Origin of the sequence: Chloracidobacterium sp. N, from assembly GCF_018304765.1 — a bacterium.
Classification (GTDB): domain Bacteria; phylum Acidobacteriota; class Blastocatellia; order Chloracidobacteriales; family Chloracidobacteriaceae; genus Chloracidobacterium; species Chloracidobacterium aggregatum.
Map to the genome: position 1 here is coordinate 1,258,526 of NZ_CP072642.1, position 230,686 is coordinate 1,489,211.

Here is a 230,686-nt window from a genome sequence, read left to right on the forward strand (position 1 = left end):
CATCGGGCGCAAAGCAGATGCCACGGGGAACCCTTCCAACGGGAACATCCTTGACCCTGGTCAGTTTTTCGGCGTCCATGACCGTAATGGACTCGGAGAGCCAGTTGGCGGCATAAACCCACTTGCCATCCGGGCTTTCAGCAACGACCTTCGGTACCCGCCCGGCAGGAATCCGGGTGACAATCTGGTAGGTTTCGGTGTCAATGACCACCACGACGCTCGTCGCCCCGACCCGCTCGCTGCCGTAAAGTGACACCCAGGCATATTTGCCGCCTCGGGTGAAGGTGCATTCGACCGGCTCGCCGCCGACGGGGACTTTGCGCAGGATTTCATAGGTTTGGGCGTCAATGAACGTCACCTGGTAGCCGTAGAGGTTGCACGTCATGACCCGCTTGCCGTCCGGGAGGACACGCAGCGACTTGGGCCCCGCCGGAACGTTCAGCTTTTTGACCAGCTTGAGTCCGGTAATGGTTCCGCCGGTCGGCCGGGTGTCCGTCCGGGTATCAGGCGTGGAAGCCAGGTTAGGTGCCGAGGGCGAGGGGGTGGGAGCGGCAAGAGAAGTGGATTTGGGCGTGGAACAGGCCGCCAGGATGATGAGCAGGACAGCCAGGGACAGCGGGCTGAAGCCAGGGCGCATAGGGAGGATTCCTTCAGGGGCGGTTGAATTATCTGTGTGGAATATCTATTTCGGTGTTGGCCGTGACGGGGTGGAGGGGTGTTTCTGCGAGAGCCTAGCGTAAAGCCGGCTGCGAGGCGAAGGCAAAGGTTATTGAAGATGGAAGCTGTTATGGAACAATCGTCTGATAATGCAAGGCAGGGCGCAGAACTGCCGGGGAAGACAATATGGCGGTGATCTACGGTATCTCGCCGGTTCTGGAAGCCCTGCGCAGCGGCAAGCGGCGGGTGAAGGAAGTGTGGCTGGCGCACGGCACAAAGCCGCACCGGTTGCAGGAACTGCGCGCGCTGGCCGGACAGGCCCGTGTCCCTTTGTCTGAAGTCGAACGCAGTCGGCTCGATGCCATCACCCGCCGGGCCAATCATCAGGGCGTTGTGGCGTTGGTGTCGGCGGTCGGCTATGCCGATCTGGAAGAAGTGCTGTCCGGCATCACGGGCAGTCCCCTGCTGGTGGTGCTCGATCAGGTCGAAGACCCGCACAACCTGGGGGCAGTTATCCGTACGGCGGAGTGCGCCGGCGCGCACGCCGTCATCATCCCGGAACACCATGCTGTCGGGTTGACCGATACGGTTGTCAAAGCCTCCGCCGGCGCGACGGAATACCTGCCGGTTGTGCGGGTCGTCAATCTGGCGACGACTCTCGACAGCCTGCGGCAACGGAACATCTGGATTGTCGGGGTGGAACGGGACGGGGAGCGTCCGTACGTCGGCTGGGACTTTACCCTGCCAACAGCGGTGGTCTTGGGAAGTGAGGGAAAGGGCATCCGGCGGCTGGTGCGCGAGCGGTGTGATCTGGTGGTGACGCTGCCGCTTCTGGGCCACATCACCTCGCTCAATGTGTCGGTGGCTGCCGGCATCATCCTCTACGAGGCCGTCCGGCAGCGCCATCCCGTTTCACCGGCAGGCGGCTAAACCTGGACCGTCCCGCTTACGGCTCCCGTGAATCGCCGCGTCGCAGCCGCCGTTTGCGGCGCAGTTCGTTGACTTCGCCGATGAGTTCGCGGGCTTCCGTCAGGGCTTCGTTCAGTTGTTGGCTAAACAGCGATGCCTTTTTGGCCGCCGCTGTAAGCGCGTCAAGGGTTTGCTGGGTGGCGGCCAGAAGGTGTTTGTGGGCGTCTTCCGGGTCTGAGGTGGACGCTGGCCCGTCAAACAGGGACCGGAGTTCTTCGCGGTGAAACTCCAGTTCACCCCGGAGGCGGTTGTGTTCGGCGCGCAACTGCAACAGGGCGCGGTGGGCGCGGTGCAGTTCAATGCTCAACCGGGCCCCGGCTTGACTGTAGCGGTTGCCTTCCTGCTGGATGAGTTCCCGCAGGTGTGCCAGACGGCGCAGCTCCGTGATGGGTTGATCGCCAGCGAAAGCCGCAAACTCGCCACTGATGTCGAGCGGCGGCGGTGTGGCGTCAATTGCCCTGGCCTCCGCCGTTTCAGAGACCGGTGGGGGGAGCGTCGTTGGGGTTGGGGGGCTGCCCGGTGATGGCGCGGCGGAACCGGCCGGCGGTGCGCTGGCCCCCACCCCAGCCCCGGTTTCGAGAATCGCCCGAAAGGCACAGGCTTTGACCCGTTCGGCCACGGGAACAGGGATGCCGGCGGCTGTGGCGAGTTCGTAGGCCGAAGCCGTGCCAATGTCGCCCAGGCGGGTAATGCCGGCGGCATGCAGCCGCTGAAGGTTGACCGGGTCAATGGTCTTGAAGTACGCCGCAACATCTGAAATGTGAGGCGTGGCTGCCATGGCATCGTTGGCGTCCTGGCTCGGGGACGCCGGTTCCGCCGCCAGATTCTGCCGGATGAGGCGGCGGAGTTCGTTGAAATCACGGGTAAGGTTTTTGGTGTCGCGCTCGGTCAGGGTGCGTTTGCCCATCCGCACATCAAGGAGAGGACGCTCAATGCCCTTCAGCACATCGAGAATGTCGTGGTACTGAATCGTCTCCGAAGCCTTGATGAGCGGGCGCAGCGCCCCGATACAGGCATCCACCGTCCCCTTGACGACCCGGCTCTGGTCCGAGCCGTTGCCGGCGCGGGCGACATAGTCCGCCAGGGTGTAGAGCGACAGTCCGACGGGTTCCAGGAATTCCCACACGATGGAGCCGAACATGCCCTTGAGTTCGGCTTCCGTCCGGCGTTCGGTGGCGAGCTGGTCTTCGATGGAAGGCGGCGCAAAGGCCCCGGTCGGGTGGATGAGTTCGTCAATGGCCGCCGCAATATCGTCGTCACTTTCTTCGGCCCGGTAGGGCTTTTCCCCGGAAGGACTGCCCAAGCTGGGGTTGCGTGTCGTATCCGTGTCGGGCGGGTTGGCATCGCGGTTGGGCATAGACAGTGACGCTACTCAGCGGTGCTCAGGGCTGGGGGGGCGTGGGTGGATAGTTGCTCCGTGGTTCAAGTGTCACCGAAAGCATGGTGATCTTCTGCTTTGGGCGGGACGTTCCTTCAACCGTGGGTGCATTGGAGATAATATCCACAACGTTCATTCCTGCAATCACCCTTCCAAAGATACTGTACTGGTTATCCCATTCGGGATGCGCCCGGCAACAGATGAAAAACTGGGTCGTGGCACTGTTTTTGTCATTGCCGACGCGCGCTGCCGACACCGTGCCGCGGACATGCTTGAGCGCGCTGAATTCCGCCGGAATCTTGGGCAGGTCGGGGCGTCCCATGCCCCAGGTGTCTTCGCGCCCGGTTTTGGAGTTGGGATCGCCGCCTTGAATCAGGCTGCCCGGCTCGACCCGATGGAAGGCGGTTCCATCGTAAAAACCACTACGGATGAGGCCCTGAATCTGGGCTGTATGCTTCGGAGCAATATCGGGAAAGAACTCAAAGACGATACTGCCAAACTCGGTTTTGATGACCGCCACCGACTGGGCCGCCGATGGCCGACAGGCGGTGAGGGGAACAGCGCCCATCAGCAGTATCCCCATCACCGGGAGGAAAAAGGTTATGGATCGGGTTACAGAGACAGGAAAGGAAAATTTACGCAGCTTGAACGGACGATTTGGCATCGGAGGTGGAAGTTGCCGTCCCGGTGTCTGAAGCCGCTTCTGTCTGGCTTCCTTCGCGCCGGGAGGACGTGGAGGTGTTTTCCTGGCGACCCTTGGCACTGTAGTCCGTAATGTACCAGCCGGAACCTTTGAACGTAATCGCCGGAGCGGACACCACACGACTCAGGGCGTCGGCGCCACAGGTGGGACAGGTGACGAGCGGCGCATCGGAGAACTTCTGGATGACTTCCACCCGTGCGCCACAGCTTTCACACGCATATTCATACAGGGGCATGGCTTGGACACTTCCTTGACCTGGAATCTAAAGCTTTTGCCTTCAAAGGTTACGGAGCCATCCCCAGAGCGGAAAGTATGTTTGGAAACATTTGGGCCAGCGTCAGGGTGTTCTTTGAATTTCAACCTGCGCTTCATAGCTCCCGCTGTTGTCGGACAGGTCGCCTTCATTGACACCCAGATACAGCTTGCCGCTGCGTTGCGCCACGAATTCGCGTGTGCTGCCGATAAAAATGTAGTCGTCATTGTCATCGCCGATGACGGCAATGAGGGCCCCGGTGGGCCGTCCCGGCATCAGTTTCTCCGGGTCATCCTCGGCGATGCCGGCCGGAGTGGACTGGCGGCGGCCATCAAGCTGGATCGAGCCACGGGCTGAGATGCGCACCCGGTCGCCACGGCGCACATCGAGTTGGGTATAAGTCCAGTCGTCGCGGGCGATGACCTGTACCGTCCGGGTCAGCGCCGGGCTGCCGGTCCCGCTTCCGGTACTACTGCCGGTTGCCGGAGGACGGGTGGCCGGGGGCGTTGTCGGGCTGGAAGGTCCCGAAGCCGAGCCGGATGAAGGGGGCATCGTGCGGGGTGGGGGCGTACTGCTGGCGGGCGGGCGCGTGTCTGGTGGACTTGTGCTGCCGGTGCTGCTGCCATAGCCAGGCGGCAGTGGGCGTCCGTCAAACTCGACGCTTTCAATATCCTCAAGGGCAATGATGGCTTGGGTTCCGGGCGAAGACCGTTCATACACGATGATGAACCGCCGGTTTTCATAGCGGACAATCTTGCCGACAACCGTCTGTCCGTTTTTGAGGCGGATGGTGTCGGCCTGTGCCGAAGCTACCGGCCAAATGACAAGACCGCCCAAGAGCGCAAGTGCAAGCAGAGGTTGGTGGTTCATAAGGGTTCACCCAACTGGCACGGAGCCGCACCTTTGATGTCCCGGACAGATTCCATCACGCGGGTCCGGTCCTGTCCCGGCGGCTACTTTACTTCCGTTGCCAGAGCGCCCGGAAAATAGCCCCGCCGGGTGAGAACGCGCGCATCCCGGTGCTTGGGAATGCGCACTTCAATTTCCCGGAAGTGTTTGGTGTTTCTGTTTTCGTTTGGTTCATAGACGAGGAAATACTGGTTGCGCAAGTAATCTTTGGCCAGGTCAAAAGCCCGTTTGGTCTGTTTGGTATCGCTGGGGAAAAAGACATCCCCGCCGGTTTCCTTGCACAGGCGCTTGAGGTTGCGGTCGTCCATGTTGAAGTAGGGATTGCCTTCGATGCGAAACACGCCGCCGCCCTTGGTGCTGATGGCATAAATGGTGACTTCCGCCCGTTGGGCAATGGCAATGGCTTCGTCCAGGGTTGTGCTGCTGGCCGTATCGCCGCCATCGGTGACGAGCAGGATGGCGCGCCGCCGTGTGCTGGCCAAAGGCATGTGCTCCAGGCAAACCTTTTTGATGGTGTCGTAAAGTGCTGTCCGACCGTTGGCGGTCGTAACGCTGTTGACGACCCGGGCCAGTTGCTGGAAGTCGTTGGTAAAGCCGGACCGAATCCGTGGCTCATCATCAAAGGTGACAAACGAAGCCTGGTCGCGGCGGTTGTCCAGCAGCTTGCTCAGGAATTCCGTGATGGCTTCGCGCTCAAAGGCCAGGCGGTAACGCACGCTTGTGCTGGTGTCCATGAGAATGGCCACGTTGAGTGGGAGTCCGTCCCGGCGCTGGAAGGCAATAATGGGTTGCCGACGCTTGTTTTCAAACACTTCAAAGTCAGACTGCCCCAGGTTGGGAATGAAGCGCCCCTGCCGGTCAATGACCGTCACCGGCAGGGAGATATTGATCACGTCGAGAGTAAACTCTTCCTCACCGGTGGCGGCCGTGGCCGGCTGGGGAAGGTTCTGGGCCGCGACACCAGGTGGGCGCGGCACGCAGAGCAGCCCCCCCAGAAGTCCAAGGCAGCAGAGTATGAACAGAAAATGGCGCATCAATACCTCATAACAAAACCGCCGCGATGGAGGGATGCAGCGGGGAGTTGCCCGGAGGGCCGGCGGGCTAACCATAACACGCGGCAAAGTCGTCCTGAGAAGCCCAGAGAACAGGAGAACCCACGGGTGAACCTGCGAAAGGGTTTGACAGGAACCGGATGGTGTGTCCTTGGTTGGCAAAACCAACTGGCAGGTTGGCTTGCTGCGGGCGGCGTTCCTGAAGAACCGGGCCGTTGCCTCCGTCCGCCTTCCTGGACTGGCGCTCGCTGTTTCCCGGCTTGAACCGGGATTTTTCAGGCGTGGAGAAATTTCGCCTCAACCGGCTTGTGCAGTGCTCAAAACCAAAGCACAATCACAACGGTCGAGTCACCAGTTTCCTCGATACGCCCGGTCGTTTGACGGTCAATCCCGGCCCAAGTCACAGACATTCGACTTTGGCCTTGCGCCCTTGGCATTTTTCGTACGCTGCTTTTGGATACTTCCATGAAGGGCACGCTTTCACTTATCAACTTCGCCGACATTATCCGTGACTTACATCTGACACGGCGGACGGGCCTGCTGCGCCTGACCCGCGACCGTGAGCTGCGCGCCGTCTTTGTGGAGCAGGGTGATCTGGTGTTTGCCCTCTCCAATCTGCCGCACGAACGGCTTGGCGACTTTCTGCTGGCGCGCGACCTCATCACCCGCGAGCAGTATGAAGCGGCCGTCCAGAAGCCCAATGCCAAACAGCGCTTTGGGCAGGTGCTGGTCGAAATGGGCGTCATGTCCCGTGAGACCGTGGAGACCCATGCGCACCAGCACCTCACCGAAATCATCCTGGCCGCCTTCGAGTGGGAGCGTGGAGAGTTTGTTTTCGAGGAAGGCACGCGCGCCGCCCACGATGTCAAGCTCAATTTGCTGACTCCCAATCTCATCCTGATGGGCGTCCGCCGTATGACCAATGATGAGGCCGTACGGCGCGCGCTTGGGCCAACCACGCAGTTCATCGAGTTGTCGCCCGATGCCATGACCCAGCTTCAGCGCGCAACGCTCGATGGTACGGAAGGCTTTGTCCTGTCGCGGATCACCGGACGGATGACGATTGACGAGCTGGTGCTGATCAGTGGCGTCCCGGAGGCAACCATCCTGCGGGTGGTGTATGGTCTGCTGTGTGCCGGTATCCTCGTGGGAAGTCATCCCCGCCCAACCATGGCCAATCCCCAACCGGCAGCTCCGGCTGCGCCGCCACCAGCAACACCACAGCCAGTGGCGACACCACCCACCCCGCACAGCATCCCGGAGCCGGAAGCCGTCAAGCCTGATGAAGCCCGCTTCGAGCTTCAGATGCTTCGTGAGTTTCTGTCCCTCAAAACCACGACCTACTACGACATGCTCAACGTGGGGCCGACGGCGAGTGATTCCGAAATCAAGCGTTCGTACTACCAGATGGCGAAAAAGTACCATCCCGACCGCTACCGGCCGTTGGGGATGCCGGATGTCCTGGAAAGCGCCGAATGGATTTTTGCCCGCATCAGTGAAGCCTACGAAAAGCTGCGCGACCCGGATGTCCGGCGACGGTATGATGAGTTCATTGGGTTGATTCCAGAAAATACGGTACAGACCGAAGCCAAAGTCGCTTCGGTCACAGCGCCCAGTCCGCCCTCCGCGCCACCGGTCAGTAAACCCGCGGTCGGCACCCAGACAGGGCAGATACCCACGCCGCCAATCCCACCGGTCGGCGCTGGCACAACTGGCTCACTCGCCTCTTCCACACAACCTGTTGGCAGCCGAACCGGGTCTTCCAGCCAGGGGTTGGGACGGCAGACCGGGGCGGCAACCACCGGCTCTGTGTCGGCGCCAGCCGAGACGGCGGCTGAAACGGCCGCGCGAAGCTATGAGATGGCCTGTGCGGCTATTGAGCGCAAGGATTTCATTACAGCCATAACCTACCTGCGCGAAGCCGTGCGCCTGGCACCGGAGGTCATCCGCTATCGCTCGCGCTTGGCTTCGTTGTGCATGCAGAACCCGAAGCTGCGCAAGGAAGCCGAAGATCAGCTTCTGGCCATCCTCAAAATTGATGGAACTTACGTGGACGCGCACTTGGCACTGGGGCACATGTACCATCAGGCCGGCATGGAAAAGTCGGCGCGCAAGCAGTTTGAGGCGGCGTTGGCCATTCAGCCGGACAACGCGGTGGCCAAACAGATGCTATCCCTGCTGAAGCCGGAGACCGAAACCAAGGCGGCAAAGGCTGCACCCGTGCCACCCAAATTGCCCACCAAGCCGCAGACACCAGCGGCGGAGTCCCCGGCCAAGACGGAAAAACCCGAAGAACCCAAGAAAAGTCTGCTACAGCAGGATGTCGGTGAGCTGTTTGGCAAGCTCTTCAAGCGTTGAGCAGGTGGTGGTGCCATGAAAGCCATGCTCCTGGCCGCCGGGTTCGGGACACGGCTGTTTCCGCTCACGCTGGACCGTCCCAAACCGGCCCTCCCCGTACTGGGCTGCCCGCTCGTTGCCTATGGCGTGGACTACCTCACCCGCTTTGGCTGCTGTGATCTCGTGGTGAACCTGCACTACCGGGGGGAAGCCATTGTGGCCGCCCTGGGGGATGGTGCGGCCTTTGGCTGCCGCATTGCCTACAGCCACGAGTCGGATGAGATTCTGGGGACGGGTGGTGCGCTCGACCACGCCAAGCCGCTCCTCAATCCAACGGAAACCTTTGTGGTCATGAACGGCAAGCTCATCACCACGATTGATCTTCAGGCGGCGCTGGCGACGCACCGCCGCCAGCAGGCGCTGGCAACGTTGATTCTCAAGCCAAACCGGCGGTGGGAGCGGTTCAGTGTGGTCGAAGTGGATGACACAGGAGCCATCCGGGGCTTTGCGCCGCCGCCAGATGCCGCTGCACCTGATCCGCCGCCGTTGTTTTTCACGGGCATTCAGATTCTCGAACCGGAGATTTTTGACTACATCCCACGCGCCCGGTTCTCACACACAACAACCGACGTTTATCCCCGCGCCATGGCCGACGGGCAGCGCGTTATTGCCCACGTGGCAGGGCCGGATGAAGACTGGTATGAGTTCAGCACGCTGGAGCGATACCTTGACCTGTCCTGTCACCTGGCAGGCCATCCGCAGGCGGTCATTCGCGGCCAGAATTGCCAGGTGGCGGCTGATGCCCGTCTGGCGCGCACCATTCTCTGGAACCACGTCACCATCGGCGCTAAGGTGGAGTTGCACGAGGTCATCGTCGGAGACGGTGTGACCATCCCGGAAGCAACGACACTGTCGCGGGCCGCTGTCGTGCGGGCCGATCTGCTGGAAGTGTCGGAACGGGCGCGCGCCATTGCCGAGGGCAGAGGAAGGCAGGTTGGGGAAAACTTCATTGTCCATTTTTGATGTTCGTCCAGGTTCTGAGGATCCCAGATTCTGATGGTCAACGTGAGCCGGGTTTTCACCGGCGTCCGTGGCCAGGTTCGATGTGTGCGGTGAATGCGTCATGAGACGCCGTGAGTTTCTTCAGCATCTTGCGCTCAGTTGCGGTGGGGTCTTGTGTCCGGTCGGGACTGGTGTGGCGGGACCTGTACTGCACCGTTTGGAAGGGTGGGTTGACGCGCCGGAAACGCTGGACCGGGACATTCCGCGCGTTCCCCGTGAGTTCCGGGGCGTCTGGGTGGCCACGGTCGAAAACATAGACTTTCCTTCGTCGCGCCGCCTCACCCCGGAGGAGCAGCAGTCCGAGTTGCGCGCCATCTTCGACCTGGCTCAGGCGCTTGGTTTCAATGCCGTGATTTTTCAGGTGCGGCCCATGTGTGATGCGCTCTATGCGAGTCCCTATGAGCCGTGGTCGGAATATCTCTGCGGGGTGATGGGGCGACCGCCAGTGCCGTTTTACGATCCGCTGGCCTACGCCATCGAGCTGGCTCACGCACGCGGACTGGAACTGCATGCCTGGTTCAATCCGTTTCGGGCGCTGCACCGGGCGCGACAGGGGGGCGTGGACCCGCAGCACATTGCCCGGCGGCGTCCCGACCTGGCCAAGCCCTACGGGCGCTATCACTGGCTTGATCCCGGCGAGCCGGAAGCCCGCGCCCATTCCTGCCGGGTCATTCTGGATGTCGTTGAACGTTACGACATTGATGCCGTTCACTTCGACGACTACTTCTACCCGTACAAGGAACGGCTGGTATCCGGCTACCTTATTCCTTTTCCCGATGATGACAGTTGGGCGCGCTACGGCCAGGGCAAGACCTGGCGCGCGCGGGACGACTGGCGGCGGCATAACATCAACCAATTCCTCGGCGAGGTTGCCGCCGGGATTCGTCGCCTCAAGCCCCACGTCAAGTTCGGCATCAGTCCCTTTGGCATCTGGCAGCCCGACCATCCGCCCGGCATTCAGGGACTGAACTCCTACGTGGAGTTGTGTTCTGACTCCCGCCGGTGGTTGACCGACGGACTGGTGGATTATCTCGCGCCCCAGCTTTACTGGCCCATTGAGCGTGAGCGGCAGAGTTATCTCCGGTTGCTTGAATGGTGGCTGGCGCAAAATCGCCAGCGCCGGCACGTGTGGCCTGGCAGCGCCGCGTTCAAGGTGGCTGATGGCACGCCGCGCGCTGTTCCGGCGCAGGAAATTACGGCCCAAGTCCGGCTTTCCCGGCGGCTCAATCGGCAGGGCGGCAACATTCACTTCAGCTTTCGGGTGTTCCGGCACAATCGCGGCGGACTGTCAAATTTGCTCCAGCAGGAAGTGTATTCCGTCCCGGCGCTCGTCCCAGCTTCGCCGTGGCTCAATGCCGCCGTTCTGCCGGCGCCGCACCTGGAAGTTGGAATGGCTCCAAGGCGTGGCCGTCCGGTGGCCGTCTGGCAGACTGGTGACGGCTTATCGGTGGCCCGCTGGTGCATTGCCATCCAGACCGGTGAAACCTGGGAGTTGCAGATTCAACCCGCCACACAGCGCCAAGTGGCCTTGCCGGAGTCTGCGCGCGCTGTTGCCGTCTGGCCGGTGAGCCGCAGTGGAGTCGAAGGTCGCCGGGCAACTCTGTGGCGCGCATAGCCGGGTGGTGGATTGCTACACTGAATTTTTGAAATCCCTGCCCGGAATCATCCAAAAAAATGAAGGCGTCTGGAACCTGTGCGGCTGATGTGTTGCATTCCTGCACGGGGTTCTGGTTCTTTGTCGGTTTTCTGCCCGGTCAGGTGGGAATCTGACCTGACAGACCGGCGCTGTAAACAATCTGTAAATTCCGGTACGTTATTTGCCTTACTATGGTGGTGCCCTTCTGGGCAACTTTGCAAGTGAGGAGTCAACGAAGTCTATGGATAGGCCTCGTTACATGAAGAACATCCGGCAACTTCTGGTCGCCGCGCTTTTCGTCCTGACCGGCTGGCTGGCAACACCCAGCCTGGGGCAGGTGACGAATGGGAACATCCGTGGGATTGTTCAGGATGCAACCGGCGCGGTGGTCGCTGGTGCCAAAGTCACCCTGACGGACAAACAAACCAACAAGGTGACCACGGGACAATCAAATGACAGCGGCGAGTTTTTGTTCGTCAACCTGCCGCCCGGACTCTACGAAGTTAAAATCGAAGCGACAAACTTCACAACTTTGCTCCTGACAGGCGTGCGCGTTGAACTCAACCGTACGACTGACGTCCTCGCCAAGCTGGAAGCTGGCGGCACCACGGATGTCGTTGAAATCACCGCGACGAGCGTGGGGCTGGTGCAGACGAGTTCCAACGATCTGGCACGTTCCTATGAATCCCGCCAGGTTGTCGAGCTTGGGCAAACCACTGTCGCGGGAGGCGTCTATAACCTGGCGCTGACCTCGGCCGGGGTATCCAGCAGCGGCGGTTTGGGGGTTGGCACCGGCGGTTCCGTCGGCGGGCAGCGCCCCCGGAACAACAACTTCACGGTGGACGGCATTGACAACAACGACAAGTCGGTGACGGGTCCGCAGATTTACATTTCCCCCGAAGCCGTTGCCGAATTCACGCTGCTGACCAATCAGTTTGGCGCTGAGTTTGGCCGGTCGAACGGCGGGCAGTTCATCACCGTCACGAAATCCGGCACGAATGCCTTTCACGGGACGGCCTATTTCTTCCTCCAGAACCGCAACCTCAATGCGCTGGGCGTCCGGGAGAAGGAACAGGGCATCACCCGTGACACCCAGCCGCGCTTTGACTACTCCCGCTATGGCGGGAATGTCGGCGGCCCGATTGTCAAGGACCGGCTGTTTTTCTTCACCCAGTATGAAGGCCAGCAAACGGGTTCATCGGCGACGGCCGGTGGCATCATTGCACCGACCCAGGCCGGCTACGCCCTGCTTGGCAGCATTCCCGGTCTCTCGGCGACCAATCTCAACATCCTGCGCACCTATCTGCCCGCCGCACCCGTGCCCGACCCCAGCCTCGCCGGGACACTGGTTGTAGCCGGGCAGAACATTCCCGTCGGATTTGTGGCCATTGAGCGTCCGGCCTTCAGCAACCAGCGCAACTTCGTGTTCAATCTGGACTTTGTTCAGAGCGAACGGATGACGCACCGGACGCGCTTCATCTTTGACCGCATTCGCGCCATTGACACCGGAGCGGGCCTGCCGGCCTTTTTCACGTCCATTCCGGTAGATGGGCGGTTGTTTTCGTACACCAACGTCTTTGCCATCCAGCCCAACCTGACCAACGAGTTTCGTTTCTCGTTCCGGCGGTCACGGAATGATGTTCCCGTGCCGGATATTCCTTATCCGGGGTTGGATAGTTTTCCCAACATCGAACTCAACGATCTGGGCGTCAACATCGGCCCCAACGGCGTTGCTCCGCAGTTCGGGATTGAAAACAACTACCAGCTCATCGAGAACCTGACTTGGACGGTGGGCAACCACACGCTCAAGTTTGGCATTGACACCCGGCGGCTGATTGCGCCGCAGTCGTTCGTCCAGCGGCAGCGGGGCGATTACTTCTACCTGGCAACGGAGTCCTTCCTGCGCGACCTCAGCCCGGAGTTTGGTGAGCGCACGGTTGGGGTTTCGCCCTACTACGGCAACCAGTGGCTGTTTTTTGGGTTTGCGCAGGACAGTTGGCGGATTCGGCCGGAGCTGACCTTCAACTACGGCTTCCGGTATTCCTACCAGCAGGTGCCGTTTACGGCCCGTTTGCAGCGGCTCAACAGCGCCGCTTCCGTGCCGGGCCTGATTTCGTTCAACTCGCCCGCCGAGCAGACGACCAACTTTGCGCCGGTCATCGGACTGGCTTACGCGCCTAACTTTTCGTCGGGACTGATGAACCGCATCTTCGGGAATCCCGGAGCCAGCTCCATCCGCGCCGGATTTTCGATGGGCTACGACATCATCTTCGACAACCTCTACATCTTGTCGCTGCCGCCCCAGTTCAACCAGACCCGTAACGTGGAAGACCCCGGTGTGCCGGGCTTTCTGGCCGGTGGTGGCCTGCCGCCGACACCGGCACCCGTCACAGGAACCCCGGCGCAGTTGCGCGCCATCACCTCGTCGTGGATTCCTGACCAGAAAGTGCCCTACTCCATTACCTGGACGCTGGGCATTCAGCGCCAGTTCCTCAAGGACTGGGCGGCCGAAGTCCGCTATGTCGGAACCCGTGGCGTCCACCTGCTGACGCAGAACCGCATCAACCGGCAACCACGGGTGACACCGCAGAACTCGCTGCCGACGTTCCTGAGCAACCCGACGCCAGCGCAGTTGGCCGGATTGCCGACATTATCCCAAGTGATTGCGGCCCGGTCGAACTTCGTCCCGGCGTTTGCCGCGGCCGGTTTCAATGCTGGCAACCTGGTGGCGTTTCTCTCCAACGGCAACTCGACCTACCATGGCTTGCAGTTGCAGGTGCAGAAGCGGCTGACGCAAAACTACAGCGTGAACCTGGCCTACACCTTCAGCAAGCTCATTGACGACACGACGGCGGAACTGTTCAGCACCGTGTTGTCCTCGCGCCGGGTACAGGATTTCCAGAACCTGCGGGCGGAGCGGTCGCTGTCCCTGCTCGACAGCACGCATCGGTTGGCGATTACGGCTAACTACGATCTGCCGTTTTTCCTCAACAGCCCGAACCCGTGGCTGCGGTCCCTGCTGGGGGGCTTCAGCATCTCTGGTACGTACAGCTATGAGACCGGCAAGCCCTTCACGGCCCGCAGCGGTGTGGATTCCAACCTCAACGGCGACAACGCCGGCGACCGTACCATCCTCAACCCGAACGGGCAGCGGGGCACTGGAAGCGGTGTGCGCGCTGTCAATGCGGCTGGAAACACCGTGCCAGTGGGCAGTGCGACGGCGGTGGCTTACGTGGCGCTCAATCCCAACGCGCAGTACATCGTCGCCGGCCCCGGCGCGCTGGCCACGGCTGGACGCAACACCCTGCGGACGCCGGCCATCAACAACTTTGACATCTTCGTGCGCAAGAACTTTCGGATTACGGAAGGCATCCGGGCGCAGTTCCGGGCTGACTTCTTCAATGCCTTCAACCATCCGCAATTTGTGCCGGGGTCAGTCAATGGCGTCAATCCGGTGAGCACGACGGGCACGGCTGTCAATCGGTTCACGATTGCTTCGGACAGCTTCTTCAACCGTCCGCGGGCGACATTTGGAAGCAACCCGCGTGTCATCCAGCTTGCACTGCGGATTGACTTCTGATCGGCGGCCAAGCGTCTGGCGGTCGAACGGCGACGGTCGTTTGACCGCCACACGTCTGGCGCTGGTCTCCATTTTTCCTGAAGGAATGATGCGTATGAAAAAGCAACTGTGGTTTGTTCTGCTGTTTGGCCTGTTTGTATGTGGCCACACGGCCTTTGCCCAGGATGTTCCCCAGGGCGAATTTTTTGCCGGTTTTACCTACACGCGCCTCAATGACCTCACTCCCCGTGGCCCCAGCCAGGATGCCTTTGGCTTCAATCTGCAGGGGGTGTACAACGTCAATCGCGTGCTGGGCATTGTCGGCGACTTTGGGGCGCACTATGACAACGCGACCAACCTGTACACCTTCATGGCCGGCCCACGGGTGAGCCTGCGGAGCGACCGGGTGACGCCTTTTGCCCATGTGCTGTTGGGCGGCGCGCGGGCCAGCCGGGTGCCGGTGTCCAATACGACGCCCCTGCGTTTTGACGGCGATGGCGGTTTTGCCATGGCGATGGGCGGGGGCCTCGACGTGAAGGTTTCGGATTCGGTTTCCCTGCGCGCCATTCAGGGGGAATACATGTTTACGAAAATCGGTGGCTCCGGCAGCGTTCTGCGCGACACCCAGAGTCACCTGCGCCTGAGCTTTGGCGTCAACTTCACGTTCGGCAAAAAGTAAGCTTCGGCAGAAAGTAAGCGCCATCGTCGGGTGACGCACACTTTTGTTACACCGGGAGCTTTCGGCTCCCGGTTTTTTGTTCCCGGAAAGAAATTCAGTGGCCGCCTGAAGGCAGAACGTGGATCACTAGGCAGCACTGGCGGGACATGTCATGGTTTACACCATTGCCTGCGGCTTGCAGCCGGAAAGTGCCTGCGGCTTGCAGCCGGAAAGGCAGGATTCCCAATCTCACGAGGACAAGACACGATGTTCAAGCGACAGGCGTTGCGACGCTCCCTGGTGGCCGGCACGGCAATGTTGCTCTGGACGGCCCCGCTGCCGCTTTTTGCCCAGAACTTCTCCAAAGATATGAAGGCTTCCGCATCGTCACCCATCGTCTATCCGCCCTCGAAGAAGGTCGAGCAGGTGGATGACTACCACGGCATCAACGTCGCTGACCCCTACCGCTGGCTGGAGGACGCCGACTCACCGGAGACCAAAGCCTGGGTCGAAGCCCAGAACAAAGTCACCTTTGGTTTTCTGGAGTCCATTCCCGAACGGGCGCGGCTCCGGGAGCGCCTGACCCAGCTCTGGAACTACGAAAAGTTCGGGGTGCCGTTCCGCGAGGGCGACCGCTATTTCTTCACGCGCAACGATGGGCTGCAAAACCAGAGTGTGTTGTACGTCGGCAGGACGCCGGACGACCCACAGGCGCGCGTGCTGCTCGACCCGAACACCCTGTCATCCGACGGGACGGTGGCGCTGACCGGCTATGCCGTCAGCGATGACGGCCAACTGCTCGCCTACGGTCTGGCCACAGCCGGCTCCGACTGGAACGAGTGGCGGGTACGGAATGTCGAAACCGGCGAAGACCTGCCCGACCGTCTCCAGTGGGTCAAGTTCTCCGGCGCGTCGTGGACGAAAGACGGCAAGGGCTTTTTTTACAGCCGCTATGACGAGCCGAAGGAAGGGAATCTGCTGCAATCCACGAACTACTACCAGAAACTCTACTACCACCGCGTGGGCACGCCGCAGTCGGCGGATGAACTCGTTTACGAGCGCCGCGACCACAAGGAATGGGGTTTTGGCGGCTATGTCACCGATGACGGGCGGTATCTGGGCATTGTCGTCACCATGGGGACGAGTCCCAGAAACCTGTTTTTCTACAAGGATTTGACCAACCCGGAAGCGAAGGTGGTCGAGTTGATTCCCGACTTCATCGCCGACTTCACGCCTGTCGGCAACGATGGAACGACCTTTTATTTCCGCACCGACTGGGAAGCGCCACGTGGCCGTCTCATCGCCATTGACGCCACCCGCCCCGAACGGACGAACTGGCGGGAGATCATTCCCCAGAGCCGGGACACGCTGGAAGCCGTCCGGTGGGTCGGCGGACGGTTCGTTGCCCTGTATCTTTCGGACGCCAAAACCCAGGTCAGGATGTTTGACCGCGAAGGGAAACCCGGCCCGGACATCGCCCTGCCCGGCATCGGCACGGCCGCCGGTTTTGGCGGCAAGCCGGAAGCCACCGAGACGTTCTATGCCTTTACGAGCTTCACCCAGCCGACAAGCATCTATCGCTACGACTTCACCACCGGAAAAAGCACGCTTCTGCGGCAGCCCAAAGTGGCTTTCGATCCGGGCGCGTATGTCACCCAGCAGGTGTTTTACCGGAGCAAGGACGGCACGCGCATCCCGATGTTCATCGTCCACCGCAAGGGTCTCAGGCGGGACGGAAAGAACCCCACCCTGCTGTATGGCTATGGTGGGTTCAACATTTCGCTCACACCGTCATTCTCACCGGCCCGGATTGCCTGGCTGGAAATGGGTGGCGTGCTGGCGATTCCCAACCTGCGCGGGGGTGGCGAGTATGGCGAGGAATGGCATCAGGCCGGCACCAAGCTCAAGAAACAGAACGTGTTTGATGATTTCATCGCGGCCGCCGAGTGGCTGATTCGGGAGAAGTACACCCAGCCGGCGCGGCTGGCGATTCAGGGCGGCAGCAACGGGGGGCTGCTCGTGGGGGCCTGCATGACGCAGCGCCCGGAACTGTTTGGCGCGGCGCTGCCGGCGGTCGGTGTTCTGGACATGCTGCGCTTCAACAAGTTCACGATTGGCTGGGCGTGGGAGTCCGACTACGGCTCACCCCAGAACCCGGAAGAGTTCAGGGCGCTGTATGCCTACTCTCCGCTCCATAATCTGAAGCCCGGAACGCGCTACCCGGCCACGCTCATCACCACAGCGGATCACGATGACCGCGTTGTGCCGGCGCACAGCTTCAAGTTTGCGGCGGCGCTTCAGGCCGCGCACAAAGGCGACGCGCCGGTACTCATTCGGATTGAAACCAAGGCCGGACATGGCGCCGGCAAGCCCACGTCCAAGCTCATCGAGGAAACGGCCGATGTGTGGGCGTTTCTCGTCAGGACGTTTCAGATGACGGTGAAGTAGGCAGGTCAGCTACCGGGCCGGCCCCGTATGGCGTTGGCTGGTTCTGGCTTCCAGCTTCACACGGGGCCGGCTTCATCTTCGCTGGCGGCCTCGGCGGGAAGTTTTGGCGCTTCCGGCTGGGCGTCCATCGGCAGCGGGCGTCCGTCACCCAGGGCGCGGATGGCTTCAATGACGCGGTTGGAAATTGCACGGTAGAAGTCAATCCGCGCCCGTTCGTCTTCCGGCAGCGGTTGATCAAGCAGGTCGCTCAAGTCGAGCGGCTTGCCAATGATGATACGCACTGTACGAAAGAAGCTGGGGATGAGCTTGCCGACGCCAAGCACTTCATCGGTGCCCATCAGACGTACCGGAATAACCGTGGGGCGCGCGTCGTAGATGAGTTTGCCGACGCCGACGCGGCCGCGGCCGATTTCGCCCGTCCGTGACCGCGTGCCTTCCGGGAACACGATGACGATATTCTGCCGGAGCATCTCCACCCACTGATCAACCTGTTCGAGACCGCCGACACCCTGCCGGTCAACCGGGAAGGTACGCAGGTTTTTGAAGAAGTATTCGCCCAGCACCCGCAGAACGCGGTCCTTGAAGCGCCGGGAGGACGGATCGCCAAAAAAGTTCTTGCGGTCGGCGAGATTGATGGGGATGTATTCCGGGCGAAACAGCATGCGCGGGATGTACAGCCCGACGCCCAGAGCGAAGTTGTCCAGGATGGAGGAATGGTTGGGGCAGTAGAGGACGTTTTCGTGTGATTCCGGGATGTTTTCAAGCCCCTCCACCTTCATCCGGTTGAGCAGGCGAAACAGCAGGAAGCTGCCAATCGTGGCAATGCCCAGCGCGATGCCGACGCCAGCGCTCGCCTTCAGCAGGGAGGTGTGTTTTTCCGGTGAAGGCGGGTTATCGCCGGCCGCTGCCTTTGGTTTCGGGGTTTCGTCCGGTTGCCCATTCAGGCTGCCGGCGGGCACTTGCGGGACGACGCGCATGGGCGAATCAGGGAGGCGGCGTTTGGACATAACTTCAGGTGGTCAGACGGGTTGGGGATGTCGCCCCGGAGTGCATCATGGCAGGGGCAATCACTCCGGGGCGGCGCTGGCGCTACTTTATACGTGCCAATCGGCTGGAAACAACTGGCCGGGCGCCACGCCGGGGCGACTTCCCAACCGCCAGTGTTTCCGCCAAGATAGGCGGCATTTGGCACTTTGTGGTGAAGGATTTTTCCGATGAGTATCTACGAAAAGCACGTGTTCGTGTGTGTGGCGGGCAAAACCTGCCCGACCCAGGGAAGCGAGGCGGTCTGGCAGGCGCTGCGGGATGAAGTCAAAGCCTGCGGCAAGCTGGAGAGCATTCGGGTCAACAAGGCGGGCTGCCTTGCCCAGTGCGGCAACGGCCCGATGGTCGTCGTGTACCCGGAGCAGGTCTGGTATGGGCACGTCGCTGTGGAAGATGCAGCCGCCATTGTCCACGAGCACCTGCTGGGCGGGCAGCCGGTTGAACGGCTGCGCTACGTCAAAGCCAAGCCGGCGGCCTCGTGATGCGCAAGGTCATTGCCACGGCTCCGACGCGCGTTGATCTTGCCGGCGGTACGCTCGACCTTCCACCGCTCTATCTGTTTCATCCGGGGGCGCTCACCGTCAATGCCGCCATTGACCAGCTTGCGACCTGTGAAGTGACGACCCGCGCGGATACGAGCATTGTCCTGGTCTCGCGTGATGTCGGACAGCGTGAAGTGTACCCGTCACGGGAAGCCCTGCGTTTGGACACTCCGCTTCAATTGTTGGCGCGACTGGTGGCTTTTTTTGCACCGTCGGGCGGCATCGAGGTCACGACGGCGTGCGCTGCGCCACATGGTTCGGGACTGGGCGGTTCATCGGCGCTGGTCATCGCCATGGCCGGGGCATTGAATCATCTGACCGGCGCTGGCTACACCCCGGAGCAACTGTTGATGCTGGCCCCGAATATCGAAACGCAGGTGATTCGCGTTCCGGCCGGGGTGCAGGATTACTATCCGGCGGTGTATGGGGGCATCAGCGCCATTCACCTGGGAGTGGGGGGCGTCTGCCATGAGTCGCTGGCGGCCGATTGGCTTCCGTGGCTGGATGCCCACGTCGTGGTCTGCCACACCGGGCAGGCGCACTTTTCCGGCACGAACAACTGGGAAATTTTCAAGCGGCACATCGAGGGCGACCTGGCGACGCAGGCGGCTCTGGCGCGGATCCGGGATTTGGCCCGGGCGATGTATGCTGCCGTGTGCGCCCGTGACCTTGGCGCGGTGGCCGCAGCACTGGAACAGGAATGGCACCACCGGCGGCAACTGGCGGCCGAGGTTTCCACACCGACCATTGAACGGCTCATGGCCGTGGCGCGGGAGTCCGGCGCGCTGGCCGGGAAGGTATGTGGCGCTGGCGGCGGTGGCTGCGTGGTCTTCGTCGTTGCCGAAGGGCGCAAGCCGGATGTGCAGGCCGCTCTGACGGCTGCCGGCGGGCAGGTGCTCGATGCCCATCTCACCACCCAGGGGCTGACCGTGACCGAAGTGTGACGGCTACAGGACGGCTACAGCAGGGGCGGTGTCAGCCGCGCTGCCGCCACCTGCCAGATGGCTGTGTGTACGTCGTTGGGGGAGCGCGTTGCGTCAATGACCCGAATGCGCGTTGGGTACTGTTCGGCCAGCGCCAGAAAGCCGGCTCGCACCCGGTGGTGGAACTCCAGTCCCGCCGCCTCGAAACGGTGGACGGGGGAGCCGCGTTGCCTCAACCGCTGGACGGCCATTTCAACTGGCAGGTCAAGCAGGAAGGTCAAATCCGGTTCCAGCCCCTGCGTGGCGAGCTGGAGACTCTGTTCGATGACCTCGGCGCTTATCTGGCGTCCGTATCCCTGATAGGCCCGGGTGGAATCGGCAAAACGGTCACAGACGACCATCTGGCCGGCGGTCAGCGCCGGACGGATGACGGTCTCGACGTGCTCGGCGCGGTCGGCAGCAAACAGGAGAATTTCAGCGCGGATGGTGGGTGCTGTCTCTCTGGTATCGAGGAGCACCTGGCGAAGGTGACGCCCAAGGCGCGTGCCGCCCGGTTCATAGGTGTGGATGACCGGCACGGCTGCCCGCCGGAGCGCTCCCACCAGCCGTTTCGCCTGGGTCGTTTTTCCACAACCATCAATCCCCTCGAAGCTGATGAACATACCGGGGGTGTACGCTTGACAGGTAGGCATCGGGTTTGGACGCCGTGCAGTTATGGCTCAGGGCGCGTCGCCGCCGTTACCGGCCTCTTTTTCGCCTGACGAACTCTCGGCTGTCGTGCCGGGTGCGGATGCGCCGGAGGATGCCGGATGGCGGCCCGGGCCGCTGCGCATGACGGAAATGGTGGAGATGGCGTGTTTGAAGATGAGCTGTTCCTGCTGTCCGGCTTCCAGAACAACCGAATACTTGTCGAAGCCACGGATGCGGCCCGTCAGTTTGACGCCGCTGACGAGGTAAATCGCTACCAGCGCACGCTCGCGGCGCACCTGATTGAGAAAGGTGTCCTGAAGATTTTGTGAAGACGCCCCCGATGGCGACGCAGGTGATTTGGTATCCATAGTCTTGTGTCCAAAGCCCCCCCCTGCCAGGAAGGCGCGGCAGGTTGACGGTTCAACAGGTTGGGACAAAAAAGAACGTCCAAAAAGATAGATGGTCAAAGTACCATTGCCGCTCCGAAAATTCCAACCGGGCCAGCCCCCTGGCTTGACCTGCCCGGTGGCGAACATCCATGTTCGACCTGCACGCTGGTGCGTAGAAAACCCACAGGAGTCATTGGCATGGCATCATCGCGGACCTTCCCGGACAACCCTGGCCCGGAGCAACGGTTTCAAGCTCTGGTCGAGGTCATGGCGCGGTTGCGCGGCCCACAGGGCTGTCCCTGGGACCGGGAGCAGACGCACCAGACGCTCAAGCCCTATCTTCTGGAAGAAGCCTACGAGGTGCTTCACGCCCTCGACGAAGGGGATGACCGGGAGCTGTGCCGGGAGCTGGGGGATGTTCTGCTCCAGGTGGTCTTCCACGCCCAGATTGCGGCTGAGGAAGGCCGCTTCGACATCTACGCGGTGATTGACGCGCTGCGTGAGAAGCTCATCCGCCGCCACCCGCACGTGTTTGGCAACGTCACGGTGCAGGATGCCCAGGAAGTCACCCGCAACTGGGAAGCCATCAAGGCTCAGGAAAAAGCCCAGGAGAAGTCCGCGGCCAGCCAGGACGGGCGGCCGGCGTCAGTGCTGGATGGGGTTTCGCCCCGGATGCCGGCGCTCATCGAAGCGCGGCAACTGACGGAGCGGGCCGCGTATTACGATTTCGACTGGCCGGATGCCCGGGCGGTACTCGCCAAGCTGGAGGAGGAAACCGGGGAACTCCAGGCGGTGCTGGCGCAGCCGGCACCCAACCCACAGGAAATTGCCGAAGAAGTCGGCGATCTGCTCTTTGTCGTGGTCAATCTGGCGCGCAAGCTCGGCCTCGATCCCGAAGCCACGCTCAAGGCGACGAATCAGAAGTTTCGGCGGCGTTTTGCCGCCGTGGAGCAGGTGCTGGCAGCGCGGGGCAAGACCCTTGCCGAAAGTGACCCGGCCGAGATGAACGCCATCTGGGATGCCATCAAACACGCGCCGGCATCGTCCTCTGAAAGCCATGGCGGATGACCTGCGGGACTGGTTCAGGTTGTGGTTGACGCCGGGCGTCGGGCCCGTCGTGGGCGGTAAGCTGATCCACCACTTTGGCACGCCGGCAGCCGCTCTGGCAGCCCCCTATTCAGAGTTGCGCGCTGTGGGCGTGCCGGAAGAAACGGCCCGGGCCATTGTGGGGCAGGCATCTGAAGCGGCGGTGGAACGGCAGTTGGCGGCTCTGGAGCGTTCCGGCGGTTGCGTACTGACCCTGGCCGATACGGCCTATCCGGCGCTATTGCGTGCTATTCCTGACCCGCCGTTACTGTTGTTCGTTCGGGGAAATCTGGCCGATGCCGTGGCGCAGCCCTGCCTGGCCATTGTCGGTTCGCGATCCTGCTCAACCTACGGACGGAATGCCGCCAACCGTCTGGCGCGCGACCTGGCCAGCCGGGGTGTGACCATCGTCTCCGGCCTGGCGCGGGGCATTGACACGGCCGCCCACGAAGCGGCGCTTGATGCTGGGGGGCGAACCATCGCCGTACTGGGGACGGGATTGGACGACACCTACCCACGGGAAAATGCCAAACTTGCTGACCGGATAGCAGAAACCGGGGCGCTGGTGACGGAATTCCCCTTTGAAAAGCCTCCGGCCCCCCAGAACTTTCCCTACCGGAACCGGGTCATTGCCGGATTGTGCCTGGGTGTTCTGGTCGTGGAAGCGGCTGAGCAGTCCGGCTCACTCATCACGGCGCGGCTGGCTCTCGAACAGGGGCGCGAAGTGTTCGCCGTGCCGGGCAACATCACTTCGGGGAAGTCCATCGGCACGAACCGGCTCATTCAGGATGGCGCCAAACTCGTGATGGACTGGCAGGATGTCGTGGCCGAGTTTTCCTATGATCTGCGGCAACGGCTCCGCACCGGACAGCCTGCGGCAACGCCACAGGAAAGCCACTTGCCCTTTGATTTGGGCGAGGATGAGCAGTGTATTCTGGCGCTGGTGGGCTTTGATCAGCCGGTGTATGTGGATGGGTTGATTGTGCAGAGTGGGCTGGGGCAGCCACGAACCATGGCTGCCCTGCTCAACCTGACACTGCGCGGCCTGCTGCGTGAGTTGCCCGGCAAGTGCTACGTCCGGGCGTGGAATGGATAACCTTTCTGCCCAGGGGCAGAACCCGGTTACTTGCCCGCCGGGGCGGCGCTGGACGGCGGGCCGGCCGGCTCGGCCGGCGGCGAGTTGACGACGGCCTTCATCGCCTCGTCAATGGCTTTCTGGGCATCGGCGACCATCTGCTCCCACCGTTGATCCTTGGGAATATCCTTGTCGAGGCTGGGCATCGAAAGCCGCATCTGGCTGATCTGTCCGTCTGAGCCGTAGTAGAGCCGCAGATCGCCCAGCAGTTTCGTCTGGGAAAAGGCATAGACGACCGAAACATCGTTGACCTTTTGCACCTGAAGGTACATCGCCCCGGAGTTGTTGGCCACAACGACGAGATCAATGCCCGGCACTTTGGTGATTTTGTCGGTCTGAATGTCCGGCCCATAGGACATCACAATGACGAAGTCGGCCTTGGTGCGCAGTTCGGGCAGAACCCGCTTGAGGGCTTCCGCCGGGTCCTCGATGGCAAAGTTGAGCGTTTCAGCGCCGGGATTGGGGTTGGCCATGGTGACGCCGGTAATCCCCAGCCGGACGGGTTTGGGCAGCCGCTTGCTCTCCACGGTCTCAATGACGTAGGCGGGGAGCGGCGTCAGTTCCGGCTTGGTGGGACGGATGTTGGCGGAGACGATGCGGTTCAGGAAGGGAAACGTCTGGCGTTTGGTATCAAACTCAGGCTTGTGCAGCAGCTCGGCCAGCATCTGGACATCGAAGTAGCTCGCGTTGGCGGCGGCAAACCCGGCTTCGCCGTAGGCGCGCAGCATCCACTCGTTGCGCACGCGGTCGTAGGGCTGAATGTAGCCTACCGAGTTGGCAAACATCCGTCCGGCGTCGAGCTGCACAATGGCGGCGTCGGGAGCGAGCTTTTTGAGACCTTCAGCATAGCCCATCCGCCAGGCAATCCCGCCTTGGGGATGCTTGGGGCAGCCGCAATCTTTGAGGTTGCCCTGCACATCAGAGCCGAACAGAACCGAGAGGGCAAAACCGTCATCCTGGCCGAGTCGGGCGGCAAACTCCGGCGACATCGCTGCCGCTCCCGGATTGGCATCACCGGCCGCCGAGCCATTCTGACAACTGAGCGAGGGAAGGAGTCCGGCCAGCAGCGCCAAAGCTGCGGCGAGTATGATTGCAGACTTGGGTTTCATCGGGTCATCTGTCTCCCGCAAAGATGTGAAGTGAAAGCCTGATTATGGACGAAATGGGATGCGCTGCAAGCCGTCCCTTGCTTCCGTTTTGGGGCGCGGCCTATTCTGCCAGACCTGTATTTTATTTCCCCCTCGGCGCTTCCCGCAGCGTAGCTGCCTGCCCACTGCCTCTGCCGACATGTCGAAACGCCCTGCGCCGAGTCCTGCTGCGTTCATCCCGTCGCTCCCACGCGATGCCGACAGTTATGCGGGCAGTTTTCAACTCCATATCAATGTGGCCTCACGACATCTCACCCAAAAGCGGCATGTCATTGTCTATCTGCCACCCGGTCACGGCGCAGACCCGGCAGTACGCTATCCGGTGCTGTATATGCACGATGGGCAAAACCTTTTCGATGGCGATACGGCCTACATCCGGGGCCATGACTGGAAGATGGCCCGGACGGCCGAACGGCTCATGCTCGAAAAGAAAATCGAACCCCTCATCATCGTGGGCATCTGGAACACGGGCGTCCACCGCATGGACGAATACACACCCACCCGCGATCCCGGCGTCAAACAGGGCGGGCTGCTGCCCATGTATGGACGTTTCATCGTTGAGGAACTCAAGCCTTTCGTGGATGCCACCTACTGTACCGATCCCGCCCGTGACCGCACCGGTATTGGCGGTTCATCGCTGGGGGGGCTGGCCGCCCTGCTGCTGGGGTTGCACTACTCGGAGTATTTTGGGCGCATTGCCGCCCTTTCACCCTCGCTGTGGTGGGACCACGGCGTTGCCTTTCGGCTTGTGCGGCACCTGAAGCGCAAGCCGGATGTCCGCATCTGGCTCGATATGGGCACGCGCGAGATGGGGGGCGGCATTGCGCAGGTGCGGCGCATGCGCGATCTGCTCATCGAATACGGCTGGTTGCCCGACAAAGACCTGTTCTACCGTGAGGTGCGGGGGGGAAAGCACACCGAAGGCGACTGGGGAAAGCGCGTCGGCACGGTCCTGCGCCGGCTCTACCCGGTCAAAACAGCCCGCACCCGCAAGCCCCGGCAGACCGCTCCGGCCGGAAGCTGAGGAAAGCGCCCGCCGGCCGATCAGCGTTTGAGCAGGTCCCGAATCTCGGTCAGCAGTTTTTCCTCATTGGTCGGCTCCGGCGGGGACGCCGCCGGAGCCGGCGCTGGTTGCCGCAGGCGGTTGACAGCCTTGATGACGAGAAAGACGGAAGCAGCAATGATGAAAAACTGAAGGATGACCTGAAAAAAGTTGCCATACCGGATCGCAATGACCGGATCGCCGGCTTTGGCCGCTTCCTTGAGGACGATTCCGGCTTCGGAGAGATTGACCCCGCTGGTGAGCAGGCTGATGGGCGGCAGGATGATGTCCTCGACGAAGGACGACACAATTTTGCCAAAGGCACCACCGATGACGACGCCGATGGCCAGATCAATGACGCTGCCGCGTGAGATGAAGGTTTTGAATTCCTGAACGACGCTCATAACCAGATAGAGAAGGGCAGGCTATGCCTGCTGCAAGCTTGGCTATGGTGTTTCCCGGAGAAGTTCATCCGTTCGAGGGGTGGTGATGATGCGCGCCCCCTGCCGGTAGGTGATATAGCGGAAAATCCATTCGGTGAGAACACTGACCTTGTTGTTGAAGCCGACCAGCATGGCCAGGTGGACGATGAGCCAGCCAACCCAGGCCAGGAAGCCGGTCATGCGCAGTTTGCCAGCCTCCAGAACGGCGGCCGCCCGTCCGATGGTTGCCATGCTGCCCTTGTCGAAATAGACGAACGGCGGCGGCTTGGGCCGGCCGCGCAACTCGGCGGCCAGAACCCTGGCGGCATAGCGTCCCATCTGAAGCGCCGCCGGCGCCACGCCCGGTACGACGACGCCCCTGGCGTCGGTCAGCGCCGCGATGTCGCCGATGGCGAAGATTTCGGGATGACCGGGAACCCGCAGGTCGGGTTCAACCTGAATCCGCCCGGTCCGGTCGGTGGGCAACCCCAGTTTGCGCGCCAGAGGATGCCCTTCGACCCCGGCGCACCAGATGATGTTGGCCGCCTCGATGATTTTTCCGTTGTCCAGTTCAATCTGGTGTGGTCCGACGCGGACGACACGCGAGGAGACACGCACATCCACGCCGAGCTGAACAAGCTTCTGGCGGGCATACTCCGAAAGGGCCGGATGATAGGGCGGAAGCAGGCGTGGGGCACCCTGAATGAGGAAGACCCGCGCCTGGGAGGTATCAATGTTTTTGAAATCGCGCCGCAGGACGCGCCGCGTCAGCTCGCCGAGCGCCCCGGCCAGTTCAACGCCGGTCGGGCCGCCCCCCACGACGACAAAGGTGGTCAGGCACTTGACCAGGGACGGATCGGGACAGTTTTCGGCTTCTTCAAACGCCGAGAGCACCCGGTTGCGGATGTTGAGGGCATCCTCGATGCCCTTGAGTCCGCCGGCATAGCGCGCCCAGTCGTTGTTGCCGAAGTAGCCCGTCCGGGCCCCGATGGCCAGCACGAGGTGGTCGTACTCAAGTGTCCGCCGCCGCATGGTGATGGTACGGCTCTGGCGGTCAATCCCGGTAACTTCATCCATCAGCACGGTGATGTCGCGCCGCCGGTCGAAAATCGTGCGGATGGGTTCGGCAATGTCGGCTGGAGAGAGGTCGGCCGTCGCCACCTGATACAGAAGGGGCTGGAAGAGATGATAGTTGTTGCGGTCCACCAGCGTGATGTCCGCCAGCCCTTCCGGGAAAGACTGGCAGAAGGCGACGCCACCAAACCCGGCGCCGACAACGACGATGTGTTTGCGTCGGGAAGCAGATTGGGTCATCCGAACCGGTACGTCTTCTGAATGGATGGTTTCGAGGCCTTTCGTCTCACAGTGGGGGAGCGCCTTGACGGCGGAGTCCTTACTTCGCCACATTCCACCCGGCAATTCAAGCCAGCAATTCAGGCCCAGGCAGGACAGGTACCATGACGGCGTTGATGAAAGTTGCCCGCGTGTATGACTTCGATGACGTTCGGATTGAGCACATGCCACGTCCGGCGGTCGGCCCCCGCGAGCTGTTGGTTCAGGTCAAGGCCAGCGGGATTTGCTCCGGGGATGTGACGCCCTGGTACATCAAGCGCAAGGCGGGCAAGGTTCTGGGCCACGAACCGGCCGGCGTCGTGGCCGAAGTCGGCGCTGAAGTGACCGGTTTTCGCGTCGGCGATCCCGTGTTTGCCCACCACCATGCACCCTGCTTTGCCTGCAAGTTCTGTGAAAAGGGCGAGTACGTCCAGTGCGCGACGTGGAAAGCCTCGCACATCGTGCCGGGTGCCATTGCCGAGTATTTCCTCGTCCCGGAAGTCAACCTGCGCGACACCCTGCGCCTGCCTGAAGGGATGTCCTTCGAGGATGGGGCGCTCGTCGAACCGGCCGCCTGTTCGGTCAAGGCCATCCGCAAGGCCCGGCTTCACCCACGCGATACGGTGCTCATCATCGGGTTAGGGATCATGGGGCAGATGAACGTCCTGCTTGCCCGGCAGGCCGGCGTCGAGCGGATCATCGGGGCTGATCTGGTGGACTGGCGCTGTGCCAAGGCGCTGGAGTTCGGCGCGGATGCCGTCATCAACCCGGCACGCGAAGACCTGGTGGAACGACTGGGGGAACTGACTGCCGGCGCGATGGCGGATGTCGTCATTGTGGGGCCGGGCAGCATACCGGTGATGGAATTGGGTATCCGCTGCGCCGGAAAAGGTGGGACGGTCGTGTTTTTCATGGGGTCATCGCCGGGTGAACGCCTTACCGTCGAGCCGTTCCATCTGTATTTCAACGAGATTGACCTGGTGATGAGCTATTCCTGCGGGCCTGACGACACGCGGGCGGCGCTTCAGTGCATTGCCGAGGGCGTCCTGACGGCCGGAAAGCTGGTCACGCATCGCTACACCCTGGAAGACACGGGGCTTGGCTTCCGAAAAATGGCTGAGGCGCAGGATGTGCTCAAGGCGCAGATCATTTTTCCCTGATGGATGTTTTCTGAAGGGAGGCCTGGCTGCCCCCTGTGCCCCAGGGGAGAGCAAAGCGGCGGTTGGCCGCCGTTGGCCGGCAGAGTAGAGTGGTACCACCAGCCCTTGTTGCCGTCGGCTATGAGTGCTAAGAACAAAAGCGCCGAAACTCCTTGGCCTGGGAAGGCGACGGCGGGCTGGACAGTACGTTTGCGGCAACGCGGTTGGTCGTCCCGATTCATTCCCGGATGTGCCGTTGGTAAACGCGCATGCAACTTCATATCTGGTTCGTTGGAAGCGCCGAACCAATCGAGGTTCGCATGGACACGGAAGTTGAAAATGTGGATGCGCTTGGTATCTTGCTGTCGCAGGCCCGGTGGTTGGCTGTGGATGGAGGACGGCTCATCAATCTGTCCAATGTCCGTATGATTCGCCTTCTGCAAAGCGGTGAAGGTGTGACATCTTCGGTTGCCCGGATGGAGATATGACATGCTGTTTGGCAAGAAACCCAAAAAATCGGCGACGTTGCTTGAGTATGGCACGGTGACTGGCGAGGTGACGGGAACCAACGAGCTGCGCACGGCAGAGGGCAGGCTGTATCGGTTATTTGAGAACCCCATCCATCTCAAGGATACCGAACCGCGCCCGCTGGATGTTTCAGCGCGGCTGGGAACCACCATCAAGGTCGCTGGCAGTGTCGGTTCCGACACGATTTACGAAGCCAAACTCGTTACGTCCTGACACTGAAGCGTGCACGGCGGGCTTTCCGGCCGTGGGCGCGTTCCACAAGGCTGACGTCCCCTGAAAATCTGTCTGAAGCGGGTCTGGCCGTGCGCCGGCTGACGCCTGCCGGGTATCAATGGTGAGTTGTGATGCCGGTGATTGAGTTTGTCATCTACGTCATCGCCTATGTTGCGATTGGCTTTCTGTTCGTGCGCTTCGGGTTGCGCACGTCCGAGGGGCCGCTCACCACCACCCAGGCGTTGAAAATTGCCCTGCCGGTCGGGGTGGCCATGGCTATTGCGACGGTGTATTTCAGCGGCTGAGTCCGTGATTGATTCGGCATGCCCGATGGCATGCCATTGTCGGGAGGAACTTATGGGGCAGTATGTACGTGAGCCATACGAAGGCTATCTGGGGGGAGCCTTCCACAACTACGCAGAGAGTTTCGGAGACCTGATCTCCAGCCTGGTCGAGGCGCTTGGCGCCCTGCTCAAGACGCTGGCGGAAGGTGCCATCGCTCTGATTTCGACGCTGATGCAGCCCCAGCCAGCAGCGGGTCCAAGTGCATAGGTCAGACCGATGAGGTCACGAACTGCACCGCCGCCGCCGGTGGGTGCGCCGTGACACAGGCTGGCGGCCGGTGGCCCGATGACATTTCTGCTTGATGGCCCGGCGGGTCCGCTGGAGGCGCTGTACACGCGCGCCCCCAATCCGCGGGGATGGGCGGCTTTGGTTTGTCATCCGCATCCGGTTTTTGGCGGGACGATGCACAACCGTGTGGTGTATCGCACCGCCAAAGCTTTTTTGGCCGGCGGCGCCCATGTGCTGCGGTTCAACTTCCGGGGGGTGGGTGCCAGTCGTGGCGGCTATGACGGTGGCATCGGTGAGCAGGCCGATGCTGCGGCCGCACTGGCCTATCTGCAAGCACACCATCCGCAGGAAGTGATCGTCGTGGCCGGCTTTTCCTTTGGTTCGTGGGTTGGGTTTCAGGCGGCGCTCCGCTGTCCCCAGGTCAGGGGACTGCTGGGCGTGGGCGTGCCGGCCCTGCGGTTTGACTTTTCATTCCTGCACAGGGTGACACTCCCGAAGTGGATCATTCAGGGAGACGCCGACGAATTCGGCCCGGCAGCGGACGTTGAAGCCCTGCTTGCGCGCTGCCAGGAACCGAAAGGGCGGACCTTCATCCCACGCGCCAATCATTTCTTCGATGAACATCAGACAGAACTTGCCGACGCACTCACCGCCGCCGTAGCCTGGTTACAGCGGCAGTCCCTTCCGGCCTAGCCAAAGACACCCTGCGAGAATGCCCTGCGAGGTTCATGCCATGCCGATGCCAGATGCCCCAGAGGTTCTGACGCCAGCCGCCGACACCACCGGTTCCGTTACGGAGGACGCTGCTCCCGCCGCCGCCCCGGCGCAGGATGCAGCGGGCGCAACCAGGGAAGAGGAAAGCTTCAGGCAGCTCATCCGCGACTTTGTGTTGGGCAACAGCCAGAATCCCGATGACATGCCCGGACTACGGTTTTATGTCGTCTTTGCCGGGATGCTGGCCCTGGCGCTCGGCGGCGTGGCGGTGGTGGCGATCCTGCTGGGGCTGGTCCAGTGGGTGCGCTCATTTTTTCATTGAAACGACACAAACTTTCAGGCTTCTTGAGCCTGGCATAGGCTGACCGAGGGGCCGAGGCGTGCGCGTTGTTGTCTGTTCCCAACCCGGAAGGAACCTGAGAAAGACTTTGCCGGGAAAAACTTTGACACGAAAAACCTAGCGTTTCCCTTGGCGGGAGGGCGGCGCCGGCGCCGGAAGCTTGCCTTTTCTGACCGTCCAGACGTTGTTGACCAGACCGGCTGTGTATTCCACCTGGGTGGGGTTGCCGCTTTTGTCGAGCAGCGTCACCATGAATCTGGCTTCGGTATCGCTGTCGTTCTGGTAGGCCACCGGATATATCCCCCGCACCGGAAGTTCATAGTAGGCGGAAGTGTAGTTGCCGGACCTGGCATCCAGACGGACGACGTAGATGCGGTCGAAATCGGCCACCGGGTCGTTGCTGAAAATCTGCTTGTCGAGAATGAAGTAGTTTTTGAGCGCCGTGCCGCTTTTGTCGAGTGTCACCCCAAAGGGAATTGCGCCCACCATGCGCCTTCCGCTCCCGATGATACCGGCGATGGCGGGTGGTTCGATGAGTTCGACCGAGCCGCCGTAGAGCCAGCCAATCCGGTAGATGGACCCTTCCGGGAAGCGGACGAGATACCAGGAGTCATATTTGACATCCGTTTCGTCCGCGCCGGGCTTTTCTGTCTCGTCCGTGACGGCTGCCCGCCGCTCAACCCGTTGCCGCTTGAGAACGTCAAACTCCGTGCCGCTTTTGAGCACCGTAATCACGTCGGCATCCCGGCGGGGCTGGACGCGCAGGCGGGTTTCACGCTTGAGGCGACCGCCAATCTGTGGCTGGACGTTGGCATATTCCTGATCGAGTGCCAGGCAGGCGTCGAGAAGCTTGCGCGAGACCACATGGCGGGACTCAACCCAGCCGACTTTGGATTCCCCTTCCTTCTGTACCTTGAGCCATTCGACGCCATTGACCTCGGCCTGGTGATAAATCGCCAGCTTGTCGCCTTTCTGGAGTTGCCCGACTTTCGAGTTGACCAGCGCCGTTGAGTTGAACACCTCAGCCCGTTCGGAAATCACCACACCGTCATCGAGCTTGCTTCCACCGGTCGCTATTTTGAAGCAGGCCGGCTGCACGGCAAAAACCAGCAGGGACACCAGAGCCAGGAATGTGTAACCAGGATGCCGGGGCAGGGAGTGAAGAGGCATGTAAAGTTCAGTGAATGCCGAAGAACCAGGTGCAATCGTGCTTTCGGTTCAAATCCCAGGTGAAATGCCGGGAGCAAAACGCTATCCTAGCCGCTTTACTCACGCAACTCCCGGCCGGCCGCGTGCGTCTCCACCGCTGGACTGGGGTTTGAACGATGTTCAGCGCGGAAAACCTGTCGAAGGAGTCATTTGTGAACAAGCAGCTTGCGGTTGGAGTCATCTTTGGCGGCCGGTCGAGTGAGCATGAGGTGTCGCTGCGGTCGGCCGCCACCATCCTGTCGGCGCTCGACCCGGAGAAGTACCACGCCATACCGATTGGGATTACCCGGTCCGGGGTTTGGGTGGCTGGTCCGGCGGCAACCGAAATGCTGTCCCCGGGCGGTGCGTCGCCCGGCCAGGTGGGCGGCCAGGTGGGCGGTGTCGAATCGCCGCCACCGACCAGAATACTGGCTTCGCTGTCCAATGTGCTTGGGGAACTCGATGTGGTGATCCCTGTTCTGCATGGAACCTATGGCGAGGATGGCACGATTCAGGGTTTGTTGGAGATGCTGGGCATCCCGTATGTCGGGTGTGGGGTACTGGCCTCGGCTGCGGGCATGGACAAAATCGTGATGAAGCAGTTGTTCCGCCAGTCCGGGCTGCCCGTCGTCGAATTCCGCTGGTTTACAAGCCAGGACTGGGCTGTGCAGGGCGATGCCTTGCAGTCGGACATCCTTCGGCAGCTCGGTCTGCCGGTGTTCGTCAAACCGGCCAACCTTGGCTCTTCGGTGGGCATTACGCGCGTGGACGACCCGGCCGACTTTGCCACAGCCGTTGCCCTGGCGGTGCAGTATGACCGGCGCATCATCGTCGAAAAGGGCTATGACGTACGTGAAATTGAGGTCAGCGTGCTCGGCAACGAGCAGCCGGAAGCCAGTGTGCCGGGAGAGATTATCAGTGGCGCGGCATTTTATGATTATGCCGACAAATACTCGCCCGACAGTCAATCGCAGTTGGTCATCCCGGCGCCGCTCGCGCCGGAGCAGACCGAGCAGGTGCGTCACCTGGCCGTCCGCGCCTTCCAGGCCATTGACGGCGCCGGACTGGCGCGGGTGGATTTCTTCCTGCTCCGCCAGACGAACACGCTGGTGGTCAACGAAATCAACACGATGCCGGGCTTTACCCGCATCAGCATGTATCCCAAGCTGTGGGAAGCCAGCGGGTGGTCCCTCCCGGCCGTGCTGGATCGGTTGATTGATCTGGCCTTTGCCCGCCATGCCGAAAAGTCCCGGCTGGCGTGTGGACTACCACTGGAAACCAGCGCCGGCCAGCCCTGACCCGATAGTGCGGAGGAAACAGGGAGTAGGGAGTAGGAAGTAGGAAGTAGAAAATGGGAAGCAGGGAGTCAGTTATGAGGTGCTTCAGAGAGTTTTGGCGTCAGGTGCGTTTGGGCTGGGTGGTTGGTGTGCTGTGTGGCGTGGTTGTGCTGGGACAGCCCCTTCCGGCGCTCTATGCCCAGCAGGCGCCGCGCACCCCGAACCGTCCCGGCGCGACACCCCAGGAAAGGGACCCCGGAGAGGATGTCATTCGCATCACCAACGTGACCGTCCCGGTGATTGTGACCGACCAGGACGACCGCTTCATCAGCAAGCTGACTAGGGATGACTTTGAAATCTACGAAAACAAGAAAAAGCAGAAGATCGAGTCCTTCGAGGACAAAACTGACCTGCCCCTGTTCGTCGCCGTGCTGATGGACACCAGCGCCAGCATCAAGCCCAAGCTGAAGTTTCAGAAGGAAGCCACCATTTCCTTTCTTCAGACCATCATCCGGCGGCGCAAGGACCAGGCGCTCTTTGTGACCTTTGATTCAACGGTTCAGTTGCGGCAGGACTTCACCGACGACACCAACCTTCTGGCCAAAGCCATCATGGAGGTCAAAGCCAGCGGCGACACGGCGCTGTATGACGCGGTGTACCGGGTGTGTGAGGAAAAAATGTACAACGTGCCCACACCCCGGAAGATCATCATCGTCATTACGGACGGCGCCGATACCGCCAGCGAGCACACGCTGGAGGAAGCCATCGAAATTGCCCAGCGTTATGAAGTGCTCATCTTCGGCATCAGCACGCGCAACGCCGGCTTTTTCGGCACCGGCGCCGGCATGGTGGCCGGTGAGGATGACGAGGCGCTGCGTAAACTGTGCACGCGAACCGGTGGCGACGTAGCCTTCCCCCAGAAGGTCATTGACCTCGAACGCGCCTTCCAGCGCATTGATCAGGCGGCCCGGCGGTACTATCTGCTGTCATACGAACCACAGGACCCGGACACGCCCGGCTACCGGAAAATCGAAGTGCGGGTGGTGACGCGCAAGAACGTCAAGGTCAAGGCACGCGACGGCTACATGGTACGGCGGCGGGCAGGCAGCAGCGCCGGTTCATCGCTCTGAAACCGGACTGGAACCGTCTCCATCCGGCTGTGGCAGGCGTGGTCGGCAGCCCAGGGCTGCGGACACGCTTTTCATTTGATGACGCCACGCTGCGAGCTGGCAATGAAATCCAGCAGCCGGCGAATGCGCGGATGGTCGCCAAGTTTTTCCGTGATGGCGGCAACGGCCTGCGAGGTGTTGAGCTTTGAGTTGAGCAGCAGGCGGAAAGCCTGCTCGATGGCGCGCAGATCGGCATCTGGAAAACCCGCGCGCCGCAGTCCGATGCTGTTCGGTCCGTAGCACCGGGCATGGTTGCCGACGCTCCGGGCGTAGGGCAGGGCATCCTTGACGACGACGGAGTAGGCTCCGATGAAGGCGTAGGCTCCGACGCGGCAGAACTGGTGAACCCCGACATACGCGCCAAGGGTGGCATGGTCCTGAACTTCGACGTGTCCGGCCAGGGAGGCTCCGTTGGCCATGACGATGTGGTTGCCCACGATGCAGTCGTGCGCCACATGGCACTGCGCCATGAGCAGGTTGTCGTTGCCAATGCGCGTCACGCCGCCGCCAGCGTCGGTGCCCCGGTGCAGCGTGGCGAACTCACGGATGACATTGCGTTCACCGATGATGAGTTCCGTCCGCTCGCCGGCGTATTTCAGGTCCTGTGGGTCCTGACCGACTGAAACAAAAGGGAACAGGCGGGTGCCGCGTCCGATGCGGGTGGGGCCTTCAATGACACAGTGCGCGCCGACGCTGACTTCGTCTTCGAGGACGACATCCGCGCCGATGATGACATAAGGGCCGATGGAAACCTGTTCGCCGAGGCGGGTCTGGGGGTTGATGATGGCCGTGGGATGAATGGGCATAGCCTATGGAACCAACATGTATTCGTTCTGGGCCGGCGTCGCCGCGCCCAAAAACCGCTCGGCTTCGCGCAGAAAGGCTTCCGGGCGCTCAATGGGGGGCATGTGTCCGCAGCGGTCAATGACCACGAAATTGGCCGTTGGCAGTCCGCCTTTGAGCTTTTCGCCCGAATGCAGCGGTAGCAGGGCGTCCTGTCGGCCCCAGATGATGAGCGTTGGGGACGTAATCCGGTTCAGGCGCGGTTCGAGCGCATCGTCGCCGGTCAGCATCGCAGCCAGCGCCCGGTCAATTACCCAGGCCTGGCGACGCGCCTGCGCCTGGAAGTCCCGAACCACAGGCGCGGGGAGCTGCGGCGGCTGGAAAAACAGCACCTTGAGGAAGTTCGTGAAATCTTCGGGAGTGGTTCCCGGGTCGAGCAGGGCGCGGTCCGGGGGCGGCTCGAAGCGAATTCCGGCGCTGTCCACCAGAATGAGCCGCGCCACCCGTTCCGGGTTTTCGCTGGCTGTGTAGGCCGCAATCCAGCCGCCCATGGACAGCCCACACAGATGCGCCTGCCGGACACCCACCCGGTCGAGAAACTTCACCACCGTTGCGGACTGCTCACGAATGGCATAACTGGCGTTGGCGGGTTTGTCCGAGCGTCCGAATCCCGGCAGATCAATGGCATAGACGTGAAAGCGGCGTGACAGCGGCACGATGACCTGTCCCCAGTCGGCGTCCGAACTGCCGCCCAGACCGTGAATGAGCACGAGCGGCTCACCGGCACCGCCTTCCTTGTAGTGCAGGCGAACGCCGTCAATGACGACTTCCCGCGCCGCAATACCCGCCCACCACAATCGCCACTGGTCATACCAGTTGATGACCGTGAGCGGACGCTGATAGGCCAGCGTCCCGGCGCAGCCCAGGGCAACTGTCGCCAGAAGCAGGATGGCCAGAATACGCACGAACCAGCGCGATGACCGCCAGGGGAGGGAAGGCCGGGCGTGTGCAGAACGGGAAGACTGATGCGGCATAGGCCGATGCCGGAGGTTCAGCGTACTTTCTTCTGCTTGCGCCGCAGGAAGTCCATCATGACGTACTCACCCAACGTCATGACGGTCGTAAAGTACGCCTTGCCCTGCGCAATGCTCGTCACGCGCTTGATGAAATTCACCAGGTAGGGGTCATCGGCCAGCATGAAGGTGTTGATGGCAATGTTGCTGCGCCGGCACTGGGCGACCTCCCGGTAGGTTGCCTCCATAATCATCGGGTCAAGCCCCATGGAGTTTTTGTAAATCCGTCCGTCTTCCATGGTCAGCGCCGAGGGTTTGCCGTCGGTAATCATGATGATCTGCCGCATATCCACGCGCTGGGCCAGCAGCAGGCGGCGCGCGAGCCTGAGTCCCTCGGCCGTGTTCGTGTGGTAGGGCCCGACGGTAAGCTGCGACAGCCTGCCAAGCGGCACTTCCTCGGCTGAGTCATGGAAGAGCACCAGCTTGAGGGTGTCGCCGGGATACTGCGTGCGGATGAGATGCGTCAGCGCCAAAGCCACGCGCTTGGCCGGGGTGAAGCGGTCTTCGCCGTACAGGATCATGCTGTGACTGCAATCCAGCATGAGCACCGTGGCGCACGAGCTGGTGTACTCCGACTGGTGAATCATCAGGTCGCTGTATTCCACTTCAAGCGGAACCCCCAACCCATGGCGCTGAATGGCCGACAGCAGCGTGGCGTTGACATCCAGATTGAGCGTGTCGCCGAACTCGTACGGCTTGCTGGATTGAAACGCCTCGATGCCGGTGGAAAGGTGCTGCGTGTCGTGCCGCCCGGCGTAGCTTCGGCCAAGCGAGCCGAGCAGTTGGCTGAGCGCCTTGTAGCCGAGAAAGTCCATACCCTTCTCGGTCAGCGCAAACTTGATGCGCGCACCCTCGTCCTTTTCGATGCGTCCCTGTCCGGGGCGCGGCGTCGGCGTCCCGCGCTCATCCGGGGTGGCGCGCAGGTAGCCCTCTTTGAGCAACCGCTGGATGAGCGCATCCACCAGCTCATCGAGCTTGTTTTCATCCAGCGCGCCGGAGGCATCCTGAAGGGCCTTCATGTCCGTCTCGTCAAGCAGTTCCCCGGAGCGAATGAGCTGCCGGATGGCTTCCCGCAGGGCCTCCAGTGATTGGTCCGGGTCCTGAATGCGGCGCGACCAGCCGCCTTGGGAAAAGCCGCTCTGCAGGAAGAAGTCGGACAGCTTTTCGAGCAGCTTTTCAAGGTTGAACTGGTCCAGGTCGAGACCATCCCATTTTCCGTAGCGCGTAATCATGGCGGCGCATCCTCAAAAGTCTGGTAGGCTTGGCAGGTGACCACGCGGCGGTGGCCACAGGTTGCGGGAGGGCGGCAGACGTGTGCCGAAACGCTAACCGACGCACGCCAAAGACGCAACCACGCCTGCCTTGCTTGACCTGGTGAAACCGGCTTTCTACCATCGTTTCCGTGCGTGGTGTTACACAACTGACGAATGCGGTGCGCCCCGACGCAGGTCTCTCACCCCCCCCGGCTGCCTGCGCCCCGTCCCGCGGGAGAACCACACGATGTCGAATGAACTCCAGAACTACATTCCGCTGCTGATGGTGTTTGGACTGGCGTCTTTCGTGGCGACGATGATTCTGAACACCTCGCGGCTGCTGGGTCCCAAAATCAGAACCCGTGAAAAACTCATGCCCTACGAGTGTGGCAACGACCCGGTGGGCAGCGCGCGGGAACGCTTCTCGGTCAAGTTTTATCTGGTGTGCCTGCTGTTCATCCTGTTCGACATCGAAGCCATTGTGCTGATTCCCTGGGCGGTGGTGTACAAGGCGCTGGCTGATGAACTCGGCAACAAGCTGTTCGTCTATGGCGAAATGATGCTGTTTGTGGCGACGCTGTTCATCGGCTACATCTACGTGTGGAAGAAGGGTGTTTTCGACTGGAGCAAGTAGCCTTCAGTCGTCTGAAGGAGAAGGGCCATGGGACTCGAAACGACGATTGGCGCCGCCCTGCCGGAAATCCTGACGGCGCGCCTCGAAGACCTCATCAACTGGTCGCGCAAGTCATCGCTGTGGCCGGCCACGTTTGGCCTGGCCTGCTGCGCCATCGAGATGATGAATGCCACTTCGGCCCGTAACGACATGGCGCGGTTTGGTTCGGAGGTGTTCCGCGCCAGTCCGCGTCAGGCCGATGTCATGATTGTGGCCGGGCGGGTCTCCCGCAAAATGGCCCCGGTGCTGCGCCGCATCTACGACCAGATGCCGGACCCGAAGTGGGTCATTTCGATGGGGGCCTGCGCCACGGCCGGCGGGATTTTCAACAACTACGCCATCGTGCAGGGCGTGCATCAGGTCGTGCCGGTGGATGTCTATGTGCCGGGGTGTCCGCCGCGCCCGGAAACCCTCATGTACGCCATCATGAAGCTTCAGGAAAAGATCATGGCCGAGCGGTTGACCGACCGCCGCGACCGCAACCTGCTGCCGGAAGAACTCCCCAAAGGAGCTGCGGCATGAGCGAACCAAAGGCTGCGACCGTGGATGCAACGGGCGACGACCTGGCGCTGATCAAGGGTGCAACGGATACGCTGGCCCAGTTGCGTCAGCGTTTTCAGACAGCCATCGAGCAGGTCATCGTCCAGCACGGCGAAGTGACGGTGTATGTCTCCCGCGCCGCCATCGTGGAGGTGGCGCGTTACCTGCGTGACGAGCCAAAGCTGTTGTTCAACCTGCTTTCCGACCTGTGTGGTGTGGACCGGGGGCTTGAAGCCGACCCGCGCTTTGAGGTGGTCTATCACCTGTTTTCCATCCCACACGGCTATCGCCTGCGCCTGAAAGTGCGTGTCCCGGAACAAGACTGTGAAGTGCCCACGCTGGTCGGCATCTATCCGACGGCCGAGTGGCACGAACGGGAAACCTTTGACCTGATGGGCATCCGCTTCACCAACCATCCTGATCTGCGCAAGATTCTGACCCCCGACGATCTGGAAGGCCACCCACTACGAAAGGACTTTCCGCTCCAGGGTTACTGATCCGGTGTGCTGCCGCATTGCCGGGCCCGGCCGGAGCCAGCCTGTGCCATGTCATCCCTTCGCCATTCCAACGTCATTGAACTCGACTACGCCCCGCAGCAGAAGATTCGGGAACTGCTGCGCGAGCAGTCGGCGCTCGACAACGCCATTACGGTGAGCATGGGGCCGCAGCACCCTTCAACCCACGGTGTGCTGCGGCTGGAACTCATCCTGGACGGCGAAACCGTCATCAGCGCCAAACCGGACATCGGCTATCTCCACACCGGCATGGAGAAGCAGATGGAAACGAAGAAGTACCAGCAGAACATCGTCATCACCGACCGGATGGATTACCTCAATCCGATGGGCAACAACCTGGGCTACGTGATGACGGTCGAAAAGCTGCTGGGGCTGACCCACGACATTCCGCCGCGCGCACAAACGCTGCGGGTACTGCTGACCGAACTGCAACGGATCGCTTCCCACTTGGTCTGGCTTGGGACGCACGCGCTCGACCTGGGCGCGATGTCGCTGTTTTTCTACTGCTTCCGCGAGCGCGAAAAGGTTCTCAACATCTACGAAGCCGTCTGCGGCGGGCGCATGACGGTCAGTTACTTCCGCGTCGGCGGCCTGCCCTACGACGTGCCGCCGAATTTCAACCGCCTGGTCCGGGACTTTCTGGATGAGTTCCCGGCGGCGCTGGCGGAGTACCACAAGCTGCTGACGAACAATCCGATTTTCCAGAAGCGAACCCGTGGCGTCGGCGTGCTGTCCGGGGAAGATGCGATTGCGCTGGGGGTGACGGGGCCGACGCTGCGCGGCTCCGGCGTGGCGCATGACGTGCGCCGGGCAGAACCCTACTGTGGCTATGAAACCTACGACTTTGACATTCCGGTGGAGCGGGAGGGCGACGTGTATGCCCGCTACCTCGTGCGCATGCGCGAAATGGAGGAAAGCTGGAAGATTTGTCGCCAGGCCCTCGACCGCCTCAAGCCAGGACCCATCAAGGCGGATTCCCCGAAGATTGTTCTGCCCGACCGCGAGGAAATGAAGCACCAGATGGATGCCCTCATCCATCACTTCCTGCTGGCCGCTTATGGATTCAGTGTGCCCCCCGGCGAAGCCTACCACGCCATCGAAGGCTCCAAGGGCGAGCTGGGCTTCTACATCATCAGCGACGGGACGGAACGCCCCTTCCGCTGCCACGTGCGCGGCCCCTCGTTTGTGAACCTGCAGGCCATTCCAAAGCTTTGCCAGGGTGCGTTACTGGCCGATGTTGTGGCCATCATCGGCAGTCTGGACATCGTGCTGGGCGAAATTGACCGGTAAAACGAGCATGCCAACCTTTGCTGACGTACTGACACCCGAATTTGACCGCCAAGCGGACGCCATCATTGCCCGCTACCCGCAGAAACGCTCGGCCATCCTGCCCCTGCTGCACTTGGTGCAGAATGCCTGCAACTACGTCCCGGAAGACGGCATGCGCTTCATTGCCAAAAAGCTTGGGCTGAACATGAACGACGTGTATGAAACGCTGACGTTCTATTCCATGCTGTTCACCGAGCCGATTGGCACGTACCACATCCAGCTCTGCCGGACGATCAGTTGCTACCTGTGCGGCGCGCCGCAGATTCGGGAACACCTTGAGAAGCGGTTGGGCATCCGGCCGGGACAGAAAACCCCGGACGGGCGCTTCCGGTTGAGTGAAGTCGAATGTATCGGCGCGTGTTCGGCCGCGCCGGCCATGCAGATCAACTTCGACTTTCACGAGCATCTCACCCCTGAAAAGGTGGATGCCATTCTCGATGCCCTGCCATGACGGCTTCCACAACAACGGTCACACTTTCCATTGCCGGACTTGACCCGGCGGGCGGTGCCGGTCTGCTGGCCGATCTGAAAACGATGGCGGCCCATGGCGTGCACGGGGTGGGCGTCCTGACCGCCACAACGGCCCAGAACACCGTCGGCGTCAAAAGCTTTCATCCGCTGCCGCCGGAGGTCGTTCTGGCGCAACTGGATGCCCTGCATGAAGACCTGACCATAGCCGCCGCCAAAACCGGCATGCTGGCCACGGGTGACATCATTGATGCCCTGGCCGACTGGCTGGCCACAAACTGGCGTGCGCCGCTGGTCGTGGACCCGGTACTGGTGGCGAGCAGCGGGCATCTTCTGCTTGAACCCGACGCCATTGCCCGGCTGAAAGCCAAACTGCTGCCGCTGGCCACCGTGGTGACGCCCAACCTGCCGGAAGCGACGGAACTGGTCGGCTTTCCGGTCGAGACGGTCGAAGCCATGGGCGAAGCCGCGCGCGCCCTCCACGCGCTTGGCCCCCGGTGGGTTCTGGTCAAGGGCGGACATCTGCCCGGAGACGCCACGGACGTGCTGTTTGATGGCCGGGAATTCCACACCTTCTCCGGCAGCCGGATTGCAATGGAAACCCACGGTACAGGGTGCACCCTGTCGGCCGCGCTGGCGGCCATGCTGGGCCGGGGGCTGTCCGTGGTCGAAGCCGTGACGCGGGCCAAAGCCTATGTCCGCGAGACCATGACGCGCGCCATGCGCGTTGGCCGGGGAAAGCCGCTGCTGGGCCACCTGCCCCTGAACCATGCCTGACCAAGCCTTTGTCTTTCGACGTTCTGGAGACGTGGCCGTTCTGGTCTGCCTGCCGCTCGAAGCCGCCGGTTTCCGGCATGGCTTCAGCACCCGGCCGGGCGGCGTGAGTCCGCTGCCGGCACAGGCGCTCAACCTGGGCTACTTTGCCGGTGACAGCCCGGAAAACGTCACGGAAAACCGACGCCGGTTTCTGGCGGTGCTCGGTGAAACCAAAGACCGTCTGCACACGCTCCGGCAGGTACACGGTGACACGGTGCAGCTTCTGGACACGGTTTCCGAAGCTACGGCGGAACCGATGGAAGGGGATGCCTGGATCGGACAGGAGCCGGGCCGGTGGGCGGCGGTGTACACGGCCGACTGCCAGGCCGTACTGCTGGGTTGTCCCCGGACAGGGGCCTTTGCCGCCGTCCATGCCGGGTGGCGTGGGACGTTGGCGCGGATTGTCGCAAAGACCGTTGTCCGGCTCAGGGAGACCTACGGCGTACGCCCGGAAGACCTGCACGTTGCACTGGGGCCGGCGGCAAGTGTTGCCCACTATGAAGTGGGCGAAGAAGTTGTCGAAGCCTTCCAGCAGGCCTTTCCTTCGGAAGCGGCGGCATGGTTTCAGCGGCCGTCGCCCGGCGGAAAGCTGCATCTGGACATCCCGCAGGCCAACCGCTGGCAGTTGATGGAAGCCGGTGTCCGTCCTGACCGCATTCATGCTTCCGGCTGGTGCACGATGACGCGCCCGGATTTGTTTTTTTCCTACCGCCGCGAACGCCAGCGGGGGCCGGTGGGACGCCTCATTGCCACGATTGGGCGCGCCGGTTCGCCCGGATAGTCGCTGTGATTTCCGGCAAAAGACGCCATGACGCACGCCCGGCGGCAACTGCTCTACTTTCTCGAGGAAAGTCACGGCGGGGTGGCCGACTATGCCCACGAACAATGCCAGGCGCTGACCGCGCTGGGCGTCGAGGTGACGCTGCTGACGACGCCATGCTACCCGGTACGCTCCGGGGCGCAGTACATCCGCTGCCCGCGCCTGCTGGAGCCGCGCCCGGAACGTCCGATTGCCAACCGCTGGTGGCGCGGCGGGCGCTACGTCTGGATCAAGCTGGAAAACTATCGCCGTCTCGTGCAGACCATCCGCACCAGCGGCATCCGGCGCGTCATTATCGGGTCGTTTGGGGAATATCTGGCTCCCCTGTGGTCGCCTTCGCTGCGGCGGTTGCAGCGGGAAGGGGTTGTTTTCGGGGCTGTTGTTCACGATCCGGTGCGCGATTATGTCATCGGGCCGCGCTGGTGGCACCGGTGGTCGGTCGGGGATGCCTACGCCCATCTGCGGGAGGCGTTCGTCCACGAAGACATTACCCTTGACACCATGCGGCCAAACCCCGGCCTGCGGGTGACGGTCGTGCCGCATGGTATCTATCCGTATCCGCCGCCGACGGCCTCCCGTGAAGCTGTGCGCCGGGAGCTGGCACTGCCGGACGACGCGCCGGTGCTGCTGGCCTTTGGCAACATACGCGATGCCAAAAACCTGCACCTGGTCATCGAAAGTTTGCAGCATTGCCGCCGGGCGTACCTTGTTGTGGCCGGGCGGGTGCAGTCGGCGGGGCAGCGTCCCGTGGCGTTTTACCGCGAACTGGCCGCGCGGCTGGGCGTTGCCAACCGCTGCCGGTGGATGGAGCGGTACGTACCGGATGAAGAAGCTGCCAATCTCTTTGCGGCCGCGGATGTCGTCGTGCTGACCTACAGCCGGGCTTTTCGTTCTGCCAGCGGCGTGCTGGCGCTGGCGGCCAACTATCATGTGCCATGTCTGGCATCGGGCGGCGCGGGGCCACTCAGGACGCTGGTTCAGAAGTATGCGTTGGGGCGGTGGGTCGAACCGGATGATCTTCAGGCGCTTGTGACGGGTCTGGAAGACCTGTTACAACGCCCTCCACAACCGCACTGGTTGCGTTTTCGTGAGGAAAATTCCTGGCAGGTCAACGCGCAGCGCATCATTGGGCGCATGTTTGGCGACGGGGGAGATGGTTAGAGGAGGGCTTTCGCATGCGTTGGTGGCGCACAGCCCGCACGCTGTATTCGCTGTGGTCCTATGCCTGGTCCGGTGTGACCTGGCGGGACAAATGGTTGGCTTTTCTGCTGGCCGGGCTGGTTTCGATGGGCGAGCACCGGGTGCGGGCGCGAAGCTGGTTTTTCAACCGAATCAATGCCTGCGCCCGTGAGGGACAGGTTCACCTGCGGCTGCGGATTGGCCGGCGCATCTGTACCGTCGCCATGCGCCAGGGCGACCGTGAGGATTTCCTGATCGGTGGGGAACTGGTCAAAAGGGCCTATGCGCCGCCGCCCTTCACGCCGCGCCAGATCGTGGATGGCGGAGCCAACATCGGCCTGTTTGCCATCTATGCCAGCGCCCTTTTTCCTGAAGCCAAACTGGTCTGCTACGAGCCGGATGAAAAGAATCTGGCGCAGTTGCGGTACAACCTGGCAATCAACCAGATCGCGGCAGAGGTGCAGCCCGTGGGCCTGTGGTCACGCGAAACCACGCTGTACTACCATCCGGTTGTTTCCTGTGGGGGATACATTGACGAGACACCGCCGGGGATTCCGATTCCATGTGTCGTCCCCCAGATCGGGCCGGATTGCTGGTTGAAGCTCGACATCGAAAGCAGTGAATACGAGGTGCTGCCGCGCCTGCTGGCCGATGGGGCGTATCCGCGCTGGATTTCGATGGAACTCCACGCTTTTGCAGAGCGCGGGCCGGAATTGCTCCGGCTTCTGGAAGCCCATGGCTACCACGTGCGCGGGGATGTGTCGCCGGAGCTGTGGTTGACCACGATTGAAGCGTGGCGGGAGCCGTCCGACGGGCCGTGATGGGCCGTGAACTCAGCCGGTCGTCAGGCTGTCCCGATCCACGAGAACAGAGGTGATGATGGCCTCGGAAACGGCCTGCCCCTCGACAGTGATTTCGCCGCGCAAACGGGCAACCCGGCCCTTGAAGCGGAGCAGCGTCATGGTGATGTGCAGGGTGTCGCCGGGGACGACCGGGCGGCGGAACTTCACTTCGTCAATCCCGGCAAAGAGCAGCAGCTTTTTTTCCGGTTCGGCAATCTGGTTCAGCAGCAGCAGTCCGCCGGTCTGCGCCATGGCTTCGATTTGCAGCACGCCGGGCATGACGGGCATGCCGGGGAAGTGTCCCTGAAAAAACGGCTCGTTGATGGTGACGTTTTTGAGACCGACGATGCGCTGTCCGGGCGTCAGATCGATGATGCGGTCCACCAGTAGAAACGGGTAGCGGTGGGGGAGAAAAGCCTGAATTTGCGTCGTGCTCAGCAGGGTTTCCATAGTCAGTCTTCGCTTTCCGCTGGTTGGGGCGTCAGCGCCGGCAGCAGGGCCGTCAGGCGCGTTTCGACGGCCGTCAGCCGGGCCTCGATGTCCGGCAGGCGGTAGGGCAGGCGGGCGGCGTAAATCCGCTCGCGCTTCCACTCGCGGAGGGTCGTAATGGGCATGCCGGCGTAGGTTTCTCCGGGTGGAACGGACTTGGTGATGCCGGTTTTACCGGCAATTGTTGCGCCCTCTCCGATTTCGACCTGCGGATTGGCGCCAACCTGCCCGGCCATGGTCACGCGCCGTCCGACTTTGACGCCGCCGGAAAGACCGACCAGGGCCGCCAACAAACTGTCCTCTCCAATCGTGCAGTTGTGCGCGATATGCACCAGGTTGTCAATCTTGACGCCGCGCCCGATGCGCGTCTCACCCAGCGTGGCGCGGTCAATGGTTGAGTTCGCCCCGATTTCAACATCGTCTTCAATGACAACCGTGCCAACCTGGGGAATCTTGACGTGCGTGCCGTCGGCGTCGCGCGCGTAACCGTAGCCGTCAGCGCCGATGACAACCCCGGCGTGGAGGATGCAGCGGGCGCCAATCCGTACGCCGTCATAAATGGTCACATTGGGATAGATGGTCGTGTCGTCGCCGATGGTCACGTGGCGTCCGATGACGACACCGGGATGAATCGTGACCCGCGCCCCAAGCCGGGAGCCTTCTCCGATGACAACCCGCGGCCCAATCGTCGGGCTGTCGCCGATGACAACATCCGCCGCCAGGGTGGCGCCGGGGGCAACGCCCATGGCTTGGCGGGGAGGAATGTGCAGCAGGGCAATGGCCCGCGCAAAGGCAACTTTGGGATAAGCCGCTGGCAGAAGGTTATAGCGTGCGCCATCGGCTTCCGTCACGGTCTCGGCCGCGACAATGAACGCCGCGGCCCGGGAGGTTGCCAGTCGGTCGCGGCGGGAACCCAGCGCCAGCGCCAGATGGGTGGGTGGGGCGGTCTCAAACTCGCCAACCCCCAGAATCGGAACCTGTGGATTACCGAGACAGGAAAGCCCAAGAGCTGCGGCCAGTTCACCAAGCGTCATGGCCACAGGCTACCCCACTCACGGTTTCGCGCTGGTGGCGGGCGCGGCTACCGGGTTGGCGCGGTTGTATTCCCGGATGAAGTCTTCGGTGATGTCGGCTGCATTGTCCACGTACGGGATCATGCCCAGGTTGTTGTTGGCCGCCAGCGCGCCGACGTCAATGATCATGATGATGCCCCGCGCTGCCGCGTAACTTTCCATGAACTTGAAGACTTTTTCGCGGAGCGGGTTGAGGACGGTTTGCTGTTCGCGCTCGATGTCGGCGCGCAGGTCTTCGTCCTTGCGCTTGTATTCCTTTTCAAGGGCCAGTCCCTGTTCCTGGGCCTGGCGACGGACTTCGACCGAAAGTTTTTCGTCCTGTACCTTCTGTCCCAGTTCCTGAAGGCGCTTGGCCATGTTTTCGAGTTCCGTTGTGCGGGGTTTGAACTTTTCTTCCAGCTTTTGGGCTTGCCGCCGAAACTCGTCAATTTTGTCACCGAACACCAGGGTGTTGACGATGACGACACGGCCCGTCGGAATGGAGGTCGCCTTGGCGGGAGCCGCCGGTTGGGAACTCCCTGTCGGGAGTGCCTGCGCCGCCGCGGTTGTAAAGCCGGCCGCAACCGTGGCAAGCACCCAGAGCGGAAGAGAAAACTTCATGATGGTATAACGTCCTTATCGAAGTGGCTGTTGGTTGGCATGTCACGGGCAAGGCTGTGCGCCGTGCTGTGCATTGACCGATGCATCTTCCACCGATGCACCTTCCACAAAGGAAGTCTGCCATTATACAAACGCCCGGTCAGAACGCAATTGTCCGCTTGTAACGTCCAGTCGGGTCAGTCTCTTTCATTGACACCGGCAACCGGTGGGATACGATGGCGCGGATGTTCTCCCCGCGAACGCTGTGCGCCCCGGTTTCCCTCTGGAAAACCCAGTCCGGCATAAGATTGGTTGGATGGTACGTTTCGTGCAGGGACAGGAATAAAGACGCAGGAAAGGTGGCTTCCGGCAATGACATGGCGCGTTGTCGTACAGGGACAAACCTACGAGACGAATCCCGAAGAACTCAAGCAGTGGGTTCGTGAAGGCCGGGTGCTTCCTACCGACCAGGTGTTTCAGCCGGGATTGGGGTGGAGTGCCGCCGCCCAAATCCCGGAGTTACAGGGCTGGTTTCCGCCGGGAGCCACGACTTTGCTCGCACCCGGAATGGAAGGCGGGATGTCCGCGTCGCCATACGCGGCCCCGTCCTACCCGCCGCCGGCGGCTGCGCCTTATGCGCCCCAGGCTGACCCTTACACCCCGGCCTACGGGCAGGTTGGCAGCTACGGCTACAGTCCGATGCTGGCCGCGATGCCAGCCAGCCCGGCCGGCCTTGGACAACGCTTTATCGGCAGTTTTGTGGACGGAGTGCTTTCTGTACTGTGCGCATTGCCAGGGATTTTTCTCTACATGAGTGCCATTGCGGCTGGTGCGCGTGAGGGGGCAGAAGTCCCTGCCGGCCAGGCCGCCGGCGGTTACATCCTGATCTACCTTGGGGTCATTGGATATGGTCTGCTCTGCGCCTACATGACGAGCACCAGCGGCGCATCGCCGGGCAAGAAAGTCGCCGGGACGGTCGTCCTGCGCGAAGATGGGCAATATCTCAGTTTTGGGATGGCCATCCTGCGCGAGGTCCTCAAAAACGTCTTCAGCAATATCTGCTTCCTGCTGAACCTGTGGCTGCTCTTCGATCCGGCGCGCCAGCAGCTCTATGACAAGGTCGTGCGGGCCAATGTGTATGCAAGATAGTCAATGGCCACACGCCGGTTTCGGAAGTGAGGGGCGCCACGGCACGCGGCAGAGGTCACTTGCCCGGTTCCGATGCCGTGCGCGAGGCTAGGGAGTTGGTTCGTCTTCCGGGCGGGAAGAACAGGCGGTTTCCGGGTGGGCTGCATCGAACTGCAGGGCGGCAATCTGCCGGGTTCGATACCATGTGCCAGCCGCGTCAGTTTCCGGCGGTTGGGGTTGCCGGTAGAGCTGGTCTTCGGTCGTGGCGGCAATGGCGGCGTCAAGCGCCAGCCGCAAATCCAGGACAGAGGCAAAGCGTTCGGCCGGGGCTTTGGCCAGTGCCTGTTGCACCACAGCCACAACCGCTTCGGACAGATGCGGGCGGTAGAGGTGAAGCGGTGGCGGCGGTGCGGCAATGTGGCGGGCCATGACGTACTGCGACGGGCCGACGAAGGGCGGCCGCCCGGCCAGCATGCGGTAGAGCACCGCTCCCAGGCTGTAAATGTCGCTGGCCGCCGTGAGTTCCTGCTCCCCACACTGCTCCGGGCTCATATACTCCGGCGTCCCAATCGCCACACTTTCACCTGAAATGTCGAAGTCCGCCCCCTGCCACGCGAGAAGAGGCTTGGCAATGCCGAAGTCAAGCAGTGTCGTGTGCTCGCTTCCGTCGGACTGGCGGCTGAGGAAGATGTTACCCGGTTTCAGATCGCGGTGCAGGATACCGGCTGCGTGCATGGCTGCCACGGCTTCGCAGACCGGGTCGAAAATCGCCTGAATCCGCGTCAACAGCATCTGCCCGATGTCATCGAGTTCATCCAGCAGCGTGCGCCCGTCGAGCCACTGCATGACGAAGTAGGCAATGCCGTAGGAGGTTTCACCCTGACTGTAGATTTCGATGATGTTGGGGTGCCGAATCCGGGACAGCAGAGCCATCTCCCGGCGAAAACGCAGCACGGCGTCGTGGTGCTTTCCGAACTCATGCTGGGAAATGGCCTTGATGGCCACCGGACGGTCATTTTGCAGGTCATAGCCCTTGTACACCGTCGCGCCGCTTCCCGTGTGAATGCGCGTCAACACCTGGTATTGGTCATCCAACGTAATGCCCACAAGGGTGCTGCCTGAAATCATGCTGGACGGCCTTTCAAAAGCTGGAGGCTGCCATCTCAGGCGACAGCCGCTTCCAGAATGTCCAGGGCGCCGGCTTCGAGCCGGGCGCGGACGCCAAAGGGCAGCGTCAGGTTGCCCACTTCACTATGCCCACTGCGCCAGCCATAGAGCGCCGGGACGCCCACCGGGCGGATGAGGTCATGGATGACTTCCGCCAGTTGATACCCCTGGTCGGGATGCTGCACGCAGTCACTCATTTCACCAAAGACAAACCCGGCCACCCGGTCAAGTTGTCCGGCCAGCCACAACTGCTGGAGCAGGCGGTCAATCTGGTAGGGCTTGGTGGCCGTGTCTTCCAGAAACAGGATAGCCCCCTCGGTGGCGAGTTGCCACGGCGTACCGACCAGCGCCGCCACGAGGGAAAGGCAGCCCCCCACCAGCCGGCCGGTGGCTGTCCCGCCGATGAGGGTTTCGACGTGAGGGGAAGTGAGTTTTCCAGCCGGTTGGGCGTTCATCACCAGCCGTTGAAAGCTGTCCCAGTCGTAGTGCGTTGGCCCGGCGGAAAAATCCTTGGCCACCATCGGGCCGTGAAATGTCACCAGATCGCAGGCGCGGTGCAGAAACAGATGCAGGGCGGTGAGATCGCTGTAGCCAACAAAGATTTTGGGCTGAGCGCGCAGCCGGGCGGCTTCGATGTGTGGCAGAAGGTGCATCGTGCCGTAGCCGCCACGCGCTGCCACGATGGCTTTGACTTCCGGGTTCGTCCACAGCGTGTGCAGTTCGTCCAGCCGCCGGCGCAGTGTGCCCGCCGTGTAACGTTCCTTTGCGCCAATGTCCGGGCGATGGATGACGCGGAAGCCAAGGCGCTCCAGTTCGCGGACACCGGCCGTCAGCCAGTCCATGCGGACGTTGCTGGCCGGCGCTATGACGCCAATCATGTCGCCGGGCTTCAGGGCTGGGGGCTTGACCATACATCGCTCCCGGTGGTGTCGCGCAGGACTTCAAGCAGCCGCGTCACGGCGCGCAGTTGTTGGGTGAGCGGCAGCCCGCCGGCTTCCAGATCGGGCGTCGGCGGGAGGTGGACAAAGCCAAACCGGCACGGAAGACGCCGTTGGCGCAGAGCGTACAGCCCGGCGTAAAACAGGTGGTTGCAGAGATAGGTTCCGGCGGAATACGAAATTTCAACCGGAAGTTCATCCGCGCGGAGCGCGGCTTCCATCGCACGAACAGGGAGCGCCGTCCACAGCGTCGGCGGCCCGTCGGGCACGACCGGCGTATCCCGCCGCATGTTTCCGGCGTTGTCAGCCACGGTGAAATCATCGAGGTTGACGGCCAGCCGTTCAAGGGCAATGGCGCGGCGTCCGGCGGCCAGCCCCAGTGCCAGTACGGCCGCCGGACGGGTTTCCTCCACAGCCTGCATCAGCCGCGCCACGCTTTCGTTGGCAACCACCGGCAGCACCAGACGCGACAGGTTCACACCGGCGGGAGGCGGTACAGTCAGAGCCACCGTCCGGGACGGATTGCCGGAAAAATGGGCAAACGGCTCGAAGCCTGTGACCAGAATGTGCATCACGACCGACATCCGCTCCCGGGCTACCACATTCTGCCGGCGGCCTGGACCGCCGGTTGGCGTTGCCGCTCCTGGGCATCCACGACGGCAATGGCTGCGAGGTTGACAATGTCCTTGACCTCGGCATTGTTGGGCAGGACATGCGCCGGATAGGCCAGTCCCATCAGGATCGGTCCCACGGCCTCAGCGCCGCCCAGCGTGGACAGCAGCTTGTAGGCAATGTTGGCCGATTGCAGGTCAGGGAAGACCAGCACCGTCGTGCGTTTTTCACCCAGCGCCGAAAAGGGATAGTCCCGCGCCAGTTGTTCCGGCGAGAGGGCGACATCGGCCATGACTTCTCCATCAATGACCAGCGTCGGTTGTTTCTGCCGCGCCAGTTCAACCGCCCGCCGTACCTTTTCGGTGAATGGATGACGCACACTGCCAAAGGTCGAAAACGACAGCATGGCCACCCGCGCTTCGATGCCGAACTGCTCGGCCGTGCGCGCGGCATGAATGGCAATGTCGGCCAGGTCTTCGGCCGTCGGTTCGATGTTGACCGTCGTATCGGCCAGAAAGTACGCCCGGTTTTTGGCCAGCACCAGATGGAGCCCCATGACGCGCCGGACGCCGGTTCCGGTTCCGAGTACGCGGAGCAACGGTTTGAGCCCTTCCGAGTAGGCGCTCGTCACGCCGGTCACCAGGGCATCGGCATCACCCATCCGCACCATCATGGCCCCGAAGTAGTTTGACCGCTTGAGCATTTGACGCGCGCCAATGAGCGTCAGACCCTTGCGTTGACGCAGCCGGTGCAGGGCCTGGGCGTAGTCCTCGAAACGCTCCGAACCCTTCGGCGTGACAACCTCCACGGTATCCAGAGCCAGCCGGAGGGTTTCGGCGCGGGCGCGGATGACCGCCGGATCACCGAGCAGGATAGGCTGGGCCATCCGGTCTTCAGCCAGCGCCGCCGCCGCGCGGATGATGCGGTCATCATCGCCTTCGGGAAAGACCACCCGCCGTGGTGCGCGCCGGGCCTTGGTAAACATGATGCGCAGGGTTTCCCGCGACTTGCCGAGCCGGCTGGCCAGCGTTTCGCGGTACTCATCCAGATCGAGGTGAATCCGCGCCACACCATCCCGCATGGCCGCTTCAGCCACCGCCGACGCGACCCAGATGAGCACCCGGTAGTCAAACGGTTTGGGAATGATGTAGTCGGGGCCGAAGACAAGGTGAGAAAGCCCGTAGGCTTTGGCCACCGTTTCCGGGACATCCTGCTTGGCCAGCGCCGCCAGGGCGCGGGCCGCAGCCAGCATCATGCCGTCGGTAATGGTCCGCGCCCGCACGTCGAGCGCGCCCCGGAAAATGAAGGGAAAACCAAGCACGTTGTTGACCTGATTGGGATAGTCGCTGCGCCCGGTGCCCATGATGCAGTCGGGGCGGGCCGCCTTGGCTTCCTCGTAGCTGATTTCGGGGTCCGGGTTGGCCATCGCCAGCACAATTGGACGTTCCGCCATGGTCTTGAGCATTTCCGGTGTCACCATGCCCTTGGCCGACAGCCCGATGAACACGTCGGCCCCGCGCAGGGCGTCGGCCAGCGTCCGGGCTTCGGTTTCCACGGCAAACTCGGCTTTGTGCTCGTTCATGCCTTCCGTGCGCCCACGGTGGATGACGCCTTTGGTGTCGCACATGAGGATGTTTTCCGGGCGGACGCCGAGTTTTTTGTACATCCGTGCGCACCCCATGGCGCTGGCGCCCGCGCCGGAGAAGACGATTCTGACGCTGTCGAGGGACTTGCCGACGAGTTCCAGCGCGTTGAGGATGGCGGCGCTGGAAATGATGGCCGTGCCGTGCTGGTCATCGTGAAAGACCGGAATATCGAGGATTTCACGCAGCCGTTGCTCGATGTAGAAGCACTCCGGGGCTTTGATGTCTTCGAGGTTGATGCCGCCGAAGGTGGGTTCAAGGATTTTGAGCGTCTGGATGAGTTCTTCGGGGTCTTCCGTCGCCAGTTCCAGGTCGAATACGTCTATGTCGGCAAAGCGTTTGAACAGCACACCTTTGCCTTCCATGACCGGCTTGCCGGCCAGGGGGCCGATGTTGCCCAGGCCAAGTACGGCCGTGCCGTTGGAAACAACGGCGACCAGATTGCCTTTGGCCGTGTAGGTGTACGCTGCGGCCGGGTCACGGGCGATTTCAAGGCACGGTTCCGCCACACCGGGCGAATAGGCCAGCGACAGATCGCGCTGCGTCAGACAGGGTTTGGTTGGGATGACCTCGATTTTGCCGCGCCGTCCCTGGGCATGGTAATCGAGTGCTGCTTGGCGCCGATTCATAAAACTACCTCAATCATACGAGAGACATTCACCTGACTCTAACGCAGGCGCGTCACTTCCGTACATTACCTTGTTGTTTTGCTTCAGCCGGGTTCAGTTCCCGGGCGGAGATTTTCAGGGGGCTGGGTCACGTCGCCAGCCAGCAGGCCACCTGGTGTCCTTCGCCAACATCGCGCAGGGGTGGCTCCCGGTGGCGGCACTCATCCACGGCAACGGGGCAACGCGGATGAAAGCGGCAGCCGGGCGGGGGCGCGAGCGGACTGGGTACATCTCCGGCCAGTGGTGCGCGGACTTTGCGCCGGGACGGGTCAGGAATGGGGATGCTTTCCAGCAGTGCCTGGGTGTAGGGATGACGCGGTTGGGTAAACAGGCGGCGCGTCGGGGCCACTTCGACCAGTTTTCCAAGGTACATCGTGCCCACCCGCGTGCAGAAATGCTCCACAACGGCCAGCCCGTGGGAAATGAACAGGTAGGTCAGCCCAAACTGTTCCCGCAGGTCGGCCAGCAGGTTGATGATCTGGGCCTGAACGGAGACATCCAGGGCGGAAACCGGTTCGTCAGCCACGATGAACTTGGGCCGGAGCGCCAGCGCCCGCGCAATGCTGATACGTTGGCGCTGGCCGCCGGAAAACTCATGTGGATACCGGCTGGCGTAGTCGGGATCGAGTCCGACGACGCGCAGCAGCTCGCCTACCTGCTCCCGGCGGGACTGGGCATTGCCGATGCCGTGAATGACGAGCGGTTCGGCAATGGCTTCGCCAATCCGCATCCGGGGATTGAGCGAGGCGTAGGGGTCCTGAAAGACGATTTGCATGTCACGCCGTACCCGACGCAGCTCGGCCGGGGAAAGCCGCCGGAGGTCGCGGCCGTCAAACACAATGCTTCCACCGGACGGCTCGACGAGCCGCAGGATGGTGCGGCCGATGGTGGTTTTGCCGCAGCCGGACTCGCCGACCAGACCAAACGTTTCACCGGGCAGGAGACTGAAGCTCACCCCGTCCACGGCTTTGACAAGGCCACCGGCGACCGGAAAGTGCTTGACGAGGTGCTCCACCTGGAGCAGGTGGTGATCCATGGAATGCCTGGCAATGCAGTGGAAGGTTATGTCCGCGGGACTTTCACCAAAGTCAGGACATGCGTCAAGAGCCGGTGGCTGCGGGCATAGATGCCCGGACATTCACTTTCGCGCGGGCCGGCGATGTTGAGCCGAACGGGTTGCCATTGCGCAATCCAGGCAAGAATGATGTCTGCGGCTTCGGACAGTTGAAGCATCACCAGGGCGCAGGGCTTGCGCCAGCGCACCGTACAGTCAAGGGTCAACCGTGTGCCGCCCAACAACTCATCTTCGAGCAGGATCAGGGTGGCATCGCTGTCGCGTACGTTCCATTCCGTTCGCTGGGCCGGGTTCGTATCCGGGGTTTCAAGCAGTGGATAGTCCGGCGCAAGCGGTCCGTCTTCGGCCCAGCGCCCGTGGGGGCACCACCCGGCACATTCGAGTCCGACCTGGCGGGCTGCATCCAGTGCGGCCCGATCCACTCCGGTTTGCCCACCCGAAACAATCACCATTGACGTCATCGCTGTGCCAAATCTCTGTACCGGTCCCGGTCAGCTTGTCAGGCGGCGGTAGATGCCGGGCAGCTTCTCCGGGAGGCTGAGGACATCATCAATGACCGTATAGCCTACGTCGCCATAGAGTTCCTTGAGTTCCTGGTCGGCGTCCCGCTCGATGGTGATGCAGAACGGCGTGATGCCGGACTGCCGGGCGCTGCGCAGCGCCTGCTTGCTGTCTTCGCGGGCATAGCGGGCGTCGCCGTAGTCATGGTCGTAGGGCCGGCCGTCCGAAAGCAGGATGAGCAGTTTGGTGCGGGCCTGGTGTCCGGTCAGTTTGCAGACGGCATGCCGGACGGCAGCGCCCAGACGGGTGTTGTTCTGGTAGTTGATGCCGCCGATCCGTTCCTCGATCTGGGCGCTGTAGCGTTCTTCAAATTCCTTGATGACATAGAAGCGGACGTTGCGGCGGCCCTCGCTCGTAAAGCCATAGATGGCATAGCTGTCGCCGACGGCTTCGAGGGCTTCGTTCATGATGACCAGCCCTTCCTTCTCGATGTCAATGATGCGTTGTCCCGGCCGCGTGTAGGGCATTTTGGGGTGGCGCGTCAGCGTGCGTGCCGTCGAACTTGACATGTCGAGCAGAAACGCCACGGCGACATTGCGGTGGCGGCGCAGGTGCTTGATGTAGATGCGTTCGTTCCCGGAGAGGTCCGCCCGCCGGTCGAGCTGGCGGTCAATCACGGCATCCAGATCGAACATTTCCCCGTCCAGTTCACCCGTGACCCGGCGGAGAGCTTCCGGTTTCATGAGCTGGAACTGGTGGCGGATTGAGGAAATGAGTCCCTGGTGGCGGGCGCGCGTCAGTTCGACGAAGGTTCGTGTGCCAGCGGTGGGCCGGCGCTCAATCACCCGGCACCAGTTGACGCGGTAATCCCCCAGTTCGCGGTCCCACTCATCGTAGAGAAACGCCTGCCCGTCAGCTTCCGGCATCCGGTCATCGGTCAGACCCTCCCGTAAAAGCTGGGCGGTGAGGTCGTGCAGGGAGGACGTGTGTTCCTGGCTCCACGTCTCGAAACTTTGACCGGGTTGGGGTGGGGAAGATGACGCCTGCGGGGTGGGCGGAGTGGGAACCTCGGTCGCTCCAGCTTCACCCGGCGCGTCGTCAGGCTGCTGGACGGCCTCGTTGACGGCCACTTCGGTTGCATCGGAGGGCTGTACCTGTTCGATAAGGTCGTAAATGCGCTGGGTGGCCAGCAGGGTATCGGTCAGCGCTGCCGTCGGATGGTCGAGGTAGGTGGTGATGATCTCTTCAAGGGCCGTGACGATATGCGGAAGCTGTTGCCGGGTGACGGCATCCACGCCGCCGCACAGGGCGAGCCGAAACAGGATTTCCGTCCACTGGTGCTCCGGCGGGAGTTGCAGGACATCCGGGCGGGTGTCCCGCAGCCGGGCCGCAATGAAATCCAGGTCACGGCGAATCCCCCGGTAGGCGCGCCGCAGGCGACGGTCAATCCGCGCGTTTTCAAGCACCGTGAACAGGCGCGTGGCGGTTGCCTGGTCGGGAAAGTGCCGCAGCAGCGTGCGATAGGTGACGGCCTCCCGTCCCGTCGGCCGCTGGCCTGTGGGAAAAGCGCTTTGGAAATCCTGCCGCAGCGCGATGAGTTCCGGGGTGTCGGCGGCATGGGTGCCGTACTCAATCTGTCCGGCCCCGTGAGCCGCCAGGACCTTGTAGAGCCGGAAATTCGATTCTTCATCCGCGAAGTCACTGACCCGACCGGGCAACGGAATGGTGCGCCCGTCGCCAATCACGGCCTGCTCGGCGGCGCTCGAAAGCGGGACGATGGTCACGGTGCGTCCGGTGAGACCTTCGACATACAGCCGCAGGATGGCGGAGACGGCATCGAGCGCCACACCGTCCTGTCCACCCTTGAGCGCCTCCCGGCTCGCGCGGGATTGCAAGCCATAGTAAGCCTGGATGGCGCGTCCGTCCGGGTGGCGGGCCAGTCCGGCCAGCGCCCAGTCGCGGAAACGTTCAATGTTGGTCTGGCGCAGCGCCAGCGGGGCTGACTTGAAGCACTCCAGGGCTGCCGTACGGTCCACCCGATCCAGTTCGGCCACGGTTTCACACAGCAACCGGAGTGCGGCGGTAAGGTCAGGGCCCGACCGCGAGGCAGCCAGCGTCTGCATCACCTCCGGCGTCAGCTTCAGGAACTGATAGCTGTTCGTATTTCCCTGGGCGCACATCGTGAGCGCCAGCCGCCGCCAGGGTTCATAGCCCTGGTGGCCCGTCTGCTGGACAACCGCCGTGGCGGCGCGCAGGTAGTACAGCGCCAGGCTGCCCCCGCGTTCCAGAAAGGCCTGTGTGTGTTCAAGCAGCGCGTTCAGATGGCCATGCGTGCGTTGGGTGAGGAAGTCGGGGATGGCCAGAAAAAACTCGGCCGCCGTGCCGCCGGCGCGGTAGGCAAAGGCGGCGGTCATTTCGACGAGGCGGTTGAGCAACGCCTGGTCAGGACTGTCAAAAGTGCGGACGTGCGTCACCACAACCGGCGACTGGCGCAGCAGGTCCTGGCTGTGCCGCACCGAGTGGCGTGCCACTTCGTTCACAATGGAGAGCAGGCGCGGAAGTACCGGCGTGCCGTCAATCCGGGAAACAACCGAGGGAAACATCTGGAACGTTTCCACGGCTGTGCGGGTGGACATCGTTGCCTGGCGCGTCGTCAGGACAATGGCGCTCAGGCGGTGAGCCGAAGGCAGCGCCTCGAAGACCTGGGGACTGGCCCGGAAGAACTGGTAGGCGGCTTCGACGTTGGTGGCCGCGAGGCGTTTTCCGCACTCACCCCACGCCTGAAGCTCAAACGACGTGAGCTGTGTGGCAACTTCGGGCGTGACCCGGAAAAACTCCAGCGCCGTCCGGGGCGACAGGCTGGCCAGTCCCGCCCCGATGCTGGTGAGAAACAGCAGGCGTTCGGTTGGAATCCCGGCCAGGCGCGGAACCATCTGCTCGGCTTCAGCAGCGTCACTCCCTTTGAACAACTGGCGGAGTCTGGCTCTGAGTTGGGATTCGGCCATGACCTTGGTCTCCGGGAATCAATCAATTGGTGGCGGACGGTTGGCTGTCGGGTGGGAATTCACGGCCGGGGGCAGCGGGCAGAGCCGCGACAATCGACTGAAACCGCTTCTCGAACGCCTGCCGGTTGCGATTGGTGTGACCGGCGAGGCTGATGCGTACGTGGCCGTCCGGCAGCGGCTCCAGGTATAGCCACAGTCGCTGGTGCGCGAAGAAAAACACTAGCCAGAGCGCCACGATGAGCATCGCCGAGCCGAGATAGACGGCGGCCACGCCGGGATCATACTGCACCTGGAGGATATGGCCGCTGGAAACCTTCTCGAAGTCGGTCATGACAAGCCGCATGTCACCGACTTCCGTTTTGGCCTTGAGAAACGGGGCATTGCCGATGGTTTCGAGGGCTTCGGCCGGAAACGCATAGAGCTGACGCGGATTGTCGCCAAGAACATCGAGAATGGCGACCGGACGCCGGTATTCGCCGCTGGCGCTCCCCAGGCGTCCGCCCTGGAAGGTGACATCAGGAATGAAATCCGCCAGCCGGACGCGCCCCAGTCCGGGAATATCGGTTGGCTCACGCCCAATGAGATAGGCCGTGCCGGTCGGACTTCCCGCCGGACGAAGTTCGATGTTGACGGTCCGGGCGCTGCCGAAGTTGTCAAAACTGGCCTGGAAAAAACGATAGCCGCGGTAGTCGAAGGGATGGTTGAGGTGAATGTGGGCCGGGACCTCAACCCCGCGTTGCTCATCCCGGATGATGGCGCGGGTGTGCCAGTCGAGCGTATTGGGCGCGCTGAGGTCAGGTTTGCGCGGGTCGAGCAGGTTTTGTTCGATGTCCGTGCACACCAGCGTGAAGGGCATCGCAAATTCCTGAGCCGGCTCATCCGGCGCGCCGAAACTGACGAAGGTGTTGGCCGACTGCCCGGGCACCATCCGCACCGTGCCCTTGTGGCCAAACAGCCCGCCCACCAGCGCACCGCCAAAGATGGTGAGCAGGGCCGCGTGGACGGCATACGCCGTGAGGCGGTTCCACGCATGGGCTTCGGTCAGAATGGTTGTGCTGCCATCCCGTGGGTTGACCGTCTCCACCACCCGGTACACGGCGCTGATGGGCAGCCACCGGTGGGCAAGCGGGCGCAGTTCCTGCGCGGCCCGCGCCTTGAGCGCCTGGACGGCGGTTTCGGCCTCCATCACATAAGCCACATGCTGAAATGGCTGGCGACTGACGAATGCCTGGTTGATTTTCACGACCGGCTTGCGCACGTAGCGCCAGGCCGCCGGAAAGTAGTCAATCGAAGCCAGCACGATGTTGAGGCTGACGGTCAGCAGCAGCAGGTTGAACCAGCGGGTGTGGTAAATGTCGAGCAGACCGAGAAACTCATACAGTTCCCGTTCGGCTGGCAGCAGGCTGGCATAATACTCCGTAAAACCGCTGGTCCCTTTCTGGATGATGACGGTGCCCAGCACTGAAGCGACAATCAACACGGCCAACAGAAAAACCCCAACCTTGACCGAACTCAGAAAGCGAAGCGTGGCATCGAGCATCCGTTCGGCCTGCGACTTGCGTGGCCGGGCGGGTTTGGGGGACGGCGGCGGCGTGGGGCGATCCGCGTGGAGGGCATCAGTGTCCGTGGCCGGACTCGGTGTTTCGACTGAAAGCGCCATGGATGAGGTTACGAGCCTGATGGAAAATTGCCTCGCCAATGGGGAGCGGCGAGGGCGCAGCCTGACGGGTGAAGTATTGGCGCAGCCGGGGACAGGGTCAAGGTAACTGTGCGCCCGCAAACGTAGTGTGTCGGTATCCCGGCCGTCGTTTCGGATGTGGCGCCTGATCTGGCGCGGCTAGGCAGGGAACCCACGGCTTGCTATGATGGGACGCACTTTCGGCAGACTCCACCAAACCATGCTAATGCCATACGACGGTTGTCGGTCCTGGCGCAAGCCAATGGCGTGACCGTCGAGACATCGAGGAGAACGTAGTTCATGAGCAGACACTTTGTGCTGCGTCGTCCGGTGCGTGCTACTGAGCGGGGGGAAGGGCAGGGCCAGCTCATTGCCGTCGTCACGATTGTGGCCATCATCGGCTTCATCATTTTCAAAACCTTGCCTGTGTATTGGCGCGAGCAGAACGTCAGGAATGAACTCACGGACATGGCGCGCAAGTATGCCATTGGCGCCAAAGGCTTTGCGACGGAGAAGGAACTCGAAGGCCAGTGGCTGAAAATCAGCAATGAGTTCAACGTTCCCCAGGAAGCCAAGTTTACGGCCGACCGGCAGGGGGGGAAGGTCATTCTCAAAGTGCAGTACACCGAACCCATCAACTACTTGGTGTACACGTACGATTGGGAAGTCAACGCCGAAGCCTCGGATTCCATCGGGCGGTACTAAGTGGGCTGATGCTACTTGATTACATAGGTGACAGCCTCTGCTTTGGCCGCGAACCGCAGTGTTGCCTGCGGGACTTCGTTGCCGGGCGCACAGAGCCTTGTTACCTCTACGACCTGCGCCATTTCACTGAACGTTACCGATGCTTCCGGTCGGCCTTTGCCGGCCTGCCGCATACCATCCACTATGCCGTCAAGGCCAATGCCCATCCGGTTTTTCTGCGCCGGGTCGTGGAGCTGGGCGGCGGGGCGGATGTCGTTTCCGGCGGTGAACTGCAACGCGCTCTTGATTCCGGTGTGCCGCCGGAGCGGGTCATTTTCTCCGGGGTCGGGAAGTCGCATGCCGAACTGCGGCTGGCGCTGCTCTCCGGCATCAAACAGATCAACGTCGAGTCGGTCGGTGAGATGCGCCGGATCCTTGACTTGGCGGAAGCCCTGGGCCGACCGGCCCGCATTGCCTTTCGCTTCAATCCGTCGGTGGATGCTGAAACCCACCCGTACATTGCAACCGGTTTTCGGAGTCACAAGTTCGGAATAGACGCCGAAGCGGTCATGACGTGTCTGGCACTGGCACGGCAGTCCGCCCGGTGGGTGCAGGTGGTGGGCGTCTCGCTGCACATCGGGTCGCAGATTGTGGACGTGGAAAACTTCGCCGAAGCCCTGCGCAACACCCGCCCGTTGGTGGCGGCGCTGCGCGAGCAGGGCTTTGCGCTCTCCACCTTTGATGTGGGGGGCGGTTTTGGCATCCACTACGACACCGGCGATGAAGCCCGTGAGCTGGAAAACTTTGCGCACTATGCTGAAATCATCCGGCAGGGCGTGCAGGGACTGGCCGAGGAAATTCTCTTTGAACCGGGAAGGTTTCTCGTGGCGCGCTGTGGGGTGCTGCTGGCCCGGGTCGAGTACGTCAAAACGACGCCCTACAAGACCTTTGTCATCGTCAACACCGGGATGCACCACCTGATCCGTCCGGCGCTGTACCAGGCCCGCCACCGGATTCTGCCGGTTGTACGGCGGGCCGGTTCCGGTCGGACGGTGGATGTGGTGGGTCCGCTTTGTGAGTCGTCAGACTTTCTGGCCCAGGGGATCGAACTCCCGGAGGTGCGCGAGGGTGACTGGCTGGCCATTGCCGATGCCGGAGCCTACGCCCGCAGCATGGCCAGCGAATACAACCTGCATCCCTTTCCTGATGAAGAATTCATCGTAGAATGAACCGGTTGGGGAATAGCGGCCGTCTGTTCCCCGAACAAGCTTGACCGAGTGGGGGATTCATCGAGCATGGTTCATTCATCCCGGCGTCATGGTGTGGCCTGGCTCGCTGCCGTCGTCATGCTGCTGACGGCAGCGTGGTCATCTTCTGTGGCCCAGAGTGGGCGCAAACGGGAGACTGCGCCGCGCCAGTACGAGCCGGCCAAACCCCAATCCCCACCGCCTTCCGAGACTCAGGAACCGCCTGCCACGCCCTCCCGTCCACGGGTGGTCGGCCAGCCGGACGCGCCCCGGAACAACGACTCCGAACCGGATGACACCGGCGAGGACACCCTGCGAATCCAAACCCAACTTGTGACTGTCCCCTTTGCCGTGGTGGACAAGCGCAACCGGTACATCAATGACCTGACGGCTCAGGACGTACAGGTGCTGGAAAACGGCAAGCCGCAGGAAATTTTCTCCTTCACCCGCGAGCATGATCTGCCGCTGACCTTTGCCCTGGTTTTTGACATCAGTGGCAGCCAGCAGTACAGCATTGCCGAGCAGCGCATGGCGGCCAAAACCTTTTTGCGCCAGACGATCCGCCCTGAAAAAGACCTCGCCGGAGTGGTGACATTCCGGCGCGACATCGAAGTGCGCCAGAAGCTCACCAGCAACCTGACGGCGCTTGAACGGGCGGTTGACGATGTCCGGTTTGAATCCGGGGGCTATGTGTATGGCGGTACGCCGCCGCTGGACCCGTCCATCACCGGCACGAGCCTGTACGATGCGGTCTATGTTATCTCCAGCGAGATGTTGCCCCGCGAAGCCGGGCGGCGTGTCATCATCCTGCTGACCGACGGGGAGGACACGACGAGCCGCTACAAACTCAACGATGCCATTGACATGGCCCTGCGTTCCGACGTGCAGGTGTATGCCGTGGGGATTCCGGGCGGGGTGCCCAATGGCTTCGGCGGCGTCACCATCACCGGCATTGACCGTCGAACGCTGGAACGCCTGTGTGAGGCCACCGGCGGACGGGCGTTTTTCCCGCGCAGCCCGGCAGACTACGTGACGGCCTTTCAGCAGATCGAGGCGGATTTGCGGCAGCAGTACATTTTGACCTACATCCCGTCGGATACGACCCGCGACGGGAGTTTCCGGGCCATTGCCATCAAAATCCTGCGCTCCGGCGAAGCCAAAGACTGGCGCATCTTTACACGCAAGGGCTACTACGCCAGGTAGCGAAGCCTTTTCTGTCCAGATCAAGCTCCGGCCAGATCACTTCCGGCTGACGGCAGAGCTTCAGTTGCGGATGACGGTACGGATTGAGCCGCTGTCCCGGATGATGAGCGGCGTACGGTAGGGAAGCCGACGAATGACGTTTGGTGCCGTGGGCAGGCGGGGCGGCAGATCAACGACCAGCTCCACCGGCGGCCACGTCTGAACGTTCACCTCGGTGATTTCAACCGTGGTGAAGTCCGGGTGGGTGAACCGGACACGGTACACGCCTTCCGGGATGCCCACGTGTGCGCCACGCCCGTTGCGGTCGGTTTCAAATGTCAGCGCCGTTTCCGAAGGGCGCTGACGCAGCTCCACTTTGACACCGGCCACCGGGCGGGACTCCGGTTTCGGGCGGCCTTCCGCCCGGACGGTCACGTAGAGCCGTCCGCAGCACCGGGACGCACCGGCCGCCACCGGCGAAGGAACCGGCGAAGGACGGCCCGATGCCGGCCCCCAGCTCCAGAGCAGCAACCAGAGCGCGAGAAAGCACGTGCTTCGCTGGAAGGCGTACAGTAGCATTGCCCGCCAAGACTGCCGGGACGCACGTCCCGGCCATTTCCTGCCAGTGTTGTTGATGATGTCCATCCTGCAAGCCATTCTTCTTGGTATCGTCCAAGGGCTGACCGAGTTCTTGCCCATCAGCAGTACCGCCCATCTGATTCTCGTCAGCAAGCTGCTTCAGCTTGACCAGAAGCTGACGCCGGAACAGTTGACCGGTTTTGTTGCTTTCATCCAGTTGGGCACCGTCCTGTCCCTGATTGTCTATTTCTTCCCGGATTTGTGGAGCATTGCCCGTGGTTTTCTGACCGACAACCTGGCCTGGCTGCAAGGGCGGAGGGAGTTGGGTGAACCGGCCCGACTGGGATGGCTGATTGTCATCGGGTCCTTTCCGGTCATCGTGTTCGGGTTCGGATTCAGGAAAATCATCGAGGGGGTGCTGACGAAAAACCTGTACGTCATTGCCGGGGCGCTGGTCGGTCTGGCGGTGTTTCTGGTCGTGGCCGAACTTGTGGGGTCACGTCGCCTCAAGCTGGCTGACCTCACCTGGTGGCATGCCCTGCTCATTGGATGCGGGCAGGCGCTGGCGCTCATTCCGGGTGCTTCGCGTTCCGGCACCACCATCACTGCCGGCCTGCTGCTGGGGCTTGACCGCGCCACTGCCGCCCGCTTTTCCTTTCTGCTGTGCGTCCCGGCCCTGACCGGCGCGGGGCTGTTGCAGTTCGTCCGGGAGGTCAAGGACTTCGATCCGACGATGCTGCTGGCGACGGTCATTGCCACCGTTGTATCCGGCATCACCGGGTATGCCGCCATTGCCTTCCTGCTCTACTTTCTCAAGACCCACAGCATGCTGGTTTTTGTAGCCTATCGGCTCATGTTGGGCGGACTGCTGTTCTTTCTGCTGTCCACCCAGCGGATAGCGCCGGTTTGATCACTCCCGGTTGCCTGGTGAGCCGTAAAGCCGGCGGTAGTGGGCGGCATTGCGCGTGACGCCCTGGACATACAGCCGGGTTTCGGTAATCGGGATGGCATCAATCCAGACATCGAGATCATCGGTGGGCAGCGTCTTGAGCCAGTTGACGACCCGGCCCGGCCCGGCGTTGTAGGCTGCAAAGGCGTATTCGTAGCGCCCGAACTGGCGTCGCATGTCGGCGAGGTAGCTGGTGCCCAGCACGATGTTGAGCTTGGGATTGTAGAGCTGGTCGGCCGTAACGGGGCCGGCGCCTTTTTTGTTGGCCACAAGCCGTCCGGTCGAAGGAAGCAGTTGCATCAGACCGATGGCGTTGGCGCGTGAGCGGGCGTTGGCGTCAAAGACCGACTCCTGGCGGATGAGGCCGGCGACGATGAAGGGGTCGAGTCCATTGGCTTTGGCTTCCTGCTGGATGGTTTCCCACTCGCGCAGCGGAAAGAAGATTTCCCATTCTTCGCGGCTGATTTCGTCGCCCTGGTAGGCGAGATACTCCGGGTGGGCGCGCTGCAACGCCTGCACGGCACGGTTGGGTTGGCCGAGGTCGCGGTACACGCGCGCCATTTCGAGCGCGACTTTGGGTGACGTGGGCGCCGTCTGACGCGCTGCTTCCATTTCTTCGAGGGCCAGGTCCATCAGTCCGATGATCCGAAGCTGGGAGGCGCGTTCCAGCCAGGCTTCGCCTTCGCTCCCAATGGTTTCCGGGAGCGGACGGGCTGGCGGCAAGCCGGCAACGGCCCGCATGACGGGATGCTGCGCCGGAAGTTGCGCGGCCGGGATGGAACGCAGGGCCGCCAGACGACTGGCCGCCTGCTGTCCGTAGTAGCCATAGCGATACCGCCGGACAATGGCTTCATAAAGCGGCTTGGCTTCGGCGTTGCGTCCGGTGCGCTCCAGGTTGCGTGCTGCCCAGTAGGCCGCCATGCCCTTGTAATCCGAGGCCGGAAACAGCGCCACATGGTCAAGCAGAAGCGGAAGTGCTGCTGCATAGGAGCCTTGCTGGTGGAGTGTCCACGCCCGCCGGAAGTGCCACCGCTGGCCGGCTTTCCGCTCAGGATACTGCCGGATGAGGCGCTCGTAGTAACTTTCACCACCCCGCTTTTCGGCCCACTGGGCAAGGTTTTCAAGCGCCTCGCCGGCGCGTGGGGAAGTGGGATACAGCGTCAGCAGCCGCTCCACCGTGGACGGATAGCTGGTGCTGCCGCTCCGCCGCTGGACTTCGGAAAGGTAAAACAACGCTTCGGCATGGCGCGGTTTGTCCTGATTGCTGACGGCCGCAAGCTGGGTCGCCGCCGGAGCGAATTTCTGGGCAAAGTAGAGGCTGATGCCGTACCGCAGGCGGGCTTCATCACTTTGGAGTGCAGTTGGGTCAAGCGTCGCCAGTTGGGTGAAGTCTTCGGCAGCGGCCGTGTATTGCCTGGCTTCATAGAGCCGGTTGGCGCGTCGGCGCAGTCCGTCGGCGTCTGTGACACGCACCGCGGCAGCCGCCGTCGCCGGATCAGGGAACAATGCCTGCCGGGCATTTTGGACTTCGTCCTGGGTCAGGCTGTCCGGCGCTTCGGTGATGATGCGCCGCCAGGTGCGCTGGGCGTCTTCCAGACGGCCGGCCGTGTGGTATGCCAAGGTCAGAATGGCCAGGGCATTGCCATCGCCTTTGTCAAGCAGAGGTTGGAGCACCTGCTCGACACCTGGCACATCCCGCCGAACCGCCGCCGCCCGCCCGGACTGGAGCGTGGCCGCACGGGCCAGAAGGGATTGCGGGTAGCGTCGGCCGACCTGGGCCAGCGTTGCCTGTGCCGCCTGGAACTGGCCGCTGTCGAACTGCGCCCTGCCGAGGTAATACAACCCATAGTCACCCAGACGGCTGAACTCGCCGATCAGCGGTGTGTCGAGCAAACTGGCCGCCGTGGCGTAGTTGCGCCGCTGGTAGTTGTCATAACCCCGGCGGAAGCGGGCCAGAGCGGCCGCCTCGGAGTCCGGGTAACGGCGCTCAAAGCTGGCGAGGAGTCCGTCGGGTGGCTGATTGCCGGCGCGCGCCACCGCCTGACGAAGTTCCGTGAGTGGGGCTGTGCGTTCCTGGGGCGTGGCGGCGTGCAGACAATACCGCAGGGTGAAACTGCCGCCGAGGGCGAGTGCGGCCACCATCACGAATCCGCCGACGCCGATTCTGAGCGGCATTGGCCGCAACCAGGTGTGCCAACGTGACCGGAGCCGTGAGAACAATGCTTTCATGGCAGGGATTCCAGCTTGGAAAAAAATGGACGAGCCGGTTGCTCGTCCATTTTTAGAGACGGGTATGGTGGGTGGCGTGGCTTTATTCCGGCTGCACCAGAACCGGACCGGGACAATCCGCCCCAAGTCGGGAGGCATCGCCTTCCGCCAGTGAAGAAACGAGTTCGTCGTAGAAGTAATCGAACTTTGCCGCCACGATGGGATTGACCCGCTTGTCATACATCTGGCGCGAGCGGTCAATGTCTTCTTTCAGCCGGTCATACAGGTCGCGGTTGATGCGTCCTTCCGTGACCTTGGCCTCGTTGTAGAGCTTGATTTCCGAAACGAGCAGCCGGGCAAAGCGCCGCGCATCGTTGTGGGCCTTGGCTTCTTCGTCGGTCGTGGGTTTTGGGGGGGCAACCGGCGCGGCAACGGAGACCGGAGGCGGTGGCGGGGAAGCCGGGGCAGGTTCGCGTGGTGAAAGTGGAGCGACGGTGAAGACTCCGTTGCCAGGCGGTGGTGTGCCACTTTCAACTGTGGTGGGGTCAAAGATGGGTGGCGGTTGAACTGCGGGCAGTGGTTCGGGAGAGGGCTGTGGCCAGGGGGATGTGGAAGGCGGCGCTGTCTCTCCGAACTGGACGACTGGTGCGGGAGCCGGCTCAGGAATCGTCGGGCCGGGCGCGACGTAGGGCGGGATTGGCTCCGGTTTGAACTCTGGTTCCTGTGGTTCCGGGCTGGTTTCAGCCGTCACGGCAACCATTTCAGGCACCGTTGCCGGCGCCGCACTGTCTGGCTGGGCGTCTCCGGCAAGGTGTCCATCGGGTTGGGGGGAAACCTGGGGCGTGGAGTCGTACTCCGTCCCTATGGAAACTTCCGGCCCGGCTGGCGTTATGGCACCATCCCCGGCCTCTGCCTGGACAGCACTGGTTTCAGCCGGTTCGGCTTGGTAGGTGGTTTCCGGGGTTTCAGTCGGGGGGGCTTCGGCCGCGCTTTCCTGGGGGGCACCGGTCTCATCAGCCGCCTCAGTAGGGGGCGCAGTAGCCGGATACTCCTGTGGTTCGCTGACCGTCGCGGGCGGCGGGACGCTTTCGGTCGTGACCGGTGGCGGGGCCATGGTCTGGGTTGCCCGATCCGCAACCGGAACCGTGGTGGTCGCCAGCCGACTGCGGGCATTGAGCAGTTCGACGGTCAACCCGGCAACATTGGTCAGAATCTGCAGCGGTGGAATGGCAATCCGCTCTGCCGGCTGATCGCCGGAGTCGGCGTAGAGCACGGCGGCCACCTTACCGCGAACCAGCAGCGGAATACCAGCCAGGGCTTCGGGCGCCTGCCCGATACGGTCGAGCAGGATTTGGTTTTCCGGGTAGGCGTAGGGGCTGTCCAGCACCGCCATCTGCTGTTCCAGCGCCGCAAACAGGGTCGTCTGCGCCTCAAGCGGGATGGTCAGCCCACGGAGGGAGACGCCGGCCGTTTCAAACCCACGCTCCGTCCAGGCAACGATATTGCCGGACTTGACGACAAACAGTGCCACCCGTGGCGCATACTCCATGGCGCGTGCGATGAGCAGGTTGAGCACCTCGGCCTGGGTGGACTGGCTCTGAATCTCGATGAGGTAGTAATACAACGCCTGGAGGTCAACCGTCGGTGGTGGCGCCGGCGCCGCCGGTGGTGGTGCGGAGACTTCCTCCACCGGCGGGGGGGCTTCCTCTTCAGAGACCGGAACCGGCGTCGTCAGTGACGTTGGCGGCGGTGGGACCGACAGTGCGGCGAGGTGCGCCACCGCGCGTTCGGCAAAGTCGGCAATGGACGGTTCCTGGCTGACCGCCGCCAGTCGCGCTGCCGACTGCGAGAGCAACTGTGTAAAGGACTGTTCAACCTGGTGGTGCATCCGGGCCAGTTCAGCTTCCATCTTGCCCAGTTCGGCACGGACAATCGCTTCGACTTCGGCGCGCCAACTTGCCTTTAGGTGTTCGTGTGACACGGGTTCCTCTCCACTCGATGAGATACGTGATGCCGGTGGAACTCAGCCTGGCATCCCAGGTTCCAGTTGGTCACTCCCATGCCCAACCTGATGACACCGGTCACCCGGAAGGTGGGAGGGTGGGTGGAATGGCCAGGGGCAGATGAATCGTAAATGTCGTCCCCTGTCCAAGCGTGCTCTGGCAGATGATGTCACCGTCGTGACCTTCGATGATGCGCCGGCAGATGCCGAGTCCCAGTCCGGTGCCTTCACTGCCTTTGGTCGTGAAAAACGGCTCCCAGATGCGTTGCAGGTGTTCGGGAGCGATGCCACAGCCGGTATCCGATACGGTGATTCTGGCACTTCCATCGGCTTCGTCAACCAGTATGGTGAGTTCTCCGGGCTTCCCCTGCATGGCCTGGGCGCCGTTGCGGAGCAGATTGAGCAGCACCTGCATCAGCTTGTCCCGATTGAGTTTGACATAGGGGTTCGCGGTGGTCTGGAGCTTGGTGCGGCAGATTTTCACCAGCGGGTCATAGCGCGCAAAGTTGAGCGCCTCCTCCACAATCGGCACCAGCGGCTGCACCGTTCTTTCGTATTGCTTGCTGTCCGGGCGGGCAAAGTCCCGAATCTCGTTGACCATCGCCACCATGCGCTGCTGGGCGTTGAGGATGAGCTGAATGAGCTGGCGCTGGCGCTGGTCTTCCGTGTCACTCATCAGAATTTCAGCCGCCGTCAGGGCCGAAAGCTGGTTTTTGAGTTCGTGGGCAATGCCGCTGGCAAACTGTCCGAGCGTGGCCAGTTTTTCCTGGTTGATGAGGCGTTCCTGGGTGGCGCGCAGTTCTTCGATGAGGTGGAGATTGCCCAGGACAAACCCCGCCTGCTGGGTCAGAGCCAGGAAGTATTCCAGTTCCTCGTCGCTGAACTGGGTGTTCGCCAGCAGGTTATCCACATAGCACACCCCCCACACGTGCCTGGTCGAGGCAATCGGCGCACACATCACGGAGTGAATGGCCTGCTGGACAATGCTCGACGTTGTTTCAAAGCGGCTGTCAGCCGAGGCATCAAAGCTCCGAATGGCGACGTTCTGCTCAAAGGACTGCATCGCAATGGTGAGGCTCGGCTGAACATCCAACACCCCTGACCGGCTTTGTACGGCGCGCTTTTCAAGCGTACCGGTGGCGGAGTCCCACAGCAGGACAACCCCCCGTTCCGCCGGCAGGGTCTCCATGGCGGCATCGAGCAGGCATTCAAGCAGGCTCTGGATACTGCCGGCCGCCAGCATTTTGCGGCTGAACTCATTGAGTGCCTTGAGCCGGTTGAGGGTGAAATCCGTGATGTTTTCGGCGCTGTCCAGCAGCGCCGTATTCAGAAACCGGGAGCGGGGGCTGGCAATGACGGTGGTCAACCGGTCGGTCGTGCGCTGCTCGTCATCAGTACGGGTTACACCCTCGCTGTCGGGCGAAATCGCCTGGATTTCAAAAAGAAAGGTGACAGGCTGGACATCCCCAAGCTGAAACTGATCGCCTGAGCGAAGGACATGGGTTGTGATCCGTTCGCCGTTGACGATCACGCCACCGGTGCTGTTGTTGTCACGGAGAAGAAATTCTCCGTCCTGATACATGATTTCGGCGTGTCGCCGGGACACATAGGAGTTGTTGATCTGGAGATCGTTGGTTCGCAGGCGGCCGATGCTGAAGACCGGACGGTTGATCCGCACCGTGCGCTGAAGCCCCTGGCTGTCAAGGTAGCTCAGTGTGGCGTAACTGGTGATGGAAACGTCCGACATGGCGACCAAAAAACCGTCTGCTGAGGTGTCTCTGCAACGACAAGTCGTGGTGGGTTTGAGTCTTCTCAAGACTGTACCAAAACTGTAACACAGGTCACGGATGGCTATCCATGCCCTTCACAGTGCGGCCGTCAGTCCGAAAGCGATGGCTGCCCCAGGTCAGGATTCCGTCAGGGGCGGCCGCACCTGGCTCGTCCGGCGCCGCCGGCGCACCGGCGTCACCTCTTCGGCATCAGTCATGGGCGCCAGCCGCCGCCGAATCGAGCGCAGGGCCTTGTGCAGCGAAAACCGGGGCCTGAAGCCGAAGGTTTCCCGAAACCGGCTGCCGTCAATGACGCAGGGAAACATCAGAAAGTCGTACTGCGGCGTCGGGAAGGGCAGCAGCCCAACGGCCCAGCCCAGCTTCATCAATGGCGCGGCCATCTGGTAGATGACCGGAACCGCGATGCCACCGGCTTCCCGGACGGCCACCGAGAGCGGAATCTCTCCCGGCCCCGTGACGTTGTACACCCCACCCTGTTTTTGCTCCAGGACGAGCAGCAGCGCCTGCACCATGTCGCGTTCGTCAATGACCTGAATCATCGGATCGTAGCCCAGAGGCAGTGGCACCACGCCAAACCGCAGGTAGGTCGTGAGAAAGTTCTGGACGTGCGGCCCCACGATATGACACGGACGCAGCAGGGTGGTGGTGGTTTCCCGCGCCTGGTACATCCACGACCGGCAATAGGTGTCGAACTCGACCTTGTCGCCGATGTCGGCATACCGCTGGATCGCCTTGAGCGGATAGTCTTCGGTCAGAAAGGTGGGATTCGTCGGATCGGCGCCATAGACATCGGCGCTGCTGAGCAGAATGACCTGGGGAACAGCCTGCCGTTCACAACAGGCCAGAAGCCGCATCGTGGCAATGACGTTGACCGTGTGCCGGACAGACATCGGCAGGCGGACATCGTTGGCGACGGCCAGGTGGATGACCGCATCAAAACGCTCGTTGCGAAACAGGTTTTCCAGAGCTTTTTTGCGGATGTCGAGCTGGCGATAGGTGATGTCGCGGCGAATGGGCAGTTGGGGCGGCCGCCGTCCGATACCGACAACCTCCCATTCCGGTGGGATGGACGAGGCGAGCTGTGTGGCCAGCCCACCCGCGATACCGGTAATCAACAGCCGCTTGCGGTCACGCGCAGAAGTGGTTTTTTTGCCCATAGCACGGGTTGAGCAACGGCCTAAGCCGTGAGTCACGCCCGGCTCCCGGACCCGAAACCGGGGCCGGGAGCCTTGCCTCAGCGCCTTACTCGGTCATCTTTTTGGCGTTTTCGATGGCGTCCTCGATGGCGCCGCACATGTAAAAAGCCTGCTCCGGCAGGTCATCGTGCTTGCCTTCCAGAATGGCCTTGAAGCTCCGAATGGTGTCCGCCACCTTGACGTACTTGCCCTTGCGCCCGGTGAATTGCTCCGCCACGTGGAAGGGCTGCGAGAGAAACTTCTGGATTTTGCGGGCGCGTGCCACGGTCAGCTTGTCTTCTTCAGACAACTCATCAATGCCCAGAATGGCGATGATGTCCTGAAGTTCCTTGTAGCGTTGCAGCGTCCGCTTGACGCCTTCGGCGACTTCGTAGTGTTCCTGCCCGACAATCTGGGGATCGAGGATGCGGGAGGTCGAATCAAGCGGGTCCACCGCCGGGAAGATGCCCAACTCCGCAATCTGGCGGGAAAGCACTGTCTTGGCGTCGAGGTGGGCAAAGGTCGTGGCCGGGGCCGGGTCGGTCAGGTCATCAGCCGGAACGTAAATCGCCTGCACAGAGGTAATCGAGCCGGTCTTGGTTGAGGTAATCCGTTCCTGCATTTCACCCATTTCGGTGGCCAGCGTCGGCTGGTAGCCGACGGCCGAAGGCATCCGTCCGAGCAGGGCGGATACTTCTGAACCGGCCTGGGTGAAACGGAAGACGTTGTCCACAAAAAACAGCACGTCCTGATTCATCTCGTCGCGGAAGTATTCGGCAACCGACAGCCCCGAAAGCGCCACCCGCGCCCGCGCACCCGGTGGTTCGGTCATCTGGCCATAGACCAGGGCAATTTTGGACTCTTCAAGGTTGTCCATGCGGATGACGCCGCCTTCCTGCATTTCCACCCACAAGTCGTTGCCTTCGCGGGTCCGTTCGCCGACGCCGGCAAACACCGAGTAACCGCCGTGCCCCATCGCCACGTTGTTGATGAGTTCCATGATGGTCACGGTCTTGCCCACCCCCGCCCCGCCGAAGAGGCCGATCTTGCCGCCCTTGAGAAAGGGCTGGATGAGGTCAATGACCTTGATGCCGGTTTCAAGCATTTCGGCTTCGGTGGACTGTTGCTCAAAAGACGGCGCCGGGCGGTGAATGGGATAGCGTTTTTCACATTTGACCGGCCCCAGTTCGTCCACCGGCTCGCCCAGAACGTTCATCACCCGTCCCAGCGTTCCTTTTCCGACCGGCACCGTGATTTGTGTGCCGAGGTCATAGACTTTCATCCCCCGCACCATGCCTTCAGTGGGCAGCATGGCCACGGTTCGTACCAGCCCGTCACCCATGTGCCGCTGGACTTCGACAACGACATCAATTGGCTGGGGAACATCAAACCCCTCGCTGGTCACGCGCAGGGCCTGGTACATCGGTGGCAGATAACCGTCGCCAAACGCTACATCAACGACGGGGCCAATGACTTGAACGACTTTTCCCGTAATCGGGCTGCGAGCAGGTGCGCTCATGGTAGTGATGATTCCTCCACATCAGTCAGTCCTTGCCAACCAGGCTGACCGGATCGGTTTTCAAAATTTGTCCGGGACGCTACCACAGGCCGGATTCCCTTGACCACCACGGTTGGGAAAGGTGAAACCTGGATTGTCATGGGTTGCAATCTACAGCATCTTGGCACAAGCTGGCCGTAACGCGGGAATGTGCGTTACGGGGCGTCAAAAAAAGCCCCACCAGAACCGGACGTTGGCTTTGGTCAGACGCCGGGCGAAGACACGAGCGCAGGGGGGAGGTTTGCTTCGGGGGACAGCCGCCTCTGCCATGACGGACCAGACTGTGACGACTGCCTTTGACCGGGCCCGTATTCCAGCACGGGCGATGGAGACCGAACTCCGACATCTCCTGCAGCGTGGCTACCAACTCCGGGAGCAGGGAGACCTCGAGGCAGCCCGGGAGAACTTTCGCCAGGCGACCCGGTGTGACGCCGAGCACGTACCTTCCTACCAGTGGTTAGGAGCGGTGTTGCGGGATATGGGTGAGCTGCGCGAGGCCGTGCGGATGTGGCGCACGGCCGAAACCCTTGCGCCCAACGATCCGCAGGTGCTGCTCAATCTGGGGGTCGGCTTGTTCGAGCTGGGGCGGTTTTTCATTGCCAGCCGCACCGAAGAACCCCTCCAGTTGCTCCGCCGGGCCATTGCCAGCACGCCGAAGCCTTACGGCAAAGCCTGGTTCAACCTGGGGAATGTTCTCTACGTCCACAATGACTATGCCGCTGCTGCCGAAGCCTACCAGACCGCGTTGGCTGCCGAGCCGGGACTGGGAGTAGCCCACCGTAATCTGGGCAATGCCTGGTTGCGCCTGAATCGTCCGGCCGAGGCCTGTACGGCGTACCGGCAGGCGTTGCAGTTGGGGGATACCCAGGTGGCCACGTACCATAACCTGGGGCTGGCGGCTCTCCGTCTGCGGGACAGCGAAGCCGCCGAAACCGCATTTCACACGGCCGTGACGATGCGCCCCACTGACGGGGAGAGCTGGCTTGGGTTGGGGAACGCCCGGGCCATGCAGGGAGACTTTCCGGGGGCGCAGTCCGCCTTCACTGAAGCCCGGGCCAGCCGTGGCGGACAGTACCCGGAAGCCGCCCTCGACCTGGGCAAAGTGTTTCTGGCCATGGGGCAGCCCCAGGCGGCCGTCGAGGTACTGGCGCGCACCCTGGCCGTCTCCTCCCTGCCGGGACTGTATCGGCAACTGAGCCGGGCCTATGTCAAGGTCGGACAACTTTCCGAAGCGGCCCAAACGCTGCGCCAGTTCGTGGCGACCCCGGCGGGGAATACGGCGCAGGGGTACTATGAGCTGGGCCTGGTGCTGTCGCAGTGTGAGCCGCCCTATGTGGCCGAGCAGGCGTTTCGGACAGCCCTCGAAAAAAGCGGCGGCCGCCACCCCGAAGCCTGGCACCGCCTGGGGCGTACGCTGATGCGGCAGAACAAACCCCGGCTGGCCATCGAGGCGTTTCAGGCGGCCATCGAACAGCGCCCGGATTTTGCCGAGGCGCTCAAGGACCTGGGACAGGCGCTCTATCGTTCAAGTGAGCTGCACGCGGCAGACGTTGCCCTGAACGCGGCCCTGCGCTTTGAACGGACGACCGGACAGCTCAACGTGCAGGATGTGTGGCAGGTTGAGCCTGAGCTGTACACCGGTTTACGTCAGGCAGCCTGCCTGTACGATTTGCCGTCCATTCCGTAAGCTTTCCGGGCTGCTGCGGTTCCCGGAAAGGTCCGCCACTCTGATGCCCACGTGAGTCATATATGCTGGATACGCTGTGTGTCGCTTTGAAGGGAACGCCGCGCGTCGTCGTTCAAACACTCAAGGAAAAAGGCGCGCTTTCGGCGGCGCAGCTTGTGGCCGAAACCGGCCATCCCGAAAAGTCGGTCAGGCTGGCCCTGGGTGAACTCGAAAAGGCGCGCCTTGTCCGGCGGGAAGGGGAAACGTACGCCGTCGCCTGCCGGGAGACCATGGCACCCATGAGCCGGGTGCCCTTCAACACCGACCTCGGACGCAAGGTGCACGCAACGGCCTGTGCCGAGTGCTGGAAAAAGTGGCAGGCCCAGCAGCTCGTCCTCATGAATCACTTTGGTTTGAATCCGCTCGATCCCCAGGCCCAGAAGTTCCTGTTCGGGGCGATGGAGTCATTTTTCTTTGGCGACGGCACGCCGCCCATGATGATTGACACCACGCTTCAGGGGAAAATCAGCCACCTCGAATAGGCGCCAGCGCCGGAATGTGGGGAAACACGTAGGCTTCGAGTGCAGCCAGCGTTGTCGCCACGGCGCCGGTTTCCGCCGCCCAGGTGGCCTGCGCGCGGCGTCCTAAGTCAGCCGCCTGTCCGGGGTTGCGCAAAAGCGTCTCGAACGCCGTCTGGAGTTCCCGGCAGAGGACGTCCGGTGAGGCCAACGACAGTTGCCATACGGCATCGGCCGCGCGAAAGCGGGTGAGAATGGCGCGGAAGTTTTCCGTGTGCGGCCCCGTCACGATGGGCCGTCCTTCCGCAGCCGGTTCCAGAATGTTGTGACCACCGCGTGGCACGAGGCTTCCACCCACAAAGGCCACATCCGCCCAGCGGTAGGCCGCTGCCAGTTCGCCCACCGTATCGAGCAGGATGACTTCCGCCTGGACATCTTCCGGCCGTGGTTGGGAGCGCCGCGCCACCGTCCAGTCGAAGCGCTCCAGATGGCGGGCGACTTCCGCAAAACGTTCGGGATGTCGTGGAGCCAGCAGCAGCCGGCAGGGGGGCAGGTCAGCACTGGCCCGCAGCCGGGCAAAGACCTCAACCAGCAGGGGTTCTTCACCTTCGACGGTACTGCCGGCCACGATGCACAAACGTCCATCCCGCAGGTGGTACTGCTGTTGCAGGGCCGTGGCGATGCGGTCCCGCCGCGCCCGTTCGTCAGCATCCGGTGGCGCATATTTGAGATTGCCGGTCGTCAGTACGCGCGCCGGCGGGGCGCCAAGCTGGCGGATGCGTTCGGCATCGGCGTCAGATTGCATCAGGCAGAGCTGGAAGTGGCCCAGCAGGTCGCCCATCATCCGGCCCAGCCAGCGGTAGTGGGCAAAGGAGCGGTCGGAGAGCCGGCCGTTCGCCAGCACCACGGGGACGTGATGCCGCGCACAGGTCCGCAAAAAGTTGGGCCAGATTTCCGTTTCGAGAATGATGACCAGCGCCGGCTGGAGACTGGTCACGGCCCGTTCCGTCAGCCACGGAACGTCAAGCGGAAAGTAGAAGTGCGCGTCCATCCAGGCGAGTTGTTCCCGCGCGCGCGCCTGTCCGGTGTCCGTGGTGGTTGAAATGACAAGGCTGCTCTGCGGGAAGCGTTCCCGCAGAGCGCCGGCCAGGGGTTGTCCGGCCAGAACTTCACCGACGGAAACACTGTGCAGCCAGATGCGCGGGGCAGCGTGGGGCAGCAGGGGATAGGTACACCGCTCGCGCAGGCGAAGCCGACGCTGGCGCCGGCGTAGCCCGTAATAGCCCAGCCACAGCGGCGCACCGGCAATCAGAGCCGTGTTGTAGAGCCAGAATGGAAACCGGGAAAACACGCCGGCAACCTGAGCCGGGCAGCGGATGGCGTATCAGAAGCCGCCACACGTGGGAAATCCCGGCCGGAAACACCTACTTGGCGCGTTCGATGTACTTGCCTTCGGTCGTATCCACCCGGATGACATCCCCTTCCTTGATGAAGCCCGGAACACTGATTTGCAGACCTGTTTCGAGCTTGGCCGGTTTGCTGGAGCCGGTCACGGTCGCACCTTTCAGTTCCGGTTCGGTCTCAATGACCTTCAGCTCGACCACCACCGGGAGCTGGATGGCCACCGGCTGCCCGTTGTACACCTCGACCTGAATGGTCATATCCGGTGTCAGATAGCTCAGCGTGTCACCCAGGATTTCCTCATCGAGTCCGATTTGCTCGTAGGTCGAGACATCCATGAAGTAGTGGGTCGGGCCTTCCTGGTACAGATACTGCATCTCGTGCTGTTCGAGCGTGGCACGCTCCACGTCTTCGGTGGCGCTGAAACGATGCTCGAACGTCGTGCCGGTGATGATGTTTTTGAGCTTGGTCTGCATCATCGCCCGCAGGTTGCCGGGGGTATGGTGACGGCATTCGAGGACGCGATGGGGTTGTTTGTCAAACAGAATGATCATGCCGCGCCGAATCTGATTGGCTCTCATGGTGGGAAGGGGCTCCTTGCTCAGTTGGGGTGACGCCATCGAGGCGATGCCGCCGGGATCAACCGCCGGAGTCCGGGACAGCCGACGGCCAGCAAAAGAGGGCAAGCTACCGAACGTCCCGTAATCCGGTCAAGCCGGTGTGTCAGGATTGGTCAGCATGCGGCTCGCGGGTTGGTAGGGGATGCCGTAGGCCCGCAGTTTTTCATAGAGATTTTTGCGGCTGATGCCCAGGATACGGGCGGCTTCGGCCTTGCGCCAGCCGACCTGCTGGAGAACTTCCCGGATGTAGGTGGCTTCCAGTTCCGCCAGCGTCGGCTTGTGCATCCGGTGCTGCATAAGCGCGGCCGCCGAAGTCATCCGCTGGGGCAGATGCTCCCGGCGAATGACACTTGGCGCCGCCGTCACGAGTGCATGCTCCATGGCGTGGCGCAACTCCCGGACATTGCCCGGAAAGTCATAGCCTTCAAGAAAGCTCAGGGCTTCGGCGTCCAGCGGCGGCGGTGGGCAGCCGTGGCGGTGGGCGGCCTGGGCCAGAAAGTGCCGGGCCAGGGCCGGGATGTCGGTTGGTCGGTCGCGCAACGCCGGAACAGCCAGACTGATGACGTTCAGGCGGTGAAACAAATCGGCCCGAAAGGACTGGCGCGCAACGGCCGCTGTCAGGTCAGTGTTGGTCACGGCAACGAGGCGTACATCGAGCGTGAGCGCGCGGCTTCCCCCCAGACGCAGGACGCGCCGCTCTTCGATGACGCGCAGCAGCTTGGCCTGGGCCGCCGGCGACAATGCCGCGATCTCGTCAAGGACGAGCGTCCCGTGCTGGGCCGCCTCGAACCGGCCGGGCTTGGCCGCGACCGCACCGGTGAAAGCCCCCCGCTCGAACCCGAACAGTTCCGCTTCGAGCAGGGCTTCCGGCAGGGAGCCGCAGTCAATGACGACAAAGGGCCCGTTGGCCCGGCGGCTCTGCTCGTGCAGCCAGCGGGCCAGCAGGCTTTTGCCCGTCCCGCTCTCGCCGGTGATGACCACGGTGGCCTCGGTCGGCGCGACCCGCGCTGCGTCTTTGAGAAGCGTAAGCAGCGCCGTCGAGTTTCCGATGAACAGTTCTCCAGTCACCATGGTTGTCGGCCGGGTGTCTGTCACCCACGCAGGCTGATGCCCAACGCCTTGATGCGGCGGTACAGGTAGCTACGGTCAATGCCCAGAGCCTCGGCCGCCTGGGTCACGTTGCCGTCGCATTCGGCCAGCTTGCGGCGGACGAGTTCGCGCTCAAAGGCTTCACTCCCCTCGCGCAGCGACCCGAACTGAAAACTGGCCCAGACCGAGTTGGGGGCCGGTTCGAGCGGAATCTGCTCCGCTGTCACCGGCGACGTGGTTTCCGTAATCACCAGCCGTTCGATGAGGTTGCGCAGCTCGCGCACGTTGCCGGGCCAGTCGTGCCGGCGCAGCTTTTCACAGGCATCTTCGGTCAGGGTGATGGGCGGGCGCTGGTAGTGCTGGCTGAACTGCCGGACGAAGTGTTCGACCAGCGCCGGAATGTCCTCCAGATGCTCCCGCAGCGGCGGCAGTTGAAATGGGATGACATTGAGCCGGTAAAACAAATCCGCCCGAAACTGCCCCTGTTCGATGGCCTCATCCAGCCGCTTGTTCGTGGCCGCAATGACGCGCACATCCACCCGCCGCGCGCCCTGGCTTCCGACGGGTTCAATGAGACCGCTTTCGAGCGCCCGCAGAAGCTTGGCCTGCATGCGCAGGCTCATGTCGCCCACTTCATCGAGAAACAGCGTGCCACCGTCAGCCTGTTCAAACTTGCCCCGCCGCGATTCCGTCGCCCCGGTAAAGGCACCTTTGACGTGTCCGAACAGCTCCGACTCGATGAGGTCTTCGGGGACGGCCGCGCAGTTGACGGCCACAAACGGTTGGTCGGCGCGCTTTGAGGCGGCGTGTAACGCCAGGGCCACGAGTTCCTTGCCAGTGCCGGATTCGCCGTAGATGAGCACCCGCCCGTCGGTCGGACCGGTAAGGGCGATCTGCTGGCGCAGGGCGCGCATCGGGACGCTCTGCCCCACGACCAGGTCGCTTCCGTCCGGTGCTGGCGCCGGACGGTGCATCTGGATTGCGTGGCGCACAGCTTGCAACGTCCGTTCGATGTTGAGCGGTTTTTCGATGAAATCGCTGGCGCCCAGCCGAATCGCGCGCACGGCCGTGTCAATCGTGCCATGCCCGGAAATCATGACGACGGGAATGTGTGGGTACTGCCGCCGGATGTGTTCCAGGGTCGCCATGCCGTCGAGCTGGCTGTTGGGCATGTAAATGTCGAGCAGAATGCAGTTGACGGGCGTCGTGGCCAGCCGCCGCAGGGCAGCATCGCCGCTTTCGGCTTTTTCGACCACGAAGCCTTCATCTTCGAGAACCCCCCGGAGGGATTCCCGAATGCCACGTTCGTCATCCACAATCAAAACCGTTTCTGCCATGGTGATACGGACCTGGTACGGCAGGACTGATGACTATTCAGGCGTCATCGGAACAACGATACCAGAGAACAACGCTGGAAGACGCCGATGCATGTCGTTTTGGTCGAACCGGAAATCCATGTCAACACCGGGAACGTGGCGCGCACCTGTGTCTGTACCGGGACGCGCCTGCACCTGGTTCACCCGCTGGGTTTTTCGATTGACGCGCGGGCGGTGCGCCGGGCCGGGCTGGATTACTGGCACCAGCTTGACCTTCACGAGTGGCGTGATTTTCCGACGCTGCGCCAGGCATATCCGTCCGGCAGGTTTATTTTCGTTGAGACGGTCGGGCAATGCCGCTACGACGAAATCACCTACCGGCCGGATGATTTTCTCGTCTTCGGACGTGAAACCAGAGGGCTGCCGCCGGAACTGCTTGCCGGGGAGTGTGTCGTCCGCATCCCGATGGCGACGGATGTGCGTTCACTCAACCTCTCGAACTGCGTGGCGCTCGTGCTGTATGAGGCCCTGCGGCAGTGCGGCTTTCCCGGCTTGCGCTAGGGGCCGGCATGTACCAGGGGGCGGCGTTGAGGCGCGTCCGGGCTGCCTGCGGGCCCCAGATAAGGACCAGCCAGCCACCGGGCAACTGGCGGCTGGCTGGTTCCTGGGTCGGGTTCTGGCGTGTCGTGTGGGCAGCTCAGTTTTCGCTGACTTTGCGGGCCGAGGAAGGGGACATGTGCGCCGGAAGGGCGACGGCCTGACCTTCCGGCGGCCTGTTCTCAGGGTTGGCGTGTTCGGTTTCTCCACCGGAAGTCAGCACCAGTGCGCCCTGGGGTTCTTTGGAGAAGATCAGCTTTTTGTTTTCCGGGTCATAGTCCACGTGGAGCAGGTCGCCGGTGCTGACCTGTTGTGTGGCGACCAGGCTGGCAATGGGGTTGACCAGAAACCGCTCGATGGCGCGCTTGAGATGCCGCGCCCCGTATTTCAGGTCAATTCCTTCGTCGAGCAGGAAGCGCTTGGTTTCCGGGGAACAGCGGATGACGAATTTTTCCGCCGCCGTCTGGGTGATCCGTTCCTGGACGGCGCGCAATTCGAGTTCGAGAATCCGCTCCAGGTGATGGTCCTTGAGGCTGCGAAACACCACCACCTTGTCAATCCGGTTCATAAACTCCGGCGAAAACTTGCGCCGCGCCGCTTCGGTCGCCGTGCGGTAGATTTTCTGGTCCAGGTCGTCGCGCTGCGTTTCCGGGCGTACGGGAGCAAAGCCGATGCTGCCGGTGATGAGTTCCGACATTTCCTTGGCGCCCAGATTGCTTGTCATCACGATCATGCACTTCGAGAAATCCACCCGCCGGTTGTCGCCCAGGGTGAGCGTCGCCTTGTCCAGAATGCCCAGGAGCAGTTGCCACAAGGCGTCCGAGGCTTTCTCGATTTCGTCAAACAGGACGAAGGTCAGCTTGTCCTGTTCGGTGTGGTACTTGTCGAGGTTTTCCTGGGTCAGCAGCGGCGGCGTTTCACGGTGGCCAAGGTAGCCGGGGGGCGAGCCGATGAGCTTGGCGACTTCGTGACTGTGTTGAAACTCGGCGCAGTCAATTTTGACGACGGCATAGGGGTCGCCAAACAGGGCTTCGGCTGCCGCCTCGACGACGCGGGTTTTGCCCGAACCCGTTGGTCCGAGAAACAGCATCGTCCCAAGGGGACGGCCGGGATGCGCCAGCCCGGCCAGATAAATCTGGTAGAGGTTGGCAATGCGGCGGACAGCGCGTTCCTGCCCGACGATGCGCGCCATGAGTTTTTCTTCAAACTCGCGGGCGCGGGGACTTTTCAAATCCGGGTTGAGCAACGTCCGCTGTGGCGTGGCTTCACCGGGCGCGGCAGCAGTGGTCATCGAGTGTGTCTCTCCTTGAACGCCATCGTCGTCAAAAAGACCGGGAAAGCGTTGCGGCCAATCGGGGGAAGTGCTTCGGATACTAAGCGAATGCCGGTTTTTTTGGCAATCCGGTGCTTTTTGCCCGGTTTGCTGGCATCGCTTCAGATACGCAGTCCGACAATGGTGACATCATCCCGCAGGCGTTCCGTCCCGGCGTGTTCATGGAGTACCTGTTCCAGCCGCGCGCACTGGGCTTCCACCGGCTGGGCCGCCAGTTCACACAACAGGGACTTGAGACGGCGGGTGCCGTACTTTTTGCCCTGCGGATCGCTTTGGTCGGCAAAGCCGTCCGTCGTCAGGTAGAGCATCGTGCCGGTTTCAAGTGGTACGTGGTGGCTGGTAAAGCGGGCTTCCCGGCGGCCCGTGCCGCCCACCGACCGCAAATTACCTTTGATTTCGGTCAACCCACCCTGGCGCACCAGGTAGAGCGGTCGTCTGGCGCCGGCATAGCAGGCCTGCCGCCGGTCAGGGGTCAGGCAGAGAATGCCGGCATCGAGTCCGTCATGGACGCGAACCAGCTCGTGATCGGTTTTCTGTCCAAGCGCCGCCACGATACCGGCATCGAGTTCGGTGAGGATTTGCGCCGGGTCACGAATGCCGCGCTCGATGACGATCTGATTGAGAAGGTCATTCCCAATCAGCGACATAAACGCCCCGGGCACGCCATGCCCGGTGCAGTCGGCAACCGTGAGAATGACTCCCTCGTGGGTGGTGTGAATCCAGTAGAAGTCGCCGCTCACAATGTCACGGGGGGCGTACAGGATGAAACTTTCCGGCACGCTCTGGCGCAGGTCGGTCAGGGTTGGCAGGACAGCCTTCTGAATGCGCTCGGCGTAGCGGATGCTGTCCAGGATTTCATCCCGCTGGCGGGTGATTTCAGATGTGCGCTCGCGCACCTGGTGTTCGAGGGCGCGGTTTCTTTCGATGAGCAGGCGTTCCCGAAACCGGATGCCGCCCACAATCAGGCATCCGATGAAACCGACCGCGAGGCTGTAGGCCCACCAGGTGCGATACCAGGGGGGGAGAATGCGCAGGCGTACCGGCGCCATCGTCAGGGTTTGTCCGTAAAGGTCCTGGGCTTCGACCCGGAGCGTGTACTCGCCTTCGGACAGGTTGGTGTATTCCTTGACCGTTTCGTGGCTCCAGTCCGACCACTGGCGGTCACTGCCGTCGAGGCGGAAGCGAAAGCGATGCTCGCGCTCACGGGGGAAGGACAGCAGGGCCACTTCACAGCGGAGCCGGTTGCCGGTGTAGTCCAGTGGCGGCAGTTCGGCGGGCAGGTTGCCATAGCCGGCAAATTGCACCTGTCCGCCGGTTTCGAGGCGGCGAATGAGGAGTTGTCCGGGGGCGCGGGGCGGCTGGGGCGTCGGCCCGGCATAGCGGAAGAGCCCTTTGTCTCCGCCCAGCCAGGTGATCCCCTCCGGCTCACAGAGGATGGTGCGCAGAAGCGATGCCGGCGGCAGGCGGAGCACCTGGGTGTCCGGCTCGAAGTGGTGGTGCGGTCCCGGACGCAAAACACCCCGCTCACTGAAATCCCGGGCGTACCAGACCCCTCCCTGGGCATCCTGTCCGAAACGAAAAACCGGTGCCTCCCGGAGCGCCGCGAAGGCATCTGCCGGACGCAGGGTATGCCCGCGTGGGTCGAAGACATAGACACCACGCTGGGTCGCCAGGCAGGCCTGACCATTGACCCGGGCCACGAAGGTCTCGCGCTGGGTGGGCAGCCCAACCCGTTCGTCAATGCGGATGACCTGTGACGAATCCGCCTGCCCGCCGGCGCGGAGAAGAGCTTCCGGGATCAAGCAGGCTCCCCGGTGCATGGTGCCGCACCAGAGACCTTCATCGGTCACGGTGAGAGAGCGGACTTCCTCCTGGAGGCCAAAGACCGGCGCTTCGACCTTCCAGCCCGCACCATGCCGTGTCAGGCGGAAAAGGCCCCGGCGTGTCCCGACATAGAAACGCCCGGCCTGAATGGGGTCCGGGTGCAGCACATAGGTCCGGCCTTCAATGTCCAGTTTTTTGACGCCTGGGGGAGTGGCTGGGCGTGGGGTGATTTCGTAAAGCCCACTCCCGGTGGCGACCAGCATCCGGTCGCCGTCCGTTGCCATGTGCCAGCAGTCGGTATCCATGCCGGGCACGCGCACGAACCGTGCCTGCCCTGCAACAAGCGCCCCTGGGGGCTGGTCGTCCAGCGCGAACAGTCCGGCCAGGGTTCCGGCGTAAAGCCGTCCCGCATGGCGGTGGAGGGCAAACACCCGTCCTTCGAGGCCCGTGGCTTCGTCGAAATAGGAAAGTCTGGAGCCGACCTCGATGCGCGCCAGCCCATTCCGGTGCGCGGCCCACAGTCCCCCCTGCCGATCACTATAGACCCAGTGCACCGAAGGGGAACTGAGTCCGGCCTGGCGTCCGATGACTTCCATCAGACGCCCCTGGCGGTCACAGACGAGCACGCCGTCGTGATTGCTGCCAATGGCAATGCGCCCATCGGCCAGCACACAGGCATGGTTGAAATCGATCGGTTGCACCGGGCGCGGCCGGAGTGGAAGGCTCCGGGGTGCGCCGGTGTCTGGGGCATAGAGCCAGAGTCCATCCTCCTGCGTCACGGCCAGAAGGTGTTCCTGGTCGAAGGGCAGCAGCGCGCACACCCGGCGTTCTGCAAACAGCTCACCGCCCGGCGCGAGCCGCAGCACTTCATCCTTTCCAAGAAGCAGCAGTCCAACGTGTCGCTGGTGGACATACAGTCGGTCGTTGATCCAGTGACTCCACACGAAGTCATCACGCGCCACCTGTCCGGCCGGCTCATGGACGTGGACACTTTCGCCAATGAGGTGGAATAGATACCGATAGGTCTGGAAAAAAATGCCTTCTGGCGTGGCCCAGGTCCGCCAGACCGATCCAAAGCGCCGTTTGTCAGGCGGCAGGCGCTCCAGAAGGGAGACAAACCGGGCCGCTCCCTGTGGCGTCGCGGAGAGATACCCCAGTTCATTTTCAGCGCCAAGGTACACCTGCCCGTCGGGGCTGATGTCCAGCGACCGTACGGTGGCGCTGTTGGGCAGCGTAAGTTGCTGCCAGCGGACGCTGTCATAGATGAGCAGCCCGGTGTCGTTGGCGACGTACAGGACGCCGCGTGCATCCTGGATGACGCCCCAGGTCTGGGGCAGGGACCGGAACTCGTCCTGGCCATAGTTCTGCACGAAGCGCGTCCCAACCTCGCTGGGTACGCACTGAAGCCGCGCGCCAGCGGACGGAGCGGTCTTCGCTGGTGGTTGGGGAGGGGGTTGGGCAGGGAGCCGATCACTGAAGCTGGCGGACCAGAGCAGCAGCCACAGGGCGAAGAGGCAGGTTTGGTGGCTGTAACCTTGGGGCGGATGTCTCCTGTGGCCAGGGCCCATCTGCGCAGCAGGCGAAGTCTTCACGGGAGAATGGCGAACTTGATGCAATCGCCACGCTGGAGCTGATCGAGAGCCTCGCCCAGCCGTTCGAGCGGGTAGTCGGCCGTGATGAGCTGTCCCCAGTCCACGCGCCGTTCAAGGAGCAGCTCGCGCGCCTGCCGGACGGCGCGGGGCGTCATGTGAAAGGGGCTGCGCAGCGTGATTTCGTCGTAGTGGATGCGCTCGGTGTCGAACGTGACGGTGGTGCCGCGCTTGCAGCCGCCAAAGAAAATCACCGTTCCACCCCGGCGCGCCAGGTGCACGGCCAGTTCCCAGATGTGGGGCTGGCCCGTGCACTCGATGACGAGATCGGCCCCGCGTCCGCCGGTGAGTTCACGAATCTGCACAGGCAGGGTTTCGTTCGTAAAGTCCACTGTCTGGGCCGCCCCAATGGCACGGGCCACACGCTGCCGGTACGCCCGCCGTCCCGCCACAATGATATTTTCCACGCCGCGCGCTTTCAGTGCTGCGACGTGCAGCAGGGCAATGGCACCGTTGCCAAGCACCAGAACGGTGTCGTCTTCCCTGACCGTCACCCCTTCCAGTCCGTGCACGACACAGGCGAGCGGTTCCATCAGGGCGGCTTCCCGGTAGGGCAGGTTCTCCGGCTTGGGATACATGTTCTGCCGCACGATGCGTTCCGGGATGCGGATGTATTCCGCATAGGCCCCCAGCACCATGCTGGACATGATGGTATCGCAGAGGTTTTCCTGACCGCGCTGGCAGTAGTAGCACACGCCGCACGGAGCCGAGTGGGTGGACATCACCCGGTCGCCTTCCCGGAAGCGCGTCACGCCCGGGCCCACCTTGGCAATGACTCCGGCAAACTCGTGGCCGAAAAGGGTCGGGGTTGGAAACTTCGGATGACCACGCAGAAAGGCTTTGAGGTCCGTCCCACAGGTCAGCGCCGTCATCACCTGGACGACGACGCCACCCGGTTCAGGGTCGGGAATGGGCAGGTGTTGCATTTCAATCGTGCCCGGTTCCAGAAGCACGTTGGCGCGCATGAGTGCCGGCATCGGCGGTGCGTCGGTCGGCATGGTCAGGTGGGTCACTTGGTGTCATCCATAGGAAAGCATTGGATTCAGCATTGTGTGCGGTCATTCTCAGGCAGGCAAGTCCTGGACACGGCACCCGTAGCATGAGCTGCCGCGACCATGCTAGCGTCTGAAACGCCCAAAGGTATTGTTCTGAATGTACTTTGGCGGCTGACGCTACCGGTGGCGGGGATGCCCCTGGTTCCGGGTGGCCCAGTCCGCATGGCTGGAGTTGGCATGTCCACATCACCAAAACGTCGCTCACGACGAGCGACCCCCCTGACGCCAGAGCCGCTCTACCGGCTGGGAACGGCTTTCTGGAGCAGCGGCGTTTTGTTTGCCGCCCATCGGCTGGCGGTTTTTGAGGTTCTGGAAGCCCGCCCGCAAACCGGTTCTGACCTGGCTGGGGCCTGTCGGTTGACACCGGCCGGGGCGGAAAAACTGCTGAGGGCCTGTGCCAGCTTGGGACTGGTCACAGAGGATGAAGCCGGGCTGTACCGGAACAGCCCATTGGCGACAACGTTTCTCGTGCGCGGCAAGCCGGCCTATCAGGGGCATCTGCTGGACTACTTCGCCGATTTGTGGGCCCGGTTCGGGGAACTCGACCATCTGCTCCGCACCGGTGAAATCGGCCCGCGTGAGATGGCTTTCAACCTGGTGCGTCCGAATGATGAACGCCAGGCGGCTGAGCGGGCCTGGGTGCTGGCTATGCACGAGATTGCCTTGGGCGGACAGGCCGAGGCGCTGTGCCGGGCGGTGGACCTGAGCGGCTACACCCGTCTGCTTGATGTCAGCGGTGGGGCTGGTTCGTACGCACTCCGCTTTGCCGAGCAGTATCCGGGACTGACAGCCGAGGTGTTTGACTTGCCGGAGGTCGTCGCCATTGCTGACGAACTGATTCAGCAGTCGGCTGTTCGTGACCGGGTTCGCGTCCGGGCTGGGGATTTCGTCAATGCCGATTATGGCTACGGCTACGATGTCGTGCTGTTGTCGGGGGTTCTGCACGGGCTTGGGGAGCGGCATATCCTGCGGGTACTGAAGAAAAGCTACGCCGCCCTCAATCCGGGTGGATGCGTTATTGTCCAGGAGATGACACCTGACGCCCCCTCCCCGTCCGCCGCCCAGTTTGCTGCGCTCTTCAGCCTCAACATGATGTCGGGGGCGACCTATTCGGCTGAACAACTCGCCTTGTGGCTCAACCAGTCCGGTTTTCTGCGGATTACGGTGACGCCACTGGAACAGGCCTGGTGGTTTGACCACGTGATTTCGGGACGCAAGCCCTAGCCTTTCGTTCTGCACTTTATTCAGGGAATTCGGGGAGCCTTTACCATGCCGCCGCGTAAGAAAAAAACACGCATCTTTCTTTACCTCAAGGTTTTTGTCCCGGTCATCGCCATCACCCTCATTGCCGCTGTGGGCTATACGGCGTATGCCGTCAATGCCATTACCAAGTCCAACCGCTCGCTGCTTTCCATCAAAGATTTTCCCAAAAAACTTCCGGATAACTGGGGAAAAGTGGTCAGCTTCACCTGGAAGGAAGTTCAGATTTCCGGCGCCAGTGGAGCTCTCAATGGGTGGGTTTTTATCCGTGGCGCCGGACTGCCCGGAATCATCATCACCCATGGGTTGGGAAATTCACGGGCTGACATGATGGATCTGGGCTATCGGCTCTGGGAGCGGGGGTACAACGTGCTCGTCTATGACCTCCGGGCACATGGTGAGAGCACCAACCTGGTGACAACCCTTGGAGCTTCTGAAAAGAAAGATTTGGCGGCCGCCGTGGAGTTTTTCAAAACCTTCAGGATTCCATCCCCGAAAGGCGGGGAGGTACAGTTGATTGATCCCAATAAAATTGGGCTTTACGGGGTCAATGTCGGCGCTTACGCCTCATTGATGGTGGGCGGAGAGAATGACTCGGTCAAGGCCGTTGTGGCCGATATGCCTTATGATTCCGTACGTGAGTTCGCGCATCTCCGCGCCCGTGAATTGTTCGGTCTCGACAACTTCATCACGAATGGACTGCTGGACATCGGGTTACAGATCAATCAGGGGGGGATTTACGACACCGGCTCCGTTCGGAGCCAGGCTGCCAACTATCAGAGCAAGGGCAAGAGCGTGGCGGTTATAATCGCTGAAAATACGTCAAAAAATCTCCAGAAAGCAGCCATGGAAGTTATGTTGGCGCTTGGGCCTTCTGTTTGTGAGCGAATTGATATTCCAAAGTCCCGCAACATTCCTCTGGCCGGCAAGGACGCCGATCTCTACAACGAGCGGGTGTGCAGCTTTTTCGCCCAGCGCGGATTCCCGGTGACACCGCTCCCGGATGCGGCTTCGCCACCGGCCGCACCCCCGGCTGGCACGCCCCCGGCGGCTGGCAAGGAAGCTGACGGCAAGGGAACTGGTCAGTAAGCGCATGGTGACGGTCGGCGTCATTGGTGTCGGCGCCTTGGGGCAGCACCATGCCCGGCTTTACGCCGGCCTGCCGGGGGTACGACTGGTTGGGGTGTGTGACCTGCGTCGTGAAGTCGGGCAGGCGGTGGCTGACCGTTATGGTGTTGCTTACTTTGCCGACTGGCAGGACCTCGCCGCACAGGTGATGGCGGTCAGCGTGGCCGTCCCCACCTGTGACCACTGCGCGTTGTCGGTGGCGTTGCTTGCCCAGGGCAAGCACGTCCTCGTTGAAAAGCCGATTGCCGTGACGCTTGAAGAAGCCGATGAGATGATTGCGGCAGCCGGGCAGGCGGGCGTCATTCTTCAGGTCGGCCATCTGGAGCGGTTCAATCCGGCGCTTCAGGCTGCTCAGGCACTGGTGCGCCAGCCCCGCTTTTTTGAGATTGACCGCCTCAGTGTGTTCACGCCCCGCAGTCTGGACATTGATGTTGTTGCCGACGTGATGATCCACGATCTGGATTTGCTGCGCTGGATGGTGGATGCGCCGGTGGACACCATCCACGCCGTGGGTGTTCCGGCGCTGACGGAAAAAATTGATATTGCCAGCGCCCGTATCGAGTTTGCCAACGGCTGTGTGGCGAATGTCACGGCCAGCCGCGTTTCGCTCGACAAGGTACGCAAGCTGCGGTGCTTTCACGCCGGAGGGTATGTTTCGGTGGACTGCCTGACCCAGCAGGTGACGGCGCTGGAGGTCGCCCGTTCCCATGTGGCATCCGCCCCGCCGGCCATTGTTCCCCGCGCCGTCACGGTCACGCCTGACGAGCCATTGCGGGCCGAACTCGAACACTTCATCACCTGCATCCGGCAGGGCCGGCAGCCGCTGGTGGATGGACGGGCCGGACAGGCAGCTTTGGAACTGGCGCTTCAGGTACGGGCGGAAATCACCGCCCATGCCCGCCGCGCCGGACTGGGGCATTGGGTGGACGTTCCAACGTAAGGGGCAGGGCGTTTCACCTTCGCCCTGCGCCGCTGACAGCTTCCCCGCCCCCTTGGGCGACTCCGGGCAACCACGGTGGAATCGGGTTATGGATATTGATGAATACCGCCGGATGTTCCAGCTCGAAACGACCTACTGGTGGTTTGTCGGACGGCGCGCGCTGGTTCGGGATTGGGTGGCGGCGGCACTGCGCCGTCAGCCGGCGGCCACTTCCGAGCGGTGGCTGCTGGATGCCGGATGTGGGACGGGGGCCAATGCCGAGATGCTGCGTGCCTTCGGGCGGGTCATCGGCACGGATGTCTCGCCGGAGGCGCTCCACTGGTCACGGCAGCGGGGACTTTCCCATCTGGCGCGGTGCCGCGTCGAGAAACTGTGTTTTGCCGACGATACCTTTGATGTGGTGACGGCGCTTGACATGCTCGAACACGTGGACGATGACCTGGCCGCCCTGGCTGAACTCCACCGGGTCTGCAAGCCGGGGGGAGCGGTGATCATCACCGTACCGGCGTATGGGTTTCTCTGGAGTCCGCACGACGAAGCCCTGCATCATCGCCGCCGCTATGCCCCACGGGAACTGCGCGACAAACTTCAGGCCATGGGGTTTGAGGTCGAGCGGCTGAGCCACTTCATGTGCGGTTTGTTCCTGCCGGTGTTGCTGCTGCGCTTCTGGCAGAGCCTGCGCAAGCAGGGGGTGCGTCCGCAAAGCGACCTGCGCCCTTTGCCGACGTGGCTCAATGGGCTGCTCAACCGGTTGTTGGGTGTCGAGCGATGGCTGATCAGCCTGTTCAGTCTGCCTCTTGGGGTTTCACTCATCTGTACGGCGCGCAAACGCGCCTGGGTCCGCTCCCTAGTGCAGCGTCGTCCTGAGTTCGCTTACGATTTCCCTCAACGTGTGCTCGATGATGCCTACATCAACCGGCTTGCCAATGAGCCGCACGCGCCGGGCCTGGAGTTCTCCCGGCGTGATCCGGTCCGCCCAACCCGTCACGAGCGTGATGGGTAGGTTCAGGTTCAGGGCCCGTACTTCGGCGATGAACTGCCAGCCGTTCAGGTCGGGCATGCCGAGGTCGGTAAAGAGCGCGTCGAAAGCTTCCAGCCGCAGTCGCTGCAGGGCCCGGCGCGGAGCGGTCTCGACCTGTACCTCATGTCCCAGGAGCTTGATCATCTCCGCAATGGTTTCCGCCACCGGCGGTTCATCGTCAACGACCAGAATGCGCAACCGTTGGGAGGGCAGTGCAGGCAGCGGTGGGGCGGTCATCAGGGTTTGGGTCAGGGATACCGGCGCCAACGGAAAGGTCAGGAAAAATGTCGTTCCACGTCCCGGTTCGCTTTCAACTTCAATCCGCCCCCGGTGCCGGCTGACAATGTTGTGCGAGACGCTCAGCCCCAGACCCGTGCCCTGTCCCCCTTTGGTCGTGTAGAACGGGTCAAAGATACGTTTTTTGACCTCTTCGCTCATGCCAGCGCCCGTGTCGCGCACCACGAGTCTGGCGGTGTCCTCCTGTGAATAGACATTGATGATGATCTCGCCGCCGGTGGGCATGGCATCCAGCGCATTGAACAGGAGGTTGGTGATGACTTCGCGCAACTCGGTCGGGTTGCCCAGGATGTGCACGGGCAACGGCGCCTGGCAGGTGACGTGAATGGACGATTTGCCGGAGCGGTGCATCCACCGGGGTTGGGTGGCCTCGATGGTTTCCTGCACGAGTTGGCTCAGGTCAAGCGGCTCGAAATCTGAATCGCCTTCACGGACGCGGGCAAAGTTCTGGATGCGTTTGACGATGTTGGCCGCGTCCTGGGTCACCTTGTGCATGATGTCGAGCGAACGGAGCGTCGTTTCGTCCGTCGCTCTGGCTTTGAGCAGACCAATCCGCCCCTGGATGATGGTCAGGGCATTGTTGAAGTTGTGCGCCACGCCCGAAGCCAGTTCCCCCAGCGCCCGCAGCCGTTCCGTCTGGCGCATCTGAAGGTGATATTCCCGCTCCTGCTCGTGCAGCCGCTGGGTTTCAGCCAGTTGTTCCCGGAGCTGTGCGATGAGCCGTGAGTTGTGAAGCACGACCGTGGCGTAATCGGTCAGCAGTTCGAGAGTTTCGACTTCCTCCGTGGATGGGGCATCACCCAGGCGGTCAACGCTGAACGTGCCGAACAGTTTGCCCTCCAGCGCCAGCGGGACGACGATGATGGGGCCGCTGTGCCACATCCGCAACGGAGATTCCGTGTGGCGTCCGAGCAGAAACGAGTGGTCCCCGATACGCCGGCGAACGCCGGACAGCCGCGCCCCCGGTGTGGTCGAGAAGCCCCCAACCCGTGTGCGCTGGGTTTTGAGCACATCGAGCTCGACGTGCTGTCCTTCGGTGAAAGCCCCGGCAAAGGCCGCAATGAATGAATCGTTCGTTGAGGCTGCCGCCGGGTCACGCAGGCAGAACAGGGCGCGCTCCCAGCCCAGATCGCAGGCGACTTCACACATCCAGCGCAGAATTTCGGAAACGCTCAGATAACCTTCCAGACCGAGATGGTGCTTGACCTGATTGGCCACCTCGACGATGCGGCGCAGGCGGCGGGATTCCTGTAGCAGACGCTGGCGCATCTGGGTGTTGCTGATGGCAATGGCCACCTGTTCGGCAAGGGGTGTCACCAGCCGGAGGGTGTCGTCGCTGTAGGCGTTGACTGTCCGGCTCGTGAAGTTGAGTGTGCCGATGACGTTGCCCTCGATAATCAAGGGATGACACAGCGTTGAGCAGTAGCCCTGGGCTGTCCAGTCCTGGTAGGTCACAAAGCGCATTTCCTGCCGGATGTCCGGCGTGACAATCGGCTGCCCATGTCTGACGACCCAGGCGGTCACGGTATTGTCTCCCGGCACAACGCGGCCCGCCTGTACCGAACTCGTACCATCGTCGTGTAGGGCGTAAATTTCGACTTCATTGGTGTCAGGACGAAAGAGCGTGATGCTCAGGCGGTCAAAGGACAACAACTTGCCGGCTTCACGGGCAACCGTCTCAAAGATAGCCGTCATGGTGTGACCGGCGTGGATCGAACGGCTGATGTTGAGCACGGCCAGCGCCGGGTGGTAGTGGGGCTGGGAAACGGCTGCCGGCGAGACGACCACGGCCACGAGCTTTGCCTGCTGCCACGTTACCGGATAAGCCGTTGCCACGAGATCGTCCGCGAGGTACACCGACCCGGGGAGCACCTCCTGCCCCTGCGCCACAGCCCGTAAAAGCGCCTGCAGGGCCGGTGGCAGGGATGGAGAGGACAACGACGCTGACAAATCGAAATCCGTCTGCTCCTCAGCAACCGTGTGATCTGTGCTCTGAAGGGGATCGGAGGAAACCGCTGCGTGGCACAGCCGCCCCTCAAGGTCGAAAAGATAGTGTCCGGGTTTGAACGGACCAGTCTCCATCATATCGGCCACAGTAAAACGCTCCTTGGCGGAGTCATCAAGGTCTTGGGGAAACGTTGCTACAGCAAGTCATTGTCCGGTTTTTTATTGTTATCCTGTGGCGTCAGGCAACCTTTTCTCCGTAAGTTGCCGGCAGTAAACGTAAAGACGGCACGGCACGGGCATCACTCCGGGGAGGGTTTGGGAGATGGAGGCATCACATCGGCCGCGCAGCGAAACCCCAGGGTGAAGGCGATCGTGCCGGGAGGGAGTCCGTAGCGGCGTGTGAGCTGAAGGTAGTCCTCGCGGTCATTCCACGAACCGCCACGCACGACCCGTCCGCGTCCAAAGTCCGGCCCGGGTGGATTGTGGGACGGGCCAAAGGCGTAGTAGTCGGCATCGAACCAGTCCTGACACCACTCGGCGGCATTGCCGGACAGGTCATAAAGCCCGAAAGGATTGGGAGCAAACGTGGCTACCGGTGTGGTCTGGATGCCACGTAATGGCATGCGTTTCGGGTTGACGGCGATGTGGCCAAAGTTGGCCGCGCTGGCAGCCGACACACCCGCACCCGCTGTGCCGTACTGCGCCGTAGGGCGGCCGGCGCGGGCGGCGAACTCCCATTCGGCTTCGGTCGGCAGCCGCTTTCCGGCCCAGCGGGCGTAGGCCGCTGCATCGTTCCAGGTCACGGCCACAACCGGATGCTGCTCGCGTCCCGGTGTGGCATACAGCGCCCAGCGCCCTTCACTCTGATAGCCAGTAGCCATGACGAAGCGCCGGAATTCGGCATTCGTCACCTCGGTGCGGTCAAGAAAAAATGGCGCAACGACCGTGAGATGTCCACGGCCGGCGTCATCGCTGCGGACGAAGGCCCCGCCGGGAACAAGCACCATGCCCGGCGGTGGCAACTGCACCTGGTAGGGCGGTTCAGCCGGCCGGACCTGGCAGGCCGTCAGCCAGAAACTGGATACAAGCAACCAGAAACCAAAGATGTTTCGCATGACGTTCGGCCAGACCCTACCAGACCGGCGGCGCACGTGCATCCGGTCTGGCACCGTGTCAGGCGTTGGCAGATTGCCGCTGGATGCGCCCCGAAGGAACCGGGAACGGCCATCCGCCGCCGGAGATGGAAGCGCAGCCAATGGCCGCTTGCCGTTGATTGTATCTTGGCGTACAAACAACGTGCCCATCTGCCAGTCTGCCAGGCAGGATTCCAACGCAAGTTCAACCGTAAGAGCCGGGAGGTCTTCGCCGATGTATCTCGACGAATTCAAGCAACAGTTGCCGGATGCCGACCCACAGGAAACCGCCGAATGGCTTGAAGCCCTGGAGCAGGTGGTCAATCAGGAAGGCCGTGAGCGGGCGCAGTTTCTGCTGCGCAAGCTGCTCAAAAAATCGCGTCTGATGCGCGTCGGACTGCCTGAACTGGTGCAGACGCCATACATCAACACGATTTCACCGGAGCAGGAACCGCCGTTTCCGGGGGATGAGGAAATGGAGCTGCGCATCCGGCGCATCGTACGGTGGAATGCCGTGGCGATGGTGGTACGGGCCAATCACTACTTTCCCGGCATCGGCGGACATCTGGCCACCTATGCGTCGTCAGCCAGCCTGTACGAAGTCGGGTTCAATCATTTCTTTCAGGGCAAGGATGGCGAAGGCGCCGGCGATCAGATTTTCTACCAGGGGCACGCCGCGCCGGGCATTTACTCCCGCGCCTTTCTGGAAGGACGCCTGACGGTCGAACATCTCGAACACTTCCGCCGGGAGGCGCTGGGCAAAGGGCTTTCGAGCTACCCCCATCCACGGCTGATGCCGGATTTCTGGGAATTTCCGACGGTTTCCATGGGGCTGGGACCCATCAATGCCATCTATCAGGCGCGCTTCAACCGCTATCTGCACAACCGTGGAATTGCCGATACTTCCCGGTCGCGGGTGTGGGCCTTTCTGGGCGATGGCGAGACGGATGAGCCGGAGGCGCTCGGCGCGCTGCATCTGGCGGCGCGTGAGGGCCTCGACAACCTTGTGTTTGTCGTCAACTGCAACCTGCAGCGGCTCGACGGCCCCGTACGCGGCAACGGCAAAATCATTCAGGAACTGGAAGCCGTCTTCCGGGGCGCCGGGTGGAATGTCATCAAGGTCATCTGGAGCCGCCGCTGGGACCCGTTGCTGGCCAAAGATACCGAAGGCGCGCTGCTGCACATTATGAACACCACGCTCGACGGCGAATTCCAGAAGTATTCCGTCGAAAGCGGCGCTTACATCCGGCGGCACTTTTTTGGCAAGGATCCACGCGCCCTGGCGATGGTGGAGCAGATGTCGGACCGCGACCTGGAGCGGCTGCGCCGGGGCGGCCACGATCACCTGAAGATTTATGCGGCCTACAAGGCAGCCGTCGAGCACCAGGGCCAGCCAACCGTCATCCTCGTCAAGACGGTCAAGGGATGGATGCTTGGCGAAAGCGCCACCGGCCGCAATGCAACCCATCAGCTCAAGAAGCTGACCGAAGCCGAACTCAGGAAGTTCCGCGATTTGATGGCGCTCCCGATTCCCGATGCCCAGGTGGGTGATGCGCCCTACTACCATCCGGGGGAAACATCACCGGAAGTCGAATACCTGCGCGAGTGTCGCCGGCGGCTCGGTGGCGAACTGCCCCGGCGGGTTGTCCGGTCGAAGCCGCTGGAACTGCCCCGGGAAGACCTCTACGCCGAGTTTGCTGCCGCCAACCAGCAGCCCGTTTCAACGACCATGGCCATTGTGCGTCTGCTGCGCAAGCTGCTTGACGACAAGCACATCGGCCGCCGCATCGTGCCGATCATTCCCGATGAGGCGCGGACGTTCGGGATGGACTTCCTGTTCAAGAAAGTCGGCATTTACTCGGCAAAGGGACAGCTCTACGACCCGGTGGATTCCGACCTGCTGTTCAGCTACCGCGAAGCCAAAGACGGACAGCTTCTCGAAGAAGGGATCACGGAAGCCGGGGCGATGGGGTCGTTTACGGCGGCGAGCACGTCCTATGCCACCCACGGCGAGCCGGTGATTCCGTTTTACATGTTCTATTCGATGTTCGGTTTTCAGCGCACCGGCGATCAGGCCTGGGCCGTGGGCGATGCCCGTGGGCGGGGCTTTCTCATCGGAGCCACGGCCGGTCGTACGACGCTCAACGGCGAAGGCCTGCAGCACCAGGACGGCCACAGCCACGTCCTGGCCTCGACGGTGCCGTGCTGTGTGCAGTACGACCCGGCCTTTCACTTTGAAATTGCCGCGATTGTACGTGATGGGCTGCGGCGGATGTATGAGCAGGGCGAGGACGTGTTCTATTACATCACGGTGTATAACGAAAACTACGCCATGCCGGCCATGCCGCGCGGTGTGGAGGAAGGTATCCTGCGCGGGCTGTACCTGTTCAAGCCGTGCCTCGACGCCAAGCGCCACATCGTCCAGATTTTCGGCAGTGGCGCGCTGATGATGCAGGCACTCGAAGCCCAGCGTATTCTGGCCGAACGCTATGACGTGGCGGCGGATGTGTGGTCGGCAACAAGTTACCGCGCGCTGCGCGACGATGCGTTACAGACCGAAGCGTGGAATCTGGCCCATCCGCTGGAAAAGCCCCGGGTGCCGTACCTTCAGAAGGTTCTGGCCAATGCCGAAGGCCCCATCATTGCCGTCAGTGACTACATGAAAGCCTGGCCGGACAGCATCGCCCGCTGGGTCCGCCAGCCGTTTCTGCCCCTGGGAACTGACGGCTTCGGGATGAGCGACACCCGCGAGCAGTTGCGGCGTCACTTCAAGGTGGATGCGGCTTCCATTGCGTATGCGGCGCTCTACAAACTGGCCGAAATGGGCAAACTGGGCTTCGATGAGGTCGCGCGCGCCGGAGCGGAACTCTACGGCGAAGCGGCCGTGCCGGAGCCGGTTGCCGGACGTTAGAACCCCGTGGAAACCCTTGCTCTGCCGTCCACGCAGCTTGCCGCCACACAGGTTCACCGGTGGGCCCTGGCGCTGCGTCGGGCGGCAGCGCTCTTTGAAGCACAGCGTTTTGCCGATCTCTATTTCGGCCCGGAAGAGCAACTCGATGCCGACCGCTTTCCCGGTTTTCGTCCGGCGGTGCTCTACTGGGTGGCCACGGCCGAACGTGAACGGTTAACCCATACGCTGCTCCTGTCGGTTGCCGGGCTGACGCTGGACGACCTGCCGGCAGTCGCTCCGGCGGTCGTTCGCTACCAGGCGGACTTCGTGGAGGACTGCCGCGTGCTCTGGGAGCACCTGCAGCCAACCCTGCCGTTTCGTCCGGCGCTTGATGTAGCTGCGCTGGGTGAAATTTCCAGCCTGCCGTCCGACTGGCTGGCGCGGTTCAATGCCGCAACTGTTCTGGCCCGGCAGCAACCCGCAGCCGAAGCAACCTGGGCCACCTGGTGTGAGTTGTCCCTGGTGGCGCGCGCGGCGCAGAGCGCCGAAACCATCCGGGCGGCGCTCGTGCTGGCCGAACTCGATGCCCGGTTGGACCTGCCAGTGCTGGTGGAGCGGATTGCCCCGGCCTTTGGGCAGCAGCTCACCGACTTCTTTTTCACGCAGGTTCTGAAAGGCATTGCCGATGCGCCCCGTGCCACCGGGGAACGGCTTGGGCGGAATGGCGTCTTTGCCGAGCATGACCTGTCAAAAACGCACCTTCAGCCTTTGCAGGGCCTGCTTGGATTGGTCGGCGCGTGGTTGGGCGGCCCGCCGCTCGTGGTGGAAACGCACATCCGCACCTGCTCTTTCCAGACCCAGACGCAGGTCGTGCTGGCGGCCGAAGGGCGCGACCCGGCGCTGGGGCGGCATCTGTGTACGCTGTGCGCGGCCTTTGACCAGTCCACGCTGGATGCCGTGCTGCCCCGGTGGCTTGCGCCACGCAGCCGACTCCACGCCAGCCTGGGGCGGGGGGCGGACGCCTGCCGGTTCACGGCTGAGTTTGGTGTGCGCCGAAGTTGAGCTTGAAGTCCCTACAACACGCCTTTGGTTGAAGGGATGTCCTGCTGTCCGGCCAGGCGCCGGGTGGCGGCTCCCAGGGCGCGGGCCGCGGCCTTGAACGTCGCCTCCAGAATGTGGTGCTGATTGCGTCCGTAGAGCAGGGCAATGTGCAGGGTCAGCCCGGCGTTGAAGGCCAAAGAGCGCCAGAAGTGTTCGGCCATTTCGACGGCAAACGTACCGATCCGTTCACGTGGGTTGTCCACGTCATAGACCAGGTAGGGGCGGCCGGAGACATCCACCACGGCGCGCGCCAGAGCTTCGTCCAGTGGCGCGTAGGCGTGTCCGAAGCGGGCAATGCCGGCCTTGTCGCCAAGCGCCTGGGCGAGGGCTTGTCCCAGCGTGATGCCGACATCCTCGACGGTATGATGGTCGTCAATGTCGAGGTCGCCATCGCAGTGAATATCGAGGTCAAGGCGGCTGTGCCGGGCAAGCTGCGCCAGCATGTGGTCGAAAAAGCCAATGCCGGTGGTGATGCGGGAAATCCCCGTGCCGTCCAGGTCAAGCGTGACGGCCACGCTGGTTTCATTGGTGCGTCGGGTGAGCGAGGCTGTGCGGTGCGTCATGTTCGGTTTGGAAGGATTACATCAGGCTGACCGCGCCGTGCAGAAACCACTGCATCAGGGTCAGGGCGCGGGTCAGGAGGCTGGCATTGGCGCGCGCGACAGAAAGGCGGGTACGACTGTTGTTGGCCGGGTTCATGTCCAGCCGCACCGTGTCATCCGGGTCAATGACCACGGAGAGCAACTCCCCTTCGGTCGTCAGGCGGTGGCGTTCGCTGCGGCCATCCCATGTTTCACGCCGCACACTGCCGTCGGCAAAACGCAGTTCGATGACCTGCGGCATGATGGCTTCGCCCTTGCGTACGAGGACGGCTTCACGGGCGTCAAGGGATTCAACGGCGTAGTCAAGCAGGGATGTGCCGCGAAAGTATTGGTCGAAAAACCAGGTGAGGTCTTCACCGGCAACTTCGGACGCTACATCGAAAAAATCCTCCGATGTCGGGTGCCTGAAGCGCCAGCGCATGAAGTAGGTGTGCAGGATGCGCTGCATCGTTTCGGAGCCAACGTAGCCCTCCAGCATCCTGAGCGTCAGGGCCGGGCGGGCGTAGGCATTGAAGGCATAGAGCGCCGGTTCCGGGAACTTCCAGCCGGGGGTGAGAATGGGCGCGCTCTGGATGCCGGCCGGCCCCAGAACGAACAACTGGACCCGCTGAAATGACCAGTCCGGGACACGCACCGGCAGGCGCCAGAAGGGGCGTCCGCCAAGACGTAACCACAGCTCCTGTTGTGTGGGATAATGCCGGGCCATGAGCGTGGCTTCGCAGTAGCTGTTGATGCCTTCGTCGAGCCAGGCTTCCTCAAACTCATTGCTGGCTACCATGCCGTACCAGTACTGGTGGCCGAACTCATGGATGAGAATGACTTCGGGCCCCAGCAGGTCATCGTCAGAGGCATTGCGGCGTGTCCCGACGGTGATGAGCGTCGGATATTCCATGCCACTGGCGCCATCCGCGCCATGTGCTGGATCGACAATGGTGAGCGTTTCGTAAGGGTAGGGGCCAATCCGCCGGCCATAATCCTCCAGGGCAATCCGTGCCGCGCGAAAGTGGCGGGCCCGCTGGTCGGCATGTTCGGGCTGAAGCAGCAGGATGAGCCGCACCGGCGGCAGGTCAGGGACTTCAAAGCGTTCTTCCGCCACGATGAAATCCGGCGAGCAGGTCCAGGCAAAGTCGTGGACATCGCCCTGGACAAAGCGGTAGCGCATGCGTCCATCCGGCTGCGGCTGTCGTTCGCGCTCCACGCCGGTGGCGCCGACCTTGAAGCCGGCCGGCACGTCGAGCGTGACATCGTATTCGCCGAAATCGGCATAGAATTCCGTCGTCGCATGAAACTGGTGGCAGTTCCAGCCGGGAGTCGTCCGGCGGCGCATGCCAACCGGCTCATAGACACCCAGTTTGGGAAACCACTGGGCCACCATGAAGAAGTTGCCGTAGTAGCCGGTGCGGGCAAACACCTGGGGCAGTTTCGCCACAAACTCGATGTCGAGCGTGATCGAGCCGCCGGCCGGCACCGGCTGTGGCAGCACGACACGCCATACCGTCCGGTCGTCGGCGTTGTCATCGTCCGGGTGAATGAACTCGCCCAGTGGAAGCAGGTCAACACCATCTTCGGTGCGCATGCTGAGCAGGTCAATGGCGCCCGGAAAACGGGCATCCATGGCGTCGCCGCGCAGTTGTCCGCCCCCTGAACCACGCCGAAAGGAACTGTTTTCGTCGCGGAAGGCGTTGAGGTAGAGATGAAACTGCAAGTCCGGCACCGGATGGGGCGCCGGATTGCGCCAGGTCAGGCGCTCACGTCCGTGGATTTCCTTTTTCCCGGTATCGAGTCGCGCGTCAATCTGGTAACGTACACGCCGATCCGAAAGCGGAGCCGTTTCCTGACGGTCGGTGGTCGCCGTGGCCGGCGGTGGCACAAGCCCGACGAACAGACAAAACAACACCAGACGCCACAGGCTTCTGATGGTTGGTAACGGGGTGGTCCGGGCAACAGGCAACATTTTCAAACCTTTGGGAGCGTGGGACGTGTCAGAATACGCGGGGTGCAAACGGATGCCCGCTATGGTGGCATCCGCCGTTGCCGGCGACAAGCGTTGCCACGAAAAGCCTTCTGTAGATCACTGTACGGGATAGAAGCTTTCAGCAGGGGAGGGAGTTCGGCATGTTTTCAGGACGACGTTTTCACCGGCGGATGAGCTGGCTGCTTATCACCGGATTGCTCGTGGGTTCGGTTCTGCCCGTGGGGGTCCGGGCGGATGACAAGGACAAAAAGACCAACTCTCCGGTGACGCGCAAGCTCAGTGACAAGGAAAATCCCCTGATGATTGGCAAGCGCGACATCAACAAGGGGAGTCTGAACTTCTACTCGAAGGACAAGGAAATGGCGATTGGCGCCCAGTTGGCGGCCGAACTGGATCGCCAGCTCAAGTTCGTCACCGACCCCGTTGTGGTTGAATACATCAATCGCCTGGGCCAGACGATTGCTTCCAACTCGGATGCCAAAGTGCCCTTCACCATCAAGGTGGTGGATTCGCCCGAAGTCAATGCCTTTGCGCTGCCGGGTGGGTATTTTTACGTGAACAAGGGACTGATTCTGGCGGCCGACAATGAAGCCCAGATCGCCAGTGTGATGGCGCACGAAATTGCCCACGTTGCGGCGCGGCACGCCACGGAGCAGGTGTCGAAAGGACAGTTGGCGCAGTTCGGCATGATTCCGCTCATTTTTGTGGGGGGCGTGGCGGGCGTGTTGGTCGCCAATGCCGCCAATATCCTCGTGCCGCTGACCTTTCTCAAGTTCGGGCGCAATGCCGAGTTCGAGGCGGACATGCTCGGCGCGCAGTATGCCTGGGCGTCCGGCTATGACCCGGATGAGTTCATTGCGTTTTTTGAGAAACTCAAGGCCCAGCAGGACCCGAAGCAGAAAATTCCAACCGTGTTTTCGACACATCCGCCCACCGAGGAACGGGCCACCAAGATGCGCCAGTTGACGGCCGCTTTTCCGACGCGGGAGGAATACATCATCAGTTCTTCGGAATTTGCACGGGTGAAAGCCCGCCTGGGGGCAATTGCCCCGGATGCCGGGCGGCGCATCGGCCCCGGTGGCGGCAATGATCAGCCAAGCCGTCCGACGCTGCGGCGGCGGCAGCCGGATGCACCGCCGGAAGAGGATGACGAGATGAATACCCCGGCTGACCGTCCGCAGAAGTCTGAGCCGTCAAACCGTCCGACGCTGCGGCGGCGCACGGACAACAATCCCCCGCCTGACGATGGTTCACCGCTGAGTATGGCGAGTAGCGAGTAGCGAGTGGCGAGTAGCGAGTAGCGAGTGGCGAGTGGCGAGTGGCGAGTGGAGAGTAGCGAGTGGCGAGTGGTGAGTAGCGAGTGGTGAGTGGAAGGGGCAACCGGCCGGTCGTCCCTTCTTGCGCCGCCGAATTTTCGGTCACTATCACTGACATCAAAACCATTCCATGCCGGGCCGTTACATTCTTGCACTCGATCAGGGCACGACCAGTTCACGTGCCATGGTGTTTGATGCCGAAGGGCGGGTGGTTGCCCTGGCCCAGCGTCCTTTTGAGCAGCTTTTTCCGCAGCCGGGCTGGGTCGAACATCGCCCTGAAGACATCTGGAACTCCCAGATTGGCGCGGCCCGTGAAGCCCTCCGCCTGGCCGGCATTACTGCACCGGAAGTGGTAGCCATTGGCGTCGCCAACCAGCGCGAAACCACGCTCGTCTGGGACCGAACCACAGGCGAGCCGCTTGGCAATGCCATTGTCTGGCAGTGCCGACGTACGGCTGCCCGCTGTGACGAACTGCGGCTGACTCCGGCAGCGCACCTGATTCAGTCCCGAACCGGCCTGCTCGTGGATGCCTATTTCTCCGCCAGCAAGGTCGAGTGGATGCTGGAACGGATACCGACGGCGCGTGCACGGGCTGAAGCCGGCGACCTGGCCTTTGGTACGGTGGATAGCTGGCTGGTCTGGCAGTTGACCGGGAAACAGCGGCACGTGACGGATGTCACCAACGCCAGCCGTACGATGCTGTTTGACATTCACAAGCTGGCCTGGGATGACGAACTCTGTGGGTTGTTTTCCATACCCAAAGCCATGCTGCCGACGGTCATCCCGTCGAGCGGTGTGGTCAGTGAAACCGACCCGGAACTGTTCGGCGCGCCGATTCCCATTGCCGGGATGGCCGGCGACCAGCAGGCGGCCCTGTTTGGGCAGATGTGTTCGCACATCGGCATGGCCAAGAACACCTACGGCACAGGGTGCTTTCTGTTGCTGCACACGGGCACGAAGCCGTGTCTTTCGCAGCAGGCGTTGCTGTCAACCGTGGCGTGGCAGTTGGGAGCGTCGCCGGCAGAGTATGCGCTGGAAGGGAGCGTCTTCATTGCCGGAGCGGCTGTGCAGTGGTTGCGCGACGGGCTTCAAATCATCGGCGGCGCGGCTGAAACGGAAGCTGTGGCGCGTTCCGTGCCGGACACCGACGGGGTGATGTTTGTGCCGGCGTTTGTCGGTCTTGGTGCGCCCTACTGGGACCCGCATGCCCGTGGCCTCATTACCGGACTGACCCGTGGCACGACACGGGCGCATCTCGTCCGCGCCGCACTCGAAGCCATTGCCTACCAGACCTGTGATGTCGTCGAAGCCATGCTGGCGGATGCCCGGCAGGCGCTCGGCGCCGGGTTCCGGCTGACCGAGCTGCGGGTTGACGGGGGAGCGGCGGCCAACGACTTCCTGATGCAGTTCCAGGCGGATGTTCTGGGTGTGCCGGTGATTCGTCCGACGGTGACGGAGACGACTGCCGCCGGTGCGGCCTACCTGGCCGGGCTGGGAGTTGGTTTCTGGCGGGATGTGTCGGAAGTGGCCCGGATTTGGCAGCCGGAACGCACCTTTTCCCCTGCTCTTGACACGGACGCCCGACAGGCGGCCTATCAGGCGTGGCGGGCTGCTGTCCAACGCGCGCGTTCTTTCCCCGCGACTACCGAATAACCTGCCAGAGTCACTAGCGATGGTCGCCGTCCCCAGCGATAACACCCCGACCGGCGCGGGAGGCAAGTTTATCTAGGTTGGCGTGGGCCACCGCTTCGAGTGAGGCTTCCAGCTCGGTACAGATGGCGGCGACGTACCACAGCACGTCGCCCACCTCATCGAGCAACCGCTGGCGTTGTTCCGGGGAAAGGTGACCATTCTGGTCACGGATGACCTTTTTGAGTTTGCCGGCGACTTCGCCGGCCTCGCTGGCCAGACCGAGAACGGGATAAACGAGATTGTTTCCCCGGTTGGGATAGGCTGCTGTACGCCCGGCTGCCCGTTGGTATTCGTCCAGAGTCAGCATGGATGGGTGGTGATTCAGAGGTGGAGTGCGTCGCGCAGTTTGCGGCTGCGGCTCGGATGGCTGAGCTTGGCCAGCGCGCGCATCTCGATCTGGCGAATGCGCTCGCGGGTCAACTGGAAGCGGGCGCCGATTTCCTCCAGCGTCCACTCACGTCCATCCGGCATGAGGCCAAACCGTAGCATGAGCACTTCCGACTCACGCGCCGAAAGCCGGCTGAGGGCTTCGCGCAGGTTCTGGGCCATTTCCACCGTCATGGACGCGCGGAGTGGGTCCTGGCTGTTCTGGTCCGGCAGCAGGTCGCCGAGGGAATGCTCTCCGTCGTCATCGGCCGTGGGCGTTTCAAGGGAGACGGGTTCCGTCACCACATTGAGCACCTGCCGGACATCGTCCGCCGTAAGCCCAACCAAGGGAGCAATTTCTTCGGGCGTGGGGTCTTCGTCGCCGTTGGTTGTCATCTGGCGCAGCACCCGCCGGACACGGTTGACCCGGTCCACCATGTAGGTCGGCAGGCGAATGGTACGTGACTGGTTGGCAATGGCCAGTTGAATCGCCTGCTTGATCCACCACACGGCATAGGTCGAAAACTTGATGCCACGGCGCCAGTCAAACTTCTCAACGGCGCGGATCAGTCCGATATTGCCTTCCTGGATGAGGTCTTCCATGGCGAGTCCGCGGCCCATGAAATCCCGCCCGATGAACACCACGAGCTTGAGATTGGACTCAATCATGCGCAGCTTGTAGGCTTCGGACTTCTGTCTGGTTTCAGCAAAACGTTTCCAGTCAGCAATGATGCCATCCAAGGGAAGGGCGCAGTTGCATTCCAGGTCACGAATACGCGCCCGAACCGTCTTGAGCTGATGCTTGAGGAGGCGGTTGGTCGCAGCATCGAGGGTCGTATCCTTGAGTCGGTATTCGAGCCGGGCGCGCTCCGCCTTGAGCGTCAGGGCCTCATCCACGACATTGCCCCAGGCCAGTTCAACCCGCCGCCGGATGGTTTTGTTGAAAGGCAGCTTGTAGAGAATCCGCCCAATGCGGATGCGCAGCCGGTGGATATCGAGGTTGCGGCTGGTGTGTTTGTAGCCTGGTTGGGCCACCATGGCCCGAATCCCGGCATGCGCGGCTTCAATGGCCGCAAATTTTTCGCACAGTGCGCGCTCCTGCCGTTCATCGAGGTCTGGTTTGAGCGGCGCTTCGCAGCGTTCGCCATCGGCTTCGTCCTCTCCCCGTGGCAGAACGAGCAGGTCGGAAAGTCGCAGCCCTTCGCTTTGCAGGTTTTTGGCCAACTGCACGACGTAGGCCGCCACCGGCAGCGCCCGTGACAGCATGCGGGCCGCACGGCGTTCATACCGCTCCATTTCGCGGGCCACGAACGTTTCTTCCTGTCGTGTCAGCAGGGTCGTGTGCGACAGTGATTTGAGATATACCGAAATGGTATCACTCGCCTCATCGTCCGCTGTGTCTGTGACCGAAATTTCTTCGCCTTCCATTGCGGAAAAGCCTTCTTCACCGGAATCCAGCTCGTAACGCATTGCATTGTGGCTCATGGATGTCGAGTCTCCAAAAAGTACCGCCTGGGAACGACGCTCCACAGGTCCAACCGGTGGTTATTCAACGGCGCAGATGTTGCTCCAAGCCAGAGGCACATCGCCGATGAGGATGTCCACACCTCTCATCCCACAGGAGATGTCTGTCCGAAAAAACAAATGTTGCCGCCAAGGTGAAACACCAGATGCACAGGGGAAGCATCAAGTGTGTGTCATCGTACGCTTGCTTCCGCGAGGTGTAAACGTGAGTTACCGTACGTTATCCGTATGCGCGCGATGGTTCATTCGGCGTTGACTGAGTTGTTGTTCGAGAAGCGTTGCGACTTCGGTAAAACGGGCGTCCCAGGTTTTGTCACGCACGGCCATCTGACGCCGGTCAGCCTCGGCTGGTGTGTCGGTGGTCAAGCAGGCCTCGACGTGACGAATGAAGTCATCGGGCGTTCGGGCAATGCGGATGACATCCGCCATTGGCTCGAACTCAGGAATGGGGACAATCACGACCGGTTTGCCGGTGGCCAGGTATTCCCGGACTTTGGTCGCACTTGTGTATTTGACAATGTCGTGCGTAGCGTCTTTGGGAACGATGCAGACATCGAAGTGCGCTGCAAAGGCCGGGAGATCGGCGTACGGCTGAGCCGGGATGAAGTGAACGTTCGGTAAGTCCTCGATGCGGAGTGGCGCTGTTTTGTTCCCAATAAAAACAAACTGCCAGTCCGGCCGATGGCGACTCACATATTCGACAAGCGACTGATCAATCTGCCAGCGTTCAATCGCCCCGAAAAAACCCAGAATGGGTTTTCCCAGGCGTTTGATCGGCGCAAGGGGAAGGGGACATTCCCACTGACGGAAGCGGGCGGCGGCGAAGTGCTCGAAATCAACGGCCTGTTCAAGCAGGACGGATTTCTCGCGCCCCTGCCGGGCGTCGGCGAGCAGCTTCCACCCGTGGTAGAACACAAGGTCCGCCGCTGCAATGAGTTCCTCATGAAGCTGGCGAATGAAGGCGACGTGCCCACCTGTGTCCACCGGATTGGCATCATATTTATCCGAAACGTGATATGCAACCAGAGATTCGTTGAACTGGCCCACCATATCCCGCGCCGTGGGGATGGCAATCCACAGGATGGGCTTCTCGATACGCAGCCAGCGCAGAAGCCATCGGATTTGACAGACCAGGAGCCAGTGGTTGATCCGCCGCCAAGCAGGGTTTGAAAAAAAAGGTGACACAATGGGCGTCACCACCCAGATGCCTTCCGGGGTGCGGCGAAGGTACTTCACATAGCTGTGCAGTTTGCGCCGGATTTTGGTGAACAGTTCGGGGCTGCCCAGTCCGGGCAGCCCCATCGAGATCGAGTTGACGAACACCACCTGATTGTCACGCGCAAAGCGCTTCATGAGGTGGTTGTTGGCGTGTGGGTGGTGATACCACCAGTCTTCTCCACCGAAGCAGAGAATGGCGCGCCCTTTCATCGAAACAGGAAAAGGTAAGCCAAAACTGCCACCGCGATGAGCAGCAGGAGAACCACGGCCCCGCCGATGGCAATGAACAGGATGAGATTCGATTTTTTGCCAGCCTCCGCTGGTGCGGAGGGCACCACCGACGGGTCAACCCCCACGGGGGCCACATAACCGGCTGGTGGCGTGTAGGGCGGAGGCGCGGCTTCAAACGGTCGGTTCTGAGCTGCCTGGGCAACGGTTGCCGCCTCAAACGCTGGAAGAGGTGGTGGCAGCGGTGGTGGTGGGGGGAGCTCTGGTGGGTTTCCACCTGGCTGTGGGCCTCCAAAAACAGTTTCCGCCTCGCTTGGCGAAGGGGCGGATGCTGGCGCCGGCCGGTCATTCGCAACCGTAGATTTGCGTGAGAGCGTGACATCGCTGCCACCGGTCGCCATTGCCGGAGTGGGGGGCAGGGTTGCCGCCTCAAAGCGATCAACCGGCGACACTTGGGCTTCCGATTGACGAATGAAGTTGAAGCGGACTTTTGGTCCGCCCACCCCGAACTCAATCACATCCGTATCCTGAAGTCTGACTTCCGTCACCCGCTGCCCATTGTGGTACGTCCCATTGCTGCTGCCGACATCCCGGAGGACATAAGCTCCCCCCTCGTGCAGGATTTGTGCGTGGCGTGTGGAAGCCAGTTGATCCTGAAGGGCCAGGGGAAGGGTGCTGTTGGGGTCACGCCCAATCGTGGCCGGAAACGTCGTCAGCTTGACGCTTTCGCCTTTGCGTAGCCCGGAGAGAAAGACGGCTTCGAGTCCGATCACCATAGGGGATTTGGTCTCCACTGGGGGGGCACTCACCAAGGTTGCCAGGTTGCTGGTGGAGCCGGGCATGGGCGGTTTGAGGGGGGTGCCACAGGATTTGCAAAACTTGGCATCGTCACGATTCTGCGCCCCACAGTTCGGACAAATCATGACCTCGTTACCTCTCTTCGGTGACAGCACCGCGTCAAGGTTCAGTTCCGGTGCATAGCCTTGACCTGCTCCGTCAGCCGTGGCACGACCTCAAACAGGTCTCCAACGATGCCATAGTCGGCAATCTTGAAAATCGGCGCTTCCGGGTCCTTGTTGATGGCCACGATGAACTTCGAGGAGGACATCCCGGCCAGGTGCTGAATAGCCCCGGAGATGCCGCAGGCGATGTACAGGGTCGGGCTGACGGTTTTGCCAGTCTGCCCAACCTGATGGGAATGGTCAACCCAGCCGGCATCCACCACGGCCCGTGAGGCTCCGGCCGCGCCACCCAGGGCGTCGGCAAGGTTTTGAATCAGGTAGTAGTTTTCCGGCCCCTTGATGCCACGTCCCCCGGAGACCACGATGCTGGCTTCGGTCAGCTCAATCTTGCCCTTCGCGGCCGCAAGGATGTCCGTGACCCTGGCCTGCAACGCATCCACGATGGTGGCGCCGATGGATTTGACTTCCGCCGTCCGGCTGGTGTCCGGCGCGGCTGCCGGAAAGACATTCGGACGCAGGGTTGCGACTGCGGGTGTCCGGCGAAAGGTCACGGTGGCATAGGCTTTGCCGGCATACACCGGACGAACCACGCTGAAAACACCATCCTGGATGTGGGTTTCCGTGACATCGGAGGCCAGGCTCACATCGAGCCGGGCCGTCACCCGTGGCATGAGGTCTTTCCCCATGGCCGTCGCTGCCGCCAGGACAATGCCAGGCTGTGCCATCTGGATCGCCTCGACGAGGACTTTGGCATAACCATCAGTTGAGTATTTGGCCAGCGGGGCCACATCCGCGACATAAACGGTACTTGCCCCATAGTGGGCTGCCTCCGTGGCCAGGTGCCCGATGTTGGCCCCGATGATGACTGCGCTGAGGGGGTGCCCCAGTTGTTCGGCCAAGCGATGCCCTTCCGACAGGGCCTCATACGTCGCTTTTTTGAAGGCTCCGTCGCGCTGCTCTGCAAAAACCAAAACGCCATTCGCCATGACTTGCATCTCCTCACAAACAATTGCTCACCAACCATCCGGTCGCGTGAAGGTGTGGGCAGGAAAAACCCCGTGGGGCGGTGTCACGGTGCCTGCCCGGTTTGTTGCTCAAAAGTCGTCGTCCGGTAAGGTCAGATGACCCGGACGGTCAGATGACCTTGACTTCCTGTTGCAGGGCGGACAGCAGTTCGCTGGCCTGTTGCTCCGGGTCGCCGGTGATTTTGCGTCCAGCCTGGCGGGGGGGCGGCAGGCGAAGCGCCGTAATGACCAGGCCGGCGGCTTCGGGACCAACCTCCGCCGCAGACAGCCCGAAGTCGGCAAAACTCTTGCTGGCCAGCGGCTTTTTCTTGGCCTGCATGATGCTTTGCAGTTTCGGGTAACGCGGTTCGTTGAGACCTTTCTGGGCCCCGATGACGGCCGGCAGTCCGGTTTCAACGACTTCAATGCCCCCTTCGATCTCCCGTTCAGCGCGCACGCGGCCGTCACTGACTTCGAGCTTGGTGACAACAGTGACCTGCGGCCAGCCAAGCTTTTCCGCCACGATGGTATGCACCTGCTGGTTGTCGCCGCCGACGCCATGCTTGCCAAAGAAGACCATGTCCGGGGTGATGCTTTTGAGCGCCGCCGCCAGCGTTTTGCCCACACACAGGGGATCGTCCACCGCAATGCCGGCGCTGGAAATGTGAATGGCCTCGTCGGCTCCGCGGGCCAGCGCCTCCCGCAGGAGATTGGGTACTTCATCGCCACCCAGCGCCAGGGCAATAACCTGCCCGCCCTTGGCTTCTTTGAGCCGGACAGCTTCTTCGAGCGCGAACTCATCATAAGGGCTGATAATGAATTTTACATCCGCCCGGTCTATCGAGCAGCCATCGGCTGCAATCTTGATGCGCGTGTCGGTTTCCGGCACGGCCTTGATACAGACAGCAATTTTCACAGGAAAGCCTCCAGGAATGATAACCGCAAGCCAGTGCTGCTCGCCGGCAGCTTGGTGGGAAAACGCACATGTAGCACGCCGTTTCTTTGACTGGCAACTACCCCCGGACAGATGGGAGAACGATGCCGGCTTCCGGCTCTGGACCCGGCCGCTGTCCGTGGATGCGTCCGCCTACGCTGTCCGGCCCACACGCTGGCCAAGAGCTTCGGCAACCAGCGTGGTGATTTCATGGTGAACGTCGGCCACGCCCACTCCCGCCGCCCGCAGCGCCTCGACTTTCTGGCGGGGGCTGCCCATACCACGTTCCATGATGGCGCCGGCATGCCCGAAGGTGATGCCGGAGGGCATGGCATCCACGAATTTCCCGGCGATGAAGGCAATGAGGGGTTTGGTAAAACCGCCCTGCCGCACCAGTTCTGCGGCCTGTTCCTCATAGACCCCACCTGGTTCACCAAACATCACCACCGCGTCGGTTTCCGGGTCGGCTTCAAACAGGGGAAGCAGGTCGGCAAAGGTCGAGCAGGCAATGACATCACCCCCCACACTCAGGGCCGTGCTGATGCCAAAGCCGGCCTGACATAACACCCAGGCCGTTTCGCTCGTCATCGAGCCGGACTTGCTGACAATGCCAATCCGCCCCGGCTTGAACTGAAAGTCAGGGTTCGTGCCACCGATGGGACCCAGCTTGCACTTGCCGGGCGTCAGAATCCCGACGGAGGTCGGCCCCACGACCCGGGCCCCTTTGCTGACAGCGTATGAATAGAGGTCAGCCGTGTCATGGATGGGCACCCGTTCGGTGATGATGTTGATGAGCCGGATGCCGTTGCTGATCGCTTCGATGGCGGCATCCTTGGCGGAAAGAGGCGGCACATACACCAGTGAAGTGTTGATGTCGGGATGTGCCTTCAGCGCCTGCTTGAGCGTGTCATAGACCGGTACACCATGGACGACCTCGCCCCCTTTGCCCGGTGTGACGCCGGCCAGCACCTTCGTGCCATAGCGCAGCATTTCATTGGTGACAAACGAACCTTCCCGACCGGTGATCCCTTGGACAACGACGCGCGTGTTTTCATCAACCAGTATGCCCATACCCCAGCCTCTTTCTGTGGCAACAGCCTGTTTCTGTGGCAACAGCCTGTTTCTGTGGCAACAGCCTGTTTCTGTGGCAACAGCCTGCCTCAGCAGTTCAGACCACGTAATCTGTTTTTGTATTCCTCGCTTTTCTGAATGACGACTTTGGCACTTTCGGTCATGGGCATTTCAGGACCAAAAATCGTCATATCCAGATGGAGTTCCTCACGGGCGCGCTCCAGGGAGGCCCGCGCCTCTTCCCAGCCCGGCCCACCCCGCCGGACCACAATCGGGAAGGGCGGGCGGATGGCCCGCAGACCGGCAATGAAGCCTTCCATGGTGATGTCCACGCGGGTGTTGTTGGCGACAGCGCCAACGTGCCAGCAGGCTGTCAGTCCGGGCTTGGAGAGCACGACGCGCGTCAATTTCTCGACCTTTTCAGCCGGTGGATTGCCGCCATACTCGGTGTAGTTGGCCGGACGGCCGCCATAGCTGATCAGGGCGTCCATGTTCGTGATCGAGCCGCCACCACCGGCGCTCATCATGGCAATGTCGCCATCGAGTTCGATGTATTTCCCGGCAACACCCCGGTAGTCGTTCTGGTCAATGAGTTTGGCCTGGAGTTCACGTTCCGTCAGCGGGCGCCCCAGCCCGCCCCGTGGCGGATAGTTGAAGTCGCGGTGGCGCGTCATGGCGTCATCGTCGAGAATGACCACGGCATCGGCGGCAAAAAAGTTGACCTTGGGCGTTTCGATGACGGGGTTGATTTCGAGCAGCCGGACGTCGTTTTCACGGAAGCAGCGGTAGGCGCGTACCATCAGGTCAGCCATCTTGCGCATCCGCTCTTCACGGAAACCGGCTTCGGCTGCGATTTCACGGGCCTTCCATTCGGGCAGTCCGAAAATGGAGTCAATCGGCCGGATGACCAGCTTTTCAGGATGGCGCTGGGTGAGCTCCTCGACCTCAACGCCCCCCTGCTGGCTCAGGATCACGACCGGGGCGCGGTGCCAGCCATCGAAGGTCAGCGACAGATAGTATTCGCCCACGATGGACAGCCGTTGTTCGACCAGAACCCCAACGGATTCCGACCCGTGAATTGTCGCGTGGAGCAGCAGTTCGACGGCCAGTTCGGCCCCTTCGGCCGTTTTGCAAAACCGGATGCCTCCGGCCTTGCCCCGCTTGCCGGCCAGCACCTGCGCCTTGACGGCGACTTCACCGACCTCTTCCACAAAGGCTTCGATATTGCCGGCATTTTGCGGGGAGTTGATGAAGATGCCCTCCGGGACGCGGATGCCGTACTTTTTGAACAGCGACTTGCCTTCGTATTCGTAGAGATTCATCAGGCCACTCCAGTTCGCAACAGACCACGTCCAACCGGCCTGGCCGGCGGCTGCGTGGTACGCTCGTCCGCACCGTGAAGGTACTGTGCCGTAACGCACAGACGTCGGCCTAGCTTTGCCAATTACCGCCCACACGTCAACTGTTCACTGGCTTGTCGGCAGCCTTTCGTTGTTCTGTCGGAGAGGGTTTGTGGACTTCAGCGGCGGAGAAAGGCCGCGTCGGTGCCCAGCGTGAGCATGAGAATGACACTCACGAAAGCATTGGTCGTGAAAAAAGCGGCATCGAGACGGGACAGATCGGTTGGGCTGACCAGACGGTGCTGGTGAACCAGCAGGACACCGGTGGCCAGCACGCCAACGTAGGCCAGCCCACCCAGCCCGGTCACCACCACCAGCACGAGCAGCGCCACAAACATGGCGGCATGCAGGCCACGGGCCACCAGCATGGCCCGGGCAATACCGAGCCATTTGGGAATGGAGTGCAACTCCGGGTGCTGGCGGTCAAAGTCATAATCCTGGCAGGCATAGAGAATATCGAAGCCGGCTGTCCACAGCAGAACGCACAGCGCCAGCAGAACGGCCTCGCCATCGAGCGTGCCACGGACCGCCACCCAGGCGCCGGCCGGGGCAATGGCCAGACACCAGCCAAGCACGATGTGGGAAAACGACGTCAACCGCTTGGTGTAGGAGTAGAGCAGCACCGAACCCAGAGCGACGGGGGAAAGCCACAGCGCCAGCGGGTTGAGCATCGCCGCCGCGAGCAGAAAGAGCGCTGCGGAGAAGATGATGAAACCAAGGACGAAACGCCGGCTGACCAGTCCGGCGGGCAGCGCCCGCTGCGCCGTGCGGGGATTCTCCGCGTCGTATTTTTCATCCACCAGGCGGTTGAACGCCATGGCTGCGCTGCGCGCCCCGACCATGGCCAGCGTAATCCACCCGATCTGATCGAGCCGTGGCAGTCCCTGCGCTGCCAGCAGCGCCCCCAGAAAGGCAAAGGGAAGCGCAAACAGCGTGTGCTCGATTTTGATCATTTCACAGGTCGTCCTGACATTGCGCAGCACCGTGGACATCGCGTGACACTCCCAAGGCTTGTCCCCGACGACCCGCTATCCGGGGTCGTCAGAATCTCCGGGGGCCTGGTGTCTTCCTAGTCGGGACGGGGGAAGCCTGGCAAGCCCCAGTGCCGGAAAACAGGCATCGGAAAGGCAATTCCCAGCCGGCCGGCAAGAGCCTTCCGGGGCGCTGCCTCCCGGTGGGCATCCGTTTGACCGCAGCGGGAGACAGGCGCTGGCAAAACGTCCTAACGTTTCAGGACGATGCTGGCAATCCGGTTGGGGTCGCCCTTGATGCCGGATTCGGGGATGAGATTGCCGTTGAAGTCACACTGGGGATCGAGCCAGAGCTGAAGATTGTGCTGCTCAGCAAACTCCCGGACATTGCCGATGGCTTCGTAGCGCGTGACGAAGAATTCATCCGGGCTGGGGGGAATGTAGCGCGCCAGAAATGACATCCCGGCTTCCTCACGCTCGAAGACAGGCAGGGCATTATCAAAAATTTTACGAATGTCGAGTTGCTCACCGGCAAGGGGGGCGATCTGCCCATCCGCCGTACGGACACACAGGACGTTGACTCTCTGCGTCATGGCCAGGTCCTTCAAAGTTCAAAAAGTTCAAACAACGCGGGGACTGGCAAAGACAAAAACCACGTGGCAGGCAAGGTTGACCTGATTGGAGTGGAACCGTGTGGCGCTACCGTGAATTTCATTCATCCATCATGAAAACGCCACAAAAACTTCATTCGAGAGGAGCCGTCCGCGGGGTGTGAGGCGGATGCGCCCGTCTGTGACCATCAAAAGTCCGGCGGACCGGAGCTCTTCCAGGGGGGCGGCATAATCGCGCCACAGGTCAATGCCGTAACCGGCGTGCAACATTGCCGGGTCAACCCCTTCATCCAGACGCAGCCCCAGCATCAGCGCCTCATGCCATCGCTCGTGGGGAGTACGCCGGGTGCGGGCCACGACGGCGTGACGCCGGCCGTCAACAGCGGTGAAATAGTCTTCTAAACGGTCGGTATTCCAGTAGCGTTCGACACCGTCGTAGCCATGAGCCCCAACGCCAAAGGCGGCGTAGGGCAGGTCCCGCCAGTATTTCAGGTTATGGCGTGCACGGTAGCCGGCGCGCGCGAAGTTTGAAATTTCGTACGCCTCGAAACCCGCCTCGCCCAGAAGCTCCATGGTGAGAAGGTACATTTCGGCAGCAAGATCATCATCCGGCAGTGGCAGGCGGCCAGCCGCCAGTTGCCGGGCCAGGGTTGTCCCTTCCTTGACTTCGAGCAGGTAGAGCGACAGGTGCTCCGGTTCGAGTGCGAGGGCTTCCAGCAGGTTGGTGCGCCAGTCGGTGAGGGTTTGGCCGGGAAGCCCGGCGATGAGGTCAAGACTCAGGTTGTCAAATCCAGCCCGGCGGGCCACCTGAACGGCCTGTCTGGTTGCCTGGGCATCGTGGTCACGCCCGGTCAGCGCCAGATCGCGGTCGAAAAAGGACTGTACCCCCAGGCTCAGGCGGTTGATCCCAAGGTTGCGACAGGCTTCCAGTCGCTCTGGCTCAGCGTCACCGGGGTTGACTTCAAGGGTGATTTCCGTGTCGGGTGCAAAGTCAAACGCTGCCCGACAGGCCATGAGGAGGCGTTCCAGTTGGGCCGGCGTCATCCGGGACGGCGTTCCCCCGCCAAAGTACAGGGTGTCCGCCTGAAAGGTGGCAAATTCCAACGGCACGGTGGCGCAGGTTTCGGGAAAATGGTGCAGCTCGGTTTCCAGCGCCGCGAGATAACGGGCCGCCCCGTCGGCGTCGTAACTGCGGGTGACGAAGGCGCAGTAGGTACACTTCGTGACGCAGAAGGGAAAGTGCACGTACACTCCCAGGCGGGCGGACACGCCAGGTCGGGTGGGCGTTCGCGGCGTGGTTGTCACAGCCATGGTTGTCATAGACAGCGGAAAGGACAAAGCAGTAGGTTCACAGAACTCGGCCGGCGTGGACAACCGGTGTGGCTCCGGGACAGTGGCTGCGGGTGGTCGGCTGGCGTCGTGAATATCTTGCTGCGTATCATGGTGGGTATGGCGACACTCGATGTGTACCGCTTGTTACAGGAAACCGGCGCGCTGTTGGAGGGTCACTTCCTGTTGAGTTCCGGGCTGCATAGTCCCCAGTACGTGCAGTGTGCGCGGCTGCTTCAGTTTCCGACGGTGGCCGGTCAGGTTGGGGCGGCTTTGGGAGAGCGCCTGGAGGCGCTTGGCGCGCGCCCGCAGGTGATTGTGGCACCGGCCATTGGCGGCATCCTCATTGCCCATGAGGTGGCGCGCGCCCTTGGTGTCCGATGTGTCTTTACGGAGCGCGAGCAGGGGGTGATGACACTGCGGCGTGGTTTTACGCTGGATGCCGGCGAGCGTGCCTGTGTGGTGGAAGATGTGGTGACAACCGGCGGCTCGACGCGGGAAACCATGGACGTTGTCACCCGGTGTGGCGCGCAGGTGCTGGCTGTCGGCGCCATCATTGACCGCCGTGGCGGACCATCTGATTTTGGGCGGCCCTTTGCCGCATTGATCAAGCTGACGATACCAACGTATGCTCCCCCGGACTGTCCGCTGTGCCGGGCGGACGTTCCCCTGGTCAAGCCTGGGAGCCGGACGTTCATCTCCGGCTGAGGAAGGTACGCCGCTATGGAAGCCACCATATCCACGTCAACCGGGAAGCGGCTGGCGCCGATGCCCAGGGACCAGCACTGGCTGTTCGGCAGCTTTCTTCCGGTGCGCAACGACCTGCTGAACTTCTACACCCGCATGTTTCGTGAGCTGGGCGACATCATCCGCTTTCGTGGATTGCCCGGCCTGTACTGGCATCTCGTCCTGCATCCGGCGTATGTCGAGCACGTGCTGGTGCGTAACCAGCACAACTACCGCAAGGGAAAAGTCTTTGACGGCCCCATCGGCCTCATCACGGGGAATGGACTGCTGACGAGTGACGGCGATTTCTGGCGGCGGCAGCGCAAGCTCATGCAGCCTTCGTTTCACCGGCAGGCGCTGAGCCGCTTTGCGGCCACGATGGTCGCGGAGACAGAAGCGTATTTTGAACAGTGGGACAACCGGGCGCGCCAGTCAGAAGCTTTCGATGTGGCCCAGGACATGGCACTGCTGACGCTGAACATTGCCGGGCTGACGCTTTTTTCAACACCGGTAGGCGAAAAGGCCGACGCTTTTGGGCAAAACCTGCGGGTGGCCTTTGATTTCGTCGGTTTCAGGATGCGTCCGACCCTGCCCGTTCCGCTGTGGGTGCCAACTCCGTCCAACCTGCGCTTCAAAGCGGCCCGGCGGCGGCTGGATGCCGTTGTGTATCAAATCATCGAGCGGCGGCGAAAAACGCTCAATCCGGCGCCGGACCTGCTCTCGATGCTGATGGCGGCACGGGACGAGGAAACAGGCGAAGCCATGAGCGACACCCAGCTTCGGGATGAAGTCATCACCCTGCTGCTGGCCGGGCATGAAACGACCGCCATTACCCTGACCTGGGCGCTGTACGTCCTGACCCGGGAGCCGGCCGTGGAGGCGCGGTTGTACGAAGAAGTCGTGTCGGTGCTGCGTGGTGCTTCGCCAACCGTGGAAGACCTCCGGCGTTTGCCTTACACCCGCATGGTCATCGAGGAAACCATGCGGCTGTACCCTCCCGCCTGGGGCCTGCCACGGGAGGCGATTCACGAAGACGAAATCGGTGGCTACTTCATTCCGGGACGAAGTCTCGTGGCGCTCAACCAGTTTCTGACGCACCGCCACCCCGATTTCTGGGAAGACCCCGAACGTTTCGACCCGGAACGCTTCACACCGGAGCGGTCATCCGGTCGTCCGGCCTTTGCCTACTTTCCGTTTGGCGGCGGCCAGCGCGTGTGCATTGGCAGCCAGTTTGCCCTGATGGAAGCCACACTGGTTCTGGCCATGATCGTGCAGCGTTACCGGATCAGGCTCGTGCCGGGACACCCGATTGAGTTCGACACGATGTTTACGCTGCGGCCGAAGTACGGCGTGCGGGTCACTTTTGAACGGCGGGGGCAATAGGCGGGGTGTCTGTGGCAACCGGCGCGTCCACGGGCAGGGCAATGGGCTGTCCGCGAAAGCGGGGTTGCGTGCCCAGGACATAGACATCCAGAACTGCCTTGCAGCGCGCGCCATATTCGCGCAGGCGCGTCCGTACCGAAGCCGACCAGGGCAGATCAGGGGCACCGTAGGCAATGGCCCGGATGCCAAACCGGTCGCAGAGAAACAGCGCCCGATAGACGTGAAACTTGTCGGAAATGATGGTGAAGTGGTGCTGTCCGAAGATGTCGCGGGCGCGAACGACCGAGTCGAGGGTGCGGCGGCCGGCATAATCGGCCGTCATGGCCGCGTCGGGAACGCCCAGGCTGCGCAGCGACTTGCGCATTTCAGTCGGTTCGTCGTAGGCCGGTGTTTGATTCGAGCCGCTGAGGATCAGGTGTCTGATCCTGCCGCTGTGGTACAGGTCGGCCGCCGCCTGCATGCGATTCTGAAAGTACGGGTTGAGTCCCCCGGCCGGCAGGTATTTGGCTGTTCCCAGGACGAGCCCGACGGCATTGGCCGGGATGTCGGTGGGGCGCTCAAAAACACGTCCCTGGGTTGAAGAAACCACCCAGGTATTGGCAAGAACGATAAAAAGCGGCGGCAGCGTCAACCCTAGGAGGGTTGTCCACTGCCACCGCGTCAGGCGAAACATGGGCGTTGGCGGTGATGTGTCCGGGCAGCCTTCAGGCGGTGACAAGGGTGCGCTGGAGGCATTGCTGGCGCAGCTCAACCCGGTAGTCATAAAGCACCTTGTGCACCTGCCGGGGTGTCACCCCACCCACCTTCTCGGCAATGGTGGTGTGCAGGGCGCGCTCCGGCGGCAGGTCCTTGCTCAGGTAGTCCAGATATTCGGCAACGATGGCCGCCCGCTGGTCCAGGGTCGTTTCCGGCAGATCGGGTGGAAACTTGCTGTTGTCATAGAGCACATCAATCCACCGCAGAACCTGGTAGGGCGTGACAAAGCCCAAGTCATGCGCAATGGCTTCGGGCAGTTCCTCGTAAGGCTCCTGGCCTTCGGTCAGATAGTGGTAGAAACTCTTTTCGACGAGGAAAAGCTGCTGGCGGGTCGGTTTGGGCGTGGGCGACTGGGCATACTGTGACTGTGCCCACTGCCGAATCACCAGGATGACGGCATCCGGGCTGACGCCAAGTTGCTGGGCGATGAAGCGCCGCCGGCCACCGGGTGGACGCTCGCCGGTTTCAATGAAGTGGCGATACATCGCAATGGCCTGCTCCCGTTGCTCCGGCGTCAGATCAATGGTGGCGATTTCGAGCGCCGTGCGAAGTTCCTGGATGACCTGGGAGACAAGGGCGCGGCTGACCCACAACTGCTGGGAAATGGCCGTGTGAATGCGGCGCAGGTAGCGTTCGATGTGTTTGGCATCGAGTGGGATGGCGCTGCCTGGGACCGTCCGCATGTGCTGGAAGGCGGAAGCGATGCGCGCCCGGACTTCGGGCGTCAGGGTCCGGATTTGCGGCTGACGTTGCCGGGGCATTCCTTTCTGCCGTTTACCACTGGGCAGGCCGACGGACGGGCGGTTGCCCATGACGACCTTGGCCAGTTTGGGGGCGGACATCGGCGGCGGTGTGGTACGCCCGGTGGTGTCCGGTGCGGCCCGCCGGGGCTGGTGTTTGGCACAAAACCGTGCCTTGCGATCGGTGGAAAAAAACGTCGTACCACATTGGTCGCAGGAGCGGCGAAATTTCATCCCTGTCATGGTTTGCGACCTCGTTTGAGCGCTTCCGTCAGATGCGCCGAAGTAAGTAGGTGAACCTTTGGAAAAGGTATGCCACGGCGCAGCCGAAATCAACGTGGAGCCGGCGGGAGCGATGCCGGCCGGAGAGGCGGCGCACCGGTTTCGTCGAGTTCGCGCTTGATGGCATCCAGAATGCCGTTGATGAACTGGGTGGCTTCCGGCGTGCTGAAACGGCGCGCAATTTCGAGCGCCTCATTGATGACGACAGCCCGTGGCGTGTCGGGTTCGTGGAGGAACTCGTAAACCGCCAGGCGCAGGATGTTGCGGTCCACGGCGGCCATGCGCGAAATGCGCCAGCGTTCCGCGTGGCGGCTGATGATGAGGTCAATGTCGGACAGGCAGGTGATGACCCCGGTCACAATGCGGTTGGCAAAAGCCGGGACTTTTTCCTGATGTTCCTCTTTGAGTTCGGTCAACTCGTTCCAGTAGCTCTCGAAGAGGTCATCCAGGGAGGGCTGGCTTAAGTCGTACTGGAAAAGCATTTGCAGCGCGCACTCGCGCGCACGGCGACGGGAACCCATAGCGTTTCAGGGAGCTGTGGTCGGGAAAAGCTGCCGGGCCGGCACTGGCCAAACCAGCCTGCCGGACTTGCGACAGACGGGTTGTGTCACGAACGCCCGGTTGCCTGGCGGGCTTCAATGGCCCGGTAGAGATTGGCGAGTTCAATGGCGGCCAGCACGGCTTCGACCCCTTTGTTGCCGGCTTTCATGCCGGCCCGGTCAATCGCCTGTTCGAGGTTTTCAGCCGTGATGACGCCATAGGTCACCGGGACGCCGGTTTCCAGCGACACGGCCGCAATGCCTTTCGTCACCTCGGCGGCGATGTAGTCAAAGTGCGGCGTCTCGCCGCGCACCAAGGCCCCAAGGCAGACGATGGCTTCCCAGGCAGAGGTCAGGGCCAGTTTTTTGACGGTCAGGGGGATTTCAAATGAGCCTGGGACGCGCACCACGGCACAGTCGTCAAGCCGCCCGCCGAGCCGCTCAAAAGTATCCAGCGCACCGGAGAGCAGCCGGTTGACGACAAAATCATTCCAGCGACTGACGACAAACGCCACCCGTAACCCGTCAGCAACAAGTTTTCCCTGAATTTCGCGCACGGTCTTCAGTCCCTGACTCCGGTCGAAAAAGCTGCGCCCGTCATCCGGCTTGGCCGTCACTTGACGGGCATTCAGGCCGGTGTGGTGTACCATGGCTGGGGGTTGTGTGCAACCGGCGCGGTCGGCCAGCGCGGTCGGATGGGCCCTGTCACCCGCCCTGTTGTCACCTGATGTTGGTCATTGCCGGGCGGGGTGCTTCAGGCTTGACGACACACCCGGTCAATAGCGACCAATTGCCGGAGCAGTCCGGCGAGTTGGTCGAGGGGAAGGGCATTTGGCCCGTCACTCAGGGCGCGGGCAGGATCGTCGTGGACTTCCATGAAAAGTCCATCCACGCCGCAGGCCACACCGGCGCGGGCCAGAGGCGGGATGAAGATGGCGTCACCGTCCGAGGCTGTGCCACGTCCGCCGGGGCGTTGCAGGCTGTGGGTGACATCGAAGATGACCGGGCAGCCCAACTCGCGCAGGATTGGGAAGCTGCGCATATCCACCACCAGGTTGTTGTAGCCGAACGAAGCTCCGCGCTCGGTCAGCCAGATGTCCGCGGCATTGGCTGCGCGGAGTTTTTCGACGACCGGGCGCATGTCCCACGGGGCCAGAAACTGCCCTTTCTTGACGTTGACCGTGCGTTTGGTTGCCGCCGCCGCCAGGAGCAGATCGGTCTGGCGGCACAGAAAGGCCGGAATCTGAAGCACGTCAGCGACTTCCGCGACGGTTGCCGCGTGGTGCGTTTCGTGGATGTCCGTCAGGATGGGCACGCCGTGGGTTTCCTTGACCCGTTGCAGAATCCGCAAGCCTTCTTCCATACCGGGTCCACGGAAAGAGGTGTGGGAGGTACGGTTGGCTTTGTCGTATGACGCCTTGAATACGTAGGGAATGCCCATCTGCCGGGCAATCCGGGAAATGGCTTCGGCCATGCGCAGGGCATGGGCTTCGCTTTCAATGACACAGGGGCCGGCAATGAGGAAAAAACCCTGGGCTTGTTGGGCGCGTGAAAAAAGCGGTGTGGACATGGGATTGACCTTGGGAGTTGGGGGCCCTACGCCGGAGGAAACAGATCACAAACCTGGGCAACGATGGCCGCGTGCTGGAGACCGTTGCTGGCAATCAATCCGGCCCGATGATGCAGGTTCGGCTGGCGGTAGTCGAGCGGCCGGCCCTGAAAATCCGTCAGTACGCCGCCGGCGGCCCGCAGGATAGCTTCCGGCCCGGCAGTATCCCAGAGCTTGGAGCGGGTCGAGGCGCTGATAAACAGGTCGGCGCGCTGTTCGACGAGCAGCCCGATTTTGAGTCCGCCGCTGCCGGAGATGATTTCTTTCTGGATGCCAAGCCGCTGCGCGGCCGCTGTGAGGTAGCGGTTGCGGTGCGACCGGCTGGCCGCCAGGGTCATGTCGGGGATATGGTTGACAGACGAAACCCGCAACGGCCGACAGGTGTTCCCCTGAGTGAGCCAGGCGCCGTGGGGGTTGGCATACCATGTTTTGCCGGTTGTGGGCTGGTGAACAACGCCCACGACGGGACAGCCTTCCACGCACAGACCGATCATGACAGAGAATTCACCATTGCCGGCGATGAATTCCCGCGTGCCGTCAATCGGATCGACAAACCAGACCCGATGCGCCAAAGCGCGCCGCCGGGCATCGTCGTCTTCCGCTTCTTCGGAAACAATGAGGTCGTCCGGGAAGCGGCGCTGGAGTTCCGTCACCAGAAACGTGTTGATGGCACGATCGGTGTCCGTTACCGGTTCACCATCCGGCTTGTAACGGACCGGGCGGCCGGGCTGGAAGTCGGAAAGAACGCGCTGCCCGGCCTCTGTGGCCAACTGGCAAATGAAGCTGGTTTCGGAATCGAGCATGATCAAACGGGCAGGAGCGTCTCAGGAGCGGGGTGGAGCCGTCAATAAGTGACAGAATCTGCTCTGGTAATGTGACATAAAATGTCACGCTGGGTGTATTGTCGGCAAAGTGTCAGGTATGAAACCGTCACGGTTGGTGAAAGACATGTGTCGTCCACGTGAAAACGGAAACCGTGGTGCGGAAAAATGCGGCAAGGATGTATCAGATGTGGGCAGGCGGGTCACACCGGGAAGGCTGGAAAGTTTTGGCACAGGGTTTGCCTCATTGGAGTGATGAAAGCGCAAGCTTCAGGCATCGTTTGCAGTGGTATCAAGCTGCAAAGTTCTCATGCCTTGTGGATACAGGGCAACCATTTTCGGCCACCGGCCTTTCACCACCAAGGAGACCTACCGCTATGAACCTCAAGAAGCAAAAGGGTTTTTCACTGATTGAGCTGCTCATCGTCGTTGCCATCATCGGCATCATCGCGGCGATTGCAGTTCCGAACCTTCTCGCTGCCCGGCGGAGCGCCAACGATGCTTCCGCGCAGCAGACCCTCCGCAACATTCACTCTGCCAACGCCACCTATGAGTCTGGTATCGGCCGCGGCAACTTCGCTTCGCCTATCTCCCTGCTGGGCGGTTCCGGCACGAACGAGGTCGGCATGCTGGATGAAACCGTCATCAACGCCACGACGACTCCGAAGAGCGGCTTCTCGTTGCAGAACTACAGTGCAACGCCCAAGACCTCCACGTCGGCTGCGCTGTACTCCGTGCGAAACCGGCCCTCACAGTCAGAAGGTATTTCGCGCACGGGCAACCGGTCGTTCTTCATCAACGAAACCGGTGTGGTTCGCTCGTCGGATGCCTCGAACCAGCTTGCCGACTCCGAATCTTCGCCCATCGGCAACTAGTTTCGTCACTCATTGCCAAGCGCGAACGGGGGCGTCAACTCTGACGCCCCCGTTTTTATTGCGGCTTTTTCCCAAAAACAGCGATCACTGACACCCCTGACTGGACGTGCCTGGCCCCAGTGGCCGGGACGGCTATCGCCCGTAAAGTGGAAAGTCGCGGGTCAGTTCCCGCACCTTCTGCCGGACTGCCGCCTGCGTTGCCGGGCTGTCAATATCGGAGAGGACCTCGACGATAAGCTGTCCGACGTAGCGCATGTCCTGTTCGCGCATCCCGCGGGTGGTCAGCGCCGGTGTGCCGAGGCGAATCCCACTGCCTACCAGCGGAGGGTTGGTGTCGAAGGGAATGGTGTTTTTGTTGACCGTGATCCCGGCCCGTTCGAGTGCCTGCTCAGCGGCCTTGCCGGTGATGCCCTTCGTGAAAACATCCACGAGGATGAGGTGATTGTCCGTACCGCCGGTGACGAGGCGAAAACCGGCGCCGGCAAGAACTTCACCCAGGGCGACGGCATTTTTCCGAACCTGCCGCTGGTACTCCACAAAGGACGGTTCGAGGGCCTCTTTGAAGCACACAGCCTTGGCCGCAATGATGTGCATCAGCGGTCCGCCCTGTACGCCGGGAAACACCGCCCGATCAATGAGCTTGGCATCTTCCGCCCGGCAGGCAATAAGTCCACCCCGTGGTCCGCGTAGGGTTTTGTGGGTCGTTGTGGTGACAAAATCCACCTGTCCCACCGGGGAGGGATGCTCACCGGCGGCAACGAGTCCGGCAATGTGCGCCATGTCGGCCAGCACCCGGGCGCCAACCGAGCGTCCGATTTCCCCGATGCGGGCAAAGTCAATCTGGCGCGGATAGGCGCTGGCGCCGCAGATGATGAGCTTGGGACGGTGTTTTTCAGCCAGTTGGGCCAGGGCGTCGTAATCCAGCCGTTCGGTTTCGCGGTCCACCCCGTAGGTGACAACGTTGAAGTACATCCCGGAGATGTTGAGCGGATGTCCGTGGGTGAGGTGCCCGCCGTGCGCCAAATCCATGCCCAGAATGGTGTCGCCCGGCTTGAGAACCGCCAGAAACACGGCCAGGTTGGCCTGCGCCCCGGAATGGGGCTGGACATTGACATGCTCAGCGCCCAGAAGCTGTTTGGCCCGCTCGATGGCCAGACGTTCGGCGACATCCACAAATTCACAGCCGCCGTAGTACCGCCGCCCCGGATAGCCCTCGGCATACTTGTTGGTCATGACCGAGCCGGCGGCTTCCATCACCGCACGGCTGGCATAGTTTTCCGAGGCAATCATTTCCAGCCCGTCTGACAGGCGGTTGGTCTCATCTGCAATGGCTTGGGCGATTTCAGGATCGGTTTCAAACAGGGAACGGTTGAGGTTCAGGGACATGGCAGGTCTTTCCAGAAAATGAAGTCGTCAGGGGGGAGAAGTCAGCGGGAGGCGGCCGCTTCGAGCGCCGCGATTTTTTCAATCCGGCGGGCATGACGCCCACCGGCGAAATCCGTTTTGAGAAAAGTTTCGATGACCGCCGGAAGCAGGTCCGGGCTGGTATTGCGAACGCCCATGGCCAGCACGTTGGCATCATTGTGTTCCCGGGCCAGACGGGCCGTCTCGACATCGTGGACGACCGCCGCCCGGATGCCGGGAATTTTGTTGGCAGCTATGCCGATGCCAATGCCGGTGCCGCAGAAAAGCAGCCCCACATCCGCCTGCTGTCTGACAACGGCCTCGCCGACGGCGCGCGCATAGTCCGGGTAATCCACCGATTCCGCATCGGTTGCCGTGCCGAAGTCTTCGTAAGGGATACCGAGTTGTTCCAGCACCCGTTTTGCGGCTTCTTTGCCGGGAAAGCCGGCATGGTCACTGCCAAGGGCAACTTTCATGTGAAAAACTCCGGGAAACAACGCCGAGTGATGTTGTGTCGTGATGTCCTGCTGCCGGGACCGGTGTGAAGTGTACGTTGGCGTACGTGCCACGAGTGTAGCACGCTTACCTTTTCGGCGGGAATTATTTTACCCTGAGCGTCCGTATGTCCTACTGTTCGGGGGACACCGGCAAGGGCCGTTGCGCCTTTTCTTCCAAAGCCAGTCTCACTTTGCCACGGGACACTTGTCATGAGTCGCAAAAAAATCCGGCGTCGTGGGTGGCCGCCAGAAACCGAGCGGTCGCTGCATGCCCACCTGACGATGCGTGATAACGGGCGTACCCTTGACCGGCGTGAGGTTCTCGACCTGGTACGCGGCGGGGAGGACAGTGAGGTTGAGTTCAAGGTTCGCTACAGCAACCCGGAGCGGATTGCCGCCGAAATTCTGGCCCTGGCCAACAGTGGCGGCGGCGCGATTCTCTTTGGTGTAAGCGATACCTGCCGCATCGAGGGGCTTGACGACGCCGAGCGCGTCGAAGCCGAGTTGCGCGAACTGTGTGCAACGGCCATGGTGCCGCCGGTTCACCCCTACATCAACAAGGTTGCCTTCGACAGCGGCAAGCGCATCCTGGTGCTGGAAGTGGATGACCGCCGTTCACCCCACGCCACCCGTGACGGCCGGTATTACATCCGTATCGGCTCGACCAAACGCGAAGCAGACAGTCAGGAAATTGCCGAACTGTTCCATCGCTACGACAGCGTCCGCTATGAACAGGTGCCTCTGCACGACGTGTCTTTCGATGACATTGACGAAGCTGGTGTGTGGGGCTACATCCGCGCCATCGTGCCGGATGAATCCCGGTTGCCCAAGGGCTTCCCGACGGCGCTGGCGATGACCGACATGCGGCTGGCGGTCATGACGGCCGATGACTATGCCCCCACCGTGGCCGGACTCGTGTTGTTTGGGCAAAGTCGCGCCATGACGGCGTCATTCCCACGCAGCCACGTCGTCCTGACACGCTTTGCCGGTCACGATGTCACAGCGCCGGTCGTCGAGCAGGTGACGTTCACCGGCAATGCGGCCAGTCTCTACTGGCGCATCGAAGGCTTTTTGACGCGCTATGCCGATTTGTCTGACACACCCCCGCTCCGGCGGGGAAATGGAGCTGACCCCGAGGCGCGGTCCATCTACTCACGCCCGGCGGTCATGGAAGCCATCACCAACGCGCTGGTGCATCGGGATTATGGCGTACGCCAGGAAGGTGTGCGCGTCATGCTCTATGAGCGGCGGCTGGAAATCGTCAACCCGGCGGTGGGCAAGCATATCTGGCGCGGGGCGATTGATTACGGCGTCAGTCACCCCAATAACCCGACGATCAAAAGCTTCTTCAAAAATGCGGCCTACGGCGTGACGACCTACACCGGCGGCCTGCCTATGGTGCGCCGCGAAACCCTGCGTTTTGCCCGCCGGGAGCCGAAGATCACCGTGCTGCCCCACGAGTTTCGGATCGAGCTGCCGGCCGCGAACTGAAAAACCATGGAACTCAATGACCAACCCCTTGCCGTCCATGAGGCCCAAGCTCTGTCACTGGCGTGGATTGCACCCGTCGGTGTCGAGCGTGTGTCGTTGTTTGAGGCCGTTGGGCGGATTCTGGCGGAAACTGTCCACGCACCCCACGATCTGCCGCCCTTTGACAACAGCGCCATGGATGGCTATGCCGTCGTTGCTGCCGACACGGCCGGAGCAAGCGAAGCTTCGCCCGTGCGTCTGGAAGTCAGCGAGCAGGTCACAGCCGGCCAGCTTCCGCAGCAAGCCATGTCTTCCGGCCAGGCCGTACGCATCATGACCGGCGCGCCCCTGCCGGAAGGCGCGTCCGGCGTGGTCATTCAGGAGCAGGTTCGCCGTGAAGGAAATACCATCTGGCTGACCCGACCGGTCAGGGAGGGCGACCACATCCGGCGACGCGGCGAGGACATTCGTGCCGGGCAGGCGGTGATGTCCGCCGGCGAGTGTCTCACGGCGGCGCACATTGGTGTCCTGGCGGCGTTTCACCGGGCGTTTGTCACTGTCCGGCGGCGGCCGGTCGTGGCCATTGTGGCCACCGGTGATGAACTCATTGAGGTGGATGAACCGCCAGCGCCCGGAAAAATCGTCAACAGCAATGCTTACGCCCTGGCGGCGCTGGTACGTGCGGCCGGCGCGCAGCCGCTCGTCCTGCCGCTCGTGCGCGACGACGTAGCGCAGGTCGAGGCCGCCTTTGCCGAAGCTGCCGCCACGGCGGATGTGGTGGTGTCATCCGGCGGCGTGTCAGTAGGGGAGCATGATCTGGTCAAACCGGCGCTCGAAAGGCTGGGGCTGGAAGCGCGTTTCTGGCGCGTATGGATGAAGCCGGGAAAGCCGCTGCTGTTCGGTCGCCTGCGGGGGCGTCCCTGCTTTGGGCTGCCGGGCAATCCGGTATCGGGCATGGTCTGTTTTCACCTGTTTGTACGTCCGGCGCTGGGCAAAATGCTGGGCCTGCCCGAAACCCGCTGGCGGCTTCCCGAAGTGAGCGCCCGGCTGGCGCACGAGGTCAGGACGAAAGGCGACCGCCCAACCTATCTGCGGGCGCGTCTGGTGTGGACTGAAACGGGCTGGCAGGCCGAAGTGCTGCCGGGGCAGGGATCGGGGATGCTGACCTCGATGCTGGGCGCGCAGGGGCTGGTGTTCTTTCCCGAAGGCAAGCGCGTCGGGCAGGCCGGAGAAGTGGTTCCAGTGCTGTGCCTGACTTCGCTGGTCGGTGACTGGCCGGGCCTCTGAACATCACCTGCCGGCCTGTGTCAGGCCGGCACGTGTCAGGCCGGCACGTGTCGGGCCGACACGTGCCCGGGGCGCCGGCGAACCACAAAAAATTGCTTGCAAGGCCTCGCCTTGTGAAACAACGTGCGGTTGTGACCAACACCCTTCTGATGCGCATCGCCCACGTTGTGAGTCTATGCCGGCCCGGTTGGGTCTGGCAGAAGCCGGCGCGCATCCGTGGGCTGATGGCTTTTGGGCTGGTGGTCTGGATGGCGTGGGGGGATTCCGCCGCCCGGGCGCAGAATGTGGCCATCGAATCCCGCCCCTCCATACGCATCACCCGGACGGATGAGGCGATCACGATTGACGGTCGCCTTGACGAACCGGCCTGGGAAACGGCCGAGGTCATCCGCGACTTTCGCCAGCAGGAACCAGTGGAAGGTGCGCCTCCAACCGAGAAAACCGAGTGCCGCCTGCTGTACGACAAGACCTACGTTTATATTGGCATCCGGTGTTTTGACAGCGAGCCGGACAAAATCAACGCCCGCGATCTGAACCGTGACTCCAGCTTTGGCAACGACGACAAACTCGTGGTGCTGCTAGATACCTACCGCGACGGGCGCAACGCCTACCGGTTTTCCGTCAATCCCCTGGGAACGCAGTCCGATGCCCTCATTACCGATGAAGGTCGGGATTTCAACCTCGCCTGGGATACGCAATGGCTTTCGGGCGCCAGCCGCGACCAGGAAGGCTGGTCGGCCGAAATGGCCATTCCGCTGGTGAGTCTGCGGTTTCGCAAAGGGGCGGATACGTGGGGGTTCAACGTGTCGCGCATCATCCGGCGCAAGAACGAAATCCTGCTCTGGACAAGCTGGCAGCGGGCTTTCGGACTGTTGCGCGTTTCCCAGGCCGGTGTGCTGACCGGCGTGGAAGGCATTACCCGTTCCCGGCTGGTGGAAATCAAGCCATACGTCACGGGGCGTCTCCGCCAGAATGTGCCGGACCCGCTTGGCAATCGTTTTGAACCGCGCTTTTCCGGGACGGTTGGCGTTGAAGTCGCGCGCGTGGGGATTACGCCCTCCGTGACGGCCGAGTTTACCGTCAACCCCGACTTCGGACAGGCGGAAGTGGACCAGCAGGTGGTCAACCTGACGCGCTTTTCGGTGTTTTTTCCCGAAAGGCGCGATTTTTTCCTCGAAAATGCCGGCATCTTTCTGTTTGGGCGGCCCGGTGTGAACCAGATGTTTTTCACCCGCCGGATTGGTCTGACCGATAACGGCGCGCCGCTGCCGATTGACTTCGGGGCCAAGGTGACGGGCAAGGCCGGGAAGTGGAACCTGGGATTTTTACACGTGGAGACACGCCCGCTGCGGGAAGTCCAGCCGGATGGAACGGAACGGGTTGCCGTACCGCGCGAGCGCTTTACCGTGGCGCGGGTCAAGCGCGATGTGGGCACGCGGTCGAATGTCGGCGCCATTGCCCTCAATCGTCAGGGGGGCGAAGGCCGGCCCTACAACCGTGGCGTGGGTCTCGATGCCCAGATCAACTTCAACGACTACTGGACAAGCTACGCCTTCTTCGCCAGGACCTTTTCTCCCGGTTTGCGCGGTGATACCACGACCTTTCGCGTACAGAGCGGCTATGACACGAATCAGATGCGGCTCTTTGGGATATATGAGGAAATCGGCCGCAACTACAACCCGGAAATGGGTTTTGTCCTGCGCCGGGATGTGCGCCAGTACTTCGGGGATGCTGCCTACAAGTGGCGGCCGTCCGCCGTGGCTGGAACCATCCGTGAGATTCGCTTTGAAGGGTTTGGGGAGTATTACCAGGACCGCACGACGGGCGACCTCCAGACCCGTACGGTGGCCACGGCCATCAGCGTGGATTTTGCCAATTCGGCGTCGGCGACGATTCGTCCCTGGCGGACGGAAACCGATGTGCTGACCCGTCCGTTTCGGATTCGGCCGGGGATTGTCATTCCACCGGGTTCGTACACCTTCAACCGCCACGGGGCAAGTTTTGGGACGAATCGCAGCCGGCGCATCGTGTTTGACGCCGGGGGCAGTTGGGGCAGCTTCTACAGCGGGCAGCGTCAGGAAGCCAGTGCCGGTCTGACCTGGCGCCCCGACTCCCATCTGTCACTCGAAGCGAGCCACGGCTTCAACGCTGTCCAGTTGCCACAGGGAGATTTCTCAACCAGCTTGTTCAACGGACGGGTAACGTATAACTTCTCACGAAAGTGGCTTTCAACGTGTCTGGTGCAGGTCAACTCTGCCGCCCGCCTGACCAGCATCAATGCCCGGGTGCGCTATATCTATCGCCCGAACTCGGACATTTTTTTCATTTACAACCAGACGACCGGCGTGGGTGTCGAGCGTCCCAATCGCCAGTTTCAGATCAAAGTGACCTACGACTTCATCCGCTAAGCCGGGCTGTTATGCCCACCCCTGCCCCATTGCGGGCAACCTGACCCCTGGAGGTTTCTTATGCAGCCTTACCCACCACCCTACAGTCCTTCCCCTTACGCCCCTCCAGCCCCACCCAAAAAGTCGGGTAAAACCTGGTTGTGGGTTCTCGGCGGCTGCGGGTGTTTTTCAGTTCTGGCAATTGCGGTCATCCTTGGCGTCATCCTTCTTGCGGGTTCAGGCGGCAGCGGAATTCCCTCAGACAAGCAGGCGTATGTTGGTGACTGGAGCGGCTCCGAGGCAACGCTTTCCATCAAGCCCGACGGCAAAGTGTTCTGGGAACGGCGGACGGGTTCCAGTTCGTCTAAAATCGAAAATGTCCCGATTCGGCGGTTCATCGGGGATGACTTTGAAGTTGGCGTAGGGCCTTTCACCACCCGGTTTGCGGTGCAGAGTCCTCCAAAACTCACAGCCGGACGCTGGACGATGACGGTTGAAGGGGTACAACTGACACGCGCCGGTACATCCTCCGGGGGGCCTTCCGGCGGCGACCGCTCAGACGACAACCGATCAGGCAGTGACACCGGCGATGATACGCCGCCAGGTGGCGGGAAACAGCTCCGTGACCTCAAGATGGCACGCCCGCTTGGCGATGACGACCTGCAGTTTACGTCGTCCTTCACCACGCGCGACACCAGGCTGACCTGCGTGATTTATCCCCGGAAACTGGAGATTGGGGAAAACTACGGGTCACGCTGGTACGCCGAGCGTGTACCGCGGCTGTCCCGCAACAAGCTCATTGGCGAGGTTGATTTTCCAACGATTACCCAGGAAAACAGCCGGTTGACTTGGATTCAGCTTTCCCTGATTTCAGGTAGCGGCTTCCCGCCGGGTGTGTACCGGGTGGAAGTTGTGAAGGATGGGGCGGTCATCGGCACAATCCGTTTTACGGTTGAGTAAGCCCCTGCGGATGGAGGTCTGAGATGGAAGTTGACACGAGAAAGGCCGTCCGGACGGCGTTCCGGGCGGTGTTTCCGGTTTCTCTGGGATACCTGCTGTGCCTTCTGGTGGCCGGGGTGGGGATGAGCGTGCCGGTCCGGGCCGGACTGCCGCCGCTCATTGACCGCCAGCTCATTTTCGGCAATCCCGACCTGGCCGGGGCGCAGTTGTCGCCCGATGGGAAATACATGGCGTTTCTCAAGCCCTACCGGGAAACGCTCAACATCTGGGTCAAGCGGACAGACGAACCCTTCACGCAGGCGCGGCCGCTGACGGATTCCACGACGCGCCCGCTGCGCAACTTTTTCTGGACACGCGATGGACGGTTCATCCTGTACGTGCAGGATCAGGGCGGCGATGAAAATTTCAACCTCTACGCCGTCGATCCCGCAGCGGCTCCGGCTGCCGGGCGCGACGTGCCGCCCGCACGCGACCTGACCGGCCTCAAGGGCGTGCGCGTGCAAATCTACGCCGTGCCCAGAGACGCCCCGGATGTCGTGTGCCTGGGGATCAACGACCGTGATCCGGCCTGGCACGATGTCTATCAGCTCAAGCTTTCGACCGGTGAGCGGACGCGGCTGCGGGAAAACCGGGAGCAAATCTCAGGGTGGTTTTTCGACGAGGCCGGGCAGTTGCGGCTGGCCATACGGGTGGCACCCAACGGGGATACCGAAGTGCTGCGCGTGGATGCTGACCGCCTGGTGAAGGTCTATGGCTGTAGTGTTTTTGAGTCCGCCAGTCCCATTCGGATGCACGCCGATGGGCAGCGGGTCTATATGGTCACGAACCGGGGCAACGGTGTTGATCTGACCCGGCTGGTGCTGTTTGACCCCCGGACGGGCAGGGAAGAACTGGTGGAAAGCGACCCGCTCGGCCGGGTGGATTTTGGCAGCGCCTCGTTTTCGGAGGTGACAAATAACCTGGTGGCCACCAGCTACGTTGACGAACGGGTACGCACCTACTGGCGTGACAAGGGCTATGCCCGCGACCACCAGTGGCTACAGAAACGTCTGCCGGGGAAGGACATTGCCTTTGCCTCCGGCACCCGCGACGAGCAACTGTGGGTGGTCGTGGCCACGAGCGATACCGAACCCGGCGAAACCTATCTGTTCGACCGGCGCGCCCGGCGGCTGACGCTTCAGTACCGGCTCTATGACAAGCTGGACCGGCAACACCTGGCGCCGATGAAAGCCATCCGGTATCCCTCCTCGGACGGCCTGGAGATTCCGGCCTACCTGACGCTGCCCAAAGGCGTGCCGGCCAGGGACCTGCCGCTCGTCGTGCTGCCGCACGGCGGCCCGTGGGCGCGGGACGTGTGGGGATACCAGCGGCAGGTGCAGTTTCTGGCCAACCGGGGCTATGCCGTGCTCCAGCCCAACTTCCGGGGTTCGACCGGTTACGGAAAAAAGTTTCTCAATGCCGGCAATGGGCAGTGGGGCGATCTGATGCAGGATGACCTCACGTGGGGTGTCAAGTATCTCGTGGCACAGGGTATTGCCGACCCCAAGCGCATCGGCATCATGGGCGGCAGCTACGGCGGCTACGCCACGCTGGCCGGGGTGGCTTTTACGCCCAAACTCTACGCAGCGGCCGTGGCCATCGTCGCGCCGTCCAATCTCATCACCCTGCTGGAAACCATCCCGCCCTACTGGGAAGCCGCCCGCCGCCTGTTTCACACGCGGATGGGCGATCCCGGCCGGCCGGAAGACCGCGCCCGTATGGAACGGCAGTCGCCGCTCAACGCGGCCGATCGCATCGAGACGCCGCTGATGATCGTCCAGGGGGCCAATGACCCACGGGTGAAAAAATCCGAGGCGGACCAGATCGTAGTCGCTCTGCGGGACCGGGGCTTTCCGGTTGAGTATCTCTGCGCGCCGGATGAAGGTCACGGCTTTGCCCGCCCGGTCAACAACCTGGCGCTCTATGCCGCAACCGAACGGTTTCTGGCGGCCTATCTCAAGGGACGTTTCCAGGAGACAATGCCGGAGGAGGTTGCCGCGCGCCTGAAAGACATCACCGTGGATGTCAAGACCGTAACCCGTCCGGCACGGGTGGGTGTCACTTCACCGGCGCTGACCCGACCGGAAAGGGATTTGCAGGCTGGCGTCCTGCGCTATCGCGGAACGATTGAGGTGCCGGGGCAGAGCATTCCCGCCACGGTGGAAACCATGGTCACGGAAGCCGATGGTCTGTGGGAAATCCGTGAGGAAACCCGGCTCCCCATGGGAACGGTCGTGGAGACCACCAAGCTTGAAAAATCCTCCCTGGTGGTGCGTGCGCGGCAGGTCAGTCAGGGGCCGCTCACGGTGGATGTGGCGTTCCGGGCTGGCAAAGCAGACGGTTCGGTACAGCTCAACGGCACGCCCCGTCCGCTGGCGGCTGATTTGGGGGGCGAACTGCTGGCCGACGGTGCCGGGCGCTATCTTGTCATCGGGCGCCTGCCGCTGGCGGTTGGCTATACGGCCACGCTGCGCAACTTCAACGTCCAGAACGGCCGCCCGACGCTCGTTCAGCTTCGGGTGGTCGGTATGGAGGAAGCACAGGTGGCCTCCGGGACGTTCAACACCTACCGCGTGGAACTTACCGATGAAGGCGGCACCCAAACCGTCGTTTGGGTGGATGCGACCACCCGGCTGCCGGTCAGGCTCGCGGTCAAGGGGGCCAGTCTGGGCGGCGCAGCAATTGCTCTCGAACTGGTCGAGTCCCGGTTTTAGGTCTGGACCGTCATGTAAAGACGGCTTCGCCGCTGTCGCCGGTTCCAGCCAGCTCCGGTGCAGCAAGCGAGGTCTGGCCAACTTTGCTGGCCCAGCAGGGAAGGGTCACGGTGAAGGTGCTGCCGACCCCGACCTGGCTTTTGACCGTCACGTTACCGTCGTGGGCCGCGACAATCCGTTTGACGATGGCCAAGCCCAGCCCAAACCCGACGTGCTTTTTGCCCTGTCCGCCCTGGCGGTAGGGGTCAAACAGAAACGGCAGTTCGGCAGCCGGGATGCCCTTGCCCGTGTCGGTAATGGACACTTCGACAAAGGACAAACCGGCTTCGACGCCTTCGCCGACAACTTCCCGTGCCGTAACTGTGATTCTGCCGTCGGGCGGGGTGAACTTGGCCGCGTTGGTCAGCAGGTTCATAAACACCCGCTCCAGCTTGCGGCTGTCGCCAGCGACGGCAGGCAGGTTGGGAGGCAGATCGCGGACAAACGTCAGCGGGTGTGGCGCACCGAGACGGGCATTTTCAATGCACTGCTGGAGTAACGGCGCCAAATCAAGTAACTGGAGATCAAGGCTGAGCGATTGAGATTCTGCGCGGGCAAGTTCCAGCAGGTCGGTGATGAGGTCGAGCGTCCGCTGGACGTTGCCCTGGGAAGCGCGCACGAGTTCATGCAGGTCCGGGTCAGTGTCGGGCAGGACCTCTTCGATGAGTTCGAGCGTCCCCTTGACGGCTGCCAGCGGAGAACGCAGGTCATGGACAAGCATGGCGGTGAACTCGGACTTGATGCGATCAAGTTCCATGAGACGCGCATTGGCAGCTTCGGCTTCGGCCCGGCGCTGTTCGGCCTCCCGCCGTGCCTCTTCACGCGCCAGAAGTGCCTGGTTGAGTTCTTCGTTGGCCTGCTTGAGCTGTCGGTTGAAGGCTTCTGAAAGCGACACTTCAACCGTCCGCCGTTCGGCTTCGGCCTGCGCCGCTTCCTTTTCCTGCTGAAGCTGGGCCACGCGGGCAACCAGCCCCACGGACAGGAACAGGCCCTGCACGACCGTGCCAAGGTGCAGCACCGACGGCCAGGCAATGGCCGGCGAAAGCACTCCGGCCGTCCGCAGCGTGTTGAGTATGACGGCCAGCACCACCGCCGACCACGCCAGCAGGAAATACAGCGCCGGCCGGTAGCCCTGACGCAGCGGCCCAATGGAAGAAAACAGTCCCGGCAGCACCCCCAGTGCCATAAGATACGTTGAAATCCTGGCTACGGTCTGTGTCGGAGCAATGGCGGCAATGGCGGCCATGCTGAAAAACACCCCTGCCAACACACTCAGTCCACGGTTACAGAAGTTTTGCAGGCAAAGGTACTTGCGGGTAAAGAGGGCAGCCATGCCGCAGGCCGCGTTGCCAAAAACAAGCCGCAGCCGCAGTCCTTCCACAAGCAGGCCGCCAAAGAACCACTCCTGAAGCTGAGTGGCAAAGCCATCCGCGCAAGCCTGAAACAGGCCGATGCAGGTGACATAGCCGGCAAAGAAAATGTTGGTCTGATCGTGGGCGCCAAAAAAGAATGCCGCGTTATAAATGAGAAGGATAAGGAGAAAGCCGTAGTAGGCCCCCAGGAAAAAGGTATGGACACGGTCCTTGCGGCCGTGTTCAAGTGGCTTCCAGAGAGCAGCCGAAAAAGTAAACGCACCCCTGGTTTCGACGCGCAGGTAGATGGTCTGTTCGGCGTGGGCCGGCAGGGAGATGGGGAACACCGGCAGGCGGTGGCGAACGGCCCGGATTGAAAAGGGCAACTCGTCTCCAGCAGCAAGGCAGGTGAATCCTTCGGTGTCAGTGCGGGGCAGGTAGGCTTCGACGCGGCCCAGATAGGGTTGTTCGACCTCGATGACCCGCTCCACCGGATACGCCAGATCGTTTCGCAGGCGCAGGCGGAACCAGTAGGCCGAGGACGTATAGCCCAGGTTGAGGTAGTCGGTAGCTACCGGAGTGAAGGGAAGCGGTTGGCGGGCCACCTGCTCGATGGTGAGTTGCCGGGTGGGGTCTTCCAGTTGATCGAGTTGGGCCGTAAGCGGTTGACTGTCCGGACGGTCGCTGATCACAACCGGGTTGGCCGGCGCTGTATGTCCGGCTGCCAGTAACAGGGCCAGTACCAGAAGCAATCTTCTCCATGGTGGATGCCGGTGGGGGTGTGGTTTCCCGGATGGCATAAAACGTCTTTTGCAATGGTTGGGCTGAATGGATAGCCTGAAGTGTAGCCAGCGCGGCATCGCTTTTCCAATTTGTTATGCCCCTGCTGTCGGAAACGCCCTGCCCGAAAGAGGACGCACGGATGTTGAAACTTGAGGAACTGACCCCCGGTGCAAGTGTCCGGGGCATCCTGCCCCATTCGGCGGTCACGGTCGTCAGCGTGCAGTGGTACGGCTCGGAGGCGCTGACGCTGGTGTACCGCGATGCGGGCGGTCAGGTGGACGAAGAGCTGCTCTTTCGCCAGGATGAGGAGCGCCTTGAGCTTGTCGCCGAGGGCCGCCCGTGGAGCTTTGACGGTGACGGCGCGGCTTTCCGTCTGGTGGCGGAAGCCCACCGCATCCGCCTCGCCTACCTCTTCGATCCGCTTCTGGCCGTGCATACCTCGCTGGTGGAGCCGCTGCCGCACCAGATCACGGCAGTTTACGAAGCCATGCTCCCCCGTCAGCCGTTGCGCTTTCTGCTCGCCGACGACCCCGGAGCCGGCAAAACCATCATGGCGGGCCTCCTCATCCGGGAGCTGATGGTCCGGGGCGATCTGGAACGCTGCCTGATTGTCTGCCCCGGAAACCTGGTGGAGCAGTGGCAGGATGAACTGACCCGGCGCTTTCACCTGCCGTTCGAGATACTGACGAACGACAAACTGGAAGCCGCCCGCACCGGCAACTGGTTTCTCGAACAGAACCTGGTCATTGCCCGGCTGGACAAGCTCGCGCGCGACGAACAGGCGCAACAAAAGCTGGCCGCCCCCGCGAACCGCTACGACCTCGTGGTGGTGGACGAAGCCCATAAGCTCGCCGCCAGCTTCTTCGGGGGCGAGGTCAAGTACACCAAACGCTACCGCCTCGGCCGATTGCTTTCCGGCCTGACACGGCATTTTCTCCTGCTGACCGCCACGCCCCACAACGGTAAGGAAGAGGACTTTCAACTCTTCCTGGCGCTCCTGGACGAAGATCGCTTCGAGGGACGCTTCCGCGATGGCGTCCACCAGGTGGACACCAGCGACCTGATGCGGCGGATGGTGAAGGAAAACCTGCTCACCTTCGACGGTACGCCGCTGTTCCCGGAGCGCATCGCCCACACCGTTCCCTACCGGCTCTCGGAGTCCGAGGCCGCCCTGTACCGGGAGGTGACGGAGTATGTGCGGGAGGAGTGGGGCCGCGCCGAGGCGCTCCGGGATGACCGCCGGGCGGGCACGGTGGGCTTTGCGCTGACCATCCTCCAGCGCCGCCTGGCCTCGTCCCCGGAGGCCATCTACCAATCGCTGCGCCGGCGACGTGAGCGGTTGGAAAAACGGCTGCACGAGCTGGAACGGTTGCGGCGCGATGGCGCGGTGGCCGTCAACGCGGTAGCCGTCAACGCGGTAGCCGTCAACGGTGGGGCGGTCTTTGACGCCGAAAAGCTCGAAGACCTGGAAGACGCGCCGGAGAGCGAAATGGAAGCGGCCGCGGAGGAGATTCTCGATCAGGCGACGGCCGCCAGCACGATGGATGAACTCCGGCGGGAAATCCAGGCGCTCGGACGGCTGGAAGCCCTTGCGGCGCAGGTGCGAACCAGCGGCGCGGATACCAAGTGGCGGCAACTGTCCGAACTGCTGGACGAAATCTTCACCCCGCCCGCCCCGCAAGCTGACCCCCCGGAAGCCGGGAAATACGTTCCTCCGGCGGTGTCCTCGCCACGCCAGAAGCTGGTGGTGTTTACCGAACACCGGGATACGCTGGGCTACCTGCAGCGCCGCATCGGCGACCGCTTCGGGTACCCGGAAGCGGTGGTGATCATTCACGGCGGCATGGGACGTGAGGAACGGCGCCAGGCCCAGGAGCGCTTTCTGCACGACCCCGAGGTGCGGGTGCTCCTGGCGACCGACGCCGCCGGCGAGGGCATCAACCTGCAGCGCGCGCACCTGATGGTGAACTACGACCTGCCCTGGAACCCCAACCGCCTCGAGCAGCGCTTTGGCCGCATCCACCGCATCGGCCAGACCGAGGTCTGCCACCTGTGGAACCTGGTTGCCGCCGAAACCCGTGAGGGGGACGTGTACCGGCGGCTGCTGGAAAAGCTCGAGGAGGCGCGGCAGGCCCTCGGCGGGCAGGTGTTTGATGTGCTGGGCAGGCTGCACTTCGCGGGCCGCCCCCTGCGCGAGTTGATGATTGAAGCCGTCCGCTACGGCGACCGGCCTGAAGTCCGGGCGCGCCTGACCCAGGCCATTGAACACGCGGTGCAGCGTGACCATCTGCGGAACCTGCTCGAAGAGCGGGCGCTGGCCCACGACACCATGGACATCAGCCGGGTGACCCGCGTGCGGGAGGACATGGCGCGGGCTGAGGCACGCCGCCTGCAACCACACTACGTCGAGTCATTTTTTCTGGAGGCTTTCCGGCGTCTGGGCGGAAGCCTCCGCGAGCGCGAGCCGCGCCGCTACGAGATCACTCACGTGCCGGCACTGCTGCGCCGACGCCATCGCCAGCCGGGCGCTGGCGACCCGGTGCTGGAGCGCTACGAGCGGGTGGTTTTCGAGAAGCCCCTGATGGCCCCGGCAGGCCAGCCGCTGGCGGCCTTTGTCTGCCCCGGCCATCCGCTGCTCGAGGCCGTACTTGACCTCACCCTTGAGCGCCACCGCGACCTGCTGAAACGCGGCGCCGTGCTGGTGGATGACCGTGACCCATCCACAAGTCCACGGGTGCTCTTTTTCCTGGAGCACGCCATCCAGGATGCCAGCCGGTTGTCTTCGGGAGCGCGGCGTACCCTCTCGCGCCGGCTGCTTTACGTCGAACTGGACGCCGAAGGCCGCGCCCGCCATCGGCACTACGCGCCCTATCTGGACTATCGTCCCCTGCGCGACGACGAGCCGGATGCGCCGACCATCCTCAAGCAGCCCCAGTGCGCGTGGATGACCGGTGCGCTGGAGCAGCACGCCCAGAGGCATGCCATCGCCACGCTCGTTCCCGAACATGTGCGTGAAGTCCGCCAGCGGCGCCTGACCCAGATCGAAAACATCCGCGCCGCAGTCAAAGATCGCCTCACCAAGGAGATTGCCTACTGGGACCGCCGGGCCGAGGAACTGAAGCTGATGGAGTCGTCCGGCAAGCCGGGGGCGCGGCTCAACTCGCAGGAAGCCCGCCGCCGGGCTGACGAGCTACAGTCCCGCCTCGAGCGTCGCCTGGCCGAACTCGAGCGCGAGGCCCAGATCTCGGCCCTGCCACCGGTGGTGCTGGGCGGGGCCGTGGTGGTTCCCGCAGGGCTGCTGGCCCGCATGACCGGCCACGCTGCGTCAGCACCCACCACCCCTGCCGATACCCAGGCCGTGGCCGCCCGCGCGCGCGACATCGTGATGGACATTGAACGGCAGCTTGGCTGTGAACCGACCGACCGGGAGTTCGATCGGCTCGGCTACGACATCGAGAGCCGCGACCCGAAAACCGGCCGGCTGCGCTTCCTGGAGGTCAAGGGCCGGGTCAGTGGAGCCGCCACAATCACCGTCACCAGAAATGAGATTCTCACCTCGCTCAACAAGCCCGATGACTTTATTCTGGCCCTGGTGGAGTTTCTGGAAGACGGCACGCACCGGGTGAGCTACCTGCGCCGCCCCTTCCAGCGCGAGCCCGACTTTGGCGTTACCAGCGTGAACTACGACTTTGCTGTCCTCCTAGCCAGGGCCGAGGAGCCAAGATGAGAAAGAAGCTGATCGAAGTTGCACTCCCGCTCGAGGCCATCAACGCCGCCAGCGCTCGTGAGAAGTCCATTCGCCACGGCCACCCCAGCACCCTGCACCTGTGGTGGGCGCGCCGTCCGCTGGCTGCGGCCCGGGCCGTCATCTTTGCCCAGATGGTGGATGATCCCGCCAGTGTGCCGGAGGAATTTCCCACCCCGGAAGCCCAGGAACGGGAACGCCAGCGCCTCTTTCGCCTGCTTGAGCAGCTTGTACAGTGGGAAAACACCACCAACGAGGAAGTGCTCGAAAGCGCCCGGCGCGAAATCCGCCGGAGTTGGGCGCGGCACTGCCTTGGCGCAGCGGCATCACGCCTTTCAGACGACGAGATTGTTGAGGCGATCAATGCGGGCAGGATGCCCGCGCTCCCAGGTTTTCACGATCCCTTTGCCGGCGGGGGCGCGCTGCCGCTGGAGGCGCAGCGGCTGGGACTCGAAGCCTGGGCCAGCGACCTCAACCCCGTGGCCGTGCTGATCAACAAGGCCATGATCGAGATTCCGCCCCGGTTTGCGGGCCAGCCGCCGGTGAACCCCGAGGCGCGCCAGGACAAGCAACTCTTCGCCCGCGAGTGGAAGGGCGCGCAGGGTCTGGCCGAGGACGTGCGCTACTACGGCCAGTGGATGCGCGCTGAGGCGGAGAAACGCATCGGACACCTGTACCCGAAGGTGGAAGTGACCGCGGCGATGGCCGCGGACCGCCCCGACCTCAAACCGCTCGTGGGCCAAAAGCTCACCGTGATTGCCTGGTTGTGGGCGCGGACGGTCAAAAGCCCCAATCCGGCTTTTGCGGATGTGGATGTGCCGCTGGTTTCCACCTTCATCCTCTCCAGCAAGGCGGGCAAGGAGGCGTACGTCGAGCCAATTATCCTGGCGTCCCGCCCGCGACTTGTGGCGGGCGAGACGCCCGCCCTCCCAGGGACGCCCGCGCTCCCAGGGTATTACTTCACGGTCAAGGTGGGTAAGCCGCCGGAAAGCGCGAAGAACGGCACGAAGCTTGCGCGCGGCGCGAATTTTCAGTGTCTGCTTTCCGGCATGCCAATTCCCAGCGAGTACATCAAAGCCGAGAGTATGGCAGGTAGAATGGGAGAACGACTGATGGCCATTGTTGCCGAAGGCCCGAGTGGGCGCGTCTATCTGCCGCCTGCCGAAGAACACGAAAGGATGGCCCGTTCAGCACAACCGTCGTGGAAGCCCGATCAGCCGATGAACCGCGATACGTGCGATCTGGTCAGTGGCCGTGGCTATGGCTTTTTCACGTGGGCCGACCTCTTCACCCCCCGCCAGCTTGTGGCGCTGACGACGTTTTCCGATCTGGTGGCCGAAGCGATGGAAAAGTGCCGCGAGGACTACCTGGGAGCGCGGGCGTCCCGCCCGCGAACCATCTGGCACTCCCGCGGCCGTCTCCCTCACTTCGAGGCCGGCGAGGTGCCCCAGCACATCACCTTTCGCCTCCACGACAGCCTGCCGCGCGAGCTGCTTGCCCGCTGGCAGGACGAGCTGGCGCGCCTGCCCGAAGATGAGCAGGCACTTGAACGCCGCAAGCGCATTGAAGCCGCGCTCGACGCCGGGCACGGCGCCTGCTGGCTGCGCGATCCGCACATTGCGGAGCTGGTGGAGCAGTCCCTTCTTCACTTTGACGGCGAGCGCTACGCGCTGCACGCCTGGTGCGTGATGCCCAACCACGTCCACGTACTGGTGACGCCGCTCCACGGCAACAGCCTGTCGTCCATCCTGCACGGGTGGAAATCGTTTACGGCCAAGGAGGCCAACCGGCGGCTGGGGCGCGAGGGGCCGTTTTGGATGGAGGAATACTTTGATCGCGCCATACGCGACGAAAACCACTTCCGGCGTGTGGTGGAGTACATCGGGAACAACCCCGTCAAGGCTGGATTGTGCCCGGAGCCTTCGGCGTGGCGGTGGAGCAGCGCCTGGGAGGGCGGGCGTCCCGCCCGCCATGACTCGCGGGCGGGACGCCCGCGCTCCCAGGATGCGATCCCCTTGCGCAACGGCGGCACCGGCGCGACGGCGTATGCGGAGGCGGTGGGGACGTATTTGGGTGAGGCGGTTTCAAAGATCACCGCCTATCACTGCTCGATGGGTATCTGGCGCGCGAACATGGGAAAGAGCGGTCGCGTATTCGGACGGCAGGCGATCCCGATGGTCTGGGACTATCCTGAGTGCAACCCGTTTGCTGGCGCTGGTGGAGATTGGCATGGGGCCTACAGCGATGGGGCCAAGGTCCTTGCAAGCCTCGGGATGCACGCATACGGCCATGTGCAGCAAGCGGCCGCACAGGAAGCTGGGGAGGTTGTCACCATCTCGCCCGTCATAAGCACTGACCCGCCCTACTACGACAACATCGGCTACGCCGACCTCTCGGACTTCTTCTACGTCTGGCTGCGCCGCTCGCTCCGGCCCGTCTTTCCCGACCTCTTCGCCACGCTCAGCACGCCCAAGGCCGAGGAACTGGTCGCCACGCCCTACCGCCACGGCAGCAAGGAAAAGGCCGAGCAGTTCTTCCTGGACGGCATGACGCAGGCCATGCACCGCCTGGCCGCGCAGGCGCACCCGGCCTTTCCGGTCACCATCTACTACGCCTTCAAGCAGGCCGAAACCCTGGGAGCGCGGGCGTCCCGCCCGCGTTTTGTGGCGGGCGGGACGCCCGCCCTCCCAGGGGTGGCCAGTACCGGCTGGGAGACCTTTCTCGACGCCGTGATCTGCGCTGGCTTTGCCATCACTGGCACCTGGCCGATGCGTACCGAGCAGTCCGCCGCCCTCAAGACGACGGTAAACGCCCTCGCCTCCAGCATCGTCCTCGTCTGCCGCCCGCGAGCGGCGGATGCGCCTACCGCCACGCGGCGCGAGTTCGTCCAGGCCCTCAAGACCGAGCTGCCGCCCGCGCTGGCCGAGCTGCAGAAGGCCAACATCGCCCCGGTGGACCTGGCGCAGGCCGCCATCGGGCCCGGCATGGCCGTTTACACCCGCTACGCCCAAGTGCTGAAGGCCGAGGGGCTGCCCGTCACGGTACGCGAGGCCCTGGCGCTCATCAATGCCACCCTTGATGAGGTGCTGGCTGAGCAGGAGGGGGATTTTGACGCCGACACGCGCTGGGCCATCGCCTGGTTCGAGCAGTACGGCTTTGAGAAGGGTGAGTACGGGGAGGCCGAGACGCTCTCCAAAGCCAAAAACACCAGCGTGGAAGGGCTGGTCGAGGCCGGAGTGCTGGAGTCCGGACGCGGCAAGGTGCGGCTTGTTCAGCCCGGGGAGCTGCCGGCCGACTGGGACCCCGAGACCGACCTGCGCCTGACCGACTGGGAGGTGGTCCACCACCTGATCCGCGCGCTGGAAGCCGGCGGCGAGAGCGGTGCGGCCACGTTGGTGGCGAAGCTGGGCGCGAAGGCTGAAACCGCGCGCGAGCTGGCCTACCGGCTGTTTACCGTGTGCGAACGCCGGAAGCGCGCGGCGGAGGCCTTTGCGTACAACGCGCTGGTGCAAAGTTGGCCGGAGATCGTGCGGCTGGCGGCCGAAAGCCGCACGACACGCCCGGCTCAGGAGACGCTTTTTGAGCATACGGAGGCTTGAGGCTGGCTATGACCAATCAGGAACGGGTGGGGAAGGGGCTGGACCTCTTGTGCGCAGGGCTGGGCCCCTACGTTGAGCGCGAAGTGGAGGAGGCGGAGCGGAAAAGCGCCTTCAACCTGGAGACGGCGCGTCGCTTCGCCGAGGACCCGTCGCTCAAGAACAAGCCCATCGCCGAGTGGGACGCGGCGGGTCTGCTCAAGCTGATGTGGGAGACCTGGAACGAGGTCTTCCGCAAGACCCTGGGCTTCGCCGAACGTTCGCTGGTCAGCGAGCTGCGCGATTGGCGCAACCGGTGGGCGCACCAGAAACCGTTTTCCAGCGACGATGCCGACCGCGCCCTCGACTCCATGGAGCGGCTGCTGACAGCCGTTTCAGCTCCGCAGGCCGACGAGGTCAACCGGCTCAAGATGGAGCTGCGCCGCCTGGTTTTCGACGAGCAGGTACGCCACGAGAAACGCAAGGCCGGAGGCTCGCTCATCGAGTCCGCGGCCAGCGGCGTGCTCAAGCCCTGGCGCGAGGTGGTGACGCCCCACCCCGACGTGGCCAGTGGTCGCTACCAGCAGGCCGAGTTTGCCGCCGATCTGTGGCAGGTACATCTGGGCGAAGGCAGCGACGAGTACCAGAAGCCCGCCGAGTTTTTCCGCCGCACCTTTCTCACCGCGAGCCTCAAGCGGCTGCTGGAGGGCGCGGTACAGCGTCTGTCCGGTACGGGTGGCGATCCGGTGGTGCAGCTCCAGACCAACTTCGGCGGCGGCAAAACCCACTCCATGCTGGCGCTCTACCACCTTTTCAGTGGGGCGACGCCAGCCGAGCTGGCGGGGGTGGATGAACTGATGGCCAACGCCGGTGTGACGGAGTTGCCCAGGGCGCGCCGCGTGGTGCTGGTGGGTAACAAAATTTCGCCCGGCAATCCCGCGCGCAAGCCCGATGGCACGCTGGTGCGCACGCTGTGGGGCGAGCTGGCCTGGCAACTGGGCGGACGGGAAGCCTACGCGCGCATTGCGGCGGACGATGATCGGGCGACCAACCCCGGCGACCGCCTGCGCGAGCTGTTCAAGGACTATGGCCCGTGTCTGATTCTGATTGACGAGTGGGTGGCCTACGCCCGCCAGCTTCACGACGCCGCCGACCTGCCGGGCGGCAGCTTCGAGACCCAGTTCAGCTTTGCCCAGGCCCTGACCGAGTCGGCCAAGCTGGCGGGCAACTGCCTGCTGGTGATCTCGCTGCCGGCCTCCGACACCCAGGCCGACGATGTGGAGGTGGGCGGCCTGCGCGGGCGCGAGGCGCTCGACCGGCTGCGCAACGTGGTGGGGCGGGTGGAGTCGGCATGGCGGCCCGCCAGTGCCGAAGAGGGCTTCGAGATCGTGCGCCGCCGGCTGTTTGAACCGCTGGCGGGCGCGGAAGCCTTCACCCAGCGCGACCTGACGGCCCGGGCCTTCGCCGAGCTGTACCGTACCCAGGCCGCCGAGTTTCCCCCCGAGTGCAAAACCACCGACTACGAACGCCGCCTCCAGGCGGCCTACCCCATCCACCCGGAGGTGTTCGACCGGCTGTACGAAGACTGGTCCACGCTGGTCAAGTTCCAGCGCACCCGCGGGGTGCTGCGCCTGATGGCCGCGGTGATTCACAGCCTGTGGGAGAAGGGCGACAAAAGCCCCCTGATCCTGCCGTCGACCATTCCCGTGGACGACCCACGGGTGCAGTTCGAGCTGACCCGCTATCTGCCCGATAACTGGACGCCCATCATCGAGAAGGACGTGGATGGGCCCAGCTCCCTGCCGCTCAGGATTGACGGCGAGGTGCCCAACCTGGGTAAGCTTTCCGCCACGCGCCGCGTGGCCCGCACGGTCTACCTGGGCTCGGCACCCACGGCGGGGGCGGCGCACCGGGGCCTCGAGGACCGCCGGGTGAAGCTCGGCTGCGTGATGCCGGGGGAGTCGCCGGCGGTGTTTGGCGATGCCCTCCGGCGGCTGGCGGGCCAGGCCACCTATCTCTACCAGGATGGTGCGCGCTTCTGGTACGCCACGCAGCCCACCGTGACCAAGCTGGCTGAGGACCGGGCCGAGCAGCTCAAGCGCGACCCCGATAAGGTGGCCGCCGAACTCGAGGCGCGTATCCGGGCCAACCTGAAACAGATGGGTGATTTCGCGAGGGTGCACCCATTGCCGCGCTCGAGTGCCGATGTGCCGGACGACCTCGCGGTGCGCCTGGTGGTGCTGCCGCCGGAATACCCCTACATCAAGGAAGCCGATAACGCCGCCCAGGTCGCAGCCCAGGCGATTCTCGAGTTTCGCGGTCATGCGCCCCGGCGCTACCGCAACACGCTGGTCTTCCTGGCGGCCGACAAGGTTCGGCTGCAAGACCTTGAGGAGGCGGTGCGCCGGTTCCTGGCCTGGCGGTCCATCCTGGATGAGAAAGTTGCCCTGAACCTCGATCCACACCAGGTACGGCAGGCGGAAACCCAGCTACAGGCCGCCGATTCGACGGTGGACGCACGCCTGCCCGAGGCCTACCAGTGGCTCCTGGTGCCCGAGCAGAAGACGCCACAAACGGCGCTCGAGTGGCAGGCGCTGCGGCTGACCGGCGCTGACGCACTTGCCGTTCGCGCCAGCCGGAAGCTCAAGGGGGATGAGCTGCTGGTGGGGAAACTCGGTGGCACCGTCCTGCGCCAGCATCTGGACGCCGTGCCGCTCTGGCGGGGGGATCATGTTTCCGTACGCCAGCTCGTGGAAGACTTCGCAAGCTACCTGTACCTTCCCCGGCTCACCGGGCCCGGAGTTCTCGTCCAGTCCATCCGCGACGGCGTGGAGCTGCCCAGTTGGGAAGTTGAGACCTACGCCTACGCCGAAGGCTGGGATGAGACCACGGGCCGGTATCGGGGGCTGCGCGGCGGCCAGCCGGTTCAACTCACACCCGAAGACCCTGGTCTGGTCGTCAAGGCGGAGGTGGCCCAACAGCAGCGGGCGGCCGAAATTTCGCCCCAACTGCCGGTCACCGGGGGGAAGGGGGCTGAAATTGCCCCTTCCAGGGCGGATACCGGAGGCAACGGCGATGCCGGCAACCAGGCCGGGGGGACGCTCCCGCCGCCACGCCCCTTGCCACGGCGCTACCATGGCACCGTACGCCTTGATCCGACCCGCGTGGGCCGCGATGCCGGCCGCATTGCCGAGGAAGTCATCGCGCATCTGGCCGGGCAACCCGGCGCCGAGGTTTCGGTGGTGCTGGAAATCCATGTCCGCCTGCCGGAGGGAGCCACCGAGCATACGGTGCGGACGGTGACGGAGAACAGTCGCACCTTGAAGTTTGAGACCTCCGGCTTCGAGATTGACTGACCGCACCCAAGGGACAGGCCCCCCTTTTGTTCCGTGGTGCTTTGTCGCCGGGGGGCGTCGTGCCGCCTGGTGGCCGGTGTGGGGGGCATTGGTTTTTCAATCCCCGGTGCGTCCCCAACGGCAGCCAGAATAGTGTGAACGAAAGAGTGGAGTCGTAGCCCGACGTGACACGAAAGCACAACGTACGCCTGGGACCGTGGTTGCACCACCTGGTGTCCTATGCCGTTGGCGGGGTGAGTGTGGCTGCCCTGACCGCCATCGGTTTTTACCTGGAGGTTCATTCGACGACGGCCGCGCTGCTCTACCTCATCGTCATTGTTCTGGTGGCGCTCCGAACCGGCGCCGCTCCATCGGCGGTGACCGCCCTGCTGGCGTACATTGGACTGGATTCGTTTTTCACCGCGCCCCTGTTTCGTCCGGCGATGAACCAGCCGCTGGATGTCGTCGCACCCATCGTGTTTCTGACGACGGCATTTACCATCAACCGCCTGGCCGCGAAAAACCGCCAGTCGTTTCAGGAGATTCAGTCGCTTCAGGACCAGCTCCGGCTGGTGATGGACACCATACCGGGGTTGGTCTGGAGCGAGTCGCCGAATGGTTCGGTGGAGTTTCTCAACCAGCGTTGGCGTGATTTTCTGGGGGCGTCTTCCGCGCCGGTGACGGATTTGCGGCGCAACCTGCCGGTACATCCGGCAGAAGCCGATGCCCTGGCGGAACAGTGGCAGCAGGCGCGGATGCGTGGCCGGGCCTTTGAAACGGAAGTCCGGGTGCGCCGTGCCGATGGGGTGTACCGGCGGCTGCGGCTGCACGTCGTTCCGGCCGGCGAACGGGAGCAGGTCAGCAAGTGGTACGGGCTTGGGACGGACATCGAGGACTGGCGGCAGGCGGAAGAGACCCTTGCCAGAGTCGAATCCGAACTGGCTCTGGTGTCCCGCCGGACGCTGCTGGGCGAACTGGCGGCCTCGATTGCCCACGAAATCAACCAGCCGCTTTCGGCGATTGTCACCAATGGGAATGCCTGTCTGCGGTGGCTGGGAGCGACGCCGCCCAACCTCCCGGAAGCCCGGACGACGGTGACGGCCATCATTCGGGATGGCAATCGCGCCGCCGAGATCATTGCACGGATTCGCGCCATGCTGAGCCGGACCGAGTTGAAAAAGGCCACGTTTGACCTGGGGGCAGCGCTGGTTGAAGTCTTGTCCCTCATTCGGAACGATCTCGTCAGGAAGGGCATCACCATCCACACCCGTTTGGCTCCAGACATCCCGGCCGTTTTTGGCGACCGGGTGCAGTGTCAGCAGGTCGTGCTCAACCTGTTGGTCAATGCCGTGGAGGCGCTGCTTCCGGTGACTGAGCGCCGGCGGGAAATCCGTCTGTCCGCAGAACCCTATGGCGACGGTCAGGTGCTGGTGACGGTGGAAGACAACGGTGTTGGTTTGGGGGAAGCCCACGAAGCCGACATCTTCGATGCGTTTTACACGACGAAACCCGACGGCATGGGGTTGGGATTGGCGATCAGTCGTTCCATCATCGAAAACCATGGCGGCCGCCTGTGGTGCGTTGCCGGCAATGGCTTTGGCGCAAAGTTTCAGTTTACGTTGCTGACCGAAGGTGGTGCCGGATGATGGATTCGCCAACGATGCCAGCGGTGCCAACGGTGTACGTGGTTGAGGATGATGTTTCGGTGCGCCAGTCGCTGGAGAACTGGCTGCGCGCGGTCGGCTATCGGGTGGTGTCCTTTGCTTCAGCCGAGGCGTTTCTGCGTGCCGTGCGGGCTGACGACACGCCGGGTTGTCTGGTGCTTGATGTGCGCCTGCCGGGGTTGAGTGGGCTGGATTTGCAGTCTCGCCTGACGGCGGCTGGGGTGGACCTGCCGATCATTTTCATCACCGGTCACGGAGACATCCCCATGTCGGTGCGGGCCATGAAAGCCGGGGCGTTCGAGTTTCTGACCAAGCCGTTTCAGGATCACGAGTTGCTTCAGGCCATCGAGCAGGCGATTGCGCACCATCGCCTGTGCTGCGCCCAGCGCGCCGAACTGGCTGCCCTGCGGCAACGCTATGCCACGCTGACCGCCCGCGAACGCGAGGTCATGGCGTTGGTCGTGGCCGGCTGGCTCAACAAGCAGATTGCGGCTGAGCTTGGGACAAGTGAAATCACCGTCAAGGTCCATCGTGGACATGTGATGCGCAAAATGCAGGCGGCCTCTCTCCCGGAATTGGTGCGGGCGGCGGAACGACTGGGGCTTTCCGGTTCCTCGTCGGCCTGAAAGCGCAAGGGTGAGAAACCAAACTTATACCAACGTATAATAGCTTTTTCCTTCATCCGGTTTCAGGATGAAAGCTTGTGCGGTTACTGTCCGAACAGTGGGCACGGACCGAAACCGGTCTTTGAAATCTCTCCCTGAAATTCCCCGAAACTCATTCTGTAAAAAGCCCGGCCGGGCTGAAGGGCCATGCTCTGCCCGGTTTGCCCTGTCCTGTCAAAAGACAGATTCAACAGCCAAAAGACAAAAACAAGAGATTTGGTAAAGCTTTCTGCCCTAAATCGTTTCCATTGGGAGGAAGACATGAAGAAAAACGGCATCTTCTGTGGCTTTGTCGTCGGCTTTATGGGCTGGCTTGCATCATTGGTCTGGGCGCAGACAACCGGTACGATCAGTGGCGTCATCAGGGACCCCAGCAATGCCAGGGTGGCTGGGGCGAACGTCACCGTGACGCTTCAGGGAACACAAATCACGCGCGTCACGACTTCAAGTGAGGATGGAACATTCGAGCTGCCGTCACTCCCGATTGGAACCTACCGGCTGGTGGTCACTGCCGAAGGGTTCAAGCAGTACGAGCAGACGAATCTGGAAGTCAGCCTGGGGCGCGTCAACAGCGTTACGGTCAGGCTGGAGATTGGGGAAACCAGTGAAGTTGTCCAGGTCAAGGCCAGTGGGACACCCTTGATTGAAACCGAAAGCACGCAGCTTGGCGCTTCGGTCAACAGCCGCGCCGTCGTCAACCTGCCGCTGAACACCCGTGACACCTACCAGTTTCTGCAGCTCCAGCCGGGGGTTCAGTCACAGCTCGGATCAGACCTTTTTACCGGCAGCGACCAGGCTGGTGTGGTGTCCGTCAATGGCGGACGTGGAAGGTCAAACAATTTCAGTGTCAATGGTGGCGAAGCCAACGATCTCTATGTCAATCTTCCAGCCGTTCAGCCTTCACCGGATGCGATTGAAGAGTTTCGTGTTCTGACCAACAATTTTGATGCTGAGTATGGCCGCAACTCTGGCTCGGTCATCAATGTTGTCACCAAGTCCGGGAGTGACCAATTTCGTGGCAATGTCTTTGAGTTTTTCCGAAACCGGGCACTCAACGCGCGCAACTTTTTCAATCTGGAAAAGCCTGCCTATAACCAGCATATTTTTGGCGGCACATTCGGCGGGCCCATCCAGCGTGGCAGAACATACTTTTTCACTTCCTACGAGGGGCGCCGCATTCGCCAGGGCATCCCGTCGGATGTCGTGCCGGTGCCGACAGCGGCCGAGCGGTTGGGCGACTTCAGCGCCGGGCCGCTCTTTACCGGTTTTATTGCTGACGCAACGGTGGCCGCCGTGCTCAATGCGCGTCCCGGCTGCGCCGCCGCTGTTGCTGCGGCCGGAGGCGCGCCCATTACGGCCGGCGCGGCTTATGCCGATATTTTTCCCGGCAACCGCATTCCCGGTGCCTGCTTCGACCGGACAGCCAATGACCTGCTGCAACAATTTGTGCCGCTCCCGAACCTGGGTGACGGCTTTTTTCAGGCCAATCCGGTGGCCCGCCGCCGTGGAGACCAGGGGCTTTTGCGCCTCGACCACCGTCTGACCGACCGGCAGCAACTGAGCGCCTTTGTGTTTTACTCGGACAGCTTTGCACTGGAGCCCTTTGCGCGGGTGGCTGACTCCGGCGCCAACCTGCCCGGCTTTGGCAACATCAACAACGCCCGGATTGCCCAGATCAACCTCTCCCATACCTGGACAGGCACGAACACCATCAATGAGGCGCGGGCGGTGTACTTCCGTCAGAACCTGTTTCGTCTCAACAGCCCGGAACGTTCCAATCCGGTGAATGCTTCGTGCCGTGATGTGCCCCCGGAGTTATGCTTCTCCGATCCGAACAACCCCCGGCTGGGGATTATTGTCGGCGTCGGGACGCCGCATGAGGGCGTGCCGTGGATTGGCCTCGAAGGTGGCTTCTCGATTGGCAACAACTACCAGGGGGAAATCCCGCAGGTTGTCAATACCTACCAGCTCACCAACAACCTGACCCGTATCTGGGGCAGCCACACGGCCAAGTTCGGGGTGGACTTGCGGCAGCAGCGTTACCTGATGACCAACTTCGGCGCGCTCAACGGTCAGTTCAGCTTTTTTGGAGGCGGGCCGAACAACATCGGGTACACGAATCTGGTGCCCAACTACCTGCTGGGCCTGGTGGATTCGTACTACCAGACCGGTGCGCAGACTTCGCACTTCTACAGCAACGCGGTCTATCTCTTTGCCCAGGACAGTTGGAAGATCACGCCAAACGTCACGCTCAACTACGGCCTGCGCTGGGAACTGAACACCCCAGCGGCGGACCGCTTCCGCCGGGTGCAGTCCTTCCGGGCCGGCCTGGCCAGTACGCAGTTCCCCTGCCGGCTTGACCCCGACAATCCGCTCGTCGGTGTCTTCGGGTCACAGGACTGTAGCCCGACGGGGCCGGCCCGCGCCGTCTTTCCCCTGGGTTTGGGCATTCCGGGGGATGAGGGCGTACCGGATGGGCTGTTCCGAACCTACTACCGGGCTTTTGCGCCGCGCCTTGGGCTGGCCTGGAGTCCGCCCTGGCAGAGCGGCTGGCTGGCGAAGCTGACCGGCGGCCCCGGCAACAGCAGTGTACGGGCCGGCTGGGGGATGTTTTACAACGGGCCCATCGAGGGGCTTATCCTGGCCCAGCTCGTGCCCCAGCCACCCTTTGGCATCAGCTCAAACATCACCAACATGTTTCTCAGTACGCCTTTTCTGCGCCAGGATGGAACGATTGTGCCGAACCCCTCCAATGGGATTCTCAATCCACGGCGGGGCGATCCGGTGGACTACTCCGTGTTCCGCCCCATTCTGCTGTATGGACAGTTGCCGGCGGAACTTCGTCCGCAGTATTCCGTGCAGTACAGCCTGACGCTCCAGCGCAAGCTCCAGGATGACCTGTTGGTGCAGGTTGGCTATGTGGGCACCCAGGGCCACCGGCTGTTGCTGACGCGGGACATCAACTTTGGCAATCCCCAGACCTGTCTCGACCTGAACCGGATTCTGGGTCCCGGCACGTGCGGACCGTTCGGAGCTGACAACGAATACTTCGTGCCGGCTGGGGCCATTCCGGCGGGTGTGACCCTGCATCTGCCCTACGGCCCACAGCGTACCGTGACCGGGCCGAACAATCCGGCCATCCGGCTGGTAGGGTTGCGGCCATTTTCCTCGCCTTTCTGCAATCCCCTGACCGGTGAGGGTTGCCCGCCCGATGGTGTGCCGGTCTTTGCCAGCCTGTTTGAGCGGCAGACGGCCGGCAACTCGAACTACCATTCGCTGCAGGTGCTGGTGGACAAACGCTTCGAGGAAAAAGGCATTCAGATTCAGGCGGCCTACACGTGGAGCAAGTCCATTGACAATGCTTCGAGCTTCGAGAACATCGTCAACCCCATCAATCCGCGGCTGAGTCGTTCACTGTCCCTGTTTGACGCCCGTCATCGCCTGGTGGTGACGTTCGACTACCGGTTGCCCAAGGTGACTGGCCGGCGCTGGCTCGGCGGTATCCTCAACAACTGGGCCGTAAGCGGCATTGCCGTCTATCAGACGGGTTTTCCGATTCGCATCACCTCGTCGGATGACTTGGAGCTGATGAACAGCTTTGACTTCGAGCTGCCGGGACAGCCGGACCTGGTGGGGCGGTTTCGGACCTTCGACCCCCGGCGCAACAACCTCTACTTTTTTGATCCAGCCGCTTTCGCGCCCCAGGAACTGGGGACGATTGGGAATGCGCCACGAACCATCTGTTGTGGTCCGAGCATCCACAACTACGATGTCACCCTGCGCAAGAACATCCCTATCAATGAACGGCTGCGCATCGAGTTTCGCGGTGAGTTCTACAACGTCTTCAACCAGACCCAGTTTCTGAATCCGCGTGGCAACATCACGGAAGGGGAAAATTTCGGGCGGGTGACGCGCGCCCGTGACCCACGGCAGATTCAGTTTGCCCTCAAGCTGTTCTTCTGACAGGCAGGAACCGGGCCGCACCTCTGGCGTTTCGTCACGGGGGCGGCCCGTTGCCACCGGGACGGTTGGCAGGTGTGGGAAAGTGGAACCAGAAGCCGGGCCAGTGCCGACACCTGCGGCCGGGACGCCGGTGGTAGCGATACGTCATCCGGCTGGAGTATCCTTTCACTTTGGCCCGGGGCGTCCGGCGGCGGTATGTTGACCAGCCGGCGTCCGGCCCTATTTTCTCCATGTGTCAATCACACAGAAAACACGCCATGTTCACCCTGAAGCCGTTTCTTACGGTTCTCCTGGCTCTAAGCTGGGCCCTCAGCCTGTCAGGTCTGGCGCTGGCCCAGACCGCGCCTGCCACGGCACCCCGCCGGCTCGACAAAGGGACGTTCATGGAAATGGAGTCGGTGACAAATCCGGCCATTTCCCCGGACGGGCGGCAGATCGTGTTTACCCGTACTTTCGTGGACAAGATGACGGACCGCTACCGTTCCACCCTGTGGATTGTGGAGCGCGATGGCTCGCGCGCCCGCGAGTTGACCGGACAGACCTACAGCGCCCGTCAGCCGGTGTGGGCGCCAGACAGCAAGCGGTTGGCCTTTGTGGCGGAACGGGACGGGAGCGCACAGATTCACGTCCTGACGCCCGAAACCGGCGATCTCGTGCAACTGACCCGTGTCGAGCAGGAGCCATCCGATCTGCGGTGGTCGCCGGATGGAAAGCAACTGTTGTTTTCGATGCTCGTGCCCGATCCTGATTCCCCCCTGCCCATCAAGCTGCCGGAAGCGCCGAAGGGCGCGCAGTGGGCCAAGCCCGCCTTGGTCATTGACCGCATGGTGTGGGCTGTGGATGGGCAGGGACAGATTCCCCGTACCAAACGGCAGGTGTTTGTGCTGGATGCGCGGCTGGGCGGGACGCCACAGCGCATCACGGACGGGAAGTACAGCTACGATGACCCGGAGTGGTCGCCCGATGGCCGGCAGGTGTATGTGTCCGCCATCCGGCGGGATGACTGGGAGTTTGCCCGGGGTGACAGCGAAATCTATGTCATCACCCTGGCCACCCGGGAACTTCGGGCGCTGACTGACCGGCGTGGACGCGACGCCCAGCCGAAGGTCTCCCCGGATGGGAAACGCATTGCCTACGTGGGGTATGACCAGCAGAAGCTGACCTATCACATTTCCAGCCTCTACCTGATGAACGCCGATGGCAGCGAGTCCCGGCTGTGGGCGGGCGAGCTGCCCAGCTCCCCGACGCAGGTCACGTGGGTGCGGGATGGCAGCGGGGTGTATTTCCTCGTGGAGGAGCGCGGTACGGCACAGCTTTACTTTGCTCCGGTGAACGGAAAAGCCCGCCGGATCACCGAGGGGACGCACGTCCTGAGCAGTTTTTCGCTGGCAGATAACGGGCAGGTGGCGGCCATCCGGTCGAGCTTCCGGGAGCCGGGAAACCTGGTGACGTTTCCGGTCGCCAGGCCCGGCGAGCTGCAGGTGCTGGTGGATGTCAATGCGGACGTGCTCGCCGGCCTGGTGCTGGGCGAGGCTGAAGAACTGCGCTTCAGGTCATCCGACGGGCTGGAGATTCAGGGCTGGCTCATCAAACCGGCGGACTTCGATCCGGCGAAGAAATATCCCATGGTGCTGTGGATTCACGGCGGGCCGTGGTCCATGTACTCGGTGGCCTTCAACTGGGCGTTTCAGAACTTTGCCGCCGAAGGCTACGCCGTGCTCTACACCAACCCGCGTGGCTCGACCGGCTATGGGCAGGCGTTTGTCAACGGCATTCAGTATGCCTATCCGGGGAAGGACTACGACGATCTCATGGCCGGGGTGGATGCGGCTTTGGCCAGGGGGTTCATTGACGAGCGCAACATGTTTGTCTGCGGCGGCTCCGGGGGCGGGGTGCTGACGGCGTGGATTGTCGGGCACACCGACCGGTTTGCGGCCGCTGCTTCCATGCGTCCGGTGGTCAACTGGCATTCCTTTGTGGGAACGACCGATGGCCCGGTGACGTGGTACGACCAGTTTGAGAAGTACCCGTGGGAGGACCCGCAGGCGTTTGCTGTCCGGTCGCCGCTGAGCTACGTCGCCAGAGTGACGACGCCCACGATGCTGCTGACCGGCGAAGCCGACTTGCGGACGCCCATCGGGCAGACCGAGGAATACTACCGGGCGCTGAAAATGCTGGGGAAACCGACGCTGCTGGTACGGGTTCCCGAAGAGTTCCACGGCTTTCGGCGGCCGTCACATCAACTGGCCCAGCAGCTCTACCTGCAGGCGTGGTTTGGGAAATACCGGCGCTGAACGGGGGGAACCATGCATGACAACGTGGTGACGGTGATTGGTGGTGGGTTGGCCGGATGTGAAGCTGCCTGGCAGTGCGCGGAACAGGGCGTGCCGGTGCGGCTTTATGAAATGCGGCCGGTCAGGCCAACGCCGGCGCACACAACGGACCGTCTGGCGGAGATTGTCTGTAGCAACTCGTTCAAGTCGGATGAAGTCAACACCGCGCCGCACCTGCTCAAGGAAGAACTGCGGCGGGCGCGCTCCCTGCTTATCGCCGTGGCCGAGGCGACGCGCGTACCGGCCGGGGCGGCGCTGGCCATTGACCGGGAACGGTTTGCGGCCGAGGTCACGGCGCGGATTGCTGCACATCCCCGGATTACGGTCATCCGGGAGGAAGTCACGCGGATTCCGCTGGACGGCGTGACCATCATTGCCACCGGGCCGCTGACCTCGGACGCCCTGGCGGCTGAGATTCAAAACCTGGCCGGGGCGGAGCAGTTGTACTTCTACGACGCCATTGCACCGGTGGTGGATGCTGAAACCATCAACTACGAGGTGGTGTTTCGCGCGGCCCGCTATGGGAAGGGCGGGGATGACTACCTGAACTGTCCGCTGAACAAGGAGCAGTACGAGGCTTTCGTGGATGCCCTGCTGGCGGCCGAGTGCGTGGCGCCCAAGGCCTTTGAGACCGACAAGGCGCAGTATTTTGAGGCCTGCCTGCCGATTGACGTGGCCGTACGTCGGGGGCGGGACACCCTGCGGTTCGGGCCGATGAAGCCGGTGGGGTTGTGCGATCCGCGTACCGGCAGGGAGCCGTATGCTGCGGTGCAACTGCGCCAGGAAAACCTCATGGCCGACAGTTACAGTCTGGTGGGCTTTCAGAACTCGGTGAAATGGGGCGCGCAAAAGGCCCTGCTGCGGATGATTCCGGGGCTGGAACAGGCGGAATTTCTGAAGTTTGGCCAGGTTCACCGCAACACTTACGTGAACGGCCCGAAACTGCTGACGCCCACGCTTCAGGTCAAACACGAGCCACGGCTGTTTTTTGCCGGGCAGATTTCGGGCGTCGAAGGGTACGTGGAATCGCTGGCGACGGGGCTGGTGGCGGGTCGGTGGGCGGCGGCGCTGGTGCAGGGCAAGCCGCTGCTGCCTGTTCCGCGGGCGTCGGCCATTGGGAGTCTGCTCAACTACGTGGCCCACTGCGAAAACAACGATTACCAACCGGTCAACATCACCTTTGCCCTGCTGCCGCCGCTGGCGGAGCCCGAAGCCAGGGCCTATCGGCGGCGGCCGGAGCGGCGGGCGCGGCAGATTGCGTTGGCGCTGGCAGCTTTTGGTGAGTGGCTTATGGCGATGGAGGCGGGGAAGTCATCCTCCCTGGCCGGTGAGGCAGCATGAAGAAAACATGGCAAGTATGGTGGCGGATAGCGGTTTGGCTGCTGGGCGTCGGCAGCCTGTCCGTGGGGGCCCAGGTGGTGCCCGTGCCGGCCGATACCCTGCCGGGGCGTAACGGCGATACGGCGGCCGATGTTGTCGTGCGGGCGGACTATGTGACGGTGCTGACTTCGGTCAACAGCACGACCGGTCTGCCGGTGCAGAATCTGAGCGATACCGACTTCGAGATTTATGAAGATGGCCAGTTGCAGGTCATCAGCCGGGTGGGGCGGCAGGCGGATCAGCCGCTGCGGCTGGCGCTGTTGCTCGACATCAGCGCCAGCGTCCGCAACCGGTTGAAGTTTGAGCAGGAGGCGGCGCTGGATTTTTTCCGGCGCGTGCTGCGCCCCCAGGACCGGGCGGCGTTTTATGCTTTCAATCACGATGTCTATCTGCGTCAGGACCTGACCTCCAGCCTGAGTGCGCTGGAAACGGCCGTGCGCGGGCTGGAGGCGCGGGGGGCAACGGCGCTGTACGATGCGATTTTCATTGCAGCGCGCCGCCTGGAGCGTGAACCCGGACGGCGGGTGATCATCGTGGTCTCTGACGGACAGAACACGGTCAGCCGGGTGACGCGCGAGCGGGCGCTGGAGGAAGTCAACCGGACGGACGCCATCATCTTCGGCATCTGTCCCATCATTCGGACGGAATATGACGACTTTCTTCCGCCGCCGGACAATGACTTCGACCTTCTGTGCCGGCAGACAGGCGGACGGGTCTTTATGGTGACGAGTCTCTCCGAGTTGACGACGGGTTTTGCCCAGCTTGAAGCCGAGCTGCGGGCGCAGTATGTGCTGAGCTATTACTCCTCAAATGACGCGCGGGATGGCCGGTTTCGCCGCATCGAGGTGCGCGTCAAGCGACCGGGTGTCACGGTACGCGCGCGGAGCGGCTACTATGCTCCGACCCAGTAGTGACGGCTCCGGTCGTGACGGTGTGGCGTGTCAGAGCGTACCGTGAAATCCCGCTGTGGAGCCTGGCCAAAATTGACTTGCCTGTGCTTCTTTGCATACGATGGGTGTGCTTTTTCCCGGCAGGTTGAAAACTTGGGGCAGGGTCAGTGATGACCGGCCAGCGGGACTGGCGGGTTGCCTCTTTTTCGAGTCTGGGGAATCCTGTGGTGCGCCGGAGGTGGGGTGATGAAACGTGACAATCCGTATCTGCAAGAGGCAACCAATCGTCTGAGCCATATTCTGCGCGAAGTGGTGTGGGAGTCGCCGCGGGTCCGGTCAGAGCTGCATAACCTGCGGGCTGAAGGCCATGAGGTGACGATGATTGTCGAAGTGTCGCTGGCGTTTCATGCGCGGCAGGACGGTTCACGGGCGCTGGCGGCCACGGCGAACCAATCCGAACGATGAGCATTCGTCCGTGGCACAAGTTGCCTCCCGAGCCGCTGGCGGATGCCAAGGTGTTTACGCTCCACCGGGAGCGGGCCTGTCCGCCGGAAGCGGAGGCTGCCAACGAGGCTGCGGCGCGGGATTTCTACGTCATTCACGCCCCGGACTGGGTCAATGTGATTCCCGTGACGCCGGACGGCGAGGTGGTGCTGGTGGAGCAGTATCGCCACGGAATCCACCACGTGACGCTCGAAATTCCGGGTGGGATGGTGGATGCCACAGACGCGACGCCGGCGGTGGCGGCCGCCCGTGAACTCGAAGAGGAAACCGGCTATGTGGCGGCGACCATCGAGCCGCTGGGCTACTGCCACCCCAACCCGGCCATTCAAAACAACCGTTGCCACAGCTTTGTGGCGCGCGGGGCGCGCAAGCTCAAGCCGACACGCTTTGACGGCAATGAGTCGCTGGCGGTGCGGCTCGTGCCGCTGGAGACCATCCCGACGCTCATCACGACTGGGCAGATTACGCACGCTCTGGTCATTGTGGCTTTTCACCGGCTGAGCCTGGTGAATCCAATCCTTCCCAACGTTTCAGGATGACTCATGCCCGGCAGGTTGTCCGTTGTCATTCCGGTCTATAACGAGCGCCGTACCCTGCGTGAGCTGATCGCCCGGGTGCAGGCCGTCCGGTTGCCGCTCGAAAAAGAAATCATCTGTGTGGATGACTGTTCGACCGATGGCACGACTGACATTCTGCGGGAGTTGGCCGCAACACAGCCCAATCTCCGGGTGCTGTTTCAGCCGGTCAACCGTGGCAAGGGCGCGGCGCTCCGCGAAGGCTTCCGGCAGGCGACCGGGGATTACGTGATTGTCCAGGATGCTGACCTGGAATATGACCCGGAAGACTACCCGCAGATGCTGGCGCCGCTGCTGGAGGGGAAGGCGGATGTCGTGTTTGGCTCGCGGTTTATGGGTGGGCGTCCGCACCGGGTGCTGTATTTCTGGCATTCGGTTGGCAATCGCCTGCTGACGTTGCTCTCCAACATGGTTTCCGACCTGAACCTGACGGACATGGAAACCTGCTACAAGGCCTTTCGGCGGGAGGTCATTCAGTCCATTGTGCTGGAGCAGGATCGGTTTGGGTTTGAGCCGGAGATTACCATCAAGGTCGCGCGGCGGCGGCTGCGGGTGTATGAGGTTGGGATCAGCTACTATGGGCGCACCTATGAAGAGGGCAAGAAGATTGGCTGGAAGGATGGGATTCAGGCGCTCTGGTGTATTGCCAAGTATGGGCTGACCGTTCCGCGCACGCCGTTGCCGTTGCCGCCGGCGGAAGCCGCAGCCTACGGTTCACATCCTGCTCCGCAGACGGATGAAACCACCACCCTCCGGTGATGCGCCACCGGCACGCGCCCGGCTGGAGGTCCCCCGGTTGTGGGCGTCCTTTGGTTATGCCTGGGCGGGACTGGTGCGTACGTGGCAGTCGCAGCCCAATTTTCGCATTGAGTGCACGATTGGCGGGCTGGCGTTGGCGTTGGCCTGGTGGTTGGAGGCCGGGCTGGTGCCGGTGTTGGTGATGTCGGCGCTGGTGTTGTCGCTGGAGGTGGTCAACAGCGCGATTGAAGCCGTGGTGGACTTGGCTTGCCCGGAGTTTCATCCGTTGGCGAAGGTGGCGAAGGACGCGGCGGCCGGGGCGACGCTGCTGGCGGCGGTGTTTTCGGTGCTGGTGGGGCTGGTGGTGCTGGGGGTGCCGTTGTGGGGGAAGGTGCGTGCGGCGTGGGATTTTCTGACATCCATCTGATAACGCAATAAGCATCTGGCTGGTGTGCACTTTTTGATCGTCAAACTGAGCAGCATTGGGGATGTCGTGCATGCCATGCCGGCGGTGGTGGCCCTGCGCCGGGCGTTTCCCACGGCCCGGCTGACGTGGGTTGTCGAGCGCGTGGCCGCGCCGTTGCTGCTGGGCGCGCCCGGTCTGGATGAGGTCATCGTTCTGGACACCCGCGGCTGGCGGCGGCAGTGGCACCGGCGGGAAGTGCTCCGTCAGGCGGCGGCTTGTCTGGCCCGGCTTCGCCGGTATCCGGTGGATGTGGCGCTGGATTTCCAGGGGCTGATGAAATCGGCTGCCGTGGCGTGGTATTCCCGGGCCCGGCGGCGGATTGGCTTTGCAACGGACGCCCTGCGTGAACCGCCGGGCCGGCTGGCTTACACGGAACAGGTCGCCGTTTCACCTTCTGAGCATGTGATTCGGGCGAATCTGCGTCTGGTTGAGGCGTTGGGCGTTGCGCCGCCGGAAACCTACGAGTTCTGGCTGCCGCCGCTGGAGGACGAAGCTGCCTATGTGGCCGGACAGTTGTCCCGGCAGGGCATCACCGGACGCTTTGCGCTGCTCAATCCGGGTGGCGGGTGGGTGACGAAGCGGTGGCCGGCGGCCAACTTTGGGTATCTGGCGGAGTTGCTTTGGAGGCAGCATGGACTGGCCAGTGTCGTGACTTATGGGCCGGGTGAAACGTCGCTGGTTGCGCAGGTTCAGGCCGTGGTGCGGGCGGCGCCGGTGGCGTCCTTTCCGACGAACCTGCGGGAGTATCTGGCGCTGGCGCGGCGGGCGACGGTGTTCGTTGGGGGGGACACGGGGCCGCTGCATCTGGCGGCCGCCGTTGGGACGCCGATTGTCGGTCTGTATGGGCCAACGTCCGCTGAACGGAACGGCCCGTTTGCGGCGGCCGACAAGGTGGTTGGTCTCGATGCGGCATGTCGTACGGACTGTTATCGCCGTACCTGTCAGCAGCATATCTGCATGGACATTTCAGTTTCCCTGGTGGCACAGGCCGTTGGAGACCGCCTCCGCGCCCTGTCCTGATGGGGGCAAGTCCGGGGGGAGATTTTTGTTTTTGGGTGACTGGCCTGTGTTACGATGCGTGCCAAAGGCAGGCTGTTTGGTGCGGATACAGGAACGTCAGGAAATGACGTTGGGAAAGAGGTGACATGGCTGAAGCAGACAACATTTTTCTCAGGATTGCCCGTGGTGAAGCTCCGGCAGACATCGTTTATGACGATGAACAATGTGTGGCTTTCCGGGATATTCATCCGCAAGCGCCAACTCACATTCTCATCATTCCACGGACGCCGATGGAGTCCCTCAATGAGGCTTCCCAGAGCGATGAAGCCGTTCTGGGGCATCTGTTGCGGGTTGCGGCCAAAATCGCCAACAAGGTCGGTATTGCCGAGACTGGCTACCGGACGGTCATCAACACGGGTCCCGATGCCGGGCAATCGGTGTTTCAGCTTCACGTACATCTTCTGGGAGGGCGTCCGCTGGCCTGGCCGCCCGGCTGAAGTGACGACGTGGGGTTTGTCATAGGGTTTTTCTGTTTGTTGGCAAACCATGAAAACCTGTCCTCGATGTGGGCGAGTGTGGACAGACACGATGCGTTTCTGTCCCCTGGATGGCACGGAACTCCCGCAGGCGCGCACAACCTCATCCACCACGATTGCCCGACGGATTACCCATGAGGAACCACGGGTCGAGTTGCCGTCGGCCGGGCAGGACCCGCTGATTGGTCAGGTGCTGGAAGGGAAGTACCACATCCAATCCAGGATTGGTCAGGGGGCGACCGGGGCCATTTACCGTGCCGAGCGCATCAACATTGGTGATGCGGTGGCCGTCAAGGTGCTCAAGCCGGAGTTTGCCGAGGACTATGCGGCTTCTGAACGCTTTCGCCGCGAGGCGCTGGCGCTGGGGCGCATCCGGCATCCCAACGTCATTGCCATTTATGACTACTTCGAGCAGCCACGCCAGGGGGATCGCCCGGCGTCCATCTTTCTGGTCATGGAGTTGCTGTCGGGCAAGACCCTGCGCGACATTCTCCGCCAGGAGCATGTGCTGGACATTCGCCGGACCGTACGCCTGATGGTGCAGATTTGCGCGGCGCTGCACGTGGCCCATGAGCGGAATGTGATCCACCGCGACCTGAAACCGGAAAACATCATGGTCGAGCAGTATGATCGCCAGCAGGAGATGGCCAAGGTCATTGATTTTGGGCTGGCGCGGCTGCGGATGACCGGCAAGCTCATCAAGACTCTGACGGAGCAGGGGCGGGTGGCTGGGACGCCGTACTACATGGCGCCGGAGCAGTGGATGGACCGCCCACTCGATGCCCGGACGGATGTCTATGCGCTGGGTATCATCTGCTATGAAATGCTCACCGGGCGGGTGCCGTTCCATGCGGATACGGTCATGCAACTGGCCAACAAGCATGTCAAAGCGCCACCCCAGCCGCCGATTGAGCTGCGGCGGGAGCTTCCCATGGGCGTTTCGCAGGCGATTCTGCGGGCGCTGGCCAAGCAGCCGCAGGAACGGCCGTCCACGACGTTGGAGTTGGCGGATGCTTTGCAACGAGGACTGCTTGGGACAGGATGAGTTCTTGGGAAGCTGTGCGAGTTTGCGTTGCTTGGCATGCGGTCAGTGGTTGCCAGACGCGGCAGGTCAGAAGAGGGTTTAGTTTTCCCAGCCGGGCATGGTAGTCTCTGGCTGAATTTTTGCTGAGGTTTGAAGGCTTCAGATAAATCTGGTGAGGTCGGTGTCCAATGTGGGTATCGTCCACGACTTTCTCGAAGGAGTGACGCATGACAAGGAGATGGGGATGGCTATGCATGCTAGCTGCCGCGGCCGTGGTTTTTGGCCCAGCTTGTGCCACCAAAAAGTATGTTCGCACGACGATTGACGAGCGGGTTGCCCCGCTTGAAGGGCGTACGGAGGAGTTGGAGCAGTCTGTGGCGCGCAACACTTCGGCGATTCGGGACCTGGACACCCGCCTGTCGGCGCGGATTGATACGGTCAGCGCCCGGGCCGAGGAAGCCAACACCCGTGCGCAGGCGGCCGAGCGCAAGGCCGAGGAGGCCCAACTGGGTGTCGAGCGTACGAACACGCGGTTGACCGAGACGGCACGTGCCGTTGACGACTTCATTGAAGTGCGAACGGTGTCGGTGTACTTCCAGACCAACCGGTATGACCTCAGCCCGGAAGCCAAGGCGGAGCTGGATGCGCTGGCGGAAGCGGCCAAGTCGCGCCGGGGCATTCGGATTGAGCTTTCCGGTTTTGCCGACCGGCGTGGCAGCGAAGCGAAGAATCTGACTCTGACCGAAAACCGGGCCAAGTCCGTCAAGCTGTACCTGTACAACGTGCACAAGATTGAGCCGTGGCGGATTGAGTACATCGGGGCGGGCAAGATCAACGACAACGCCCGGACGCCGGAGGAACTTCAGCGCAACCGCCGGGTGGATGTGCGCCTGTTGGCGAACCGGGTGGTGACGGAGGCGGAAGAAGGCAACCCCGGGCCATAATGGGGGCGCGCCTTTGGTTGTGGGCCTCTGGTTTTGACTGGTGACAGCCGCCGTCCGGCTGGCGAGGCTTCAGCCGGGCAGTTTCTGGGTGGATTGGCATCGGGAGGGCAATCGGCCACTGTGGGTCGATTGCCCTCCCGGCTTTTTTGGGCTGTGGTGGCTGTTGTTGATGGGGGGCTTGGGGGCGATAGCCTGTGGATGGGGGAGAACGGAGTGGGGCAGGTTTGCGACATGGTTCTGATAACGAAATGACGGGGGATGGCGCCGGCTGTCCGCTGGCTTCAGCGGGCTGAAGGGAGTGGCCTGGAGAAAATTGGAAAAAATTTTGACGCCGGATGGCAACGTTTCAGGGAGGTTACCGATGACTGAAGGTGAGACGAGCTTTTGACATCCACCTTTGTTTCGGAGGCACCATCTGAAAGCCATGCGAGTCGCAGCCAAATCAACGCCATCGGTCAACCCGGCATCCACCACGTCCATTCCCCACAAGCTGGATTTGCGTTCGGCGGTCGCCCAGCCGTCGGCATCCACACCGGTCAGCTTTGGCAAACTCAACGATCTGCAAGCCCTTGGGCAGAACCTCAAGGCGCATCTGGCGCAGGCCACGGGGCAACAGGTCACGGGTCAGCCGTCAACGGCAGTGGCCACGAGTGGCTTTTCACGGGAAGCGACCGTGACCCGCGTCAACGGCCAGGTGGTCATTGATACCGGAGCCGGCGACGACCAGATTCGGGTGACGCAGGATGCACGCACGGGCGATGTGACTGTGTCGGTCAACGGCGAGTCGCGGACGTTCACCGGAAATGATCGCAACAACCTCGTGATTCGGGCCGGGGCGGGGAACGATGTGATTCAGGTTGACCCGGGCGTGACGGTCAACCTGCGGCTCTTCGGCGGCGATGGCGATGATGTCATCACCGGCGGCAGCGGCCACGACCGGATTGATGGTGGTGCGGGCAATGACCGCATCAATGGGGGTGCCGGCAACGACTATATCTATGGCGGCGATGGCAACGACACGCTCCAGGGCGGTGACGGCAACGACACGATCTATGGCGGCCGGGGCAATGACCTCATTTATGGCAATGCCGGCAATGACTACCTGGAAGGCGGCGAAGGCAACGACACCATATACGGCGGTGAAGGCAATGATGTCATTTCCGGCGGGCTGGGCGATGATCGGCTGTTTGGCGGCGCTGGGGACGATGCCATCTATGCCGGGCAGGGGAAAGATGACATCAGCGGCGGCAGTGGCAGCAACAAGCTGTATGTGCAGGCGGAGGACACGGTACGGACGGCACCGCGCGGCAGCCGCAACCAGGTGGTGACGGTGGAGCTGACGGGCAATCCGGGCGGTTTGGGGGTGATCGTGCGTGGTTCGGATGAGTTCCGGCAGCGCGTGATGGACGATCTGGAAATGCTTCGCTCATCGCCGGCGGGACGGCAGATGCTGGCCAGCTTTGATGCGGCGCGGCAGCGGGATCGCGTCACGGTGACGATTGAGGAAATCACCGAGGACAACGGCTTTGCTTCGCGCTCACGCGGCTCCAATCCCTTTCTCGATCCGGCCACCGGACGCCGTGGCACGCCGACCAATGCCACCATTGGTTACAACCCGACCTTTGCGCCGACTTTTGAGTTTGCCGATGGCACGGCTGCCTATACGCCGCCGTCCGTGGTGCTGTATCACGAAATGGCGCATGCCTATGACTACACGCACGGGACGCTGCGCCCCGGCACGTACCAGGGCGTGGATACGGCCGACCGTGGGCGCGTGCCGAACTTGGAGCGGGTGGCCGTCGGTGTGCCGCTCGACCATGACAACGATCCCCGGACGCCCGAACAGCTTGACAATGCCAACCATCCCTACGCGCTGACAGAGAACGGCATCCGGGAGGAAATGAACCTCCAGTTGCGGCGGAGCTACATGCTGGCCCGGCTCTCCGGTTTCTGAGCCGCTTTACGCTCCGGGGATACAACCGCTACTCTGGAAGACTCCCGCCGAAGGTTTCGGTCCGGGAGTCTTTCGCTTTTTTGGGACTGATGTTGATGGCGACCTTATGTGGGGACGACTGATCGGGGGGCTGGTGGTGGTGTTGTGGCTGGGTTGTTGGGAGAAAACGCCGCTGCCTTCCCAAACTCCACGCCATAACGAAAAGAGGGCTGTCCGGGAAACCACTGCCATGGAATCGTTGTTTGTCGTGCATGTCGAGCAGGATGGGCTGCGTTGTGATCTGCGGGGCCACGTGTTGAAGGCAGGGGTTCACGACGGCATCACCTATCCGTGTGATCATCTGGTTGTGACCTACACGTTGGAAAATCAGGCCGCGGTTCCCTGCTATGTGTGCAACCGGGGACACGCAAATGCGCGTTCAACGCTGGGTTACGTCGAACAACGCCCCGCCGGGGTGGTGGAGCTGAGCCAGAAAGCCTTTTTGCCGCCGCCGGACTGTCCGCCGACCTACGTGCCGGTGTTGCCGCGCGTTTCGGTACTCAAGCCGGGTGAACGGCAGACCGAAAGCGTTTATTTCGAGCTGCCGCTCAAGGCGCACACACCGTTTGATTTCTGCTTTTCGGAATCAGAAATGGCACCACTCACCGGGTCGCAGATGGAGTTCCGGCTGGGCTACCTCCGGGCGGACGAAGCCGGGGGGGAGGATGGCGTGCCGATGCCGGCACAGGTACGGGAAAACGACACGCTGCCGGCGGCGTTGTCCCGGAGGCAGCGTTTTTTGTCGAGCGGGGTACAGGCGCTTCCGCCTGGGGCGGTGCGCCCGGTTGCACCATAGTTGGCGCTTCCACGAAAAGCAGCTTTGCCAGCCGTCGTTGTCAGCGGACAAGCCTGGATGGCACTCACATGGCGCGCCAGTCGCCGGTCAGGATGAAGCTCGCCCAGTAAAACGGGTGCGCGTAGCGTGTCTGCCGCCGCAGCGCAATTTGCGCCTGACGCAGGGCTTCACCCCGGGGTTCACCGCGTTTGAGGCGGGCATAGAAGTTTTCCATCAGCATCTGGGTGGCCCGGTCGGAAACCGACCACAGGGACATCACCTGGGTCTGGGCGCCGGTGAGGACAAAGGCCCGGCGCAGTCCATAGACGCCTTCGCCATTGCGGACCTCGCCGACGCCGGTCTGGCAGGCGGACAGGACGACGAGGCGCGTGCCCCAGAGGTTGAGCTGGGCGGCTTCGAGGGCGGTCAGGGCGCTTTTTGGGGCGGCCTGGTTGGCGCCGGCAAAGAACAGGTACGCACGCAGGAGCGGGCTGTCGCGGCGCACCTGGTCGGGATTGAGCGGCTGGGGAAGTCCGATGGCGCGGGTTGTCAGGTCCTCCGGTGTGGTCCGGGCCGTCTGGGGGACCGCTTCCAGAAATGTGCCGTGGGTGGCGAGGTGCAGAAACCGGGGACGATTCACGGTCAGCAGGCGGTCGCCCGTGGCGGCAGCCCGGGTTTGGACGAGGGCATCGGGGAAGAGGCGCTGGATGGTTGCAGCTTCAGCCGCCGTGCCAGTGAGAGGAGACAGGGCCGGGAGCGTGTTTCCGGCGAGGGAGAGTTGCTTGCCATTCCCATACTCCGGCGCAGCAAAGACGACCGGCGGGTGCGGGCTGGCTTCGCGGTTTTCCTGAAAGGCAAGCAGGTCGCGGCCGCTGGTGAGGTAGGTGAGGGCAAACTGCTCCAGCAGATACTGCCCGTGCCGGTCCGGGAGGGCTTCAAAGGGGATGAGGTTGAGCTGACCGTCAGGGGAGAGCAGCAGATGCCGGACACCGGTCAGCGCCGGGGCGATGGGGGCGATGACCTGTGCGGCAAGGCGCGCGCCGGCACGCCGGACGGTGGTGGTCTGCCGGGTCGGGGTGGACAGCGCCTGGCGAAATTCCCGGATGGTCGTGTCAATGGGGACGGCTTCGCCGAGGTCGGCCCAGCGGAGGGTGCCGTCGGCTTTGAGGGCATAGACGGCGTAGCGTGTCGGCTGGGGCAGCCCGGTGGTGGGGTCAACGGGGGAATAGACGGCATACTCAAGCAGGGCGGCATCGGGCGGGATGGCGTTCCGGACGGCTTCCAGGGTGACGGGGGCAAAGCGGGCGCGGTACTGGAGGCTGCGGCGGCTGAGGTCGGCTTCCAGATTGTCGGCCTGTTCCTGGAGGGCTTTGAGTTCGGCGCGGTGGGCGGCTGCGGATAGGGTGCGGTCGGGTCCACGCTGGGTCAGGACGGCGATTTGGCCTTTGAGGGTGGTCAGTTCGTCGAGGCGGCGGAGGTCTTCGGGGGTGCCCTGTTGGCGGAGGAGGGCGAGGACATCGGTCATGGCGTCCAAGGCGCGGCCCTTGCGCTGGAGAATGACAGTCAGGGCGGCGCGGGCGGCGTCTCTGTCCCGGGGGAGGTTGTGGAGGTGAAGGGTGAGGGTGCGGTGGGTTTCTTCGTCGGCCAGCTTGAGGTAGAGGAACTTCTGGCGTTCGGAGCCGGTGACGAGGTTGATGGTCAGGAGGTGTTCGCGGGCGGCATTGGCCTGGGTCTGGAAGGCGAGGGCCTGGCGGGGCAGGTTCTGTTGCTGGGCGAGGAGGGTGAGGTTGTTCAGGGTCTGGATGACATCGGGGTGGTTGGGGCCGTAGGCTTCGGTCTGGATGTGCAGCGCCTGATGGAAGAGCTGGTCAGCAGCGGCATAGTCTTTCTGCTGGCCTCGCACCCAGCCCAGGTTCATCAGGGTTTTGGCAAAGGCGGGGTGGGCGCTGCCGAGAGACTTTTCAACAATGGCGCCGGCCTGGCGGTAAAGCGTTTCGGCTTCGCTGAAACGTCCCTGAAGGCGGAACGTTTCGGCAAGGTTGGTGAGACAGGTGGCGTAGAGCGGGTGCTGGTTGCCAAGGGTGGATTCATAAATGGCCAGAGCGCGGCGGAAGGTCGCTTCGGCCGTGGCGTAGTCCTTGCGTCTCAGGATGATAACTGCAAGGTTGCTGAGGAAATCGGCGACGTGGGGTGAGTTTCCGCCGACCTTGGCTTCAAAGGTGGCGATGGCGCGTTGGTAGAGCGGCTCGGCGCGGTTATCGTCGCCGCGCCTGCGGAGCGTTTCCGCCAGGTTGTTGAGCAGGAGAGCGACATAGGGTGGGACGACTTCAAAGCCCTTTTCGTAGATGTCCAGCGCATGCTGGAAATTGACTTCGGCTGAGGAGAGGTTGCCCTGCTCCAGTTGAAGCAGGGCCAGGCTGTTGAAGACACGGGCCAGGGTGAGTGAACTTGTTTCCGGTATGGCCGTACCCATGGCAATGGCGCGCTGGTAAAAACGTTCGGCCGCCGGGTATTGCCCCCGCTCCTGGTGGAGGTCAGCCAGGTAGGTCAGGGTGCGGATGGTTTGGGTATCGGCGGGAAGCCGCCCGCCATGGAGCAGGGCGCGCTGGTAACAGGCTTCGGCTTCGGTGAAATGGCCCTGTTTTTGCAGGGATTTTCCCAGGCTGTTGAGACTCCGCCGGAGGTCAGGATGTTCCGGGGCGAGGGCTTTGTCGCGGATGGCGGTAGCCCGGCGGTACAGGGCGGTGGCCTGGGCGTAGTCAGTCAGGTGATAGCAGATGAGCCCCGTGGTTTCGAGGGCGTCGGCGACAGAACGATGTTCCGGCCCATAGACGGCTTCCCGGATGGCAAGCGCCTCCCGCGCCAGTGGGAGGGCCTCGGCATAGGCACCTGTTGCGCACAACTGTCCGGCCCGGGTTGCCAGGGTGGTGGCTTCCTGGGCGCGCCACAGGTTGGGGGCTTCTTTTCGTTCGTGCCCGTCTGCCGGGCGCCGCGTCAGAACCTGCAGAACGTACCGCCCCCCGGTTTTGCCATGGGCGAAGGGAGCCTGGGCGAAGGGGACAATGACCAGCCGGTAAACCCTGCTGGCAGGAGCCAGAAACAGCAGTTCTTCCGGCCCCAGGGGGCCGTTCGGGCTGTCCTGTTCCATGACCAGACTGCCGTCGGGTCCGAGGAGTCTGAGCGTGACATCAACCCCATGCTGCCCGACGACCAGGTGCAGAAAGTCATATTGGTCAAGAGGGACGGTGTAGGTGTGGGGTTCCGCGCCGGTGACGTTCTGCTCAAGGGTTGTACCGGGGAGCAGCGCCGTCGGTGCCGGTTGCTGGGCCGGCGGCTGAACCGGTTGCTGGGGAAGTACCGCCGACAGGTGGACTGGCGTCAGCCATGAGGTGAGGAAGAGTATCAGGGCGAACACAGTCATACACCTCCCTGGAAAAACCTCCTTTGGGGAATGGCGTCAGACGCCGGCCGGTTGCGCCGGGCGCGGTTCGCCGACCAGTCGCCCGGTGGACTGGGGCGTACCGGGCTGCGGTTGGGGGGAAACGGCCGGCAGCAGAATGGTGAAGCAGGTGCCGACGCCAACCTGGCTGGTGCAGCGCAGGCTGCCGTGGTGGGCCTCGACAATCCGGCGGCAGATTTCCAGCCCCAGACCCGTGCCGTGTTCGCCTTTGGTGGTGAAGAACGGCTCCCAGATACGCGGCAGGAGGTCAGGCGGGATGCCATGCCCGTTGTCAGTGACGTGAATGGTCGCCATGCCCTGTTCCAGCCCAAGGGTGATGTCTATGGCGCCGCTGCCGGGCGGCGTGGCATCCACGGCGTTACGGATGAGGTTGATGAGGACCTGCTCGATCTTGGCCTCGTTGACGACGGCGTGTGGGTCGGCCTGCACCTGGAACGTGACGGTGCGCTGTTTGAGTTCGGTATCCACGCAGATGAGCGACAGGAGCCGTTCGAGCATGGGGCGGAGGGCGCGGTGCTCGAAGGCATACTGGGCCGGGGCATTGCGGGCGAAGAGCCGGATTTCCTCAACCAGCTCCAGGGCCCGGCGCTGTCCGTGCAGGGCAAGGTCGGTCAGCCGCAGCACATCCGGGTCATGGGGGTACTTCAGGCTGATGAGTTCGACGCCGCTGATGAGGGCAAGCCGGTTGCGCAGTTCGTGGGAAATCGAGGCGCACATCTTGCCCATCGTCGCCAGCCGGTCGGCCTGTACGAGCAGGTCCTGGGTGGCGCGGAGTTCGCGGATGAGATGGAGGTTGTCCAGCATCAACCCGGCCGTACGGGCCGTGGCCATGACGAATTCCAGGTCTTCACTTTCAAAAGCGCCCGGATGGTGTTCGTTGGAAAAGTAGCCTACCCCCCAGAAGTGCTTTCCCGAAGCAATGGGGACGGCGAGAATGGCGCGGGTGCCCGCCAGGGCCAGGCTCTGGGTGGTGGCAAAGCGTTCGTCGGACCGCACATCGCTGCTCAGGCAGCCGACCCGGTCGCGCTGTACCCGGGCCAGGATACTCCGGCTCGGACGCCCCTGCCCGCGTGTTCCGGCGACTTCGAGTTGCTGGGTCCGGCGGTTGCCAACCAGAACGATGCCGTAATCGAGCGGCAGAGCGGCAAAGAGCGCCGTCAACCAGGCTTCGGCCAGCGCCGGTACACTGGACTGGGCCATGAGCTGGTGGGTGATGTCACAGAGGCTGGTCAGCCGCCGCAGCATCCTGGCATTGAGGTTGGCGGCGGTCGCCATGAGTTCCGGGTTGAGAAAGCGTGTCTGGCGCTCGTCCAGCACCAGCGTCGTATCCGGGGCGGTTTCTTCGGTCAGGGTGTCATCGGCGCCGAAAACCGTCTTGGGCTGACAGGCACTGACGAATCTGAGCCGCGTGGCCGCCGGGCGGGAGACGACGATGGTGTCGCCACTGTTGAGAGTAACTTCGCGGATGGATTGCCCGTTGACGAACGTGCCGCCAATGCTGTTGAGGTCGCGTATCTGGTAGCTGCCATCGGGCTGCTGGATGATTTCGGCATGGTAGCGGGAAACGCTCGCGCTTTTGAGCATGAGGCTGCAATCGGCATTGCGCCCGATGGTGAACCTGCCTTCGCCCAGCGTGAGATGCTGCACCTGTCCCTGCTCCGGGTAGAGCAGCAGTAAGGGGGTCAGCGCCGGTTGCTTCAGGTAGAGCAGGCGGATGCCGCCGACTTTGCCCAGCGTGATCTCGTCCCCGTCGGCCAGGGTGGCTTCGGACACCGGCTCGCCGTTGACCAGCGTGCCGCTGCTGCTGTGGAGGTCGCGGAGCTGGATGTCGCCAGTCTCTGAGCGGACGATTTCCGCGTGGTGGCGGGAGACGGCTGCATGCCGCAGCGGCAGGTGATGGCTGCTGTGCCGTCCCATGGTGAAGGGAAAGCGGGTGACTTCGACGGCATAGGGCGGCAGGTCGTTGTTGAGAACCCAGAGCAGAGGGGCGGGGGTGGGAGAGTCCATGCGCGTTTTCCTCCAGGCGTGCCGTGGGATGTTCAGTCTGAGTTGGCGGGTGAGTTGGCGGGCGCCCACTGGCCATGGACCTGAAAAGGGGCCCAGAAAAAGGGATGGCGGTACCGGGATTCGCGCCGCATGTCCAGTTGCGCCTGGCGCAGGGCGGCGGCCGGGGGGCGTTTGTCCCGAAGCAGGGCGCGGTAGAAGTGGGTCATCAGCCGCGCCGTGGACTGGTCGCTGATGCTCCACAGGCTGACGACAATCTGGGACGCGCCGGCGTACATGAAGCCACGGGTCAGCCCGACCAGCCCTTCGCCGCGGACAAACGTGCCCAGTCCGGTTTTGCATGCGCTCAGGACGACGAGTTCGGCGGACAGTTGCAGGTTGAAGATGTCCGGCAGTCCGACGACACCTTCGCGCGGCTGTCCCGTGGCGTCAAACCGTGACACAAGGAGGCTAGAAAGCTCCGGGCGCTCGTTGTCCACCAGGCCGTGGGAGGCAATGTGGAGAATGCGGTACCGGGCGAGGTCGCCGGTGAGAAAGTTCTCGCGGTTGGCCTCGAAGCCCGTCAGGCACCGGCGTCTGGATTTGGGCACCAGGGCGAGGATGGCGTCGGCTTCGCGGCGGGTGCCGGGCAGGCGGGGAATGGTCAGGGCGGCTGCGTCCGGCACCTTGGCGTCAGCTATCAGTCCGACGTGCTGGGCCGCCTGTTCGAGTCTGGACTGGGCAACTTTCAGCCCAATTTCACGGGTTTCATTCATGTGGGCCGTGGTGGCCGGAGCATGGTCAGGGAGGCGTGGGTCGTCCACGTCAAACACCGGGTCGGCCAGGATGGCGAGTTCGCCTTTCGGGGCAGGGCGCTCCGCCGTGCGCTGGAACTGGGCCAGCAGCGCCGTCGCCGACGGAATGTGGATGAGGTCGTGGCGTTCGACGAGCAGGCGTCCGGGGTGGCGCGGGTCGGGCAGGGCCGCAAAGGGGACGTAGTGCAAACCTTCGTCTGCAATGATCACCAGGCGCTGGCCGGTGAGGTGATGGGCAAGTGGGGCGAGGACGAGCTGCGCCAGGGCTTCGCCGTCGGCGGTGGGGTCATGGGTGGGCTGCTGACATGCCTGCCAGAACAGGCGGGCGGCCGCATTGATCGTGTTGCCGGGGAGGAGTTCAAAACTGGTCAGGCGGTCCGGGGTCAGCACCCAGGCGTAGCTGTGGAACTCGCCCAGGTGATAGACCAGAAGCACCGTGTTGGCGTCGAGGAGCCGTTGCTGGAGTTCGGCAGCGGTGGGCGGGGTGGGTTGGGTCAGAGCGGCGTAGTGGGGGTGGCGCGCGCGAATTTCCCGGCGGGTACGGTCAAATTCCTCTGAAAGACTGGCGATTTCCTCCCGCATGGCCTGGCGTTCAGGCTCCGGCGCCTGGCGGACGAGCAGGATGGTCAGGCGGTCGGCAGCGGCGGCCAGGCGGGATTGAAGCTGGCGTTCGCGGTTCTGGAGTTCGGGGTCAATGCCCTGGCGGATGGAGACATTGGCTTCGGCCAGCAGGTCGAGCAGGCTGCGGGCGCGGGCGCGTTCCGAGACGTGCAGGGCCTGGGCATCGAGTCCGGCATCCGGCTGCTGCCGGTGGAGCTGCATGAGGATGTCAATGTAGAGGTTGTAGTACTCCCGGACCGAGGCAAAGTAGGCGCTGCGCAGTTCCCGGCTGGCGACTTTGGTGCGCAGGTTTTCCACGATGGCGATGGCGGGTTCAATGCGGGCGCAGGCCGCGGGGAAGTCCTGGGCCTGGCGGTGCAGGCGGGCCAGTTGGTAGAGGATGTTGGCCTCGCCCGTCCGGTCGCCGACCGCCTGGAAAAGGGCGAGGGCCTGTTCGTAGTGGGTTTGCGCCGTGGCCGGCTGTCCAAGCCGGGTGAAGGTGGCGGCGAGCGAGGCGAGGGTCACGCCTTCGCCGCGCTTGTCGCCGGTTTCGCGGCGCAGCACAAGGGCCTGTTCAAAGTAGCGTTGGCCGGGTTCGGGCTTGTCCTGCGCAACGCTGAGGTTGCCGAGTCCGGTGAGGGTATTGGCTTCACCGCGCCTGTCGCCGGTTTCCCGGCGCAGGGGGAGGGCTTCTTCAAGGGCGAGCCGGGCTGGTTCAAGCCGGCCGGCTTTGGAGTGGACACGCGCCAGGTTGGTGAGGGCCACGGCGAGGGAGCGCCGGTCGTTGAGCTGCCGGTAGAGGCTGATGGCCCGTTCAAGGCGTTCCTGGGCGCGCGGCAGCAGGCCGAGGGATTCATAGACGAGTCCCTGGTTGTTGATGGCATTGGCTTCGATGGCGGCATTGGAGGCCTGGCGGGCCATGGCAACGGCCTGTTCGAGCAGGTCGAGGGCTTCCTGCTTTTCGCCCAGGATGTCGAGGGTATAGCCGAGGTTGGTGCGCAGGATGCTGCCGCTCTTGTGATCCCGCAGGGCATCGGCCTGGGCGACGGCTTGCCGGTAGTAGTCCACGGCGCGGCGTTTTTCGCCGGACTGGTCATAGGCGCGGGCCAGATTGTTGAAAACCTGCATCAATCCGGCCGGCTCGCCACTGGCGCGGCGGAGGGGGAGGGTGCGTTCGTAGCACTCGATGGCCCGCCGGGTCTGGCCCAGATTGTCATAGACGAGGCCCAGGGTGACGAGGGTTTCGGCTTCGCCGTCGGCATCGTTGGCCGCCTGGTAGGCGGTCAGGGCCTGGTGGAGCTGTTCGACGGCGCTTTCCAGGGCGGCTTTGGTGTTTTTCTGACGGGTGCGCTGGGCGGACTGGAGGGTTTCAAAGGCGGTGAAGCGTTGCCGGTCCACGTCCGCGGCCGGGCGGTGGGTGGTGAGGTGGACGAAGAACGCGCCGGCCTGGCGTTCATGGTTGGTAATGGTGATGCGGCAGGTGGTGGCCGTGTCGGCCAGCAGAAGTACGGGACGGGCGCGGGAGATTCCGTTCCAGCCGGCCAATTGTTCAAGGCGGCGGCCGTCATCGCCGGCGACGGCGACGTGTAACTCCACACCAACCTGTCCGACCATGACGACGGCAAACTCGCCGGCGGCGAGGGACACCTGGTAGTGGCGGGTTTCTCCACTGGCGAGGTTGCCCTCGATGACCTGGCCGCGGAGCAGCGCCGTGGCTTCAGGGGGGACCGGGGCTGCCGGTGGGGTGGCCGGTGGTTCAGTGGTCGGGCGCTTGGGCGGAGCCTGGCCAGGGCTGACCAGAGGCCATGCCAGGCATCCCAGCAGGCAGGCAATGAGCAGGCTGGATGAAACGCGCATGGCGGTTCCTCAGCAGGCGGCAAGGGGATGGTATCCGGTGATGGAACGCGATGAATCAGGACAAATCGTATCATGGCGGCGGTGTGGGCGCGGGAAACGTGGGTGTGTGTTTCGTTTTTGGGGCAGGTGCGATACAGTGACGCCGCCTGTGCGGTTCCTCACCATTTCATCTTTCCTGGCTTGCGGCTGACCTTCCCATGAGTTCGTTCAATGCGTTACCCCAGCTTGGCTCGGCTGCCATTCGTGAAGCCTATCCCCGCACCTATGCTGCGTTTTGCGGTATGCCGGAAGGGGAAGTCTGGTTTGAGCGATTGGTCGAGCTCGACCTGCACCGGCATCGTCTGCTGGCGACGCCCCAGCCCATGGTTGTTTTTGGCGCAGCTTCCGGGCCGCAGTCGGCGGTCAGTGAGACCTTTGATGTCATTGTGGCCGGCGGCTGTTTTGGCCTGATTGTGGGCGCGACGCTGGCGGCGCACTATGGCTGGCGGGTGCTCGTGTTTGACCGGCACTGGGTGGGGAGAACCCATCGGGACTGGAACATTTCACGGGGTGAGCTGCAGCGGCTGAGCGAGGCCGGGTTGTTTACGCCGTCCGAGATGGAAGCCTTCATTACGGCCGAGTATGACGGCGGGTTTGTCAAGTTCCATGCGGAGGACTGCCCGATCGCGGCCGCGCCGCTGTGGTTTGACGACGTATTGACGCTGGCGGTGTCGTCGGACCGGCTGCTGGCGCAGTGCCGGCAGAAGTTGCTGGCGGCCGGGGGCAGCCGGTGTCTGGACCAGGCGACGCTGGAGCAGGTGCAGGTTGAGGCAGAGGGCGTGACCGTCGTCGTCCGGCAGGCTGAAGCGGGCCGGCTGGCATTTCGGGGGCAGTTGTTCATTGACACGATGGGGACGCTGTCGCCGATTGCCCGGCAGCTCAACCCACGGGAGACGGTGAGCTATCTGTGTCCGACGGTCGGGACGATTGCCACGGGCTTTGCGACCGGTTCGGCGGCGGATGAAGTCAATGCGCGGGTCGGGGAAATCCTGGTGACGACCGGGCATGCGCAGGACGGGCGGCAGTTGCTGTGGGAAGGGTTCGCCGGGCAGGACGGGGAGTTTACGACCTACCTGTTTCACTACGCGCCGGTGGCAGACATCGGGCGGCTGTCGTTGCTGGCGTTGTTTGAGACGTACTTTGAGACGTTGCCCCAGTACAAGCGGCCCGGAGCGGGGTTTGCATTTCGGCGGCCGGTGTTCGGGTACATTCCGGGGCTGCACCACGTGGGTCTGGGGCCGCAGAAGCGGACGGCGGCGCACCGGGTGTTGCTGCTGGGAGATGCGGCATCGTTGAATTCGCCGTTGACGTTTTGCGGTTTTGGTTCGCTGGTGCGGAACCTGCGGCGGATCACGCATCTGATTGACTTGGCGCTCAAGGGGCAGCATCTGGATGAGGCGTCGTTGCGGCTCATCAACGCCTACGAGCCGGGCGTGGCGATTATGGCGGCGTTTACGCGCTACATGGTGGCCGATGAGGGGGAGGACCCGAAGGCCGTCAACGAGTTGCTCAACATCGTCATGGAGGCGCTGCATCAGTTGCCGCCGTCGGTACGGACGGGACTGTTCCAGGACCGGATGGCGTGGGGGGATTTTGTGAAGCTGATGTTGCAGATGCAGAAGCTGCATCCGAACATCTGGGAAGCCGTACCGCGCAAGTTGGGGATGGTCTATACGTCGGCCTGGGTGCTGAACTTCGTGGAGTTTTCTGCCTTTGCCCTGCAGAAGGAGTTGGCCGGGGTGATGGGGCAGCTTGGGCGGGGGCTGCGGGAGGATTTTTACAACTACGCCAACTATTACCGTTATGCCCTGGCATGAACGAACGCGCCGGTGCTGGTCCTGGAAACTGGGCTGGGTTCTGGTGGCGATTGGGTTGATGGTCTGGCCCGGCGGGTGTCGGCGTCCGGTGGTGCTGGCGGCCGATACGCTGGTGATGGCGGTTGAGAAGCCGCCGAAGACCCTGGACCCACGGGTGGGGAATGATGCCGTTTCGGCACGCCTGCACCAGATCATCTTCGATACGCTGGTCAACAAGAACGAGCAGCTTGACATTGTCCCGGAGTTGGCGGACTTCACCATTTCACCGGATGGGCGGGTGTTCACCTTCCGGCTGCGGCCCGGGGTGTTTTTTCACGACGGCCGGCCGCTGACGGCCGAGGACGTGAAATACACCTTCGAGAGCATGTGCGCGCCGACGTTCAACTCGCCCAAGAAGGGGGACTTTGCGCTGGTGGAGGCCATCGAGGCCCCGGATGAGCGGACGGTTGTGTTTCGCTGCCGGACGCCGAACCTGCCCATGCTGGGCAGTCTGGTGGCAGTGGGGATTGTGCCGAAGGGCACGTCGCCGGAGGAAGCGGCCCAGCGGCCGGTCGGGACGGGGCCGTTCCGGGTCGTGGCCTACCGGGAGAACCACGACATCTGGCTGGAGGCCAATCCGGCGTACTTCAAGGGCGCGCCCCGGCTGAAGCGGCTTCAGATTCGCTTCATTCCCGATGCCATGACCCGCGAACTGGAGTTGCGCAAGGGGACGGTGCAGTTGGCGGTGAATGCCGATCTGGCGTACAGCACCAACCAGGCGTTGGGAAAGACGCCGGGGCTGAAGCTGGTGCAGGCGAAGGGGACGAACATCGCCTATCTGGGACTGAACTGCGAGGACGCCCGGCTGGCGGACGTGCGGGTACGGCGGGCGCTGGCGCTGGCCATTGACCGGGAGACGATCATCCGCACGGTGTTGCGGGGGATGGCGCGGCCGGCGGCCGGGCCGTTGCCGCCGGAGCAGTGGGCCTACCCGGAAGACCTGCCACCACCGCGCTACGACCCGGAAGAAGCCCGGCGGCTGCTGGCGGAAGCGGGGTATGGCCCGGGACAGCCGTTGCGGTTGGAGCTGAAGACCTCGTCGGCGGAGTTGTCGCGGCAGGTGGCGGCGGTGTTGCAGGAACAGCTCAAGCGGGTGGGGGTGGAGTTGTCCCTGCGCTCGTTTGAGTTTCAGACGTTTTTGCAGGACACCATCGCGGGCAATTTCCAGATGTTTTATCTCATCAACGTCGGGGCCAACCAGAGTGTGGATTTTCTGAGTTACTTCTACGAGTCGTCCCGGATTCCGACAAAGGCAAAGGGCTACAGCGAGGGGGCAAACCGGGCGCGCTATCGGTCGGCGGAAGTGGATGGCTGGCTGCGGGCGGCGGCGGCGACCACGGACAAGGCTGCGCAGCGGCGGTTGTACGGGCTGGTGCAGAAGCAGGTGGTGAGCGACGTGCCGCAGATTTTTCTGTGGTATCCGAACAACGTGGCGATTGCCCACGAGCGGGTGCAGGGGATTACGCTGGAGTTGTCGGGGAGTTACGCCTTTTTACGGCAGGTGTGGATTGCTGAGGGGGCATCGCAGGATTGATACCTTCGTCTGATAACGTAAAGAGGGTGCCAGACAACAGGGACGGCAGGCACGGCAGGTAAAGCAAGAAAAAAAGCAGGAAAAACAGCAAGCCGGAGAGGGAGGAAGGGAGGCTTGAACGGGCCGGGGCAACTGAAGCGGGTTTGTGTCTATTGTGGGTCGCAAACCGGGCAGGCAACCGCCTATCGGGAGGTGGCCTGGTCGGTTGGGGAGCGGCTGGCACAGCAGGGCATCGAGGTCGTCTATGGCGGCGGGCACGTGGGCCTGATGGGCGTGGTGGCGGAGGCGGCGCTGGCTGCCGGGGGACGGGTTATCGGGGTCATCCCGGAGCGGCTGCTGGAGCGTGAGGTGGCCTACCGTGAGGTGACGGAAATGTACGTCACGCGGACGATGCACGAGCGGAAGGCGCGCATGATGGAGCTGTCTGATGCGTTTGTGGCTTTGCCGGGCGGGATTGGCACGCTGGATGAGTTGTTTGAAATCTGGACCTGGCGGCAGCTTGGTTATCACAGCAAGCCGGTGGGACTGCTCAATGTGGCCGGTTACTATGATGGGCTGCTGGGCTTTCTCGACCGGGCCGTGCAGGAGGGATTTCTGACGCCAGACTGCCGGGATTTACTGATGGTCGAGACGGATTTTGGGAAACTGTTGGCGCGGCTGGCTGGAACTTTCGTCTGATAACGAATTTTCCAGCCGGGCTTCCTGATGCCAGAGCAGGGCTTGGCGGTAGTCAGCGGGCGTGTTGAGGTTATAGAGCAACCGGTCGGCATTGGGCAGGTCGGCGTAGTCCGGGAAGGGGAGTGGCGCGGCGGGGATGGTCTGGAGGAAATCCCGGACGCGCCGGCCGCCCTGGCGCAGGAAAGCGGACAGGGCCGGCAGAATGGCAACGTTATAGGCGGCGCAGACGCCGGTTGGTTTTCCGTCGGCCGTGAGGGGGATGACCGCCGGGGCCGTGCGGTGGGTGCTGGCGAGCCGTGCCAGGAAGGTCGTTGTCAGGAACGGCATATCACACGGGATGACGAGACAGCGCGGGCGTCCGAGCTGGCGGGTATGTTCGACGGCGCAGGCCACCCCGCCGAGCGGGCCGCCATTAGGGATGGGGTCAACCAGGACGTTCCCGTTGAAACAATAGTCTGATAACGTTATCTGAACAGCATCAGAGGCGGCCGAGAAACCAACCGGCGAACACACGACATACACACAACGGGAAGCCACCCGCAGACGATCAACCAAAACCAGCAGCAGTGGGACATCGGGGAAAGGCAGCAAAGCCTTTGGCCACTCCATACGCCGACTCTGCCCGCCTGCAAGGATGTACACCGGACAATCGTCCAGTCCCTGGCAACCGGCATCATGACCAGTGTTGGTGTGCATTCTGGTTTATGCTGAATCTAACGCTGTGATGCCTGTAGCGACCGGGGCCGCTACGGGGCCTGCGTTTGCGCCCGTGCTTTACCCCCGTGCTTTACCTAAGTCCCGATGTGGTGTGGCGTGTGGGTGAAGGTTTCAATCATGTAGTCGTGGATGTAGTTGAACAGCAGGTTCTGAAACCGCCATCCATAGCGTGGGTCCTGGAGATCACGGTGTGGAATGACAAAGGCGTAGGGCTCCAGAATATCCGCCACCTTGAGCGAGATGCTGACCTGAACGCCACCGGGATGCTCTACGGCCCCGAATTCCAGCAGCGGATGTTCATAACGGCGCAGCTCGGCCTGGATTTTTTCGAGACTGGAGAGATCGGGCGCAGGCATCAGCACTTTCTCCTGTCCTGACAGCTTCACATGACGAGACCACCGTCGGCACAAAGAACCTGTCCGGTGATGTAGCGGGCATCTTCCGAAAGCAGAAAGGCGGCGATGCGGGCAATTTCCGTTGCCGTCCCAAACCGTCCAAGGGGGATGGTTTCAAGCAGTTTGGCGCGATACTCAGCCGACAGCCCTTCCGTCATCTCCGTTTCAATAAGACCCGGCGCAAGAGCATTGACCGTAATGCCCCGGCTGGCGACTTCCTTGGCCAATGCCTTGGTAAAACCGATCATTCCGGCCTTGGCAGCGGAGTAGTTCGTCTGGCCGGCCATACCGATCACGCCACTGATGGAGCTGATGTTCAGGATGGAACCGCCCTGCTTTTGTTTGAGCAGGAGCGCAACCACCGCTTTGGACAGGTTGAAGACACTTTTGAGATTGGTGTCGAGAACGGCATCCCAGTCGTCTTCCTTCATCATGATGAGCAGCTTGTCGCGGGTCATGCCGGCATTGTTGACCAACCCGTGGAGAGCGCCAAAGCGTTCCCGTACCTGTCTGACAACGGCTTGGGCGGCTTCAAAGTCAGCGGCATCCGCCTGGTAGGCCTGGGCTTCGACACCCAAGGCCTGAAGTTCCTGCTCGACGGCCCGGGCGGCTTCCACCCGACTGTGGTAGGTGAAAGCAATGTTGGCACTGCGGGCAGCCAGTTCGAGGGCGATGGCGCGGCCAATGCCCCGTGAGCCGCCGGTGATGAGGATGGTCTTACCGCGAAAATTCATGGCGTCGTTCATGGCGTTGTGGGAGGGGAAGTTTCAAGGAGTTCCCAGAAAAACACAATGGCAATGGCCTGAATGCCATTGAAGGCGTAGTGGAGCATGACCGAAGGCAGGATGGAACCGGTTGCGGCCCGCAGGACGGTCAGGGTGAGGCTGAGCAGCGCCAGCATGGCCAGCCCGGCCCAGCCGCCCCAGTACTGCGGAATGTGCACGGCCAGAAACAGCAGGGAGACCAGAACCACCGTAGGACGAACCCCCAGACGGCGCTGCAACCCGCCGAAGATGATCCCACGATAGACAACCTCCTCGGCCAGTGGCGCGGACAACGCGGCCACACAGGCAATAGCCACCCGAATCGCCGGCCCCTGGGCAAGAATGCGGTCGAGGTCAGTTTTGGCGTTGGGAAGGTAGCGTTCCAGCCAGGCGCCGACGGCCAGAAACAGCGGCGCTGCAAATCCACAGGCCAGCAGGAACGCCCCCCGCCGGGACCAGAGCGGGCGGTACCAGTCCAGCCCCAGTGCCAGGCGAACTCCGTGGGGCGATGTCCGGCGGATAAGTTGCCAGCACCACAGAAGCGTTATGCCATGGGCAACAAACGTGGACAGCACCAGGGTCAGGGTCAGCGAGCGCGAAGCCGTCAGGTCAGCTTGCGTCGGAAGGGTGGCCCGCTGCAGGTAAAACCAGGTTGTCCAGCCAAGCTGCGCTCCGATGGAAGCCAGCAGGATGGCGCTCATGCTTAGCAGCCACGTCACCAGAGCCGCGCTGGCATTCCAGCCTGTTACCGGAAGGTGTGGCGCCGGGTTGGCCGGAGGCATGGCACCCTGCTCAGTCAGAGAGGTCATGGGCGGGGTAACGCTTTCCCGAAGGCGGCAGGGATGGTTGGGGCTGGGACTGGGCCAGGGCCGCCAGCCGTTCATTCATCGTGGAGGCCACCTGGGTCATGGCCTCTTCAATGGAAAGGTCGGTGACATCCAGCGGTGCGTGGATGGTGAGATGAACCGGGCAGGGGGTCAGCCACATGGAATGCGCCGGCAAAAATGTGGCGGTGCCATGAATGGTGACCGGCACAATCGGTACACCGGCTTCACGAGCCAGGCGGAAACCTCCTGATTTGAACGCTTTGACCCGGGCGGGCTGGACGTTCCGCGTACCTTCGGGAAAGATGACCACCGGAATCCGGGCGTGCAGCACCTTCCGCGCTGCCGCGATCATGTCCGGGGTGGCATTCCGGTTGCCCCGGTCAACCGGAATATGTCCGGCACGCCAGAGAAACCAGCCCAAAAAGGGAATACGGAACAGTTCCTTTTTGGCCAGAATCCGAAACTGAAACGGCAGGAAGGCAAACAGCACCGGAATGTCGAGCAGGCTCTGGTGATTGGCCAGAACTACTGCCGGGGTGTGCCGGGGCAGTTGCGCGATACCGTCAATGGAGACCCGCATGCCAACCGTGAAGGCAATCATCCGGCACCAGGTACGCGCGCACCAGTGTTGATACTCTCCCGTTCTGTCAAAAAGTGACAACAGGAGCGCCAGAGACCCCATGGCCACGGTGTAGAGGACAATCAGCAGAAGCGCGACAATCGAGTGGAGGATACGGATGGTCTTCATCGCAGCCATCGTTGAAGGAATGAACTTTCAGCCATGGTCAGGTATGTGGCGCGGTGACGCTCCAGCCGTTCCCGGTAGCGGGCCTGGGTGGCAGCGTCCGGCTGAAACCATGTTCCGGCAGGCAGCGGGCAGTGGTCACTCGTCAACAGCCCCAGGCGGAGGCTGACCCACAGGGCCACGCCACGGGCTGAAGCTTCCGTCTGGATGACACAGATGGGCCGCCCCAGCGCCTGGCACAGCATCGTAGCAAAAACGGGTGAAGACGAAACACCACCGGAGACGATGATTTCCGTGGAATCCGGGAGGAGTCCGGCGGTTTCCAGTTCCCGGGCCATCCAGGCCAGGCGGAGGGCAATGACTTCGAGCAGTGCCTGCCAGATGGCGACGGGCGTGGTGGAGAGGCGGAGTCCGGCAATCATTCCAGTGGCCTGCGGATGCCAGCCCGGACTGCGTTCGCCGGCCAGGAAGGGCAGGACGGTCAATCCGGTATCTTCCGCCATGGTCTGCCGCAGGGTGGCTTCGAGGATCGGCGCGGCCGGCAGGCGCAGGGTACGCCGCCCCCAGGCGAGCAGATTGCCGGCGTTGCTCAGCGCGCCCCCCACGAGGGCATGCCCGTGGTCAAGGTGATAGACCCAGAGTCCCGGCGGCGGTTCTTCCGGCTCACGTTCCCGGGGAAGGGTCACGCGCAGGGCGGCCGTGGTTCCGATGTTAATGGCGGCCCGGTTGTCGGAAAAACACAGGCTGCCCAGGTTGCTGCAGGCGCCATCGCCAAGCGCGGGGAAGAAACGGGCACTGTGCAGTTGTGGCCAGCGTCTTTTGAAGGACGGAATGAGTACCGTGCCGGGAAGTGACCAGCCATCGCTGGCCACCGGCGGCAGGTGGCAGCGTTCAAGTCCAAGATAGCCAAGGATTTCTTCATCCCAATCCGCTTCGCGGCGGGCATAGAGACCGGTCGCCGAGGCAAGGGAAACGGTGGTGCAGGTCTGGCCAAAGAGCCGCCACCAGGCATAGTCGGCAAAGGACATCCACTGCCACTCCTGGAGCGTCAGGTGACGCCGCAGCCAGGCGAGTTTGAGCAACCAGTAACTGCTGTGGAGGGGGCACCCCGTCCGGGCGTAGAGCTGGTGGCGGGTGAAATGCTCAACCAGATTCTCTCTTTCGGCTTCGGAACGTGTGTCACCCCAAGCAAAAACCGGTGTCGTCGGCGCGCCGACATCCGGCCAGTCAGCCCTCGCCACCACCCGCCGGACGCCCATGAGGCTGTGCATCATGGTGGAGATACCGACGCCCCGGATGACGTAGCCCTGGCGGTCAGCCAGATGAAGTGACCGGCTGATGACCCTGGTGAAGGCGGCAAAGAGCGCCGCGGCCTCATAGGTCATGGTGCCATCCGGCGCGGTGGTGGCCGCGACCGGCCGCCGGGCAAGGGTTTCCGGCCGTAACCGGCCGTCAGGCGTAAACACGGCTGCACGGAAGGAGGATGAGCCCAGATCAACGGCCAGAATCATGGGGCTCCCGGCTCAGGAAAGGTGGGCGTGATATTTGGCATAGCGGGCCGCTCCGAGCAGTGCCGTCCGCTCATTGAGGATGACGGCGACCGGAACCTGCTCCAGAAAGCTCCGAAAGCGCCCCTTGGCAACAAAGGCATTCAGAAAACCACCCTTGGTCATCCACGTGAGAATTTTGGGTGCAATGCCGCCGCCGATAAACAGCCCCTCGGTGGCCAGCGCCTTCAGGGCCAGATTGCCGGCTTCAGCGCCATAAAGGGCCACGAAACGTTCCATCACCGCCACGGCAATCGGAAGACCTGCATCGGCAAACTTCGAGATTGCCGCGCCGTAGCCATCGGTGGCGGCCAAAGCTTCCAGCGCAGCGGAACCGGCAGCGCGCCCCGTGTCGCGGAAAAAATGGTACAGGTGCGCAAAGCCAAAGGTCCCGGACACCAGCCGCTCCCAGCTTACGTGATCGTAGGTCTGCCAGAGGTAGGCAAGCAGGTCCAGCCCGGTCGGGTCACTGGGGGAAAAACTGGCGTGGCCGCCTTCGGAGGGAACGGCAATGTGACGGGTGCCGTCCCAGAACAGAATGCACTCGCCGAGGCCCGTCCCGGCCGAGATCAGGGCCGCATTGCCCAGGCGGGGTGTGCCAGCCTGGAGTTGGTGAAAATCCGACGGCGACAGCAGGGCAATCCCGTTGCCGTTGGCTTCAAGGTCGTTGATGACAAAGGCCGGGCAGTCAAGAAACTGACGCAGTTCATCGGCACGGATGCTCCAGGACAGGTTAGTGATCCGGCACACGCCATCGAGGACGGGGCCGGCCGCACCAATGCAGGCGGCCTGGCAGCGCAGCGCCCGCCCGCCAAAAAATGACCGCAGCATGGCCGGCAGGTCGCTGAAATCGGCGCTGGCGAAGGTCCGGGTTTCGAGCATGGCAAGGGTGGCAGCGTCAAACAGCCCCAGATGGGTTTTCGTGCCGCCCACATCTCCGGCCAGGAGGTAACGGGTCGTGGTCATCGTGTATCCAGGGTTCAGGAGGGTGATTTGGCTCTGGCATGGGCTGCCGGGACAGTGGCCAGCGCAGCCCCGATGATCCCGGCAAGGTTGGCCATCCGGGCCGGGAGCACCGGCGCCGGGCAGGTCAGGTACGCTGCAAACTTGTCGAACCTGTTGCTGGCGCCGCCGCCGAGAACAAAGGCATCACACCAGAGCAGACGGTGCAATTCGGTGAGGTATTCGCTGACATACCCGGCCCATTTTTTCCATGACCAGTTCTGGCGTTCCCGCGCTGCGAGTGAGGCGCGCCGCTCGGCATCCTTGTCACGGATGATGAGGTGTCCCAGTTCGGTGTTGGGAATGAGCCTGCCTTCGCAAAAGAGGGCGGTGCCGATGCCGGTGCCCAGGGTGACGACGGCCACCAGTCCGGCAAGGTCGCGGCCGGCGCCAAAGCGCATTTCGGCCAGGCCGGCGGCGTCGGCGTCATTGAGTAACGTCACCGTGTAGCCGGTGGTGTTCTTGAACAGGGTGGCAGCGTCACAGCCTATCCAGGACGGGTCAATGTTGCCGGCCGTGTGCGCAATGCCGTGCTTGACCACGGAAGGCAGCCCGATGCCAATGGCGCCGTCACGCTCACTCCATCCAAAGTGGCGGATGAGCTCAAAAACGGTTTCGGCGATGGCATCCGGTGTGGCCGGCTGTGGCGTGAGCAGACGGAACCGTTCCTGGGTGAGCGTGCCGGTGCGGAGGTCAACCGGCGCGCCTTTGACGCCGGTGCCGCCAATGTCAATGCCCAGGGCGCGTTTGGCCATGGTATGCGGACTCCTTTCGGGGTTGGGGAAGTCCGGTGGGAGGCTGAAGGCGGTTCTGGCGGGGCGTGCCGAAGACCTTGGGTGCCGGAGACCTTGGGTGCCGGAGACCCTTAGAGTCTGATAATCAACCTTATGTCAGAATTCCGCCCAGCCGCGCCCGTACCCACAGCGGCGGGACCGCCCACAGCTTCGCCCCCAGCGACAGATGCGCCCGCCGGGAAAACACATCGTAGCCATGCCGCTCGATGTCGCGCAGAATTCCCCCATACAAACGACTGCTCAGAAACACGGTAAAGCGACTGTCCGGCGAAAGCAACCGGATACCACACTCCGCCTCACGGTAGAAATCCCGCGCCCGGCAAATCTCGAATTTGAGCAGCGCCACCACTTCCGGCGTCAGCCGCCCCTGCAGAATCATCTCCTCCGTACAACCAAACCGACGCAGGTCCTCCAGTGGCAGGTAAATCCGGTTACGCCGGGCATCCTCGCCCACATCCCGCAGGATATTCGTCAACTGGAAGGCAATGCCAAGCGCCACCGCGTACTGAAGTGCACTCGGATCGCCGTAGCCAAACACCTCACTCGTCATCAGCCCCACCAGCGACGCCACCCGGTAGGCATAGGTGTAAAGGTCATCAAACCGCTCGAAGCGCACGGGACCTTCCGTGCGGGCATCCATCAGGCAGCCCTGCATGAGTTCAAGGGGATGTTCCAGTCTGACCGGAAAGTGTGGAAGGAAGTCATACCAGGCGATGAGCACCGGATGGGCCGGAAAGGGCCGTGCGGCATACAGGTCGCGCAGCGCCTGTGACCAGGCATCCACCGCCAGGGTGACATCCATCGGGCTGGCATGGCGATTGGTGTCCACGAGGTCGTCAATCTGCCGGCACAGGGCGTAGATGGCATAGATGGCCGGGCGCTTGTGCCTGGGAAGCGTCTGGGTGCAGAAGTAAAAGCTCTTGGCGTGGGTGCGCGTCACCTCACGACAGTAGGCGTAGGCGGCAGCGACGGCGGCCGGGTCCGGCGTCTGAAGCCTTACCTGCCCGGCAAAGGGGTCAAGTGCCGCAACGCTGCCAACATTGGTTCTCATGCTCGGGTAGCGTGGACGGAATCTGCATCAGCGCCATTCGGGTTGGGACAACCGCAACACGTCACTGAAAACGTACCCGACTATGGTATAGACTTCATACCAGCGTCAACACCGGCCGGTATCTGCCAGGGCCCACCTGGCGGCGGACGGTCCGGAGGTGTGGAGCTGACCCGAACACGCCCGCCTTTACCCGAAACCACCATGCTTGAGGAGTTGAGAAAATCACCTGTGCCGTCCTCGGACGCCGCGGCCACCTCCCCCCTGCTGCAAACGCTGCTGAACCATGTGCAACTCCTCGACCCGGTCACCTGGCTCGGTCCCTGGCAGTGCTTCTGCTGTGGGGTGCTGGCCACAGGGTTGCGCCTGTCAGACCTGACGCTGCTGGATGGCGTCAAATTCTTTCTCGCCTGCGGACTCATTGGGCCCCTGCTGACCGGCTTCAGTCAGTCCATCAACGACTATTTCGACCGCCATCTCGACGCCATCAACGACCCGGAGCGTCCCATTCCATCGGGCCGGATTTCCCTTTCGGCGGCCCGCGCCAACTTCACCCTGACGGGCCTTCTGGCGCTGGGCAACATGTCCCTGCTCTATGTCATCACCGGCAGTCTGCTGATCCTGATTCTGGGGATTGCCGGGCTGTTTCTGGCCTATGCCTACAGCGCGCCGGGGTTCCGGCTGAAGGAAAACGGCTGGCTGGGAACGACTTCCGTCGGCATTGGATACTGTCTGGTGCCCTGGCTGCTGGCGGCGCATCTGTTTTCGCGGGAGCCAGGCTTTCCATCGTTTCACCTGGCGTTGGGGGTGGTCAATGCCCTGGTGGCCATGGGGCTCATCACCATGAACGACTTCAAATCCATCGAGGGGGACCGCAAAAACAACCTCAGAACGCTCCCGGTGCTGTATGGCGAGCGTGGGGCCATGCTCATTGCCTTTGCCGAAATCAACCTGGCGCAGGTCATCTTTGTCATCACCTGTCTTCTCTTTGGCTATGTCACCATCGGCTGGCTTGGCATAGCCTTCTTCGTTCCCCAGCTTGTTCAGCAGGTACAGCTCTACCGTGCGCCAAACGACAGCCGGCTGCTGGAGAGCATCGGCCGCAATGCCGCCGGGCGGTCACTTGTCAGCCAGAGTCAGTCCGGGGCGCATCCGGGTTTCATCCGGTTTCTCGTCGGGAGTAACCTGCTTACGGTCACGGCCCTGACGGCAGTGTCCATCGTCCATGGGTACTGGCACTAAACCTGGTTTAAGAACACAGAAAGGAAACGGACGCCATGAACAACACCGAACCTTCCACCTCTTCAGGCCGCCCCAACCAGACTGCCGAAGCCTCACTCGAAGCGTTTCGGACACTTTCCCTGCCTGAAAAGGCCCTGACCATTGCCCAGGCGCAGGCGACGTTATTTTCCAACACGGTTGTGCGGGTGCTTTCCACGGTCCTGCGTGGCAGCCGCCCCAGTGCCAGCTAGCGCTCCAGTGCCAACCAGGAGAAAACCCTCCGTCAGGCCCACTTCAAGACCGCATCCATATCAAAGTCCGGCTTCCAGCCCAACCGGGCGCGGGCTTTTGAGAGATCGCTGACATAGCGCCGCTGGTCGTCTGGCGCCGGCTCAACATCGGTCAGGTGCAGAACCGGAGTCCTGCCCCATGCCCGGCCAATCCGCTGCGCCAGTTCAACCAGTGAGTAGGCGTAGTCGGGACCGCCGCCGATGTTGAACGTCTCATTGAAGGTGTCGTGGGCATCAGACAAAGCGGCACAGGCGCGCAGCACGCGCACAAGTTCTGTCACCGGCAGAACATCCCGCACCTGCCGTCCCTGCCAGCGCAGCGTCAGGGGTTGTCCACGGCGGATGGCATCGGCAAAGCGACTGACCAGTCCGCCGGGATTGCCCGGCGTCGGCGGTGCAAACATCGTGGAGAGCCGCAGCACACAGAGCCGGAAGCCGCGCTGGGACGCATAAAAACGGGCGTATTCCTCGGCCAGCCACTTTGACCAGGCGTAGGCGTTCTGCCCACGCAGGGTCGTCGGGCAGCTTTCCGGCACGGCCGGGTAGTGGTCGGCATGCGCGCCATAGACATCCTTGGTCGAGGCCAGCAGCAGGACGTGCTGTTCGGTAAGCTGGGTGCAGAGCCAGCGCGTGCCATCACTGTTGACCTCGAAGCAGTCCGCCGCGGCTTCGGGCCCCTTGGCCACATGGGCGGCCAGGTGGACGATGACCTGGTGATGGGCCAGCGCCTCGGCCAAGGCTGGGGTGAACAAACCCAGCCCCTGCCGCCGCCCGGCCACGGTCGCCCCCAGGGACGCCGCCACAGGAACACCCAGGTAGCCTGTCCCACCTGTCACCAGCCAGGTCTGCTTCACGTGGTTTCCCCGGTCTGATTCAGGTTCAAATCCGCTACCGGGGTTTTGTCGCGCGGAAACCGGACGGTCACGGTCGTGCCCTTCCCCGGCTCACTGACAATGGACACCCGGCCGCCATAGGCCGTCACGACATCCCGCACGAGGGTCAGGCCGATGCCCAGGCCACCGCCCTTGAAGTTGGTACGGGAAGTGCTGTGGTACTGCGAACTGGCTACTTCATAAAACGATTCAAAAGCGACAGCCACTTCATGGGCAGCCATACCAATCCCATTGTCCTCAATCTCGATGGTGAAATATGGCTCATCGGAGGTTAGCCGGACGTGGATGTTTCCGTGGTCAGGGGTGAACTTGACGGCATTGAAGAGCAACTCCCGCAGAACCTGGGTCACGCGCAGGGCATCGCCCACCGCCGGCAGGTGTTCCGGCCCGGCCAGATGATACTGGTGCTGGCGATGCCGGGCGTGAACCTTGATTTCTTCGAGCGTGGTCCGTACCAGGGCCGCGACATCAAACGGCTGGCAACTGATGGGCAGGTGATCGGTGGTGGTCGTCATCAGCAGCGTGAGGTTCTGGACGATGGTGGTGAGGTTCGAGATAGCTGCCTGCATGGCCACACGGGCTTCCCGGACATCGTCGGGCGAGTCGGCCATCACTGCCAGCAAATCACAGTAGCCCTGGAGAATGGTCAGCGGCCCCCGCAGTTCGTGGCTCGTCATGCGGAGAAATTTCTCCTTGAGTTCCGTCAGGCGTTGCAGTTCCCGGTTGGCCTCCTGCAGGGCGGTGTTCTGCTGGCGCAGCTTCACCCGCTCAAAGCACTTCTCGATAGCCAGATGCATCTGCTCCACCTCGAAGGGCTTGGGAATGAAGTCACTGGCACCGAGTTTCATGGCCTCGACGGCTTCCTCGATACGTCCATAGCCGGTAATCATCAGCACCTCGATGGCCGGGTCATGGGCCTTGACGAGTTCGATGACAGCCAGCCCCCCCTGGCGTGGCATGCGCAGGTCGGTGATGACCAGGTGGGGCCGGAAGCTCGCCAGCAGCGGCGCCACCTCACTGCCATCCGCCGCCGTGCACACCTGGCAGTCACTGAGAAAGTCCTTGAAGAAAAGCCGGATTTCAGCCTCGTCATCCACGACGAGCACCCGGCGGTTCAGCCCAACTGACGGGGTGGCGACAAATTCTTCCATCACATACGCTCCAGCATCTGGCACTCCGGCGTCGGGGGGTGAGCCACCGGCCGCTGCTGGCGCGCCACGTTCAGAATTTCGTGGGCCAGTTCATCCTTGGTCATCAGCGGAAGGGTCCGGGTTTCGCCCGTGGACAGAACAAAGGTGGCCCGGTTGGTGTCGGTATCAAACCCGGCGCCGGACTCGGTGACATCGTTGAACACCAGAAGGTCAGCGCCTTTGCGCCGGAGCTTTTCCAGGGCGGCCTCCCGCGACCAGCCGGTTTCGGCAGCAAAGCCGACGACGAAGCGGGACCCCTTCTGCGCGCCAACCGCGGCAAGGATGTCTTCGGTCGGTTCGAGGTCGAGCTGGCGCAGCGGGGACAGAGTCTTTTTCAGCTTTTCGACCGCCACCTGCCGGGGACGGTAGTCGCAGACCGCAGCGGCCTTGATGACCATCGTCGCCGCCGGCAGACACCGCAGCACGGCACCATACATCTCGCGGGTGGAGCGAACCGCAATGGTTTCCACGCCTTCCGGCGGGGTCAGTCGCGTCGGCCCACTGACAAGCGTCACCGTCGCACCACGCGCCTGCGCGGCCCGCGCCACGGCGTAGCCCATCTTCCCCGAAGAGCGGTTCGTCAGGTAGCGGACGGGGTCGATGTCCTCGATGGTCGGTCCGGCCGTCACCAAAACGTGGTCGCCGGTCAGGTCACGTGGAATGCCGCCGGGCGTTGCCGGTCCAGGGGCTGCCGCCAGATAGGACCACACGGCATCAACGATACGGTCCGGGTCAGCCAGCCGCCCTTCGCCCACCATGCCACAGGCCAGAAACCCGGCTTCCGGTTCAAGGATGTGGACGCCACGCGCCCGCAACCGGGCCAGGTTTTCCTGCGTAGCCGGGTGCCGCCACATCTCCACATTCATCGCCGGGGCCACAAAGGTCGGACAGGTCGCCGCCAGATAGACCGTTGACAAAAAATCATCGGCGATACCGTGGGCCAGCCTGGCGAGGCTGTTGGCCGTAGCCGGGGCTATCACCAGCGCATGAGTACGCTGGGCCAGGGCAATGTGAGCAATGTCGGTATCGTCGTCGCGTCCCCAGTGCGACGTATAGACGGGCTTCCCGGAAAGCGCCTGAAAGGTCAGCGGCTGGATGAAGCGCGTCGCCGCCTCGGTCATGACAACCTCGACCGTGGCGCCAAGCTGTTGCAGGCCACGCAACACCAGAATCGCCTTGTAGGCGCCGATACATCCGGTGACGCCCAGAGTGATGTGCTTGGTCATGGAAAGGTCCGCTTGCTTCCCGGCGCATCCACCTGCAGAAAAACCATCGCATGATGACCGGGCTTGGTTTGTCAAGAGGATAACGCTATCGTAGCACACAAGGCATTTCCAGCGTCACCTGGCAAAAATTACCTCCCGCCTGAAAGGCTACTGACCATGTCCACTGAAGCCAGTGAAACCAGGTTTTCCCACCTCTCCAAGGAGTTTCTCCATGTGGTGGAAGTTGCGGCCATCGCCGCGGCGCGCACCATGGGGTTTGGCCAAAGAAAGCAGTCCGACCGCGCCGCCGTCGAAGCCATGCGCGAGTCCATGCGTACGGTGCGCATGAACGGACGGATTGTGATTGGCGAAGGCGAACGCGACAAAGCCCCGATGCTCTACATCGGCGAGCGCGTCGGCGCCGGGGCCGAACTTCCCGATGATGATGAGACCTTCCCCGCCGTGGATATTGCGGTTGATCCACTTGAAGGAACGAATCTCTGCGCCACTGGCGCGGCCAATGCCATTGCCGTTCTGGCAGCGGCTGAGCGCGGGGGGCTGCTCCATGCCCCCGACATGTACATGAACAAACTCGTCGTTGGGCCCGCTGCCAGGGGAAAGCTTGACATTGACGCCCCGGTGGCCGAGAACCTCAAAATTCTCTCGGCCTGCCTGCGGCGGGCGGTCACCGATCTCGTCGTCTCGGTACTCGACCGTCCGCGCCACGCCAGGCTCATCGCCGACCTCCGGGAGGCCGGGGCCCGGATTCAGCTCATTTCCGATGGCGACCTGTCGGCCGGCATCAGTGCCGCCGTGGGTGGTTCCGGCGTCCATGCCGTCATGGGCATTGGTGGGGCCCCGGAGGGTGTCCTGACCGCCGCCGCCATGAAGTGCCTCAATGGTGAAATCCAGGCGCGCTTCGTGCTCAAGGACCAGCTCCACGCCGAAGACCACACCAAAGTCACGGAAGACAGTGAAACGCTCGCCCGCATGCAGGCCATGGGGATTGACGACCCGGCGCGGGTCTATCGGACGGATGACCTGGCGCCCGGAAAGCACATCATCTTTGCCATGACCGGCGTGACCAATGGCACGGTCCTGCGCGGGGTACGCTTTTTTGGCGAGGGCAAACGCACCTCATCGCTTCTGATGACAACCTGTCCGCATACGGTACGGCTGGTGGATACGGTCCACGTCGAGGGCGGCCCCGATACGGTCATCCGACTGTGAAGCCGTCGTCCCCGGAGGGGCCGCACCCCGTTGTAGTGTCAACGGCGGTGGCCGTCTTATACTGGCGTCTCACTGAGGCATCCGCCGTCGTTCCGGCTGGCAGTCGTTCCGGCTGGCACCGGCTGGTTGGTGGCGTGGCCGGCTGCGGTTTATCTGGTTCGTCGGCATCGGGGTTCAGCATTGAGGCCCGGTCTGGTCTGGCTGACCGGGCTGGGGGCAAACGTTGGGGGGCAAGCTGAAGTACAGCCGGGTTCCTGATGTTCCAGGCTGTGTCAGGAGGAACGTGCATGCGACATCTGTTCCGTAGTTTCTTCGCCGGTTGGTTGTGCCTGGCCCTGGGTGTCACCCTGGCGCCGGCCACTGAGCGTTCCGAAGGGTGTGCGGTGGCAGGGGTGGTGACTGATCACCGGGGCAGCCCCATTGCCCATGCCATCGTTTCCATTTTCCGGGACGGAGATGAGAAGGAGGTCCTGGTGACGGCTTCCAGCGACCGCAGCGGCCGGTTCGCGCTGGCCCGGCTCACGCCCGGCGTCTATCGGCTGCTGGCGGCGGCGCGTGGCTTCCAGACGCTGATCAGTGAGCCCACGGCGTTGGCGCCGGGACAAACCTCCCAGATGCGCCTGACTCTGCGCCCGGCGCCGGATGCCGGGGCGACGGGGGTCAACCCGGTGAAGTATCAGAACCGGCGCAACCGTGGCATCTTCAACGCCACGGCTTCCGAAACGCCGGACGCCGGACGTCCGGGCGCCCCGCTCTGGCAGGGGACGGCGCTGATTGGCTCGACCGGGTACGACAGTCAGGTGACGGCTGAAGTCACACCGGGGGTGGATGTGGGCGCTTACCTGCGCCGCGACTGGGAAGGACAGTCCGTCACCATCGGGGGGGCGCTGCGCTACAGCACCGGACAGCACCGCGGACGTATCCGCTGGCAGACCGACCAGGTGACAGCCGACCCAGTGACAGCCGGCCCGGTGATGGCATCCTCGTCCGCGCCAGTGCCGGGCAGCCCGTTTTTCCGCCATGACCTTCAGGCGGCGGATACCTGGCAGCTCACCGACCGGCTCCAGGTGCTCTATGGCTTTGATTACCTCCGGGTGGGACGCAGCCAGGAAGATGTCTGGCGGCCGCGCCTGGCCGCTCACTGGCAACCCTGTATGGCCGTGCAGGTGCATACGGCGCTGACGTCTGATGGGCAAGCCTTCCCGGCCTGGGTGGAGCCGGAACAGCCGCTGCTGACCGACGACTTCCCCACACCGCCGGCGCGTCTGGCGCTGGTGGATAAGCGCCCGGCACCGGCGCGCAATCTCCGGGTCGAGGCGGGGGTTGCCTGGCAGATGGATGCCCGAACCATGGTCAAAGTCTATGCCTATCAGGACTGGCTGGACGGCCACCCCCTTGCCCTGGAGGGACATGTTCTGTCGCGTCTGGATGGCCGCACCCACGGAACAGCCGTCATCGTCACCCGCCACCTGCGTCCGCGTCTGGCGGTGACAACGGGCTATGCGGCCGGACGGACGGCAACGCGGCCGGAGGACGAGGGGGCTGCGGCGTCAGCCTGGCTGCCCGGCACCTACCACGTCCTTACCGTCGTGGCTGAAACCGTCTTCCCCGGCTCGGAAACGCAGGTTCAGGTGGGCTACCGCCGTGCGTGGGGCCATCCCGTGCACGCCATTGATCCCTTTACCGGCCGGCTGCCCTTCACCGATGCCGGGCTGAACCTCAGAATCATTCAGGCGTTGCCTGGCTGGATATTCCTGCCCGGGCGGTGGGAAGCCGTCATCGAGGGGCGCAACCTGGATGAACGGCGCAACGAAGTCACCGGACTGGGCGCGGCGTTTGGCTTTCCCCACCGGCGGACCGTGCGTGGCGGGCTCCGCTTCCGCTTCTGAAATCTATGGCCTTCCGTTCCTCCCCAACCTGGTTTGTGGTTGTGGTCAGTTTGGGCATCACCCTGCTCGGACTCCTCAACCTCATGGACCGCGCCGTCCAACCCCCACCGGCTGACGATGGGGTACGGTGGCGCGCCACACCCCAGGGGCTGATGGCCGAAAGCGTCCGGGCCGGCAGCTCAGCCGAGCGCGCCGGCGTCATCCGGGGGGATGTGCTCCGGGCGGTCATCGTCGGGACGAACCCCCAGGACCCGCCGGAACCCCTGGCCGTCACCAAGGAATGGCATGTCCAGTATTACCTGGATGAATACGTTCATGTCGGCGGCAATGTCATCTACCTCGTCGAACGCTACAACCCCCTCGGCCTCAGCCTCGGTCTCTGGCAGGCCGAGCTGTGCCACCTCGAGCCGCAGCCCAGCCGCTTCTGGTTTGAGGTCTATGCCGCCTTTGTCGGCGCGCTGTACCTGCTCATCGGGCTGGTGGTCTTCACCAAGCACGAACAGGTATCCCAGGCGCTGCACTTTTTTGCCATTTGCGCCCTGTCGTTCATTTATCTCGTCTGGAACACCAGCGGGGCGTTGACGACTTTTGACACCTTCATTCTCTGGGCCGACCGGGTCTCCCTGATTGTCCTGTGCCCGACCTTCCTCCACTTCTGCGCCACCTTTCCCCTGCGCAGCGCCTGGCTGGAGCGTCGCCGGCGGCTGATCTGGCTGATGTATGGCCCGGCCGTCGTCCTGGCGCTGTTCGAGACGCTTCACCTGTTTCTGGGACGCTACAGTACCTGGCTGCTCGACCTGCGCCCGACACTTGACGAACTCACCCTCATCCACTTTGCCGTGGCCTTTGCCGCTGCCCTCAGCGTTGTCACGGTGACGTTCTTCCAGACGGAAACCCCGTTGCTCAGGCAGCAGATGAAGTGGATGGTGGTGGGGCTGACGCTGGGCATTGTCCCGTGGCTGGCTTTTTACGGGGCGCCGGTCGTGGCGGGCGTTGAGCCGACGCCGGTCATGGAGGCCCTGGCGCTGGGTCCGACCGTCTTCATCCCCCTGTCCTTTGGCTACGCCATCGTCCGCTACCGTCTCATGGACGTGGATGTCATCGTGCGGCGCAGCCTGACCTATGCGCTGGCGACCTTTGGCGTGGTCATGATTTTCATGCTCGGTGTGGTCAAGATGGCCGACTGGATACGGGAGACCTATCCGGCCGTTCCACCCGTGACCACAACCTTCCTGCAGGTGGTGGTGCTCTCCGGCGGCGCGATGCTCTATGCGCCTTTCAAAAACTGGCTTCAGGAACGCATTGACCGGATTTTTTACGGCGCCCGCTATGACACCCGCCTGGGGCTGGCGGACTTCGGGCGCGCCATGGCCACGACGACGGCCCTCCCCGAACTGCTTTCAGCCATTGCCCGGAAGCTTTCCGATGCCGTGTCCGTGACCGACCTGGCGATCTTTCTCCCGGACACCGCCACGCCACCGGAAGACGCCGCCAGGGACACGCCACACCTCCGGCCGGTCTTTGCCAGCGGGCTGACCTGTCCCGCCATACCGGCTCACATTGAACAGCATATCCTCCAGGCCGGCCCCCGTGGCTATCTCGTAGATGAAGCCGGGCTGGCCGGGGGCGATCTGGCCTATTACTTTCCGTGTGTGGCGCGGGGCCGGCTGGTGGCCGTCATTGCGCTGGGCAAGACCGTCGAGCGCACGCTTCTGACCTCGGAAGACACGGAACTGCTGCGCGGGCTGGCGCCCTACATGGCCGTGGCCATCGAAAACAGTCTCTTTTACGAGCGGGAGCGGGCACGGGTCGAAGAACTCGCCCGGCTCAAGGAATTCAACGAAAACATCATCGAGTCCATCAACGTCGGCATCGTCGTCATTGACTGCCGGGGGCAACTGACGACCTGGAACAGCACCTTTGAGAAACTGTTTGCCCTGCCGCCGCCGCCGCCGGAAGGATGGACGATGGAGACGCTGTTTGACCCGGACCTCCTGTGCATGATGCACGGGGTCATCGGCGGCAACGCGGGCTGGCAGATTACAGACACCCGTACGATTTACCGCTGCCGCACCCAGGGACGCGACGGCCAGTCCCTCGTGCTCAACATCACGCTCCTGCCGCTCCAGACCCGTGCCCTGACGGACGGTGGGGCCCTGATTTGTTTCGAGGACATGACGATTCGCGTCCGCCTCGAAGAACAACTCCGGGAAGCCGACAAGCTCTCTTCCATCGGACTGCTCGCCGCCGGGGTGGCCCACGAAGTCAACACCCCGCTGGCCGGCATCTCCAGCTACACCCAGATGCTGCTGGCCGAGTGCAGCGACCAGGACCCCCGCCGTTCCATTCTGGAGAAGATTCGCCGCCAGACGCTGCGGGCCTCCGACATCGTCAACAACCTGCTCAACTTTTCCCGGACAGGCAACTCCACCTTTGCCCCGGTGGACCTGGCCACCATCCTCGATGACACCATCCAGCTTCTGGAGACGCATTTGCGCGGCACCGCCATCCAAATCCACAAGGACTATGGCGGCACACTCCCTCCGGTCTGGGGACATGCCAGCAAGCTTCAGCAGGTCTTTATGAACCTGATGCTCAACGCACGCGATGCCATGCCCCATGGCGGGGTCTTGACCATCACGACCGCCGTGCAGGGCAATGCGGTGACGATTGCGGTTTCCGACACGGGTGTTGGCATCCCGGCTGAAATCATCCACCGTATCTACGACCCGTTTTTCACAACCAAGGAAGTCGGGCACGGCACGGGACTCGGCCTGGCCGTCAGCTATGGCATTGTGCAGGAACATGGCGGCCACGTCTTTGTGGAGAGTGCGCCCGGCCAGGGCACGACCTTCCGGGTCAAACTGCCGGTGGCTTCCACCCAGGTCGCGCCCCAGGGGGTGCCCCAGGTGGCGCCGTCCCCTTTTGTCACCGCGCCGGAAGCTGATAGTGTAGCGGCCCGTGTGCCGGCCGGAGTGACCTCGCTGCCCCGGTGAAACATCAGGTCCCAAGGCGGGAGCGTTTTCCGGTTTGCCCGTCAGATGTGTGTCAGCAACTCGAAATTCAATCGTGCGCCCTGAACCCCCATGTTCCGTCTTTCCCTGACCCGTCGTTACCGCGAAGCCCGGATGGTGTTGCGCGGTGTTCTCGACCGCTGGCATCCGGTTCTCGTTCACATCGTGCCGATTCGGCGGTGCAACCTGTCCTGCACCTACTGCAACGAGTATGACGCGGTATCCGCCCCTGTCCCACTCGACGAGATGCTCCGCCGGATTGACAAGCTGGCCGAACTTGGCTCCTCCGTTGTCGCCTTCAGCGGGGGGGAGCCGATGCTGCACCCCGACATCTACACCATGTTCCGGCGTATCCGCGCCCATGGGATGATGGCCGGGCTCATCAGCAATGGTTACTACCTGACCCGCGAGCGCATCGAGAAACTCAACGCCGCCGGGCTGGAATACCTTCAGATCAGCATCGACAACGTCAACCCCGATGAGGTTTCGCAGAAAAGCCTCAAGGTCCTCGACCGGCGCCTGGTTGACCTTCAGCGTTATGCCCGTTTCGCTGTCAGCATCAACTCCGTCATCGGCGGCGGCATCCGCCACCCGGAAGATGCCGTCACCGTGGCCCGCCGGGCGGCAGAGCTGGGGTTTGCCGTTTCCTGCGGCATCATCCACGATGGCCACGGCGCGCTCAAACCCCTGTCTGAGGCTGAACTGCGTGCTTACGAGGAAGTCAAACGCATCGGGAAAACCGGCTACTCCATGATTCACACGTTTCAGGACAACCTCGCCCACGGCCGCCCCAACCAGTGGAAGTGCCGGGCCGGAGCGCGCTACCTCTACGTCTGTGAGGATGGGCTGGTGCACTACTGCTCCCAGCAGCGGGGCTATCCCGGTATTCCGCTCATCAACTACACCCGCGATGATCTCCGGCGTGAGTATGCAACCCCAAAGTCCTGCGCCCCCTTCTGCACCATTGCCTGTGCGCACCGGGCCTCGACCATGGACTTCTGGCGCGACCCCCAGCCGGAACGTCATCCAACTACCGTCCATCCCTGACACCATGGTAGGCTTGGCGTGGACTGGCCTGTGGAGTACATTCCCGGGCCCGGCGATGCCGTGCGGAAGTGGCGAAATGGCAGACGCACCAGACTTAGGATCTGGCGCCGCAAGGCATGAGAGTTCGAGTCTCTCCTTCCGCACTTCTCTGTCCTGCCCCCTGTTCCCCGCTGCAAAGACCTCTCCACACCGCCGGGGCAGTTCTTTCGGAAACATCCGTTGCAGCCCAGACCGGAACGTAAGTAAGGTTGCGCCCGGGGGCTGCTGGTGACCATCCCGGTCAGCCTTTCAGCCTTCAGAAGGCTTTATTCCCGATAATCATTGCCTCCAAAGGAGTGTTCTATGCTGCAAGTTGGACAACCAGCGCCAGGCTTCGATATGGCGTCCACCAAAAACCCCGACACGCTCAAAGAGCGGGTCAAACTTGAAGACTACCGTGGCAAGTGGCTCGTCCTGTTTTTCTACCCGCTGGATTTCACCTTCGTGTGTCCGACGGAAGTGACTGGCTTCAGTGATCGCCTCGACGAGTTCCACGCCATCAATGCCGAGGTCTTGGGCGTCAGTACGGACAGCGTCTATTCCCACAAGGCCTGGCTGGAGACGCCCCGTGAGAAAAACGGTGTGGCCGGCACGAAGTATCCCCTCGCCAGCGACATCACCAAGGCAGTCAGCCGCAACTACGGCGTCCTCATCGAGAGCGAGGGCATTGCCCTGCGTGGGCTGTTCATCATTGACCCCGAAGGCGTTCTTCAGTACCAGGTCGTTCACTCGCTCAACATCGGGCGCAGCGTGGACGAGGTGCTGCGCGTCCTTCAGGCGCTCCAGTCCGGCGGACGGTGCCCGGTCAACTGGAAGCCCGGTCAGGAAAACATCTAGGTTCGCGGCTGCCTCGGCGGCAACTGGCTGTACACACGAGGAAAAAGACCATGCCCATGCGGATTGGCACGCCGCTGCCACCTTTTGACGGCGCGACGGAATGGCGCAATGGCAGCGTCACGCCGGAGGACCTGCGAGGACATATTGTGCTCGTTCACTTCTGGGCGGTGAGCTGTGGCATCTGTTCCGAACAGATGCCACGGGTCAATGCCTGGCGCGACACCCTGGCGGAAAAAGGCGTCCGGGTGGTGAGCATCCACATGCCCCGCTATGAGGCCGACACGGACCTCGCGGCCGTCGAGGCAGCCATCGCCAAATACGGACTCACCCAACCCTGTGCCATTGACAACCTCCACCGGATAGCGGATGCCTTTGGCAACGAGTTCGTCCCGGCATTTTACCTGTTTGACGCCGAGGGCAAACTCAAGAGCTTTTCCGCCGGCGAGAATGCCGCCCGCCTCGTGCAGCCGGCCTTGGAACGGCTGTTGGGCAGTGCATGAAGGCGGCGTCGCTTCACGGAGGTCGCTTCACAGAAACGTGGTGCAGAAGCCCCGCCAGCTTGGCGACCAGCGGTTGGCCGTCAATCGCTGGTCGCTAATTGCTAACTGCTAATCGCTAGCAGCTAATCTTTGCGCCAAGGCGCGTCCGGTGGGCGTGTCCAGACTGGCAATCCGGGACGGCGGCCCCTCACCCACCAGCCGCCCGCCGCCCTCGCCGCCTTCCGGCCCCAGGTCCACAATCCAGTCCGCGGCCCACATCACATCCGTGTGGTGCTCGATGACGATGACGGTGTTTCCCCGTTCCACCAGCGCCTGCAGGACTTCCAGCAACCGGCGGACATCCTCGAAGTGTAACCCCGTCGTCGGCTCATCCAGGATGTAGAGCGTGCGTCCGGTCGCCCGGCGCGCCAGTTCACAGGCCAGCTTCAGGCGCTGGGCTTCCCCCCCGGACAGGGTTGTGGCCGGTTGCCCCAGGGTCAGGTAGCCCAAACCCACCTCGACGAGCGTGCGCAGCTTGTGCGCCACAGGCGGAAAGGCCGCAAAAATCCCGGCTGCCTCCGCTACCGTCAGATCAAGCGTCTGAGCAATGTCCCGTCCCTCATACCTGACCTCCAGCGTCTCCCGGTTGTAGCGCCGTCCCTGGCAGACCTCACATGGCACATACACGTCGGGCAGAAATGCCATCTCAATCCGCTTGACGCCATCCCCTTCACAGGCTTCACAGCGTCCGCCCGGCACATTGAACGAAAACCGCCCGGGACGATACCCCCGCGCCCTCGCCTCCGGCAGGCTGGCGTAAAGGTCACGGATGGGCGTGAACACCCCCGTGTAGGTGGCCGGGTTGGAACGTGGCGTGCGGCCAATTGGCGACTGGTCAATCTCGATGACCTTGTCAAACACCCCGGCCCCTTCGATGGACCGGTGGGTGCCGGGCAGTACGCCCGAACCCGACTGGCGGACCAATGCGCGGTACAGCACATCGAGGACAAGGGAGGACTTGCCCGCTCCGCTCACGCCTGTAACGACCGTCAGACAACCGACCGGAAACCGGGCCGTCACCTCCCGGAGGTTGTGGTGCGTTGCTCCAACAACCGTCACGTACCCCTGGGCCGGTGGGCGTGGCGTGCGTGGTGCAACCACCTGACGTACCCCGGCCAGGTACTGGCCCGTCAGCGAATCCGGGCACTGCCGCAAAGCGCCGGGCGGCCCGCCCACCACCAGATGCCCTCCCTGGGTTCCGGCACCGGGGCCCAGATCAATCACCCAGTCCGCCTGGAGAATGGTTTCCTCGTCGTGCTCGACCACGATGACGGTGTTGCCGGCATCCCGCAGGCGTTCCAGCGTGCGAATCAGGCGCTGGTTATCCCGTGGATGCAGACCGATGCTGGGTTCATCGAGAATGTAGAGCACGCCCCGCAGAGGCGTTCCCAGTTGGGTCGCCAGACGGACCCGCTGGATTTCCCCACCCGACAGGGTTGCCGTCGGACGGTCCAGCGTGAGGTACCCCAGTCCAACTTCAACGAGAAACGTGAGCCGTGACTGAATTTCCGCCACAATCCCGGCCGCCACCTGCGCCTCCCGTGCGGTCAGCGACAGAGTCCGTGCCCAGGCAGCCACCTCCGTGAGTGGGCGCCTGGTCAAAACGCCCAGTGGCTGCCCGTTGACCGTCACCGCCCGCGCTTCGGCCCGCAACCGCGCCCCCTCGCAGTCCGGGCAGACCTGCACCCCGACCAAACGCTGAAGCTCAGCCGTCAGCCGGGCCGACCGGGACGCAACCCGCCGCTCCCGAAGATAGTTGGCCACCCCAACCCAGGGCATCCGGTAGCTGCTTCCGCCGGACTGAAACCGGAGCTTTTCATCGATCCCGTGAAAAAATGCCGCGTGGACGGCCGGCGGGGCCAGCCCGAACGGTGTGGCGGGCGACACCCCGTAGTGGCGTGCCACAGCCTGCAGGGCGGACTGCAACGTGCTGACGATGAGGCCATCCCGTATCCGAAAGCGCATCTCACCCACCGGACAGTTCATATCCTCGATGACTTCCTCCGGAGTGATGTCCATAACCACCCCCAGCCCGTCACAGGTTGGGCACGCACCAAACCGGCTGTTGAAGGAAAACGAGCGTGGTTCCAGCGCCGGCAGACTGAAGCCACAGGCCGGGCAGGCCAGATGTACCGAAAACAACGTCTCGCCCTGCCCCTCCAGAACCATGAGCACGGTTCCCTGGGACAGCCCGACCGCCACCCCGATGGCTTGGCGCAACCGCTCCGTCAGACCTGGCTTGACCACAAGCCGGTCCACGACAACCTCGATGTCGTGCGCCTTCCTCTGGTCCAGGCGGATATCCTCTTCGTCAAGCGCGCGCACTTCGCCATCAATTCGCACCCGTGGAAAGCCCCGTTTGAGGGCAGACTCCAGCTCCTTTCGGAAGGCCCCCTTGCGCTGGCGGGCCAGGGGCGCCAGCACCATCAGCCGGGTGCCCGGCGGTTGGGCCAGTACCCACTCGGTCATGGTTTCGGGCGACTGCTGCTGGATGGGAAGGCGGCAGGTGGGGCAGTGCGGCTTCCCTATCGCCGCATAGAGCAGCCGCAGGTAGTCATACACCTCGGTGACAGTGCCAACCGTCGAGCGCGGGTTCCGGTGCGTCGTCTTCTGCTCAATGCTGATGGAGGGGCTGAGGCCGCGAATGGCATCCACCGCCGGGCGTTCGAGCCGCGCCAGAAACTGCCGGGCGTAAGCTGAGAACGACTCGATATACCGCCGCTGACTTTCCGCGTAGATCGTGTCAAACGCCAGGGAGGATTTGCCTGACCCGCTGACGCCAGTCAAAACCGTCAGGCTCTGCGGCGGGATGGTGAGGGTCAGGTTCTTCAGGTTGTGCTCACGCGCATTGACGATTTCCAGTGGTTTCATGGCTTATGGTGTTTATGGCTTAATGAACCGGACTGTATGGCCCGGGATAAACTGACGCCCCAAAATCGTTATCAGACTATCGTTACACCCACAGACGACACCCCGTTGCAATTCACCCCACTATGGCAAAATATCAGCGCCACGAGTCGCCCAATATCGAACACCCGATGAAAGCCCAACCCAAAGCACCCATCCTGACCCCGCTGCCACCACGCCCCCTGCCACCTCCCAAAGCCCCGCTGCCCAGCCGCCGGGCCGTCACCCAGTGGCTCTACGGACTTGGTGGTATCCTGGTCCTCCTCATTGCGGGCGCCGCGCTGCTCTACTTCTCCAAACCCACGGTCATCATCCTGACCAACGCCACTGGCGCCACCGTCTATCTCGATGGCGAGCCACGCGGTTCCACCAACCAGCTCAACCGCTTTTCCCTGACCGGCGTCAGCCCCGGCAAGCACGCCGTCCGCCTCACCCACCCCGAATACCTCGACACCGAACAGGTCATCACCGTCGAGTATGGCTTCCTTGCCACCAAGGTCAACCTGCCCCTGCGCCCCGCCCGGTTCACGCTCACCATTCAGACCGAACCCCAGACGACGGTCCGGCTGGACGGCATCCAGGTCGGAGAAACCGATCCCCAAACCGGGGTCCTCGCCATCCCGAACGTCCGGGTCGGCCCCCACCAGCTTTCCCTCCAGCGAACCGGTTACCTTCCCGTCGCCAGCCCGGTGGATATGCCGGAAAGCGACCACCAGCTCGCCTTCCCGCTCCACCTCGACCTCAACGGCTACTGGAAAGGCACCTGGCAGGAAGCGGCCACCGGCAAGGCCGGCGAGTTCATCCTCAGCCTCGGCCAGACCGGCACCACCCTTTCGGGCCTCTGGGAAGAGCCAGCCCCCACCCCGGCCAAGCCCCCGCGGTCATTTCCCGTTCTGGGCCGTCTCCTCGACCGGCAGCGCCTGACGCTCGAACGCAAAGACGAAACCGGACGCACCCTCACCTTTGAAGGACAGGTCTCCGCCACCGGACGCGAGGTGCTCGGCACCTGGCAGGACGGCAAACGCACCGGCCACTGGACCGGCAGCCGCTCCGACACCAAACCCACCTTCAGCGCACTTCCCGGCGTCCCGCCGCTCCCCACCGCCGTTGAGCCGGGACCCCGCCTGACCACGCCGACCGACGGCCTGACGCCCCTTCCCCCGGCGCTGCCGGGACCCACGCCCACGGAGAGCGGCGACACCTCCCCGCTCAGCCGGGCCCAGTCCCTCTACGAACAGCGGCGCTACGAAGAAGCCCTCGCCCAGTGCGATGCCATCCTCAAACAGGACCCCAAAAACAACGCCGCCCGCGACCTCAAGCGTCGTATCCAGAAGTCACTCGACATTCTCAAGGCGCCACCCGGTGGCAGTGAAACCCCATCGCCCTAGACGGGACTTCCCTCCGGGACACGCCCACGCCATACTGCCCAGCGATTTTCATACCGACGAACCCGTGCCATGCCGATGCTGAACTACCTCCTGTGCTGGTTGCTGGTCCTCCTGCCCCTCACACCTGCCGGATACGCCCAGCAGGACAGCCGGCCGCTCTCGCTCGAACAAATCAAGCGCCTGATTCAGAATGACTTCCCCGATACGGCGCTGGCCGGCGAAATCCGTGACCGGGGGATTGATTTCTCCGCGACCTTCGACCGGCAGACCCTCGAATCCCTCCGGCTGCTCGGCGCCCAGGAAAAAACCCTGCGGGCGCTCGAACCCTACCTGCCCAAAGCCTCCGTCCGCGTCATCACCAGACTCGACCGCACCATCGTCCTCGTGGACGGCAAGCAGTACGGCATCACCGATACGACCGGCATCCTCCAGATCAACGACCTCGAACCCGGTGAACACCTCATCGAAACCCGCAACCGCCCCCGCTACAAAGACGGCCAGCTCCGGGTCGTCCTGCGCCCCCGCGACAACCAGGAAGTCGTCTTTGAACCGGAAGTCAACGTCGGGACGCTGACCATCACCCCCCTCACCCCCAATCTGGAAGTGACGGTCTATAACGAACTTGCCTCCCTGACCGGGACGTTTGCCAAACGGGAACTCGCCCCGGGTATCTACACCCTCCAGGCCCGCAGCCGCTGGCACCAGCCCATCACCCAGATCATCCAGATCAAAGCCGGCCAGCACCTGACCCTGCCCGTCGAACTGGAACTCGACGAAGCCCTGCTTGAAACCACCGTCGTTGAAGCCCAAAAGGCCTTTTCGAGCAAAGATTACACCAGGTCAGTCAATATCCTGCTTGAAGTCCTGAACATCACCCCGCGCAACCTGCCGGCACTCAACCTCCTCGCCCAGAACTACCTCCGGCTCAACGACACCCCCAACTTCACCGCCACCGCCAAACGCATCCTGGATGCCGACGGCACGCTCGACTTTGCGCTCCTGCTCCACACCGAGAAAAAAGGGCCGCAGCCGGTCCGCCTCCAGCTCTCCCGTACGGCCCTCACCCTTGAATGGCTTGATGGCAGCGAGACCCAGACCTTCCCGCTGGAAAACTTCTCCCGGGCCTTCATCCGGGGCGATGTCCAGAGCGAGATTTTCCTCGTCCTGGCCGGCGCACGCGCCCCAAAGCGCATCCCGGACCTCCAGTTTTCCATGGCCAACACCTATGACCCCCGCGACGAAAATCGCGAGCCACAACTCTCCCAGCGTGACAAAATCAATCTGCTCTGGAATATAGAAGAAGTTTTGCGGTTTTCACTTGAAGTCCACCGGGAATTCCTGGCCGTCGCGGCCGCCCGCCCCGGCCGCGAACCCGCCAGGCCCACCGATCAACCCCCGTCCGGCAAAGGCAAGCCGGCGGTCCCAGCCTCCAGAGCCCAGGAACCGGCACCGGACCCCCCTGACCAGACCGCCCGGAAAGAACCCGGCTCCGCCCCCAAAGCCCCCCAGCCGGATACCGGGAACGACTCCCGGAAAAAGAAGGAAGATGCCAAAAAAGCCAAAGATACCAAGCGTAAGGAAACCAAACCTGAAGTAGCACAGGAAAAACAGAAGGCTGACCGCCCCACGTCCGCCACGGACCGCGCCGCCACGGACCGCGCCGTCCCGAACCGTACATCCCCAGCGCCCCCGGCCAGGACGGAAGACTCCGCCTCCCGGAGCGCTGCTTCCCCGAAGACCACCGACGAAAATGCCAGCCTGGCCGCGCTCCCCCCCAGGGATACCGTGCCGGCCACGGCGCCGCCCAGGACGAAGCCATCCAGGAAAGAAACCTCAAAGAAAGAAACCGCGAAGGAAGCCGCCGGAAAACCGGAAACCTCGCGGCCGGAAACCTCCCGGAAAGCACCTTCTGGCACAAAGGACACTCCCGGCCAGACCGAAGCCCCCAAAAAAGAAGCTCCCGGAAAGGCCGCGCCGCCCAGAACACCAGCCCCGGCCGATACGGCCGCCGCCGTACCACCGGATATGCCGGATGACCTCACCACCGGCGCGCCCTCCCCCGTTCGCGCCCGCGCCCTCATCGGCACCATGATCGGCGCCGTTGGCGGACGCGCCACCGTCGAACGCATCACGGCCGCCCAGTTCTACGGCACGCAGATCACCACCGAGCCGGACCTGACCACCCCGACCTCCGCCCCCGATCCCAAGCCCATCCGCCAGTTCTGGACGCGCAACAGACAGCTCCGCTTTGAAGTCTCCCCCGGAACGCCCACCGGCCTCGTTTACCTCCGGGTTGAAAAGGACTTCTGGCAGCGCGCCAACGGGCGCGTCGAACGCATCACCCAGACGGAACTCCTCCGCCAGGTACGCATGCAGTCCAAGCTGGCCGGCGTCGGCCTGTACCAGCAGCTTCTGTCCCCGGAAAACAAGGTCATCCGCTTTTCCCGCCACCTGGCCGACGGCCGCGTGGAGGAAACCATCCGGGTCACGGACCGCGACGGCGACACCTACGATGTCGTCATTGACCTCGAAACCCGCCGCCCGCAGAAGTGTACCTACCAGTTGCCCACCGACCTGGGCCAACCCCTCCAGATCGAGGAACGCTACGAGGACTTCCGGCTGGTCAGCGACGTGTGGCTGCCCCACCGGATCATTCGGAGCGTGCAGGGCGGGCGAACCGTCACCATGACGTTTACGGACATCCAGTTGCCCCCGGCGCTCAGCGGCGACCTGTTCCGCCGTCCCTGAAAACCCTGCCCCTCTGTCCTGCCCGGTGACGGACACGCTCCCACTCCCCGCTCCTTTCAACCCCGACCTCACGCTGTGCGGCGGGCAGGCCTTCCGGTGGACGAAAGACCCCGCCGGCCCGGCCTGCCAGCCGGCCTACCAGGGCGTCGTCGGGGACATGGTGGTCCGCCTCACCCGGATGGACTCCGGCACGGGCTCTGGGACGGACCCCGGCAACGCGGCTTCCGGCCACTGGCGCATTCAGCTCCTCAACCACCCGCTGACCCCGACCCGGCAGCGGCAACTCCGGGCGTACTTCGATCTTGACCGGGATTACACCACGGCCCACCGGGCAGTCATGACGCGCCTGGCGGCACTTCAGCGCCACGGACAGCGCCCGGAACCCCCGTTCCAGGCAGATGACCCGGCACATGACCCGAAGCGGTTTCCGGCCGCCGGCTTCCCGGCCGCGGACGGGCTCACTCCGGCCCGGCCTGACCTCGCCGGGCTGCGCCTCCTGCGCCAGCCCTGGTTTGAGGTCATGGTGTCGTTCGTCATCTCCAGCAACAACCACCTGCCACGCATCCGCCAGATCATAAACGTTATCAGTCGCACGTTCGGACAGCCCATCACGCCCACGGACTATGCCTTCCCCACCCCGGAGGCCCTTGCCGCCGCCAGCCCCACCACCCTGCGCCACACCTGCCGCGTCGGCTACCGCGACCACGCCCTCCACCAGCTCGCCACCCAAATCGCCCACAACCTGACCTTCTGGGAAACGGCCGCCACCTGCCCCACCCCCGAACTCCGCCGCCACCTCCTGACCCTCCCCGGCATCGGGCCCAAAGTCGCCGAATGTATCCTTCTCTTCGGCTTCCACCGCTGGGAAGCCTTCCCCATCGATGTCTGGGTTCGCCGGTCCCTGCTTGCCTGCCTGGGCCGGCCAACTGCTCCCCCCCCGGCCGACCGCGCGCTGGCCGCCCTCGCCGCCAGCACGTTCGGCCCCTTCGCCGGCCTCGCCCAGCAGTACCTCTTTGAACTCGCCCGGCTCCACCTCCCCCGCCGCCCCAAACCCAACGCCACACCGGATGAGGGGTAGCCCACCTTCCAGCAACCGGGTATGATGCCCCTGACCACAACGACGGAACGTGACCCCTGCCAAGTGCCAGGGCCAAGTGCCAGGAAGGAAGCTGCGCCATGCCTGAGTCACCACAGCCACCCGCCCATCCCGCCGAAGAGGCGCCGCCTGCCCCCGCCGCGCCTTCGCCGCCCATGACCGGACGGCTGACCACCATCGGCGTGCCGGACCTGCTGCGCCGCGCCTACAGTGAACGGTTCACCGGCGAACTCCTCCTGTCCCGGGGAGACGAGCAAAAACAGATTTACTTCGAGACCGGCAACATCGTCTTCGCCGCCAGCAACCAGCCCGCCGACCGCATCGGCACCTCGCTCCTGCGGCAGGGCCTCATCACCCAGGACGACTTCAACCGCATCCTCGCCCAAGCCCACGAAGGCAAACGCTTCGGACAGGCCCTGGTCGAAGCCGGACTGATGTCCGAACGCGACCTCATCACCAACATCACCTTCCAGGTCCTCGACATCATCTACTCCGTCTTCAACTGGACGACCGGCGCCTTCGAATTCATCCCCGGCGAACACCGGGTGGCCGAAGAACTCAAGCTCAAACTCACCACTGCCAGCATCATCCTGGAAGGCGTCCGCCGCATCGAGGACTTCGGCATCATCCGGCGCGGCCTCGGCGACCTCAACCGTTTCATTGCCCCCTCCTCCTCACCGCTGCTCCGCCTGCAAACCATGACGCTCAAGCCCTTCGAGCGCCAGCTTCTGGAACTCATCACCCAACCGCTCGACCTGCTCCACATCCTCGTGGTGGTCAGCTCCCCGCCGGCCGCCACCCTCAAAGCCATCTTCGGGCTCATCTCCGCCGGCGTCCTCGAACAAACCGAGCCGCCGACGCTTTCCCGCGACACCGGCAAATTCGAACTGCCGGCGGCGCTCCGGCCGGTCATCCCGCTGGCCACGCCCACGACGACCTCCCAGGCCCAGCCCGCCTACAGCCCGGACTACGCCGCCTTCCGGTCACGGCTCGATGAACTCTGGGCACGCATCCGGCTCAACAACCCGCACCTGATCCTCAATGTTCCCGTTGGCGCGGCTCTGGAAGACATCAACTTTGCCTACCTGCGCCTGGCCGACCAGTTCCACCCCGACCGCTTCCTCACCGCCCCCATCCCCCTGCGCCGTGAGGTGGAGGAAGCCTTCCGGCATATCGTGCAGAGCTTCGAGTACCTCCGCCAGCAGGCGCTTCAGGTACGCCTCCAGCGCACGACCGGCCGCTTCATGGCCGTCCCCGGCGCCATCCCCGGCCTGGCGCGCACCACCGGGGCCTACCCGGCCGCGCCCACCGCCCCCGCGCCACCACCGGCACGGGCGGCCGCACGCACCCCCAACCCCGTCAAACCCACCGGCAACGCCGAAGTGGACGCCGCCATTGATGACCTTCTGGCCTATCTCGATGACCAGAAAGCCCCCCTCCTCGTCAGCGATGCCCTTTCCCTGCTGCTCCGCACAGAACCACCCTTCGCCCTGCCCCGCGAGCGGGTGGCTGAAATCGTGGCCGGCTGGGCCTATAATCAGTCCAGCCAGCGCCACCGCCCCCTCAACGAAATGCTGCTTGCCGCGCTGGAAGACATCCGCCATGCTGAACGCGCACGTGTCCTCAAAGCCTTCGACCCGGATGCGTTTTACGAAGCCTTTGTCGCCGACCTCATGCCGTTCTGCCCCCCGGAAGAGCAGGAACTTTTCCAGCTCAAGCTGGGCGGCATTCGGGAGTTTTTACGCCACGCCTGACCCCGCGCCACCTGCCCGACGGCGCGCCTCTGGAGGATCGCCTATGTCGTACGTCATTCGTCGCCTTCACGACACCCGCCGGCGCTGCTTGGCGTATGCCCTCACCGGAAGCCTGTTCTTCGGACTCACCCTTGGCGGCACATCGGCCACGGCGCAGTCGCCCAATGATCCGCCCACCCGGCCGCGCACTTACGCCGCCACTCCGGCCGACCGCGTGACGCTTCCCGCCGGCACGGCGCTCACCCTCGAACTCCTGACCCCGGTGCACACCCGCATCAATGCGCCCGGCGATGAAGTCATTGCCCAACTCCGTGAGTCCGTCCGCCTCGCGGACGGCACCCTCGTGCTCCCGCGTGGAACAGAAGTGCGTGGCACGATTGCCGCCGTCAACCCGGCCAGGATGCCCCAGCGGGCTGCCCGCCTCCAGATGGTCTTTGATACGGTCATCACCGATTTGGGCAACCAGCCGTTGGCTGCGGTCGTGGTTTCCATTGACGATGTCGGCAACGAAGCCCGCCTGCGTGCCGACCAGAGCGGAACCGTCTCCGGGGGACACAGTGGGCGGCGCACCGTCCAGAACACCATCAACGGCGGCTGGCTGGGCAGCATCGGCTCCGGCATCATCGTCCTGTCCGGCGGCAGCGGTGCCGCAGCGGCCGGGGCCCTGGGTGGCGGGGCTCTGGGTGGTGTTCTGCTCACCCGTGGCAACGACATCCGCCTGCCATCCGGGACCATCGTCCGTCTTTCCCTGACCAAACCCAACACCTTCGCGCTCTGAACCCGCGCTTCCAGCGCCGGCGAGCCACCATCCGCACGGGACCGCAAGCAAGGCAGCCGTGAAGAAATCCATTCCACCCACGCCCACCCCGGAGACGACACCCCACCAGCCACAGCCTTACGTTCCGGCCCACCTCACCCATCCGCGCCGGCACCGCACCCGGCGGCGCGGATGGCAGCGGACCCGCCTCCCCAACGGGTTGACGGTCATCGTCGAACCCATGGCACACGTGCGCTCCGTGGCCGTGTCGGCGTGGAGCCGGATGGGCGCCCGCCATGAGCCGGCGGCCTACAATGGCATCAGCCACTTCGTCGAACACATGCTGTTCAAGGGCACCCGGCGCCGCACCACCCACCAGATTGCCGTCGAAAGCGACCGGCTCGGTGGACAGGTTGAAGCCGCCACCATGATGGAAGGCGTCAACTACCACATCCAGACGCTCGACCTGTACCTGCCCCAGGCCCTGGACCTGCTCCTGGACCTGCTGGGCGCGCCGCGTTTTGACGAAACGGAGTTTGCCCGCGAGCGCAGCGTCATCCTCGAAGAAATCAAAATGATCGCTGACAACCCCGAAGAGCTGGCCTTTGAGCACTTTCTGGCCAACTTCTTCCCGCAGCACGCCCTGGGACGCCCGATTGAAGGCACCCCGCGCACCCTGCGCCGCCTCAGCCCGGATGACCTCCGGCGCTTTCACCATCTGGCCTACCACCCCCAAAACCTCGTCATCTCCGTGGCGGGCCATGTGGAGGCGGCCCTCGTCCTGGAGCAGTGCCAGTCCGCATTTGCCGGAACCACACCTTCAGACCCGGCACAAAGTGAACGGTATCAGGTATTTGAACCCTATGTCGGCGCGCCGACGTTCTGCCTCAACGAACACCGCGACACCGAGCAGGTTCACCTTCTGCTGGGACTCCCCGCCCCCTCCCTCCTGTCGCCCGACCGGACGGCCTCGACCCTGCTCGCCACCCTCCTGGGCGGCGGCCTCAGCTCGCGCCTCTTCCTGCGCGTCCGGGAGGAAGCCGGACTGGCCTACAACATCTATGCCGACGCCATGGCCTACCGCGATGCCGGTGTCTTCCTCATCTATGCCGCCGTGGCCCCGCGCAACCTCAAGCGGACCGTCCGCGCCATCCTCACGGAAGTCGCCGCCGTCGCCAGTGGCGACCTCACCGAAGACGAAGTTGACCTCGCCAAAGCCCAGCACCTGACCAGCCTCCACCTCGGACACGACACGAGCAGCGTCCGCGCCAACCAGGATGGATACCAGGAAATCACCTTCGGACAAGTCTTTAGCAATGAAGACCTGGAGCAGGAAATCAACAGCGTCACCCGTTCCCAACTCCAGCTTCTGGCCCGGGAACTCTTCGCCGGAAAAGTCTTTTCCGGGCTGGCCCTGGGCGATCTGGGACGCTACCAGCTTGCCCCCGCCAGCCTGCACGTCCCACGCCATGTTCCACGTTCAACCGTTCATGTGATTTCTTGAAAGAGCCGGCGATGTCCACGGAAGACCAGAAACATCACCCGGAGCCCCATGCGATTCACCCTCCTGGCCAGCGGCAGCACCGGTAACGCCACCCTCATCGAGACTGCCCGGACGGCCGTCCTCATTGACGCCGGACTGTCTGCCCGCACCCTCGTGCGCCGGATGACCGACATCGGCTTTGACCCGACCCGCCTGGCGGCCATCTTCATCACCCACGAACACAGCGACCACGTCGGCGGCCTTTCCGTCCTCTCCCGCCAGCTCGCCCTGCCGGTGTTCATCGCCCCGCCCGCCCGCCGGCAACTGCGGTTCAAGGACCGGGACATGTCCACCATTCCCTGGGCCGACCCGCTCACGGCCGGACAGCCCGTGGTCATCGGCGACCTCACCGTGACCCCCGTCGCCGTGCCCCACGACGCCGCCGAGCCGTTCATCTTCACCGCCACGGCGGCCGGGGTCAAACTCGCCGTCGTCACCGACCTGGGTTACATCCCCGCCCACGTCGCCCACCACCTGACGGGCTGCCAGGCTCTTGTCCTCGAAGCCAACCACGACCGCGACATGCTCCGGGCCGGACCCTACCCCTGGGAACTCAAGCAGCGCATCAGCAGCCGCGTCGGCCACCTCTCCAACGAGGACATGGCCCGCTTCCTGCGGGAGGATTTTGACGGCGCGGCCGCCCACATCGTCCTGGCCCACCTGAGCCAGCACAACAACCACCCGGCGCTGGCCCGCCTGGCCGCCCTCCAGGCACTCGACGCGCACTACCCGCACCGCGCTTGGGAAACCGTCGTGACCGTGGCGCCGGCCGCCGGACTTCCCCACTGGTGCCCCCTGTAAGGTTTCCGCCTCCAAGTCCACGCACCCTCTGTACAACGGCTATGCCCCGCTCCGATTTCGCCTTTGCCCACCCCCTGCGCGTCCGCTGGGCCGAAGTGGATGCCCAGGGCGTCGTTTTCAACGGCCACTACCTGACCTATTTTGATGTCGGCGTCACGGAATACTGGCGCGCTGCCGGATTCCACTACCCCGGCGATTTCACCACACCCGACAGCGACCTCTTTCTCATCCGGGCGGCCGTCACCTATCATGCTCCGGCATATTTTGATGACCTTCTCGAAATCTGCGTCCGTTGCGCCCGGTTGGGACGCTCCAGCATGACCTATGCCCTCGCCATCTACCGCCAGGACACCCACCTGACCGACGGAGAACTCATCTACGTCTATGCCAATCCGAAAACCCGCACGGCCCAGCCGCTCCCGGCGGATCTCCGGGAACGCCTCGGCCGCTTGGCCCCTGCCCCGGATACCACGCACCACCCATGATCCCACGCTATGCCCTGCCTGAAATGACCGCCCTGTGGAGCGACGAACGGCGCTTTGCCACCTGGCTGGACATTGAACTCGCCGTGTGTGAAGTCCAGGCCGAGCTGGGCCTCATCCCGGCCGAAGCCGCCGCCGACATCCGCGCCAGGGCACACTTCACCGTCGCGCGCATTGCCGAAATCGAGCAGACCACACGCCACGATGTCATTGCCTTCACCACGGCGGTCGCCGAACAGATCGGACCCGCCGCCCGCTACCTCCACTTCGGACTCACCTCATCGGATGTCGTGGATACCGCCAACGCCATCCTCATGCGCGACGCCTGCGACCTGCTCCTGCGCCGCCTCGACGCCCTCGCCGAAGCCCTCCGGGTGCGCGCCTGCGAACACAAGCACACGGTCATGATCGGACGCACCCACGGCGTCCACGCCGAGCCGACGACCTTCGGTCTCGTCCTGGCGCTGTACTACGCTGACCTCCAGCGCAACCGCCGCCGGCTTCAGCAGGCACGCCACACCGTCGCCGTCGGCAAACTCTCCGGCGCCGTCGGCACCTTTGCCCACCTTGACCCGGAAGTGGAAGCCCGCGTCTGCGCCCGGCTCGGCCTGCGCCCGGACCCAATCAGCACCCAGGTCATTCAGCGCGACCGCCATGCCGAACTCCTGCTGACGCTGGCCCTGATTGGCGCCGGACTGGAGAAGATCGCCCTCGAAGTCCGCCACCTGCAACGGACGGAAGTCCGTGAAGCCCGCGAAGCCTTCGGCACCGGCCAGAAAGGCTCCTCGGCCATGCCCCACAAGCGCAACCCCATTGTCTCGGAACAACTCTGCGGACTGGCGCGCGTGCTCCGCGCCAACGCCCAGGCGGCCCTTGAAAACATCGCCCTCTGGCACGAGCGCGACATTTCACACTCCAGCGTCGAGCGCATCATCCTGCCGGATAGCTGTATCCTGACCGACTACATGCTGGTCAAAAGCACCGAACTCATCACCCGCCTCGTCGTGGACGCCGACCGCATGCGCGCCAACCTCGACAGTCTGGGCGGCGTCACCTTCTCCGGTGGCCTCCTGCTGACGCTCGTCCAGCGCGGACTGACACGGGAAGCCGCCTATGCCCTCGTGCAGCGCCTGGCGCTCCGGGCCTGGGACGAAGGCCGCGACTTCCTCACCCTGGCCAGCCAGGACGCCGAACTTCAGCAGTTGCTCACACCGGATGAACTCCGCCGGCAGTGTGACCTTGCCTACCAGCTCCGCCATGTGGACAAACTGTTCCAGCGGGTTTTTGAAGCTCCAACCGGCGAGGCGTTCCCGTTTGGGGAAGACCACTGCCACCAGCCGGGAGGCCCCCGCGGCGTGGACGGCGAGGCGGAACTTTTCTAAGTAGCTGTCGTTTCGGCGAAGCGATGTCCGCCCCGTACCGCGTCCCGCAGTCCACGCCCTGATCACGGTCCCGATGACCGGGCCGTGCCGTCAGGCTGCGTTTGCCGGGCAGACCGGGAAGACGCTTGCCGGGAAGACGCTGGAAAGACGAAGGAGACAGTCACCTATGACGCATTATCAGACGATTGTACCAAGCCACATCACACGTACCCTGACCACCCATACGCTCCACCTCAAAACCTGGCTCGCCGTCAGCCTCCTCACCCTGACGGCCCTGCTCGGCGGCATCGGCGGCACGGTGGCTGCCCGCTGGCTCACCCCAGCCGCCCCCGCCAGCACCCCGCCCCCACCAGCGGCCGACCGCCCCGCCGCAACCGAAACCCTGCCCGTCACCGGACTTTCTCCGGTTGTCAAGGCGACCCTCCCCGCCGTCGTCAACATCTCGACGACCAAAGCCACCCGGGGACAACTCGACCCCGGCCTGGGACTGCCCTTCTTTCCCGACATCTTTGGCCCACTGCCCCAGCAGCGCCCGGCCAACAGCCTGGGCTCCGGCGTCGTCGTCAGTCCCGACGGCTACCTGCTCACCAACCACCACGTCGTGGACGGCGCCAGCGACATCAAGGTGACGTTTGCCGACGGACGCAGCCTCAAGGCCAAGCTCGTCGGCACGGACCCCAAAACCGACATTGCCGTTCTCAAGGTGGATGAAAAGAACCTGCCGGCCATCCCGCTTGGTGATTCCAACCAGCTCGAAGTCGGCGATTTCGTCCTGGCCATCGGCAATCCCTTCGACCTCGGTCAAACCGTGACCTTCGGCATCGTCAGCGCCCTGGGGCGTGGCAACCTTGGCATTGAAACCTATGAAGACTTCATCCAGACCGACGCCGCCATCAACCCCGGCAACTCCGGTGGCGCGCTTGTCAATCTTCAGGGCAAACTCGTCGGCATCAACACAGCCATCATTGCCCGTGGGGCCCAGGGCAACCAAGGCATCGGCTTTGCCGTCCCCGTCAGCATGGCGCGGATGGTCATGGAGCAGCTTATCAGCAAGGGGCGTGTCGTACGCGGCTACCTGGGCGTCACCCTGCAGGACCTCAATGAGGCTCTCGCCAAACAGTTCGGCGTCACTGGCAACCGGGGCGTGGTTATCACCGATGTCACAGCCGACAGCCCGGCCAGCCGCGCCGGACTTCAGCCGGGCGACGTGATTCTGGAATTCAACGGGCAACCCGTCCGCGACCTGCGCACCCTGCGGCTGACCGTGGCCCAAACCCCTCCCGGCACGACCGTCCAGCTCAGGATTCTCCGCAACAAGACGCCGCGCGACATCAGCGCCAAGCTCGATGAACTGCCCGAAGACCAACCCCTGGGCGCTCTGCCGGGGGGTGGTGAGGATGACCGTCCCAATGCTCCGGCCGGAAGCGCCCTGCCGGGCGTGACCGTCGGCGAGTTGTCCCCGGCCGTCCGCAGCCGCCTCAACCTCAAGAGCGGGGTCATCGTGCGGGGCGTCCAGCCGGGCAGCCCGGCGGCCGAAGCCGGTCTTCAGCGCGATGACATCATCCTCCAGGTCAACCAGCAGCCTGTCTCCAGCGTCGCCGCCTTTGACGCGGCTGTGCGCCAGAGCCAGGGCGAGGTGCTGGTGCGCATCTTCCGGGGTGGCGCCAACCTGTTCCTGGTGGTTCCACGGGACCGCAACTGACCAACCCCGGCGCGGCTTCGCGTCCGGCTGCACCCGTCGCTCCGTGGCGGCCCCCAGGCGGGGCCGCTCACGGAACCGACCCGCCCGCAGCCCACACACAGGCAGCCGGAAGATGACTTGTCGCCCCCTGCCGGCCACACTACCCTAGCGGTTGGCTCCTGGGAGAACCATCCCCCCCAGACCGGTTTCCGTCAAGATACCGCCCAATTCCTGCCGTGAGGTGGAGGGCAATGGCTTTTCATTTCCAGCGACGTGACCTGTTCTTCGTCGTAGTCGTGACTCTGGTCGTGGCCGGCCTGGCCTACCTTTCCAGTCGGGGGAAACGACCCCGCCCCGTCGCCGCCGCCTGCGACGTGTCACGCCAGAAACCGGAACTGCCGGTGCGGGAACGGCGCGGGCAGTGCCTGAGTTGTCACGATCCCAACCAGGGCGCGGCCGTCAACCACCGCATCACACCAACGCACCCGCAAAAATGGCTCGATGAAAAATTTGCTTGCACGGGCTGCCACACCATCAGTAAACCCACAGTAGCCAAAATACCCTAGTTCTAATTCCTTTCAGCGAGGCATCCCCATGTCCACACCGGCCAAGAAAACCGTCACCAACGCCAGAAAAAAGGCGACCGCTCCCCCCACCTATGCCAACTACATCCAAGGCGCCTGGGTGGCTTCCAAAAACGGTGAAGTCTTTGCCAACCACAACCCGGCCGACACCCGCGACATCGTCGGCTACTTTCCCCACTCGACGGCCGAGGACATCGAAGCGGCCGTGGCCGCCGCCGCCGAAGCCTACCCCCGGTGGCGGCTTGTTCCACCACCCAAGCGTGCCGAGTACATCTTCCGGGTGGGCGAAATTCTCATCCGTGACAAGGAAGCCATCTCCCACGACATGACCCGGGAAATGGGCAAAGTGCTCAAGGAAACCCGCGGCGACACCCAGGAAGCCATTGACATGGCCTACTTCGTCGCCGGTGAAGGACGGCGGCTCTACGGGCAGACGACCACCTCCGAACTGGCCAACAAGTTTGCCATGACCGTCCGGGATGCCATCGGTGTGTGCGGGCTCATCACTCCCTGGAATTTCCCCATCGCCATCCCCTCGTGGAAAATTCTGCCGGCGATCCTGTGCGGCAACACGGTGGTCATCAAACCCGCCGAGGATACGCCGCTTTCGGTGTACCGCTTTGTCAAGGCCTTTGAGGAAGCCGGGCTGCCGCCGGGCGTCGTCAACCTCGTGACCGGTTACGGGGAGACCGCTGGCGCGCCGCTCGTCACGCACCCGACCATCCGCCTCGTGTCCTTTACCGGCTCGACCCAGGTGGGACGGATCATCGCCACCCAGGCCGCTGACAAAGGCAAGAAGTGCAGCCTTGAAATGGGCGGAAAAAACGCCATCGTCGTCATGGACGACGCCAATCTCGAACTCGCCGTCGAAGGCGCGGTCTGGGGCGCTTTCGGAACGGCCGGCCAGCGGTGCACTGCCGCGTCCCGCCTCATCGTCCACAAGAAAGTCATCAAAAAGTTTACCCAGATGCTCGTCGAACGCACCCAGGCGCTGCGCGTCGGCCCCGGCCTTGATCCCGCCAGCGAAGTCGGCCCCGTGGTCAACCAGGACCAGCTCGAACGGGTGCTCCACTACATTGACATCGGGCGGACCCGGGACAAAGCCAAACTGCTCTGCGGCGGAACGCGCCTTACCGAAGGCGACCTGGCCCATGGCTACTTCATCGCCCCCACCGTCTTCGGCGACGTAGCCCCGCAGTCCGTCATTGCCCAGGAAGAAATCTTCGGCCCCGTGACGGCCATCATCCCCTGCCAGGATTTTGAAGACGCCATCACCATTGCCAATGGCGTCGGCTATGGCCTCTCGGCCGCGATCTACACCAGCGACATCAACCGTGCCTTCCAGGCCATGCGCGATCTTGAAACCGGCATCTGCTACGTCAACGCTCCGACCATCGGCGCGGAAGTGCACCTGCCGTTCGGCGGCATCAAGGGCACCGGCAACGGCCACCGGGAAGGCGGCGTGCAGGCATTTGAGATTTTCTCGGAGTGGAAAACGCTCTACGTTGACTTCAGTGGACGGCTTCAAAAGGCCCAAATCACCGACTAACCCGGCGCACGGGGGCTCCCGCCGGGATATTTCCCGACTGAACCGGTCAGCCCGCTGGTGCAGTCCCCCACCCCGCCGGTCACTTCCCACATGGAGGAGTCTCCCATGGCTGGACAACGTACCGCACTCACCGCGCACAACCTCAGCGTACCGGGCTATCTGAGCCTTCCGGCGGCGAATGGCCCGGGCGTCATCGTCCTTCAGGAATGGTGGGGCCTCGTGCCGCACATTGAAACCGTTGCTGACCGGCTGGCCGAAGCCGGTTACACGGCATTTGCGCCCGACCTCTACCAGGGGCAATCCACAACCTCCCCCGACGAAGCCGGGAAACTCATGATGGCGCTCAACATTGCCCAGACCGCCGGGCAGTTGCGCGCCGTCGTTCAGGCGCTCCTGGAACACCCCTCAACCCAGGGGCACCCCAAGGTCGGTGTGATTGGTTTCTGTATGGGCGGCCAGTTGGCCCTGTATGCAGCCTGTGAAAACCCGGACATCGGCGCCTGCGTGGACTTCTACGGCATCCACCCCAACGTCAAACCCGACTTCGCCAATCTGTCCGCGCCGGTGCTGGGCATCTTTGCCGAAAAGGACGCCTTCGTGACCCCGGAAGCCGTGGCGGCCCTGCGGCAGGAACTCGACCGGCACGGAAAGACCTACGACTTCGAGACCTATCCCGGCACCGACCATGCGTTTTTCAACGATACGCGCCCCGAAGTCTATCACCCTGATGCTGCCTACGACGCCTGGGACCGCGTCCTGCGCTTTTTCAAGACCCACCTGCCATAGCTCTCAGTCCCAGAGGAAAGAAGCCCGCCATGTCGTTCAACAAAATCATCATCTACGGCCACCTCGGACGCGACCCCGAAATGCGCTTCACCCCACAGGGCGTTCCCGTCTGCACCTTTTCCGTTGCCACCAGCGAGCGTAAAAAGGGACAGGGCGACAGCGAGCCGACGGAAACCACGACCTGGTTCCGTATCACGGCCTGGCGCAATCTGGCGGAAACGGCCAACAAGTATCTCAAAAAAGGCAGCCCGGTCTATATCGAAGGCCGGCTCAGCGCCCGCGAGTGGACGGACAACGAGGGAACCAAACGGACCTCGCTCGAAGTCACGGCCACAGAGCTGCACCTGATGGGCAGCCGGAGCAGCGGCGAAGAATCCGGCGACGCCGAACCCGAAGCTGAAGCGAGAGCGGGCCGGGATACTCCGAAAAAGCCCGCCGAAGACGAGGCGGTTCCATTCTGACCGGACGAAGCTGTGATGCCGGACGACACCCCGCGTCCCTCCCGGTCTGACGCGGCGTACCTGGCGGCGTACCTGGCGCTGGCCTGTGGCATTGCCTTTTTTTGGCAGCTTGGCAACCTGGGTCTGGTGGGGCCCGACGAGCCGCGCTATGCCCAAGTGGCGCGTGAGATGTGGCAGCGTGGCGACTGGCTGACGCCCACCCTGGGCGGCACCACCTGGTTTGAAAAACCGGCCCTGCTGTACTGGCTCATGGGCTTCAGCTTTCAGCTCGTGGGCTTCAATGAGTGGGGGGCCCGCCTCCCTTCAGCCGTGGCCGCCACCCTCACGGTACTGCTGCTCGGTACGCTCCGCCCGCCCCTGGGCCCGGCGGCGGCGCTGCTGGCAGCCACCAGCCCCCTGATGCTCGCCTTCGCGCGCGCAGCCACCTTTGAAGCCCTTCTCACACTGGCAGTTACAACTGCAACACTGGCGTTTCACCTAAGCTTTGAAGCCGCCCGCCAGGCACGCCCGACGCGGGTCCGCCTCACCCTTTACCTGTTCTATGTGGCGCTGGGCGTCGGCATGCTCGCCAAAGGCCTCGTGGGCCTCGTTTTGCCGCTCGGCAGCCTGCTGTTCTACCTGCTGCTCACGCCGGACCTGCGGCGGCGGCCATGGGAAACCCTGCGCCACCTGCGCCCGCTGACGGGCAGCCTGCTGGTGCTGGCCGTCGCCGGCCTCTGGTACATCCCAGTCATCGTCCGGCACGGCTGGCCCTTCATCGAGGAATTCTTCATTGCCCACCACTTCCAGCGGTTCACCTCGAACCGCTTCCGCCACCCCGGCCCGGTGTACTACTACCTGCCCGTCCTGCTGGCCGGCCTGCTGCCATGGAGCCTCTGGCTGATTGCCGGACTCTACCGCGCCGTGCGGCCGGTGCAACCATCAGCCGAAGGTCACGAAACCTCAGAAAACACTTCCACTGACGACGATAAGCCACTTGTCCGTCTTGCTTTGTGCGGATTCATCACCCCTCTGCTTTTCTTCAGCTTCTCCGGCTCCAAGCTGCCCGGCTACATTCTCCCGGCCGTCCCCTTTGCCGCGCTTCTTGCGGCTCACGGCCTGTATCGCCTGTCCGGGCGTCAGCACCTGCTCGGGCTGTGCCTGGCTTCCCTCAGCCAACTCGGACTCTATATCGGACTTCAGCTTGCAACCTGCAAACTGTCAGAGGAAAAGCTCTTGTCAGCCCCGGAGTTCTTTTCGGGCGGGCTTCTCGTAACCGCTCTCGGACTCAGCGCCCTCCACGCCCGCCAGCGAATGTCGGGACTGTTCCGGCTGGTCCTTGTCCAACTCGGTCTCGTCCTGTGGGTGACGGCTCAATTTCCTGTCCTCGAACCCCGGTTCTCGACCAAATCCCTGACCGCTCTCATGGCCCGTCAGGCGCAGCCGGCGGAACTCGTGGTCTTTTTCCGCTGCCGGGAATATGCGCCGGTGTTCTACAACCCGGACCATACCACCTGCTGCGACGCCGCCCGTGAACCAAACCAGATTTCCGACCCGGCGGACCTCGCCGCCATTGTCGCCCGGCGCGGCACCCTGCTGGTCATCTTCCCACAGCGGGAACGCCCCGCCCTGGAAGCCGAAACCTGGACGGTACGCCTGCTCGGTACGTCCGGGCGCTTTGCCCTGGCGCGCCTGACGGCCACCGCGCTGCCTGACCGGCCCGATTCACCCGAGACGGGAGAAGTCCGTCACCACGGACTTGTCCCCCAGCACGACGTTGTGCAGGATGCTGTTGGAGCCGACATGCACCCCCCGCCCCAGAACGGACGACCGGACAACCGCCCCCTCGGCAATCCGTGAGCCGGCCATCACCACGCTGTCCACCACGTGGACCCCATCTTCCAGATAGCAGTTGGCACCAATGACCGACCGGATGACCGACACGCCTCCCTTGAGGGTGACTTCGGGCGCAATCACCGAACCGCCGTCCGTCAGCGCCGGCGATGACTCCGGCGGATAGCGCCGCAGCTTTCCCTGCAGCACATCCGTGTTGGCCTGGCGGTAGCGTTCCGGCGTACCGATGTCGAGCCAGTAGGCGTCGGTGATGTCCCCGTACAACGGCAGCCCCGAAGTCAGCAGGCGGGGAAAGAGATCGTACTCGAACGAATACTCGCAGCCCTCCGGGATGAGATCGAGCACCTCCGGTTCAAGCAGGTAAATTCCGGCATTGATGGAGGTAGCCGTCGTCACGCCGGGTGCCGGCTTTTCGTGAAACTGCCGGATTCGCCCCCCGGCATCCAGTTCGACGACACCATAGGCCCGGGTGTCCGCCACATTGACGAGCACGAGCGTGGCTGCCGCCCGACGCCTCTGATGGCGCTGCAAGACCGGGCGCAGGTCAATATCCGTCAGGATGTCCCCGTTGAGCACGATGAGCGTTCCCGTCACCCGCGACCGGATATGGCGCATGGCGCCGGCGGTTCCCAACGGCTGGTGCTCCACCACCGGCGAGACGACCAGCCCCCCCAGCACTTCCTGGTTGAGAACTTCCTCGATTTTGCGCGGCTGGTACGACAGGCTCAGCAGCACTTCCATCGTCCCCGTGACATCCAGTGGACGGAGCAAATCGAGCTGGTAATAGATGAAGGGACGGTTGGCGATGGGTACGACAGGCTTTGGCGTATGGAGGGTGAGCGGACGCAGGCGCGTCCCCTTGCCTCCGGCCAGGATGAGCGTTTGCATGGGCTTCCTTCCCTGTAAGAATCAAATTGTGGACGCCACACCCAACAGAGTACATTACCTATGCGTCCACCGAACCACCAGAGATGTGACGAGGTCCGCTATGTGGAACGTCCTTGGTCAGATTATCTCCGTGCTTGGTTTTTTCATCCTGACGGTCGGCACCCTGTTTGGCATTGCCTATGTGTCGCACCTGCTGTCACGCGGGCAGTAGCCGCCCATTTCCCGCCGGACCCGGTGTGACGGCCTGAAGCCGGGAGGCATCGGAAGATGCCCCCGCAAGGCCGTCCCCACGGCCAGCGCGCGCCAGAGGCAGGTCGCGCCAGAGGCAGGTCGCGCCAGAGGCAGGTCCAGGGACAGATGACGTGCTGGACTGCTGTCGGCTGCCCGGGTGGCGCTGGTGACGAAGCGGGTGACCGGACCGGACTCAGTGCCGTGGGTGGCACTTCCGGTAGGTCTCGCGGAGATGCTCCGCCGTGACATGGGTGTAGATTTGGGTCGTCGTCAGATCGGCATGCCCAAGCAGCATCTGTACCGAACGCAGGTCCGCCCCGCGTTCGAGCAGGTGGGTCGCAAAGGTGTGCCGAATCATGTGCGGGGTCACGGCTCCGAGTCCCGCCCGCTGCCCGTACTCCGAGACCATCTTCCAGCAGAGCTGGCGCGTCATCGGTTTGCCCCGCGCCGTGATGAAGAGGTACTGGCTCTCCTCCATCCCGGAGGGACGTGCCGCCCGGAAGTGGAGATAGCGCGTCAGGGCCGCCAACGCCGAGCGCCCAATCGGCACCTGGCGCTCCTTGCTCCCCTTTCCCAGGCACACTAGGTAGCCCGCCTCGCGGTTGACATCCCCCAGCTTGAGGCGGCACAGCTCCGACACCCGCAGGCCCGTGGCATAGAGCAACTCCAGCATTGCCCGGTCACGCGCACCCGCTTCAGTCGTGATGTCCGCCTGCTGAAGCAGCCGCTCGACTTCCTCCGGGGTCAGAAACTTGGGCAGCGTCTGCCAGCTCCGGGGCGGTACAAGCGAGACGGTCGGATCGGTGCGCCGGTGGCCATCAAGCACCAGAAACCTGTAGAGATTGCGCACCACCACCAGCGCCCGTTCAACGGAACGGGCATCGAGTCCGCTCCTGAACAGGGACTCGATAAATGCCGTGATGTCACTCCGCTCCAGCGTCAGCACCTCTTTCTGCCGGGCGGCCGCAAAGTGCGTCAGCTTGGTCAAATCGCGCCGGTAGGCATCCAGTGTATTGGCTGACAGCCCGCGTTCGACCCGCAGGTAGGCCAGGAATTCCGTGACGATGTCCCGTGCCATGGCGGCTTCTCCCCCTCCTTCCCGCCCGGAGATGGTTGCTCCCGGTGGGCGGTTGCGATTTACTCTCTGCGGCGGAAGCCCGCCGCCCCGTGTCTCCGGCGGCCGACGTCGGTTCGCGCCCCTGATCCCGTTGTTATGAAGATTGAAAACCGTACGACCTACAAGCTCAAACTCGACCTGGAAGAGTTCGTCCAGAAAACTCTGGCGGCCCTGCCCAGCAACCACACCCTGGGCATCACCCGCGTGGTCTTCGTGGACCGGATTCAGGACCGGAACGTACCCGCCGACAAACGCGACAAGCTGCCGCTCCTGTACCACCCGAAAACCCCGGTTTCCGGCGCCTGGTTTGAAATTGCCCTGGCTCCGCTGCTTGAGCACAAAGGGTGGTGGCAACGCATGGTGGCGCGGCGGACTTTGCGCGCCAACCTGACCCACACCCTTCTCGCGCTGATGGGGCAGCACTACCATCTCAACTTTTCCCACGGCCGGAAAAAAACCGAGTACGAACCGGCCATCCGGGACTACATCCGCAAGGGACTCGAAGCCCTCCGGGAACATGACACGAGTTTTCGCATGCGCCTGATGCGTCCGCTCATTCCCCACCTTGACCGGTTCGCCCGCTGGCTGGCCAAACAACAGCGCAAGGCGCTTCAGGCCAAGGCCAAACAGGCCAAGTAAGGCAGGGGCGGCGGCTATTCCCCTGGCTGGCTGGCCTCTGACGGGCCGGCTTCAAGTTCGCGCTCCAGTTCGTCCACCACCTGTTTCAGCGCTGCCACGACCTGCCGTTTATCCACGTCCGACTTGCGAAACTTCAGGTCCAGGGTGAAGGTACGCGCCGGTTCCTGAAAACGAAAGCGGAAGGGCGTAGCACGTTTTTTGGTCTTGGTCGTCTGGCGGACGGCATCGCGGGTCAGTCCAAGCTGGCGAATCCGGGCGATGAGCGCCCGGCGATCCTCATCCGACGGCCGGCGCACAATCTGGAGCAGGGTGGATTTCGAGGTGATGCCGGCCTGGCGGCACAGTTCCCGGATTTCGGGCGACAGGCCGCCAATGGCCAGCGACTCCGTGATACTGGACCGGGACTTCCCCAGCTTGCGGGCCATTTCCTCGTGCGTGTAGCTGAACCGTTCGGCCAGCGCCGTCAACCCTTCAGCTTCCTCGAATGGCGTCAGGTCCTTGCGCTGAAGGTTTTCGATGAGGGCAATCTCCGCCACCGCGCGGTCGTCCACGTCCATTTCGATACAGGGCAACTCGCGCAATCCGGCCAGCAGACTGGCCCGGTAGCGCCGCTCCCCGGAAATAATCATGAACCGCCCCCCGACCTCGGCCGGACGCACCAGCAGCGGCTCCAGCACGCCCTTTTCGCGGATCGAGTTGGTCAGCTCCTCCAGGTCGCCAAACTCAATCCGTGGCTGGTTGGGATTCGGCTCCAGCCGATCAATCGGGATCATGCGCCCGATGGGCGCGCCCGTGCGCGTCCAGAGTTCCTCGACGTAGTGCGACTCGTGGCGCATGCGCACGGTGGATGGCAACCCGCGTTTAGACACGACGCAACACCTCCTCACAAAGCCTGGCGTATTCGACCGCACCACTCGACTGAGGCGCAAAGGTAAAGATGGACTCCCGGTAGGCGGGGCTTTCTTCCAGCCGCACGGACTTGGAAATCACCGTCTCAAACACCTTGTCCCCGAAGACTTCGTAAATCTGGCGATAGATGTCCCGTGCCAGGGCCGTCCGCTTGTCGTGCAGCGTAATGACCACTCCCAGCACCTGCAAGTTCGGATTGGGGCGTGCCTTGACCTTGTCAATGGTTTCCAGCAGGTCATCCGTTCCCTCCATGGCGAAGTAGGAGGACTGAATGGGAATGAGCACGTGGGAGGCGGCCACCAGGGCATTGACCGTAATCAGTCCCAGCGTGGGCGGGGTATCAATGACAATGACATCATAGACGCGACGGAGGGCTTCCAGGCGGTCCTTGAGACGGTAGGGAGCGTCGAATTCCCCCACCAGACGGGATTCGAGCTTCGCCAGACTGATGCGGGACGGCAGAATGTCGAGTCCCGGAACGGGCGTCGGTTGCACAATGGTGACGGGATCGAGCTTGACATCCATGAGGAAGTCATAGGCGGACAACCCGGCGGCTTCGTAGGGCAGATAGGACAGCGTACTGTTCGCCTGGGGATCGAGGTCCAGCAGCAGCACGCGCCGCCCGCGCAGCGCCAGCCCGGCCGCCAGGTTAATCGAAGTCGTCGTCTTGCCGACGCCTCCCTTCTGATTGGCAACAGCAATGACCAGACAGGTGTCCAGTCGTCGTGGGTGATGTCCGTTCCCCGTGCCCATGGCAGTTTCCCTTGCTCACAACAACGTCACAACCCGATTTTCACAACTCCCAGGCTCCCATGGGCCCACAAAGCCCCGGCCCGGCAGCCCGCCCTGCCCCCTAACCGCGCCCGATGTCGGATTCGTCAATTTCATCGGGCCAGTCAAACTCCAGATCATCCCCCTTCTCTGATGGCTCCTCGTCCTGACGCTCCACGATGACCGAGGTTGAGTTCTCCAGCACGGACTCATGGACGAAAATCGGCGCATCCACCCGGAGCGCCAGGGCAATGGCATCGCTGGGACGCGCATCCAGAAACAGCATCTTGCCGGCAACTTCGAGTTCGATGACGGCATAGAACGTGTTGTTGCGCAGCTCCGTCACCACGACCCGACGCACCCGTCCATCCATCTGCAGGATCAGGTTGCGCAACAGGTCGTGGGTCATCGGGCGCGGCGGCGACATCTTTTCGATTTCAAAGGCAATGGCATTGGCCTCGAAGGGTCCGACCCAGATGGGCAGCAACTGGTCGCCGTTGACTTCCTTGAGCACGACGATGGGGGTGTTCGCCGCCGGGTCAATCATCAGCCCCCGAATCTTCATCTCACGTTCCATGGCAGTCGTCCTCCATTTTTGGCGTCATCGGGATAAAACAACAGAAAAGCTTTGTAATCAACAATTAGCCTGAGATGTCGGCGCGCCGACAAAACCTTCCGGCGCCAGCATTTCCCGCGCCGCCTGGCGCGCTGACTCGGTGACGACGGCCCCGCCCAGCAGCCGGGCCAGCTCCTCCACCCGCGCATCCATATCCAGCGCCACAATCTCCGTGTGCGTCCGCTCATGGCGCACGGTCTTTTCCACCCGCAGGTGGGTGGTGCCAAAGCGCGCCACCTGGGCCTGGTGCGTGATGCACAGCACCTGCTGACGCTCGGCCAGGCGACGCAGACGGATACCCACCGCCTCCGCCACCCGCCCGCTGATCCCCACGTCAACTTCGTCAAAAACCATCGTACGCGGAATATCTGTCGGCGCAAGGATGGATTTCACGGCCAGCATCAGCCGGGACAGTTCTCCGCCGGAGGCCACCCTCGACAGCGGACGCGGCGGCTCGCCTGGATTCGAGGTAAACAAAAACTCGACCCCTTCCAGGCCGGTGCTCTCCCACGTCGCCACCGCCCCGGCATCCCGCCAGTCGAAGGCGACGACCAACCGCGCCTGTGGAAGGGCCAGAAACGGCAACTCATGTTCGAGCGCCTGCTCGAAACGCGGCGCGGCCGCCTGCCGGGCCGCCCGCAGCGCCAGGGCGCATTCCCGATACCGGGCCGCCGCCGCTTCAACGGCTGCCGCCAGCCGCTGCTGCTCGGCATCGTCGTTTTCGACCTGGGCCAGTTCCGCCTGAATCCGGGCCAGCGTTGCCAGAACCTGCTCCAGGGTGCCGCCATACTTGCGCTTGAGCCGGTCCAGATCATCGAGCCGGGACTCGACTTCGCGCAACCGCTCGGGGGAAACGACGACGGTCTCAGCGTAGTCCCGGAGGGCAAAGGCAGCTTCCTCGATGCCGTAGCGCGCGGCTTCCAGGGTGGAAAGGACTTCCGACAGCGCCGGATCGGCCGCGGCCAAATCCTCCACCTGACGGAGCGCCTGCGCCACCAGCGTCAGCGCCGAAGCTTCACGCTCGTAGAGCAGATCGTACCCGGCCGCGGCCGCCGCCAGCAGCCGCTCCGCGTGCAGCAGCCGCGTCCGTTCACGGCACAGGTGTTCATCTTCCCCGTCCGCCGGCGCCACCCGCTCGATGTCCCCGCGCTGGAATTCGAGCAGATCGCGCCGCTGCCGCCGGTGCAGCGCCTCCTGTTCAAACCGCTCCCGTGCCTGCTGCGCCGCGTGCCAGGCGGCGAAGGCTTCCGCCGTGGCCGTCGCCAGTTCCACGTGCTGGCCAAAGGCATCGAGCACACCGGCATGCGCCGCCGGAAAAATCAATGTCTGCTGATCGCCCTGACCGTGAATGTCCACCAGGAACGGTCGCAGCGCCCGCACCGTAGCCACCGGGCACAACTGGTCATTGATGAACAGCCTTCCCTTCCCGTTGAGGGCCACCTCGCGCCGGATGAGCAGGGTATCCTCAGCTTCCAACTCGGCCTCGGCAAGGATACGCCTGACCTCCGGGTGGTCAGGACAATCAAAGAGGGCTTCGACCGCGGCCCGCGTCTCGCCGGCCCGGATGATGTCCGAAGTGGCGCGCCCCCCCACCACCAGGGCCAGGGCATCCACAACGAGTGATTTCCCGGCGCCCGTCTCCCCGGTGACAATGGTCAGCCCCGGACCAAACCGCACCTGCTGCCGACGCACGACGGCCAGATTTTCGATATTGAGTTGCCTGAGCATGTGCTTGCGAATCGAAACAGGGACGTTCCCCAACCGGGAACGGACAGGAAGCGCAACCGGGGGACCTCAACCCACCTCTCTCCGGCCATCTCCCCACAGGCCAGCATCAGCCACCGACGGCCGGGCGCCCTTCCGTGGAAGCCGACGGAGAAGGTCAAACCCACAAGCCATGCCTTATCCTGTATAGTTCCGGGATGAAGTTCCCCAAGACAGTCAAAACCATGCCGAGACGACGGAGCATTGCATGCCGATACTACGGAGTCTGACCCGAGAGTACAAGCGACTCCTCACCGGGAGTCACACCTGCCTGGACACCATGCCCGAAGCCGCGCTGTACTGGCGCCCGGCCCTGCCACACCATGACTTCAGTAATCGCTCCAGCGGCGAGAGCTTCATTGCCCTGGCCGGCGGCATCGAGTATGTCATCAACGGTATCCTCTCCAACTACTGGGACCATCCGGCCGAGTGGACGATGCGTGAAACCCTTGCCACCCCAGCCCGGTTGCAACAGTACCTTACTGACGTTATCAGTCTCACGTCAAAATTTGAAGCCACCCTGACCGACGATGACCTCCCCAAGGTCATCTACCTCCCCACCCCGCGCCAGACGACCATCGGCACGCTGCTTGTCGAGCGGCTCGCCCTCGCCGCCCAGCACTACGGGCAGGCCCTGGCCACCTGGCGCGCGTTCCTGGCCGCCCCGCCCCCCCCACCACGGTGAACCCCCGCCAGCCCCGCCGGACAACCAGCATCCCAAAACCGGGGCGTGACGCCCCCATACATACAACATTCTGTTTGCTACAACTTACATGCTACGGCTTGACAACCAGGATGAACTTCTCACCCGTGGTATGCAGCGCGGCATCGAGCACCCGTACGGCGATGAGATATTCCCCCGGCGACAGGTTCCGGTACACCAACGTAAACACCTCACGCGGGGAGTCCAGCACCAGATCATCCGGGTAGATCAGCATCCATTCGCTGCCGTCGAAGGACACCTCGACCGATTTGAGCGGTGAGGTGGCCGTCACCACTTCAACCCGAATTTTCGCTTCCTTCGTGGAAACCTCTGAAGGTGAAAAGGTTATCTTCGGCAACGCATTCGTAATCACGACCGGCGAGAGGACCTGTGACGAAGCCAGCGCCCACGCCGGCGGATTGGAAGCGGCATCGCTGACTTCAAGCTGAAACTCATAGATGCCATCCGGCAGCATCTCCGGGGAGATGACGAAAAACGGGTTACGCAACTTTTCCGCCAACGGCTTCCAGTTCGTCTGCCCCCGTAACCGATAGGCCAGCCGGTAGGTCAGCGTGTCGCCATTTTTGTCCTCTGCCTGCCACTGAAGCGTTCGCGCCCCACGCTGGAACACCTTGCGCGGCGGCTGATTGGCGATGATACCGAACTGGACCGGGTCCAAGCCGGAACTCATCACACTCGGATCAGGCGGCGGCGCGACGGTTTCCTGCAAGGCCACGCCGACCGGCAGGACGCTGAACGAGGTAATGACCGGCGCCAGATTGCGCGGCAGGTAAGCCACTCGGACGGCCGTGACTTCCGCCCCTTTTTTCAGACGGAGACGCCACTGCAGAAACCGTCCCCGGGGACTGGCGACCACCCCTCCCGGCGCCGGTATTTCGGCCGACCAGTCGCTCCACAGCGCCCCCGGCAACTGGGTGTTTCCGGTCCGGGTCTGAACAAAGACTTCTCCATTGCTTTCAATATGGATGCGCCCCCAAGCCTCAACCACAGCTTTAGCATCCTGAACCACCGAGGTGAACACCCCTTCATCCTGTGCCGTCGGGCTGAGCCGGTAGAGTTTGGCCAGCCCACTGGTCACGACATACAGGGTCTCCCCGGCACCGGCTTCAGCCGCCGCAATCCGCTCTTCTTCGACAGTACCAAACAGGGTGGACTGCCCTTCCGGCCCGACGAAAAAGAGCCTTCCCTGTCCGCCGGTCGAGCTGCTGCCAAGTCCCACCAGAACGCCATCCCGCCACCGGAGCAGAACGGTGGCCGTGTCGCTGCTCGTCCAGAGAGCTGTTTGACGGCCATCTTCACCGAGTCGGTAGAGCGTCGTGCCGCCTGAAGCCGGGCGCAGCGGTGTGCCGCCGCTGCCTTCCCCCTCGCCAACGGCTGCCTCCACCGGCGCGCTCCTGGCGCTGCCCCCGCCACCGGTTTTGGCTTCACCAATCCCCAGGGCGAAAATGGAACCGTCCGGCATGGGCACCAGCCGCCGGATTTCACGGGAGGGTGCATCGAACACCGCCGTCACACGCCCATCGGCTATGCGCACGACCAGCCCGCCCGGATCGGTTCCGGCCCACACCGCGCCATCCCGCGCCACCATCAGGCTTGTGACGTTCGATTCGTCCGTCGTCCAGAGCGCCTGCACCGACAACCCGCCCCGTGGCAGGCTAAAGACGCCGCCCTTCCCACCGGTGGCATAGACGAGGGTGCCATCGGACAGACATCGCATGTCCCAGATGT

186 protein-coding genes, 1 tRNA gene and 3 pseudogenes (2 of these 190 cut by a window edge) are annotated in these 230,686 nt (G+C 63.0%); 102 read left to right on the forward strand and 88 right to left on the reverse strand.

Annotated elements, in window-relative coordinates; all coding sequences use genetic code 11:
- Positions 1–637, reverse strand: the 5' portion of a protein-coding gene (locus tag J8C05_RS05220) for a cytochrome D1 domain-containing protein (RefSeq protein ID WP_211423106.1). The gene continues 479 nt to the left of window position 1, outside the view; the window shows 637 of its 1,116 coding nt (coding positions 1–637); the start codon lies at positions 635–637; the stop codon falls past the left edge of the window.
- Between the two features lie 206 nt (positions 638–843).
- On the opposite strand from J8C05_RS05220, the gene rlmB reads away from it, so the two are divergent.
- Positions 844–1,587 carry a 23S rRNA (guanosine(2251)-2'-O)-methyltransferase RlmB gene (gene rlmB / locus J8C05_RS05225; protein WP_211423107.1) on the forward strand — a complete coding sequence of 248 codons (744 nt, stop codon included), beginning with the start codon at positions 844–846 and terminating at the stop codon, positions 1,585–1,587.
- 16 nt (positions 1,588–1,603) lie between these two features.
- Here rlmB and J8C05_RS05230 read toward each other — a convergent pair whose 3' ends face one another.
- The 5 genes from J8C05_RS05230 to J8C05_RS05250 all read right to left on the reverse strand — a co-directional run bounded on the left by J8C05_RS05230 (position 1,604) and on the right by J8C05_RS05250 (position 5,903).
- Complete coding sequence (locus J8C05_RS05230; RefSeq protein ID WP_211423108.1) at positions 1,604–2,983, reverse strand: hypothetical protein; 1,380 nt, start codon at positions 2,981–2,983, stop codon at positions 1,604–1,606.
- 25 nt (positions 2,984–3,008) lie between these two features.
- The gene (locus J8C05_RS05235; protein ID WP_211423109.1) at positions 3,009–3,572 is read right to left on the reverse strand and encodes a peptidylprolyl isomerase; all 564 of its coding nucleotides are present in this window, start codon (positions 3,570–3,572) and stop codon (positions 3,009–3,011) included.
- Positions 3,573–3,639: 67 nt separating this feature from the next.
- Positions 3,640–3,942 carry an FmdB family zinc ribbon protein gene (locus tag J8C05_RS05240; RefSeq protein ID WP_211423110.1) on the reverse strand — a complete coding sequence of 101 codons (303 nt, stop codon included), beginning with the start codon at positions 3,940–3,942 and terminating at the stop codon, positions 3,640–3,642.
- Between the two features lie 102 nt (positions 3,943–4,044).
- Complete coding sequence (locus J8C05_RS05245) at positions 4,045–4,830, reverse strand: hypothetical protein (protein WP_211423111.1); 786 nt, start codon at positions 4,828–4,830, stop codon at positions 4,045–4,047.
- Positions 4,831–4,913: 83 nt separating this feature from the next.
- The gene (locus J8C05_RS05250) at positions 4,914–5,903 is read right to left on the reverse strand and encodes a VWA domain-containing protein (RefSeq protein ID WP_211423112.1); all 990 of its coding nucleotides are present in this window, start codon (positions 5,901–5,903) and stop codon (positions 4,914–4,916) included.
- A 483-nt stretch (positions 5,904–6,386) separates the two neighbouring features.
- Between J8C05_RS05250 and J8C05_RS05255 the strand changes: the two genes are divergently transcribed.
- The 6 genes from J8C05_RS05255 to J8C05_RS05280 all read left to right on the forward strand — a co-directional run bounded on the left by J8C05_RS05255 (position 6,387) and on the right by J8C05_RS05280 (position 17,621).
- Entirely contained in the window at positions 6,387–8,279 is a 1,893-nt protein-coding gene (locus tag J8C05_RS05255; protein ID WP_211423113.1) for a DUF4388 domain-containing protein, read from the forward strand.
- Between the two features lie 15 nt (positions 8,280–8,294).
- On the forward strand, positions 8,295–9,281 hold the full coding sequence (locus tag J8C05_RS05260) for a sugar phosphate nucleotidyltransferase (RefSeq protein ID WP_211423114.1): 987 nt from the start codon (positions 8,295–8,297) through the stop codon (positions 9,279–9,281).
- Positions 9,282–9,477: 196 nt separating this feature from the next.
- Positions 9,478–10,935, forward strand: a complete 1,458-nt coding sequence (locus J8C05_RS05265) for a glycoside hydrolase family 10 protein (protein ID WP_211423115.1) — start codon at positions 9,478–9,480, stop codon at positions 10,933–10,935.
- 262 nt (positions 10,936–11,197) lie between these two features.
- Positions 11,198–14,536, forward strand: coding sequence for a TonB-dependent receptor (locus J8C05_RS05270; RefSeq protein WP_211423116.1), 3,339 nt, complete (start codon positions 11,198–11,200; stop codon positions 14,534–14,536).
- Positions 14,537–14,630: 94 nt separating this feature from the next.
- The gene (locus J8C05_RS05275) at positions 14,631–15,194 is read left to right on the forward strand and encodes an outer membrane beta-barrel protein (protein WP_211423117.1); all 564 of its coding nucleotides are present in this window, start codon (positions 14,631–14,633) and stop codon (positions 15,192–15,194) included.
- 246 nt (positions 15,195–15,440) lie between these two features.
- Positions 15,441–17,621, forward strand: a complete 2,181-nt coding sequence (locus J8C05_RS05280) for a prolyl oligopeptidase family serine peptidase (protein ID WP_459543839.1) — start codon at positions 15,441–15,443, stop codon at positions 17,619–17,621.
- 56 nt (positions 17,622–17,677) lie between these two features.
- Here the strand turns inward: J8C05_RS05280 and J8C05_RS05285 are convergent, their stop codons facing one another.
- Positions 17,678–18,628 carry a lysophospholipid acyltransferase family protein gene (locus J8C05_RS05285; protein WP_211423118.1) on the reverse strand — a complete coding sequence of 317 codons (951 nt, stop codon included), beginning with the start codon at positions 18,626–18,628 and terminating at the stop codon, positions 17,678–17,680.
- Positions 18,629–18,835: 207 nt separating this feature from the next.
- Between J8C05_RS05285 and J8C05_RS05290 the strand changes: the two genes are divergently transcribed.
- Complete coding sequence (locus J8C05_RS05290) at positions 18,836–19,147, forward strand: (2Fe-2S) ferredoxin domain-containing protein (RefSeq protein ID WP_058867347.1); 312 nt, start codon at positions 18,836–18,838, stop codon at positions 19,145–19,147.
- Positions 19,147–20,151 (forward strand): GHMP family kinase ATP-binding protein, encoded by a 1,005-nt coding sequence (locus J8C05_RS05295; RefSeq protein WP_211423119.1) that lies wholly within the window; start codon positions 19,147–19,149, stop codon positions 20,149–20,151. The genes J8C05_RS05290 and J8C05_RS05295 overlap by 1 nt, the downstream gene beginning before the upstream one ends.
- 14 nt (positions 20,152–20,165) lie before the next feature.
- Here the strand turns inward: J8C05_RS05295 and tmk are convergent, their stop codons facing one another.
- On the reverse strand, positions 20,166–20,822 hold the full coding sequence (tmk, locus tag J8C05_RS05300) for a dTMP kinase (RefSeq protein ID WP_246840756.1): 657 nt from the start codon (positions 20,820–20,822) through the stop codon (positions 20,166–20,168).
- A gap of 27 nt (positions 20,823–20,849) precedes the next feature.
- Entirely contained in the window at positions 20,850–21,188 is a 339-nt protein-coding gene (gene hfq, locus J8C05_RS05305) for an RNA chaperone Hfq (protein WP_058867350.1), read from the reverse strand.
- Between the two features lie 219 nt (positions 21,189–21,407).
- Here hfq and mazG point away from each other — a divergent pair, with 219 nt between their 5' ends.
- On the forward strand, positions 21,408–22,277 hold the full coding sequence (gene mazG, locus J8C05_RS05310; protein ID WP_211423120.1) for a nucleoside triphosphate pyrophosphohydrolase: 870 nt from the start codon (positions 21,408–21,410) through the stop codon (positions 22,275–22,277).
- On the forward strand, positions 22,228–23,391 hold the full coding sequence (gene dprA / locus J8C05_RS05315; protein ID WP_148263956.1) for a DNA-processing protein DprA: 1,164 nt from the start codon (positions 22,228–22,230) through the stop codon (positions 23,389–23,391). Before mazG ends, dprA begins: the two co-directional genes overlap by 50 nt.
- Positions 23,392–23,417: 26 nt before the next feature.
- Here dprA and J8C05_RS05320 read toward each other — a convergent pair whose 3' ends face one another.
- Positions 23,418–24,539 (reverse strand): bifunctional UDP-sugar hydrolase/5'-nucleotidase, encoded by a 1,122-nt coding sequence (locus J8C05_RS05320; protein WP_211423121.1) that lies wholly within the window; start codon positions 24,537–24,539, stop codon positions 23,418–23,420.
- A 178-nt stretch (positions 24,540–24,717) separates the two neighbouring features.
- Between J8C05_RS05320 and J8C05_RS05325 the strand changes: the two genes are divergently transcribed.
- Positions 24,718–25,602, forward strand: a complete 885-nt coding sequence (locus tag J8C05_RS05325; RefSeq protein ID WP_211423122.1) for an alpha/beta hydrolase — start codon at positions 24,718–24,720, stop codon at positions 25,600–25,602.
- A 20-nt stretch (positions 25,603–25,622) separates the two neighbouring features.
- Here the strand turns inward: J8C05_RS05325 and mscL are convergent, their stop codons facing one another.
- Both mscL and J8C05_RS05335 read right to left on the reverse strand, forming a co-directional pair.
- Positions 25,623–26,024, reverse strand: coding sequence for a large-conductance mechanosensitive channel protein MscL (gene mscL / locus J8C05_RS05330; RefSeq protein WP_211423123.1), 402 nt, complete (start codon positions 26,022–26,024; stop codon positions 25,623–25,625).
- 42 nt (positions 26,025–26,066) lie between these two features.
- Entirely contained in the window at positions 26,067–27,356 is a 1,290-nt protein-coding gene (locus tag J8C05_RS05335) for an NAD(P)/FAD-dependent oxidoreductase (protein WP_211423124.1), read from the reverse strand.
- A 143-nt stretch (positions 27,357–27,499) separates the two neighbouring features.
- On the opposite strand from J8C05_RS05335, the gene J8C05_RS05340 reads away from it, so the two are divergent.
- The 7 genes from J8C05_RS05340 (at position 27,500) to J8C05_RS05370 (ending at position 30,863) form a co-directional block, all read left to right on the forward strand.
- Positions 27,500–28,534, forward strand: a complete 1,035-nt coding sequence (locus J8C05_RS05340) for a zinc-binding dehydrogenase (protein ID WP_211423125.1) — start codon at positions 27,500–27,502, stop codon at positions 28,532–28,534.
- A 248-nt stretch (positions 28,535–28,782) separates the two neighbouring features.
- Positions 28,783–29,001 carry a hypothetical protein gene (locus tag J8C05_RS05345; protein WP_211423126.1) on the forward strand — a complete coding sequence of 73 codons (219 nt, stop codon included), beginning with the start codon at positions 28,783–28,785 and terminating at the stop codon, positions 28,999–29,001.
- Between the two features lies 1 nt (position 29,002).
- Entirely contained in the window at positions 29,003–29,254 is a 252-nt protein-coding gene (locus J8C05_RS05350; protein WP_211423127.1) for a hypothetical protein, read from the forward strand.
- A 137-nt stretch (positions 29,255–29,391) separates the two neighbouring features.
- Entirely contained in the window at positions 29,392–29,559 is a 168-nt protein-coding gene (locus tag J8C05_RS05355; RefSeq protein WP_211423128.1) for a hypothetical protein, read from the forward strand.
- Between the two features lie 52 nt (positions 29,560–29,611).
- Positions 29,612–29,806 (forward strand): hypothetical protein, encoded by a 195-nt coding sequence (locus J8C05_RS05360; RefSeq protein ID WP_211423129.1) that lies wholly within the window; start codon positions 29,612–29,614, stop codon positions 29,804–29,806.
- A gap of 78 nt (positions 29,807–29,884) precedes the next feature.
- Complete coding sequence (locus J8C05_RS05365; protein ID WP_211423130.1) at positions 29,885–30,520, forward strand: alpha/beta hydrolase; 636 nt, start codon at positions 29,885–29,887, stop codon at positions 30,518–30,520.
- A 40-nt stretch (positions 30,521–30,560) separates the two neighbouring features.
- Entirely contained in the window at positions 30,561–30,863 is a 303-nt protein-coding gene (locus J8C05_RS05370) for a hypothetical protein (protein WP_058867360.1), read from the forward strand.
- A 135-nt stretch (positions 30,864–30,998) separates the two neighbouring features.
- Here J8C05_RS05370 and J8C05_RS05375 read toward each other — a convergent pair whose 3' ends face one another.
- Positions 30,999–32,051 (reverse strand): SH3 domain-containing protein, encoded by a 1,053-nt coding sequence (locus J8C05_RS05375; protein WP_211423131.1) that lies wholly within the window; start codon positions 32,049–32,051, stop codon positions 30,999–31,001.
- A gap of 191 nt (positions 32,052–32,242) precedes the next feature.
- Here J8C05_RS05375 and J8C05_RS05380 point away from each other — a divergent pair, with 191 nt between their 5' ends.
- Together J8C05_RS05380 and J8C05_RS05385 are read left to right on the forward strand one after the other, a co-directional pair.
- Entirely contained in the window at positions 32,243–33,367 is a 1,125-nt protein-coding gene (locus J8C05_RS05380) for a D-alanine--D-alanine ligase family protein (protein WP_459543840.1), read from the forward strand.
- Positions 33,368–33,441: 74 nt separating this feature from the next.
- The gene (locus J8C05_RS05385; RefSeq protein ID WP_211423133.1) at positions 33,442–34,476 is read left to right on the forward strand and encodes a VWA domain-containing protein; all 1,035 of its coding nucleotides are present in this window, start codon (positions 33,442–33,444) and stop codon (positions 34,474–34,476) included.
- Between the two features lie 71 nt (positions 34,477–34,547).
- Here the strand turns inward: J8C05_RS05385 and lpxA are convergent, their stop codons facing one another.
- From lpxA to J8C05_RS05400, 3 genes are all read right to left on the reverse strand, one after another.
- Complete coding sequence (gene lpxA / locus J8C05_RS05390; RefSeq protein ID WP_211423134.1) at positions 34,548–35,321, reverse strand: acyl-ACP--UDP-N-acetylglucosamine O-acyltransferase; 774 nt, start codon at positions 35,319–35,321, stop codon at positions 34,548–34,550.
- A 3-nt stretch (positions 35,322–35,324) separates the two neighbouring features.
- Positions 35,325–36,263, reverse strand: coding sequence for an alpha/beta fold hydrolase (locus tag J8C05_RS05395; RefSeq protein ID WP_211423135.1), 939 nt, complete (start codon positions 36,261–36,263; stop codon positions 35,325–35,327).
- Between the two features lie 86 nt (positions 36,264–36,349).
- Positions 36,350–37,603, reverse strand: a complete 1,254-nt coding sequence (locus J8C05_RS05400; RefSeq protein WP_211423136.1) for a vWA domain-containing protein — start codon at positions 37,601–37,603, stop codon at positions 36,350–36,352.
- A gap of 268 nt (positions 37,604–37,871) precedes the next feature.
- Between J8C05_RS05400 and J8C05_RS05405 the strand changes: the two genes are divergently transcribed.
- The 9 genes from J8C05_RS05405 to J8C05_RS05445 are packed head-to-tail and all read left to right on the forward strand — an operon-like array spanning position 37,872 to position 44,785.
- A complete protein-coding gene (locus J8C05_RS05405) occupies positions 37,872–38,258 on the forward strand; it encodes an NADH-quinone oxidoreductase subunit A (RefSeq protein WP_014099610.1) in 387 nt (128 codons plus the stop codon).
- Positions 38,259–38,285: 27 nt separating this feature from the next.
- Positions 38,286–38,819: an NADH-quinone oxidoreductase subunit B gene (locus tag J8C05_RS05410; RefSeq protein WP_211423137.1), complete on the forward strand. Its 534-nt coding sequence runs from the start codon at positions 38,286–38,288 to the stop codon at positions 38,817–38,819.
- Entirely contained in the window at positions 38,816–39,334 is a 519-nt protein-coding gene (locus J8C05_RS05415; RefSeq protein ID WP_211423138.1) for an NADH-quinone oxidoreductase subunit C, read from the forward strand. The genes J8C05_RS05410 and J8C05_RS05415 overlap by 4 nt, the downstream gene beginning before the upstream one ends.
- Positions 39,335–39,382: 48 nt before the next feature.
- Positions 39,383–40,642 carry an NADH dehydrogenase (quinone) subunit D gene (nuoD, locus tag J8C05_RS05420; RefSeq protein ID WP_211423139.1) on the forward strand — a complete coding sequence of 420 codons (1,260 nt, stop codon included), beginning with the start codon at positions 39,383–39,385 and terminating at the stop codon, positions 40,640–40,642.
- 7 nt (positions 40,643–40,649) lie between these two features.
- Positions 40,650–41,132, forward strand: a complete 483-nt coding sequence (nuoE, locus tag J8C05_RS05425) for an NADH-quinone oxidoreductase subunit NuoE (protein WP_014099614.1) — start codon at positions 40,650–40,652, stop codon at positions 41,130–41,132.
- Complete coding sequence (gene thiD / locus J8C05_RS05430; protein ID WP_211423140.1) at positions 41,129–41,926, forward strand: bifunctional hydroxymethylpyrimidine kinase/phosphomethylpyrimidine kinase; 798 nt, start codon at positions 41,129–41,131, stop codon at positions 41,924–41,926. Before nuoE ends, thiD begins: the two co-directional genes overlap by 4 nt.
- Positions 41,919–42,746 (forward strand): peptidoglycan editing factor PgeF, encoded by an 828-nt coding sequence (pgeF, locus tag J8C05_RS05435; RefSeq protein WP_014099616.1) that lies wholly within the window; start codon positions 41,919–41,921, stop codon positions 42,744–42,746. The genes thiD and pgeF overlap by 8 nt, the downstream gene beginning before the upstream one ends.
- A gap of 27 nt (positions 42,747–42,773) precedes the next feature.
- Positions 42,774–43,946 carry a glycosyltransferase gene (locus J8C05_RS05440; protein WP_014099617.1) on the forward strand — a complete coding sequence of 391 codons (1,173 nt, stop codon included), beginning with the start codon at positions 42,774–42,776 and terminating at the stop codon, positions 43,944–43,946.
- A 14-nt stretch (positions 43,947–43,960) separates the two neighbouring features.
- Positions 43,961–44,785 (forward strand): FkbM family methyltransferase, encoded by an 825-nt coding sequence (locus tag J8C05_RS05445; protein ID WP_211423141.1) that lies wholly within the window; start codon positions 43,961–43,963, stop codon positions 44,783–44,785.
- Positions 44,786–44,797: 12 nt separating this feature from the next.
- Here the strand turns inward: J8C05_RS05445 and fabZ are convergent, their stop codons facing one another.
- The 3 genes from fabZ to J8C05_RS05460 are packed head-to-tail and all read right to left on the reverse strand — an operon-like array spanning position 44,798 to position 46,968.
- On the reverse strand, positions 44,798–45,256 hold the full coding sequence (gene fabZ, locus J8C05_RS05450) for a 3-hydroxyacyl-ACP dehydratase FabZ (RefSeq protein WP_014099619.1): 459 nt from the start codon (positions 45,254–45,256) through the stop codon (positions 44,798–44,800).
- 2 nt (positions 45,257–45,258) lie between these two features.
- Entirely contained in the window at positions 45,259–46,329 is a 1,071-nt protein-coding gene (gene lpxD, locus J8C05_RS05455) for a UDP-3-O-(3-hydroxymyristoyl)glucosamine N-acyltransferase (RefSeq protein WP_211423142.1), read from the reverse strand.
- A gap of 18 nt (positions 46,330–46,347) precedes the next feature.
- Positions 46,348–46,968 (reverse strand): OmpH/Skp family outer membrane protein, encoded by a 621-nt coding sequence (locus J8C05_RS05460; RefSeq protein ID WP_211423143.1) that lies wholly within the window; start codon positions 46,966–46,968, stop codon positions 46,348–46,350.
- 351 nt (positions 46,969–47,319) lie between these two features.
- Here J8C05_RS05460 and J8C05_RS05465 point away from each other — a divergent pair, with 351 nt between their 5' ends.
- Positions 47,320–48,096 (forward strand): RDD family protein, encoded by a 777-nt coding sequence (locus J8C05_RS05465; protein WP_211423144.1) that lies wholly within the window; start codon positions 47,320–47,322, stop codon positions 48,094–48,096.
- Positions 48,097–48,183: 87 nt separating this feature from the next.
- Here the strand turns inward: J8C05_RS05465 and J8C05_RS05470 are convergent, their stop codons facing one another.
- The 8 genes from J8C05_RS05470 to resB all read right to left on the reverse strand — a co-directional run bounded on the left by J8C05_RS05470 (position 48,184) and on the right by resB (position 59,344).
- Positions 48,184–49,203 carry a serine/threonine-protein kinase gene (locus J8C05_RS05470; RefSeq protein ID WP_211423145.1) on the reverse strand — a complete coding sequence of 340 codons (1,020 nt, stop codon included), beginning with the start codon at positions 49,201–49,203 and terminating at the stop codon, positions 48,184–48,186.
- 35 nt (positions 49,204–49,238) lie between these two features.
- Positions 49,239–50,153: a S66 peptidase family protein gene (locus J8C05_RS05475; RefSeq protein ID WP_211423146.1), complete on the reverse strand. Its 915-nt coding sequence runs from the start codon at positions 50,151–50,153 to the stop codon at positions 49,239–49,241.
- On the reverse strand, positions 50,132–50,752 hold the full coding sequence (locus tag J8C05_RS05480) for a pyroglutamyl-peptidase I (RefSeq protein ID WP_246840761.1): 621 nt from the start codon (positions 50,750–50,752) through the stop codon (positions 50,132–50,134). The genes J8C05_RS05475 and J8C05_RS05480 overlap by 22 nt, the downstream gene beginning before the upstream one ends.
- Before the next feature lie 23 nt (positions 50,753–50,775).
- Complete coding sequence (locus tag J8C05_RS05485) at positions 50,776–53,064, reverse strand: NADP-dependent malic enzyme (RefSeq protein WP_211423148.1); 2,289 nt, start codon at positions 53,062–53,064, stop codon at positions 50,776–50,778.
- A gap of 127 nt (positions 53,065–53,191) precedes the next feature.
- Positions 53,192–54,139, reverse strand: a complete 948-nt coding sequence (locus J8C05_RS05490) for an ABC transporter ATP-binding protein (protein ID WP_211423149.1) — start codon at positions 54,137–54,139, stop codon at positions 53,192–53,194.
- Between the two features lie 26 nt (positions 54,140–54,165).
- Positions 54,166–54,639 carry a putative molybdenum carrier protein gene (locus J8C05_RS05495; RefSeq protein ID WP_211423150.1) on the reverse strand — a complete coding sequence of 158 codons (474 nt, stop codon included), beginning with the start codon at positions 54,637–54,639 and terminating at the stop codon, positions 54,166–54,168.
- A 30-nt stretch (positions 54,640–54,669) separates the two neighbouring features.
- Positions 54,670–57,684 carry a nitric oxide reductase activation protein NorD gene (locus J8C05_RS05500; RefSeq protein ID WP_211423151.1) on the reverse strand — a complete coding sequence of 1,005 codons (3,015 nt, stop codon included), beginning with the start codon at positions 57,682–57,684 and terminating at the stop codon, positions 54,670–54,672.
- Positions 57,685–57,706: 22 nt separating this feature from the next.
- Positions 57,707–59,344 (reverse strand): cytochrome c biogenesis protein ResB, encoded by a 1,638-nt coding sequence (resB, locus tag J8C05_RS05505; protein WP_211423152.1) that lies wholly within the window; start codon positions 59,342–59,344, stop codon positions 57,707–57,709.
- 318 nt (positions 59,345–59,662) lie between these two features.
- Here resB and J8C05_RS05510 point away from each other — a divergent pair, with 318 nt between their 5' ends.
- The 3 genes from J8C05_RS05510 (at position 59,663) to J8C05_RS05520 (ending at position 62,496) form a co-directional block, all read left to right on the forward strand.
- Positions 59,663–60,067, forward strand: a complete 405-nt coding sequence (locus J8C05_RS05510) for a hypothetical protein (protein WP_211423153.1) — start codon at positions 59,663–59,665, stop codon at positions 60,065–60,067.
- 8 nt (positions 60,068–60,075) lie between these two features.
- A complete protein-coding gene (lysA, locus tag J8C05_RS05515) occupies positions 60,076–61,275 on the forward strand; it encodes a diaminopimelate decarboxylase (protein WP_211423154.1) in 1,200 nt (399 codons plus the stop codon).
- Positions 61,276–61,341: 66 nt separating this feature from the next.
- The gene (locus tag J8C05_RS05520) at positions 61,342–62,496 is read left to right on the forward strand and encodes a VWA domain-containing protein (RefSeq protein ID WP_211423155.1); all 1,155 of its coding nucleotides are present in this window, start codon (positions 61,342–61,344) and stop codon (positions 62,494–62,496) included.
- A 60-nt stretch (positions 62,497–62,556) separates the two neighbouring features.
- Here J8C05_RS05520 and J8C05_RS05525 read toward each other — a convergent pair whose 3' ends face one another.
- Positions 62,557–63,054, reverse strand: a complete 498-nt coding sequence (locus J8C05_RS05525; protein WP_211421296.1) for a carboxypeptidase-like regulatory domain-containing protein — start codon at positions 63,052–63,054, stop codon at positions 62,557–62,559.
- A 55-nt stretch (positions 63,055–63,109) separates the two neighbouring features.
- On the opposite strand from J8C05_RS05525, the gene uppP reads away from it, so the two are divergent.
- On the forward strand, positions 63,110–63,964 hold the full coding sequence (uppP, locus tag J8C05_RS05530) for an undecaprenyl-diphosphatase UppP (RefSeq protein ID WP_211421297.1): 855 nt from the start codon (positions 63,110–63,112) through the stop codon (positions 63,962–63,964).
- Here uppP and J8C05_RS05535 read toward each other — a convergent pair whose 3' ends face one another.
- From J8C05_RS05535 to atpD, 5 genes are all read right to left on the reverse strand, one after another.
- The gene (locus tag J8C05_RS05535; protein WP_211421298.1) at positions 63,965–66,178 is read right to left on the reverse strand and encodes a transglycosylase SLT domain-containing protein; all 2,214 of its coding nucleotides are present in this window, start codon (positions 66,176–66,178) and stop codon (positions 63,965–63,967) included. It abuts the gene before it with no gap.
- A gap of 136 nt (positions 66,179–66,314) precedes the next feature.
- Positions 66,315–68,192, reverse strand: coding sequence for a GAF domain-containing protein (locus J8C05_RS05540; RefSeq protein WP_211421299.1), 1,878 nt, complete (start codon positions 68,190–68,192; stop codon positions 66,315–66,317).
- 100 nt (positions 68,193–68,292) lie between these two features.
- Complete coding sequence (locus J8C05_RS05545) at positions 68,293–69,960, reverse strand: ATP-binding protein (RefSeq protein WP_211421300.1); 1,668 nt, start codon at positions 69,958–69,960, stop codon at positions 68,293–68,295.
- Between the two features lie 159 nt (positions 69,961–70,119).
- Positions 70,120–71,160 carry an NAD-dependent epimerase/dehydratase family protein gene (locus J8C05_RS05550; protein WP_211421301.1) on the reverse strand — a complete coding sequence of 347 codons (1,041 nt, stop codon included), beginning with the start codon at positions 71,158–71,160 and terminating at the stop codon, positions 70,120–70,122.
- An 85-nt stretch (positions 71,161–71,245) separates the two neighbouring features.
- Positions 71,246–72,697 (reverse strand): F0F1 ATP synthase subunit beta, encoded by a 1,452-nt coding sequence (atpD, locus tag J8C05_RS05555; protein ID WP_211421302.1) that lies wholly within the window; start codon positions 72,695–72,697, stop codon positions 71,246–71,248.
- A 307-nt stretch (positions 72,698–73,004) separates the two neighbouring features.
- Here atpD and J8C05_RS05560 point away from each other — a divergent pair, with 307 nt between their 5' ends.
- Together J8C05_RS05560 and J8C05_RS05565 are read left to right on the forward strand one after the other, a co-directional pair.
- On the forward strand, positions 73,005–74,423 hold the full coding sequence (locus J8C05_RS05560) for a tetratricopeptide repeat protein (RefSeq protein ID WP_211421303.1): 1,419 nt from the start codon (positions 73,005–73,007) through the stop codon (positions 74,421–74,423).
- A gap of 62 nt (positions 74,424–74,485) precedes the next feature.
- Positions 74,486–74,944: a Fe(2+)-trafficking protein gene (locus J8C05_RS05565; protein WP_058867396.1), complete on the forward strand. Its 459-nt coding sequence runs from the start codon at positions 74,486–74,488 to the stop codon at positions 74,942–74,944.
- Here the strand turns inward: J8C05_RS05565 and J8C05_RS05570 are convergent.
- The 4 genes from J8C05_RS05570 to J8C05_RS05585 form a co-directional block, all read right to left on the reverse strand.
- Positions 74,928–76,271, reverse strand: a complete 1,344-nt coding sequence (locus J8C05_RS05570; protein ID WP_211421304.1) for a 3-deoxy-D-manno-octulosonic acid transferase — start codon at positions 76,269–76,271, stop codon at positions 74,928–74,930. The genes J8C05_RS05565 and J8C05_RS05570 overlap by 17 nt on opposite strands.
- Before the next feature lie 73 nt (positions 76,272–76,344).
- A complete protein-coding gene (efp, locus tag J8C05_RS05575) occupies positions 76,345–76,902 on the reverse strand; it encodes an elongation factor P (RefSeq protein WP_211421305.1) in 558 nt (185 codons plus the stop codon).
- 129 nt (positions 76,903–77,031) lie between these two features.
- Entirely contained in the window at positions 77,032–78,012 is a 981-nt protein-coding gene (locus tag J8C05_RS05580) for a sigma-54 interaction domain-containing protein (RefSeq protein ID WP_211421306.1), read from the reverse strand.
- A 20-nt stretch (positions 78,013–78,032) separates the two neighbouring features.
- Positions 78,033–79,367 (reverse strand): sigma-54-dependent transcriptional regulator, encoded by a 1,335-nt coding sequence (locus J8C05_RS05585; RefSeq protein WP_211421307.1) that lies wholly within the window; start codon positions 79,365–79,367, stop codon positions 78,033–78,035.
- A gap of 87 nt (positions 79,368–79,454) precedes the next feature.
- Here J8C05_RS05585 and J8C05_RS05590 point away from each other — a divergent pair, with 87 nt between their 5' ends.
- Positions 79,455–79,907: a tRNA (cytidine(34)-2'-O)-methyltransferase gene (locus J8C05_RS05590; RefSeq protein ID WP_014099647.1), complete on the forward strand. Its 453-nt coding sequence runs from the start codon at positions 79,455–79,457 to the stop codon at positions 79,905–79,907.
- Between the two features lie 136 nt (positions 79,908–80,043).
- On the opposite strand, the gene J8C05_RS05595 is transcribed toward J8C05_RS05590, so the two are convergent.
- The 3 genes from J8C05_RS05595 to J8C05_RS05605 all read right to left on the reverse strand — a co-directional run bounded on the left by J8C05_RS05595 (position 80,044) and on the right by J8C05_RS05605 (position 85,762).
- The gene (locus J8C05_RS05595) at positions 80,044–81,234 is read right to left on the reverse strand and encodes an AAA family ATPase (protein WP_014099648.1); all 1,191 of its coding nucleotides are present in this window, start codon (positions 81,232–81,234) and stop codon (positions 80,044–80,046) included.
- Between the two features lie 143 nt (positions 81,235–81,377).
- A complete protein-coding gene (locus J8C05_RS05600) occupies positions 81,378–84,470 on the reverse strand; it encodes a SpoIIE family protein phosphatase (protein ID WP_211421308.1) in 3,093 nt (1,030 codons plus the stop codon).
- A 218-nt stretch (positions 84,471–84,688) separates the two neighbouring features.
- Positions 84,689–85,762 carry a zinc-dependent alcohol dehydrogenase gene (locus tag J8C05_RS05605; RefSeq protein ID WP_211421309.1) on the reverse strand — a complete coding sequence of 358 codons (1,074 nt, stop codon included), beginning with the start codon at positions 85,760–85,762 and terminating at the stop codon, positions 84,689–84,691.
- Positions 85,763–85,981: 219 nt separating this feature from the next.
- Here J8C05_RS05605 and J8C05_RS05610 point away from each other — a divergent pair, with 219 nt between their 5' ends.
- From J8C05_RS05610 to J8C05_RS15450, 4 genes and pseudogenes are all read left to right on the forward strand, one after another.
- Positions 85,982–87,028, forward strand: a complete 1,047-nt coding sequence (locus tag J8C05_RS05610; protein ID WP_211421310.1) for a methyltransferase — start codon at positions 85,982–85,984, stop codon at positions 87,026–87,028.
- A 45-nt stretch (positions 87,029–87,073) separates the two neighbouring features.
- Positions 87,074–88,153, forward strand: a complete 1,080-nt coding sequence (locus J8C05_RS05615; protein ID WP_211421311.1) for an alpha/beta hydrolase — start codon at positions 87,074–87,076, stop codon at positions 88,151–88,153.
- 4 nt (positions 88,154–88,157) lie between these two features.
- The gene (locus tag J8C05_RS05620; RefSeq protein WP_211421312.1) at positions 88,158–89,132 is read left to right on the forward strand and encodes a Gfo/Idh/MocA family protein; all 975 of its coding nucleotides are present in this window, start codon (positions 88,158–88,160) and stop codon (positions 89,130–89,132) included.
- Positions 89,133–89,244: 112 nt separating this feature from the next.
- Positions 89,245–89,733: pseudogene (locus tag J8C05_RS15450) on the forward strand (class I SAM-dependent methyltransferase); the annotation flags it as partial.
- Positions 89,734–89,979: 246 nt separating this feature from the next.
- Here the strand turns inward: J8C05_RS15450 and J8C05_RS05625 are convergent.
- Positions 89,980–92,535 carry an ATP-binding protein gene (locus J8C05_RS05625; RefSeq protein ID WP_211421313.1) on the reverse strand — a complete coding sequence of 852 codons (2,556 nt, stop codon included), beginning with the start codon at positions 92,533–92,535 and terminating at the stop codon, positions 89,980–89,982.
- 161 nt (positions 92,536–92,696) lie between these two features.
- Complete coding sequence (locus J8C05_RS05630) at positions 92,697–93,512, reverse strand: formylglycine-generating enzyme family protein (protein WP_211421314.1); 816 nt, start codon at positions 93,510–93,512, stop codon at positions 92,697–92,699.
- 253 nt (positions 93,513–93,765) lie between these two features.
- On the opposite strand from J8C05_RS05630, the gene aceE reads away from it, so the two are divergent.
- Together aceE and J8C05_RS05640 are read left to right on the forward strand one after the other, a co-directional pair.
- Positions 93,766–96,441 (forward strand): pyruvate dehydrogenase (acetyl-transferring), homodimeric type, encoded by a 2,676-nt coding sequence (aceE, locus tag J8C05_RS05635; RefSeq protein ID WP_211421315.1) that lies wholly within the window; start codon positions 93,766–93,768, stop codon positions 96,439–96,441.
- Between the two features lie 6 nt (positions 96,442–96,447).
- On the forward strand, positions 96,448–97,482 hold the full coding sequence (locus J8C05_RS05640; RefSeq protein WP_014099657.1) for a hypothetical protein: 1,035 nt from the start codon (positions 96,448–96,450) through the stop codon (positions 97,480–97,482).
- Between the two features lie 11 nt (positions 97,483–97,493).
- On the opposite strand, the gene hisB is transcribed toward J8C05_RS05640, so the two are convergent.
- Both hisB and J8C05_RS05650 read right to left on the reverse strand, forming a co-directional pair.
- Positions 97,494–98,084 (reverse strand): imidazoleglycerol-phosphate dehydratase HisB, encoded by a 591-nt coding sequence (hisB, locus tag J8C05_RS05645; RefSeq protein ID WP_211421316.1) that lies wholly within the window; start codon positions 98,082–98,084, stop codon positions 97,494–97,496.
- Between the two features lie 16 nt (positions 98,085–98,100).
- Complete coding sequence (locus J8C05_RS05650; RefSeq protein WP_211421317.1) at positions 98,101–100,077, reverse strand: M1 family metallopeptidase; 1,977 nt, start codon at positions 100,075–100,077, stop codon at positions 98,101–98,103.
- A gap of 161 nt (positions 100,078–100,238) precedes the next feature.
- Between J8C05_RS05650 and J8C05_RS05655 the strand changes: the two genes are divergently transcribed.
- On the forward strand, positions 100,239–101,378 hold the full coding sequence (locus tag J8C05_RS05655) for a M48 family metallopeptidase (protein WP_211421318.1): 1,140 nt from the start codon (positions 100,239–100,241) through the stop codon (positions 101,376–101,378).
- A gap of 166 nt (positions 101,379–101,544) precedes the next feature.
- A complete protein-coding gene (glpK, locus tag J8C05_RS05660) occupies positions 101,545–103,068 on the forward strand; it encodes a glycerol kinase GlpK (protein WP_211421319.1) in 1,524 nt (507 codons plus the stop codon).
- Between the two features lie 13 nt (positions 103,069–103,081).
- Here glpK and J8C05_RS05665 read toward each other — a convergent pair whose 3' ends face one another.
- From J8C05_RS05665 to hemW, 12 genes and pseudogenes are all read right to left on the reverse strand, one after another.
- Positions 103,082–103,414: a nucleoside triphosphate pyrophosphohydrolase family protein gene (locus J8C05_RS05665; RefSeq protein ID WP_459543818.1), complete on the reverse strand. Its 333-nt coding sequence runs from the start codon at positions 103,412–103,414 to the stop codon at positions 103,082–103,084.
- 14 nt (positions 103,415–103,428) lie between these two features.
- Positions 103,429–104,958, reverse strand: coding sequence for a sigma-70 family RNA polymerase sigma factor (locus J8C05_RS05670; RefSeq protein ID WP_211421320.1), 1,530 nt, complete (start codon positions 104,956–104,958; stop codon positions 103,429–103,431).
- Between the two features lie 249 nt (positions 104,959–105,207).
- The gene (locus tag J8C05_RS05675) at positions 105,208–106,350 is read right to left on the reverse strand and encodes a glycosyltransferase (protein ID WP_211421321.1); all 1,143 of its coding nucleotides are present in this window, start codon (positions 106,348–106,350) and stop codon (positions 105,208–105,210) included.
- 71 nt (positions 106,351–106,421) lie between these two features.
- The gene (locus J8C05_RS05680) at positions 106,422–107,219 is read right to left on the reverse strand and encodes an FHA domain-containing protein (RefSeq protein ID WP_211423256.1); all 798 of its coding nucleotides are present in this window, start codon (positions 107,217–107,219) and stop codon (positions 106,422–106,424) included.
- A 78-nt stretch (positions 107,220–107,297) separates the two neighbouring features.
- Positions 107,298–107,366: pseudogene (locus J8C05_RS15725) on the reverse strand (zinc-ribbon domain-containing protein); the annotation flags it as partial.
- A 41-nt stretch (positions 107,367–107,407) separates the two neighbouring features.
- Positions 107,408–108,391 (reverse strand): electron transfer flavoprotein subunit alpha/FixB family protein, encoded by a 984-nt coding sequence (locus J8C05_RS05690; protein ID WP_211421322.1) that lies wholly within the window; start codon positions 108,389–108,391, stop codon positions 107,408–107,410.
- A gap of 148 nt (positions 108,392–108,539) precedes the next feature.
- Complete coding sequence (locus tag J8C05_RS05695) at positions 108,540–109,325, reverse strand: electron transfer flavoprotein subunit beta/FixA family protein (protein WP_211421323.1); 786 nt, start codon at positions 109,323–109,325, stop codon at positions 108,540–108,542.
- Positions 109,326–109,496: 171 nt separating this feature from the next.
- The gene (locus J8C05_RS05700; RefSeq protein ID WP_211421324.1) at positions 109,497–110,414 is read right to left on the reverse strand and encodes a succinate--CoA ligase subunit alpha; all 918 of its coding nucleotides are present in this window, start codon (positions 110,412–110,414) and stop codon (positions 109,497–109,499) included.
- An 89-nt stretch (positions 110,415–110,503) separates the two neighbouring features.
- On the reverse strand, positions 110,504–111,736 hold the full coding sequence (locus J8C05_RS05705) for an ATP-grasp domain-containing protein (protein ID WP_058867421.1): 1,233 nt from the start codon (positions 111,734–111,736) through the stop codon (positions 110,504–110,506).
- Positions 111,737–111,933: 197 nt separating this feature from the next.
- Positions 111,934–112,806: a UbiA-like polyprenyltransferase gene (locus J8C05_RS05710; RefSeq protein WP_211421325.1), complete on the reverse strand. Its 873-nt coding sequence runs from the start codon at positions 112,804–112,806 to the stop codon at positions 111,934–111,936.
- Positions 112,807–113,036: 230 nt separating this feature from the next.
- Positions 113,037–113,378 carry a hypothetical protein gene (locus J8C05_RS05715; protein ID WP_211421326.1) on the reverse strand — a complete coding sequence of 114 codons (342 nt, stop codon included), beginning with the start codon at positions 113,376–113,378 and terminating at the stop codon, positions 113,037–113,039.
- 129 nt (positions 113,379–113,507) lie between these two features.
- Positions 113,508–114,707: a radical SAM family heme chaperone HemW gene (gene hemW, locus J8C05_RS05720; protein ID WP_211421327.1), complete on the reverse strand. Its 1,200-nt coding sequence runs from the start codon at positions 114,705–114,707 to the stop codon at positions 113,508–113,510.
- Between the two features lie 108 nt (positions 114,708–114,815).
- Here hemW and pyrE point away from each other — a divergent pair, with 108 nt between their 5' ends.
- Both pyrE and J8C05_RS05730 read left to right on the forward strand, forming a co-directional pair.
- A complete protein-coding gene (gene pyrE / locus J8C05_RS05725) occupies positions 114,816–115,433 on the forward strand; it encodes an orotate phosphoribosyltransferase (RefSeq protein ID WP_459543819.1) in 618 nt (205 codons plus the stop codon).
- Positions 115,434–115,448: 15 nt separating this feature from the next.
- Positions 115,449–116,834 carry a cytochrome P450 gene (locus J8C05_RS05730; RefSeq protein ID WP_211421328.1) on the forward strand — a complete coding sequence of 462 codons (1,386 nt, stop codon included), beginning with the start codon at positions 115,449–115,451 and terminating at the stop codon, positions 116,832–116,834.
- On the opposite strand, the gene J8C05_RS05735 is transcribed toward J8C05_RS05730, so the two are convergent.
- The 6 genes from J8C05_RS05735 to J8C05_RS05760 all read right to left on the reverse strand — a co-directional run bounded on the left by J8C05_RS05735 (position 116,809) and on the right by J8C05_RS05760 (position 121,563).
- A complete protein-coding gene (locus J8C05_RS05735; RefSeq protein ID WP_211421329.1) occupies positions 116,809–117,507 on the reverse strand; it encodes a SanA/YdcF family protein in 699 nt (232 codons plus the stop codon). The genes J8C05_RS05730 and J8C05_RS05735 overlap by 26 nt on opposite strands.
- Positions 117,508–117,538: 31 nt before the next feature.
- The gene (locus J8C05_RS05740) at positions 117,539–118,432 is read right to left on the reverse strand and encodes a hypothetical protein (protein WP_211421330.1); all 894 of its coding nucleotides are present in this window, start codon (positions 118,430–118,432) and stop codon (positions 117,539–117,541) included.
- Between the two features lie 230 nt (positions 118,433–118,662).
- Positions 118,663–119,133 (reverse strand): transcription antitermination factor NusB, encoded by a 471-nt coding sequence (gene nusB, locus J8C05_RS05745; protein WP_211421331.1) that lies wholly within the window; start codon positions 119,131–119,133, stop codon positions 118,663–118,665.
- Between the two features lie 86 nt (positions 119,134–119,219).
- Entirely contained in the window at positions 119,220–119,801 is a 582-nt protein-coding gene (gene ribH, locus J8C05_RS05750) for a 6,7-dimethyl-8-ribityllumazine synthase (protein WP_407062867.1), read from the reverse strand.
- Positions 119,802–119,905: 104 nt separating this feature from the next.
- A complete protein-coding gene (kdsA, locus tag J8C05_RS05755) occupies positions 119,906–120,721 on the reverse strand; it encodes a 3-deoxy-8-phosphooctulonate synthase (RefSeq protein WP_211421332.1) in 816 nt (271 codons plus the stop codon).
- A gap of 26 nt (positions 120,722–120,747) precedes the next feature.
- Positions 120,748–121,563, reverse strand: a complete 816-nt coding sequence (locus tag J8C05_RS05760) for a 3'(2'),5'-bisphosphate nucleotidase CysQ family protein (RefSeq protein ID WP_211421333.1) — start codon at positions 121,561–121,563, stop codon at positions 120,748–120,750.
- A gap of 158 nt (positions 121,564–121,721) precedes the next feature.
- Here J8C05_RS05760 and J8C05_RS15615 point away from each other — a divergent pair, with 158 nt between their 5' ends.
- A complete protein-coding gene (locus tag J8C05_RS15615; RefSeq protein ID WP_281503748.1) occupies positions 121,722–122,456 on the forward strand; it encodes a prepilin-type N-terminal cleavage/methylation domain-containing protein in 735 nt (244 codons plus the stop codon).
- A gap of 132 nt (positions 122,457–122,588) precedes the next feature.
- On the opposite strand, the gene J8C05_RS05770 is transcribed toward J8C05_RS15615, so the two are convergent.
- On the reverse strand, positions 122,589–123,842 hold the full coding sequence (locus J8C05_RS05770; RefSeq protein ID WP_211421334.1) for a serine hydroxymethyltransferase: 1,254 nt from the start codon (positions 123,840–123,842) through the stop codon (positions 122,589–122,591).
- A gap of 41 nt (positions 123,843–123,883) precedes the next feature.
- Positions 123,884–124,336 (reverse strand): ribose 5-phosphate isomerase B, encoded by a 453-nt coding sequence (gene rpiB / locus J8C05_RS05775; protein WP_058867702.1) that lies wholly within the window; start codon positions 124,334–124,336, stop codon positions 123,884–123,886.
- A 231-nt stretch (positions 124,337–124,567) separates the two neighbouring features.
- On the opposite strand from rpiB, the gene J8C05_RS05780 reads away from it, so the two are divergent.
- From J8C05_RS05780 to J8C05_RS05800, 5 genes are all read left to right on the forward strand, one after another.
- Complete coding sequence (locus tag J8C05_RS05780; protein ID WP_211421335.1) at positions 124,568–125,848, forward strand: RNA-binding domain-containing protein; 1,281 nt, start codon at positions 124,568–124,570, stop codon at positions 125,846–125,848.
- A gap of 6 nt (positions 125,849–125,854) precedes the next feature.
- Positions 125,855–127,114: a molybdopterin molybdotransferase MoeA gene (locus J8C05_RS05785; RefSeq protein WP_211421336.1), complete on the forward strand. Its 1,260-nt coding sequence runs from the start codon at positions 125,855–125,857 to the stop codon at positions 127,112–127,114.
- A 113-nt stretch (positions 127,115–127,227) separates the two neighbouring features.
- Positions 127,228–129,522, forward strand: a complete 2,295-nt coding sequence (locus J8C05_RS05790) for a carbohydrate binding family 9 domain-containing protein (RefSeq protein WP_211421337.1) — start codon at positions 127,228–127,230, stop codon at positions 129,520–129,522.
- Positions 129,523–129,582: 60 nt separating this feature from the next.
- Positions 129,583–130,461, forward strand: coding sequence for a hypothetical protein (locus J8C05_RS05795; RefSeq protein WP_211421338.1), 879 nt, complete (start codon positions 129,583–129,585; stop codon positions 130,459–130,461).
- A gap of 23 nt (positions 130,462–130,484) precedes the next feature.
- Positions 130,485–133,214 carry a S9 family peptidase gene (locus tag J8C05_RS05800; protein WP_211421339.1) on the forward strand — a complete coding sequence of 910 codons (2,730 nt, stop codon included), beginning with the start codon at positions 130,485–130,487 and terminating at the stop codon, positions 133,212–133,214.
- A 10-nt stretch (positions 133,215–133,224) separates the two neighbouring features.
- On the opposite strand, the gene J8C05_RS05805 is transcribed toward J8C05_RS05800, so the two are convergent.
- Positions 133,225–135,357: a sensor histidine kinase gene (locus J8C05_RS05805; protein WP_211421340.1), complete on the reverse strand. Its 2,133-nt coding sequence runs from the start codon at positions 135,355–135,357 to the stop codon at positions 133,225–133,227.
- A gap of 170 nt (positions 135,358–135,527) precedes the next feature.
- On the opposite strand from J8C05_RS05805, the gene J8C05_RS05810 reads away from it, so the two are divergent.
- The 19 genes from J8C05_RS05810 to J8C05_RS05900 all read left to right on the forward strand — a co-directional run bounded on the left by J8C05_RS05810 (position 135,528) and on the right by J8C05_RS05900 (position 165,513).
- Positions 135,528–139,115 carry a helicase-related protein gene (locus J8C05_RS05810; protein WP_211421341.1) on the forward strand — a complete coding sequence of 1,196 codons (3,588 nt, stop codon included), beginning with the start codon at positions 135,528–135,530 and terminating at the stop codon, positions 139,113–139,115.
- A complete protein-coding gene (locus tag J8C05_RS05815) occupies positions 139,112–142,732 on the forward strand; it encodes an REP-associated tyrosine transposase (RefSeq protein ID WP_211421342.1) in 3,621 nt (1,206 codons plus the stop codon). Before J8C05_RS05810 ends, J8C05_RS05815 begins: the two co-directional genes overlap by 4 nt.
- A gap of 8 nt (positions 142,733–142,740) precedes the next feature.
- Positions 142,741–146,064, forward strand: a complete 3,324-nt coding sequence (locus tag J8C05_RS05820; protein WP_246840661.1) for a Swt1 family HEPN domain-containing protein — start codon at positions 142,741–142,743, stop codon at positions 146,062–146,064.
- Between the two features lie 164 nt (positions 146,065–146,228).
- Positions 146,229–147,689, forward strand: a complete 1,461-nt coding sequence (locus J8C05_RS05825; protein WP_211421343.1) for an ATP-binding protein — start codon at positions 146,229–146,231, stop codon at positions 147,687–147,689.
- Positions 147,686–148,333 (forward strand): response regulator transcription factor, encoded by a 648-nt coding sequence (locus tag J8C05_RS05830; RefSeq protein WP_246840662.1) that lies wholly within the window; start codon positions 147,686–147,688, stop codon positions 148,331–148,333. The genes J8C05_RS05825 and J8C05_RS05830 overlap by 4 nt, the downstream gene beginning before the upstream one ends.
- A gap of 300 nt (positions 148,334–148,633) precedes the next feature.
- Positions 148,634–152,335, forward strand: a complete 3,702-nt coding sequence (locus J8C05_RS05835) for a TonB-dependent receptor (protein ID WP_211421344.1) — start codon at positions 148,634–148,636, stop codon at positions 152,333–152,335.
- Between the two features lie 257 nt (positions 152,336–152,592).
- Positions 152,593–154,629 carry a S9 family peptidase gene (locus tag J8C05_RS05840; protein WP_211421345.1) on the forward strand — a complete coding sequence of 679 codons (2,037 nt, stop codon included), beginning with the start codon at positions 152,593–152,595 and terminating at the stop codon, positions 154,627–154,629.
- Positions 154,630–154,641: 12 nt separating this feature from the next.
- Positions 154,642–156,009, forward strand: a complete 1,368-nt coding sequence (gene trmFO, locus J8C05_RS05845; protein WP_211421346.1) for a methylenetetrahydrofolate--tRNA-(uracil(54)-C(5))-methyltransferase (FADH(2)-oxidizing) TrmFO — start codon at positions 154,642–154,644, stop codon at positions 156,007–156,009.
- Positions 156,006–156,959, forward strand: coding sequence for a VWA domain-containing protein (locus tag J8C05_RS05850; protein ID WP_211421347.1), 954 nt, complete (start codon positions 156,006–156,008; stop codon positions 156,957–156,959). The genes trmFO and J8C05_RS05850 overlap by 4 nt, the downstream gene beginning before the upstream one ends.
- Before the next feature lie 225 nt (positions 156,960–157,184).
- On the forward strand, positions 157,185–157,403 hold the full coding sequence (locus J8C05_RS05855; protein WP_211421348.1) for a hypothetical protein: 219 nt from the start codon (positions 157,185–157,187) through the stop codon (positions 157,401–157,403).
- Entirely contained in the window at positions 157,400–157,981 is a 582-nt protein-coding gene (locus J8C05_RS05860) for an NUDIX hydrolase (protein WP_211421349.1), read from the forward strand. The genes J8C05_RS05855 and J8C05_RS05860 overlap by 4 nt, the downstream gene beginning before the upstream one ends.
- Positions 157,982–157,984: 3 nt before the next feature.
- Positions 157,985–158,776 carry a glycosyltransferase family 2 protein gene (locus J8C05_RS05865; RefSeq protein WP_211421350.1) on the forward strand — a complete coding sequence of 264 codons (792 nt, stop codon included), beginning with the start codon at positions 157,985–157,987 and terminating at the stop codon, positions 158,774–158,776.
- Positions 158,754–159,182, forward strand: coding sequence for a diacylglycerol kinase (locus tag J8C05_RS05870; protein ID WP_211421351.1), 429 nt, complete (start codon positions 158,754–158,756; stop codon positions 159,180–159,182). The genes J8C05_RS05865 and J8C05_RS05870 overlap by 23 nt, the downstream gene beginning before the upstream one ends.
- Before the next feature lie 24 nt (positions 159,183–159,206).
- Complete coding sequence (gene waaC / locus J8C05_RS05875; RefSeq protein ID WP_211421352.1) at positions 159,207–160,241, forward strand: lipopolysaccharide heptosyltransferase I; 1,035 nt, start codon at positions 159,207–159,209, stop codon at positions 160,239–160,241.
- 125 nt (positions 160,242–160,366) lie between these two features.
- A complete protein-coding gene (locus J8C05_RS05880) occupies positions 160,367–160,717 on the forward strand; it encodes a histidine triad nucleotide-binding protein (protein ID WP_058867453.1) in 351 nt (116 codons plus the stop codon).
- A 91-nt stretch (positions 160,718–160,808) separates the two neighbouring features.
- Positions 160,809–161,801, forward strand: coding sequence for a serine/threonine-protein kinase (locus J8C05_RS05885; protein ID WP_211421353.1), 993 nt, complete (start codon positions 160,809–160,811; stop codon positions 161,799–161,801).
- A 233-nt stretch (positions 161,802–162,034) separates the two neighbouring features.
- On the forward strand, positions 162,035–162,724 hold the full coding sequence (locus J8C05_RS05890; protein ID WP_211421354.1) for an OmpA family protein: 690 nt from the start codon (positions 162,035–162,037) through the stop codon (positions 162,722–162,724).
- A 424-nt stretch (positions 162,725–163,148) separates the two neighbouring features.
- The gene (locus J8C05_RS05895) at positions 163,149–164,678 is read left to right on the forward strand and encodes a M91 family zinc metallopeptidase (RefSeq protein WP_211421355.1); all 1,530 of its coding nucleotides are present in this window, start codon (positions 163,149–163,151) and stop codon (positions 164,676–164,678) included.
- A gap of 229 nt (positions 164,679–164,907) precedes the next feature.
- On the forward strand, positions 164,908–165,513 hold the full coding sequence (locus J8C05_RS05900) for a hypothetical protein (protein WP_211421356.1): 606 nt from the start codon (positions 164,908–164,910) through the stop codon (positions 165,511–165,513).
- Positions 165,514–165,577: 64 nt separating this feature from the next.
- On the opposite strand, the gene J8C05_RS05905 is transcribed toward J8C05_RS05900, so the two are convergent.
- The 3 genes from J8C05_RS05905 to J8C05_RS05915 are packed head-to-tail and all read right to left on the reverse strand — an operon-like array spanning position 165,578 to position 174,207.
- Complete coding sequence (locus J8C05_RS05905; protein ID WP_211421357.1) at positions 165,578–168,913, reverse strand: CHAT domain-containing tetratricopeptide repeat protein; 3,336 nt, start codon at positions 168,911–168,913, stop codon at positions 165,578–165,580.
- A 36-nt stretch (positions 168,914–168,949) separates the two neighbouring features.
- Complete coding sequence (locus J8C05_RS05910; RefSeq protein WP_211421358.1) at positions 168,950–170,959, reverse strand: FHA domain-containing protein; 2,010 nt, start codon at positions 170,957–170,959, stop codon at positions 168,950–168,952.
- A gap of 32 nt (positions 170,960–170,991) precedes the next feature.
- Positions 170,992–174,207, reverse strand: coding sequence for a CHAT domain-containing tetratricopeptide repeat protein (locus J8C05_RS05915; RefSeq protein ID WP_211421359.1), 3,216 nt, complete (start codon positions 174,205–174,207; stop codon positions 170,992–170,994).
- 197 nt (positions 174,208–174,404) lie between these two features.
- Here J8C05_RS05915 and J8C05_RS05920 point away from each other — a divergent pair, with 197 nt between their 5' ends.
- The 3 genes from J8C05_RS05920 (at position 174,405) to J8C05_RS05930 (ending at position 178,314) form a co-directional block, all read left to right on the forward strand.
- Positions 174,405–176,063 carry an FAD-dependent oxidoreductase gene (locus tag J8C05_RS05920; protein WP_211421360.1) on the forward strand — a complete coding sequence of 553 codons (1,659 nt, stop codon included), beginning with the start codon at positions 174,405–174,407 and terminating at the stop codon, positions 176,061–176,063.
- Entirely contained in the window at positions 176,050–177,636 is a 1,587-nt protein-coding gene (locus J8C05_RS05925) for an ABC transporter substrate-binding protein (protein ID WP_211421361.1), read from the forward strand. Before J8C05_RS05920 ends, J8C05_RS05925 begins: the two co-directional genes overlap by 14 nt.
- Positions 177,637–177,750: 114 nt before the next feature.
- Positions 177,751–178,314, forward strand: a complete 564-nt coding sequence (locus J8C05_RS05930; RefSeq protein WP_459543820.1) for an LOG family protein — start codon at positions 177,751–177,753, stop codon at positions 178,312–178,314.
- Here J8C05_RS05930 and mobA read toward each other — a convergent pair.
- From mobA to J8C05_RS05975, 9 genes are all read right to left on the reverse strand, one after another.
- Positions 178,252–179,010, reverse strand: a complete 759-nt coding sequence (gene mobA, locus J8C05_RS05935) for a molybdenum cofactor guanylyltransferase (RefSeq protein WP_281503749.1) — start codon at positions 179,008–179,010, stop codon at positions 178,252–178,254. The genes J8C05_RS05930 and mobA overlap by 63 nt on opposite strands.
- Positions 179,011–179,105: 95 nt before the next feature.
- On the reverse strand, positions 179,106–179,387 hold the full coding sequence (locus tag J8C05_RS05940) for a hypothetical protein (RefSeq protein WP_211421363.1): 282 nt from the start codon (positions 179,385–179,387) through the stop codon (positions 179,106–179,108).
- Between the two features lie 26 nt (positions 179,388–179,413).
- Positions 179,414–180,160 carry a 3-oxoacyl-[acyl-carrier-protein] reductase gene (gene fabG / locus J8C05_RS05945; protein WP_246840663.1) on the reverse strand — a complete coding sequence of 249 codons (747 nt, stop codon included), beginning with the start codon at positions 180,158–180,160 and terminating at the stop codon, positions 179,414–179,416.
- Positions 180,161–180,168: 8 nt separating this feature from the next.
- Complete coding sequence (locus J8C05_RS05950; RefSeq protein ID WP_211421365.1) at positions 180,169–180,999, reverse strand: CPBP family intramembrane glutamic endopeptidase; 831 nt, start codon at positions 180,997–180,999, stop codon at positions 180,169–180,171.
- Positions 180,983–181,765 (reverse strand): lysophospholipid acyltransferase family protein, encoded by a 783-nt coding sequence (locus tag J8C05_RS05955; RefSeq protein ID WP_211421366.1) that lies wholly within the window; start codon positions 181,763–181,765, stop codon positions 180,983–180,985. Before J8C05_RS05955 ends, J8C05_RS05950 begins: the two co-directional genes overlap by 17 nt.
- Positions 181,762–183,273, reverse strand: a complete 1,512-nt coding sequence (locus J8C05_RS05960; protein WP_211421367.1) for a gluconokinase — start codon at positions 183,271–183,273, stop codon at positions 181,762–181,764. The genes J8C05_RS05955 and J8C05_RS05960 overlap by 4 nt, the downstream gene beginning before the upstream one ends.
- A 12-nt stretch (positions 183,274–183,285) precedes the next feature.
- Positions 183,286–184,275: a glucokinase gene (glk, locus tag J8C05_RS05965; protein ID WP_211421368.1), complete on the reverse strand. Its 990-nt coding sequence runs from the start codon at positions 184,273–184,275 to the stop codon at positions 183,286–183,288.
- A gap of 14 nt (positions 184,276–184,289) precedes the next feature.
- Positions 184,290–185,066, reverse strand: a complete 777-nt coding sequence (gene ppgK, locus J8C05_RS05970) for a polyphosphate--glucose phosphotransferase (RefSeq protein ID WP_246840664.1) — start codon at positions 185,064–185,066, stop codon at positions 184,290–184,292.
- A 130-nt stretch (positions 185,067–185,196) separates the two neighbouring features.
- Positions 185,197–186,156 (reverse strand): phytoene/squalene synthase family protein, encoded by a 960-nt coding sequence (locus tag J8C05_RS05975; protein WP_211421369.1) that lies wholly within the window; start codon positions 186,154–186,156, stop codon positions 185,197–185,199.
- Between the two features lie 228 nt (positions 186,157–186,384).
- On the opposite strand from J8C05_RS05975, the gene bchG reads away from it, so the two are divergent.
- On the forward strand, positions 186,385–187,395 hold the full coding sequence (gene bchG / locus J8C05_RS05980) for a (bacterio)chlorophyll synthase (protein WP_211421370.1): 1,011 nt from the start codon (positions 186,385–186,387) through the stop codon (positions 187,393–187,395).
- Positions 187,396–187,430: 35 nt separating this feature from the next.
- Entirely contained in the window at positions 187,431–187,625 is a 195-nt protein-coding gene (locus J8C05_RS05985; RefSeq protein ID WP_211421371.1) for a hypothetical protein, read from the forward strand.
- 32 nt (positions 187,626–187,657) lie between these two features.
- On the opposite strand, the gene J8C05_RS05990 is transcribed toward J8C05_RS05985, so the two are convergent.
- The 3 genes from J8C05_RS05990 to coaBC are packed head-to-tail and all read right to left on the reverse strand — an operon-like array spanning position 187,658 to position 190,973.
- Positions 187,658–188,518, reverse strand: a complete 861-nt coding sequence (locus tag J8C05_RS05990) for an NAD-dependent epimerase/dehydratase family protein (RefSeq protein ID WP_211421372.1) — start codon at positions 188,516–188,518, stop codon at positions 187,658–187,660.
- Positions 188,515–189,708: a hybrid sensor histidine kinase/response regulator gene (locus J8C05_RS05995; RefSeq protein WP_211421373.1), complete on the reverse strand. Its 1,194-nt coding sequence runs from the start codon at positions 189,706–189,708 to the stop codon at positions 188,515–188,517. Before J8C05_RS05995 ends, J8C05_RS05990 begins: the two co-directional genes overlap by 4 nt.
- A complete protein-coding gene (gene coaBC / locus J8C05_RS06000) occupies positions 189,708–190,973 on the reverse strand; it encodes a bifunctional phosphopantothenoylcysteine decarboxylase/phosphopantothenate--cysteine ligase CoaBC (RefSeq protein ID WP_211421374.1) in 1,266 nt (421 codons plus the stop codon). The genes J8C05_RS05995 and coaBC overlap by 1 nt, the downstream gene beginning before the upstream one ends.
- A gap of 156 nt (positions 190,974–191,129) precedes the next feature.
- On the opposite strand from coaBC, the gene glpX reads away from it, so the two are divergent.
- From glpX to J8C05_RS06035, 7 genes are all read left to right on the forward strand, one after another.
- The gene (glpX, locus tag J8C05_RS06005) at positions 191,130–192,182 is read left to right on the forward strand and encodes a class II fructose-bisphosphatase (protein WP_211421375.1); all 1,053 of its coding nucleotides are present in this window, start codon (positions 191,130–191,132) and stop codon (positions 192,180–192,182) included.
- Between the two features lie 287 nt (positions 192,183–192,469).
- Positions 192,470–194,071 carry a carboxypeptidase-like regulatory domain-containing protein gene (locus J8C05_RS06010; protein WP_211421376.1) on the forward strand — a complete coding sequence of 534 codons (1,602 nt, stop codon included), beginning with the start codon at positions 192,470–192,472 and terminating at the stop codon, positions 194,069–194,071.
- A 5-nt stretch (positions 194,072–194,076) separates the two neighbouring features.
- Positions 194,077–197,067 (forward strand): ATP-binding protein, encoded by a 2,991-nt coding sequence (locus tag J8C05_RS06015; protein ID WP_211421377.1) that lies wholly within the window; start codon positions 194,077–194,079, stop codon positions 197,065–197,067.
- A 90-nt stretch (positions 197,068–197,157) separates the two neighbouring features.
- Positions 197,158–198,132 (forward strand): radical SAM protein, encoded by a 975-nt coding sequence (locus J8C05_RS06020; RefSeq protein ID WP_211421378.1) that lies wholly within the window; start codon positions 197,158–197,160, stop codon positions 198,130–198,132.
- A gap of 62 nt (positions 198,133–198,194) precedes the next feature.
- Positions 198,195–198,275 (forward strand) — tRNA-Leu (locus J8C05_RS06025).
- A 199-nt stretch (positions 198,276–198,474) separates the two neighbouring features.
- A complete protein-coding gene (locus tag J8C05_RS06030; protein WP_211421379.1) occupies positions 198,475–199,008 on the forward strand; it encodes a peroxiredoxin in 534 nt (177 codons plus the stop codon).
- 50 nt (positions 199,009–199,058) lie between these two features.
- Positions 199,059–199,508, forward strand: coding sequence for a TlpA family protein disulfide reductase (locus J8C05_RS06035; RefSeq protein ID WP_459543821.1), 450 nt, complete (start codon positions 199,059–199,061; stop codon positions 199,506–199,508).
- Positions 199,509–199,616: 108 nt separating this feature from the next.
- Here the strand turns inward: J8C05_RS06035 and uvrA are convergent, their stop codons facing one another.
- The gene (gene uvrA, locus J8C05_RS06040) at positions 199,617–202,418 is read right to left on the reverse strand and encodes an excinuclease ABC subunit UvrA (protein ID WP_211421380.1); all 2,802 of its coding nucleotides are present in this window, start codon (positions 202,416–202,418) and stop codon (positions 199,617–199,619) included.
- 122 nt (positions 202,419–202,540) lie between these two features.
- Here uvrA and J8C05_RS06045 point away from each other — a divergent pair, with 122 nt between their 5' ends.
- From J8C05_RS06045 to J8C05_RS15765, 15 genes and pseudogenes are all read left to right on the forward strand, one after another.
- The gene (locus J8C05_RS06045) at positions 202,541–203,842 is read left to right on the forward strand and encodes a PEGA domain-containing protein (RefSeq protein WP_211421381.1); all 1,302 of its coding nucleotides are present in this window, start codon (positions 202,541–202,543) and stop codon (positions 203,840–203,842) included.
- 69 nt (positions 203,843–203,911) lie between these two features.
- Positions 203,912–206,590: a hypothetical protein gene (locus J8C05_RS06050; RefSeq protein WP_211421382.1), complete on the forward strand. Its 2,679-nt coding sequence runs from the start codon at positions 203,912–203,914 to the stop codon at positions 206,588–206,590.
- A gap of 25 nt (positions 206,591–206,615) precedes the next feature.
- The gene (locus tag J8C05_RS06055) at positions 206,616–207,668 is read left to right on the forward strand and encodes a DNA-3-methyladenine glycosylase family protein (RefSeq protein ID WP_211421383.1); all 1,053 of its coding nucleotides are present in this window, start codon (positions 206,616–206,618) and stop codon (positions 207,666–207,668) included.
- 98 nt (positions 207,669–207,766) lie between these two features.
- On the forward strand, positions 207,767–209,440 hold the full coding sequence (locus J8C05_RS06060; RefSeq protein ID WP_211421384.1) for a DUF4388 domain-containing protein: 1,674 nt from the start codon (positions 207,767–207,769) through the stop codon (positions 209,438–209,440).
- Positions 209,441–209,483: 43 nt separating this feature from the next.
- Positions 209,484–210,218: a TraB/TrbI/VirB10 family type IV secretion system protein gene (locus tag J8C05_RS06065; protein WP_211421385.1), complete on the forward strand. Its 735-nt coding sequence runs from the start codon at positions 209,484–209,486 to the stop codon at positions 210,216–210,218.
- Positions 210,219–210,276: 58 nt separating this feature from the next.
- The gene (locus J8C05_RS06070) at positions 210,277–211,701 is read left to right on the forward strand and encodes a M16 family metallopeptidase (RefSeq protein ID WP_058867487.1); all 1,425 of its coding nucleotides are present in this window, start codon (positions 210,277–210,279) and stop codon (positions 211,699–211,701) included.
- Between the two features lie 48 nt (positions 211,702–211,749).
- On the forward strand, positions 211,750–212,541 hold the full coding sequence (locus tag J8C05_RS06075) for an MBL fold metallo-hydrolase (RefSeq protein WP_211421386.1): 792 nt from the start codon (positions 211,750–211,752) through the stop codon (positions 212,539–212,541).
- A gap of 41 nt (positions 212,542–212,582) precedes the next feature.
- Positions 212,583–213,026 (forward strand): acyl-CoA thioesterase, encoded by a 444-nt coding sequence (locus J8C05_RS06080; protein WP_211421387.1) that lies wholly within the window; start codon positions 212,583–212,585, stop codon positions 213,024–213,026.
- Positions 213,023–214,405 (forward strand): adenylosuccinate lyase, encoded by a 1,383-nt coding sequence (purB, locus tag J8C05_RS06085; RefSeq protein ID WP_211421388.1) that lies wholly within the window; start codon positions 213,023–213,025, stop codon positions 214,403–214,405. The genes J8C05_RS06080 and purB overlap by 4 nt, the downstream gene beginning before the upstream one ends.
- A gap of 166 nt (positions 214,406–214,571) precedes the next feature.
- Positions 214,572–216,107, forward strand: a complete 1,536-nt coding sequence (locus J8C05_RS06090) for a DegQ family serine endoprotease (protein WP_211421389.1) — start codon at positions 214,572–214,574, stop codon at positions 216,105–216,107.
- A gap of 230 nt (positions 216,108–216,337) precedes the next feature.
- Complete coding sequence (locus J8C05_RS06095; protein ID WP_058867492.1) at positions 216,338–216,652, forward strand: hypothetical protein; 315 nt, start codon at positions 216,338–216,340, stop codon at positions 216,650–216,652.
- 28 nt (positions 216,653–216,680) lie between these two features.
- Entirely contained in the window at positions 216,681–218,219 is a 1,539-nt protein-coding gene (locus tag J8C05_RS06100; RefSeq protein WP_211421390.1) for an aldehyde dehydrogenase family protein, read from the forward strand.
- A 105-nt stretch (positions 218,220–218,324) separates the two neighbouring features.
- Positions 218,325–219,005, forward strand: a complete 681-nt coding sequence (locus J8C05_RS06105) for a dienelactone hydrolase family protein (RefSeq protein WP_058867494.1) — start codon at positions 218,325–218,327, stop codon at positions 219,003–219,005.
- 29 nt (positions 219,006–219,034) lie between these two features.
- Positions 219,035–219,466, forward strand: coding sequence for a single-stranded DNA-binding protein (locus J8C05_RS06110; protein WP_058867495.1), 432 nt, complete (start codon positions 219,035–219,037; stop codon positions 219,464–219,466).
- Positions 219,467–219,634: 168 nt separating this feature from the next.
- Positions 219,635–220,174 (forward strand): annotated as a pseudogene (locus tag J8C05_RS15765) (ArnT family glycosyltransferase); the annotation flags it as partial.
- A gap of 996 nt (positions 220,175–221,170) precedes the next feature.
- Here the strand turns inward: J8C05_RS15765 and J8C05_RS06115 are convergent.
- Entirely contained in the window at positions 221,171–222,187 is a 1,017-nt protein-coding gene (locus tag J8C05_RS06115; RefSeq protein ID WP_211421391.1) for a sugar phosphate nucleotidyltransferase, read from the reverse strand.
- 424 nt (positions 222,188–222,611) lie between these two features.
- Positions 222,612–223,496: a site-specific tyrosine recombinase XerD gene (gene xerD, locus J8C05_RS06120; RefSeq protein ID WP_211421392.1), complete on the reverse strand. Its 885-nt coding sequence runs from the start codon at positions 223,494–223,496 to the stop codon at positions 222,612–222,614.
- Between the two features lie 135 nt (positions 223,497–223,631).
- Here xerD and J8C05_RS06125 point away from each other — a divergent pair, with 135 nt between their 5' ends.
- Positions 223,632–224,174 carry a hypothetical protein gene (locus J8C05_RS06125; protein WP_211421393.1) on the forward strand — a complete coding sequence of 181 codons (543 nt, stop codon included), beginning with the start codon at positions 223,632–223,634 and terminating at the stop codon, positions 224,172–224,174.
- Between the two features lie 14 nt (positions 224,175–224,188).
- On the opposite strand, the gene J8C05_RS06130 is transcribed toward J8C05_RS06125, so the two are convergent.
- The 4 genes from J8C05_RS06130 to recN all read right to left on the reverse strand — a co-directional run bounded on the left by J8C05_RS06130 (position 224,189) and on the right by recN (position 228,198).
- Entirely contained in the window at positions 224,189–225,043 is an 855-nt protein-coding gene (locus J8C05_RS06130) for a ParB/RepB/Spo0J family partition protein (RefSeq protein WP_211421394.1), read from the reverse strand.
- The gene (locus tag J8C05_RS06135) at positions 225,036–225,836 is read right to left on the reverse strand and encodes a ParA family protein (RefSeq protein WP_058867506.1); all 801 of its coding nucleotides are present in this window, start codon (positions 225,834–225,836) and stop codon (positions 225,036–225,038) included. Before J8C05_RS06135 ends, J8C05_RS06130 begins: the two co-directional genes overlap by 8 nt.
- A 100-nt stretch (positions 225,837–225,936) precedes the next feature.
- On the reverse strand, positions 225,937–226,431 hold the full coding sequence (locus tag J8C05_RS06140) for a bifunctional nuclease family protein (protein WP_211421395.1): 495 nt from the start codon (positions 226,429–226,431) through the stop codon (positions 225,937–225,939).
- 57 nt (positions 226,432–226,488) lie between these two features.
- Positions 226,489–228,198: a DNA repair protein RecN gene (gene recN / locus J8C05_RS06145; protein WP_211421396.1), complete on the reverse strand. Its 1,710-nt coding sequence runs from the start codon at positions 228,196–228,198 to the stop codon at positions 226,489–226,491.
- A gap of 244 nt (positions 228,199–228,442) precedes the next feature.
- Here recN and J8C05_RS06150 point away from each other — a divergent pair, with 244 nt between their 5' ends.
- The gene (locus J8C05_RS06150; RefSeq protein WP_211421397.1) at positions 228,443–228,919 is read left to right on the forward strand and encodes a hypothetical protein; all 477 of its coding nucleotides are present in this window, start codon (positions 228,443–228,445) and stop codon (positions 228,917–228,919) included.
- Positions 228,920–229,010: 91 nt separating this feature from the next.
- On the opposite strand, the gene J8C05_RS06155 is transcribed toward J8C05_RS06150, so the two are convergent.
- Positions 229,011–230,686, reverse strand: partial view of a WD40 repeat domain-containing protein gene (locus tag J8C05_RS06155; RefSeq protein WP_211421398.1) — the 3' portion only. Its footprint extends 460 nt past the window's final position; only the last 1,676 of its 2,136 coding nucleotides appear in the window; its start codon lies beyond the right edge, outside the window — the gene reads right to left on this strand; it ends in the stop codon at positions 229,011–229,013.

Bases quoted from the DNA above. Each gene is read 5' to 3' on its own strand.
- rlmB (WP_211423107.1), top strand. From the start codon at position 844: ATGGCGGTGATCTACGGTATCTCGCCGGTTCTGGAAGCCCTGCGCAGC.
- J8C05_RS05230 (WP_211423108.1), bottom strand. From the start codon at position 2,983: ATGCCCAACCGCGATGCCAACCCGCCCGACACGGATACGACACGCAAC.
- J8C05_RS05235 (WP_211423109.1), bottom strand. From the start codon at position 3,572: ATGGGCGCTGTTCCCCTCACCGCCTGTCGGCCATCGGCGGCCCAGTCG.
- J8C05_RS05240 (WP_211423110.1), bottom strand. From the start codon at position 3,942: ATGCCCCTGTATGAATATGCGTGTGAAAGCTGTGGCGCACGGGTGGAA.
- J8C05_RS05245 (WP_211423111.1), bottom strand. From the start codon at position 4,830: ATGAACCACCAACCTCTGCTTGCACTTGCGCTCTTGGGCGGTCTTGTC.
- J8C05_RS05250 (WP_211423112.1), bottom strand. From the start codon at position 5,903: ATGCGCCATTTTCTGTTCATACTCTGCTGCCTTGGACTTCTGGGGGGG.
- J8C05_RS05255 (WP_211423113.1), top strand. From the start codon at position 6,387: ATGAAGGGCACGCTTTCACTTATCAACTTCGCCGACATTATCCGTGAC.
- J8C05_RS05260 (WP_211423114.1), top strand. From the start codon at position 8,295: ATGAAAGCCATGCTCCTGGCCGCCGGGTTCGGGACACGGCTGTTTCCG.
- J8C05_RS05270 (WP_211423116.1), top strand. From the start codon at position 11,198: ATGGATAGGCCTCGTTACATGAAGAACATCCGGCAACTTCTGGTCGCC.
- J8C05_RS05275 (WP_211423117.1), top strand. From the start codon at position 14,631: ATGAAAAAGCAACTGTGGTTTGTTCTGCTGTTTGGCCTGTTTGTATGT.
- J8C05_RS05280 (WP_459543839.1), top strand. From the start codon at position 15,441: ATGTTCAAGCGACAGGCGTTGCGACGCTCCCTGGTGGCCGGCACGGCA.
- J8C05_RS05285 (WP_211423118.1), bottom strand. From the start codon at position 18,628: ATGTCCAAACGCCGCCTCCCTGATTCGCCCATGCGCGTCGTCCCGCAA.
- J8C05_RS05290 (WP_058867347.1), top strand. From the start codon at position 18,836: ATGAGTATCTACGAAAAGCACGTGTTCGTGTGTGTGGCGGGCAAAACC.
- J8C05_RS05295 (WP_211423119.1), top strand. From the start codon at position 19,147: ATGCGCAAGGTCATTGCCACGGCTCCGACGCGCGTTGATCTTGCCGGC.
- tmk (WP_246840756.1), bottom strand. From the start codon at position 20,822: ATGCCTACCTGTCAAGCGTACACCCCCGGTATGTTCATCAGCTTCGAG.
- hfq (WP_058867350.1), bottom strand. From the start codon at position 21,188: ATGGATACCAAATCACCTGCGTCGCCATCGGGGGCGTCTTCACAAAAT.
- mazG (WP_211423120.1), top strand. From the start codon at position 21,408: ATGGCATCATCGCGGACCTTCCCGGACAACCCTGGCCCGGAGCAACGG.
- dprA (WP_148263956.1), top strand. From the start codon at position 22,228: ATGCCATCAAACACGCGCCGGCATCGTCCTCTGAAAGCCATGGCGGAT.
- J8C05_RS05320 (WP_211423121.1), bottom strand. From the start codon at position 24,539: ATGAAACCCAAGTCTGCAATCATACTCGCCGCAGCTTTGGCGCTGCTG.
- J8C05_RS05325 (WP_211423122.1), top strand. From the start codon at position 24,718: ATGTCGAAACGCCCTGCGCCGAGTCCTGCTGCGTTCATCCCGTCGCTC.
- mscL (WP_211423123.1), bottom strand. From the start codon at position 26,024: ATGAGCGTCGTTCAGGAATTCAAAACCTTCATCTCACGCGGCAGCGTC.
- J8C05_RS05335 (WP_211423124.1), bottom strand. From the start codon at position 27,356: ATGACCCAATCTGCTTCCCGACGCAAACACATCGTCGTTGTCGGCGCC.
- J8C05_RS05340 (WP_211423125.1), top strand. From the start codon at position 27,500: ATGACGGCGTTGATGAAAGTTGCCCGCGTGTATGACTTCGATGACGTT.
- J8C05_RS05345 (WP_211423126.1), top strand. From the start codon at position 28,783: ATGCAACTTCATATCTGGTTCGTTGGAAGCGCCGAACCAATCGAGGTT.
- J8C05_RS05350 (WP_211423127.1), top strand. From the start codon at position 29,003: ATGCTGTTTGGCAAGAAACCCAAAAAATCGGCGACGTTGCTTGAGTAT.
- J8C05_RS05360 (WP_211423129.1), top strand. From the start codon at position 29,612: ATGGGGCAGTATGTACGTGAGCCATACGAAGGCTATCTGGGGGGAGCC.
- J8C05_RS05365 (WP_211423130.1), top strand. From the start codon at position 29,885: ATGACATTTCTGCTTGATGGCCCGGCGGGTCCGCTGGAGGCGCTGTAC.
- J8C05_RS05370 (WP_058867360.1), top strand. From the start codon at position 30,561: ATGCCGATGCCAGATGCCCCAGAGGTTCTGACGCCAGCCGCCGACACC.
- J8C05_RS05375 (WP_211423131.1), bottom strand. From the start codon at position 32,051: ATGCCTCTTCACTCCCTGCCCCGGCATCCTGGTTACACATTCCTGGCT.
- J8C05_RS05385 (WP_211423133.1), top strand. From the start codon at position 33,442: ATGAGGTGCTTCAGAGAGTTTTGGCGTCAGGTGCGTTTGGGCTGGGTG.
- lpxA (WP_211423134.1), bottom strand. From the start codon at position 35,321: ATGCCCATTCATCCCACGGCCATCATCAACCCCCAGACCCGCCTCGGC.
- J8C05_RS05400 (WP_211423136.1), bottom strand. From the start codon at position 37,603: ATGATTACGCGCTACGGAAAATGGGATGGTCTCGACCTGGACCAGTTC.
- J8C05_RS05405 (WP_014099610.1), top strand. From the start codon at position 37,872: ATGTCGAATGAACTCCAGAACTACATTCCGCTGCTGATGGTGTTTGGA.
- J8C05_RS05410 (WP_211423137.1), top strand. From the start codon at position 38,286: ATGGGACTCGAAACGACGATTGGCGCCGCCCTGCCGGAAATCCTGACG.
- J8C05_RS05415 (WP_211423138.1), top strand. From the start codon at position 38,816: ATGAGCGAACCAAAGGCTGCGACCGTGGATGCAACGGGCGACGACCTG.
- nuoD (WP_211423139.1), top strand. From the start codon at position 39,383: ATGTCATCCCTTCGCCATTCCAACGTCATTGAACTCGACTACGCCCCG.
- nuoE (WP_014099614.1), top strand. From the start codon at position 40,650: ATGCCAACCTTTGCTGACGTACTGACACCCGAATTTGACCGCCAAGCG.
- thiD (WP_211423140.1), top strand. From the start codon at position 41,129: ATGACGGCTTCCACAACAACGGTCACACTTTCCATTGCCGGACTTGAC.
- pgeF (WP_014099616.1), top strand. From the start codon at position 41,919: ATGCCTGACCAAGCCTTTGTCTTTCGACGTTCTGGAGACGTGGCCGTT.
- J8C05_RS05440 (WP_014099617.1), top strand. From the start codon at position 42,774: ATGACGCACGCCCGGCGGCAACTGCTCTACTTTCTCGAGGAAAGTCAC.
- J8C05_RS05445 (WP_211423141.1), top strand. From the start codon at position 43,961: ATGCGTTGGTGGCGCACAGCCCGCACGCTGTATTCGCTGTGGTCCTAT.
- fabZ (WP_014099619.1), bottom strand. From the start codon at position 45,256: ATGGAAACCCTGCTGAGCACGACGCAAATTCAGGCTTTTCTCCCCCAC.
- lpxD (WP_211423142.1), bottom strand. From the start codon at position 46,329: ATGACGCTTGGTGAACTGGCCGCAGCTCTTGGGCTTTCCTGTCTCGGT.
- J8C05_RS05460 (WP_211423143.1), bottom strand. From the start codon at position 46,968: ATGAAGTTTTCTCTTCCGCTCTGGGTGCTTGCCACGGTTGCGGCCGGC.
- J8C05_RS05465 (WP_211423144.1), top strand. From the start codon at position 47,320: ATGACATGGCGCGTTGTCGTACAGGGACAAACCTACGAGACGAATCCC.
- J8C05_RS05470 (WP_211423145.1), bottom strand. From the start codon at position 49,203: ATGATTTCAGGCAGCACCCTTGTGGGCATTACGTTGGATGACCAATAC.
- J8C05_RS05475 (WP_211423146.1), bottom strand. From the start codon at position 50,153: ATGGTCAAGCCCCCAGCCCTGAAGCCCGGCGACATGATTGGCGTCATA.
- J8C05_RS05480 (WP_246840761.1), bottom strand. From the start codon at position 50,752: ATGCACATTCTGGTCACAGGCTTCGAGCCGTTTGCCCATTTTTCCGGC.
- J8C05_RS05485 (WP_211423148.1), bottom strand. From the start codon at position 53,064: ATGAATCGGCGCCAAGCAGCACTCGATTACCATGCCCAGGGACGGCGC.
- J8C05_RS05490 (WP_211423149.1), bottom strand. From the start codon at position 54,139: ATGGATCACCACCTGCTCCAGGTGGAGCACCTCGTCAAGCACTTTCCG.
- J8C05_RS05495 (WP_211423150.1), bottom strand. From the start codon at position 54,639: ATGACGTCAATGGTGATTGTTTCGGGTGGGCAAACCGGAGTGGATCGG.
- J8C05_RS05500 (WP_211423151.1), bottom strand. From the start codon at position 57,684: ATGGCCGAATCCCAACTCAGAGCCAGACTCCGCCAGTTGTTCAAAGGG.
- resB (WP_211423152.1), bottom strand. From the start codon at position 59,344: ATGGCGCTTTCAGTCGAAACACCGAGTCCGGCCACGGACACTGATGCC.
- J8C05_RS05510 (WP_211423153.1), top strand. From the start codon at position 59,663: ATGAGCAGACACTTTGTGCTGCGTCGTCCGGTGCGTGCTACTGAGCGG.
- lysA (WP_211423154.1), top strand. From the start codon at position 60,076: ATGCTACTTGATTACATAGGTGACAGCCTCTGCTTTGGCCGCGAACCG.
- J8C05_RS05520 (WP_211423155.1), top strand. From the start codon at position 61,342: ATGGTTCATTCATCCCGGCGTCATGGTGTGGCCTGGCTCGCTGCCGTC.
- J8C05_RS05525 (WP_211421296.1), bottom strand. From the start codon at position 63,054: ATGCTACTGTACGCCTTCCAGCGAAGCACGTGCTTTCTCGCGCTCTGG.
- uppP (WP_211421297.1), top strand. From the start codon at position 63,110: ATGATGTCCATCCTGCAAGCCATTCTTCTTGGTATCGTCCAAGGGCTG.
- J8C05_RS05535 (WP_211421298.1), bottom strand. From the start codon at position 66,178: ATGCCGCTCAGAATCGGCGTCGGCGGATTCGTGATGGTGGCCGCACTC.
- J8C05_RS05545 (WP_211421300.1), bottom strand. From the start codon at position 69,960: ATGTCGGACGTTTCCATCACCAGTTACGCCACACTGAGCTACCTTGAC.
- J8C05_RS05550 (WP_211421301.1), bottom strand. From the start codon at position 71,160: ATGGGCAAAAAAACCACTTCTGCGCGTGACCGCAAGCGGCTGTTGATT.
- atpD (WP_211421302.1), bottom strand. From the start codon at position 72,697: ATGAGCGCACCTGCTCGCAGCCCGATTACGGGAAAAGTCGTTCAAGTC.
- J8C05_RS05560 (WP_211421303.1), top strand. From the start codon at position 73,005: ATGACGGACCAGACTGTGACGACTGCCTTTGACCGGGCCCGTATTCCA.
- J8C05_RS05565 (WP_058867396.1), top strand. From the start codon at position 74,486: ATGCTGGATACGCTGTGTGTCGCTTTGAAGGGAACGCCGCGCGTCGTC.
- efp (WP_211421305.1), bottom strand. From the start codon at position 76,902: ATGAGAGCCAATCAGATTCGGCGCGGCATGATCATTCTGTTTGACAAA.
- J8C05_RS05580 (WP_211421306.1), bottom strand. From the start codon at position 78,012: ATGGTGACTGGAGAACTGTTCATCGGAAACTCGACGGCGCTGCTTACG.
- J8C05_RS05585 (WP_211421307.1), bottom strand. From the start codon at position 79,367: ATGGCAGAAACGGTTTTGATTGTGGATGACGAACGTGGCATTCGGGAA.
- J8C05_RS05590 (WP_014099647.1), top strand. From the start codon at position 79,455: ATGCATGTCGTTTTGGTCGAACCGGAAATCCATGTCAACACCGGGAAC.
- J8C05_RS05595 (WP_014099648.1), bottom strand. From the start codon at position 81,234: ATGACCACTGCTGCCGCGCCCGGTGAAGCCACGCCACAGCGGACGTTG.
- J8C05_RS05610 (WP_211421310.1), top strand. From the start codon at position 85,982: ATGTCCACATCACCAAAACGTCGCTCACGACGAGCGACCCCCCTGACG.
- J8C05_RS05615 (WP_211421311.1), top strand. From the start codon at position 87,074: ATGCCGCCGCGTAAGAAAAAAACACGCATCTTTCTTTACCTCAAGGTT.
- J8C05_RS05620 (WP_211421312.1), top strand. From the start codon at position 88,158: ATGGTGACGGTCGGCGTCATTGGTGTCGGCGCCTTGGGGCAGCACCAT.
- J8C05_RS05625 (WP_211421313.1), bottom strand. From the start codon at position 92,535: ATGATGGAGACTGGTCCGTTCAAACCCGGACACTATCTTTTCGACCTT.
- J8C05_RS05630 (WP_211421314.1), bottom strand. From the start codon at position 93,512: ATGCGAAACATCTTTGGTTTCTGGTTGCTTGTATCCAGTTTCTGGCTG.
- aceE (WP_211421315.1), top strand. From the start codon at position 93,766: ATGTATCTCGACGAATTCAAGCAACAGTTGCCGGATGCCGACCCACAG.
- hisB (WP_211421316.1), bottom strand. From the start codon at position 98,084: ATGACGCACCGCACAGCCTCGCTCACCCGACGCACCAATGAAACCAGC.
- J8C05_RS05650 (WP_211421317.1), bottom strand. From the start codon at position 100,077: ATGTTGCCTGTTGCCCGGACCACCCCGTTACCAACCATCAGAAGCCTG.
- J8C05_RS05655 (WP_211421318.1), top strand. From the start codon at position 100,239: ATGTTTTCAGGACGACGTTTTCACCGGCGGATGAGCTGGCTGCTTATC.
- glpK (WP_211421319.1), top strand. From the start codon at position 101,545: ATGCCGGGCCGTTACATTCTTGCACTCGATCAGGGCACGACCAGTTCA.
- J8C05_RS05665 (WP_459543818.1), bottom strand. From the start codon at position 103,414: ATGCTGACTCTGGACGAATACCAACGGGCAGCCGGGCGTACAGCAGCC.
- J8C05_RS05670 (WP_211421320.1), bottom strand. From the start codon at position 104,958: ATGAGCCACAATGCAATGCGTTACGAGCTGGATTCCGGTGAAGAAGGC.
- J8C05_RS05675 (WP_211421321.1), bottom strand. From the start codon at position 106,350: ATGAAGCGCTTTGCGCGTGACAATCAGGTGGTGTTCGTCAACTCGATC.
- J8C05_RS05680 (WP_211423256.1), bottom strand. From the start codon at position 107,219: ATGGTGATCGGACTCGAAGCCGTCTTTCTCTCCGGGCTACGCAAAGGC.
- J8C05_RS05690 (WP_211421322.1), bottom strand. From the start codon at position 108,391: ATGGCGAATGGCGTTTTGGTTTTTGCAGAGCAGCGCGACGGAGCCTTC.
- J8C05_RS05700 (WP_211421324.1), bottom strand. From the start codon at position 110,414: ATGGGCATACTGGTTGATGAAAACACGCGCGTCGTTGTCCAAGGGATC.
- J8C05_RS05705 (WP_058867421.1), bottom strand. From the start codon at position 111,736: ATGAATCTCTACGAATACGAAGGCAAGTCGCTGTTCAAAAAGTACGGC.
- J8C05_RS05710 (WP_211421325.1), bottom strand. From the start codon at position 112,806: ATGTCCACGGTGCTGCGCAATGTCAGGACGACCTGTGAAATGATCAAA.
- J8C05_RS05715 (WP_211421326.1), bottom strand. From the start codon at position 113,378: ATGACGCAGAGAGTCAACGTCCTGTGTGTCCGTACGGCGGATGGGCAG.
- hemW (WP_211421327.1), bottom strand. From the start codon at position 114,707: ATGGCTGTGACAACCACGCCGCGAACGCCCACCCGACCTGGCGTGTCC.
- J8C05_RS05730 (WP_211421328.1), top strand. From the start codon at position 115,449: ATGGAAGCCACCATATCCACGTCAACCGGGAAGCGGCTGGCGCCGATG.
- J8C05_RS05735 (WP_211421329.1), bottom strand. From the start codon at position 117,507: ATGTTTCGCCTGACGCGGTGGCAGTGGACAACCCTCCTAGGGTTGACG.
- J8C05_RS05740 (WP_211421330.1), bottom strand. From the start codon at position 118,432: ATGTCCGCCCCCAAACTGGCCAAGGTCGTCATGGGCAACCGCCCGTCC.
- nusB (WP_211421331.1), bottom strand. From the start codon at position 119,133: ATGGGTTCCCGTCGCCGTGCGCGCGAGTGCGCGCTGCAAATGCTTTTC.
- ribH (WP_407062867.1), bottom strand. From the start codon at position 119,801: ATGGTACACCACACCGGCCTGAATGCCCGTCAAGTGACGGCCAAGCCG.
- kdsA (WP_211421332.1), bottom strand. From the start codon at position 120,721: ATGTCCACACCGCTTTTTTCACGCGCCCAACAAGCCCAGGGTTTTTTC.
- J8C05_RS05760 (WP_211421333.1), bottom strand. From the start codon at position 121,563: ATGCTCGATTCCGAAACCAGCTTCATTTGCCAGTTGGCCACAGAGGCC.
- J8C05_RS05770 (WP_211421334.1), bottom strand. From the start codon at position 123,842: ATGTCCCTGAACCTCAACCGTTCCCTGTTTGAAACCGATCCTGAAATC.
- rpiB (WP_058867702.1), bottom strand. From the start codon at position 124,336: ATGAAAGTTGCCCTTGGCAGTGACCATGCCGGCTTTCCCGGCAAAGAA.
- J8C05_RS05780 (WP_211421335.1), top strand. From the start codon at position 124,568: ATGAGTCGCAAAAAAATCCGGCGTCGTGGGTGGCCGCCAGAAACCGAG.
- J8C05_RS05785 (WP_211421336.1), top strand. From the start codon at position 125,855: ATGGAACTCAATGACCAACCCCTTGCCGTCCATGAGGCCCAAGCTCTG.
- J8C05_RS05795 (WP_211421338.1), top strand. From the start codon at position 129,583: ATGCAGCCTTACCCACCACCCTACAGTCCTTCCCCTTACGCCCCTCCA.
- J8C05_RS05800 (WP_211421339.1), top strand. From the start codon at position 130,485: ATGGAAGTTGACACGAGAAAGGCCGTCCGGACGGCGTTCCGGGCGGTG.
- J8C05_RS05810 (WP_211421341.1), top strand. From the start codon at position 135,528: ATGTTGAAACTTGAGGAACTGACCCCCGGTGCAAGTGTCCGGGGCATC.
- J8C05_RS05815 (WP_211421342.1), top strand. From the start codon at position 139,112: ATGAGAAAGAAGCTGATCGAAGTTGCACTCCCGCTCGAGGCCATCAAC.
- J8C05_RS05820 (WP_246840661.1), top strand. From the start codon at position 142,741: ATGACCAATCAGGAACGGGTGGGGAAGGGGCTGGACCTCTTGTGCGCA.
- J8C05_RS05830 (WP_246840662.1), top strand. From the start codon at position 147,686: ATGATGGATTCGCCAACGATGCCAGCGGTGCCAACGGTGTACGTGGTT.
- J8C05_RS05835 (WP_211421344.1), top strand. From the start codon at position 148,634: ATGAAGAAAAACGGCATCTTCTGTGGCTTTGTCGTCGGCTTTATGGGC.
- J8C05_RS05840 (WP_211421345.1), top strand. From the start codon at position 152,593: ATGTTCACCCTGAAGCCGTTTCTTACGGTTCTCCTGGCTCTAAGCTGG.
- trmFO (WP_211421346.1), top strand. From the start codon at position 154,642: ATGCATGACAACGTGGTGACGGTGATTGGTGGTGGGTTGGCCGGATGT.
- J8C05_RS05850 (WP_211421347.1), top strand. From the start codon at position 156,006: ATGAAGAAAACATGGCAAGTATGGTGGCGGATAGCGGTTTGGCTGCTG.
- J8C05_RS05855 (WP_211421348.1), top strand. From the start codon at position 157,185: ATGAAACGTGACAATCCGTATCTGCAAGAGGCAACCAATCGTCTGAGC.
- J8C05_RS05860 (WP_211421349.1), top strand. From the start codon at position 157,400: ATGAGCATTCGTCCGTGGCACAAGTTGCCTCCCGAGCCGCTGGCGGAT.
- J8C05_RS05865 (WP_211421350.1), top strand. From the start codon at position 157,985: ATGCCCGGCAGGTTGTCCGTTGTCATTCCGGTCTATAACGAGCGCCGT.
- J8C05_RS05870 (WP_211421351.1), top strand. From the start codon at position 158,754: ATGAAACCACCACCCTCCGGTGATGCGCCACCGGCACGCGCCCGGCTG.
- J8C05_RS05880 (WP_058867453.1), top strand. From the start codon at position 160,367: ATGGCTGAAGCAGACAACATTTTTCTCAGGATTGCCCGTGGTGAAGCT.
- J8C05_RS05885 (WP_211421353.1), top strand. From the start codon at position 160,809: ATGCGTTTCTGTCCCCTGGATGGCACGGAACTCCCGCAGGCGCGCACA.
- J8C05_RS05890 (WP_211421354.1), top strand. From the start codon at position 162,035: ATGCTAGCTGCCGCGGCCGTGGTTTTTGGCCCAGCTTGTGCCACCAAA.
- J8C05_RS05895 (WP_211421355.1), top strand. From the start codon at position 163,149: ATGCGAGTCGCAGCCAAATCAACGCCATCGGTCAACCCGGCATCCACC.
- J8C05_RS05900 (WP_211421356.1), top strand. From the start codon at position 164,908: ATGGAATCGTTGTTTGTCGTGCATGTCGAGCAGGATGGGCTGCGTTGT.
- J8C05_RS05905 (WP_211421357.1), bottom strand. From the start codon at position 168,913: ATGACTGTGTTCGCCCTGATACTCTTCCTCACCTCATGGCTGACGCCA.
- J8C05_RS05910 (WP_211421358.1), bottom strand. From the start codon at position 170,959: ATGGACTCTCCCACCCCCGCCCCTCTGCTCTGGGTTCTCAACAACGAC.
- J8C05_RS05915 (WP_211421359.1), bottom strand. From the start codon at position 174,207: ATGCGCGTTTCATCCAGCCTGCTCATTGCCTGCCTGCTGGGATGCCTG.
- J8C05_RS05920 (WP_211421360.1), top strand. From the start codon at position 174,405: ATGAGTTCGTTCAATGCGTTACCCCAGCTTGGCTCGGCTGCCATTCGT.
- J8C05_RS05925 (WP_211421361.1), top strand. From the start codon at position 176,050: ATGCCCTGGCATGAACGAACGCGCCGGTGCTGGTCCTGGAAACTGGGC.
- mobA (WP_281503749.1), bottom strand. From the start codon at position 179,010: ATGCACACCAACACTGGTCATGATGCCGGTTGCCAGGGACTGGACGAT.
- J8C05_RS05940 (WP_211421363.1), bottom strand. From the start codon at position 179,387: ATGCCTGCGCCCGATCTCTCCAGTCTCGAAAAAATCCAGGCCGAGCTG.
- fabG (WP_246840663.1), bottom strand. From the start codon at position 180,160: ATGAATTTTCGCGGTAAGACCATCCTCATCACCGGCGGCTCACGGGGC.
- J8C05_RS05950 (WP_211421365.1), bottom strand. From the start codon at position 180,999: ATGACCTCTCTGACTGAGCAGGGTGCCATGCCTCCGGCCAACCCGGCG.
- J8C05_RS05955 (WP_211421366.1), bottom strand. From the start codon at position 181,765: ATGAAGACCATCCGTATCCTCCACTCGATTGTCGCGCTTCTGCTGATT.
- J8C05_RS05960 (WP_211421367.1), bottom strand. From the start codon at position 183,273: ATGATTCTGGCCGTTGATCTGGGCTCATCCTCCTTCCGTGCAGCCGTG.
- glk (WP_211421368.1), bottom strand. From the start codon at position 184,275: ATGACCACGACCCGTTACCTCCTGGCCGGAGATGTGGGCGGCACGAAA.
- ppgK (WP_246840664.1), bottom strand. From the start codon at position 185,066: ATGGCCAAACGCGCCCTGGGCATTGACATTGGCGGCACCGGCGTCAAA.
- J8C05_RS05975 (WP_211421369.1), bottom strand. From the start codon at position 186,156: ATGAGAACCAATGTTGGCAGCGTTGCGGCACTTGACCCCTTTGCCGGG.
- J8C05_RS05985 (WP_211421371.1), top strand. From the start codon at position 187,431: ATGAACAACACCGAACCTTCCACCTCTTCAGGCCGCCCCAACCAGACT.
- J8C05_RS05995 (WP_211421373.1), bottom strand. From the start codon at position 189,708: ATGGAAGAATTTGTCGCCACCCCGTCAGTTGGGCTGAACCGCCGGGTG.
- coaBC (WP_211421374.1), bottom strand. From the start codon at position 190,973: ATGACCAAGCACATCACTCTGGGCGTCACCGGATGTATCGGCGCCTAC.
- glpX (WP_211421375.1), top strand. From the start codon at position 191,130: ATGTCCACTGAAGCCAGTGAAACCAGGTTTTCCCACCTCTCCAAGGAG.
- J8C05_RS06010 (WP_211421376.1), top strand. From the start codon at position 192,470: ATGCGACATCTGTTCCGTAGTTTCTTCGCCGGTTGGTTGTGCCTGGCC.
- J8C05_RS06015 (WP_211421377.1), top strand. From the start codon at position 194,077: ATGGCCTTCCGTTCCTCCCCAACCTGGTTTGTGGTTGTGGTCAGTTTG.
- J8C05_RS06020 (WP_211421378.1), top strand. From the start codon at position 197,158: ATGTTCCGTCTTTCCCTGACCCGTCGTTACCGCGAAGCCCGGATGGTG.
- J8C05_RS06030 (WP_211421379.1), top strand. From the start codon at position 198,475: ATGCTGCAAGTTGGACAACCAGCGCCAGGCTTCGATATGGCGTCCACC.
- J8C05_RS06035 (WP_459543821.1), top strand. From the start codon at position 199,059: ATGCCCATGCGGATTGGCACGCCGCTGCCACCTTTTGACGGCGCGACG.
- uvrA (WP_211421380.1), bottom strand. From the start codon at position 202,418: ATGAAACCACTGGAAATCGTCAATGCGCGTGAGCACAACCTGAAGAAC.
- J8C05_RS06045 (WP_211421381.1), top strand. From the start codon at position 202,541: ATGGCAAAATATCAGCGCCACGAGTCGCCCAATATCGAACACCCGATG.
- J8C05_RS06050 (WP_211421382.1), top strand. From the start codon at position 203,912: ATGCCGATGCTGAACTACCTCCTGTGCTGGTTGCTGGTCCTCCTGCCC.
- J8C05_RS06060 (WP_211421384.1), top strand. From the start codon at position 207,767: ATGCCTGAGTCACCACAGCCACCCGCCCATCCCGCCGAAGAGGCGCCG.
- J8C05_RS06065 (WP_211421385.1), top strand. From the start codon at position 209,484: ATGTCGTACGTCATTCGTCGCCTTCACGACACCCGCCGGCGCTGCTTG.
- J8C05_RS06075 (WP_211421386.1), top strand. From the start codon at position 211,750: ATGCGATTCACCCTCCTGGCCAGCGGCAGCACCGGTAACGCCACCCTC.
- J8C05_RS06080 (WP_211421387.1), top strand. From the start codon at position 212,583: ATGCCCCGCTCCGATTTCGCCTTTGCCCACCCCCTGCGCGTCCGCTGG.
- purB (WP_211421388.1), top strand. From the start codon at position 213,023: ATGATCCCACGCTATGCCCTGCCTGAAATGACCGCCCTGTGGAGCGAC.
- J8C05_RS06090 (WP_211421389.1), top strand. From the start codon at position 214,572: ATGACGCATTATCAGACGATTGTACCAAGCCACATCACACGTACCCTG.
- J8C05_RS06095 (WP_058867492.1), top strand. From the start codon at position 216,338: ATGGCTTTTCATTTCCAGCGACGTGACCTGTTCTTCGTCGTAGTCGTG.
- J8C05_RS06100 (WP_211421390.1), top strand. From the start codon at position 216,681: ATGTCCACACCGGCCAAGAAAACCGTCACCAACGCCAGAAAAAAGGCG.
- J8C05_RS06105 (WP_058867494.1), top strand. From the start codon at position 218,325: ATGGCTGGACAACGTACCGCACTCACCGCGCACAACCTCAGCGTACCG.
- J8C05_RS06110 (WP_058867495.1), top strand. From the start codon at position 219,035: ATGTCGTTCAACAAAATCATCATCTACGGCCACCTCGGACGCGACCCC.
- J8C05_RS06115 (WP_211421391.1), bottom strand. From the start codon at position 222,187: ATGCAAACGCTCATCCTGGCCGGAGGCAAGGGGACGCGCCTGCGTCCG.
- xerD (WP_211421392.1), bottom strand. From the start codon at position 223,496: ATGGCACGGGACATCGTCACGGAATTCCTGGCCTACCTGCGGGTCGAA.
- J8C05_RS06125 (WP_211421393.1), top strand. From the start codon at position 223,632: ATGAAGATTGAAAACCGTACGACCTACAAGCTCAAACTCGACCTGGAA.
- J8C05_RS06135 (WP_058867506.1), bottom strand. From the start codon at position 225,836: ATGGGCACGGGGAACGGACATCACCCACGACGACTGGACACCTGTCTG.
- J8C05_RS06140 (WP_211421395.1), bottom strand. From the start codon at position 226,431: ATGGAACGTGAGATGAAGATTCGGGGGCTGATGATTGACCCGGCGGCG.
- recN (WP_211421396.1), bottom strand. From the start codon at position 228,198: ATGCTCAGGCAACTCAATATCGAAAATCTGGCCGTCGTGCGTCGGCAG.
- J8C05_RS06150 (WP_211421397.1), top strand. From the start codon at position 228,443: ATGCCGATACTACGGAGTCTGACCCGAGAGTACAAGCGACTCCTCACC.